The sequence below is a fragment of the Microbacterium sp. genome (assembly GCF_052099035.1).
Classification (GTDB): domain Bacteria; phylum Actinomycetota; class Actinomycetes; order Actinomycetales; family Microbacteriaceae; genus Microbacterium.
Window position 1 is genome coordinate 57,300 of the sequence record NZ_JBQDSX010000001.1, and the last position, 188,322, is coordinate 245,621.

A 188,322-nucleotide genomic window follows, 5' to 3' on the forward strand; every position below is an offset into this window, starting at 1 on the left:
CAGCCGAATTCGGTTGGAACGTCGATCTTGAGACGAGCCATGCGATCCTCGATCGCTACGTCGAGTTCGGTGGCAACGCGATTCACACGGCAGATGGGTTCTCCGGCGGTCGCAGCGAGTACATCATCGGCCAGTGGCTGCGCTCGCGAGGACAGCGCGACCGCACCCTGCTCAACGTGCGTGTCGGCTCGCACGCGGATAACCCCGGTCTTGATCCGGTGAACCTGGTCCGTGCGGTCGAAGGGTCGCTGACGCGCCTGGGCGTCGATCGCATCGACATCATGTACCTGGACGCGACGCTTGACCAGGTCACGAACCTCGAAGACACCCTTGCGACGGTCGAATGGCTGCGTGACTCCGGCAAAGTCGGCGTGGTCGGTGCGTTCCGTTTCACTCCCGAGCGTCTCGTGGAAGCACGCATTCTCGCTTCGGCCGGTTACCCGCGCCTCGAAGTTCTCGATGAGCCGTACAACCTCGTCCGCCGCGACGCGTTCGAGGGGGATCTGCGTCTGGTTGCCGGCGCGCAGAACCTCGCGGTCACCCCGTCGCACGCACTCGAGCACGGTTTCCTTTCCGGCCGTCATCGCAGCAAGGCCATGATGTCCCGGGGTGTGCGCGGAGAGCAGTTGCGCAGCCAGCTCAATCGCCGCGGCATCCGCATTCTGCGCGCGCTCGACCAAGTCGCCACAGAGCTGGATGCACCGGTTGCTGCGGTTTCGATCGCCTGGCTGCTCGCCCAGCGCACGATCGCGGCTCCCATCGTCAACAGCTTCGCCACCGAGCAGGTCGATGAGCTCATGCAGGGCGCCGGAATCTCGCTGTCGCGCACCCAGATCGCAGAGCTCACTCGCGCAGGAAACTGACTCGCTGGGCCGCGGCCCCTTCTGAGGCCGATAGGGTGGAATGGCCGCAGAGAAGGCTGGCAACGAAGCGAGCGGGTTGTGACGCACTACATTTATCTGGTCAGACATGGTGAACATCAGGATGCCGAGCACGGCGTCGACGACGGACCTCTTTCTCCTCGGGGGCAACGTCAAGCAGAACTGATCGCAGACCGCCTGTCCGGCCTTCCGCTCGACGGCGTCTGGCATTCGCCATTGCTGCGTGCCACAGAGACTGCGCGCGCTATTGCGGAGCGGCTTCCTGCGATCACCCCTCAGCAGTCGGCTCTGCTGTTCGACTGCGTGCCGACCGGCATGACCGAAGACACGCCAGCCGTGTACGAATCGTTCTTCGGCTCCGTGACGGATGCCGAGGTCGAAGCGGGCGGGGCGCAGATGGCTGATGCCGTGAACGAATTCCTCGTGCGCAAGCAGGGTGATGTGCACGACGTGCTGATCACGCACAACTTCGTCATCGCGTGGTTCGTGAGAGAAGTGCTCGGCGCACCCGATTGGCGATGGATGACGTTGAACCAGGCCCACTGCGGTCTGACGGTCATCGCTCAGAAGCAGGGCAGGCCGTGGACGCTGGTGAACCACAACGAACTGAGTCATCTACCGATGGAGCTGCGCACCGGCCTGCCGGACGTCCTACCTGTCTGAGCCCAAATAGACTGGTCGCATGACCAAGCAGGTGGCACTCGTCGGCGGTTCCGGCAAGCTCGGAACGATCATCAAGGCGGTGATCGACGACCTTGACGGATTCGAGGTCGTGCGGATGCTCACCTCATCCAGCGAGCTGGACGAGCTCGACGGAGCCGATCTTGTCGTCGACGCATCGACGCCCCAGGTCAGCGTCGACGTCGTGCGCGCGGCTGTCGAGCGCGGCATCAACGTGCTCGTCGGAACCTCTGGCTGGTCTGCTGAGCGCATCTCTCTGGTGCGCGCGCTGGTTGAGTCAGCGGGAACCGGGGCCGTCTTCGTCCCCAACTTCTCACTCGGCTCCGTGCTGGGGTCGGCACTTGCCGCGGCGGCTGCACCGTTCTTTCCCTCGATCGAGATCATCGAGGCCCATCGCGACACCAAGATCGACTCTCCCAGCGGCACCGCTGTGCGCACCGCTGAACTCATCGCCGCGGCGCGCACCGAGCAGGGGCCGGTGAGCGCCCCGCACGCGGACCAGCGTGCGCGGGGGCAGCAGGTGGCCAGCGTGCCGATCCACTCACTGCGCCGCCCGGGCGTCATCGCTCGCCAGGATGTGATCCTCTCCGGTCGCGGAGAGTCCCTCACTCTGACCCATGACACGGTGGATCCGGCGTCGGCGTATGCGCCCGGCATCCGTCTGTCCGTGCCGTTCGCTGCCGAGGCCCGCGGCATCGTCGTGGGCCTGGAGAGCATGATCGACATCGGAATCGGACACCGCTCGTGATGGCACGTGCCGGCGTCATCGTCGTCGCGCTCTGCTTGATTCTCTACTTCGTCCTCACAGGGCAGTGGGCGTTTCTATACCTCGTGAGCGGTGAGCCGGTCGGTATCGCAATGGGCGTTGCGCTCATCGTGCTTCCGCTGATCGGTGCATGGGCGCTCATCCGCGAGATCCAGTTCGGCATCCAGGCGGATCGCCTCGGAACGGAACTGGATGCCGAAGGCGGGATGCCGCCGGCCGAGACGGAACTGAGCGCGCGAGGGAAACTCGCAAAATCGGATGCCGACCCGCTCGTGCAGCGATACACCAGCGAGGCAGAAGCCGCCGCCGATGACTGGCGGGCGCGCTATCGCCTCGGGGTCGTGCAAGATGCTGCCGGACGTCGTAAAGACGCCCGAGCCAGCATCCGCGAGGCGATCCGCCTCGCCAAGGTCAGGCCAGCGTCGCCTCGAGCGTGATCTCGATTCCGGCCAGCGCCTGCGAAACGGGGCAACCGGTCTTCGCACCCTCGGCGATCTCCTGGAACTGCTCCTGGGTGAGTCCGGGAACCGAGGCATTGACGTTGAGGTGGCTGCCGGAGATCCCGACACCGGGCTTGAAGGTCACAGAAGCCGTCGTGTTGACGCGCTCGGGCGGGGTACCGTTCTCGGCGAGGGCGTTCGAGAGCGCCATGCTGAAGCACGAGGAGTGCGCGGCAGCGATCAGCTCCTCCGGGGTCGTGGTCGTGTCGGAGCCCTCGCTGCGCGCCTTCCAGTTGATGGGGAAGGTGCCGAGGTTCGATGAGGAGAATCGGACGGTGCCCGACCCTTCAGTGAGAGAACCGGTCCAGGTTGTCGCTGCTTCGCTGGTGACGGGCATGATTCCTCCAAGGGTCGTGGCTGGGTGTTCGGCCAGCCTATCGACCGCGAGGTCTGTGGGGAACCGCCCGATCAGGCAGCCGGAGCAGTGCGGCCGAGGATCCCCGCACGCTGCAGCAACAGATAGATCTGGCAACCGAGGCAGAAAGCGAACGCGGCGTTGAGGAAGGCCGCGATGAACGCCGCGGCGGCAGCGATCGGCAGAGCCCACGGCACACCGGCCAGATGCAGCACGAGGCCGATCGAGACGACGATGAGGCCGACGCCCTGCGCGAAGCGAGGGGGCCGCGGGTCTTCGAGCTCGGTCGGCGCCGCGAGTCGAGGTCGTATGAAGCGCCGGAAGATCGCGCCCCAGGGGGCGGTCCGCGGGGAGAGCACGCCCCAGAGGAAGAGCAGTGCGACGACAAGGAGTGCGAGGAATCCGGGGTCGAGCGCCCGTTGGACAAGCGATGCAGCGGGAAGCGTCAGCACAGCGCCAGGGACGAAAGTGGCGTCAGCGAGCGGCTGATAGGCGAACCAGCCGAACGAAGCTTGTGCCGTCGAGAGCCCGACCAGGCTCAGCAGGAGAGCGAGCAAGAGCTGGGCAGAGGTGATAGCGGCCGCGAAGCGCGGGCCACGGGGATCGATGCCCGCCGGTGTGGTCATGACTGCTCCTGTCGCGCTCTGGTTGGACTCGATGACACACCCAGTGCCTCGATCGCCTCGATGATCGAGGCGCGATCGGGGACGCCTCCCCAGCGCGCCGCGACCTCACCGGCCGCATCGATGAGGAACGTCGTTGGCGTCTGAAGCACGTGGTACTTCGTCGCCAGATCACTGCGCCGAGTCAGATCGATCTCGGCCTGTGCGATGCCCGTCTCACGTGAGACCTCACCGAGCATTCGACGCACCTGCGGGCAGCGCGCGCACAGCTCAGTGCTGAACTGCACGAGAGTGATCGATGTCGTAGTACCTCCGGGAAGGTCTGCCCAATCGACCAGCACCTTCCCGCCGGTACGCCTGCGCCCATCCTGCGCGCGGGCGAAGAAGCCTGCCGCGATGGCGAGCAGCACAACCGCGCCAGCGATGAGCAGGGCGATCGAGAGGGGCATTGCTCAAGAATACGGCGGCGGGTGGTGAGTGGCCCCGAGATGACGGCGAATGACGCCGCTGTCCTCGTCGAAGACGGGTATCGTGTGAGGCATGAGCGCCGACGTCCCTACGCCGTACGAAGATCTGCTCCGTGACGTCCTGGAAACGGGCACGCATAAGGATGATCGCACCGGCACCGGCACCACGAGCGTGTTCGGCCGGCAGATCCGCTTCGACCTGTCGCAGGGCTTCCCGCTGATCACCACGAAACGAGTGCACTTCAAGTCGATCGCGTACGAGCTGCTCTGGTTCCTGCGGGGCGATTCCAACGTCTCGTGGCTGCGTGAGAACGGCGTCACGATCTGGGACGAGTGGGCAGACGCCGACGGCGATCTGGGCCCGGTCTACGGCGTGCAGTGGAGGTCCTGGCCGACGCCGGACGGCGGTCACATCGATCAGCTCGCTCAGGTGATCGAGCAGATCAAGGCTGCTCCGGACTCACGTCGACTGATCGTCTCCGCGTGGAATCCGGCGGACATCCCTGATATGGCTCTCGCGCCGTGCCATGCGCTGTTCCAGTTCTACGTCGCCGATGGCAAGCTGTCCTGCCAGCTCTATCAGCGCAGCGCAGACATGTTCCTCGGCGTGCCGTTCAATATCGCCAGCTATGCACTGCTGACGATGATGATCGCGCAGCAGGTGGGCCTCGAACCCGGAGACTTCGTTTGGACCGGTGGCGACTGCCACGTCTACGACAACCACATCGAGCAGGTGCGTGAGCAGCTGAGCCGCGACCCCTACCCGTATCCCACGTTGCGCTTCGCGCGGAAGCCGGAGTCGATCCTCGACTACACATTCGAGGATTTCGTGATCGAGGACTACCAGCACCATCCGTCGATTCGCGCGGCGGTCGCGGTATGACGTGGGTGGGCCTGATCTGGGCCGAGGCCGCCGGCGGCGTCATCGGTGCCGAAGGCGGAATGCCGTGGCATGTGCCCGAGGATCTCGCCCACTTCAAAGAGGTCACTTTCGCATCTCCTGTCGTGATGGGACGCAAGACCTGGGACTCCCTGCCGGAGCGATTCCGCCCGCTGCCAGGACGCGAGAACATCGTGATCACGCGTCAGCAGGACTGGGAAGCCGAGGGCACTCGTCGCGCCGCTGACCTCGCCGCAGCCGTCCGCGGACTGGAACGCGTGTGGATCATCGGCGGTGCGGAGATCTTCGCCCAGGTGATCGGCGAGGCTGATCGGCTCGAAGTCACCGAGCTCGATCTCGATGTCGTCGGAGACTCGTATGCACCCTCCAAAGAGGGGTGGCGGCTCGTCGACGAGGGGGAGTGGCAGACCTCGCGCACCGGCACCCGCTATCGCTTCCTGAGTTACGAGCGCTGATGCCCACCGCTCTGATCACCGGTGCCAGTGCCGGACTCGGTGAAGAATTCGCGCGCCAGCTCGCAGACCGTGGTGCCGATCTCGTGCTCGTCGCACGGTCGGCAGACAGCCTGGAGACGCTCGCGCGCAGCCTGCGCGATGGGCACGGCATCTCGGTCGAGGTGCTTCCCGCGGATCTGGTCACCGAGGAGGGTATGAAGCTGGTCGTCGCGCGGATCTCTGAGGGAGAGCGTCCGATCGATCTGCTCGTCAACAACGCCGGCTTCGGGCTCCCTCTGCACTTCGCCGACAACGACATCGAGGACGAAGTGCGCCACCTGCGCATTCACGTCGAGGCGCCGATGCGCCTCATGCACGCGGCACTGGGCCGCATGCGCGGACGCGGTGGGCGGATCATCAACGTGGCGTCCGTTGCGGGTTTCATCTCCCGGTCGACGTACTCGGCATGCAAACAATGGCTGATCGGATTCAGCAGGTGGGCGAATGCCGAATACGCCCGTGACGGTGTCAGCGTCACCGCGGTCTGCCCGGGCTTCACGCATACGACGTTCCACGAGCGGATGGGGCTTGCTCCCGGACACGAGGGCATTCCCGCGATCGGCTGGTTGAACGCCCGCGATGTCGTGCGCGAAGGGCTTCGCGATGCCGCACAGGGCAAGGCCGTGTCGATTCCGTCGCTGCGCTACAAGACCGTCGTCGCGCTGACCAGGCTGCTGCCGTCTTCACTCACCGCTCGCGCGGCACGTCGCGGACGGGTCTGAACTCACTGAAAACGAGCGAGATGGATGCCGGCGTACGCGAGCGCTGCGACCGTCTCACCATCGCTGATGCGCCCCTGCGCGATCATCTGCAGCACCTCCGCGAACGGCACCCAGGACACCTCTTCGATGCCCTCGTCATCGTGGACCGCGTCCGTGGGGTCTGCGGCGCTCAGCTCGCGTGCGAGGAAGACGAACTCCGGGGCGACTGTGACGCCGTTCAGCGCGTTCATCCGACCGATCTGCGACCACTGCGCCGCCTGCATGCCGGTCTCTTCGAGCAGCTCGCGCTTCGCGGCGACCAGCGGATCCTCGCCGTCGCTGCCGCCGGCTGGCACTTCGATGGATCGGCCGACCGTGTACCTGTCGAGCGTGACAAGGCACACTCTGTCGTCGGCATCCATCGCTACGATGAACACGGCGGGGTTGCGCACCGTGACGACGCCGTAGATGCCGTTGCCGGCGGGGCCCGTCACAGCATCCTCCCGAACGGAGATCCAGGGATTCTCGTAGACGATGCGGGAATCATCGGTGCGCCAGGTCATGAGTGCGAGCCTATCCGGGGCATTCCGGATGGGCTGAAACCGATACGCTGGGAGGATGACGCACTCGGGCAATCCCTTCGGACAGGTTCTCGTCGCGCTCGTCACTCCGATGACGGCCGACGGTGAGGTCGATTGGGATGCCACCGAGAAGCACATCGACGACGTCATCACCGCTGGCGCCGATGGCATCGTCGTCACGGGCACGACGGGGGAGACCTCCACCCTCACCGACCCGGAGAAGCTCAAGCTCGTCGAGGTCGGCAAGTCGGTTTCGGCCGGTCGTGCGAAGATCATCACCGGAGGCGGGTCGAACGAGACCGCTCACGCGATCGAGCTGTACAAGGCCAGTGAGAAGGCCGGCGCCGACGGCATCATGATCGTCACGCCGTACTACAACAAGCCGACCCAGGCCGGCATCCTCACGCACTTCCGTCTGGTCGCCGACTCGACTGATCTCCCCGTCATCCTGTACGACATTCCGGGACGCACCGGGGTGCCGATCAAGTACGAGACCCTGCTTCGTCTGGCCAAGCATCCGAACATCCTCGCGGTGAAGGACGCCAAGGGCGACTTCAGCGAGGTCAGTCGTGTGCTGAACGAGACCGACCTGATGTACTTCTCCGGCGACGACACCAATGCGCTGCCGCATCTCTCGATCGGTGCCACCGGGCTCATCGGCGTCACCGGCAACATCACGGCGACGCCGTATCGAGCGATGGTGGATGCCGTGAACCGCGGCGATCTCGCCGCAGCGACCGCAGAGCACAAGCGGCTCGAACCGCTCGTGCGCGCGGTCATGACCCACGTTCCCGGCACGGTTTCGGTGAAGTACGTTCTGCACGGCCTCGGCCGCATCTCCAGCCCTCGCGTGCGCCTGCCGCTGGTGGGGCCGGAGGAGTGGGAAGCCGCCCGCATCGAAGACGAACTCGCTACGGTATCCGGCGTGCCCGGTGCCGATTTCTCGAACTTCCGCCCCGACCGCAACGCGGCCGCCGGCGGTGCGCTGCCGAAGGTACCCGGTACGACGCGCTGATACGACGGGCGCAGAGTGCGCCCACCATGCAATACGGGCACGGCGTGTGTCCGACTGAGGAGACATCAATGTCCATTCCCATCTCCGCACCAGAGCCGCTTGCTGAAGGAACTCTCCGGGTCATCCCGCTCGGCGGCCTCGGCGAGATCGGTCGCAATATGACGATCTTCGAGTACGACGGCAAGATCCTCATCGTCGACTGCGGCGTGCTGTTCCCCGAAGAGCACCAGCCTGGCGTCGACCTGATTCTTCCGGATTTCGAGCCCATCAAGGATCGGCTGGACGACATTGTCGGCGTCGTGCTCACCCACGGCCACGAAGACCACATCGGAGCAGTGCCCTATCTGCTGCGTCTGAAGAGCGATATCCCGCTCATCGGTTCCGGCCTCACCCTCGCCCTGATCGAAGCCAAGCTCAAGGAACACCGGATCAAGCCGTACACGCTCACGGTGAAGGAGGGGCAGGAGGAGCAGGTCGGACCTTTCGACCTCGAGTTCGTCGCCGTGAACCACTCCATCCCGGACGCACTCGCCGTCGCGATCCGCACGCCGGCCGGCATGGTGCTGGCAACAGGCGACTTCAAGATGGACCAGCTGCCGCTGGATGGCCGGATCACGGACCTCCGGGCCTTCTCTCGTCTCGGTGAAGAGGGCGTCGATCTGTTCCTCGTTGACTCCACCAACGCCGACGTACCCGGATTCACCCCGACGGAGCGCTCGATCGGCCCCGTGCTGGATCAGGTGATCGCGAAGGCGCCGCGCCGGGTGATCGTGGCCAGTTTCTCCAGTCATGTGCACCGCGTTCAGCAGGTTCTGGATGCCGCGCACGCGAACGGGCGACGCGTCGCACTGCTCGGGCGCAGCATGGTGCGCAACATGACGATCGCCGCCGACCTCGGCTACCTCAAGGTCCCCGAGAACGTGCTGATCGACTACAAGAAGGCGCGGGACCTGCCCGACGAGAAGATCGTCTACATGTCCACCGGATCGCAGGGCGAGCCGATGGCAGTGCTCAGCCGCATGGCCAACCTCGACCACGCGATCGAGGTGGGTGAGGGGGACACCGTGATCCTCGCATCCAGCCTGATCCCCGGAAACGAGAACGCGGTTTACCGTGTCATCGACGGTCTCACCAAGCTCGGCGCGAACGTCGTGCACAAGGCCAACGCCAAGGTGCACGTCTCCGGCCACGCGGCGGCGGGAGAGTTGCTGTACTGCTACAACATCCTCAAGCCCAAGAACGTGCTGCCTGTGCACGGCGAGTACCGTCACCTGATGGCGAACGCCAAACTCGCGCAGGAAACGGGTATCCCCGAGGAGAACACCATCCTCGCCTCCAACGGCACGATCATCGACCTCAAGGACGGCAAGACCCACATCGCCGGCCAGCTCGACATCGGCTTCGTCTACGTCGATGGTTCGACCGTGGGCGAGATCACCGATGCCGATCTCAAGGATCGTCGCATCCTCGGTGAAGAGGGCTTCGTCTCGATCATCATCGTGGTGGATGCTGCGACGGGCCGCATCATCACCGGCCCCGAGATCCACGCGCGCGGCATCGCAGAAGACGATTCCGTATTCGATGACGTCGTGCCGAAGATCGTTGCGGCGCTCAAGGAGGCGTCCGGAAACGGAGTCCGGGACACGCATGCGCTTTCGCAGGTGGTTCGTCGCACGATCGGTCGCTGGGTGAACCAGAAGCTTCGTCGTCGTCCGATGATCGTGCCGCTGGTCATCGAAGCCTGATCGCCCGGAAAGCCGCGTCATTACGCGGCGATGTCGGTGCCCGACCGTAGTCTGTGAGTATGGCCAGGAGCACTACGAAGACCGCGCGCGCGTCCGAGAAGACCCCTGCGCGCTCACGGGCCAAGACGGCGGCGGCACCGAAGAAGTACATCGATGACATCGACAAGCCGCCGGTGGCCGTGCGCGCATGGGGCGGGTTGGCGCACGGCGTCGGCGGACTGTTCCGCGCATTCGGCCCCGAATCTCTCGAGAAGGATCAGCGCCGCGACGGATTCCCGCTTCTGCTGGTGATCCTCGCCTGCCTGGGCGCGGTCGATGAGTGGTTCTTCATCGGCAATGAAGTCGCTCAGAACATCAGCGCCTATACGGTGGGCGGGCTTGTCGGCCGTACCGCGTTCCTGATGCCGGTGCTGCTCCTGATCCTCGCGGGCTGGCTCTTCCGGCATCCGTCGTCCGTGCATGACAACGGAAGAATCGGAATCGGCTTCGGCCTGTTCGTCCTCTCGATTGCGGGTATCTGCCATGTCGCCGGTGGCCAGCCGGAGCCGAAGCTGGGCATGCCCGCACTCAGTGCTGCTGGCGGTCTGTTCGGGTGGATGCTGGGTCAGCCGCTGACCTATTTGACCGACATCGTGGCGTACATCGTGCTGGTGCTGCTGGCAGTGCTCAGCATCCTCATCATCACCAAGACGCCGCCGAACAGAATCGGCTCGCGACTGGGCGACCTGTATGCGTGGATGTTCGATGCGGAGCGCGTGAGCCGGGACCCGCGGACCGAGCCCGCTGCCGACGACGCGGCCGATGACATCGCAGACGACTCGCTGCCCTGGTGGCGGCGGAACAAGACCGGACGCGAAGAGGATCCTGACGAGGGGATCGGTTCGCAAGACCTCACTGAGCTGCTCACGCCGAGCAATGATTCGCCTACGGACAACACGGCATACGACCAGGCGGTCATTCTTGCCGACCCCTCGGATGCTGCAACCGAGGTCCTCACCGATGTCGAGGGCGTCATGGCAGGTCTCGCCGGCAGTGGCGGCACGGCCCTCCTCGATGATTTCGGCGACACCGGTGAACAGCCTGAGCTGCCCGGACTCTCCGGGTTCGGCACCGAAGGTCCGGGGGAGCGCGGTCCGCAGGCGCCGAGCGCCCCGTATGTGCTGCCCTCCACGACCGTCCTCCGCGAAGGTCCACCACCCGTCGTCCGATCTGACGCCACGGATCGCGTGATCGAACAGATCACCGGAGTCTTCACGCAGTTCAAGGTCGACGCGAAGGTGACCGGCTTCTCGCGCGGTCCGACGGTGACCCAGTACGAGGTCGAGGTCGGCCACGGCGTCAAGGTCGAGAAGATCACGCAGCTGAGCAACAACATCTCCTACGCCGTTGCATCCAACGACGTGCGCATCCTCTCTCCCATCCCCGGCAAGAGCGCGATCGGTATCGAGATCCCCAACGCTGACAAAGAGATGGTCGCGCTGGGCGATGTGCTGCGTTCTCCCGTCGCTCAGAAGAGCACCCACCCGATGACGATCGGCGTCGGCAAAGACGTCGGCGGAAATATCGTGGTCGCGAACCTCGCCAAGATGCCGCACCTGCTCGTCGCGGGGTCGACGGGATCTGGTAAATCGAGCTTCGTGAACTCGATGATCACGAGTCTGCTGATGCGCGCGCGACCCACTGATGTGCGCATGGTGCTGATCGACCCCAAGCGCGTCGAGCTCACCAGCTACGCCGGGGTGCCGCACCTCATCACTCCCATCATCACCAACCCCAAGAAGGCTGCTGAGGCGCTGCAGTGGGTGGTGAAGGAGATGGACATGCGGTACGACGATCTTGCGTCGTTCGGCTTCCGTCACATCGATGACTTCAACAAGGCTGTTCGCGCCGGTGAGATCGACGTTCCCGTCGGCAGCGAGCGCGTGCTCAAGCCGTACCCGTATCTGCTCGTGGTGGTCGACGAGCTCGCCGACCTCATGATGGTCGCCCCACGCGATGTCGAGGATTCGATCGTCCGCATCACCCAGCTCGCCCGTGCGTCCGGCATCCATCTCGTCCTTGCCACACAGCGCCCGAGCGTGGATGTCGTCACCGGTCTGATCAAGGCGAACGTGCCCTCGCGTCTGGCCTTCGCGGTGACGAGCGTCACCGACAGCCGCGTCATCCTCGATGCGCCGGGTGCAGACAAGCTGATCGGTCAGGGTGACGCACTGTTCTCGCCGATGGGAACCTCCAAGCCGTTCCGTCTGCAGGGCGCGTGGGTCGAAGAGACCGAAATCGACGCCGTCGTCAAGCACGTCACGGCACAGGCGCGCCCTGAGTACCGAGCCGATGTGCAAGAGGCGATGGATCCGGCGAAGAAGAAGGAAGTCGACGAAGACATCGGCGATGATCTCGAAGTGCTGCTGGCTGCCGCCGAGCTGGTCGTGTCGTCGCAGTTCGGTTCGACGTCCATGCTGCAGCGCAAGCTCCGGGTCGGTTTCGCGAAGGCCGGACGACTGATGGACCTGCTCGAGTCGCGTGAGATCGTCGGTCCGTCCGAAGGGTCAAAGGCGCGTGATGTGCTGGTCACGGCCGAGCAGCTGCCTGCTGTGATCGCGAAGCTGCGCGGCGATGACAAGCCTGCTCCGGCTGCGCCACCTGCCGCGCCGACCGTCCCTGCAGCACCGGCATCGGTCGATTATGGCCGCGACCCGATCGAGGCGCAGTTCGACGGGCTCCCGGTTGTTGATGACGACGGCGATGGCGACGAAGACGCCTGGGGACTGACGGGGCGCGACTGATGGCAATTCCGCGGCAGCTGCCGAATGCGATCACGATCGCACGCATCCCGCTCGCAGTGGTGTTCTTCGTGCTGCTCCTGTTGGGCGGCACGTACGGGGACGATGACATGGTGGTCCGCTGGATCGCCGGCGCACTTTTCGTCGTCGCGATCTCGACGGACTGGGTCGATGGCTACCTCGCCCGCAAGTACGACATCGTGAGCGATTTCGGCAAGCTCTGGGATCCTCTGGCCGACAAACTTCTCACCGGGACTGGCTTCGTCGGACTGGCGATTCTGGCCGAATGGCCGTGGTGGGTGGTCATCGTGATCCTGATCCGCGAATGGGGGATCACTGTCCATCGCTTCATCGTGGCCAGCAACCACATCGTCGCCGCCGCATGGATGGGCAAGGTGAAGACCGCGGTGCAGGGTGTCGCGTTGAGCTGGTGGCTGCTTCCGCTGCACCAGGTCTTCGGCATGGACTGGTGGACCGGCATCGGCATCGTGCTGATGTACGCGACACTCGTGCTCACGGTCGCCAGTGGGATCGACTACGTGGTCTCGCAGGTGCGCGGCACGCGCGCTGGCCGGTCATGAGCGATGCCGCACGGCTCGTCACAGCGCTGAGCGAACGCGGCTGGACCCTCGGTATCGCGGAGTCGCTCACTGGCGGGGCCCTGGCAGCGGAGATCGTCTCGGTACCGGGAGCGTCCGCGACGCTGCTGGGCGCGGTGGTCGCATACGCGACACCGGTGAAGGCGACGCTGCTCGGAGTGGATGCCTCTCTGCTCGAGGAGCACGGCCCGGTGCACGCTGACGTCGCGGCGCAGATGGCAACCGGCGTACGCGCGGTGGTGCAGGTCGCGGGGCGTCCCGCCGACGTCGGGATCTCTACGACGGGGATCGCTGGGCCGGAATCGCCGGATGGGCAACCGGTCGGCACTGTGCACATCGGAATCTCGGGGCCCGAAGGAGTGCGAACCGAGGCATTTGTGTTCGCGGGAGATCGCGCTGCCGTACGGGCACAGACGGTGCAGACCGCGATCACGGCCGCGCTGAGAATGGTCGGGGAATAGCAGGCGGGCACGTGACGTTGTCACAGACGTGTTGCTTAAAGCGAAAGCACAGCGTAAAGCAGTAGCGTTTTCATCAGCGAGTCGGGTTAGACTGGCGATCCATTCGGGGGAGACTTCGATGACGGGAATGGAGAGGAGGTTCCGATGATTCTTGTACGACAGGAAATCGGCGACGTGCTGAGGGACTTCCGCCTGCAGAAGGGGCGTACGCTCCGGCAGGTCGCAAGCAAGGCATCAGTCGCGCTCGGATATCTCAGCGAAGTGGAACGCGGCCAGAAGGAAGCGTCCAGCGAGATCCTCGCCTCTGTTGCCGATGCCCTTGACGTGCCCATCTCGACCGTCATGCGCGAGGTCAGCGATCGCCTCTCTGTCCTCGAAGGCATGCAGGTGTTTCCCGACGTCGTTCCCGACGATCTGGTGGCGTCCGTCGAATCTGAGCTCTCGCTGCACTGACGCGACGATAGGTTCATAGAGCGGATGCGACGCAGTGAGTTTCTTCGCGCAGTCGAAGACGAGTTCGGGCGACGCTCCGGCACGTTGCTGAACGATCTCGTGCTCGGCGCGGTGGGAAGCCGCACGGCTGCCGAGGCACTCGAAGCCGGTGTGCCGCCCCGAGAGATCTGGCTCGCGCTGTGCGATGAGGCAGACGTTCCACAGGAGCGCCGCTACGGGGTGGGGCGGCTGGAGCCGCGCAAGCGCTGATCCTGTGTTCGGCGACCGGATGCTGATTCAGCGGCGTGTCGTCGAATATCTGTTCGATGTCCGCGTATTGTTCTGCACAAGTGGTTTCGAGGTGCGGTAATCCACGGTTCGTGGGGTTCCCGACCCAATGTCGGTGGTCCCTCGTACGGTGATTACAGGCCGAGAAGCCATACGCCTTGTCGGAGAGCTCACCCCAGCCGGGGTGGCCGCGACAGCCTACAGGCGGCACCACGCGACACGAGGAGCACACCATGCCATCACCCGCAGACCGCGAGAAGTCTCTGGAATCAGCACTCGCTCAGATCGACCGGCAGTTCGGAAAAGGCTCGGTCATGCGACTGGGCAGCGACGAGCGCGCACCGGTTGCCGTCATCCCTACCGGATCCATCGCCCTCGATGTCGCGCTCGGTGTTGGCGGACTGCCGCGTGGACGCATCGTCGAGATCTACGGACCGGAATCTTCCGGTAAGACCACGCTCACCCTCCACGCGATCGCCAATGCGCAGCGCGCCGGCGGCATCGCTGCCTTCATCGACGCGGAGCACGCACTCGATCCCGAATATGCCAAGAAGCTCGGTGTCGACATCGACGCGCTTCTGGTCTCGCAGCCCGACACGGGTGAGCAGGCTCTCGAGATCGCAGACATGCTCGTGCGCTCCGGTGCCATCGACCTGATCGTCATCGACTCGGTCGCGGCCCTGGTGCCCCGTGCAGAGATCGAGGGTGAGATGGGCGATTCCCACGTGGGTCTGCAGGCGCGACTCATGTCGCAGGCGCTTCGCAAGCTCACCGGTGGCCTGAACCAGACCAACACCACCATGATCTTCATCAACCAGCTGCGCGAGAAGATCGGTGTCTTCTTCGGATCTCCTGAGACGACAGCCGGTGGAAAGGCGCTGAAGTTCTATGCGTCGGTTCGTCTGGATATTCGTCGTATCGAGACCATGAAGGATGGCACCGAGGCAGTGGGAAACCGCACCCGTGTCAAGGTCGTGAAGAACAAGATGGCGCCCCCGTTCAAGCAGGCGGAGTTCGACATTCTCTACGGCACAGGAATTTCCCGCGAAGGCAGCCTCATCGATTTCGGTGTGGAGCACGGCCTCGTGAAGAAGTCGGGTTCCTGGTACACCTACGATGGCGACCAGCTGGGACAGGGTAAGGAGAACGCTCGCTCGTTCCTGATCAAGAACACCGATGTTGCGCTGGAAATCGAGACGAAGATCAAGCAGAAGCTCGGTATCGGCGGAGCCGTCGCCGAGGGTGAAGCCGTTGCTGGTGACGAGCTCGCGCAGCGTCGCCCGGCCTGATCATGACTCGGCGATGCTCAGCAGAAGCGGTGAGCAATGAGTGATGGGGGCGAGGACCGCCTCGCTCCTGTCATTCCGCTCTTCGGCGGACGGATGACTCGCGCATCCGAGCTGCGCCCTGATGCGGAAAAGCCCGCACCCAAGCGATCGGTGGGTGATCACGCGCATGCTTTGGGGCGGACCGTGGACCAGGCCGGGCGCCCGGCCGAACCCGCGGGCCAAACCGAACCTGCGGGCCAGGCCGAAGAGGCGCTCGTTCGTAAGCTGCGCGCACGATCGCTCTCGGTGTCCGAAGCCAGGCAGGTGCTCCGCGGTCACGATCTCGATGCCGCCGGTATCGACGATGTGATCGATAAGTTCTGCGAACGCGGGTATCTGGACGATGCTCTGCTCGCGGAGCACCTCGTGATCTCAGGTGTCGAGCGCAAAGGGCAGGGGCGAGTGGCTCTCTCTCGTGCGCTTGCCCAGCGGGGCATCCCGCGCGATGTGATCGACACCGCGCTGGGCGACCTGCCTGATGACGATGCGGAACGGGCGCTGGAGTTCGCGCGAACGAAGGCCCGTTCGATGGCGCGTCTCGATGCCGACACGGCGTTGAGACGACTTCTGGGGCAGCTCGCTCGTCGTGGCTATGGCGGATCGGTTGCCACGTCCGCCGCTCGTGCTGCGTTGGCCGAGGCATCGCTGGGGGCGCCGACCACAGGGGTGAGGTTCGTCGAGTCGGACTGATGGTCAGAATCCGCTCGTAGAATGGGAGCACCATGACTATTCCGCGCAGCGAACCGACGACCATCACGGCCTCGCCGGCTGCCGTCGATGCCGACGGGCACCAGCGAACCTACGAAGTGCGCACCTTCGGGTGTCAGATGAACGTGCACGACTCCGAGCGTCTCTCCGGATCTCTGGAGAGCGCCGGGTATGCGCGTGCCGACGCAGGCTCCGAAGCCGATGTCGTCATCATCAACACCTGTGCTGTTCGCGACAACGCGGCCGGAAAGCTCTACGGCACACTTGGACACCTCGCCTCGGTCAAGCGTCGCAAAGACGGCATGCAGATCGCCGTCGGCGGATGTCTCGCCCAGATGGACAAAGAAGCCGTGCTCGACAAGGCTCCGTGGGTCGACGTCGTCTTCGGCACGCACAATATGGGCTCGCTTCCGGGCCTTCTCGAGCGCGCGAAGCACAACGGCGATGCCGAGCTCGAGATCCTCGAGTCTCTCGAGGTGTTCCCCTCGACTCTGCCGACCAAGCGCGACTCTGCCCACAGCGGTTGGGTATCGATCTCCGTCGGCTGCAACAACACCTGCACCTTCTGCATCGTCCCGAGCCTGCGCGGTAAAGAGAAGGATCGTCGTCCCGGCGACATTCTGAACGAGATCCGTCTGCTCGTCGAAGACGGTGCGATCGAAGTCACCCTTCTGGGGCAGAACGTGAACTCCTACGGCGTCGAGTTCGGGGATCGCCAGGCTTTCAGCAAGCTGCTGCGCGCCGCCGGTGAGATCGAGGGGCTCGAGCGCATCCGCTTCACGAGCCCGCACCCCGCAGCCTTCACCGACGACGTGATCGACGCCATGGCGGAGACCACCTCGGTCATGCCGCAGCTGCACATGCCGCTGCAATCCGGCAGCGACCGTATCCTCAAGGCGATGCGTCGCTCGTACCGCAGCTCGAAGTTCCTCGGAATCCTCGACCGCGTTCGTGAGCGCATGCCGAATGCGGCGATCTCCACCGACATCATCGTCGGCTTCCCCGGAGAGACCGAGGAGGACTTCGAAGACACGATGCGTGTTGTCGAGCAGGCCCGCTTCGCGAACGCATTCACTTTCCAGTACTCGATCCGCGAAGGCACCCCGGCCGCCACGATGGAGGATCAGGTCCCGAAGGCTGTCGTTCAGGAGCGTTACAACCGGCTGCTCGCGCTGCAGGAGCGCATCTCCCTCGAAGAGAACGAGAAGCAGGTCGGCCGCGAAGTGGACGTCCTGGTCTCGGTCGGTGAGGGTAAGAAAGATGCCGCAACGCACCGGCTCACCGGCCGCGCAGAAGACAATCGCCTCGTTCACTTCGAGGTCACAGCAGGTTCAGAGCTGCCTCGTCCGGGCGATGTTGTGACCGTGAAGATCACGCACGGCGCGCCCTTCCATCTGCTTGCCGACGATCCCGCAGGTGCACCGTTGCGCATTCGCCGCACGCGTGGTGGAGACGCGTGGGACCGTTCGCAGACCGAGTCCTGCGGGGCCCCGTCCGCGACAGCGGAGCCCGGTGCTCCGCGCGCGGTGTCGCTGGGTCTTCCCACGCTCCGCGTCGGTGTCTGAATAACGTCAGTGTCTGAGCAAGCCCGCATCTGGGCGGTCGTCGGTGCCACAGGTACGGGCAAGAGCGACCTCGCCCTCGCCCTCGCCGAACAGCTCCGCGCCCAGGGCAACCCGGCTGAGATCATCAACGCCGATGCCATGCAGCTGTATCGCGGCATGGATATCGGCACGGCGAAGGTCCCGCTGGCTGAGCGACGCAGCATCCCGCATCACATGTTCGATGTTCGCGATGTGACCGAGGACGCGGCAGTGGCCTGGTACCAGCCGCTCGCGCGGGCCGCGATCGTGCGCGTCCACGAGCAGGGTGGCGATGCGATCCTGGTCGGAGGATCGGGGCTCTACGTGTCGAGCATCATCTTCGACTTCCAGTTCCCGCCGCGGGACCCGGCGGTGCGCGAGAGGTTGACGCGCGATCTGGAAGAGCAGGGCGCCGGAGCGCTTTTCGCCCGACTGCAGGAGGCCGATCCCGCAACCGCAGCACGTGTCGACCCGAAGAACGGTCGCCGTGTGATGCGCGCTCTCGAAGTGCTCGAGCAGGGAGCGCAGACGCACGGAGCAGCACTTCCGGATGCGCCGGAGCTCTGGCATCCGCGCACCCGCATTCTGGGATTGCACGTCGATCGTCCCGAGCTCGTCGAACGGCTCGATCGCCGCGTCGAGCGGATGTGGGAGCAGGGGCTGCTCGACGAGGTCGCCCAGCTGCGCGACGCGGGCCTGGAGCGGGGAACGACAGCGCCGCGTGCGATCGGCTACGCGCAGGCCCTCGCGCAATTGGCGGGAGCGAAGACCGAGGCCGAGGCGATTGCGGAGACCCAGGCGCTCACGCGTCGCTATGCGCGCCGGCAGGTGTCGTGGTTCAAGAGGTATCCCGGGATCGAGTGGGTCTCCCCGATGTCGGAGGCCCGTGACATCCTCGGCTCATGAGCACTCACTTCTACACGGCCTCCAGCCTCGACGGCTATATCGCTACTGAGGAGCACTCACTCGACTGGTTGCTCAAGCAGGACATCGACCTCGAGGGACCGATGGCGTATCCCTCCTTCATCGAACGCATGGGGGCGCTGGCGATGGGAGCATCCACCTTTGAGTGGATCCAACGCAGTGATGACGAGTGGGGCTACACGAAGCCCACGTGGGTCTTCACCCATCGTGATCTGCCGGTCCCCGAAGGCGCAGACGTCACGCTGACCAGCGAACCGATCACTGATGTGCACGTAGCGATGACCGCGGCCGCGGGAGACAAAGACATCTGGATCGTCGGCGGGGGAGACCTCGCCGGTCAGTTCGCGGATGCGGGCCTCCTCGACGAGGTATGGGTTCAGTACGCTCCGGTCACCCTGGGCGCGGGCGCGCCGGTGTTGCCGCGTGCCCTCGACCTCGAGCTGTTGGACGTCGCACGCAATCGCAACTTCATGTGCGGGCGCTACCGGGTCTTGCGTCGTACGCCGAAGACGAAGTAGACCGCAGGGCCGATCCAGTTCACGAGGATGACGGGGATCCACGCCGGCTTCGGCCCCCGCAACTCCGCCGTATCCCGGCGCGCGAGATCCCAGAACGCCATGGCTGCGATGGCAAGCTGAACGACTCCGAGCACTCCGAGCGTCGCCTTGCCAGCCGGGCTCACCTCGCTTATGTCCTTCTTCTGACGTCCCATGTCGACCTCCTCACCCCATCCTGGGGGTTCGGCGCCCCGCACGCCAGCCCAGCGTCCGGTAGTCGGTGCGGAGCCGGCAGAGCTGCGATCCTCTCTAGACTTGTCGCATGGTCGCATTCACCAAGGGACATGGCACGGGCAATGACTTCGTGATCATCGCCGACCCTGACGGCGAGCTCGAGCTGTCGTCGGATCAGGTCGCGGCGCTGTGCGATCGCCATTTCGGCATCGGCGCAGACGGCGTGCTGCGAGTGGTTCGATTATCGGCCTTCCCGGAGGCCGCTGCGGCTCTCGCGGAGGAGCCCGCCGCTGAATGGTTCATGGACTATCGAAACGCCGATGGTTCGGTGGCAGAGATGTGCGGCAACGGCATCCGCGTCTTCGCGCACTACCTGGTGCGTTCCGGGCTCGCCACGATCGACCCCGGCTCGACCCTCCCGATCGGCACCCGTGCTGGCGTGCGCGACGTGACCGTCAGCGCCGATGGATATCAGGTCGATCTCGGCCGCTGGAAGCTGTCCGGTGATGACCCGCTCGCCAAGGCGCGAGGTCTGGAGGTCGCCCGCCCCGGCCTCGGAATCGATGTCGGCAACCCCCATGTCGTGGTCGCTCTCGCGTCCGAGGAGGAACTCGCGAGCATCGAGCTCGAGTACATCCCCGAACTCGACCCGGCTCTGCCCGCTGGTGCGAACATCGAGTTCGTCGTACCGGGAGAACCACTCGTGCGCGACGGAATCGGCCACGTTTCGATGCGCGTGTTCGAGCGCGGTGTCGGCGAGACCCTGAGCTGCGGAACCGGCGTCGCGGCGACGGCGTTGGCCGTTCGTTACTGGGCGGGGGAGCGCGCACCCCACGACTGGCAGGTCAGTGTGCCCGGTGGGGTGCTCGGCGTTCGGATGTTCCCCACCGAGGACGGCGAGCACGTCGCGCTGTCAGGTCCCGCGCAGCTCACGTTCTCCGGCACGATCGACCTGATCTGAGTCCGAAAGCACGAGCGCCGAGGCTCCAGCTCAGTTAGACGACCTGGACCGGTTCGGTCGGAGGGTTGCCGTGCTTGCGCACCTTGAGCACGCGGTACCCCTTGCCCGTCGCGCTCCGGAAGACGCTGTACCCCGGGTGCAGCGTCGCACCGAGCCACCGCTGAAGAGAATCAGCGCCAAGGTTGCGCTGCACGACGAGCCAGGCATCGCTGTGCTCGTCGAGGCGGGGAATCCACCGCTCGAGCATGTCGTGGAGCACGTTCTTGCCGACCCGGATCGGCGGGTTCGAGCGGATCGTGCGGAACGCGACGTCATCGGGAACATCGTCGGGCAGGACGGCGTTGATATTGGTGAGTCCGAGCTGATCGGCATTGCGTCGGACGAGATCGAGCGCGCGCTCATTCACATCCACTGCCCACACGGTCGAATGCGGCGCAGCCTGAGCCATCGTGATGCTGATCGGTCCCCAGCCGCTGCCGAGGTCGAGGAAGTTCCCACTCGGCGGCAGCGGTGGCATATTGGCGAGGAGAACTGCTGTTCCGGCATCCAGACGGTCGGGACTGAAGACGCCACCAGCGGTGGTCACTTCGAGGTCGCGACCCGCGAGCGAGACACGAATCGTCCGCAGGTTCTGGGCACTTGCCGGGGTCGCAGAGAAGTAGTGATCAGACCCCATACGGTGAGCGTACCGGAGTAGCGGGTTAAGGTTAAGACGCCGAACACAGAAGGCAGAGGATGACGAAGACCACAGACGATTCCCACGACGACGAGACGCTCGATCGTGTGCTGGCCAGCGCCGAAAAGCGCACCGAGGCTCGCGTGTTCGGTGCGGCGCAGGCGCTGCAGAACACCTCGACCGCCGCGTACGGAGACCGAGACGGCGATCAATGGGATCTCGCGGACCGCCACGCGCTCCGCCGCGTCGGCGGGCTTTCCACCGAGCTCGAAGACGTCACCGAGGTCGAGTATCGCCAGCTGCGCCTCGAGAACGTCGTGCTCGTGGGCGTATACCCCCAGGGCGCGCAGGCGGATGCTGAGAACTCGCTGCGCGAGCTGGCAGCTCTCGCTGAGACGGCTGGCGCTGTCGTGCTGGACGGCGTGCTGCAGCGCCGTCCGCATCCGGACCCCGCCACGTATCTGGGACGCGGCAAAGCGCAGGAGCTCAAGGATCTCGTCGCCGCGACCGGTGCGGACACCGTGATCGCTGATACCGAGCTCGCCCCGAGCCAGCGCCGTGCGCTGGAAGACGTCGTCAAGGTGAAGGTCATCGACCGAACTACTGTCATCCTCGATATCTTCAGCCAGCATGCGAAGAGCCGTGAGGGCAAGGCGCAGGTCGAGCTCGCGCAGCTCGAATATCTGCTGCCGCGACTGCGCGGTTGGGGTGACTCGATGAGCCGTCAGGCCGGCGGTCAGGTCGGCGCCGGTGGCGCGGGCATGGGATCGCGTGGCCCCGGTGAGACGAAGATCGAGCTCGATCGGCGCCGCATCCGCACGCGCATGGCACTGTTGCGTCGTCAGATCCGCGACTTCGCACCGGCGCGCGATGCCAAGCGCGCCGAGCGCAAGCGCAACACGATTCCGTCGGTTGCGATTGCGGGATACACGAACGCCGGAAAGTCGAGCCTGCTCAACGCACTGACGAGCGCGGGGGTGCTGGTCGAGAACGCGCTGTTCGCGACCCTGGATGCCACCGTCCGGCGATCCGTGACCGATGACGGCCGCGTGTATACCTTCACCGACACCGTCGGATTCGTCCGGAACCTGCCGCACCAGCTGGTTGAAGCTTTCCGCTCAACCCTCGAGGAAGTCGCCGATGCGGACATCGTGCTGCACGTCGTCGATGGCGCTCACCCGGATCCTGCCGGACAGCTTCAGACGGTGCGTGACGTCATGGGAGATGTCGGCGCGCGGGACCTCCCCGAGATCGTGGTGTTCAACAAGGCCGATCTGATCACGGACGACGAGCGACTGGTGCTGCAGGGGCTCGAGCCCACGGCCCATTTCGTATCCTCCCGTTCCGGCGAGGGCATCGAAGAGTTGCGCGCTGCGATCGATGAGGCGTTGCCGATGCCGGCGGTCGAGGTTCGGGCGCTCGTGCCGTATGACCGGGGAGACCTGGTGGCCGCGGTGCATGAGACCGGCATTCTGCTCTCCACCGAGCACGGCGAGCACGGTACCGAGATCCACGCGCACGTGTCAGAGCGCCTCGCTGCGGATCTCGCGCGTTTCACCCACTGAGCCGACCTGTCGCGCTGCTGTTCTTCGCTCGCGCTGCAGAAGTATCCGCAGCGCGAGCGGCGATGAGCAGCGCGACGGTGTCAGGAGGCGGTGTCAGGAGGCGGTGAAGCGGGCTTCGACCGTCGCGGAGATGACGATGTCCTCGGGCTCGTACTCCATGACCGGTCCTGCGGAGTCTGCAGAGGCAGCGAATGCAGCACCGCGCGCCATCATCATCTGCGGCGAGGATGGTTGTCCCCGCGAGATGATCCCGGTGTCGGCGATCTCCACAGGTGTCACGGTTCCCAGTCCGAGGGCCGACGCGTACGCCTGTGCACGCTGCACCGCGACGCCGACGGCAGATGATGCGACTTCCCGTTCGATGTCGGCACGAGTCTGCGGCGTCAGGTGCCAGTTCACCCACCCGATCTCGATGCCGTCCCACGAGGAGACCTCCGTCGCCCAGATCGATAGTTCGGATGCTTCGGTGAAGGTCGCAGTGAAATCGATGCTCGCGTAGTACACCGGCGCGAGCTGTTTGCCCTCGTCATTCCACGGACGCTCTGCACGCACGGCGAGACGTTCGCTCGTCCATTCGGTGATGGCCCCGGCATCCGACTGCTCGGTCGCGCTCGTGCGCACTGGTTCTGCCAGGCGCATGGCGCGTTCGACGACATCAGAGCGTTCGTGGCCTTCGGCGCGCACGGTGATGTGAATGGTGGCGCGCTCCGGCGCGATGCGCGCCTCATTCTCGCCGCGGACGGTGATGGTCACATCGCTCATGGCAGCGACTCTACGCCAGGAATAGCGTGGGTCGGGGATCCGTTGTATTCTGTGATGCTCGGGTGCTCCGGCATCTGAGTTGGTAATTCAACAGTGTGACAGCGGTCATCTTCGCAAGAAGAACCACGGGGCTGATCGGTTTCGACAGTGCTTGTGAATTCACGTGAAGCGGGCCGAGGATGCAGGGTTATCTCGTGAACGCTCCCTGCAAAACCATAGTTGCCGAAACAAAGCGCAACGACTTCGCCCTCGCTGCATAAGCGAGCCCGATAGTCCGTCAGACCGTATGTGATTCCGATACGGACCCTGGCGTCATCTAGGAATCTTGCTGCGTGATGGCGTCTGGACGTCACGTGGGACTCTTCCCAGGCTGGGCTCGTCGACTTAGGTGTCTGTGACAAAGGTCGGAGCCGAGCAGAACGTCTGCACAGACTGCGCCCGGAGAAGCCGTGGATACTCAGCGTTGGACGGGGGTTCGATTCCCCCCAGCTCCACCACCCGCTGTCACTCGATTGAAGGCCCGTCCTCCTGCTCATGCAGGAGGACGGGCCTTCGTCGTGTCATGCGGCGTCGTGTTACGGGCGCTGAATCAGAATCAGACTCTGCTTCGTGTCGGCGAGGATGACCCAGCCGTCACCGAACTCGTAGGTCATGCCGAAACCTGTCTCATCGAGCGAGATCGAGTACTGCGGATCCTCGGTGATGTAGGTGTGGCCGTCTTCGTCGGCGCGCTTCCAGCCTTCGGCGAGCAGCTTCTGCTGCGCCGGGGTCGATTCGGCCGCTGCGAGCGGCGCCCAGCCGAATACCTGAACGTGGTCGGAGGCCACGGTGTAGTCGCCCCAGACGCACTGGATGCCGCCGTCGATGACATCTGCGCCGATCCGGAACTCGTTCTGCTTATAGGTCCAGCCGTGTCCGTCGAAGATCTCGATCGTGCTCGGCGCGATGAGTGTGTCGCACGTGGGTGCAGCTGCGGGCTCGTTCACCTTCTCCGTCTCGATGGGGGACGGAGACGGCGATGGCACCGCAGACGGCGTGGCGGTAGGCGAAGCTGTCGTCGGGGCCGGCTGGGGCTCGGGCGCGCACGCAGAGAGCGTCACGGCGAGTGCGAGCACGGCCAGAGCGGCGGGGAGGGTGCGATTCATCATGTCGATCAGTCCTTCGCGCCGATGAGATCGCGGAATGCGTCGTGCAGGATGCCGTTGGTTGCCAGCGACGAACGCTCCGAGATGCTGTCGGCGCCGTCGAAGGATGTGAAGGTTCCGCCGGCTTCGCGGACGATCGGGACGGCGGCTGCGATGTCGTACTCCTTGACGTCGAATTCGGCGACCATTTCGAGGCGGCCTTCAGCCAGGAGCATGTACGCGTACACGTCTCCGTATGCGCGGTCGCGCCACACACGGTCTGTGATCTTCAGCAGGGCAGGAAGGTGCCCGGCATCCGCCCACTGCGTGATGCTCTGGAAGCTGACTGCCGCATCATCGAGTGATGCGATCGATGACGCCTCGAGGCGTCGGGGGCCGCTGTGCGTCGCTGTCCAGGCTCCTGCGCCCGTCGAGCCCCACCAGCGCCGTCCGAGAGCGGGCATGCTGACCACGCCGACCTGGGGGACCCCGTCGACAGCCAGGGCGATCATGGTGCCCCACAACGGGATGCCGCGCATGAAATTCGCTGTGCCGTCGATCGGGTCGATGATCCACTGCCGCTTCGCATCGCCCTCGATGCCGAATTCCTCGCCGAAGATGCCGTCGGAGGGACGCTCATCGGCCAGTATCGCCCGCAGAGCGCGCTCTGCCGCGAGATCCGCGTCGGTCACATGGGACCTGTCCTCCTTCGTGGAGATCTTCAGATCGCTCGCATCGAAACGCGGCAGGGACTCGGAATCGGCGGCATCCGCCAACCGGAGCGCGAGCTCGAGGTCGACGGAGAAATCCGTGGCAGCAGAAGGTACAGTCACGTACTCAGGATAGTCGGCGGGATGCTGGATCGAACGCGGTCTCGATTTCGCATGCGGCTACGAAACTGGTAATGTAATTCCTCGGCCGGGGATGATCCCGGGCCATGCGCCTCTAGCTCAATGGCAGAGCAATTGACTCTTAATCAATGGGTTCCCGGTTCGAGCCCGGGGGGGCGCACGGATCAGCCTCAGAACACTCTCGCCAGTGTTCTGAGGCTTTTCTGCTTTTCAGAATGGTTCGTCAGATCACCGCGATGACCTCGCCGTTGGTCAGCGCCTGCAGCGTGTCGAACGTCAGGGGCATGACGGTGTGCGGGTGGCCGGCCGCAGCCCAGATGACGTCGAATTCGCGAAGTGCATCGTCGAGGTAGGTGCGCAGCGGTGCGGGGTGTCCGACCGGTGCCACACCACCGATTGCCTGCCCCGTCGCCTCGCGGACGACCGACGCCGGCGCCATCTCAACGCTCTCGGCGCCGATGCCTGCGGCGACAACAGTGAGGTTCGCGCGATGGCCACCGCTGGTCATCACGAGTACCGGTGCGCCGTCGGCGAGGAAGACGAGGCTGTTCGCGATCGCCGCGACCTCGCATCCGATCGCAGCGGCCGCCTCCACAGCGGTGCGCGCGGAGTCCGGCAGCACCCGGATCGCCGACTCGATTCCGGCGGCTTCCAGGTGGCCCCTGACGATGCGACTGCGTTCGGGGAGGGGCGGATAGTCACTCATGGCCCCACGGTATCGAATCAGGGCCGCGGGAAGTCAGGAATCAGGGCTGCGGGAAATCACGTCGCGTCGCCGACGGTGATGGCCTCGGCATCCTCCGTGGCGGCATCCGTCGGCTCGTCATCGATGTGCGCGAGGACCTTGCGTCCGAGGAACACGGTCAGAGTCGCGATGAGCACGGATGCCGCAGCGAAAAGATACGGCACCGTCGAGTTGAAGGCGTGCCACAGGAGCGCGGCGATCGGCGGAGCCATGGCGCCGCCGATGAAGCGCACGGCGGAGTACGACGATGACGCGACCGAACGCGGGAGGTCGGTGGCTTCCATGACAGCCTCCGTGAGAACCGTGTTCATGATGCCCAGCAGCAGACCGCCGATGACGATGCACGTCACCAACGCGGGAGCGGTTTCCGCGACGAGCCCCGCGGCAATGAGATCGACGGCGAGCAGCGGCAGGACTGTGAGGATCACGGCCGTGCGCGACATTCGCCGCATCATCCACGGTGCGACCCAGATGCTCGTGATCGCGAGCGCGACGCCCCAGCCGAAGAAGGTGAGTCCGATCCCCATCGCACCGAAGCCGAGAGGGAACGGTGAGAACGCGAGCAGCACGAAGAAGCCGATGTTGTAGAACAGCGCGGTGACAGCGAGGATCGCGAGTGCGGGCCGCCGCAGAGCTGTGAACGGAGCGGAGAATGGCACCGGGTCGCGTTTCTCGCCGGGGCCACGCAGCAGCGTGAGAACGGCGATGAAAGCGATCGCCATCAGAACGACGACGCCGAAGAACGGCCCGCGCCAGCTGACTTCGCCGAGCAGTCCGCCCAGGAGTGGTCCGATCGCGATACCGAGACCGAGGGCTGCTTCATAGAGGACGATCGCCGCACCGCTGCCGCCCGAGGCCGAGCCCACGATGGTCGCCAACGCCGTCGAGATGAACAGGGCATTGCCGAGGCCCCAACCGGCACGGAAGCCGATGATCGCGTCGACACTGCCGCTGAGCGCGGAGGCGAGCGAGAACAGAATGATCAGTGCGAGGCCGATCATCAGCGTCGCCTTGGCGCCGATGCGACTGGAGATCCAGCTGGTGACGAGCATCGCGAGGCCGGTCACCAGCAGGTAGCTCGTGAACAGCAACTCCGTTTCGGTGGGGCTCGCCTCGAGGGATTCTGCAATCGCAGGAAGGATCGGGTCGACGAGCCCGATTCCCATGAACGCCACGACACTCGCGAAGGCGACCGCCCACACTTGGGCGGGCTGCTTCCAGATCGATCCGGTGGCTGTCGTGCTGTTCACTCAGTGTCTCCTGTCATCGGAAAGTCATCGGCGCTGTGCGCTGCGAGGATCTTGGCCGCGCGGGTCAGAACGTGCCAGTCCGCGGTGTCGAGGTCGGCGAAGCGAGGTGCGAGAACGGTGCGGAACTCCGCTCGCCAGGCGGCGAAGGCGTCTCGGCCCGCCGCTGTGATGTCAACGACCGTCGCCCGAGAATCGGCCGGGTCAGGGGATCTGCTGATGAGGCCCGCTCGTTCCATCTCACCGAGCAGACGCGTCATTCCCGGTTGTGTCGTGCGGGCCGCACGAGCAAGAGATCCGACGCGTTGCCGGGGATTTCTCTCCAACAGGCTGAGCACGCGCCATTGAGCTGCCGGGGCCTCGTTGTGTGCAGCCTGTGCGGAGATCCTGGCGAGGGCGTGGGCGGAAATCACGATCGAGGGGATGATCTCATCACGATTCATACCGAAAAGTATATACCGCATGGTATCTATCGAAAGAACTTGACGAGGAACCGGTGACGTTCTACAGTTCAAGTAACCTGAATCAGCTTTCAGGTTAGGCATCAAGACCTTCCAAGGGCGAAAGGCATTCACATGCGAGTTTCAAAGAAGCTACTCCTGGGTTCCGTGGTCGCCACGGCTGCCCTTGTTCTGGCAGCATGCGCACCGCAGGCTGCGACAGGCGGCGGCGGTGATGGTGAGGCCGAAGGCCCCACCGAAGTCACAGTCGGCGTCATCACCAGCGAAACCGGACCCCTCGCCGGCTACGGCGAGCAGTACCTCGAAGCTTTCAAAGCCGGCCTCGACTACGCGACGGATGGTACGAACGAGGTCGACGGCACCAAGATCGTCGTCGAATACCGCGACGATGCCGGTGACCCCGACACCGCCGTGACCGCCGCGAAGGAACTCATCGGCGACGGCGTCAACATCCTCCTCGGCAGCGCTTCCTCCGGTGTTGCACTGGCGATGGCAGAGCAGGCCGAGCAGAACAAGGTGCTGTTCATCTCCGGTCCCGCCGCTGCTGACGGCATCACCGGGGTCAACGAGTACACGTTCCGATCCGGTCGCCAGTCTGCTCAGGACGTCGCGACCGCAGGTACGTTCCTTGACGACATCGATGGCAAGACGGTCGCTGTGTTCGCGCAGAACAACGCGTTCGGACAGGGCAACGTCGCCGCGGTCGAGGCGATCCTCGGCGAACAGGGCGCCACGGTCGCTCCGGTGCTCGTTGCTGAAGACGTGACCGAGTTCACGCCCTTCGCGCAGCAGGTTCTCAGCGCCGAGCCCGACCTGGTGTTCGTCGCCTGGGCCGGTGCGACATCCGGTGCGATGTGGCAGGCCATGAGCCAGCAGGGCGTCCTCGACAGCATCCCCGTGGTCACCGGTCTCGGCGACGCCGCGACGTTCGGCGCCTACGGAGAGGCCTCGGAGAAGATCAACTTCCTGAACCACTACTTCCCGGCCGCACCCGACAACGAGGTCAACACCGCGATGGTCGAGGCGATCGAGGCCGCTGGTGGCACGCCCGACCTGTTCAGCCCGGACGGATTCAACGCGGCCATCATGCTCGTGCAGGCGGTCAAGGAAGGCAAGGGCGATGTGGATGCCATGATCGCTGCTCTCGAAGGCTTTGAGTTCGAGGGTCCGAAGGGCACCAACACGGTGCGCGCCGAGGACCACGCTCTGCTGCAGGACATGTACCAGGCCAAGCTCGTCGCTGACGGCTCTGGCTTCGTGCCCGAGCTCGTCGCCACGGTCAACGCATCCGACGTCGCTCCGTAATCGGGCTGTCCCGAAACAGAAGGCGAAGCATTTTATGAACGACACCCCAGCCCTGCCAGACGGCAGGTCCGACGGCGCGGCACTCCGCGTCCAAGGCCTCGGTCTGCAGATCGGTGGAGCGACGATCCTCAAGGACGTCGACCTCGATATCGCACCCGGATCCCTCGTAGGAGTCATCGGGCCCAACGGCGCAGGAAAGACCACGCTGTTCAACGCGATCTCGGGCGTGATCCGGCCCACAGCCGGGCGGATCTTCCTCGATGGCGATGACATCACCGGCCTGTCCGTGCCGAAACGGGCACGGGCAGGGCTGGGGCGCACGTTCCAGACATCGAGTCTGTTCCCCAAACTCAGCATCCTCGAAAATGTGCGCGTCGCGGTGCAGGCCGCGCACGGCGGCAGCTACTCGCTGCTGAAATTCCCCGGCCGGCAGGATGCGGCCACGACGCAGGCGATCCAGGTTCTCGAGCAGGTTGGGCTCGCCCATCGGCTGGACACCCCGGCCGGCGACATCAGCCACGGCGACAAGCGCAAGCTCGAGATCGCGTCGCTGATGGCCACGGACTCGCGGCTCGTGCTGCTCGACGAGCCCATGGCCGGCGTCGCATCCGGCGACGTCGCAGGTCTCGTCGAGAACATCCGTGCGATGCAGCGGGCGAGCGGCTGCACTGTGCTCATGGTCGAACACCACATCGACGTGCTGATGGGTCTGGTCGACCTCGTCGCGGTCATGTACTTCGGCACGATCATCGCATTGGACACCCCCCAGAACATCATGGAGAACCCCACCGTGCAGAGTGCATATCTCGGAACGGGGACGGCCGCATGAGCGACCCCATCCTGCAGGTCCAGTCCCTGCGCGCCTCCATCGCCGGCCAGCAGGTCGTCGAAGACGTGACCTTCGAGGTCCCCGCCACCGGTATCACGGCGGTGCTCGGCCGCAACGGCGTCGGCAAGACCTCCACGCTCCGCGGCATCCTCGGCCTCATCACTCGCCGTGGCGAGGTGCGCCTCGAGGGCGAGCGGATCGACAACCTCCCCACGCACAAGATCGTCCAGCGCGGCGTCGGCTATGTCCCGGAGGACCGCGAAGTGTTCGCGAGCCTGACGGTCGCCGAGAACCTCGCTCTGGCGGAGCGGCAGAAGACGCCGCGCCACGACTTCGTGGCCGAGCTCTTCCCCGACCTCGTGCAGCGGCGGGATCAGCGCGCCGGCACACTCTCGGGTGGGCAGCAGCAGATGGTCTCCGTCGCGCGCGCCCTCCTCAACGACAACCGCATCATCCTGGTCGACGAGCCCACCAAGGGGCTCGCTCCCAAGATCGTGCAGGAAGTTTCTGCGGCTCTCGCCGAAGCTGCCAAGCTCGTTCCGATCCTGCTCGTCGAGCAGAACCTCGAGGTCGTCCGCCAGCTGGCGGACGGCGCCGTGGTGATCGCCGGTGGCCGTGTCGTGCACACCGGGAACGCTCGAGCGATCCTGGACGACCCCGACCTCACGAGGCGACTCCTCGGCGTCAGTGCGGAGGCCCACGCATGAGCGTCCTCATCCTGACACTCGTCATCGGCGTCGGCCTCGGCGCCCTCTACTTCCTCGTCGCCAGCGGGCTCAGCCTCATCTACGGGCTCATGCACGTGTTGAACTTCGCACACGGCGCATTCCTCACCCTCAGCGCATTCGTCGGGTGGGGTGTCGCGCAGGCGATCGGAGCCTCGACATGGCTGGGCTTTATCGTGTCGATCCTCGTCGGAGCCGTGGTCGGCGCCGTATTCGCGACGCTCACCGAGCTGGTGCTCATTCGCCCGCTCTATGAGCGGCACATCGAACAGGTGCTCGTCACCGTCGGTCTCTCGTTCGCCGCGATCGCGCTGTTCGAGGGAATCTGGGGAACGGATGCCATCAACGTCAGCGGCCCCTCCTGGCTCGGCCAGACGACCGACGTGCTCGGCGCCAGCATCCCGAACAAGTACTGGGTGCTGATCATCGCGGCTGCCCTCGTTCTCGCCGGCCTCGTGCTCTTCTTGAAGAACACCCGCTACGGCATGATCATCCGGGCCGGCGTTGAGAACCGTGCCATGGTCACGGCGCTCGGCATCGACGTGCGCCGCTCGTTCACCCTCGTCTTCGCGATCGGAGGAGCTGCGGCCGGTATCGGCGGTGTGCTCGCCATGCACGCGATGACATACGTCTCGGCGCACCTGGGAACGACTCTGCTGATCTTCGCATTCATCGTCACCGTGGTCGGTGGCCTCGGATCTCTCACGGGAGCTGCGATCGCATCGGTGCTGGTCGCTGTGCTGCAGCAAGTCGCGAACACCTATCTCGGCGGGACAGGAGACTTCATCGTGGTGATCCTGCTCGCGGTGGTCCTGCTCGTGCGACCTGCAGGACTCATGGGGAGGAAAGCATGATGGCCCTTCGACAGACTCAGGGGGCGAAGCGCTTCGCGCCCGCACTCCTCGGCGTCGTGCTCGTGATCGTCATGGCGATCCTTCCCCTGCTGAACCTCTCGCTGCCCGGCATCCTTCCCGGGCCGACGTACACGCCCGGATCGCTCGCGCTGCTGTCGCTGTGCATGGTGTTCGCAGCCCTCGCGCTGTCGTACAACCTGCTGCTCGGCTCAGCCGGGATGCTGTCCTTCGGGCATGCGCTCTACTTCGGCGCCGGCGCCTACGGCCTCGGCATCGTGCTCGACGCATTCGCCTTGCCGCTGTGGCAGGGTGTGTTCCTCGCACTCATCGGCGGATTGGTGATCGCGTTGGTCACGGGCGCCGTCGCGATGCGCGTCAACGGCATCCCGTTCGCCATGGTGACCCTCGCATTCGCTCAGGCGGGCTCCGTGCTCGTGCGGCGCAATCAGAAGATCACCGGCGGTGAGGAGGGCCTCGGCCTTCACACCGAGAGTGTGCCGGACTGGCTGGTCGGAGTGATCAACACCCGCAACCTCTACTGGCTCGCACTCATCGTTCTCGTCATCGTCTACCTGATCGTGCTCTGGGTGGACAAGTCGCGGTTGGGACATCTCGCTGCTGCCGCACGTGAGAACGAGCTGCGCGTGCAGGTGCTGGGACTTCGCCCCGCCCGGGCGAAGCTGATCGTCTTCGTGATCGCCGCCCTCTGCGCGAGTCTGGCCGGTATCGCCTACCTGCTGCTTCAGTCCGGCACCCAGCCGAGCGCGGTGGGTACAGACCTGACGATCACGGTGCTCGTGATGGTCGTGCTGGGAGGCGTCGGATTCCGCTGGGGCGCGATCGTCGGCGGAGTGCTCTACACGATCCTCGACCAGCGGCTGACGGTGCTGGCTCGGGCGGAGGGGATCCAGGCCCTGCCGGACTTCCTGCGCATCCCGCTCTCAGAGCCGCTGTTCCTCCTGGGCGTACTGTTCATTCTCGTGGTCATGTTCCTGCCCGGTGGTATCGCCGGCACCGTCGACAGTCTGCGTCGCCGTCGCCGAGGCAGCGCGCCTGCTGCAGGATCGCTCGTCGGCCTCGAGGACAGCGACGCGCTCAACACCGAGGTGAGCGTGCGATGAGCGCCCATGTCGACGGTCCGCACACGGTCGGGCGGTGGCTCCGCGACCGAGCTGCCGCCAGCCCGAACGCGATCGCGATCGATGATCGCGGTGTGGCCGTCGACTATGCCGTCCTTGCAGCGCGCGCTGAGAATCTTGCTGAGCGACTGAGCGCCGCCGGCTACGGTGCGGGCCACCGTGTCGCGACGGTCTCGGGCAACTCGACCGATCACGTCGTGGCGTTCTTCGCATGCGCGTTCCTGGGGATCGCATTCATCCCGCTGTCCTGGCGACTGACACCCACTGAGCTCGCGGAACTCATCCGTCGCAGCGCCCCCGAGCTGGTCCTCGTCGAGGACGAGTACGTCTCGCTCGCGGGCACCGCACTGCGGACGCTGGACGAAGACGCGCCTGCATACGTGTTTCTCGGCAGCGCCGGCGTAGAAACCGAGGTCCCGCGGTCGGCGCACCCCGCAGCATCCCGCGCGGTTCAGGACGACGACCCGCTTCTGGTGATCTTCACATCGGGCAGTGAGGCGGCGCCGAAAGGCGTGGTGCTGACGCACGCGAACTGCTTCTGGACGAACATGGCATTGAGCCAAGCGATGCCGATGACGGCCGCAGACGTGGTGCTCTCGATGCTCCCGCAGTACCACGTCGCCGCGTGGAACGTGCAGCCCCTGCTGGCGTGGTGGACGGGGGCGACAGTCGTCCTCGAGCGGTCATTCCAGCCTGGACGTGTGCTTCAGCTGATCTCCGACCGGCACGTCACGACGATGATGGGCGTGCCGACGCAGTACCGGATGCTGCAGGAGGCACGCGGCTGGGACGATGCCGACCTCACGTCGCTGCGACACGTGCTCGTCGGCGGGGCGACCATGCCGGTCGACCTCGCGAAGGCGTGGGCGCAGCGTGGCGTCGAGCTCACTCAGGGATACGGCCTCACGGAGGCGGGTCCCAATGTGCTCGCGCTCCCGGCATCCGAACTCGCGGCCCATCCCGGCACCGTCGGACGTCCGTACCCGTCAGTCGACGTGTGCCTCGTGGATGTCGCCACATCACTGCCCCTCGACGGCGCCGCGACCGGCGAGCTGTGGATACGGGGACCGAGCACCTTCGCCGAGTATCTCGACGATCCGGATGCCACCGCCAGAGCGCGCTCGAACGGTTGGCTGCGCTCCGGAGATCTCGCACAGCGGGACAGCACCGGCATCTACCGGATCGTCGATCGACTCAAGGAGATCTACGTCTCCGGTGGCGAGAACGTTGCACCGGCAGAGGTCGAGCGGGTGCTCGGTGAGCATCCTCTCGTGCGGGCGGTCGCCGTCGTCGGCGCTCCGGACCGTGTGTGGGGTGAGCGCGGCGTCGCATTCGTCGTGACGCATGATGCGCTGTCTGAGGACGAGCTGCTGGCCTTCGCGCGCGAGCGACTGGCCGCATTCAAACTTCCGGCACAGGTCGTCTTCTTGGACGAGCTTCCCCGGTCGACGATCGAGAAGGTCGCGCGGGTCCGCCTGCGTGCCCTCGCCACCGGGCTGATGGCCGCTCAGGAAGAGGACGCAGATGACCGAGTCCGTTGAGACCGCTGAAGTCGGCGCGTTCGTATCTCCGGCCACCGGCCGACCGCTGACCAAGCGCGGCGAGAACACCAGACGCAAACTGCTCGAGGCTGCAGAATCGGTGTTCGCCGAACTGGGCTACCACGAGGCATCCATCGTGAAGATCACCGAGGGCGCCGGTGTCGCACTCGGCACGTTCTACCTGTACTTCGACAGCAAGCAGACCATCTTCGAAGCACTCGTCATCGACCTGAACCGCAGAGTTCGTCACTCGATGTCCGAAGCCATGGCTGAGGCCAACGATCGCATCGAAGCCGAGCGTCTCGGATTCGAAGGCTTCTTCCGCTTCACGGCCGCGCACCCTGCGCTGTATCGCGTGGTGCGCGAGGCTGAATTCGTGTCACCCGAGACACTGAAGATCCACTACGAGCGGATCGTCGAGGGGTATCGTGCGGGTCTGCGCGCCGCGCAGCAAGACGGCGATGTCGATCCCACGCTCGACGCCGAGGTCGCCGCATGGGCACTGATGGGCGCCGGTGAACTGATCGGGATGCGCTATCTGCTTTGGGAACGCGATGCGCAGGGCAACCCGCCCACACAGATCGCCCCTGCAGTCCTCGACGGCATGACCAGATTCATCGGCAACGCGCTGCGGCCTCACGCCGCGACGAAGCCGGCACCGCGAGTGCCGGAGAAGGAGAACGAGAATGGCTGAGCAAGATCTGGCCGGACGCCGTGCCGTCATCACCGGCGGTGCAAGCGGAATCGGGCTCGCATGCGCACAGGAGTTCGCTTCCCGTGGTGCGCACGTCATCATCGCCGATCTCAACCGCGAGGCGGCAGAACAGCACGCTGCGGTGCTCGGGGGAGAGGCATGGGAAGTCGACTTGTCCGACACGACCGCGCTCGACGATCTCGCTCTTGACGCGGACATCCTCGTCAACAACGCGGGAATCCAGCGGGTCAGCCCGATCCAGGACTTTGAGCCGGACGCGTTCCGGACGATCCAGCGCATCATGCTCGAGGCGCCGTTCCTACTCATCCGGGCAATGCTGCCGGGCATGTACGAGCGCGGGTGGGGGCGGATCATCAACATCTCCAGCGTGCACGGACTGCGGGCCAGCGCCTTCAAGTCCGCCTATGTCGCCGCCAAGCACGGGCTGGAAGGCCTGTCGAAGGTGACCGCGCTCGAGGGCGGACCGCACGGTGTCACGAGCAACTGCATCAATCCTGGCTACGTCCGCACGCCCCTCGTCGAGAAGCAGATCGCCGACCAGGCGCAGGTGCACGGGATCCCCGAGAGCGAGGTCGTCGAGAAGGTCATGCTCACCGAGAGTGCCATCAAGCGACTTGTGGAACCTGCCGAAGTGGCATCCCTTGCCGGATGGCTGGCCTCGCCGCACGCCGCGATGGTCACTGGTGCCTCGTACACGATGGATGGCGGATGGACTTCTCGATGAGTGCGCACGTGTATCGCACCGTCGACGTACCCGTCAGTGGGGGAGACCTGCGCGTCGGCGTGTGGGATCCGGTAGACGCGGGTGCGGCCGACATGCCGGGTGACGTCCCGACGATCCTCGCGATTCATGGCGTCACCTCGTCGCATCTTGCCTGGCCGTTCCTCGCGCAGCAGCTGACTGGGGTGCGGGTGATCGCCCCGGATCTCCGTGGGCGCGGTGAGAGCCGTGACATCGTGGGGCCGGCCGGCATGGTCGCCCACTCGACCGACATGGTCGCGGTCCTCGACGCTTTCGCACTTGCCGCGGTGCCGGTCGTGGGCCACTCGATGGGCGGTTTCGTCGCAATGGTGCTCGCTCATCGGCATCCCGACCGTGTCCAGCAGTTGATCCTCATCGACGGCGGGCTGCCGCTCGATGTGCCGAGCGGCGTCGAGCCCGAGGACCTGGTCTCGCTCATCCTGGGACCCACGGCAGACCGTCTGGCGAAGCGATGGAATGACGTCGACGAGTACATCGAGGCGTTCTGGCGGCACCACCCGGCCTTCGAATCGGACTGGAGTGCCGCGCTGGAGCGCTATATCGCCTACGATCTGGTGCCCGATGGTGATCGGTTCCGGCCCGCGACGAGTGCTCAGACCACCGTAGAGGACACCATCGACCTGAACCTCGGATCCGCGCTTCCCGAGGCACTCGCGGCGTTGAGCCAGCCCACGCTGTTGATCACGGTTCCGCGCGGTTTGCAGAACGAGGAACCGGGGCTGTATCCGGTCGCGCACCGTGAGCGCCTGCTCGCCGCGCACCCCGAGATTGTGCACCGTCATATTGATGGCTTCAACCACTACACGATCGTCATGAGCGATCACGGTGCCCAGGCGCTCGCGCCGCTCGTGCAGTCGGCGATCGGATCGCCGAGACCGGCGGTTCGACAGAATCAGTGACCGGTGCGGGTGCTGATCCGTGAGGACAGCTGATGAGCGTGCGCCATGAGCGTGCGCCCCAGCTGAGCTCTTCGGTCCGGACCGAAGCGGAATTCGACTCCGGTCAGACTCAGCGCCCACTCGGGGCGTCCGTTGCGGTCGAACACGGCAGCTCCCATGCCCCAGCTGCCTTCCACGATGAGGCCGGGGTTCACGGCGTACCCGCGTTCCTTGGTCTCTGTCAGACGCCGGCGGAGCGGTGCGAGCCCGTGCGTGCGGCCCCAGCGCTCGCTGAGTTCTGGATGCCGTTCCAAATAGGCATCCACATCGTGGTCAGGCAGAAACGACAGGATGGCAAGTCCCGCGCTGGCGACGCCGAGGGGGAACCGCACGCCCTCGCTGAGTACGAACGACCGGATCGGAAAAGAGCCCTCTTCGCGCACCAGACAGACCGTCTCATCCGCACGCCTGACCGACAGGAACGCGCTCTCCTCCGTCTTCACCGCGAGCGAGCGGACGATGTCTCGTGCGAGGGCAGTGATGTCATATCGCGCCGCAGCCACTGCTCCCATGAGGAACAGTTCCGGTCCCGGCATCCACCTGGCGCTCTCTTCATCGCGATCGACCAACCCCTCGACGCGCAGAGCGCTGAGCAGCCGGTGCACTGTCGAACGCGAGAGGTCGGCGGAGCGCGCGAGGGATTGCACGGTAGCACCGTCCTCGCCACTGGCCGTGACCAGTCGCAGGAGGCGCGCAGCGCGGGCCACGGCCTGCGCGCCGGGGACTGAACGGCCTGATGTGTCCATAATGTGGACAGTACCGTTCGAATCGCCCATATCGCAAGACCGGATTTCGGTCAGACCGCACGGCGGGCGGATGCTGGAAGAAGACCTCACACGAAGGAGTGCTGCGTGATCGACAAGCAATGGGCGACGGCTACGGAAGCTGTTGCAGATATCCCGGACGGTGCGTCCCTGGCAGTCGGCGGATTCGGTCTCTCCGGAAACCCGATCGCGCTGATCGAAGCGCTGCTCGCGCAGGGAACGACGGATCTCAGCATCGTCAGCAATAACTGCGGCGTCGATGACTGGGGTCTGGGCGTGCTGCTGAACGCGCAGCGCATCCGCAAGATGACCTCGTCCTACGTGGGCGAGAACAAGGAGTTCGAACGCCAGTTCCTCTCCGGTGAGCTCGAACTCGAGCTCACCCCTCAAGGCACACTCGCGGAGAAGCTGCGCGCCGGCGGCTCCGGTATCGCGGCGTTCTACACGCAGACCGGTGTCGGAACCCAGGTCGCCGAAGGCGGGCTTCCCCGTCGTTACAATCCGGACGGCTCGATCGCAGTGGCGTCCCCCGTGAAGGATGTGCGCACCTTCGACGTCGACGGCACACCGAAAGAGTTCGTCCTCGAAGAAGCGATCACCACGGACTTCTCGATCGTGCACGCCATGGCGGGCGACCGGCACGGCAACCTGCTGTTCAACAAGGCGGCCCGCAACTTCAACCCGATCGCCGCCATGGCGGGCCGGGTCTGCATCGCACAGGTCGAGCAGCTCGTCGAGCCAGGCGAGATCGACCCGGACCGTGTGCATCTTCCCGGTGTCTTCGTGCATCGGATCGTCGAGGTCGGCACCGATATCGAGAAGCGCATCGAGCGTCGTACCGTCACCCAGAGCGAAGGAGCCTGATCATGGCACTCACCCGCGAGCAGATGGCAGAACGTGCGGCCGCAGAGCTCACCGACGGCTCATACGTCAACCTGGGTATCGGCCTGCCGACTCTGGTCCCGAACTACGTCTCTGACGATGTCACCGTGGTGCTGCAGTCGGAGAACGGCATTCTCGGCGTCGGACCGTATCCCACCGAGGATGCCGTGGATCCTGATCTCATCAACGCCGGCAAGGAGACCGTTACGACCCTGCCGGGCACGTCCTTCTTCGACTCGTCGATGAGCTTCGGCATGATCCGCGGCGGAAAGATCGACGCCGCGATCCTCGGCGCGATGCAGGTTTCGGCCACCGGAGACCTGGCGAACTGGATGATCCCGGGAAAGATGGTCAAGGGCCCCGGCGGTGCGATGGATCTCGTCCACGGCGCAGGACGCCTCATCATCCTCATGGAGCACGTCGCCAAGGACGGCTCCGCGAAGATCGTCAACGAATGCTCACTGCCCCTCACCGGCAGGGGAGTCGCGCACCGCATCATCACGGATCTCGCGGTGATCGATGTCACCGATAAGGGGCTGGTGCTCGTCGAGACCGCGCCGGTTGTGAGCGTGCAGGATGTCATCGACGCCACAGAGCCGCCCCTGATCGTCTCTGAAAACCTGAAGGAGCTGTCATGACCGATGTCGTCATCGTCGCCGCCGCACGCACCCCACAGGGACGCTTGAAGGGGCAGCTCGCTTCCTTCACCGCGCCGCAGCTCGGCTCGCTCGCGATCAAGGGCGCGCTGGCGCAGGGCTCGGTCGACCCATCGGCGATCGATGCCGTCATCGTCGGACAGGTGCTCGCCGCCGGTTCCGGTCAGAACGCCGCACGTCAGGCATCTATCGGAGCGGGGATCGGATGGGATGTTCCCGCGCACTCCGTCAACAAGGTGTGCCTGTCGGGGCTCACGGCGATCATCGATGCCGCCCGCATGATCCAGACCGGAGACGCCACCACCGTGGTGGCGGCCGGCATGGAGTCCATGACACGCGCACCGCACATGCTGATGGGCTCGCGCGACGGCTGGACCTACGGCAGCGTCGAGGTGCTCGACCACATGGCCTTCGACGGACTCACCGACGCCTATGACAAGGAGAGCATGGGCGCGTCGACCGAGCGTCACAACGAGCGATTCGAATTGACCCGAGAGGCGCAGGACGAGGTCGCAGCGCTTTCGCACCAGCGAGCAGCAGCTGGAGCAGAGGCGGGCGTTTTCGACGACGAGATCGTCACTGTCGAGGTGCCGCAGCGTCGTGGCGAGCCGATTCTCGCAACCCGCGACGAGGGCGTCCGCCCCGACACCACCGTTGAGACGCTCGGGAAGCTCCGTGCGGCATTCGCCGAGGGCGGATCGATCACTGCGGGCAACTCATCGCAGATCTCCGACGGGGCTTCTGCCGTCATCGTCACCACGCGTGAGAACGCCGAGGCCCAGGGATGGCCGGTGCTCGCGACGATCGGTGCGAGCGGAGAGACCGCCGGCCCCGACAACTCACTTCAGGCGCAGCCGGCCCAGGCGATCCAGCGCGCACTGGAGAAGCAGGGCATCACCGCAGCCGATCTCGATCTGGTCGAGATCAACGAAGCCTTCGGGGCCGTCGTCGCACGCTCCCAGGTCGAGCTCGGAGTATCGAGCGACATCGTGAACATTCACGGCGGTGGGATCGCGATCGGTCACCCGATCGGAGTGTCGGGAAACCGGCTCGTCGTGCACATGGCGCATGAGCTCGCCCGGCGTGGGAGCGGCACGGTGGCCGTCGGACTCTGCGGTGGTGGTGGCCAGGGCGAGGCCCTCATCCTCACTCGCTGACCCTTCGACAGGCTCAGTGGCGAAGGCCGCGTCAGCGCTTCTGCGCGGCCTTCAGCTGCTTCTCGGTGCGCTTGATCTCCTTCTTCGCACGCTTGGACTGCTTGGCAGCGAGCGGCGAATCGTCGGCAACCGGGACGCCGTGCGATTCACGCCGCATGTCGATGGCCGCACCGACGGCGAGAGCGAGAGTGATGCCCCAGCTCACCCACGCCAGAACAGCGCGCCAGGTGATGGGAGCCTCGCGCGTGCCGCGAAGCAACGACACACCGGCAGTGATCGCTCCGATGAGACCTGTGCTGAAGAGGTAGCGCATCCCTCCAACTTAGCCTGGCGTCATCGACCTCGGTAGAATGGCCGCGGCGCTTCGGCGCCTGAGCGGAGATTCATGACCCAGGCGCAGCCTCTCGCCCGATCGAGCATGTTCCGCGAAGCGGGCCTGCCGTATTTCCTCATCGCCTTCGTGGCGCGACTGCCCTTCGCGATGATGGTCGTCGGTGTCCTCACCGTCGTCGTCTCCGTACGAGGCTCGCTGTCGCTCGGCGGATTGACGTCGGCTGCTGTGGGGCTCGGAACCGCCTGCTTCGGGCCGCTCCTCGGAGCCGCCGCAGATCGTTTCGGGCAACGGCTCGTCCTCCTGGCTCTGGCGATCGCGAACAGTGCACTGCTCGTCGTCTTCACCGTGGTCGTGTACGGGTCGGCCTCCGATGCCTTCGTGCTGCTCGCAGCCATCGGCATCGGTGCGTCCGCGCCGCAGGTCGCGCCGATGTCGCGCTCCCGGCTGGTGACGATCATCAACGAGCGGATGCCGGAACGCCAGCGCCCTCGGACGCTCTCCGGAACGATGTCCTACGAGTCCGCCGCCGATGAGACGGTGTTCGTGTTCGGCCCGTTCATCGTGGGCCTCCTCGGCTCCGCAATCGCACCCTGGGCGCCATTGGTCGGTGCAGCCGCCCTCACGCTCGTCTTCGTTGGAGCGTTCGCGCTGCATCCGAGCGGCCGTCATGTCTCCGCAGATCGGGATGCTGACGGGCGCGCCCCATCCGCAGCATCCGAACTATTTTGCCCGAACCTGCTCGTCGTGGTGATGGGCATCCTCGGAGTCGGCCTGTTCTTCGGCACGATGCTCACCTCACTCACGGCGTTCATGGACGATCGTGGTGCGCCAGAGGAAGCGGGGCTGCTGTACGGCGTCATGGGGGTGGGATCGGCGATCCTCGCGCTCGGAGTCGCCTGGCTGCCCCCACGGTTCTCGATGCGCGCACGCTGGCTGGTCTTCGCCAGCATCCTGCTCGCGGCCTCCGTGATGCTGCCCTTTGCGGACTCGCCCGTCGCGATGATGTGGGTGCTGGCCATCCTGGGCATCGGGATCGGTCCGACACTCGTCACGCAGTACAGCTTCGGCGCGGCTCGCAGCCCGCTGGGCAGATCGGCAACGGTGATGACGATGCTCGGCTCCAGCGTGATCGTGGGTCAATCGCTCGGATCCGCGGTCACCGGTGAGATCGCGCAGAGCCTCGGCACACCGGCGGCGATGGTTCTGCCCATCGTCTCAGCAGCGATCGTGCTCGTTTCCGGCATCCTGAACTGGTTCGCGAGCCGCACGCGTCAGCGAACTCGCTAGCCTGGGGGAGTACATCACCGGCAGCGAGGAGATCCCGTGGACACCGCAGAATTCGTCGTCGTTGCGAACAGGCTTCCGGTGGACCGAGTGGTCGATGCACACGGCGAAGAGACCTGGCGCACTTCCCCCGGGGGACTTGTCGCGGCGCTTGAGCCGATGATGAAGTCCGTCGACGGAGCCTGGGTCGGGTGGGCAGGCCAGGCCGATGTCGAGCTCGAGCCCTTCGTCGCCAATGACATCCGACTCATTCCGATCACTCTGAGCGCGCAAGAGGTCGCCGAGTATTACGAGGGCTTCGCGAACGACACGATCTGGCCCCTGTACCACGACGTGATCGCGCCTCCCCAGTATCACCGCGAGTGGTGGGACGCCTATGTCACGGTGAACCGTCGGTTCGCCGAGGCTGCCGCTGAGGCTGTGGCGCAGCACGGCACGGTCTGGGTGCACGACTACCAGCTCCAACTGGTTCCGGAGATGGTGCGCGCCCTGCGCCCCGACGTCACCATCGGATACTTCCATCACATCCCGTTCCCCGCGCACGGCCTCTACGCTCAGCTTCCGTGGCGCGATCAGGTGCTGCGGGGTCTGCTCGGGGCTGATGTGATCGGCTTCCAGCGGGCACAGGATGCCGTCTACTTCCTGACTGCCGTCCGTCGACGACTTCAGTACGAGGTCAAGGGCTCGATGGTCCACGTGCCGGGCAAGGAGAAGACTCGACCGGTGCTGGCAAAGGCGTTCCCGATCTCGATCGACACCTCCCCGTACCTCGAACTCATCGCCAAACCCGAAGTACAGGCGCGTGCGGTCGAGATCCGCGAGAGCCTCGGAAACCCGAAGCGGATCCTGCTCGGTGTCGATCGCTTGGACTACACCAAGGGAATCCGGCACCGGATCAAGGCATATGGAGAACTTCTTTCGGAGGGGCGCCTCAAGGTCGAAGACGTCACGCTGATTCAGGTCGCAAGCCCCAGTCGTGAGCGTGTGGACGCCTATGTGCATCTCCGAGATGAGATCGAACAGGCCGTCGGACGGATCAACGGTGACACCGACACGATGGGGCACAGTGCGATCCGCTACCTGCATCAGGGTTTCCCGCGCGAGGAGATGGTCGCGCTCTATCTCGCTGCGGATGTGATGCTCGTCACCGCGCTGCGCGACGGTATGAACCTCGTCGCGAAGGAGTACATCGCCACGCGTGCCGACAATCGCGGGGTCCTCGTGCTCAGCGAGTTCACCGGTGCTGCCGATGAATTGCGCCGCGCGATCCGCGTGAACCCGCACGATATCGAGGGGCTGAAGGACGCCATCATGACAGCCGTCGAGATGGAGCCCACGGAGCAGGGGCGGCGGATGCGGTCGCTGCGCAAGCGCGTGCTCGAGCACGACGTGAATGCCTGGTCGTCGTCGTTCATCAACGCTCTCGCAGCCGTACACGCCCGTCACGCCTGAAAGGAATCACCCAGTGACACGCACCTGGACGCCCGGAACCACCGATGAAGCCCTGGCCGCCATCGCGACCACGCCGCGGCTGGTCATCGCTCTCGACTTCGACGGGACGGCATCCCCGCTCGTTCCCGACCCGATGTCCGCCCGTGCCCTGCCCGAAGTGAAAGCGCAGCTCGAGCGGCTGGCCGCGTTGCCGAACACTCACGTGGCCTATGTCTCGGGACGCAGCATGGACGACCTTCGCGTGATCGCGGAACACGACGACGACTCCGCGATCGCCCTCGCGGGATCCCATGGCGCGCAGTACTGGTTCCCCGGCAGCGGCGACGAAGACGCCCCGGGCGCGTCGCCCGACGACGGGGTGCGCGAGGAGCTGTGGGCCGCAGCGCAGCCGATCGTGGATCGTTACGAGGGCATCGGGCTCGAGCAGAAGACGTTCGGGATGGGCATTCATGCCCGCCGCGCGACCCCCGAGGCCGAAGCCGCAGCATTCGCGGAGGTCGATGCGCTGGTCGCGGCACGGTTCCCGCACTGGCGGCGTCGGCAGGGCCACCGGATACTCGAGTTCTCCTCACGCACCGAAGGGAAGGATGCTGCGATGCGCGTGCTGCGCGAGCACTTCGATGCGACCGGGATCCTGTTTGCCGGCGACGACGTCACGGATGAAGACGCGATCGCGGTGCTCGGAGCGGACGACCTCGGCGTGCGCGTCGGACCAGGGGAGTCGGCCGCCGCACTGCGTGTGGACACTCCACAAGACATGGCCGCTCTTCTAGAGGCCCTCGCGGCCGAACGCTCCTCCGGACGGGAATAGACTGCCGTCATGTCCCCGCACGATCCTTCTTCACCCGCGTCCATCGACATCAAGCCCCGCAGCCGCGTCGTCACCGACGGCATCGAGGCCACAACGTCCCGAGGCATGCTCCGTGCTGTCGGGATGGGAGACGAGGACTGGGACAAGCCGCAGATCGGCATCGCATCCAGCTGGAACGAGATCACCCCGTGCAACCTGAGTCTTGACCGGCTCGCTCAGGGCGCGAAAGAAGGGGTGCACTCCGGTGGGGGATACCCGCTGCAGTTCGGCACGATCTCGGTCTCCGACGGCATTTCGATGGGCCACGAGGGGATGCACTTCTCCCTCGTCTCACGCGAGGTGATCGCGGATTCGGTCGAGACGGTCATGATGGCAGAGCGCCTCGACGGCAGCGTGCTGCTGGCCGGCTGCGACAAGTCGATCCCCGGCATGCTCATGGCAAGCGCGCGCCTGGACCTCTCGAGTGTCTTCCTCTACGCCGGGTCCATCGCACCCGGCTGGGTGAAGCTCTCCGATGGCACCGAGAAGGACGTCACGATCATCGACTCGTTCGAGGCCGTGGGCGCATGTCGCGCCGGCCTCATGAGCGGCGAGGACCTCAAGCGCATCGAGTGCGCGATCGCACCCGGTGAGGGCGCCTGCGGTGGGATGTACACCGCCAACACGATGGCTTCCGTCGCCGAGGCGCTGGGGCTCAGCCTGCCCGGCTCCGCTGCGCCGCCGGCCGCCGATCGCCGCCGCGACTACTTCGCGCACCGCTCCGGCGAAGCCGTGATCAACCTGCTGCGCCAGGGCATCACGACACGCGACATCCTGACGAAGGAGGCGTTCGAGAACGCGATCGCCCTGGCGATGGCGCTCGGCGGTTCGACCAACGTCGTCCTCCACCTCCTGGCGATCGCCCGCGAGGCCGACGTCGACCTGACCCTGCACGACTTCAACCGCATCGGAGACAAGGTCCCGCACGTCGCCGACATGAAGCCGTTCGGCAACTACGTCATGAATGACGTCGACCGTCACGGCGGCATCCCGGTCATCATGAAGGCGATGCTCGATGAGGGACTGCTGCACGGCGACGCGCTCACCGTCACCGGCAAGACGCTCGCTGAGAACCTCGCCGAGCTCAACCCCGGCCCGATCGACGGCGAGGTCATTCATGCCTTCGACAACCCGATCCACGCCACCGGCGGTCTCACGATCCTGCACGGATCGCTTGCACCCGAGGGGGCTGTGGTCAAGTCGGCCGGATTCGACGCAGACGTCTTCGAGGGGCCGGCGCGCGTCTTCGAGCGCGAGCGCGCGGCGATGGATGCTGTCGCGAACGGCGAGATCAACGCGGGCGAAGTCATCGTCATCCGCTACGAAGGCCCGAAGGGTGGACCAGGGATGCGCGAGATGCTCGCGATCACCGCGGCCATCAAGGGCGCAGGTCTCGGAAAAGATGTACTACTGTTGACTGACGGACGATTCTCAGGCGGCACAACCGGCCTGTGCATCGGCCACATAGCACCCGAAGCGGTGGACGCAGGTCCCATCGCCTTCGTGCGCGATGGTGATCTGATACGGGTCGATATCGCAGCTCGCACTCTTGATCTACTCGTCGAAGAGGCAGAGCTCGCCTCCCGCCGTTCTGGCTGGGAGCCGCTTCCCCCGCGCTACACCCGTGGCGTTCTTGCCAAGTACTCGAAGCTCGTGCGCTCCGCCGCAGAGGGCGCGACGACCGGCTGACCTTCGACAGCCTCACCGACCGATCTTCGGTTCGAGTATTGACGACACTTCAGATCAACGAGGAAAGATATGACTGCTGATTCTGCTCCGGCCGTTCCACGGCCACCGTCCCAGAAGGCGTCCGCTCCCGAGCTCACCGGGGCAGAAGCTGTCGTCCGTTCGTTGGATCTCCTCGGAGTGACCGACGTATTCGGCATCCCGGGCGGGACGATCATGCCCGTCTACGACCCGCTCATGGACGATGATTCGGTCCGCCACATCCTCGTTCGGCATGAGCAGGGCGCGGGCCACGCCGCGGAGGGATACGCGTCGGCGAGCGGCCGGACCGGCGTCGCGATCGCGACCTCGGGCCCCGGGGCGACCAACCTCGTCACGGCGATCGCCGATGCATACATGGACTCGGTTCCGATCGTCGCGATCACGGGTCAGGTGTTCAGCCATCTGATGGGAACGGATGCGTTCCAGGAGGCTGACATCGTCGGCATCACGATGCCGATCACGAAGCACTCCTTCCTCGTGAAGACTCCCGAGGAGATTCCGGGCGCTCTTGCGGCGGCTTTCGAGATCGCCTCAACGGGACGCCCAGGCCCTGTGCTCGTGGACATCACGAAGGATGCGCAGCAGAAGTCCGCGCCGTTCATCTGGCCGCCCAAGGTCGACCTCCCCGGCTACCGGCCGGTGACGAAGGCTCATGGAAAGCAGATCCAGGCCGCTGCGACGCTGATCGCGGAGGCGAAGAAGCCGGTCCTCTATGTCGGCGGCGGAGTCGTTCGCGGTCGTGCTGCGGCAGAGCTGCGGGCACTCGCCGAGTCCACGAACGCGCCGGTGGTCACGACGCTGATGGCGCGCGGGGTCTTCCCCGACTCGCACCAGCAGCATCTCGGCATGCCGGGCATGCACGGCACTGTTCCTGCCGTCCTCGCGCTGCAGCAGTCCGACCTCATCGTGGCGCTCGGTGCGCGCTTCGATGACCGGGTCACGGGCAAAGCGGCTGATTTCGCACCCAACGCGAAGGTCGTGCACGTCGATATCGATCCCGCTGAGATCTCCAAGATCCGCAACGCGGACGTGCCGATCGTCGGCGATGTCCGCGATGTCCTGATCGACCTGGATGCGGCGTTCCGCGGAACGGTCGGCGACGCGCAGCCGGATATCTCGGACTGGTGGTCGTACCTCGACGGACTGCGCGAGGAGTTCCCCCTCGGCTTCTCTCCGACCGAGGACGGACTGCTCTCTCCTCAGCACGTGATCCAGCGGATCGGAGAGCTCACCGGCCCCGAAGGCATCTACGCCGCCGGCGTCGGACAGCATCAGATGTGGGCTGCTCAGTTCATCAAGTATGAGCGTCCCAACGCCTGGCTGAACTCCGGCGGTGCCGGAACGATGGGGTATTCCGTTCCCGCAGCAATGGGGGCGAAGGTCGCAGAACCCGACCGCGTCGTGTGGTCGATCGACGGCGACGGATGCTTCCAGATGACCAATCAGGAGCTCGCCACCTGCGCGATCAACAACATCCCGATCAAGGTCGCGATCATCAACAACTCATCCCTCGGGATGGTGCGTCAGTGGCAGACCCTGTTCTATGACGGACGGCACTCGAACACCGACCTGAACACCGGGCACGGCACAGTCCGCATTCCTGACTTCGTCAAGCTCGCCGACGCCTACGGATGCCTCGCCATCCGTGTCGAGAAGGAAGAAGAGGTCGACGCAGCCATCAAGCTCGCGCTGGAGACCAACGACCGGCCGGTCGTGATCGACTTCGTCGTGTCAGCGGATGCCATGGTCTGGCCGATGGTGCCGCAGGGCGTCAGTAACAGCTATGTCCAATATGCGCTGGATCATGCGCCCACATTCGATGAGGAGATCTGAGCGATGTCTACCCACGTGCTGAGTCTTCTCGTCGAGGACACACCCGGCCTCCTCACCCGTGTCGCCGGTCTCTTCGCCCGCCGCGGCTTCAACATCGAGTCCCTCGCCGTCGGCGTGACCGAGGTGCCGGGTATTTCGCGCATCACCGTCGTCGTGGACGTCGAAGAGCTGCCGCTTGAGCAGGTGACCAAGCAGCTGAACAAGCTCATCAATGTCATCAAGATCGTCGAACTCGACCCGGCGAGCTCGGTGCAGCGACAGCATGTCCTGGTGAAGGTGCGCACCGACAACGCGACGCGTTCGAACGTGATCGAGGTCGTGAACCTCTTCCGCGCCTCCGTCGTCGACTACGCCCCGGATGCACTGGTGATCGAAGTCACCGGCGATAAGGGCAAGGTCGAGGCGATTCTGCGAGCACTGGAGCCATTCGGCATCAAGGAGCTCGCACAGTCCGGCCTGCTCGCCATCGGTCGCGGTGGCAAGAGCATTACCGAACGCGTCCTGCGCGGCTGACACACCCATAAACCACTAGCAAGGAGAAAAACAACGTGAGTACTGAGATCTTCTACGACGACGACGCTGACCTGTCCCTGATCCAGGGCAAGAAGGTCGCAATCGTCGGCTACGGCTCGCAGGGCCATGCCCACGCCATGAACCTGCGTGATTCGGGCGTCGAAGTCACGATCGCACTGAAGGACGGCTCGAAGTCGATCGCCAAGGCGGAAGAGGCTGGCTTCCCCGTCAAGAACGTTGCGGATGCCACGGTTTGGGCCGACCTCATCATGATCCTGGCCCCCGACCAGCACCAGCGCACGATCTACTCCGAGTCGATCGCCCCGAACCTGACCGAGGGCAAGACCCTCGCGTTCGCGCACGGTTTCAACATCCGCTTCGGCTACATCGACGCACCCGAGGGCGTTGACGTCATCCTCATCGCTCCGAAGGCACCCGGCCACACCGTGCGCCGCGAGTTCGTTGCCGGCCGCGGCATCCCGGACATCATCGCTGTTGAGAAGGATGCCTCCGGCCAGGCCTGGGCGCTTGCGCTGTCCTACGCCAAGGCGATCGGCGGCACCCGTGCCGGCGTCATCAGGACCACCTTCACCGAGGAGACCGAGACCGACCTGTTCGGCGAGCAGGCTGTGCTCTGCGGTGGCATGAGCCACCTCGTTCAGGCCGGCTTCGAGACGCTCACCGAGGCGGGCTACCAGCCGCAGATCGCGTACTTCGAGGTGCTGCACGAGCTCAAGCTCATCGTTGACCTCATGTGGGAGGGCGGCATCGCCAAGCAGCGCTGGTCGATCTCGGACACCGCCGAGTACGGCGACTACGTCTCCGGCCCCCGTATCGTCGACTCGGCCGTCAAGGAGAGCATGAAGGGCGTGCTCGCCGACATTCAGTCGGGTGCCTTCGCGAAGCGCTTCATCGACGACCAGGACAACGGCGCCAAGGAGTTCCAGGAGCTGCGTGCCAAGGAGGAGCAGCACCCGATCGAGGTGACCGGCAAGGAGCTGCGTTCGCTCTTCGCCTGGAAGCAGCAGGACGAGGACTACGTCGACGGCTCAGCTGCGCGCTGACCCATCGCATCACAGAAAGGGCGCCCCTCGCGGGGCGCCCTTTCCGCGTTCAGGGGCGGGTGAGTTCCTCCAGCAGCTCGACGACATGGCGGTACGGCTTGCCGGTCGCACGAGTCATGCCGATCTCGCAGGTCCGGTTCGCCGAGACGAAGGCATCGAAGCCGTCGCGCTCCGCATCCGCCGCCGATACCTCGGCCGACTCCACCGCGGTGGCGCTGGCAGTGAGTTCGGGATGCAGCATCCCGCGGTCACCGGCGAAGGCGCAGCATCCCCAGCCGTCGGGAATGTAGACCTCATCGGCCACGGCCGATGCCAGCGCGGTCAGCGCCCCGGTTGCACCGAGAGCCGTCGTCGAGCATGTCGGATGGAGTGCGATCGAGTCGAGCTTGTTCGCAACGGTGAGGCGGGGGAGCACCTCGCGCGCAACGAAGGTCGTCGCGTCCTCTATGCGCAATCCGGAATATTCCGGATACTCCTCGAGCGATTTCGACAGCATGACGTGCAGACCCTCGGTGCACGATGCGGCATCGCACACCACCGGCAGCTCGCCGTGGCGGCTCGCCTCCCAGAGCGTCGACAGCACGCGCGCCGTCATCCGGTCGTAGCCGGCGAGCTGGCCCTTGGACTTCCACGGCGTCCCGCAGCACAGGCTCCCCGCATCCTCGGGGATCACGACCGGGATTCCCGCGCGATCAAGCAGTGCTCGCACCGCGTCGCGGGAGCCGATGCCGTCCCCCTCCGGGCCGAACATGGTTCCGATGCACGCACCGAAGAAGACCGCCTGGGCGTCTATCGGATTCGCGGGTGTCGGGGCCGCAGAGCCGCCGCGGGGGAGGCCGCCGTCGTAGAGCGGCATCGTGTCTGCGCCGACGACGGCGCGTCCGAGCCGAGTGACTCCGCGCACCAACGGCTCCGGCAGCGCGTCAGCGACCGTCAGCGCCATGCCGCCGATCCTCGTCACCGCACCCCAGCCGCGGGCCGCGACATCCCACAGCCCGTCCTCGACTTTCGAGGCCTCTTCGGCACGCAGCCGCCGCACGAGGTCGCCGGTGTTGATGTCGACGGGGCAGGCGACCCCGCACATGCCATCGACCGCGCACGTCTGCACGCCTTCGTAGTCGTAGTCCGCGCGCAGATCGCGCAGCAGCTCGACATCACCCTGTTCCTCAGCCCATGCCATATCGCGACGCAGCACGATCCTCTGACGCGGTGTGAGTGTGATGTCCTTGCTCGGACAGGTGGGCTCGCAGTAGCCGCACTCGACGCAGCGGTCGACTTCGCTCTCGACCGTGGGAACCCGCTTGAGGTCATGCAGGTAGGATTCGGCGTCCTCGGAGAGCACCACACCCGGGTTCAAGATGCCCGCCGGGTCGAACAGGTGTTTGATGTCCCACATCATGTCCGTGAGGACGTCGCCGTACTGCCGACGAACGAACGGAGCCATGATCCGTCCGGTTCCGTGTTCGGCCTTCAAAGAACCACCGTGACCGAGTACGAGCTCAACGAGATCGTCGGTGAATCGCCGGTAGCGGGCGAGGCTCTCCGCATCATCGAAGCGCTCCTTGAGCAGGAAGTGGACGTTGCCGTCCTTCGCGTGTCCGAAGATCACCGAGTCCTCGTACCCGTGTTCGTCGAAAAGCTCGATGAGTCGTTCGCAGGTCGCCAGGAGCCGGTCGACGGGAACGACGATGTCCTCCAGCAGTGCGGTCGTCCCGGACGGGCGCGCTCCGGCGACCGCCGTGTACAGCCCTTTGCGCACGCTCCACAGCGATGCGCGCTCAGCGGCATCGGTCGTCATCGCGGGCTCATCCGCCAGCGGCAGCGTTCGGAAGTGCGTAAGCGCGGCCTCCGTCGCGGTCTCGAGCGCGTCCACGCTCGAGGCATGAACTTCGACGAGAAGCGCCGCATGATCGGCCACCACGATGTCCGCGATGGACTCCGGAACATCGCTGAGGCCCTGCGCGACGCGGAGGGATGCGGCATCCATCAGCTCGATCGTCGCGAGCCCCTGTTCGGTCAGACCCGGCAGGGCCGACATTGCATCCGAGAGCGACGAGAAGACGAGGAGCCCCGTGGCGATCTGCGGTCGGATCTCAATCGTTCGGAAGCGTGCTTCGGCGACGAAGGCGAGGGTGCCCTCCGACCCGATCACGAGGTGCTCGAGGATCTTCACAGGATCGTCGAAGTCGAGCAGGGAGTTGAGTCCGTAGCCCATTGTGTTCTTCATCGCGAACTGCTGCCGGACGAATTGCGTCGACTCCGAATCGGCGAGCAGCCGTTCGCGCAGCGAAAGCAGACCCGCGACGAGTTCGGGCTCCGCGGAGGAGAGCTGTGCGAGGGCATCCGGTGCTCCCGTGTCGAGAACCAGGCCGCTGGGAAGCACCAGCAGGAGCGAGTCGACGGTGCGATAGGAATTCTCGGTGACGCCGCACGCCATTCCGCTGGAGTTGTTCGCAACGACGCCACCGATCGTGCAGGCGATCTCGCTGGCCGGGTCCGGGCCGAGCTTGCGACGGTGACGGGCGAGCCGGGTATTGACCTGCCGCACGGTCGCCCCCGGCTCCGCACGGACCAGTCGTCCTTCATCTTCGATGCGGATGCCGCGAAAACTGCTGCGGGTGTCGACCAGCACGTCGCCGGAGACGGCCTGGCCGGACAGGCTCGTGCCGCCGGAGCGGAACGTGAGCGTGCGCCCGGCTGCTCGCACGGCGTCGAATACTCGAGCGACGCCTGCTGCGTCAGTGGGAGTGAGCACGGCATCCGGAATCAGGAGGTAGTGCGAGGCATCGTGGGCGTGAGCGAAGCGATCGATCGAGCGCGACGAGATCGTGGTGCCAGCACCGAGCACTTCGACGTCGAGCGGATGTGCGAGAGCAGTGGCCACAATGGACTCCCCAGTATTGTCTGACAAGATTACCGGTGAGTCTAGTCTCGTCTAGGGTGGAACTGTGACCATCACGGAAGCTTCGCTCGGCGTCATCGGCATTGTCGACGCCGTCACTCGACGACTGCGCGAGCAGATCCTCGCCGGCGAATTCCCCGTCGGCACCGCAGTGACCGAGGCGAAGGTCTCGGCCGCCTTCGGCGTGGCACGCCCCAGCGCTAAAGCAGCCATCGAGCAGCTCGTCTCCTCAGGGCTGCTGGTGCGCACCGCGCACCGATCCGCGCGCGTGGTCGCGATCGACGCCGAAATGGTGCGTGACGTCTACCGCACCCGCAGTCGACTCGAAAGCGCCGCACTGCGCGAGCTCGCCGCAGGGCGGGCGGTGCTGCCCGATGCGGAGGCCGCGAACGCCGAGATCCTCGCCATGCCTCCGGGGCCGGATGCTGCGACCGTCGACCCTGATCTGAGATTCCACACGGCGCTGATCGACGGCATCGGCAGCGACCGAACCTCGCGGATGTATCGAACCGTTCTCGACGAGGTGCGCCTGTGCATGGCGCAGGTTCAGGGCCGCCAGCTCCTCGATGCACAGGTCATTTCCGCGCAGCATGCCGAGATCCTGGCAGCAGTGGGAGCAGGGGACGGTGAGCGCGCGGCCGACCTGCTCGCCGTTCATCTCGGATCAGCCGAGGAGCGTCTCGTCGACGCCCTCGAGCGATAGCGGCGGGTGAGGACTACTCGCTCGTCTCGGCCGGAGCGTCCTGAACCTCGATCGGAGCATCCGCGGGGTCTGCCCAGACCGGAGCGGGCAGCGGGGTGTTGACCTCGCCGGCCTGAATGGCGCGGAGCGCTTCGGTGATCTCGTCGGAGTTCTCCGGAACAGTGAGCCCGCACGCGCGCAGCTCCGATGCGAACTTCAGCGTCAGGCGGATCTTGCCGGCCTCGACAGCCTCGGCCGTCGTCCCGGTGCGCTTCTCGCTGCCGGTCTGGATGTCCGAGACCTCATCGCACACGTGATAGACCGAGCCGCCATCCACCCAGACGACCTCATCCTGCCCGAGCAGCTGGATCACCGTGGACTGGTCGGCGGTGTACTGCTCGACCGACGAGGGGTTGTAATCGATTCCGAGTGCGACGGCCGCTACGGCCAGGACGACGCCGATGATGCCGGCCGTCGTCTTCTGCCCCTTGTCCATGTCCTTGTTCAGGAAGATGAGGATGATCAGCGGGAGGAAAGCGACGATCGCGATGATCGCGCCGAGCTGGTTCTGCACGAAGAATCGGATTGTGTCGGACTTCTTCGCGGGGTCCAGCCTGTTCGCCTTCTTCCACAGGACTGAGCCGGTGATCGAGAGGGCTGCGATCAGGACGAGCATCACGATGAGTGTGATGAACGCCCACTGCGGGAACTGCGCGGTAGCGCCCTGCTCTTCGAGGAGTCCGGTGTCGGGGTTGCGCACGAGCACGCCGTCTTCACCGACGAAATCCCGTTGGCGCAGCAGCCAGAAGATCGCGACGGCCTCAGCCGCGATCGCGATGACCCACAGCACCACGGCGATCCACCGCAGCAGCGTCGACTTCTTCTTCGCCTCGGGCGTGGGCGTCCAGACCCGATCCTCGACTGTGCCGTCTGCCGATACCGGTGCGATGGTCTTCTTCTTGCGCTCAGCCACTGTGTGGGCCCCCTCGTGCTGCTGTGAACTTCCTGAGCATATCGGGGAGTGCTTCGCGATGGCTACGCTGAGGACATGACATCGGATGCCGACGACGCGCTCTCCTGGGACGGCGACGAGGACCAACCGCACCACAAGAGCGCGGACGGTCCCGCGAAGCCCGCACTCCCGGGTGGATGGACCGCCGTCGGCAAGGACAGCGAGTCCGTCGGCCGGATCGAGGCCGACGGCACGATCACCGCTGCGCAGGAACCTCGGTCGCTCAGCACTCCGATGCTCCTGCTGGTCGGGATCGTGGGCGGTGTCTATCTGCTCTACACGATCGGATGGATCATCGGCGGACTGAATCTGCAGGTGAGTGCGCTCTTCCTCGTCTCGAGCGTCATGTACCAGGTCGGCGTGTGGGCGGCTGTGCTGGCTCCGGCGCTGTGGTTCCTCGCCGTGTGGGTTCTCACGCGGCGTTCGGCGACATGGACGCGGGTCGTCGGCCTGTTGGCCGGCGTCGCACTCCTCGTGCCGTGGCCGTTCGTGATGACCGGGGCGGTGGGCGCGTGAACGAGCAGAGTGCACGCCTGCGCCCGGCGCTGGGCGCGGTCAAGACGATCATCATCGGGCTTGCGGGTCTCTTCTACGCCTATGCGATCTGGAACGCGATCGCCTATCTCGTCACGGTCGCGCAGTACGGACTGAATGCCTACGGCTGGTTCGTGCTGATCTTCTCGGTGCTGTTCCCTGTTCTCGTCTTCCTGGCCGCCTATGCTCTCGGCCGCCGCAGACCGGCACTCGAGCTCGCGGTTGCGATGCTCGCTGGCCTCGGCCTGGTTGCAGTGTTCTGGCTCAATGTCGTCGCGCTCAGCGCGGTGAACTTCTCATCGCTCACCGCGTGACCGTCGACGTCACACGTCACGAGGCACGGCTCACCCTCCGGTAGGGTGGACACGATCGCGCCCCGACGGTGTGCGGCGCATCGATCCCCATCCGCGCTGTGCCGCTAACTCGAAGGATCCGCCTGTGCCCAAGCCCGTCGTGCTCATCGCCGAAGTTCTCTCGCCCGCCACGATCGAGGCTCTCGGGCCCGACTTTGATATCCGTCAGGTCGATGGCACAGATCGAGAGGCGCTCTTCTCAGCGCTGAGCGATGCGGATGCGGTGCTGGTGCGATCGGCGACGAAGGTCGATGCCGAGGCGCTCAGCCACGCCCCGAAGCTCAAGGTCATCGCGCGCGCAGGTGTGGGACTCGACAACGTCGAGATCCCCGCCGCGACCAAGGCCGGTGTCATGGTCGTCAACGCGCCGACATCGAACATCATCTCCGCCGCCGAGCTCACCTGCGCGCACATCCTCAGCCTCGCCCGCCACGTCCCTGCCGCCAACGCCTCGCTGGCCGGCGGCGCATGGAAGCGCAGCTCGTACACCGGCACCGAGCTGTTCGAGAAGACCCTCGGCATCGTCGGGCTCGGACGCATCGGCGCCCTTGTCGCCGCACGCATGCAGGGCTTCGGGATGAAGATCGTCGCATACGACCCGTACGTCACCAGCGCTCGCGCGCAGCAGCTGGGTGTCGAGCTTCGCACTCTCGACGAGCTCGTCGCCGAGGTCGACTTCCTCACGATCCACATGCCCAAGACTCCCGAGACCACGGGGATGATCGGGGCCGAGCAGTTCGCCGCGATGAAGAAGTCGGCGTACGTCGTCAACGTCGCTCGCGGCGGTCTGATCGATGAGGTCGCACTGCGTGAAGCTCTCGTGAGCGGTGAGATCGCCGGCGCGGGTCTTGACGTCTTCACCTCCGAGCCACCCGCAGAGGGCGGCTCCGCCCGCGCGCTCCTCGAGCTGCCGAACGTCGTCGTGACACCGCACCTCGGTGCTTCCACCGACGAGGCGCAGGAGAAGGCCGGCGTATCGGTTGCTCGCTCGGTCAAGCTCGCTCTCGAAGGCGACCTCGTTCCAGACGCCGTGAACGTCGCCGGCGGCATCATCGACCCGTTTGTGCGCCCCGGTATCGCGCTGGTGGAGAAGCTCGGTCAGGTCTTCAGTGGCCTCGCAGGGTCCGCCGTCACCACCCTCGACATCGAGGTGCGCGGAGAGCTTGCCGACTACGACGTGAGCGTCTACAAGCTGGCGGCGCTCAAGGGCATCCTCTCGAACGTGGTCAGCGAGAACGTCTCGTACGTCAACGCACCGCTGTTCGCCGAGCAGCGTGGCATCGAGGCGCGCCTGATCGTCGACAAGGACAGCCCGGAGTACCGCAACCTCACAACTCTGCGCGGGGCGCTGGCCGATGGCACCGTGCTCACGGTCGCAGGCACCCTGGCCGGAACCCGCATGGTGCAGAAAATCGTCGGGATCAACGGCCATGACATCGAGGTTCCGATCGACACGAACCACATCGTCATGCAGTACATCGACCGCCCGGGCATCGTCGCGGTCTACGGGCAGAAGTTCGGCGACGCCGGGATCAACATCGCAGGCATGCAGGTCGCTCGCCGTGCGGCCGGCGGCGAGGCGCTCACCGTCCTCACCGTCGACTCCCGCGTTCCGGAGTCGCTGCTGGACGAGGTGGGCGAAGCCATCGAGGCCAGCGTCATGAAGCAGATCGAGATCGCCGAGGCCTGATCGGGGGCGCTACGCCGTAGCGCGCTTCACGAGCTCGATCAAGGCAGTCAGCTCGTCGCCGATGGGGACGGGACCGGTGAGGCCGCTGCTCTCGGTCTCTGATGCGTCCAGTGCGTTGTTGTAATAGAGCCCGTCGCTGAGCAGCATCACGAGATCAAGTGCCGTGTCGTCGCGCACGTGCGGCCTGAGCGCCTCGGCCCAGGATTCGCGGATGCGGCGCAGGGTTTCGGATGCCGCGACGAACCCGCCCTGGGCGATGCGGGATGTCGCGACGAGCGCGCGGTCGAGCGCGGCATCCTCCATCACGGAGGTACGCAGAAAATAGGCGACCGGGCCCTCCGGCGCGGTGGCCATGCGGTCGAGGTCTTCGTCGGCGAGTGCTTCGGCGCGCTCGAGGATTCCGGCGATCAGATCGTCCTTGGTGCTGAAGTGGTAGAGGAGGCCGCCCTTGGAGACGCCCGCAGTCTTTGCCGTGGCATCCAGCGTCGCGGTCCGCTCGCCATCCTCGATGAGGATCGACTCGAAGGCGTCGAGGACGCGTTCGCGTGCGAGAGGAGGGCGGGCCACACCTGTTACTATACCAGCCGGACGGTTCAGTATTGGAGTCGTCATCTCTGATGAGGAAATCATGACGAACGCCCCGTCGACAGACACTGCAGGCTTCAACGCACCCCGCGCCGGCGCGCGGGGCTGGTTCGCGCTGGTCGTGCTGATGCTGCCCGTGCTGCTGGTCTCCGTCGACAATACCGTCCTCAGCTTCGCGCTGCCGGAGATCGCTATCGCCCTGGCCCCGTCGGGGGCCGAGCAGCTGTGGATCATCGACGCCTATCCGCTTGTGCTGGCCGGGCTCCTCGTCACCATGGGAACGCTCGGCGATCGATTCGGGCGGCGACGGATGCTGCTGATCGGAGCGACCGGCTTCGCCGCAGTCTCTGCTCTTGCGGCGTCCGCACCGACGGCAGGGCTGCTGATCGCGGCGCGTGTGATGCTCGGATTCTTCGGTGCCATGCTCATGCCCTCGACGTTGTCGCTGCTGCGGTCGATCTTCCAGAACCTCGATCAGCGTCGAATGGCGATCGCCGTGTGGGCATCCGCTTTCTCCGCGGGCTCCGCACTCGGCCCGATCGTCGGGGGCTTCCTGCTCGAGCACTTCGCGTGGGGGTCCGTGTTCCTCATCGCCGTTCCCGTGCTCATCCCGCTGCTGATCGCGGCTCCACTGCTGGTTCCCGAAAGCCGTGACCCCGCCCCGGGACGGATCGATCCGATCAGTATCCTGCTCTCGATGGCGGCGATGATCCCGGTCGTCTACGCGATCAAGTCCTTCGCCGTGGATGGACCGACCCTGGCAGGAGCCGCATGGGCGCTGGGCGGCATCATCATGGGCGTGCTGTTCGTCCGCCGCCAGCTGCGGGCACCGATCCCGATGCTCGATATGGCGCTGTTCCGCCGAGGAACATTCTCGGGAGCGATCCTCGTCAACCTGCTGAGTGTGGTCGCGCTGGTCGGATTCCTCTATTTCGTGCCGCAACATCTGCAACTGGTGCTCGGAATGTCGCCGATGATGGCGGGACTGGCGCTGGTGCCGGGCATGCTCGCGGTGATCGTGGCAGGCCTCACGGTCGTTCCCATCTCACGCCGGGTGCCACCGCACGTTGTTGTGCCCGTCGCGCTCGTGTTCTCCGTGATCGGGTACATCCTGGTCGCGTTCACGACCGAGGGGCATGGCGTTCTGCCTCTGGTGGTGGCATTCGTCGTGCTGGGCATCGGAATCGGCGCGGCAGAGACGATCTCGAACGAGCTGATCCTCTCCAGCGCACCTGCCTCGAAAGCAGGAGCCGCGAGTGCTGTTTCCGAAACGGCGTACGAACTCGGCGCGGTGCTGGGCACAGCGGTGCTCGGCGGGATCATCACGGCCTTCTATCGGGGCGCGCTCGTGATCCCGGAGGGTATTCCCACCGCAGCTGCCTCAGCTGCGCGCGAGACCCTGGCCGGTGCCTACACTTCCGCGCATCAGCTCAGTGAGCCGCTGAGAAGCGCGCTGTGGGATGCCGCCGCATCCGCCTTCGAATCGGGGGTCACTGTCACCGCACTGATCGGCGCGGCGCTGGTGGTGACCGCGGGCGTGATCGCGGCGGTCACACTGCGCGCTCCCCGTTTGCGCTGACAGTACGCTGGGGGTACCCGCACCGCAGGCGTGCCGCGGGCATCCCGAGGCAAGGAGTACGAATGTCGCGTGTCGTGAAGCTGGCTGTCATCCCCGGTGACGGAATCGGTCCTGAGGTCGTCGCCGAGGCGGAGAAGGTTCTCGACGCCGTCACCGCAAGCAGCGACGTGACATTCGAGAAGACGCGCTTCTCGCTCGGAGCCGCCCGATATCTCGAGACCGGCGACACGCTCACGGACGAGGACCTGGCGGCCATCACGGCACAGGATGCCATCATCCTCGGCGCGGTCGGCGGGACCCCGGGCGATCCGCGTCTGAAGGATGGGAACATCGAGCGCGGTCTGCTCCTGAAGCTCCGTTTCACCCTCGATCACTACGTGAATCTGCGTCCGTCGCGGCTGTACGCGGGCGCGCCCGGTCCTCTCTCGGCACCGGGCGAGGTCGATTTCGTCGTCGTCCGAGAAGGTACCGAGGGCCCGTACGTCGGCAACGGTGGCGCGATTCGCGTCGGAACCCCGCATGAGGTCGCCAATGAGACCAGCGTGAACACCGCCTACGGTGTCGAGCGCGTCGTTCGCTTTGCGTTCGAGCTCGCCGAGCGTCGTCGGCAGAAGCTCACTCTCGTGCACAAGACGAACGTGCTCGTACACTCCGGTGGCATGTGGCAGCGCATCGTGAACGAGGTGGCGGCGGAGCATCCGGATGTGGCCGTAGACTATCTCCACATCGACGCGGCGACGATCTTCATGGTCACGAACCCGTCCCGCTTCGACGTGGTCGTCACCGACAACCTCTTCGGCGACATTCTCACAGATCTGGCAGGCGCCGTCACCGGCGGCATCGGCCTCGCCGCATCGGGAAACATCAACCCCGCAGGCGAATTCCCCTCGATGTTCGAGCCCGTTCACGGTTCGGCGCCCGACATCGCAGGCCAGCAGAAAGCCGACCCCACGGCGGCGATCCTGTCCATCGCACTCCTGCTCGATCACCTCGGGCTTCGGGAGGAAGCATCCCGCGTCACGACCGCGGTCGAGGCGGACGTCGCCGAACGGGGCGGATCCCGAACCACCAGTCAAGTGGGCGACGCCATCATCACCCGCCTCCAGGCGTAACCTGGAGCACGTGAGCGCCACCCGCACCGAACGCAGGATGTGACAATGACAACGACTGAAGCCGAACTCGCCCCGCTCGAGTTCGCCGTGACCAAGAACCTTGCAGCGAAGTCTCCCGCCCAGCGCGCAGAGATCCTCGAGAACCCGGGCTTCGGTTCGGCATTCACCGACCACATGGTCGACATCTGCTGGTCGGTTCGCGGCGGGTGGCACCGTCCGCGAGTGCAGCCCTACGGTCCGATCTCGCTCGACCCCGCAGCGGCCGTGCTGCACTACGGGCAGGAGATCTTCGAGGGCATCAAGGCCTACCGCCACCCCGACGGATCGATCCACACGTTCCGCCCCCGTGCGAACGCGGAGCGGATGCAGCGCAGCGCGCGGCGCATGGCGCTGCCCGAGCTGCCGACCGAGTACTTCCTGCAGTCGTTGCGCGAGCTCATCGCCGTTGATGGAGAGTGGACGCCCTCGGGGGCGGACCAGAGCCTGTATCTGCGTCCCTTCATGTTCGCCAAGGAGGCATTCCTCGGAGTCCGTCCTGCCGAGAAGGTCGCCTACTACCTGATCGCGAGCCCCGCCGGTTCGTACTTCAAGGGCGGCGTCACTCCGGTGCGCATCTGGCTGTCCGAGACATATGCCCGCGCGGGCAGGGGCGGCACGGGAGCGGCGAAGACGGGCGGCAACTACGCCTCGAGCCTGCTGCCGCAGGCCGAAGCGTACGAGAAGGGCTGCGACCAGGTCGTGTTCCTCGACCAGGACGGCAATGTGGAGGAGCTCGGCGGCATGAACGTCGTGTTCGTCTACAAGGACGGCCGCATCGTGACACCGCAGTCCGACAGCATCCTCGAAGGCATCACGCGCGACTCGCTGCTGCAGTTGGCCGAAGACCGCGGCCATACGGTCGAGCGTCGTCCGGTATCGCTGCAGGAGTGGCGTGACGGCGTCGCATCGGGCGACATCATCGAGGTGTTCGCGTGCGGGACAGCCGCAGTCGTCACCCCGATCGGCGCGCTCGTCACCGCGGACTTCGAAGAGGCCCAGCCGACGGGGGAGCTCGCGCTGTCGCTGCGTGAGGAACTCACAGACATCCAGTACGGTCGCGCGACCGACAAGCACGGGTGGCTGCACCAGCTCGATGCCTGACGCTTGAGTCGTGTCACACAAGTGGCGGGTTCCCCGTAGGGGACTCCACCACTTCTGTGACATGGCAGGTGCCGGATAGGCTGGGCAGGTGAAGATTGCTCGGTTCAGCCACAATGACGCCATCCAGTACGGCATCCTCGACGAGGATGAGCACGAACTGGTCGTTCTCGCCGGAGATCCTATGTTCGCCGGATTCGACACGACGGGGGAGCGCGTCGCGCTGAACGATATCGCGTTGCTCGCTCCGGTGATCCCGCGCTCGAAGGTCGTCTGCGTCGGCAAGAACTATCACGATCACGCCGCGGAGATGGGCGACGTGGCTCCGGAGGAACCGCTGCTGTTCCTCAAGCCCAATACGTCCGTGATCGGCCCCGGAGACACGATCGTGCGTCCGACGCTGTCCGAATGCACCGAGCACGAGGGAGAGCTCGCGGTCGTGATCGGTCGGATCGCGAAGAACGTGAAAGCCGAGAACGCCCTCGACTACGTCTTCGGCTACACCGTCGCCAACGATGTCACCGCGCGCGACCTGCAGAAGAAGGACGGCCAGTGGACCCGCGGCAAGGGCTTCGACACCTTCTGCCCGCTGGGTCCGGTCATCGAGACGGAATTCGATTCTTCGGATGCCACCATCGAGACCCGGGTGAACGGGGAAGTGCGCCAGCACGCACCTCTGAGCGACATGATCCACTCCGTCGAAGACATCATCGAATACGCGTCCGCAGTTTTCACGCTTCTGCCCGGTGACGTCATCCTCACCGGCACTCCCGCGGGCGTGGGGCCCTTTGGCGCCGGTGACACCGTCGAGGTCGAGGTCTCCGGCATCGGCATCCTGCGAAACTCCGTGCGGGACGCGCTCCCGGTCGCATGACTCTGCCCACCGTCGCGGAGCAGCAGGCGGTTCAGCGCCGCACGGTGATCGTGCTGTCCGCCGGGCAAGTGCTCGGCGGCATCGCCTTTGGTGCGACGGTCTCGCTCGGTGCCCTGCTGGCCGCGGATATTTCCGGTGATGATGCGCTCTCCGGCCTAGCGACGGCGGCGGTGACGCTGGGGGCTGCCCTGTGCGCGATCCCCCTCGCGCGCCTCGCGATGAAGCTCGGCCGCCGTCGGGCGCTGACGCTGGGAAACCTCTTCGCCCTCATCGGCATCGGAATCGTCATCCTTGCGGCCGCGCTGCGCGTGTTTCCGCTGCTGCTCGTCGGCATCGTGCTGATCGGTGCGGGCAACGCCGGCAATCTGCAGTCGCGCTTCGCGGCCACCGATCTGGCCCGTTCCGAGCATCGTGGACGAGACCTCTCGATCGTTGTATGGGCGACGACCGTCGGGGGAGTGGCGGGTCCGTTGTTGCTCGGTCCCGGCGAGATCGTCGGCCAGTCGATCGGGATGCCGCCGCAGACCGGCTCCTATCTGTTCTCACTCCTTGCCCAGGCGGCCGTATTCGTGCTGTACATCGTCGCTCTGCGCCCCGATCCACTGCTGCTCTCGCAACGGCTGCTCGCGTCCGAGACCGCACGAACGCCCACAGATGAGCGACGCGATCATCCGGCCGTCGCACGCTACGCGATGTTCGCCGTCGCCGGCGCCCACATCGTGATGGTCTCTGTGATGGCCATGACACCGATCCATCTCTCGCACATGGCGCAGGCAGCCCACAGCGGTCACGCGTCATCGACCGACATCACCACTCTTGTCGGCGTGACGATCGCCGCGCACGTCGCCGGGATGTATGCGCTGTCTCCGGTGTTCGGCATCCTGGCGGACCGCTGGGGACGATTGAAGGTCGTGCTGCTGGGCCAGGCGATGCTCGCCGCAGCACTCGCATTCGCCTACTTCGCGAACGACCAGCCCGGCGGCGTGATGGTGGCGCTGATCCTGCTCGGCCTGGGATGGAGCGCCTCGACGGTCTCGGGTGCAGCCCTGCTGACGGAGGCGACCACACCGACCCTGCGCACTCGGCGCCAGGGGCGTAGCGACTCGCTCATGAGCTTCTGCGGTGCAGGCGGTGCCGTCCTCGCCGGAGTGATCATGTCGAACTTCCAGTACTCCGGGCTCGCGGCCGTCGCCGCTGTCGTGGTGATCGTGATCACCGTCACCTCACCGCTTGGCCGGATGCGGGCCGCGTGAGCGAATGGCAGGGCGTGGGTGCGGCCTACGCAGCGTCCTATGCTGCACTGTGCGCGGGTACTGCGGATGCCGTCTCGACCGCCCTCGAGCCTGGCCGGTCGCGTTCGCTTCTCGATGTGGGTTCGGGGACCGGAGCGCTGGCGGCCATGCAGGCAGATCGCGGATGGGATGTCACGGCGTGTGAACCCGAGGCGACGATGCGCGAGATCGCTCGTACACAGCATCCAGCACTCCGCGTCATCGACGGCGGCCTCCCCAAGCTGCCCTTCGCTGACTCCGTCTTCGACGCCGTCACGGCCAACTTCGTGCTCAACCACGTGCCCGACCCGCGCGCGGCTGCGGCGGAGATGGCGCGGGTGAGCGCACCGAACGGAGTCCTCGTCGCGACGATCTGGACCGTGTCGCCGTCGTGGTTCTGGGTGACCGTCTGCGAACGAGCAGGACTCGTGCCGGCCGCCGGAGGGCGGCTTCCGGCGGACAAGGACTTCGAGCGCACGGCATCCGGCTTCGCGCGGATGCTGCGCGACGGCAGGTGGCGCGCTCCTGAGGTCAAGGAGCTGACGTGGACATGGCACGCGCCGCGGGAAGCGCTGTGGACGTCCGCCTCGGGTGGCGTCGCAACGGCAGGAGCGTTCTACCTCTCCCTCGACGAGCGCAGTCGGGACCGGTTCCGCCGAGCGTTTGACGACCTCTGCGATGAGCAGGCGGTCGATGGCGCGATACCGCTGGAGCACGTTGCGGCGGTGGCGGTCAGCATGGCCGGGTGAGCCGCCGCAGCACGCGTAGAATCGAGGGGATATGGCTACTCCTCATCCCCTCACCACCACCGCGACTGGCTCCGATGTGCGCGTGCGCTTCTGCCCGTCGCCGACCGGTCTTCCGCACGTCGGACTCGTCCGCACAGCGCTGTTCAACTGGGCGTACGCGCGCCACAACGGCGGCAAGCTCGTGTTCCGCATCGAGGACACCGACGCGGCACGCGACAGCGAGGAGAGCTACCAGCAGCTGCTCGATGCGCTGCGCTGGATGCGGATCGACTGGGATGAGGGCGTCGAGGTCGGAGGTCCCCACGGTCCGTACCGCCAGTCCGAGCGGCACGACATCTATCGCGGCGTCATCGACAAGCTGCTCGCCTCCGGGGCGATCTACGAGAGCTTCTCGAACGCGGAAGAGATCGACGCTCGAAACGAAGCGAACGGGCGCGCCAAGCAGCTCGGCTATGACAACTACGATCGCGATCTGACGGATGAGCAGAAAGCCGCGTTGCGTGCGGAGGGCCGCCAGCCCGCGCTGCGGTTGCGCGTGCCGGACGAGGATCTCACCTACGTCGATCTGATCCGCGGCGAGGTCACGTTCCCCGCCGGATCTTTCCCGGACTTCGTGGTTGTCCGGCCCAACGGCATCCCGCTCTACACCTTCGTCAACCCGGTCGATGACGCTCTGATGGGTGTCACGCACGTGCTGCGCGGCGAGGACCTCATGCCATCGACTGCCCGTCAGCTCGCGCTGTACGCGGCGCTCATCGACGCGGGCGTGACCACATTCGTCCCGCGCTTCGCGCATATGCCGCTGGTGCTGGGGGAGACGGGGAACAAGAAGCTCTCCAAGCGCGACCCGCAGGCCGATCTGTTCCTGCACCGGGATCGCGGTTTCATCCACGAAGGCCTGCTGAACTACCTCGCCCTCCTCGGCTGGTCGATCGGCCCCGACCGCGACGTCTTCTCGCTCGACGAGTTCATCGCGGCGTTCGATATCGAGAACGTCAACCCGAACCCCGCTCGCTTCGACCAGAAGAAGGCCGAGTCGATCAACGGCGACCACATTCGGATGCTGGGCGAGAAGGACTTCGCCGAGCGCACGGTTCCGTACCTTGCCGCCGCGGGCCTGTTCGATGAGCCCACCCACGAGCAGCTCGTGCTCGCCTTCCGTGTCGCACCTCTCGTGCAGGAGCGTGTGCAGCTGCTCGGCGATGTGCCCGGAATGGTCGGGTTCCTCTTCACCGAGAACCTCTCCTACGATGCGGATGCGCTCAAGGGCCTGCCCGCGAATGCGGCCGATGTTCTGGATGCCTGCGTGGCGGCTCTCCAGCCGGTCGAGGAGTTCGTCCCGGAGAAGATCCAGGACGCTCTTTCGGCCGCGCTGGTCGAGAAGCTCGAGCTCAAGCCGCGTGTCGCCTACGGCCCGCCGCGCGTCGCGATCACCGGTAGGCGCGTGTCGCCGCCGCTGTTCGAATCGATGGAGCTGCTCGGCAAAGAGGAGTCACTTGCCCGGCTGAATGCGCTCGCTGCGCACCTGCGCGGCTGACTCCTCGCGAAACGCCCGAGCGGGTGGGCGCGTTTTGGCGGCATCGTCGAATTCCGGTAGAGTAGTACCTCGGTGCGAGGCTCCGGTTTCGCCCTTGGGGTATGGTGTAATTGGCAACACAGCGGTTTCTGGTACCGCCATTCTTGGTTCGAGTCCAGGTACCCCAGCAATGAAAAGCCCCCGCTTCGGCGGGGGTTTTTGCTTTCGCTTCCGTATCACCCGTTGTACACCCGCGGGTGATGTCCCGGGTGAATATGCGGCGGCACTCCTGAGCCCGTCAGCACACCACTCTAGCCTGAGGGCAGGCGCCGATTTCGTGGCTCCGACGATCGACCGAAGGAGTGGTTTTGCGTTACACAAGCGGGAACTATGAGGCATTCGCTCGTCCGAGGAAGCCCGATGGGGTTGATTCGAAGCGGGCCTGGTTCGTCGGCTCCGGGCTCTCAGCCCTCGCCGGTGCGGCTTTCCTGATCCGAGACGGACAGATGGATGGCTCGAAGATCACGATCTTCGAGCAGCAAGATCTTCCCGGTGGCGCCCTGGACGGTCTCGACGTTCCGGACAAGGGGTTCGTCATTCGCGGTGGCCGCGAGATGGAGAGCAACTTCGAGTGCCTGTGGGACCTGTTCCGCTCCATCCCGTCGCTCGAAGAGGAGAACGCGAGCGTCCTCGACGAGTTCTTCTGGCTGAACCGCGACGACCCCAACTTCACGCTGCGCCGCACGACCAAGAACCAGGGCGAAGACGGCGGGACTGACTTCAAGTTCGACCTGAGCGCGAAAGCGCAGCAGGAGATCTCCAACATCTTCACGGCGCTGCCGGAGGAGATGGAGGACAAGCGCATCGATGAGGTGTTCACGAGCGCGTTCCTCGACAGCAACTTCTGGCTGTACTGGCGCACGATGTTCGCCTTCGAGGAGTGGCACTCCGCCCTCGAGATGAAGTTGTATCTGCACCGCTTCATCCACCAGATCCAGGGGCTTCCCGACTTCTCCACCCTCAAGTTCACGCGTTTCAACCAGTTCGAGTCTTTGGTGATGCCGCTGGTCAAGTGGCTGACCGAGCACGGAGTCAAGTTCCAGTACGGCACGGTCATCACCGATGTCGACTTCGCGATCGAGAAGGACGAGAACCGCAAGCAGGCCAGCCGTATCCACCTCATCGAGCGCGGTGAGAAGAAGCAGCTCGACCTCACCGATGACGACTTGCTGTTCATCACGATCGGCTCGCTGACCGAGAACTCGAATGACGGCGATCACAAGACGCCGGCGAAGCTGAAGACCGGTCCCGCACCGGCGTGGGACCTGTGGCGTCGCATTGCCGCGCAGGATGAGTCGTTCGGCAATCCGGATGTTTTCGGTTCTCACATTCCGAAGACCAAGTGGGAGTCGGCGACGGTCACGACGCTGGACGAGCGGATCCCGGAGTACATCCAGAAGATCTCCAAGCGCGATCCGTTCAGCGGCAAGGTCGTCACCGGCGGCATCGTGACGGTGATGGACTCGAACTGGCTGATGTCGTGGACCGTGAACCGTCAGCCGCACTTCAAGAAGCAGCCGAAGGACCAGATCGTCGTCTGGGTGTACGGCCTGTTCCCCGAGGCGGAGGGCGACTTCGTCAAGAAGCCGATGCAGGACTGCACGGGCGAGGAGATCACCCAGGAGTGGCTGTACCACCTCGGCGTTCCCGAAGACCAGATCGTCGAGCTTGCGGCGACCGGTGCCAAGACGGTCCCCGTGATGATGCCGTACATCACGGCGTTCTTCATGCCGCGCAAGCACAGCGATCGTCCGGCTGTCGTCCCCGAGGGCGCGACGAACTTCGCATTCATCGGTCAGTTCGCGCAGTCGCAGGAGCGCGACTGCATCTTCACGACCGAGTACTCCGTGCGAACCCCGATGGAAGCGGTGTACACGCTGCTGGACATCGAGCGCGGCGTACCTGAGGTGTTCAACTCCACCTACGACGTGCGGGCGCTGTTCCATGCGGTCAATCGCATGCGCGATGGCGAGACGTACAAGATTCCCGGTGGCCCGCTGGCGCGGAAGTTCGCGCATCACCACATCGAGAACAACGTCGTCGGTCAGCTCCTCGAACACTACGGACTCGTTGACAAGTAGTCCCTCTGCGTCAACGATAAAGGCACCCAGGCGCAATGCCTGGGTGCCTTTGTCGTTCGCTGTGTGAATCGATCAGTTCAGATGCTCCTGCATCCATGGCATCGGATCGATGGCGGCGTTGTTGATGTGCACTTCGAAGTGCAGGCAGGAGCCGAAGACGTAGCCGGTCGAACCGACGTCCCCAAGGTACTGGCCAGCCTCGACGCAATCGCCGACGTCGACAGCACGCGTGCCGTAGTTCATGTGGGAGTACACGGTGCTCACGGATTCGCCGTCGACGATGCTCTCGATCTGGATCGTGACGCCGTAGCCCTGATAGCTCTCGCTCGAGCGGGAGACGCAACCCTTCATCGCTGCGTTGATCGGCGCGCCGACGGGAGCGGCGAAGTCCTGTCCCAGGTGCGACCGCCCTGGACGGGATGCGCCGAAGCCATCGGTGAATGAGTAGCTTCCCTCGGCCATCGGCATCACGACGTGATCGGCGATGGGGATGTCTACGGCGCTTGCGAGCGGCATACCGGCTGACACCGCTGCCGAGATGGCCTGCGAGCGCGTCGCCTGGATCTCTTCGGGTGTTGTCGCCGAGAAGTTGCCGCGAGGCGCGATCTCTGCGCGGATCTCGTCTGTCGAGCTGTATGTCTGTGTGGGGTCATCGGCGGAGCCGGATGCCACGGTGAGCGCAGCGACCGGGCTCGAATCCGGGTTCAGGGCCGGGAGTGCTGCGCCAGCGATCATGCCGCCGACAGCAAGGGTGGCTCCGATGGCCTTCGTCTTCGCCCAGCGCCGACGACGAACGTTTCTCGGGGGGCGGTGGCTCGTGGCCGCGGGGACTGCCGCTTCGGTGCGGGGGACCGTGGGGAGGTCCCGGCGTGGAGTGGCAGGAATCTCTTCGCGCGGCGCCATCGGGATGGCGGGCTGCTCGGTTGCGGCCGCGGCAAGAGCCGCCTGTGCTGCGAGCCGTCGGTCGCGGCGCAGCTGCGGCCTGGGGGCAATCGAGCTGTCTTCGGGAGCGGGCGCGGCGGATTCGGGCGCGCGCTCGGGAGGCAGGGAGTTCGTGACGGGGTCCTTCCGGTGGAGCAGTTCTGCTCGACGACGATCCCTTCGGGTAGGACCGTTACCGTTCTGTAATTTACGTGGCGGGAGGCGTCACGTCAAGTCGCGAACCTGTGAATATGAGGCCGGACAGATGAAAGGCCCGACTCCGCGTGGCGGAATCGGGCCTTTCGAAGCTCAGATCAGAGCGGACGAATGTTCGTCGCCTGGGGGCCCTTGGGTCCCTGCTCCGTGTCGAACTCGACCTTCTGTGCTTCCTCGAGGTTGCGGTAACCGCTCGACTGGATCGCGCTGAAGTGCGCGAAGACGTCTGCGGATCCGTCATCGGGAGCAATGAAGCCGAAGCCCTTGTCGGAGTTGAACCATTTGACAGTGCCAGTGGCCATGCTGTGTTTCCTTTGGTGTTCGTGGGTCGATCATCGACCCGTCTTGCCGTGACCATGAATCGGTACGGCAGTTCTGAGGCTATCCGGGGAGCGGCGAAGAAGCGGCGTGACGTGCCCGGAGAGAGTGAGATTGGTGAGGGCGGAAGAACAAGTGGCCACCATGCCGTGTAAGCAATCGGACCGATGAACAGGCGGAGATACCATCCGTCATCGCGAATACAAACTCATTCTAGCCGATCCGACACCAAAAACCACACCAGATGGCGAACAGAGGCATGAAACGATGGTTCCATGAGCTCTGCGAACCTGACCAGGAATGAGACGGCCGTGCGATACGCGGCCATCACCGTCCACGACATCCGCGTCGAATTGGATCTGCGGGAGGCGCGAGACCCGGGGCAGTCCACCTTCGGGACCACGACGACGCTGCGCTTCGATGCCACCTCATCGGAGACGTGGATCGACTTCATCGGTGAAGCCGTGACCGCGGTGACAGTGAACGGTGAATCGCGTCGCGTCGAGTACGACGGCGCGCGCATCGTGCTCTCCGGGCTCGCAGCATCCAACACGGTCGTGATCGACGCGCACGGCGTCTACAGCCGTTCAGGTGAGGGTCTTCACCGGTTCGTCGACCCTGTCGATGGCGAGACATATCTCTACACCCAGTACGAGCCGGCGGATTCGCGTCGGGTCATGGCCTGCTTCGAACAGCCGGACATGAAGGCGTCCTATACCTTCGTCGTCCACGCGCCGACCGGCTGGCACGTGCTGTCGAACCAGAGTGCCGTGGGCGTCACGGCGGATGCTGGCGCGCAGACCGTCGAATTCGCGCCTACGCTGCCGCTGTCGAGTTACATCACCTCGATCGCCGCGGGCCCCTACCACCGCGTGGAGGCGCAGTGGACTCGCGGCGATCAGACGGTTGCGCTCGGAGTCCTGTGCCGCCCATCGCTCGCTCAGTTCCTCGAGGCAGACGAGATCATCGAGGTCACCCGGCAGGGGCTCGACTTCTTCACCGATGCTTTCGCCTACCCGTATCCGTGGGGCAAGTACGACCAGATCTTCGTTCCCGAGTACAACCTCGGGGCGATGGAGAACCCTGGTCTGGTCACCTTCACAGAGTCATATCTCTCGCGCGGTGCGGCGACGGAGGCGCAGCGTGGGGGACGCGCGAATACGATCCTGCACGAGATGGCACACATGTGGTTCGGCGACCTCGTCACCATGCGCTGGTGGGATGACCTGTGGCTGAAGGAATCCTTTGCCGACTACATGGGCGCGCACGCCTCGGCCGCTGCGACTCGCTATACCGACGCGTGGGTACGATTCGCCGCGAATCGCAAGGCATGGGCCTACCTACAGGATCAGCTTCCCACGACGCATCCGATCGTCGCCGACATCACCGACCTCGAAGCCGCCAAGCTCAACTTCGACGGCATCACCTATGCGAAGGGCGCCGCCGTGCTCAAGCAGCTGGTTGCGTTCGTCGGCGAGGACCACTTCTTCGAGGGGGCACGCCGATACTTCGCCGCTCACGCCTACGGCAATACGACAGTGGAGGATCTGCTCGTTCAGCTGGAAGACGTCTCCGGCCGCGATGTGCGGGCTTGGTCGCGCGCATGGCTCGAAACGAGCGGGATGTCGACGCTTGCTCTGGAGACGGACGAGGACGGTCAGCGGATGCTGGTGCAGACGGACCCGCGACCGCACCGTCTACGTGTCGGACTGTACGACCTCCGTGACGGACGTCTCGTGCTCAGCGAGAAGGTCGAGCTCGATATCGTCGACGAGCGGACACTGGTTCGAATCGGCGACGCCGACCTCGTGATCATCAACGACGACGACCTCACCTACGCCAAGGCGCGTCTCGATGCGCGATCGCTGGATGCCGTGGAGCAGGCACTATCATCGCTCGAGCCGCTTCCCCGTGCGCTGGTGTGGTCGTCGCTGTGGAACGACACACGAGACGGCGTGCTCTCGGCGGCCCGGTATCTGAAGATCGTCGCGGCCCATGCTCCGACCGAGGACAACATCGGACTGCTCAGCGGAGTGCTGGCGAACGCGGCCCACGCGATCGGTCACTTCCTTCCGGATGCTGCGCGCTCGGCGCAGCGCGCCACGTGGCTGCAGGCGACGTGGTCGGCGCTCGAAGCCGCAGAAGCCGGCAGCGATGCGCAGCTGTCCTGGGCGCGCGCGTTCGCGGCGGCATCCGCCTACGACGATGCCCGCGCCGCGCAGGTGCGAGCGATTCTTGACGGAAATGGACCCGAAGGGCTGCGTGTGGATCCCGATCTGCGTTGGGCACTGCTCACGTCACTGGCAACGGTCGGGCAGGCGACCGGCCCCGACATCGAGGCGGAACTCGAGCGCGATGGAACAGCATCTGGCCGGACCGCAGCCATCCGGGCCCTCGCGGCACGACCGGTGCAGGAGGTGCGTCTTGTCGCTTGGCATCGAGCGTGGGAAGACGAGTCGCTCAGCAACGATCACCTCAGCGCCACCGTGGACGGTGTGCGTGCTGGCGGGCGTCGTGACCTCATCAGCATGCTCGATGCGGGATACTTCGAGCGGATCACCGGCGCATGGCGTGATCGCAGCATCGAACTGGCTCGGCGACTGGTGGTCGGGCTGTTCCCGGCATCCGAGAGTCTGGAGCTCGTCGACGGCTGGCTCGCGCAGAACGAGTCGGCTCCGGCGGCACTGCGACGACTGGTGATCGAGCAGCGCGACCATCTCGCCCGAGACCTGCGCGTGCGCGCCCTCCAGGATCAGCTGGAGAGCTGACCGTCGGCACCGACCGTCATGCCCATGACCGTGCGTACGATCCAGGGGTGCGCATGGTCATCGGCGATGTGCGTCATCCCGAGATGCTCCGCGACACGACGGGAAGCGGTGTTCTCCGGATGGATGATCGCTGTGAGCGCCGTCGGGGCAAACTCCCGACGGATGAGCTCGACACAAGCCTGCGCCGCCTCAGTGGCGAAGCCGCGGCCCTGCTGCGCGGTCACTACGTGATAGCCGACTTCGCGTACAGGCGTGTCGTTGTAGGACTGCCAAGTGATGCCGCAGTCGCCGATGAATTCTCCTGAGTGCGTCTCGAGGATCCACAGTCCGTGACCATCGTGCGCGTACCGCTCCTGGTTGCGCTCGATCCACGCGACGCTCTCTGGGCGTGTTTTCGGAGCGGCATAGAACGCCATGATGTCCGCATCACCGAGGAGCGCAGCCATGTTATCGAGGTCGCGGATTGTCATCTCTCGGAAACGCAAGCGCGAAGTGGGGGACGGCAGCAGTCGTTTCACAGGTCGAGCGTGTCGCCGGGATCGAGTTCGAAGAACTCCCCACCGTTCTGCTCGGTCGCCCACTGGAGGCGTTGCCGGTGCATATTGCGGCCGATCACCGAAAGGGTCATGTCGTGTACGCCGAATGCACGGCGCGGCTTGACGGCCAGCACGAAGTCCATCGCGTCGCCGACCTTCAGCCAGGGGGCGCCGAGGGGCGCCGCGAGAGCATCGACCTCCACGCCCTCCGGGACGGCGTAGGAATCGCCCGGGTAGTAGAGCGTGTCGTTGACGAGGACTCCGACGTTCTGCACGAGGGGGAGCGATGCGTGGATGACCGCATGGTCGCCACCGAAGAAACGCAGGGTGAACCTGCCGGCGGTGACGGTATCGCCGGGGGAGACCACCGTGATCTCGTAGTCGGATGCCGCTGCCGCGACACCGGCTGGAGCGAAGATCGGCGTGCCGGGGACCGCGCGGAGAATGCGGTCAAGATGCTCGGGAGTCCAGTGATCGGGATGCTCGTGGGTGAGCACCACACCGACCACGCCCGAGAGATCGTCGAGCGGCGTGGTGAACGAGCCGGGATCGATCAGGAGCGTATCGCCACTCTCGTCGAGTCGAAGCGTGGCATGTTCGTGCTTGGTTACGCGCATACCGAGAGTCAACTCCTTTCGACAGCTCGCCGCAAAATCGAGAACTCACGCGGTGACGCGCCCGGGATCCGGGTTCGCCCCGGCCGGATTTTGCGGAGTCGAAATCCTCATGGCATACTTGAACGGTTGTCGCGGGGCAGAAATGCTCCGCAAGGCATGGCCCCATCGTATAGCGGCCTAGTACGCCGCCCTCTCACGGCGGTAACGCGGGTTCGAATCCCGCTGGGGTCACCAACAAGAAAACCCCCGCTCAGGCGGGGGTTTTCGCATATCCGACGATAGCCGCTGAAACGGGGCTAAGCGGCTTTTGGCAACAGATTGGCAACATCCGATTTCATCGCTGCCCGGTCGAGCGCAGTGGCAACGCCGTCGAGGTCGTCATCGAACAGGTCGGCGTACACGTCGAGGGTGACTGCGGCCGAGGCGTGTCCGAGCATCCGCTGCACGGCCTTGACGTTCGCTCCAGCGCTGACCGCGAGTGATGCGGCGGTGTGCCGTAGTTCGTGGGGCGTGAGTCCTTTGAGGCCGATTACGGTTGCGGCGGTGTCGAACCAGCCGACGCGGTAGACGTGGTTGCGGAGCCAGGTGCCGGTGCGGATGCCGTAGAACACGGGAGCGTCGGCGTCGCGTCCGGTGATCTGCGCGCGGAGCAGGCGGACGAGGAACGCAGGGATCGGGATGCTCCGGTGCTCGTAGTCCTTCGTTGGCTCGATGCGCTGGTACCCCTTGTCGGCGACGACGGTCTGCTCGACGGTCAGGCGAGGATGTTTCGCGTCGAGGTCGAGGTCACAGATTCGCAGCCCGGATAGTTCGCCCCAGCGCAGGCCGCAGTATGCGAGAGTGAGCACGACGAGGCCATAGCCATAGTCTCGACCGTCTTTCATCTCGTCAATGGCCTGGGCGAGCGCCGCGACCTGATCGTGCGAGAGATACCGCTTGCGCGTCTTTGTCGGCTTGGGGAGTTTGAGCCTGGCGGCGGGGTTCGACGGCAGGCGCTCGTCCTCGACCGCGAACCGTAGTGCTCCCGAGAGCACGTTGACGATCTTCCGCACTGTCGCGGGTGCGCCTGGTAGTGCGGATGCCCATTCCTGTACTCGGAGCCGGGTGAGGTTGCCGATCGGGATGCTGCCGAGCTCGGGCGTGATGTGCTTATCGATGATGTTCTCGACACGGCTGCGCGTGGTTGCTCGCAGGTCGCCTCGCGCGGCGAGCCAAGTTTGGAGCCAGTCGGCGACGCTCACCTTCGCGAGCGAGGGATCGAGGTAGCGGCCTTGGGCGATGTTGACCTCGGTCGTCGCCAGGAAAAGCTCAGCGGCCTTCTTTGTCGTGAAGCCGCGCTTCTGGGTCTGCTTCTTGTCGGGTCGGCGATAGAGGGCACGGTAACGACGGCCTTTCGCCGTCTCGTACGCCTCAATGCTTCCCATGACTCTGTCGCCTACTTCTCCAGCCCGGCGAGGCGCTGCACGTCGATGCGACGGTAGACGCGCTTGTGTCGGGTGAGTCGTACCGGCTCCACCGGAGCCTCGCCTGCGAGGGCAAGAGTTCGAAGCGTCGTGCGGTGGATGCCGAGCAGTGCGGCGGTTTCTTCCTCGGAGTAGAAGAGCGGGGGATGCGGGTGCTCGTCTGTGGGTGCGGCATTCTGACCCATCGTGTCCTCCGATCTAACTCATATCATAGCTGCGATAGCAGCGAGTATCTTAGATTAGATCACAACACGCCGATAACAGCAAGTGTTTTAGTTGCTCGTGTTGCTCGCTAGAATCGGAACATGCCCACACCCTCCGGTCATCGCCCCGGCGACCAGTCCTATGACGGACTGCTCGTACAGGACGACCTGCCTGACGGGTGGCACCTGCCTGACCGCTTTCCGGGGGAGCGGGCCGAGGACGCGAGTGCGTTCCTGGATGAAGCGCTCGGCTATAACGACCAGGCCGTGACTGCGGAGGATCGGCAGGCGCAGCTCGACTCGGAGCAGAACGAGACGATCGACGGCCGTTGGCGTTACATCGAGCACGCGGCGACCGCGACTCGCGTGTTCATTCGGCTCCAGCGTCAGCAGTTCGCCGTGCCGGAGGAAGTGAAGATCACCGGCGTCGTGTACCTTCCGTGGCGACCGGGCGACCCCATCTCCAGCCAAGACCTTCGTACCCTGCCGACCGCTCGGATTGAGGCTGCGATCAACGAGCGGCTGTTCGCAATGAAGCGGACGGTCACGATCACAGGCGGAAAGATCGTGCTGCCGTCTGGTCGGAAGATCAGCGAGCGCGATCTACTCAAGCCGCTCGGGAACCCGAAGCAGACGCCGGACTTCTACGAACTCGTCGCGCTCCAGTACGGCAAGCTCGCGTCACAGGGTGATGAGGCCCCGGCGGTCACTATGGGGAAGATCAACGGCGTCGCTCACGCCACCGCGCAGGGCTGGCTCGTCCGCACCCGCGCGCGCGGACTTCTGCCTCCCGGTCGCCGGGGATAGCTCGCTACGCTGCCCGCTTAGAGGTCTTTGAGTCGTTTCCGCCAGTATCCGGGGCGGCGTCTCTCGTGCGCGTACGCGACAACGATGACCTCGTCGTCTCGAACGAAGTAGATGATGCCGTAGGGGAACACGTCAGTGCCCTTGCGTCGAAGACGAGGGATGCGCTGGCGGCCACGATAGAGCGGCGCGGAATCCGGCCACTCCCTGATGAAGTCCACGCCGTTGTCGAGGTCATCACCCAGTCGGTCGCCCAGCCCGGCTTCCTGATCGTCATACCAGGCGAGGGCGTCGAGATACTCCTCGCGAGCGGCCGGATGCTCGCGCCAGGATAGCGCGCTCACTTGCGGCGAGCCGCCAACATTGCTCGGGCCAAGCGTCGGGTCTCGTCGCCGTCAACAAGTTCGACCTTGCCGGTCAGAATCTCGTCCACCCGAAGGTCGATCTCTTCATCCCATGCGGCATCGACTTCTGCCTGCTCGGTGTCGCTGATCTGCTGGAGCGCGAGCGCAGCAATCTCGCGCTCATCGGCGGAGAGGGTGCGTCCCTCTGCGATGTAGTCTGCGAGCTTCGGCGTCATGCTCCAAGTCTACCGCTGAGGCCTGACGTTCGGGGGAAAGCTCGCTACAGCCTCGACACGTCGTTGTGTGGGCCGGTGCGACGACGGCTCTCGCTGAGCAGATCATGGGACGCGTGGAGCTTGCGCGCGCGGGACTCTCGGGCGAGCCGTGCCCGTTCTGCGGCCTCGCGCTGGGCCGTGATCCGAGCAGCGGCGTCCTGCACAGACAAGGATCGCAAGGTGGTTGCCTCTTGTCGTGCGATCGCGGCGGCGCGGCCCGCGTTGGCGGCTTCTCGGTCGGAGCGGGTGAACTCGTAGCGCAGTGGATCGCGCCGTACCTGTTCGGCTCCGAAGATGTCGGCATGGAGCGCGCGGCGTTCGCTGCGGTGTCGCTTGTCCATCTCCTCCCCGGCAGTACGGGCGGCTTCGGCGTGCTGCTCGGCTTCGATCACGCGAGGGTCGCGGGCGGCGAGCCGTTCAGCTGCGCGCGAGGCCCAGCCGGTGAGGGTGTCGGCGTCGCGGGGCGTGGTGCCCCAACGGTCTGCAACACGGGCACCGCTCTTTCCCGCTCGTGTGGTCGCGGCCTGGTGGTCTTTGCGTGCGGCGCGTCTCCCGAACCTCCCTGCTGTGTTGAACTTTGTCTGTGCGGCTGCCTCATGATCAAGCGCGGCCAGGTGCTCGCGGCCTTCCTGCATTGCGACCACCGTGAGCGGTTCCCGCACCTCGGCGCGCACACGTGTTGCCGCCTCAGTCTCGGCCTGGATCACGGCGGTTTGCTCGTCCATCTCTGCCTGCTGGTGCTCGTGCTGCTGGTCGAGGCGCGCGCCGACGCGCTCCCACCACGCGGCGCGTCGCTCGGCCTTCTCCGCATCCTGGATGAGCTGCGCGACGCGCGTGTTCACGAGCTTCACCGTGCCCTCGTCAACGAGACCTCGCACGGCCTCCGCCGCGCGCTCTGTCGCGTCGGCGAGGCCGCGGTCGGCGTTATCGCGTTCCATCGCGTCGATGAACTGCGCCCGCGCCTCGGCACGGCTCTCCGCGATGACGTGCAGGGCGTTCTCGCCCCTGCCTCTCGTCATGCCGACATACACCGCCGCGCCATTGATGCCGTCGCTGAGGATCGTGTGCGAGGCCAGGGCGGTCACCCCTTGCACGCCGTAGGCGGTCGCTGCATAGACCAGGTGCGCGTGCTCGCGGATGTATTCCGCGGGGAGGTGCCGTGTGTGTTCCCGCTTGCGGTCGTCGTGTGCGTCGCGCACCCAGACCGATCCGTCCGCTTCGACGTGCTGCACCATCCACTGCTGCCGGTTAGCCACCCCCAGCGCAGTGTCGTTACTGCGAGTCTGGATCAGATCACCCGCACCGATACTCAGCCCATCCCTGCCCATCGTCGTGGCGGCGTCATCGACCAGGCCGCGAGCGATCCGCTCTTCCCGGATGCGCTCATTCAACCGCGTAGCGTCCTCGTTTCCCGCGACGGTGATTGTCTCTCCGTCGCGGGCATTCTGCGCGATGTGCTCTTGTAGCTCGTCGCCGTCTGCGTGTAGGCGGATAAGGCCGAGCCGGTCGAGTTGGTCGAACACATCGCCGGGGTTGTAGCGGTCGCGCATACGGACGGTGAGGTCGGCGTAGTCGGGGTCGATGAAGCGGTGTACCTCGGCCATGTCGAAGATGCGACCGCGAATCAGTGCGGCCATGTCGAGCACACCGCCGCGCCCGACAGCTGCGAGTTGCGCACGGTCGCCCACAAGCGCGACCGTTGCACCCACTTCCGCTGCAACCGTGAACAGCGCGAGAGCTGCATCTTGGTCAAGCATCCCGGCCTCATCGACAACGATCCGATCCCCGCGCCGCAACACAGTACCGGGCGGCGGGCCCGTGAACTCTGCGCCTGTGGCCGGATCAGTCGCGCCCGGCGTGAGTCGCATCCATACGCCGTCCTCATTCCACCGGTAGCCATGCGCGTGCACGAGAGCGGCAACTGATGTTGCGGGCACGCCGAGCTCCTGGTGTGCAACCTCGGCGGCGCGCTTGGTCGGCGCGACGACTCGCACGCGTCGGCCGTGATCGTTCGCGGCGGCTATTGCCGTGGCGAGCATCGTGGTCTTCCCCGCCCCGGCTGCGCCTTCCACGATCACGAGTGGATCGGTGGATGCGACTGCTGCGGCCGCGTCGAGTTGGCCTGCGTCGAGCTGCTGCCCGAGACGCTCTGCAACCTGCGACACGTCACGATGGCGCTGCTTCTTCTCCGGCGTGTGGGCGGTGAGCAGGTCGCGCAGTTCGGTTTCGACCTGCACCACGCGCAAGGTCGTGAGATGCGCCACATGCTCCGGTGCGGGTGCACCAGTCGGGAGGATCGAAAAGCAATCCTCGAGCGCGAGCGCCGTTGAGAGTGCGACCAGCTCACGCAACTCCTCGTGGGTAGCACGCACTCCGTATTCGTTGATGATGCGGGTGACGTGCTCCTGCACGTCGTGACGCGTCCACGCCGAGCACGCGGCGGCGCAGCGATCCAGCGCGCGCGACGTAATCTCCTGCACCGACAGTTCGTCTGATTGCGCCGGCGCGCTGACGAGTTTGCGGGTGAGGGTTTCCGGGTCGTAGCCGGCCTCTCGTAGCTCGGTCAACCATTCAGCCTCTTCCCGCGTCGTGGCGGGCTTCTTCGCGGGCCGCTCGAACGCCCACGCCTTCGCCGTCAACCGCGACGACACCACCGGCCCCATTGTCTCGCCCGGATGCGCCGCTTCCCACTCGGCTTCGAGCCGTTCCAGGTTCTTCCGTACCTGTGCGCCGCGCTTGCTCATCAGCGCGTTGAACGGCTCCAACTCCGTTACCTCTCCCGTCACCGGGTCAAGGGTGAGGCCATGCTTGTCGAGCACCGCCGCAAGCTCAGGGCTGGCAGCGATCACGGCGGCCCCGAGCGCACGGATCGCGCCCTGCTGTTTGAACATCGCCGCCGTATCCAACGCCCGCCATTTGCCTGCCGCCCAGACCCTGGTGCCGACCTGCATATGGATGTGGCGGTGCGGGTCACCCGCACGAGAAGTGCGATGCGTGATCCCGACGACCTGCATGTGCTCGATCGGTACAACCTCCTGCTTCCCGCGCGGACCGACACGCGTCACTGAGTGCTGAGCGAGCCACCGCTGAATCTCCGATAGCGCGTCCTGCTGCGCAGCATCCAAGGCTTCGGATACTTCGGAGTGGAGAGCGGCGGCGATGGACAGAGATTTCGGAGTGTTGATGACCATCTCTGCGAACCGAGGTGAGCCTTGACGATCCGACCCCGCGAGCCGTGGCCTGCCCATTCGTTCGCCGGTGTCGGGGTTGATCCAGTCCACCCAGCCCGCATAGTCATCAGAGCTGAGCGATCGGCTATTCGCCTCGCCGGATGCGTCGACGACGGCGTAAGAGATGCCGGTGGCATCGCCAAGGTAATAGTCATCTGCTCGCGAGCGGTCGGCCTCGACATAACGCATGGCATCGGCTCCGGTGCCCCGGAACAGAACCACACCGCCATGCATCTCGACTCCTAACTAAGATGACTGCTGTCGTCGTAGTATACGTTCATTCTTATTATGAATGCTTTGTATGAAGTGAGGTCTGACCGGGCTTGGCTGAACGAGGGCATGCGGTGCGGCCGTTTGGCAACGCGTGGGTGCTATTTAGTCCGCAGGTGTAGGGCGCATCCGACCGTAAGAAGGGCTATGGCTGCGACCCAGTTCGCCGGGTGGCTGGTGTCGGTGAGGACGAAGCCCCAGGTCTCGCTGAACGGATACTGACCGGGGTTGACGACGACCGGGAGCAGGATGAGGGTCGCTGGTGCGACGGCGGCGATGCGTCGGTCGAGGAAGCGGGCGGCGATCAGGCCCGCACCGAGGAGACCGAGCATGTTGCGTAACGGGGCGAGTGTTCCGGTCGTGCCGATCACGGCCTCATCAGCCGCGAGGCCGAGCAAATGCGAGAGAAGTAGCGCGGTGCCGGTGCATACCGTCAGGACGATGCCGTGCAGGAGCAGACGTTGCGGCCACAGCGGCCGAGACGCGAGGCGTTCGGCATCGCGGGTATGTGAGCCGTAGACGATCAGTGCGGCAGCGACTGGGATGAACTGGCCGAGCGCGGTGAGGGAGGTCGCCGCAAGGAAGTCCGGCCGGGAGAAAACGAGCGCTCGCGCGCCAACGAGCGCGAGCGCGGTCTGGAGGGCGAGCACCGACAGAATGACTGGGAGCAGGTGCCGGGCGTGCAGGAAGCGGAGTGTCATCCGATGATGTCCTCAGGGCGCAGCGAGCAATCGAGGTACGCGGCAGAATGCTCGGCGAACCAGGTTTGCGCCTCGGGGAGTGTCTTCGAGCGAAGCGCGTCGACCAGTCGATTCAGCTCGGCGGCATCGACCGCGAACAGGGCGGCGTCGGGATCATCGGCGAGGAACACATTCACGGCCCCGAGGGCGGGCCAGGCGCCGCCGGCCTCGTCGGTCCCACAGCGCTGCCCGACCAGCGAGAACAGCGCGGCATGCACGCTGTCTGTGACGGGGTCGGCGCTGGCCGGGTTCAGTGCGAACGTCTTGAATCGGTCGCTGCCACCGTCAGGCACAGTCCCGTCGCCTTGTGAGAGGGTGTCGAAGGCAAGTTCGCTCGATGCGACGAGGGAGGCGATGCGTCCCCAACGAGTTAGTAGATCCTCCCGCAGAGGCGCGTATTGCGGCAGAACATGCAGGGTCAGCGCGGGATCCTCTGAGGTGAGTGTCGTGAAGGATAGCTCGGACGGCGAGACAGAGACGGTGATGCGTTCGGCGGCGGGGGCGAGCGCAGCTGCGACGGGCACGCCCGCCGCGATCAGGGCGGCCCCTGCCACGGTCGAGACGAGCCGTCGCGGGCCGCGGAGTACAGCGATGATTGCGATGAGTGCAGTGATGACAAGGAGGACGAGCGCGTAGCGCAGCAACACCCAGTCGGAGTCGACGTGGGTGAAGGCGTCTTGTGCGGTGTCGATGCGGCGCAGCGGGTTTGCGAACTGGAGCCAGGGCGCCCCGAGGTCGAGGAACTGCGCCAGGTAGAGCATGGTCGGCGCGATGATCGCAACTGGCAGTGCAGCCCAACCGGGGAGTGCGGCAGCGGTCGTGGCGCCGATGGTCACGCTCACGAGCACCACCAGCAGTCCGTGCAGCAGTGCGATCGTCGGTGCTCCGGTGATCCCTACGATGACCGCGCGGACGACAAGTCCGGCAAGGACGATGAGCCAGAGGGCAGCTCCCCACAGCCAGGCGGCGATCGTCTGACGGAGGATCGCGGCCGCGAGCGACCGCGGGGCGGTGCGCAGAATCGGGCCGCCGCCGCTGCGGACCTCACGGGTTGCGTCCCACGCGGTCGCGGCGGCGAGGATCGGAGCCAGGAGCGTGGCGCCGGCGCTGAGGGCAGAAGCAATGTTCGCCCAGCTCGCCACGACGGGGTGCGTTGAAGTGGAGGCGGTAATTGCGTAAGCGGCGAGGATGATCGGGCCGGCCGGCAGCAGCAGGATCGACCGCCGCAATCCGATCGACAGTGGCCCGCGGTTCACGTCAGTGCCGCCGTTTCAGCGAGTAAGGCGGCATAGCCGCGCTCGAGTGGACTGTCGCCTGGAGAGTCCGGTCGGCCCTGAGCCTCCAGCTCCGGGACGGTCCCGACGAAGACGACCCGGCCGCGATCCAGGACCACGACGGTATCCGCGGTGGCGCGCACGTCCTCGATGAGGTGGGTGCTGGTGAGCACGGCGGTCTGTCGGCCAAGGTCGCGGATCAGTTCACGGAACGCGACGCGCTGCGCCGGGTCAAGTCCGACTGTCGGCTCGTCCAACAGCAGCAGCGCGGGTCGATTCACAATCGCCTGCGCGATACCGGCGCGGCGGAGCATTCCACCCGACAGCGACTTCAGCGGCGACGCCGACCGCTCCGTAAGGCCGACCGCCTCTATCGCCTGGATCGCCGCGTCGGACCTGCGTGGAGCGGGTATCTCCTTGAGCCATGCAACGTACTCGACTAGTTCCCGGACCTGGAACGAGGGCGTGAAGCGGAAGTCTTGGGGCAGGTAACCCAGGGATGCGCGCGCGAGCCGCCGCCCCACGCGATTTCCCAGATCATGGCCGCTGACAGTGACGATTCCCCGGTATCGCATGTCCAGCGTGGCGAGCGCGCGAATCAAGGTCGACTTCCCGGCGCCGTTCGGACCTACCAGTGCAGTGACGCCGGTGTCGACGGTGAGGCTGACCTCGTGCAGCGCATCCACGCGCATGCGCCGGTGCCGGATGGTCAGTGCCTCCACCCGTGTGGTCGGTTCAGTCATCGGATGAGTCCTTTGTCGAGGGCGAAGGCGATGAGCTGGAGGCGCGAGCGCATCCCGAGCTTGGTGAGGATATGGGAGACATGCGATTTCACGGTCGTCTCGCTGATAAACGCGATGGTGGCGATCTGTGCGTTGGACAGGCCGCGCGCCGCATACAGGAACACCTGGCGTTCCCTCGGGGTGAGTGGGTCGAGCGCGTCGACCACTGGAGTCCGCGTGACCGTGCGCGACTCGCGCAGCACTTCGGTGGACGACCGGCATGCGAACACGCTCTGCCCGGCATGGACGGTCCGCACCGCGTCGAGCAATGTCTCGGCCGTGGTGTCCTTCAGGAGGAAGCCCGCCGCCCCGGCGCGCGTCGCGGCGGCCACAGCCTCGTCGCTGCGGATCGTCGTGAGCACCAGCACCGCCGGGGCATCCGCACCAGCGACATCGAGGATGCGCGCGGTGGCGGCGATCCCGTTCAGCGCGGGCATGCGCACGTCCATCAGCACCACATCCGGTCGCTCGCGCTGCACCAGTGCGATAGCCGCTTCTCCGTCGTGGGCGGCGCCGGTGAATCGCATGTCGGGCTGGGACTCAACCATCATCCGCACTCCGTCGCAGAACAGCCGCTCGTCATCGACGACAGCGACGCGAATCTCACTCATCCTCGCCGCCTCTCGTCCGCGCTGGCAGGTAGGCGGTGACGATCCAGGAGTTCTCCTGCTCGTCGCGCGCCGCAGAGAGCCAGCCACCGGCCAGACGCGCGCGTTCCTGCATTCCAGTGACGCCTCGCCCACTTCCCGCGACCGGTGCTTCACCAGTGGCGCGAGAGACCACGGTGACCGCGAGGCCGGCGTCCTGCCAATCCAACGACACGTCCGCACCTCGTTCCACGGCCCCGTGGACGAGAGCGTTCGTCAGCGCCTCTTGAACAATCCGATGAGCTGACAATTCACTTACTGGCGACAGCGCACCAGGAGAACCGAGCTGCTGCACCCGCACCGGCAGCCCCGCCTGTTGCATCCGCTCGAACAGAGCGTCCAGGTCGGCAACGCCCGGGGCCGGGGCGTCATCGCCAGGCGCACCCAGAGCATCGATCAGCCAGCGGACATCTCCGAGAGTCTGCCTTGCCGTATCCGCGATCGTTCGCAACGGGACGCTGGCTTGCTCGGTCTTGGCGGCGACGCGGGCGCCCTCGGCCTGCGCGACGATGACGGCCAGCGAGTGTGCGAGCACGTCATGCACCTCCTGAGCGATCCGATCGCGTTCCCCGGCCAGCAGGAGCTCACCCTCTGCTGCCGACAGCGCCGACAGCGCCGACTCGCGGGCAGCCCGCTGCGCGTCCAAGGCCGCAAGGCTGCGCCGGTAGGCGAACGCGATCGCCCATACTCCGATGAACACGAGGAGACTCCCGAGAGCCCAGCTCGCGATCTGCCCGGCAAGGTCCGGGGAGTCCCAACTGTAGGTCACCGTGGTCGATCCGCCCAGTGGTGGTGAATTCAGTGCCGCCACACACAGCGCCGCAATCACGGCGAATCCGAAAGCGCACCGGACTCGGCTATGGGGCAGCGTCACGGTCGTCACCGCGATCACGACCAGCAGCGCACCGTACAACCACACTTGCCACGGCCCGAGGAACGCCCCGAACCGCAGCGCCGGGAGAGCGAGCTGGGCGATGAGGAGCACGAGCCCCAGCGCCAAGCTCGTCATCGGCAGTCGTCGCGCCAGGCACAGCGACGTCGCGAGCAACGCGAGACCGATGGGCGCGACCGGTGACGCGATAAAGAAAGACGGCAGGCCGGCCCCGATCAACAGCACAACGCCGGCCAGCGGCAACGCTGCCTCGCTGGACCACCGCTGCAATCGAATCATGCCATCGACTCTATGAGCTGACCTTTCCGTTCTACTGGACTTCGTTCGCAATCTCATCCAATAGGTGGAGAAGCAGACGGACGACAGTCGTACGAAGCTCCATTGCCTGCCGGTGGTGCGGTGCAGGGCCTCCGGCGCTATCTCTACATCGGTGCTGAGGAATTTGGGATTGGTCGCCGCTACAGGGCGGCAACGTGGCAACATCCTGGCAACCAACGCTGGTGACGAGAACTTTCGCGTCGCACTCGACACACGCAGGACCCCAGTAAACACAGGGCAGAACGGAGTCGGGTACGCAGTTCCGGGGGGAGCCGATTCCCCTCTCACGGCGGTAACGCGGGTTCGAATCCCGCTGGGGTCACAACACATCGAAAACCCTCGGCTTGCGCCGAGGGTTTTCGTGTATCCGCCGACTGTGGGCAAACCCGTGGCTCAGCGCCGTGTGAACCGGCGGATCACCTGCACCATCATCGCGACGAAGACGATGGTCCACGCGGCCAGCGAAACCCAGAACCAGGCATGGCCGACTGCCTCGACCAGGGGGAGCGAGTCTGCACGGCCGAGCGAGATGCTTGCGACCCCGTACATCCCGACGGGGAAGACCATGCTCCACAGGCCAGGCTCATAGCGCAGCGGCACACGGTGATACCAGTGCCGCCAGATTCCGGCCGCGATAAGTATCGGGATGAGCCAGGTCGCAAAGGACCAGAAGAACACGGAAAGTCCGGCGATCAGCGACTTTGTGACGACGATCATCGGCGCATCGTGCATCTCGATGATGCGGGATCCTGCGACGACGGTTATAGCGAGCGCGCCCATCATCACCCAGTACGAGGGCGTCAGATCGATCGGCTTCACACCGTAGAGCATCACGCGCAGCGTCACGAAGATCGCGCAGGCGACGTAGAGAGCGATGCCGACACCCCACGCCATGACGGAGATGATCGCCAGGGCATCCTGGAAATCGGGCTCGGCGGACCCCAGCCCAGAGGCGACCACCGCGATCGACTGACTGGCGACGACCCAGATGAACCACGTTCCGTTGGCATCTTGAAGCGTGGCATGACGACCGCCGCCGAGCATGGCGAACCACGGGATGATGTAGCCGAGCACCAACCAGGCCACGATCGAGACTCCCAGCAGCACGACGGCAACGGTGTCGAAATGGGTGTTGAGCAGCGTGGTCGAAATCACGCACGTCGCGGCGATGAACGTGAAGTAGCCGAAGCCGCGATCCGATGCATGCAGGTCCGCAAGCACCTCCGTGCGGTGCGCGATGATCCGCCAGACGTTGAGGACGAGCAGGATCACGTAGAAGATCAGCGCAATCCACAGCAGAACGAGCGAGAGCATCTCGAATCCGAGAAACCACGCACCGATCGACACGATGCCGGTGCCCATTACCCCGGCGAAGTACCCGGGAGTCAACGTCGCCGGGCTCCAGACATGGGTGTCGCTTCTGGTCGTCGCTGTCACGGTCTTCACCATATCTGTCATCCGGCGCGCGACCGAGGAGTCGTAGCGGTTCGATGTTGATCAGGAATCGAGAAGTGCTCGGCGTGCAGAGGTCGTAGCGTGGGCACCGGCGGCGCAGTCGCGTCGCCCCGATGATCAAGGAGCAAGAGATGGCTGAGAAGACCGCAGGCCTGTCCAAAGACGAGCGCGATGCTGTGAAGCAGCGCGCCGCGGAGGTGCGCGCGCAGGAGAAGGCGGGCAAGTCTCGCGCAGCCGGGGAGAAGGCCGTGCGCGAGGCGATCGCGGCGATGCCGGACGAGGACCGCATCCTCGCCGAGGGCATCGATCGGATCGTCTCCGAAGTAGCACCGCAGCTCGTCCCCAAGACCTGGTACGGCTTCCCGTCGTACGCGGACACCGACGGCAAGGTCGTGGTGTTCTTCAAGGCGGCCTCGAAGTTCACCACCCGGTACGCGACGCTCGGGTTCGAAGAGGCCGCGCAGCTCGACGATGGAGACCTGTGGGTCACGTCGTTCGCTCTCGTCGCGCTCACTCCGGAGACCGAGAAGACGATCGCTGCGCACATTCGCAAGGCGGCTGGTTAAGCCGGATCTCGCAGGGAGAGCGCACGAAAAGCAGGATTGGCCAGCGGGACGATCATCATGCCCATCAGTGCCGCTCCGAATCCGACGAACGCGATCCAGATCGTGGTCGCTGCAGCGAGCGCCCCGAACGCGGCCATCGCGAGCGGCATCAGCACGTCGTCGCCGAGACGTGTCATCGCGCTCATGCGGCCGAGATACGCGGTGTCGATCGTGGCAGCGAACGTCGCGCTCAGCAGCACGGAAGCGAACCCAGCGGTCAGGCCGATGATCGTGCATCCGATGCCGGTCAGCCAAGCGGGGCCTACGCCGATGAGAATGATCCCCGCGCCCTGCACGACGAGTGCCCAGAATCCGCCGAGCGCCCCGCGCCGCGGTCGCCACTTCGCGACGGCGATCGCGCCGAGCGCGGCACCCAGGCCGATGAGCGCCTCGAAGATGCCGACGGCCTGTGCGCCCCACCCCTCATCATGTGCGCGGAGCGCGATTCCGATTCCCGTGGCGGGGCCCACGGCGAGGTTGAGGCCCGACAGGGCGATGACCAATGTGCGGGTCGTCGGCGCATCCTTCAGATGGACGAATCCGCGCAGGATGCCGCGGAGCGCGGATTCGCGTGATGCGCGGGCGAGTGCGAATCGCGGTCGCAACCAGATCGCGATGAACGCGATGACCAGCGTGAAGGTGAGCGCGTTGATCGACGCGCTGCCGGCGAGCCCGGCGTATGCGACGAGGAATCCGCCGAGCGCAGCCCCGCCCATTGTTCCGAGCCTCGTCGCCGTCTGCATGACCGCGCTGTACGACGGCAGATCATCCACGCGCACCAGCTGTCGGCCGATCGTTGCCGCCGATGGCTCGTAGAACGCGTCGCATGCGCCGAAAGCGATCGCTGCCAGCGTCAAGATGAGGACGGTCGGCGGATAGGCGAGTACCCACACCGCGACTCCGATCAGCACTCCGACCCGGAGAATATTGAAGACGATCATGACGTGCCGCGCGTTCGCACGATCGGCGAGCACGCCGCCGAAAAGCAGGATGAGCGCGCGGGGGAGGGTGCCCGCTGCCACGATGAGTCCGGCGATCGCCGGACTTGTTATCTGCACGGCAGTCCAGGCGAGGGCAATGCTCCAGATCGCATCGCCGGCATCGGAGAGAGCCTTGACACCGATCCAGGCATGCACGGCATGGTCGCGCGAGAACTGCGGTGGTTCGCGAAGCAGAGTGGGTTCTTCTGTTGTCATGGCGAGGTGGGGAAGCCGTGTGCGAAGACGAAGACGGGGCGGCGCTCAATGCCGTCGTCGGTGTCGATCGAGCGACGCCAGGTATCGATCGTCTCGGCCAGCGCCCGCGACAGCATCGCCAATTCTTCGGCGGACGCCCATGCGAGCGAATCCGTACTGAAGGCCGCTCGGCTCCATGCGGCGTCGTTGTTGCCGCTGCGGTGCCAGGCCGACAGTCGAGCAATCTGGGTGTTGATGTTCGCGCGCTCAGCGCTGCGGGCCAGCATGGTGTCGGCGGGGGAATCGGCGAAATCGTCGACGGACCAGGTGAAGCGCCGACGTGTTGGACGCCACCAGCTGGTGCGCTTGTCGCCGGTCGGATCATCGGCACGCTCGACGATTCCCGCACGTTCCAGCATCCGCAGGTGATGGCTGATGCTGCCGACCTGCTGTTCGAGAGCGCGGGCCAGCCCGGTCACCTGACTCGTGCCGTACAGCCCGAGGTAGTCGACGATGCGGCGACGCATCGGGTGGTGGACGGCGGTGATCGCCTGGATCTCTTCCATGCGATCCACGCTAAGCGGATGCGATGGTTCTCACAAGATTTCTTGTATACCCCGGAAAATCAGGGAATATCGGATGCTGCTGTACGACGGCGGCGCCCTCGGATCAGCCAGATCACGAGGACGATGACGCCCGCGACAGCCAACCAGGGCAGCAGGAACCCGACGGCGATCACCAGGGCGTTCAGCGAGACGATGAGGCCGTTCCACCCCGCGGCCAGCCCGTCGATGAAGCCGTCCGGCTCTGCCGCAGCCTGTACGCGCGTGGTCAGCTGCACCTGTAGCGACGACATCGCGACCTGGTCCTCGAGCGCCGCGAGTTGCTGCGTGTACGACTCGAGCTGGGCCTGGCGGTCGGTGAGAGCGATCTCGGCATCGATGAGCTCGGACACGCTGCCGGACTGTGCCATCAGCTCGGTCAGTCGCTCCACCGAGGCCGCGGTCGCATCCACTCGCGCCCGCAGATCGATCGCCGCCGAGGTGACATCCTGTTTCGACATGGATGACGAGATCACGGTGCCGGTATCGCCGAGCTCGTCGATCACACCGGTCAGATCCTCGGAGGGGACACGGATGCTGATCGAACCGTATGCACTCTGGGAGTCCGAAGTTCTCATCTCGGTCGCCGGCACAGCCGAGATGTCGGTGCTCTCGACGTAGCCGCCGTGGGCATCGGCGAGGGCTGTGACAGCATCCACTGCGCCGGCGATGTCATCGACACGGACGGTCGCCTGTGCGCTCGCGATGATCTCGCGCCCTGCGATCTCTGCCGCCGCGCTCTCCGCGGTATCCAGCTGCACGCCTTCCGGCGCGGCCATGTCGGCGTCTCCTCCCGAGCTGTCGGACACGAAGGAAGTCATGTCGCTCGAGCTGACCGACGTCGTCGATGTCACATTGAGCAGTGGAGGTGCAATCAATACGCCGGCGACGAAGGCCGCCGCGATGCCGATCCCGGTGAGCCAGCCGCGACGCCGTCTGCGCGTTTTCGTCGAGGCGGCTGCGGCCGGTGCGTTCGCGCGGTCTGACGCGATCTCAGCGAACACGGCATCCTCGATGCGGTCGATGCTCGCCTGCGACAGCTCCGGTAGGCCTGCCGCAGCATCCGTGGTGTTCTGATCGTTCATGCGTCTCTCGATTCCTGGACTGTGCTGCGCAACTGGGTGCGCACTCGTGAGAGACGGTTTCTCACCGCGGCGGAGGTGACGCCGAGCTCATCCGCTGCCTCCTGGTACGCGTAGCCCTCGGCAGCGCACAGCCGGAAGATCTCGCGGTCGAGTTCGCCGAGCGTGCCGATCTCATCGGCGATCCGCGCAGCCAGCTCGGTCGTGATGACCTGCTCCTCGACGTTCACGGTGCCTGGCAGGCTCTCCGAGGCGGCATCCGTGGTGTGCGCGAGATCACGGCGCCGCTGGCGCAGCCGGTTGGCCGACTGGAACCGGCAGATCGTCGCCAGCCAGGGCAGCAGCGACTCGCCCTTCAGCTGGAGGCCCGGGAGCTTCCGCCACGCTGTGACGAAAGTCTCCTGGGTCACGTCTTCCGCATCAGCGGGGGAGCGCAGGATGCCGTGGGCGATCCAGTAGACCGGACGCACATGCGCGCGGTAGAGCGTGCGGAAGGCACCCTGGTCGCCTGCGGCGGCGCGGGCCGCAAGATCCTGGTCCTCTGACTGCTCCGACATCCGGTTCCTTTCGGTGTCTCTCACTGGAGAGTGTCGTGAGGTGCTCCATCGTCTCAGAATCGTCCGGTAACATCGATGGAGCGAGAGGGAGTATCCCGTTTCTCCGCGTTCGTCATCACGAGCAACAACTATGTTGCTCCGGACGCGGGCCGCGTATCGTGCGGGGGAGAGACTTTCGGCCTCTGACCGACCCCCTCGAAAGGTGCTGGGCACCCTGTGAACATTCCTGCGTGGTTCGAGATCACGTCCCTCGTGGTCCTGACCGTCATTCTCATCGCCGACCTGCTCCTCATCCTGAAGCGTCCGCACATTCCTTCCACGAAGGAGTCCAGCCTCTGGGTGGCCTTCTACGTGACCCTCGCGCTGATCTTCGCCGCGGTGCTGTTCTTCGTCGGCGATGCCAAGACGTCGCTGGACTTCCTCACCGGCTGGTCGATGGAGTACAGCCTCTCCATCGACAACCTGTTCGTGTTCGTGCTGATCATGAGGCAGTTCTCGGTGCCCCGCCGCTACCAGCAGGAAGCGCTGATGGTCGGCATCATCATCGCGCTGATACTGCGCGCCATTTTCATCATCATCGTGGGCGCGGCAGTGCAGCACCTCAGCCCGATCTTCTACATCTTCGGTGCGTTCCTCGTCTACACCGCCATCCGTCAGGCGATGCCCGAGAAGCACGAAGACGATCAGCAGACCGAGAACTTCATCATCCGAACCCTGCGGCGCGGGATCGACATCAGCGATCATTACGACGGTCCGAAGATCCGCACGGTGGTGGACGGCAAGAAGATGTGGACGCCGATGCTCATCGTCTTCGTCTCGCTCGGCGTCACCGACCTCATGTTCGCCGTCGACTCGATCCCGGCGATCTTCGGTGTCACGCAGGACACCTTCATCGTGTTCACGGCGAACCTGTTCGCGCTGATGGGGTTGCGCCAGCTGTACTTCCTGCTCGGCGGTCTGCTGGAGAAGCTGAAGTACCTGCACTACGGCGTCGCCTTCATCCTGGGTTTCATCGGAGTGAAGCTCGTGCTGCACGCGATGCATGAGAACGAGCTCCCCTTCATCAACGGCGGCCAGCCGATCGAATGGGCGCCGGATATCAACAACTGGGTCTCGCTCGGAGTGATCTTCGCATCGATGGCCGTCGCGACCATCGCGAGCCTGATCGCGTCTTCGCGGGAGAAGCGGGCTTCGCTGCGCAGCTGACGGGTGGCCTCTGGCCCTGTAGCGCCGTGTAAACTGACCCCCATGCGGCGTGTGGATCTCCTCCTTAGCGGCCGCGACGAGACCTCGATCTAGGCCTTCCTCGTCGCGGCGTCCAGCGTGGCCGAACCGCCGAATACTGGAGATATCGACATGACCTCAGCTGATTCCATCGCTTCCTCGAGCCGTCCGCGCACCCTCGCCGAGAAGGTGTGGGACGACCACCTCGTCGTCAAGGGCGAGAACGGCGAACCCGACCTCATCTACATCGACCTGCACCTGGTGCATGAGGTGACGAGCCCGCAGGCGTTCGACGGACTGCGCGCTGAAGGGCGACCGCTGCGACGACTCGATCTGACGATCGCCACAGAAGACCACAACACGCCCACCCTCGAGATCGACAAGCCGATCGCCGATCTCACCAGCCGCACGCAGATCGAGACGCTGCGTCGCAACGCTGCCGAGTTCGGCGTGCGTCTGCACTCGCTCGGCGACGCTGAGCAGGGCATCGTGCACGTCGTCGGCCCGCAGCTGGGGCTCACGATGCCGGGAGTCACTGTGGTCTGCGGCGATTCCCACACCTCGACCCACGGCGCCTTCGGAGCAATGGCCTTCGGCATCGGCACCAGCGAGGTCGAGCACGTCATGGCCACGCAGACGCTGCCGTTGAAGCCGTTCAAGACGATGGCGATCACCGTCGACGGTGAACTCAAGCCCGGCGTGACCGCGAAGGACATCATCCTCGCCGTGATCGCGAAGATCGGCACCGGCGGAGGGCAGGGATACGTTCTCGAGTTCCGCGGCAGTGCGATCCGTGCCCTCTCGATGGAGGGGCGCATGACGATCTGCAACATGTCGATCGAAGCCGGCGCCCGTGCCGGAATGGTCGCACCGGATGAGACCACGTTCGCCTATGTGAAGGACAAGCCCCACGCCCCGCAAGGGCAGGACTGGGACGATGCGGTCGCGTATTGGCGCACGCTCCCCACAGACGAGGGCGCGACGTTCGACGCGGAGGTATTCGTCGACGCGAACGAGCTCGAACCCTTCGTGACGTGGGGGACGAACCCCGGCCAGGGAAGTTCGCTGTCCTCGTCCGTGCCGAACCCGGCAGAGATCGCCGATCCGAATGCACGCGCCGCCGCCGAGCGCGCGCTCGAATACATGGATCTTGCCCCCGGCACGCCTCTGAAAGAGGTGCCGGTGGATGCCGTCTTCATGGGCTCATGCACGAACAGCCGCATCGAGGACCTCAGAGCGTTCGCGTCGATCATCCAGGGCCGCACGAAGGCGGAAGGCGTGCGTGTCATGGTCGTGCCCGGCTCTGCGCGAGTACGGCTGGAGGCCGAGGCCGAGGGCATCGACCAGATCGTCAAGGACTTCGGCGCCGAATGGCGCTTCGCGGGATGCTCGATGTGCCTGGGCATGAACCCCGACCAGCTCGCCCCGGGGGAGCGCTGCGCATCGACCTCGAACCGCAACTTCGAAGGACGCCAGGGCAAGGGCGGACGCACACATCTCGTCTCGCCACTGGTCGCTGCAGCCACCGCGGTCCGCGGCACGCTGTCGAGCCCGAGCGATCTGTCCGTGGCAGAAGAGTTGGTAGGAGCCTGATCATGGAGAAGTTCACCACGCACACAGGCATCGCCGCTCCGCTGAAGCGGTCCAACGTCGACACCGACCAGATCATCCCCGCGGTGTTCCTCAAGCGCGTCACCAAGACCGGATTCGAAGACGCACTGTTCCATGCGTGGCGACAGGACCCCGACTTCGTCCTGAACCAGAGCGCGTTCCAGGGAGCATCCGTCCTCGTCGCCGGATCCGACTTCGGCACCGGATCCAGCCGTGAGCACGCCGTGTGGGCACTGCGTGATTTCGGCTTCGCCGTTGTTCTCAGCCCGCGTTTCGCTGACATCTTCCGCGGGAACGCCGGCAAGCAGGGACTACTTGCGGCAACCATCTCCGAAGACGATCTGGCGCGGATCTGGGCCGAGATCGACGCGAATCCCGGAGCATCGATCACGGTCGACCTCGAGGCGCGCACGGCGACGATCGCCGAATTCCAGGCCCCTATCGATGTCGACGATTACACTAGATGGCGGCTCCTCGAAGGGCTCGATGACATCGGGCTCACACTGCGCAACGAAGACAAGATCGCGCAGTTCGAGGCCCGTCGCGAGTCGTGGCGGCCACGTACGCTCCCTGTCCGCTGATACCGTCCGCAGACATCGAGCGCCGTGGGCCTGGGGCTCTCGCCCTGGCGGCTGGTGCCGCGATCCGTGAACATGAAGTGAGGCTCATCGAATGACGAGAACTGTGCGTGCTGAACTTCAGGATGGAGTACCTGCCTTGAGCGGAGATGTTCTGGCGATCCGAGGCGGTCGCGCGCTGCGCGGCCGTGTGGATGTCAAGGGTGCCAAGAACCTCGCCACCAAGGCGATGGTCGCGGCCCTCCTCGGCGAGGACGCGAGCATCCTGCGCGACGTTCCCAATCTCAGCGATGTCGCCGTCGTGCGTTCGTTGCTGATGGTCCACGGTGTGCAGGTCACCGAAGGTGACGAGCCCGGCTCGCTTCGGCTCGACCCCAGCGATGTCGAATCCGCCCACATGGAAGAGATCGATGCGCACGCTGGTGCGTCCCGCATCCCGATCCTGTTCTGCGGACCGCTGCTGCACCGGCTCGGCCAGGCATTCATCCCGGATCTCGGCGGCTGCCGAATCGGTGACCGCCCGATCGATTTCCACCTGGACGCACTGCGCAAGTTCGGGGCCACCGTGGAGAAGCTTCCCAGCGGCATCCGCCTGTCCACGCCCAACGGGCGTCTGCACGGTGCGAACATCCACCTTCCGTATCCGAGCGTCGGTGCGACCGAGCAGGTGCTGCTCACCGCCGTGCGCGCTGAGGGCACCACAGAGCTGCGCAACGCGGCCATCGAGCCGGAGATCATGGATCTGATCGCCGTGCTGCAGAAGATGGGTGCGATCATCTCGTACGAGCCCAACCGGGTGATCCTCATCGAGGGTGTCGAGACGCTGCGCGGCTATGACCACCGGTCGATTTTCGATCGCAACGAGGCCGCGTCCTGGGCCTCGGCGGCTCTCGCGACCGACGGCGAGATCTTCGTCGGCGGTGCGAAGCAGCAGGAGATGCTGACGTTCCTGAACGTCTTCCGCAAGGCTGGCGGCTGGTTCGACATCCAGGAGGACGGCGTTCTCTTCCGCCGCGACGGAGAAGTAAAGCCCGTCGTCGTCGAGACCGACGTGCACCCCGGTTTCATGACCGACTGGCAGCAGCCTCTCGTCGTCGCACTCACGCAGGCCAAGGGTCGCTCGGTCGTCCACGAGACCGTGTACGAGAACCGCATGGGGTTCACGGACGCTCTGGTGAAGATGGGCGCGGACATCGTCGTGCACCCGCACGGACTGCAGGACGGACCTCGACGGGTGCCGCGCCGCGAGCTCGAGCAGGCCGCCGTCATCACTGGCCCGACGCCGCTGCACGGCGCGGAGATCGTCGTTCCCGACCTGCGCGGCGGCTACAGCCACATCATCGCGGCGCTCACCGCGACCGGCGAGTCGAAGGTGTCGGGTGTCGACATCCTGAGCCGTGGCTACGAGAACTTCCTGATCAAGCTCGAAGCGCTCGGCGCCGACTTCGACGTCATCGGCTGACGCGCATGGCTTCCGGATCCTCGGAGAAATCCCGGCCCAGCATGTTCTGGCCGCTGGCAGCCGTCGCGGTGCCGCTGATCTCGCTGCTGGCCAAGCTGCACGTGATCCACCCCGAGAAGCTGCCCGTTCGCGGGCCGTTCGTACTGGCACCCAACCACTATTCGGAGTTCGATCCGCTCGTGGTCGCACTCGCGGTGTGGAAGCTGGGTCGCCTGCCGCGATTCATGGCCAAAGAGAGCCTGTTCAAAGTCCCCGTTCTTGGGTGGGTGCTGCATAAGACGGGCATGGTGCCTGTCGCGCGCTCGTCGTCGCGAACGGCCGCTGCGGATACGATCAAGCAGTCGCGCGCGCTCGTCGCAGCCGGTCGAGGTGTGATCGTCTATCCGGAAGGATCACTGACGCGCGATCCCGAGCTGTGGCCGATGCGCGGAAAATCTGGCGCGGTTCGCCTGGCAATGGCCGGGGACATCCCGCTGATCCCGATGGCGCAGTGGGGCACGCAGGAGATCATGGGCCGCTATGAGAAGGGGCTGAGCCTGTGGCCGCTGCGCAAGCCCGTCACGCTGATCATCGGAGATCCGGTCGACATCAGCGACCTCGTGGGTAAAGAGCACGATCAGGCGGCGGTGACGATAGCCACAGAGCGTCTGATGACTGCGATCACGGAACTGCTCGAGCAGCTGCGCTCGGAGAAAGCACCCGCGACGCGGTGGAATCCGCACGATCACGGGCAGAGGGAGACCGGGCGCCTTGACTCCTAAGCATCAACGCGACATGAACCCTCGTGCGACGATCATCGGCGCAGGCAGCTGGGGAACGACGTTCGGCAAGATCCTCGCCGACGGTGGCGCGCAGGTCACGATGTGGGCGCGTCGACCCGAGCAGGCACTCGAAATCGCCGAAGCCAAGCGCAACTCGAAGTACCTCCCCGGCATCAATCTGCCCAGGAGCATCACGGCGACCCATGAGCTGGCCACGGCCCTCGACGGTGCTGATCAGGTGTACCTCTCGGTGCCGAGTCAGTCGCTGCGCGAGAATCTCAAGGCGCTGCGTCCGCTCCTCGGGCACACCGACATTCCGATCGTCAGCCTGATGAAGGGCGTCGAGCGCACGAGCGGTCTGCGCATGAGTCAGGTCATCGAGCAGGAGCTCTCCTGCGACCCGGCGCGCATCGCCGTGGCATCCGGTCCGAACCTCGCGCTCGAGATCGCCAGAGAGCAGCCGACGGCCGCTGTGATCGCCTCGCTCAGCCAGGAGACGGCCGATACGATCGCCCGTGCCGCCCGCAACTCGTATTTCCGCACGTTCGTGAACACCGACGTGATCGGCACGGAATTCGGCGGAGTTCTCAAGAACCTCATCGCCGTCGCCATCGGCATCGTCGACGGCGTCGGCTACGGCGAGAACACCAAGGCGTCGATCATCACTCGCGGCCTGGTGGAGATGACGGATTTCGCGGTTGCGAACGGCGCGCAGTCCGAGACTCTGCAGGGGCTTGCCGGGCTGGGTGACCTCATCGCGACGTGCCAGTCGCCATTGAGTCGCAACAACACTGCCGGCAGGCTGCTGGGCCAGGGCTACGGGTTCCAGGATGTTGTGAAGCAGATGAATCAGACTGCCGAGGGACTGGCATCTGTCGCCCCGATCCTCAAACTCGCTCACGAATCCGACGTCCACATGCCCATCGTCGAGCAGGTGAAGATGGTGCTCGACGGCAAGATGAACCCGCGCGATATCGCCCCTCACCTGACGACGGACGACGATACTCCCCAGGAGGAGAGAACAAATCATGGACAAGCAGACGGTGGTGGTGCTCTTCGGCGGGCGTTCCAGCGAGCATTCCATCAGTTCCGCAACAGCGGGCGGGGTGCTTCAAGCGATTGATCGCGGTCGTTACGACGTGATTCCCGTCGGCATCACCCGCGAGGGAGCATTCGTCCTCGAGGATGACGATGCGGTGAAGTTCGCGCTGGATGCCGAGCAGCTTCCGGAGGTCGTGGACAACGGCACGCGCATCCGCTGGCCTGAGCCCGGTGGCGATCGGATGCTGCGCGTCGTCCAGACCGATGGCACCGTGACCGACCACGGCGAGATCGATGTGGTGCTGCCGATCCTGCACGGCACGCACGGCGAGGACGGCACCATCCAGGGGTACTTCGACACGCTCGAGGTGCCATACGCCGGTGGTGGTGTGCTGGATTCAGCGCTGTGCATGGACAAGCACTTCATGAAGGTCGTGCTGCAGTCCGTCGGTATCGCCGTTGCCCCGTGGGTGACCGTCCGCCGTGCGGACTGGGTTCGGGATGCCGCCCCGGTGCGTGCGGAGATCGACAAGCTCGGTCTTCCTCTGTTCGTGAAGCCGGCCCGCGCCGGGTCGAGCGTCGGTGTCTCGAAGGTCACTGAGCTCTCCGAGCTGGATGCCGCGCTCGAAGTGGCATTCGCCGAGGACGAGAAGGTGCTCGTGGAGGTCGGAGTCACCGGCCGCGAGATCGAGGTCGCCATCCTGGAGACGCGTGACGGCGTTCGTGCGTCACTGCCCGGTGAGATCGTGCTCACCTCGCGCGGCTTCTACGACTTCGAAGGGAAATACCTCGGAGGCGACGGTGTGGACGTCATCTGCCCGGCCGACGTTGCTGACTCCGAGCTCGCCGCGATCCAGGATGTCGGAGTGCGCGCTTTTCGTGCTGTGGACGGGCGGGGGCTCGCACGCGTCGACATGTTCCTCGCAGCGGACGGACAGCTCATCGTGAATGAGCTGAACACCATGCCCGGGTTCACGCCGATCTCGATGTTCCCCAAGTGCTGGGTGGCGTCGGGCCTGAGTTACGGCGATCTCATCAGCGAACTGATCGAGGCGGGGCTCCGACGCTGAGACGTCTTCGCTAGCTCGAGGGTGTGCCGTCGAGCTGATCCTGAATGTCATCGTCGAGCTCATCCGGTGTCGTGCACTTGTGCTCGGCCGTGATCGTCGTGATCGCCCCGACCAGTACCCGGCTGCTGATGACATCGTTCGAGCTGACCACTCCCGTATCGATGTACAGCTGGATGGCCGGGTCGCGTCCGTATGTGGTCAGGCGCATATACGGTGTCTCCGAATCATCGACGAGCCAGTCGACTCCTTCGAGCGTCGCGCACTGCAGCTCGGCAGTGGGACCGGGGACCGTGACCCCGCAGCGCAGGAAGATCGCCGAGTCGCCGCCGGGAGCACCCCACGCGGCCGTGGCCTGCGCATCCGTCCATCGACGGTCGAGGTCGGCGATGCTGTTCGCGTCCTTGAGGCCCACCATGACGTCGGCGCACAGGGGATTGTTCGCATCATCCGCAGGCTCGAGGTGCACCGTGGCCGAGCAGCCACCCAGCAACGCCGTTCCGAGCAGCAGAAGGGCGGCGGTGGCAAGGCGACGGGACATGATTCCAGGCTACCTTTGAGAACATGCCCTCCCGTTCAGTCGATGACGATCCTCGCCTGGGCGATGTCTCGGAGGGCACCGTGCTGCGTGCCATCCTTGCTCGCACCATCCCCGCCGCGCACACCATCCTGGGGCCGGGAGACGATGCCGCGGTTCTCGCGACGCCGTCCGGTTCGGTAGTGGCCACCACGGACACCCTCGTCCATGGTCCCGACTTCCGTCTCGCCTGGTCGAGCGGATACGACCTGGGATGGAAGTCGGCCGCGGTGAACCTCGCAGACATCGCGGCGATGGGTGCTCGGCCGACCGGGCTGCTCGTTGCCCTGGCCGTGCCACGTGATCTGCGGCTCTCCTTCGTGGAGCAGCTCGCTGACGGGTTCCGTGCCGCGTGCGAAGCTCTTGCACCGGGGTGCTCGGTGATCGGCGGAGACCTCACGGTCTCGGCCGTCCTGACGATCGCTGTGACCGCCCTGGGCGACCTCGAGGGGCGCGCAGCGGTGACGCGCTCGGGAGCCCTCCCCGGTGACGTCGTCGCGATTGCGGGAGAACTCGGGCTTGCCGCACACGGTCTCGCCGTGCTCTTCGGCAGATTCCGGGACGGTGACGCGCCGGTGCCGGTGGATGCCGCGCAGCTCGCCTCCGGTGAACCCGCTGCGGTGGCGGCGCAGCTGCGCCCCGCACCACCGATCGGTCTCGGTCCCGTCGCAGCTGTGGCGGGCGCGACAGCGATGATGGATGTGTCCGACGGGCTGGCTCTTGACGCGGGACGGATGGCGACAGCATCCGATGTCACGCTCGATCTCTCGCGGGCAGCCCTCGGTGACGACCCGGACCGCGCCCTCGCCGGAGGCGAGGACCACGCGCTCCTGGCGACTTTTCCGCAGGGAGTGCTGCCGCCCGGATTCCGCATCATCGGCACTGTCGTGGAGCGCGGGACGGACGGCGTGCTGTGCGACGGGCAGCCCGTGGATGCCGGCGGCTGGGATCCCTACCGCGATTGGGATGCTGCGGCCGGCTGAGCCCACCACACGGCAGTGTCGCCGTACGTCTTCTCGCGGAACACCTCGAGTCCCGCTGCGGCGACATCGGGCGGTGTGGAGCGGCGGGCGCGCTCGATGACGACGACGGCATCCTCGGACAGAAGCGGCGCGAGCGCCGTGAGGTCGGAGGTCATCGCGTCATCGGTGAGATCGTAGGGCGGATCGGTGAAGACGAGATCCCACGGACCCGCGCCGCGATGGAGGAATGTCAGGACGGCGGTTTCGTGCACGCGGACAGAATTGTCCGCGAGCGCTTTGGTGACGGTTGCGGCGTTTCGGCGCACGACAGCCGCGGCTGGGCGAGATCGTTCGACCAGGTCGACAGCGGACGCGCCGCGACTGAGAGCCTCGAGGCCAAGGGCTCCGGAGCCGGCATAGAGGTCGAGCACACGGGCATCGGCGATCGCGTCGGCGGACTCCAAGGCCCCGAACAGCGACTCCCGTACGCGGTCGCTGGTCGGACGCGTGCCGCTGCCCGGCACATCCAGTCGCAGTCCGCGCGCCCTACCCGCGATGATCCTCGTCACCCCCTCAGCCTAGGACTGTCGTCGGTGTTATCTAGACTTCAGACATGACCTTCACGCTCGACACGCGCCTGTCGGATGCCGTCGGCGCCCCGGCGGCGAAGAAGCTCGATCGCGCGTTCGGCATGCAGACCGTCGGCGAGATGCTGACGCACTATCCCCGTCGCTACGCCGATCCCGCTGAGCTCACACCGATCAGAGACCTCCCGATCGGTGAGACGGTCACGATCGTGGCCGAGGTACTCTCCTCGTCGGCCCGCGGAATGCGCAACCGTCCGGGTGCGATGACCGACGTGATCATCGGCGATGAGCATGGCAGAGTGTCGCTGACCTTCTTCGCGAAGAACCTCGATCAGGCACGGTGGCGCGCAGGGCAGCTGTACCCGGGGCGACGTGGCATGTTCTCCGGCAAGGTCGGGGTCTACCAGGACGTCACCCAGTTCGCGCACCCGCAGTACGAGTTGTTCGACGATGAGGAGAGCGCGAAGGCCAAGGCCGAGGATCAGGCGAGTCGTCCGATCCCGATCTACCCCGCGACGTCCGCTGTTTCGAGCGGCCAGTTTCGTGAGCTGGTCGAAGCGGTGCTGCCGCAGATCGGCGAGGTGCCCGACCCGCTGCCGGAGCCGGTTCGCACCGCCGAGGGGCTGCTCGATGCCCGGACTGCGCTGATCCAGGTGCATCGCCCGCAGACGAAGAACGAGGTCGACCCCGCGGTTCGGACGCTGCGGATGCACGAGGCCCTCGTGCTGCAGACCGCGCTGTTGCAGCAGCGCGCAGCAGTACGCGCACTGACGGCAACGCCGCGACCGGCTTCGCCCTCGGGACTGCTCGAGCGGTTCGACGCGACACTCCCGTACACGCTCACCCCCGACCAGCAGACGGTCGGATCGCAGGTCGCCGTGGACCTGACCGGCCAATGGCCGATGAACCGGCTCGTGCAGGGAGAAGTGGGCTCGGGCAAGACCCTGGTGGCACTGCGTGCGATGCTGCAGGTCGCCGAGACGGGTGGCCAGTCCGCGCTGATCGCTCCCACCGAGGTCCTCGCCGGTCAGCACCTGCGCTCGATCACGAAGATGCTGGGACCGCAGCTCGCTCCCGAACTCATGCCGACTCTTCTCACCGGGCAGATGTCGGCTCCGCAGCGTCGCAAGGCCGCGCTGCAGGTCGCTGCCGGTCAAGCACTCATCGTCGTGGGCACCCACGCGCTGCTGGGGGAGAAGACGACATTCGCCGAACTCGGACTCGTCGTGGTCGACGAGCAGCACCGGTTCGGTGTGGAACAGCGCGAGGCGCTGCGGGCCAAGGGTTCTAGCCCGCACGCTCTCGTGCTGACGGCGACGCCGATCCCGCGCACGGTCGCGATGACCGTCTTCGGCGATCTCGACACGTCGGTGATCCGGACGATGCCGGCGGGCCGCGCCGGTATCGAATCCTTCGTGGCGCCGCTTGCGGAGCACCCCGGCTGGTTCCAGCGGGTATGGGAGCGTGCCGCCGAGGAGGTTGCTCACGGTCGCCAGGTCTTCGCCGTGTGCGCGGCCATCGATACGACGAAGAAGAGCGGTGCGGTCGAGGAAGACGATGCGGCACTCGTTCCCGCCGAAGAAGGCGCAACGGGACCCCGATGGGGCGTCGTGCAGCTGGATGAGGCCCTCGCCACGCATCCGACCGTCGGGAAGCTGCGCCGTGCAGTTCTGCACGGCAAGATGGCGTCGGACGAGAAGGATGCCGTGATGCAGGCGTTCGCTCGCGGTGAGATCGACGTGCTGATTGCGACGACGGTGATTGAGGTGGGCGTCGACGTGCCGAATGCTTCGACCATGATCGTGCTGGACGCTGACCGTTTCGGCGTCTCGCAGCTGCACCAGCTGCGCGGACGCGTGGGGCGCGGTTCGGTGCCAGGGCTCTGCCTGCTCGTAACTGAAGCAGAGGAAGGCACGCTCGCCCGCGAACGGGTCGAAGCTGTGGCCGCAACCCTGGACGGGTTCGCTCTCGCCGAGGTCGACCTGGAGCTGCGCGGTGAAGGCGATGTCCTCGGTTCGACGCAGTCCGGCGTGCGTTCCTCCCTGCGACTGCTCCGCGTCGTGAAGGACTCGAAGCTCATCGCCCGGGCGCGCGAGCTCGCCGAGCAGATCCTCGACGCGGATCCCGATCTCATCGAACACGTCGGGCTTCGTGAGGTCATCGCCCGCCGGGTTACCGAAGAGGACCGTGCGGCTCTCGCAAAGAATTAGCCGGATCCGGTGCAATAGGGTGAAAGCATGAGCAACCGGATCGCCGTCGTCCCTGGTTCCTTCGACCCGCCCACACTCGGCCACCTCGATGTGATTCGACGCGCGGCGAAGCTGTACGACGAACTTCATGTGCTGATCGTGCACAACCCCGGCAAAGAGGCGATGCTGCCGATAGTCCAGCGCCTCTCGCTGCTGGAACAGTCGATCGCCGAGGACGGCATGGGCGGAAACATCATCATCGGCTCGTGGAGCATGGGCCTCCTGGTCGACTACGCGCGTGACGTGAACGCGGGAGTGCTCGTGAAGGGCATCCGCTCGCAGATCGACGTCGCCTACGAGTCGCCGATGGCGATCGTCAACCGGCACCTCGCCGACATCGAGACGGTCTTCCTGCTGCCCGATCCGTCGCACGCGATGGTCTCCAGCTCACTGGTCCGACAGGTCGCCGGTCTCGGTGGAGACGTCGCACCGTTCGTTCCCCGCGCGGTCGCCTCATTCCTTGACACCGGTGCGCGCGGCATCTGACTCCGTCACCAGCGGTTGCTGAGCTTGTCGAAGCATCCGCCGGTACCATTGAACTGTGAAGACTCGACTCAACGGTCCATTCGTGGTGCCCGCCCGCGACATCGTTCGACGACCCGGCGAGATGCGTGAGCACCAGTTCTCCGTCACCCTCAAAGAGCAGTGGGGGGAGGGGATCGTCTCCTTCGAAGCGGGCAGCGATATCGATCTCGATGTGCGCCTGGAATCGGTCCACGAGGGCGTTCTCGTCTCTGGAACAGCGGAGGCGGAGTACGTCGGCGTCTGCGGAAGATGCCTGAAAGACATCGCCGAGCCTGTCGAAGTCGAGTTCCAGGAGCTTTTCGCGTATCCTGGTGAGGAAGAAACTGACTTCGAGGTTCAAGACGACCACGTGGATCTTGAAACTCTGGTCAGGGAAGCGGCAGTTTTGTCGCTTCCATTTCAGCCGGTGTGTCAGCCGGAGTGCCCCGGGCTCGACCCGGACACGGGTGAGCGGCTGACCGGAAGCACCAGGGTAGAGGAAGACGCGCCCATCGATCCTCGGTGGGGTGCGCTCCGACAAATCGCAGACCAGGGGAGTGCGGCACAGAGCCGCGATCCCGAGAATACAGAAGAGAGTTAGCCATGGCAGGTAACCCCCCGAAGCGCAAGGTTTCCCGTTCCAACACCCGCTCGCGTCGCGCGCAGTGGAAGGCAGCGCCCATCGCGCTCGTCAAGACCGAAGAGAACGGCAAGACCGTTTACAGCCGCCCGCACCAGGCGAAGGTCGTCACGGACTCGCAGGGCACCGAGCTGTTCCTCGAGTACAAGGGCCGCAAGGTCGCAGACGTCTGAGCCACGGTCTCACGATCGTGACTGAGGTCCCGGCAGGGACGAAGAGTCTCGCAGCGAAGCTCAGGGTCGATATCGACCCTGAGCTGCTTGCGTTGGCGCTGACTCATCGCTCCTACGCATACGAGCACGGCGGCATCCCGCACAACGAGCGACTCGAATTTCTCGGGGACTCGGTGCTCGGGCAGGCCGTCACCGTGATGCTGTTCACCTCGCATCCCGATATCGACGAGGGCCAGCTCGCCAAGCGGCGTGCGAGTGTCGTCTCGACCGTGGCCCTGGCAGAGGTGGCGCGCGGCATCGGACTAGGCGAGCACCTTCTTCTCGGCCGCGGCGAAGAGCGCACGGGCGGCCGCGACAAGGACTCGATCCTCGCGGACACCATGGAAGCGGTGTTCGGTGCCACCTACCTGTCGGCGGGACCAGAGGCCGCGACTGAGCTGGTCTTGAGGCTGACGGAGCCGTTGCTCGACGATCCTGAGCGCTACGGGGCTGCGATGGACCCGAAGACCAGCCTGCAGGAACTCGCGGCTCGTCTCGGGTTCGCTCCGCCGACGTACGAAGTCACGGCCACGGGCCCCGATCACATCCGTCGGTTCACGGCGGCCGTGACGGTCGGTGATGTGAGCATGACAGGCGAAGGCACCAGCAAGAAGACCGCGGAGATGGCCGGCGCCCTCAACGTCTGGCGCACTCTCAGCGAGCGTGCCTGAACTTCCTGAGGTCGAGGTCGTCCGTAGCGGTCTCGCCCCTGCCGTCATCGGTTCCACCATCGTGAACATCTCCGTGCTCGATGATCGCGCGCTGACGCGGCATCCGGCTGGCGCCGCAGACTTCGCTGGCAGGTTGGAGGGTGCGTCGGTGACCGCGACATCCCGTCGTGGCAAGTTCCTGTGGCTCCCGCTGGGTGGTGGCACGAGCGCGTTGACAGCCCACCTCGGCATGAGCGGGCAGATGCTGCTGCGCGCCAACGATGCACCGACCGAACGTCATGAGCGCATTCGCATCGGTGTGCGGCATCCGCAGCACGGCGATCTTGCCGTGGTGTTTGCAGACCAGCGCACGTTCGGTTCACTCGCGGTCGACGCGCTCGTCACCGATGGCGACGACCTCGTTCCGACACAGGTGCGTCACATCGCGCGCGACCCGCTGGATCCTGCATTCGACGATGCCGCATTCATCGCCTCCGTGCGCCGGCGTGCCAGCGCGATCAAGCGCATTCTCCTCGACCAGACCGCAGTGAGCGGCGTCGGCAACATCTATGCCGACGAGTCGCTGTGGGCGGCGCGCATCCACCCCGAGACCCAGGGAAAAGCGCTGTCCGCGCAGGCGGTGCGCAGGCTGCTCGGCGAGGTGCGGCTCGTGCTGGAGAAGGCTCTGGCCGAGGGCGGCACGAGCTTCGACGCCCAGTACGTGAACGTGAACGGCGAGGCCGGCTACTTCGCGCACAGTTTGAACGCCTACGGACGCGGGGGCCAGCCGTGCCCACGCTGCGCGACGTTCATCGTGCGCGACGCGTTCATGAACCGCTCATCGCACTACTGCCCGCGCTGCCAGCGGCAGCGCGGATAGCAGCGCCCGGCGAATCAAGCGGGCTGGAACGCGCGATCGAGCATCGGGCGCGTGACACGCGTTCCGAGCCACACGATTCCGATCCCCGCGGCCAGGACAGCGACGATCGTCATGATCGACAGCGGCTGCACGATCAGCGCGATCCCGATCAGTGGTAGCACGAGGACGACGGCGCACAGCGCCGATCCGACTGCCGTGAGCAGCAGCGGCGCCATCACCGCACGGGTGCGGGCACCGTCCACAGTCCCCATGGGAACGCCGAGGAAGTGCAGACTCCGGTGCAGCTCCCGCTGATCGAGAATGCCGGATGCCTGGTTCACACCGACCGATACGGCGACCATCAGGAACGAAGCGACCAGAGTGATGATCAGGCCGGTGCGGATATCCGCTCCCAGATAGGCCTCCGGTCCCGTGCCCGGCGCACTCATTCCGTCGATCATAGCGACGCCGGTCCCTGCAAACACGGCCATGAAACTCGCCATCGCGACACCGCTCACCTGTCGCCACGCGTTCTTCGGAGCATCGAGCACGAATCGAGCCGCAAGCAACTTGCGCGGCTGCTCGGCCCGTCGAAGCGAGCGTGTCGCATGCACTTTGAGAGCCCACGGACCGATGAGATTCAGCACCGCCAAGGTCGCGGCGAACATGCCCGCGATGACGACGATCGTCACCACGAGGCCAGCGGTCCCGGGGAACAGCTGCATCGTCGCGAAGGCGAGAACGACCACGGCGACGGCGGCGATGGCACCAATCGCGCCGACACGGGGGACTGCGGCGCGAGTGCGGACTCCGAGGGGAGAGATCACGACGAGACGCAGACCGATGGTCGCGCTGACAGCCGCCAGGAGGATGACTCCTGCGACGATTCCGGCGATCGTTGCCGGCGTCAGCAGCACGGCATCCACCCCCAATGAGTGTCCGCGGAACGGGATCAAGCCGACGAGCGGAGTCGCTGCGAGGTAGACACCCACGCCGATCAGCGCCCCGGCGGCTGCGACCAATGTCGATTCCAGCACGGTCGTGCCGATGACACCGGCCGGGGACACCCCCAGGAGTCGCAGCGTTGAGAGGCGCTCATCGCGCCGTCGGGCCGAGAGGCGAGCCGCAGCCCCGCCGAGACTCGCCAGCGGCACGACCATGAGCACGAGTGCGATCGCGGCGAGAGCCTGGTAGAGCCCGGCGTCCGGATCGGTCCAGGTCCAGAACGCCTGTGCTCCGCCGACCACGACCAGCACCAGGGACGTCACGAGTGCAAAGGCGACCATGGGCAGCACCACGACACCGCTTTGGCCTGGTCCCGGGCGCAGAAGCAGAGCGAGAACACGCGCGTTCATGCCTGCACCTCGGTCGCCTCTGCGGCTGCGACCTCGGTCGCGGCGATGTGTCCATCCCGCATGTGAACCGTGCGCGAGCAGCGTGAAGCGACATCTGCGTCATGCGTCACGACGATCAGGCTGCGTCCCTGACCTGTTGTCGACCAGAGCAGCGCGTTCATCACGTCCGCCGAGGTCTGACTGTCGAGGGCGCCGGTCGGCTCGTCCGCGAAGACGAGTTCGGCGCCGGTGACCTGCGACCGTGCGATCGCGACGCGCTGCGCCTGGCCACCCGACAGCTCGCCGATCCGTCGCTCTTCGAACCCGGCGAGCCCAAGAGATGCCATCCAACCGGCAGCATGTTCGAGCGCTGGGCGACGCGCCGAACCGTTGATCATCATCGCGAGAGCTATGTTCTCGATTGCCGTGAGCTCCGGGATGAGCAGCCCTTGCTGGAACACGAACCCGAATGACTGTCTGCGCAGACGCGAACGATCGCGCTCGTTCATCGCCGTCACGTCGACCACCTGGCCGGTGGAGGGGGCGAACTCCACACGCCCGGAATCCGGAGCGGTGATGCCGGCCAGCACGTGCAGCAGCGTCGTCTTACCGGATCCGGAGGCGCCCATGATCGCAACGGAATCGCCTCGCTGCACGGCGAGATCCACTCCGGCCAGCGCCGTTGTCGCGCCGAACGCCTTGGTCAGGGACTGAGCTTCGATGACGGAAGAATTCATGCTTCCAGCCTCGTCGCCGCGATCGGATGCGTCGTCAGCCTCGAGTCGCCGGGGGATACATCGCGAGGATGATCATCAGACGAGCTTCTTCTGCCATCCGCCCGCATAGGACGCCGGAACGAACCCGATTGCCTCGTTGATGTCGAGCATCGGGCGATTCTCCTCGGCATTGAAGGTGGAGACCTTGGGCGAGTCCGGGGCGATCTCGCGCCAGCGAATCAGGTTCGCGCACTTCACGATGGTGCCCAGGCGCCGGCCGCGGTGCTCTTTGACCACCAGAGTTCCCCACTGATGGGTGACTCCGGTGGGATCCGAGCCGATCACCAGTTCATTGAAGGCCACCATCTCGCCAGCGGGTTCATGTATCACCGCGGCGACCGACATCCTCTGACCACCGGCAAGGAATTGCGCATCGCGACGGACGACACGGGCATCGTCCCAGACTTCCGCCTCGACCTCGAGATCGCCGCTGGGCACATCCGTGGACATCCGCGCGATCATGCGGGCATATCCGTCGCGAAGCGCCGGCGGCGCCGGCAGACTCCACGTCACGACGCGGTAGTCGTCACCCGCGAACGCCATCGCTTCAGCGAGACGCTGCGTCGCGAGACCAAGCGGTCGCCCCAGCGAGAGGACGCTGTTGCGCTCGATCTGCTCGAGGACGTATCCGCTCTCCTGCAGGAGATCGCTCAGCGGTGTAGCGGCTGCCGTGCCCCATCCGGTCAGCGGTACCAGCATCCGCTCGCCCGGTGCCGCCGGATGCAGCGTCCAGCACTGCAGCACGCTGCGCCCGACTTCGCGCGCCTCCTGCTCAAGCCGACCGAGAAGATGCCGACCTGCGCCGGAGGCCATGTGCGGTGGGATGACCATGAGTTCGAGTTCCGCGGAGGTCGTCCCTTCTGCCACTGCTGTGGTGAGGGACGCAGCCCCGAGGATCTCGCTGTCGCTTCGCGCGATGAAGCCGCGTCGAAGCCGGTCGGTCTGATCGAGCCAGGACGGCAGCAACTGCTCGGCTGTGTCGTCGAGATCATCGATGCCGCCGTCGCTCCGCGCCATGCGGTTCCCGATATCCACCATCGCGCGGAACTCGGTCGCGTCCCCAGCATCCACGCTGGTGGGAATCACCATCGGGGTGATCACGATATCTGTCATGTCAGATTCTTCTTCCCGGCGCCCTCATACGAGATCGGTGTGAATCCGATCGCCTCGTTGATGTCGAGCATCGGCCGGTTCTCCTCCGCGTTATAGGTGATCACGCGCGGTGATTCCGGAAACTTCTCGTGCCAGCCGATGAGTCCCGCTGCCTTGACGAGCATCCCGAGCCGATGCCCGCGGTGCCCCGCGAGTACGAGCGTGTCGTATTGGTGGCTGGTGCTGCCGGTGTCGGACTGCCGGATCGCGAGCTCGTTGAATGCGCAGAGTTCCCCGGTTGCGATGTGCTGGGCCGCTGTGACCTGAATCACGAAGCCTTTCGCAGCCTGCCGCTGTTCGAGTTCGCCGACGCGCGCGGCATCCCAGATCTCTTCCGGAGAGTTGAGTTCGGCATCCGGGGCATCGGTCGACATGCGCGATTTCATCCAGGCGTATCCGTCGATGAATTCGGCCGGCGTCGGCAGGAGCCACTGGACGACGCGGTAGTCGCTCGCGTGCTCCTGCGCGGAAGCGAGAGATGCCAGGAGTCGAGGCAGGGTGTCTTCGGCCCACACGAATTCGCTGGCGCGCTCGACCTGAACCAGCGTGAAACCGCGTCGATCGAGGAATTCGGCGGTGTGGTCGCGCGGGATCGCCCCGAACCCCGTTGGAGCTTGCAGATATTCCGTTCCATCGTCCTGATGCTGAACCCAGCACAGAACAGTGCGCATTCCTGCCGCGCGAAGTTCGGTTTCGAGCGCGGCCAATGCCGCGGTACCGATTCCTTTGCCCCAGTAAGAGCGCAAGAGGGCGACGGTTGCGATCGAGGTATCCGCATCGGCGTCCTGCAGCATGTCCACTGCTACGCATCCGATCATCTCCCCGGCCTCGGTGACGTACCACTGCCGCTTCTGGGATGCGCGAGAGCTGTACAGCACAGGCAAGAGCTCATCGGCGGACAGGAAGTCGTCCTCGCGGCCGGTCGTCTCGAGGATCGAGCGGTTGCGCACATCTGCGTACGTGCGGATTTCGTTGGTGGGCGCGGCATCCGCCCGTGCCGGGAGCACGAGCGGATGCAGCGTCGCTGTTGCGGTGAGATGAATGCTCATCAGAGGACCTCCAGGTCAGAGCAGCTGGCGCTGCAGGTCGTAGGTGAGCATGACCATGGCCTCGCGCTCGGTGATCCGGCGCGTCTCGAGGAGGCGCATGGCCTCTTCGCGACTCATGGCCGGTTTTCCACGGGGTGAGCGCTGTGCGCGCTCAGCGCGCAGCAGGAGCCAGAGTCCGATGCGCAGCGACAGTCGGTCGGTGAACGCAAGCGCGGCCCGGTCGGCGGGGACGGTGATCTCGAGGGTCTCCTCCTCGATACATGGCGGATGGACGGTTTTGCGAAGCAGTACTTCGGTGTTCACGAGGGTGCTCGTTTCTGATCGAACGTGAGGGGGATACTGGTGCGCGGAGTCCGGGGGATGACCGGAGCGCGGACGAGAGGTCTCAGGAACGGGAGACATCGCCCAGGATGCAGAGGGTCGAAGACATCGACCGATGCGGAAGCGGCGGGAACCAGCGAAGATCAGCCTCATGTGGAGGAGATCTCAGGCTGCGGTTCTACGAGAGCGCGCTGCGTCGGATGCCGAAAGCAGAGGACAGTCCATACGCAGAGCGCGTCGCATCGAAGCCAGTGGCTGACGCAGTGACGGTTGCAATAATCATGGGGTGTCCTCCTTTCGAGTGATCCGGGTTGCAAACGTAGTGCGTATTCACGGGCGACGTCAAGGATTCATTGTTCTACCGGCGTGTCGCAACGAGGCGCATATCGGTCGCTGTGCCGCGCGGGATGCCGAGATCACGGCGTGATTCCGGTAGCGTGGCGGCGTGATTCTCCCTGGACGCCCCGGACGAACGGTGCGCGCATGCATCTGAAGAGCCTGACGCTCAAGGGCTTCAAATCTTTCGCCCAGCCGACCTCCTTCGTGTTCGAACCGGGGGTGACCTGCATCGTCGGACCCAACGGATCCGGCAAGTCGAACGTCGTCGACGCACTCGCGTGGGTGATGGGCGAGCAGGGAGTGAAGAATCTCCGCGGCGGCAAGATGGAAGACGTCATCTTCGCGGGCACGTCGACGCGCGGTCCGCTGGGACGTGCGGAGGTGCAGCTCACGATCGACAACAGCGACGGCGCCCTGCCGATCGAGTTCGCTGAGGTGACGATCAGCCGGACACTGTTCCGCAATGGATCCAGCGAGTACGCGATCAACGGATCGAGCTGCCGCCTGCTCGATGTGCAGGAGCTGCTGAGCGATTCCGGCCTCGGCCGGGAGATGCACGTTATCGTCGGCCAGGGTCGCTTGGACACCGTGCTGCAGGCATCGCCGGAGGATCGCCGCGGGTTCATCGAGGAGGCCGCTGGAATTCTCAAGCATCGCCGGCGCAAGGAGAAGACTCTCCGAAAGCTTGATGCGATGGAGGCCAACCTCACGCGCCTGAGCGATCTCGCCGGTGAGATCCGACGACAGCTGAAGCCGCTCGGGCGTCAGGCCGAGATCGCCAGGGAGGCCCAGACCATCGCGGCAGTCGTACGCGATGCGAAGGCGCGCATCTTCGCCGACGACGTCGTGGCACTGCGCACCTCTCTCGCCGACCATGCACGCACCGAGCAGGAGCGGCATACCGAACGTCTTGTGCTCACCGAGCAGTCCGATGGTGTGCGCGCAGGAATCGCCAAGCTCGAAGCAGACCAGAACTCCGTCGCGGTCGATGAGGCCAGACGCATCGCGTTCGGCCTCGAGCAGGCGCAGGAACGGATGCGGTCGCTCTACACCCTGGCCAATCAGAGACTCGCCCTGCTCGGATCCGAGGAGGACGACGCGGCTGTGGCGTCGATCACCGTCACGCAGGCGACCATCGATGAGGCCAAGGAACAGATCACCGAGATCTCGGCGGGGCTCGGTGATGCTCAGGATGCCGCCTCTGCGGCCAGCCGCGAGGTCATCAACGCACGGGCCGAGCTCGACACCCTGGATGTCGACATCGCCGAGCAGAGTGCTCTCGTCTCCGAGCACGACATGCGCATCAGTGCGCTGCGGGGCACGGCCGAAGCCGCAGCATCCGCCCTCGCCGCCGTGCGCACAGCGGTGCAGCGGCAGGAGGTCGCGCTCGAAGCGGCCAACGAGCGGCGCCGTGAGGCGGGCGAGGCACTCGAGCAGATCGATGAGGCCGAAGCACCCGAGGGCAGCGCGGCCGAGCACGCAGCGGCATACGAGAATGCCCAGCGCGAAGCGACAGCGGCGGAGACCGACCTGGAGGACGTGCGTGAGCGCCTGCACTCCGCCGAGCGTGAGGCGGAGTCGTTGACGGCGAAGGCTGCCGCTCTCAGCAGCGCACTCTCGCTCTCGGGCGGCGCGGCCGAGATCGTGAAGGCCGGTGGGTCCGGCGTCCGGGGCCTCGTCGGTGACGCCGTGCAGGTGACAGCGGGTTACGAGGCCGCGATCGCAGCCGTACTCGGTCCGCTAGCGGAGGGCGTGCTGGTCGACGATGCGGATGCGGCGTTCGCGCTTGCCCGCTCGTCAGCCGATGCGGCGTACGGCGTCGTGGACTTCGTGATCGCCGACGCCGTCAGCGACTCTCACCCCGTGCCGGACGTGCCAGGCGTGACGGCCGCGACATCCGTGGTGACCGCTCCGGACGGCGTGCTCGGGGTGCTCAGTCACGTGCTCGTCGCCGACGACATGGATGCGGCTCGGCGCGCACGCGCTGCTCTGGACGCGCTGGGCGACAGCGCCGTCACGATCGTCACCACCGCCGGCGACGTGATCACCGCACAGACCTTGCGCACGGGAGCGGGCGGAGGGCGCTCGCGTCTGGAGCTCGCCGCGGAGCGGGATGGTGCCCAGGACCGCCTGAACGAAGTGCGAGTCATCGTCGACTCGCTGCGCGCGGCGCGAGTCGATGGGGCCGAGCTCGTTGAGACGAACCGCCGGTTGGCGAAGGAGGCGCTTCGCACTCTTCGGGAGCACGATGCCGCTCTCGCCGCGCACACCGAGCAGCTGAACCGCGTGACGGTGCGGCACGAATCAGCCGTCGCCGAGTGCGAGCGATTGGAAACCGGCCTCGCCCAGGCGCAGACTGCGGTGGCGGATGCCGAGCGCGCAGCTGTTGCGGCGACGTCGGAGCTGGAACAGGCCGAAGCGAAGCCGCGTCCCGTGCTCGATGCGTCTGCCCGTGACGGACTGCTGGAAGCACTCGAGAGCGCACGCGAGGGAGAAGTTCGCGCGCGCCTCGAGATCGAAACGTTGCGGGAGCGCGTCCGCGCGGCGCAGACGCGTGTCGCGAGCCTGGAGCGTCAGCGAGAACAGGAACGCGATGCTGCGGCGGAGACGGCGCGGCGTGCAGTCATCCGGCGCGCACAGCGGGAAGCAGCATCCGGCGTGGCAGCCGAGCTGCCGCGGATTCTGGATTCTCTGGATCGTTCGGTCACGGAAGCACGCGTGGCACTGAGTGAAGCGGAGAGCGCGCGCTCGGCGCAGAACGAGGAACTCACAGCACTTCGTGCGCAGGAGAGTTCATTGCGCGAGCGCCTCAGCGGCCTCACGGAGAGCGTGCACGGACTCGAACTGCAGATTCACGAGAAGAAGCTCCACCTCACCAGCCTGCTGGAGCGCGTAGCATCCGAACTCGCGCTGGACGAAGATATTCTCATAGCGGAATATGGTCCGGATCAGCCTGTTCCCCGCGACCCCCTCGTCGAGACGGACTCTGATGCAGTCGACGGCATCGATTCATCGGCGATCCCGTACGACCGGCGTGTGCAGGAGCGGCGACTCGCCGAAGCCTCGCGAAAGCTCGGTCAACTCGGGCGGGTGAACCCGCTGGCTCTGGAGGAATTCGCCGCTCTCGAGCAGCGCCATGCGTTCCTCACCGAGCAGCTCGCTGACCTCACTCAGACCCGGCAGGACCTGCTGACGATCATCGCTGACCTCGATGAGCGCATGCAGACGATCTTCGCAAGCGCGTTCGAAGACACCAGAGTGGCGTTCGCTGAAGTCTTCCCGCTGCTGTTCCCCGGCGGTTCCGGGAGCATCTCGCTGACCGACCCGGAGAACATGCTCACGACCGGCATCGAAGTCTCCGTGCGACCGGTCGGCAAGAAGATCGAACGACTGTCACTTCTTTCCGGTGGTGAGCGTTCGCTCGCGGCTGTCGCTCTGCTCGTGGCGATCTTCAAGGCTCGTCCGAGTCCGTTCTACATACTCGACGAGGTCGAAGCCGCCCTCGACGACGCGAACCTCGGGCGCCTGCTCACGGTCTTCGAGCAGTTGCGGGAGAGCTCGCAGCTGCTTGTGATCACGCACCAGAAACGCACGATGGAGATCGCTGATGCGCTTTACGGCGTATCGATGCGCCAAGATGGCGTTTCCGCAGTCGTCGGCCAACGCGTCGGGGACCGCGCGGCGAGCTGACAGTCGGGTCCTCCGGGTCCTCCAGGTTCCTCGGCGGAGATCGCTGTCCCTCTAAGCTGATGGCCATGACGGTCGAGACGGAATCACCGAACGAGTCCCCAGTGGTGCAGGGGCGCTTGCGCAGGGCGCTGGCCTTTGTCCGGCGCATGCCGTTCATGATCGCGTTCACCATCGTGTTCTTCGTGATCGGGATCGTCACCACGACCCTGTGGTCTCCTGCGCGGGAGATGCCCTGGTTCGGTCAGGTGGCGACCGGGCTGCCGTCGTTCGCCGAGAACCGCTGGTGGACCGTGTTCACGTCGCCGTTCTTCGCGGACCCGTCATTCGCATATCTGACGCTGCTGCCGCTGATCGTCGGGGGCATCGGCTGGGCGGAGTGGCGCTTCGGCACGCTGAGAACGATCGGACTGGTCCTCGCGGGACACATCGTCGGTGTTCTCGGGGCGGCGGGGCTTCTTGCTCTGCTGACTCCGGTGGATTGGGCATGGTCTGACCGGCTGGCTCAGACGCTCGATGTGGGGCCGTCCTGCGGTGCTCTGACCGCTCTGGTGTTCGCGATCGCCACGCTGCCCTCGCCGTGGCGGCTGCGCGCTCGAATCGCAGTGGGGCTGTGGGCAGCGATCTCTGTGCTGTATCTCGGGCAGCTGTATGACCTGGAACATGCGATCGCCATCGCTGCGGCACTCATCGTCAGCGGGCTGCTTCCTGCGTTCCGGCATCCGGAAGGGCGCCCGAGCGAGCGCGAATGGAGACTGATCGCTTTCTCCGGACTGATCGCTATCGGCGCGATCCAGATCATCGACCTCGTCATCCCGTACAGCGGTCCGCTGGGCGATAACGAACCCGTGTTCTCCCTGCTCGATGTCGCCATCGACGTCGTGGTGATTCTGCTCATTGCCAACGGTGTGCGACTCGGACACCGAGTCGCGTGGTTCTTCACCGTCATCCTCGGTTTGTTCAACGTCGTCCTCACTGTGCTCACGAGCGCCCTGATGCCGGTGCTGCTGAGCGTGGATCAGATCTCCTCGCCCTGGCAGGTCCTGGGGCTCCAGCTCGCGCCGACGATCCTGTGGATTGCCATGCTGGTGGTGATGTTCGTCGCACGGGGTGCGTTCCGGGTGCACATCCGGCCCTCGCGGCGGCATCTGTCATCGACCCCGGTCAGCGTCGACGAGGTGCGAGACACACTTCATCGCACCGGGGGCGGGACGCTGTCGTGGATGGCGACCTGGAGTGCGAACAGCCACATCAAGGCATCCGGTGGTGTGATTGCGTATCAGGCGCATTCCGGTGTGGCGATTCTGCTGGGAGACCCGATCGTGCCCGCGGGCGCTGAGCGACAGGCTCTGGGAGAATACGCGACGGCCGCGCAACGCGCCGGGTACATCCCGTGTGCATTCTCCTCGAGTGAGGCCGTGCGCAAGGCGATGCCGGATGGCTGGCGTTCGATCGTCGTCGCAGAGGATACGCTCGTCGACCTCCCGGGACTGGAGTTCAAGGGCAAAGCGTGGGGAGCGGTTCGCACCGCCATCAACCGCGCCGCCCGCGAGGGCGTCGAGTTCCGTATGGTGCGCTTGGCGGACGAGCCCTGGAGTGTGCGAGCCCAGGTACGGGCTATCTCGGAACAGTGGACCGGTGACAAGGGACTGCCCGAAATGCGATTCACGCTCGGCACCGTCGATGACGCCATGGACCCGGAAGTCGCGGTCGGGATCGCCGTGGATGCCGACGGGAGTCTGCACGGGGTCACGTCCTGGCTTCCCGTCTACGGTCCCGACGGTGTCGTCGAAGGATGGACACTGGATCTCATGCGTCGCCGAGACGGCGGGTTCGGTCCGGTCATGGAGTTCCTCATCGGAGCCTCTGCGCAGCACTTCTCCGAAGCCGGGCACGCATATATCTCACTCTCCGGCGCGCCGCTGGTGCGGACCGACGACACCGAGGCGAACGCGATCTACTCCGTGCTCGATCGGATCGCCGAGCTCATCGAGCCGCTCTACGGCTTCCGTTCGCTGCACAAGTTCAAGCAGAAGTTCAACCCGCGCGCGGAGCCGATGCACCTGCTCTACCGCGACGAGGGAGATCTGCCGCGCATCGGCATCGCGCTGACGCGTGCGTACCTGCCGGATGCTTCGCTGCACGACCTCGTCGTGTCGGCAGCACCCGCGCTGCGACGCTGAGTTCAGCGATCCACGTCCGTCGGAAAACGGAGACCGACGGGCGTGTCGACGGCGCGGCAGAGTGCGACACGCCGCGCGTGCTGTGTGTCGTCTGGGTTTTCCGCGCGGCCGTGGTCTCCGCCGCACCGTAGGCTGGAGATATGGTGGAGAAGTCCTGGTCCCTCGGTCGCGCGCTACGCGGCATGTTCGTCAAGCCCACGATCGATGAGACGACGTGGGAAGACCTCGAGACTGCACTGATCACGGCGGACTTCGGCCCCGATATCTCCGAGCGCATCGTCGAGGAGCTGCGTGAGAAAGTCGATCGCTTCCGCACGACGGATCCCCAGGATCTGCAGCGGATGCTGCGGGAAACGCTCGAGGAGCACTTCGCGAAGTTCGACACCACGCTGAAGCTCACCGAGCGTCCCGCCGTCGTGCTCGTAGTCGGGGTCAACGGCGTCGGCAAGACCACGACGATCGGTAAATTCACGAAATTCCTGCGCGGATACCAGCGCAGTGTCGTCGTCGGTGCGGCGGATACCTTCCGTGCCGCTGCGGTCGACCAGCTCGCGACCTGGGCACAGCGTGGGGGTGCGGCGATCGTCCGTCCTCAGCAGGAAGGCCAGGACCCGGCATCCGTCGCGTATCAGACCATCGAATACGCGCAGCGCGAGGGCGTCGAGATCGCGATCATCGACACCGCGGGCCGCCTGCACACCAAGGGCGGTCTCATGGACGAGCTGGGCAAGATCCGGCGCGTCATCGAGAAGCAGGCGCCGATCAGCGAGGTGCTTCTCGTGCTGGATGCCACCACCGGGCAGAACGGTGTCATGCAGGCGGAGGCATTCCTCCAGCACGCCGGTGTCACCGGTCTCGTACTCACGAAGCTCGATGGCTCAGCCAAGGGTGGTTTCGTTCTCGCAGTGCAGGAGCGCACCGGCATCCCGGTCAAGCTCCTCGGCCAGGGTGAGGGAATCGACGACCTCACCGGCTTCACGCCGCACGTCTTCGTGGCATCCCTTGTCGGGCAGTGACAGGACTGGTTTCATAGCGTTATGGCGATCGAACACGACTACTTCGGACTCCTCTCGTCGGGACCGGACGGATCGATCTTCTGGTCCGAGACGGTAGACCTCGGCGACCAGTCGGTGACGGTCGACCTCACGGCGCCGGATCAGGATGACATCTCGCCCGATGCGCTGGATATCGCCGCCGGTCTCATCTCGGGACTCGAAGATGTCGATGACACGGCCCGCCGCGGGATGCTCGCAGAAGTGGATGACCGCACCAGCGAGGTCACCGAGTACATCCTGCAGCAGCAGGAGGCCTACGGCGAAGAGCTGGCGGAGATGCTCGTGGATGTCAGCGGCGACGACTCCGTCGACATCATCCGGTCGCTGAGACTGATGAGCATGACGATCCTCGCCGACGAGCATGGCGGCAGCGAACCCTTTGCTGTGCTCGAGTACGCTTTCGATGCCGATGACACCGACGAGGTCCTGCTGGTGAATCTCGCCTCCGACGGCACCGTGCAGTCGGTGATGAGCGCCGACTGACGCTCAGACGGCCTGAGCGAACCCGAGTTCGGCGCTGGCGGCGATGTGCGCCAAGTGGGGCGGGATCTCCAGGCCCTTCGAGATCATCGACTGAGCCCACAGCCGGCCCGCACGATACGACGAGCGCACGAGAGGACCGGCAAGCACGCCGAGGAAGCCGATGCGCTCTGCCTCCTCCTTGAACTCGACGAACTCGGCCGGCTTCACCCAGCGGGCGACGGGCAGATGACGCGGCGTCGGACGCAGGTACTGCGTGATCGTGATGATGTCGCATCCGGCGTCGCGCAGGTCCTGCAGCGCCTCGACGACCTCTTCGGGTGACTCGCCCATACCGAGGATGAGGTTCGACTTCGTGATGAGGCCGGCATCATGCCCCTGCGTGATCACATCGAGTGATCGCTCGTACGTGAACGCCGGGCGGATGCGCCGGAAGATCCGCGGCACGGTTTCGACGTTGTGCGCGAACACCTCGGGTCGTGCATCGAAGATCTGGCCCAGGTAGTCGGGGTTGCCGCTGTGGTCGTTGGCGAGCAGCTCGACGCCCGTGTTCGGGTTCTGGTCGTGGATCTGCCGCACGGTCTCGGCGTTCAGCCACGCTCCGGTGTCGGGCAGGTCGTCGCGTGCGACGCTGGTGACCGTCGCGTAGCGCAGGCCCATGCGCGTCACGCTCTCGGCGACGCGCCGCGGTTCGTCGGTGTCATAGTCTGCGGGCTTGCCGGTGTCGATCTGGCAGAAGTCGCAGCGGCGGGTGCACTGCGACCCTCCGATGAGGAAGGTCGCCTCGCGGTCCTCCCAGCACTCGAAGATGTTCGGGCAGCCGGCCTCCTGGCAGACGGTGTGCAGCCCCTCATCCTTCACGAGGGCGTGCAGCGCCTGGTACTCCGGACCCATCTTCGCCTTGGTCTTGATCCACTCCGGCTTGCGTTCGATCGGGGTCTCGGCATTTCGGACTTCGAGACGCAGCAGCTTGCGTCCTTCGGGAACAGCGGCACTCACGCGGGAACTCCTTCGTACTCGGCATCCGAATAGTCATCGGCGAAAGCATCCGCCACTGCGGTGACGATATCGGCGGGGGAGATGTCGCGCCCTGCGACCTCGCTGACGGTTGTGACCCCGGCATCGGCGATGCCGCACGGGATGATCCCGCCGAAGCCGGACAGCGAGTTGTCGCAGTTGATCGCGAAGCCGTGCATGGTCACGCCGTTCTGCACACGTACGCCGATCGCGGCGACCTTGTCCTCGCTGAGGGGGCGGTGCACCCACACGCCGCTGCGACCCTCGACCTGATATCCGTCGACGCCGAACGGGCGGAGGATGTCGATCAGCAGGCGCTCCAGGCGCCGGACGTGCGCGACGACGTCCATCGGCTCAGGCAGGCGAACGATCGGGTAGCCGACGAGCTGCCCTGGACCGTGCCAGGTGATCTTGCCGCCGCGGTCGACGTCGATGACCGGCGTGCCGTCCTGCGGCCGCTCGTGCTGCTCGGTGCGCTTGCCTGCGGTGTAGACCGCCTCGTGCTCGAGCAGGATCAGCGTGTCGGGGCGTGTTCCCTCGACCACGTCGTGATGGACCTGTCGCTGCAGCTCCCACCCGTCGAGGTAGGGGACGAACTGCGGTGCGAGACCGGCAGGGAGAATGTCGAGCATGATCGCCTTCCGAATTGTTGGATGCCGTCTAACAATACATCTTCGAGAATGCTGGGATGCTCGCGATACGGTGAGTCCGTGAGAAACGAGCCGCGCCCAGGACGTCCCCGCGCTTCGTCGCGCGAGACGCTCGCCGAGGCGGCCTGTGAACTCTTCCTCGAGCAGGGGTACGAAGCGACTTCCGTCGCCGACATCACCCAGCGCGCCGGTGTGAGTCGCTCGAGCTTCTTCAACTACTTCTCATCGAAGAGTGACGTGCTGTGGTCGGGGCTCGACGCGCGGATTCACCACGCTCTCGAGGCGCTCACCCAGTTGGGGCCGGATGCTGATGCCGCTGCCGTACGCGGCATCCTGCAGAACGTGGTGCATGACTTCGCGCCCGACCCCCTCGCCCTCGCGCTTCGCAACGCGCGAGCGATGGGTCTGGAACAAGAGCTGGTGCGCGACACCGGGCTGCGCACAGCTCGCCTGGCCGACGGGATCTCGCAGGCCGCGCGCCGCAGCGGAATCGCACCGATTCCTGCGGACATTCTGGGCGCTGCGCACGCAACTGCCGTGTTGTCGGCGCTGCGCGTCTGGGCCGAGCGCGGTGCAGGGCACGATGCCCCTGAGTCGCTGGTGAACGAGGCTCTGGGCAGCATCCACGATCTTCCCTGGCGCGGCTGACGCCCGAGGTCGGGTCCGCGGCGTCGCTCGCGTAGAATCGAGAGCACCATGGCTACCTTTGGCACGCTCTCCGATCGGCTGACCGAAACCTTCCGCAACCTTCGCACGAAGGGAAAGCTCACCGCGGCCGACGTCGACGGCACCGTGCGCGAGATCCGTCGCGCACTGCTCGACGCTGACGTCGCACTCGTGGTCGTGAAGGAGTTCACCGCGAAGGTGCGCGAGCGCGCACTCGGCGACGAGGTCAACAAGGCGTTGAACCCGGCCCAGCAGGTCGTGCAGATCGTCAACGAGGAGCTCGTGGCGATTCTCGGCGGCGAGCAGCGCCGACTGGCGTTCGCGAAGACACCGCCGACGGTCATCATGCTCGCGGGTCTTCAGGGTTCGGGTAAGACGACCTTCGCCGGAAAGCTCGCCAAGCAGCTCGAGAAGGACGGTCACACTCCGCTCCTCGTGGCCGCCGACCTCCAGCGCCCCAACGCCGTGAATCAGCTTCAGGTCGTCGCCGAGCAGGCCGGGGCGACCATCTACGCACCTGAGCCCGGCAACGGAGTCGGCGACCCCGTCAAGGTCTCACGCAACGGCGTCGAGCACGCACGCCGTCAGCAGCACGACGTCGTCATCATCGACACCGCCGGTCGCCTCGGCGTCGACGCCGAGCTCATGAAGCAGGCATCCGACATCCGCAAGGCCGTGGACCCGGACGAGGTCCTGTTCGTCATCGACGCGATGATCGGTCAGGATGCCGTGAACACGGCGAAGGCTTTCCAGGAGGGCGTCGACTTCACCGGGGTCGTCCTCTCCAAGCTCGACGGCGATGCCCGCGGTGGCGCCGCGCTCTCCGTGGCCTCTGTCACGGGCCGTCCGATCATCTTCGCGTCAACGGGTGAGGGGCTCGACGACCTCGAGGCGTTCCACCCCGACCGCATGGCGAGCCGCATCCTCGACCTCGGCGACATCCTCACCCTCATCGAGCAGGCACAGCAGGCATTCGACGAGGACGAGGCCCAGAAGGTCGCCGAGAAGCTCGCGAACGAGGCCTTCACCCTGGAAGACTTCCTCGACCAGCTTCAGCAGATGAAGAAAATGGGCTCGATGAAGAAGATGCTGGGGATGCTCCCCGGCATGGGCCAGATGAAGCAGCAGCTCGAGGACTTCGATGAGAAGGAGATCGACCGCACCGAGGCGATCATCCGATCGATGACCCCCGGTGAGCGTCACAATCCGAAGGTGCTCAACGGCTCCCGTCGCCTGCGCATCGCCAAGGGGTCCGGAATGACCGTGACCGACGTCAACCAGCTCGTGCAGCGCTTCGAGCAGGCCGCGAAGATGATGAAGACCGTCGCACGCGGCGGAACCCCCAACATCCCCGGCATGGGAGCGATGCCCGGCATGACCGGCCGCCCTGGTGCGTCATCGAAGCGCGGCAAGAAGGGCAAGTCCAAGAGCGTTTCGCGTTCAGGGAACCCGGCCAAGCGCGCTGCCGAGAATGCCGGACTCCCGACCGGTCCCTCGACGGGATCAGGCTTCGGTCTGGGCGGTCAGAAGGCGCCGAGCGAAGCCGACCTCGCCGAGATCCAGAAGCTGTTCGGCAAGGGCTGAGAACTGGTTGTAGCTTCGACTCGCTGGCGCTCGCTCAGCCCGTTTCGTCTCGCTCCGCTCGCTCAACGACCCGCGTAGGCAACCGGGTGTGTCTGCGTTTCGTCTCGCTCCGCTCGCTCAACGACCCGCGTAGACGTCCACGCCGTGGGCCTCGCTCAACGGCCCGCGTAGGCCGCCGGGTGTGTCTGCGGGTCGTTGAGCGAGGGAGCGCAGCGACCGAGACGAAACGCGTTGAGCGACGAGCGCAGCGAGGAGTCGAAACGGGGGATCAGCCCGCGACCACTTCCACCGCATCGACGTCCACGCCGTGTGCCTCACGCAGCTGAGTGAGGGTGTCCTCGATCTCGGCATCCACTCGTGCGGCATCCCAGTCCATCAGGGGAGCGAGTGCCTCGGCGATCGCGCGCACATTCGTGGCATCCGCGTCGCCCGTGAACGCGAGGCTCGTGCGACGGAAGACGATGTCGGCGACGTGGCGCACCTTCTCCTGCTCGACCATCCAGACGAGTTCCCGGCTCGACAGTGCCGTGCCGACGACCGGTGAGTCATCGTCCTCGTCGATGAAGGCTGCGACATCGGCGGCACGCGTGCCGTAGCGGACGAACAGCACGCGTCCGCGCTCGTCATCGCCGACGTTCGCACTGAGCCATTCGAGCTTCCGCCGCGGCGTCTTCGGATACCCGTTGCCACCACCGATGCGCACACCGGCGGTGCCGACGACACGCTGGCGCCCGAGTTCGCCGAGCACGTGGTTTGCGAGATTTTCACCGAGCGAGCGGAACGTCGTCCATTTTCCGCCGACGAGACTGAAAACGGCGGGCCGGTCGGTCTCCTTGCGGCGTTCGATTCGATAGTCCCGCGAGACGAATCCGGGAGCGGTGTCGTCGTGGTGGGGCAGCGGGCGGATGCCGGAGTATCGGTACACGATCTGCGAACGGTCAACCGAAATCGTCGGGAAGACGTGCCCGATCAGGTCGAAGAAGTACTGCACCTCTTCCTCGGTGCAGCGGGCAGGCTCGCGAGGATCGGCCTCGATGTCGGTCGTTCCCACGAGGACACGCCCCTTGAGCGGGTAGATGAGCACGATGCGCCCATCCGAGTGTTCGAAGAAGATCTCGCGTCCGCCGGTGGCTTCGAGGAGCTCGGGGTGATCGAGGACGATGTGCGAGCCCTTTGTGCCGCCCATGAAAGCGGTGTCGGTGCCGAGTGCCTCATTGGTGAGGTCGGTCCAGGGGCCTGCGGCGTTGACGATGACGTCGGCCTGCACGGAGAATTCTTCACCGGTCTCCCGGTCGCGCAGCCGCACACCGGCGTCGTCCAGACCGATCGCCTCGACGTAGTTCAGGGCACGGGCGCCTGCGTGCGCATCTTCCCCATCGCGGAGCACGTCCAGCGCGAGGCGCTCAGGGTCATGGACGGAGGCGTCGTAGTACGTCGCGGTGTACTTGATGTTGTCATCCAGGTGGGGGAGCTGCTCGAGCGACTTCTTGCGCCCGTGGAAACGGTGACGGGGAACGCTGCCGCCATCACGGGAGAACGTGTCGTAGAGGGTGAGTCCGATCTTGATCAGGAACGCTCCGCGCTCCTGCGGCTTGCCCTGCTTGTGCGTCAGGAACCGCAGGGGAGCGGCGAAGATGCCCGAGAACGTGGAGTAGATCGGGATCGTGGTCTGCAGGGGCTTGACGTAATGCGGAGCGGTCTTCAGCAGGCCATTGCGCTCCTGCACGGATTCCCTGACGAGACGGAACTCGCCGTTCTCGAGGTAGCGGATGCCGCCGTGGATCATGTGACTGGATGCCGCCGTCGCGCCGGACGCGAAATCATCGCGCTCGACGATCAGCACATCGACACCCTGCATCGCAAGATCACGGAACGTAGAGATCCCGTTGATGCCTGCGCCGATGACGATCACGCTCGTGCGCCCGCTCTCGCGGACTGCGCGGACGCTCCCTCGCTCGGTCGGATTGATGGCAGCGCTCATAGTGTGTCTCCTCAATGGCTTCACCGTATATTCTGATCCGATCAGCACACCCGCGCAAGCAGGCTGCACGAATGTGCAAGGAGGCACGATGTCGAGCAAAACGCCGGACGATCCGAAGGCGGCTCCTGCGCTGCGCGCAGCGCAGCTCTATTACCTGCAGGACATGACGATGGATGCCATCGCACGAGATCTCGGAACCTCCCGGTCGTCGGTATCCCGGCTGCTCAGTCACGCGCGCGACACGGGCCTCGTCGAGGTGCGCATCCACCCGCCGCAGGAGCAGGAGCTGCGTCTGGAGGAGGCGATCCGCGCCCGCTTCGGTATCGCAGCTCACGTCGTGCCCACGCCGCGGAGCCTGTCGGATGTCGAGCGCTTCGAGCGTGTGGCCATGAGCGCCGCACGGCAGCTGCCCCTCTACTTCGACTCCAACATGACCCTCGGGATCGCATGGGGATCGACGCTGGACGCTATCAGCAGGCATCTGCCGAAGAAGGAGACGCACAACTCGACGGTCGTGCAGCTCAACGGCGCCGGAAACACCTTCACCAGCGGTGTCGACTACGCCAGCGAGATTCTGCACCGATTCGGCCAGGCATTCGGGGCTGCCGTGCAGCAGTTCCCGGTGCCCGCCTTCTTCGACGAGCCGCTGACGAAGGAGGCGATGTGGCGAGAGCGCAGCACCCGGCGCGTTCTGGATCTGCAGGCGCGTGCGGACATCGTGCTGTTCGGGCTCGGATCGCCCTTCGCCGAGGTACCCAGCCGTGTGTACATCGGCGGGTATCTCGACCGCTCCGATTACCGGAGCCTGCGCGAGGAGAAAGTGATCGGCGACGTGGCAACCGTGTTCTTCCGTCAGGACGGGAGTTGGAAGGACATCGAGCTGAACAAGCGCGCGACAGGGCCCACGTTCTCCGTCCTCTCGCGCGTATCGCGGCGGATCTGCGTCGTGTCCGGTGTCCAGAAACTGCCGAGCCTGCGCGGTGCGATCGCCGCAAGACTCATCACAGATCTCGTGCTGGACGAGCACCTGGCAGAGCAACTCGTCGACGAGTGATTCCCGTGCACGTTCGTGCACGGTGGCCGGGCGGAGCAGCCTGCTTCTCCTAGGCTGGACATCACGCAGACAGCGCCGTCACCAGCTGGAGAGAACACCTATGCACATCGTCGCCATCGACCAGGGAACCACCAGCACCCGTGCCATCGTCTTTGATGATTCCGGGTCGATCGTCGCCAGTGGTCAGAGCGAGCACGAGCAGATCTTTCCGCGCGCGGGGTGGGTGGAGCACGATCCCGCAGAGATCTGGGACAACACGACTGCCGTCTTGGGCGAAGCGCTGGAGGCCGCACGCATCACCGCCGCAGATGTCGCCGCGATCGGAATCACCAACCAGCGCGAGACGACGATGGTCTGGGATCGCAAGACCGGACAACCTGTGTGCAACGCGATCGTCTGGCAGGACACCCGCACGCAGCCGCTCATCGACGAACTCTCCGCTGACGGTGGGATCCGCCGATTCGCGGACGTGGCAGGTCTGCCGCTGGCAACGTATTTCTCAGCATCCAAGATCGCCTGGATCCTCGACAATGTCGACGGCGCCCGGGAGCGCGCGGACACCGGCGATCTGCTCTTCGGCACCACCGATACCTGGGTGCTGTGGAACCTGACCGGAGGTCCGGATGGCGGGATCCACGCCACCGATGTGACCAACGCCAGCCGCACGCTGCTGATGGACCTGCGCACACTGGACTGGGATGACACCCTCCTCGAAGCGTTCGGTGTTCCGCGCACGATGCTCCCCAGCATCCGCTCCTCCTCCGAGGTCTACGGCGAGGTCAAGGGAACGGCACTGGACGGCATCCCGATCGCTGCGATCCTCGGCGATCAGCAGGCCGCGACGTTCGGCCAGGTCGCTTTCGACCGCGGCGAATCGAAGAACACCTACGGCACCGGAAACTTTCTCATCGTCAACACCGGTGAGGAGATCGTCGAGAGCGAGAACGGCCTGATCACGACGGTCGCATACCGACTGGGCGAGGACGCGCCACGATATGCGCTGGAAGGCTCGATCGCGGTCACGGGATCACTCGTGCAGTGGCTGCGAGACAACCTCGGCCTGTTCGAGGAGGCCGCCGATGTCGAGGAACTCGCCCTCGGCGTCGAGGACAACGGCGGCGTGTACATCGTGCCGGCATTCTCCGGCCTCTTCGCCCCGTACTGGCGTCCGGATGCGCGTGGCGCGATCCTGGGCCTGACCCGCTTCGCCCACAAGGGCCACATCGCTCGTGCGGCGCTCGAAGCCGTGGCGTTCCAGACCAGAGAAGTGCTGGATGCTGTCGCTGCAGATACCGGCGTGACGCTGGACGAGCTGCGGGTCGATGGGGGAATGGTCGCCAACGACACCCTGATGCAGATCCAAGCCGATATCCTCGGCGTTCCGGTCGTACGACCTGCTGTGAGCGAGACGACGGCGCTGGGAGCGGCGTACGCGGCTGGTCTCGCGGTCGGCGTCTGGTCGGACCTCGACGCACTGCGCGATATGTGGCGCGAAGACGCCCGGTGGGAACCCTCCATCGACGAGGAGGATCGCGAACGCCGCCTCGCCCGTTGGCGCAAGGCCGTCACCCGCACCTTCGACTGGGTCGACGAAGACTGATCTCAGATCACGGGTGCCCCGGGGCCGGACCGGAATTCCCGGATCAGATGCTGCACGACTTCGCGGAGGTCCCCGTCGGCTGCCTCCGCGACCCGGAGCTGTCGCTGATAGCTCGCACCCGAGTCGAGGATCGTCCTGGCCGCTGCGAACTCGGTGGCGCAGCCGAGGTCAGAAGCTGTGGGCGCCAGCTCGTCGAGCATCTCCGCGACGTGCTCGTGGACCAGCTGCTGGGTGCCCGCAGCATCGACGATCAACCGAGCATCCATGCCATAGCGTGCAGCACGCCACTTGTTCTCGCGGTGGTACCAAGGCGGCAGGGTCGGCAGGGTCTCCCCGGCATCGAGCAGGCGGGAGAAGTGCTCCACGAGCACCTGCGTGATCGCCGCGATTGACGAGAGCTCGGTGAGGGTGGAGAGCCCATCGCAGGCACGCACCTCGATCGTTCCCCAGCGCGGGGCCGGCCGGATATCCCAGCGCACCTCGGTGGCATCTGCCATGACGCCCGTGCGGACCATGTCGTCCAGATACCGTTCGTAGTCACCCCACGAATCCAGAGCCCAGGGGAGGCCTGCGGTGGGGAGCTGCTGGAAGACCAGTGCGCGGTTCGAGGCGTAGCCGGTGCGCTCTCCCGCCCAGTACGGGCTCGATGATGCGAGTGCCTGGAGGTGGGGGAGGAATGCGGTCAGTGCGCCGATGATCGGCATGACCTTGTCACGACTCTCGACGCCGATATGGACGTGGATGCCCCAGATCATCATGTTGCGTCCCCACCACTGGGTCCGCTCGATGAGCTGGTGGTAGCGGCTCTTGTCCGTGACCTGCTGGTCGAACCACTGGGCGAATGGATGACTGCCGGCCGAGAGCAGCTCGATTCCGGCCGGATCCGTGGTCGCGCGAACTGCGGCAATCGCAGCGGCGATATCACCGATCGCATGCTCGACGGAGTCCCCGACCCCGCTGGTGACCTCGATCGTGTTCGTGAGCAGCTCACCGGTGACCGTATGGCGTTCCGGGGCGCTCTCCTCTTCGAGTGCCTCGAGCAGCTCGGGGGCACGACCCACGAGATCACCGGAGTCCGGATCGGCCAGCATGATCTCCCACTCGAGACCGACGCTCGAGCGCGGGGAATCTGCGAATTCCTGCTTCACGAGCACAGTCTGACACGCAACGCCCGTCACATCCGACATGCCTGTGACGTCGTTTCGCGCGTCGCGCCAGAATCTGGCAGAATAGAGGGTCGGACGACGTTCTCGACCCTCTATCCAGATCGCGTCCACTCATTTTGAGCTTCCGCCGGGTGTGCACCCCACTCTCCAGGCGATCAGTTCGTTCATTCCACACCATTCAGGAGAATCGTGGCTGTAAAGATTCGTCTCAAGCGCTTCGGCAAGATCCGCGCGCCCTACTACCGCATCGTCGTCGCCGACTCGAAGACCAAGCGCGACGGTCGCGTGATCGAGGAGATCGGCAAGTACCACCCGACCGAGCAGCCCTCGTTCATCGAGGTCGACTCAGAGCGCGCGCAGTACTGGCTCTCCGTCGGCGCGCAGCCGACCGAGCAGGTCGCCGCCATCCTCAAGCTCACGGGCGACTGGGGCAAGTTCAAGGGCGACAAGGACGCGAAGTCCACCGTCCAGGTCAAGGAGCCCAAGGCTCCCTTCGAGATCGACGCATCGAAGAAGTCGGTCGTCAAGCCCAAGGCCGAGAAGAAGGCCGAGCCGGTTGCTGAGCCTGTCGAAGCACCCGCCGCTGACGCGGAGGCCGCTGAGGCTCCCGCCGTCGACGCAGAGTAATCGCCGTGCTCGCCGCCGCGCTCGAACACATCGTCAAGGGGATCGTCGATCACCCGGAGGATGTCCGCATCAACGCTTCCACCTCGCCGCGAGGCGATCTGCTCGAGGTGCGCGTGCACCCCGACGACCGTGGACGCGTGATCGGGCGCGGCGGCCGCACCGCAAAGGCATTGCGCACGCTCATCTCCGCACTCGCGGATGGGCAGCGCGTCCGTGTTGACGTCGCGGACGACTGACGTGGTCGTGAGCGACCGCAATCAGGGCAAGAACCAGCTGCGCGTAGGGCGCCTCGTCAAGGCCCATGGCCTCAAGGGCGCGCTCAAGCTGGAGCTGTACACCGACAACCCCGATCGTCGATTCGTTCCGGGTGCTGAATTCACGTTGCAGGTGCCTGAGGCATCTCCGTGGCACGGCAAGTCCATCACCGTACGCGAGTACCGGGTGATGAACGGCAACTCCGTCGTCTTCTTCGAAGGCGTCGATGATCGGGAAGCGGCCGAGGGACTGGCTCGCGCCATCCTGTGGATCGATCAGGATGCTGACGAGCCGGAGGACAACGCCTGGTACGACCACCAACTCGTTGGACTCGATGTCGTCCGTGACGGACAGGTCATCGGCACACTCGTCCGAGTCGAGCACCTTCCCGCCCAGGATCTGCTGATCGTGAAGGCCGCCAGCACGGGCGACGAAGTCATGGTTCCATTCGTCGAGGCATTCGTCCCCGCCGTCGAGCCCGCGGCAGGTCGCGTGATCGTCACGCCTCCCGCCGGACTCTTCGAAGAGGTTGCGCAGCCCGAGGCGGATGCTTCCGGCGACACCGCTGAGTGATCGATCACTACGATCAGCATATGAAGATAGACGTCGTCTCGATCTTCCCGTCGTATTTCGACGGACTCTCCCTGTCTCTGCTGGGCAAGGCGCGTGCGACAGGCATCGTCGACCTGCGCATCCATGACCTGCGCGACTGGACCGGAGATCGTCACCGCACTGTGGATGACACGCCGTACGGCGGGGGTGCAGGCATGGTCATGAAGCCCGAGCCCTGGGGGCTCGCGCTCGATGAGCTCGCGTCCTCGTCGCCCTCCGAGGCGGCTGGAGCGCCGACCATCATCTTCCCCTCGCCTGCCGGCGAGGTCTTCCGGCAGAGCACGGCGCGCGAATTCGCACAGCGTGAGCACCTCATCATCGGCTGCGGCCGGTACGAAGGCATCGACGAGCGCGTGTTCGAGTACGCCGCGACACTCGGCGAGGTACGCCTGGTGAGCCTGGGCGACTATGTTCTCAACGGCGGTGAGGTCGCGGCGATGGCGATGATCGAAGCGGTCGGACGTCTGATCCCCGGAGTCGTGGGAAATCCTGCGAGCCTCGTCGAAGAATCGCATGAAGACGGGCTGCTCGAGTACGGCTCCTACACCAAGCCATCGGTCTGGCGTGACCGCGCAGTGCCCGATGTCCTGCTCAGCGGCAACCACGGCGCGATCGCGACGTGGCGCCGCGAACAGCAGATCGAGCGCACCAGGGCACGTCGCCCCGACCTGCTCTCAGACTGATCAGACGGAGACGTTCGCGTCGTCCAGCAGCTCGTCCTCCGCGTCGGCATCCCGGTCGCGTCGGCGCCCCTTCTTCTCCGGGGCCGGTCGTCCCTCGAGCTCCTCGCGGCGCTTCTGGATCTCGGTGCGGATCATGTAGAAGATGAAGATGAAGCCCATCACGCCGAACAGAATCCACTGAATCGCGTATGAGAGATGCGGCCCGGGGTCTTCTGTCGGGCTCTCGAACGCGCCGAGCGCAGTCTCCGGCGCCGGTGATTCCTCGACCAGCTGCCCGTAGGCGCTCACGATGACATCGTCACCGATCGATGAAGCAATCGTCGGCAGGTGGATCGTGGGCACCTGCCCCTCGGGCGCGCTGCGCCCGGAGGAAGGCAGCTGCTCTCCCGGCCGCAATCGAACGACCACAGTGACTTCGCCGGCGGGTGGGGCTGCGACAGCATCCGGCAGGGCCCCTTCGCCGGGCGCCACCCAGCCACGATCGACGATGAAGATGCGTCCATCCGCATCGCGGAACGGGACGAGCACCTCGAAAGCACTCGTGCCGCCATGCGGCCGGTTGCGCACGAGCACCTGCTCATCGCTGAGGTACTCGCCGGTCAGAATCACGGGATGCCAGGTGTCACCAGCATCCAATGCGCCATCGGAGGCGATCAGGTCGCCGAGCGGGACAGGGGCTGCGTCATAGTTCTGCTCGACCAGAGCGATATCAGCAGCACGCGTTTCGTTGCGATCGAACTGCCAGTTCGAGAGGAACACGCACGCGATCGCGAACGCGATCGCGATCAAGACGTAGACGCCCCACCGGACGAATCTGTTGTTCATTCCGGCAGCCCCTCACGCACGCTGACCGGAAAATCCCGCGCGGCCAGATAATCATGCAGAAACGCGACGTGCTCATCGCACGCCAGCCAGATCTTCTCGCGGTCAGCGGCGTGGATGCGCGGGTTGCGCCAGACAACCTGCCGCGTCGCCGCGTTCCGGCAGCCGGCCCGGGAGCACTCGTGCATCACTTGTCGTCGTCCTCGGAACGTTGGGGATCAGCGGCAGGCGGGACAACGGTCGGATGCTCCGGCAGGGACGCACGCTCGTTGACGGTGAACACGCCGGACGTCGCTGGCGGGGCATCATCGCGGTGCGGAGCGGCGGTGAGCTCCTCCACGGGTGATTCTGCGGGCTGCGTGCGAGTCGGGCTGACGGCATTCGCGAAGACGACGGCGATATAAGGCAGCACCGCTGCGGAGAACGCGAACACCCACGTGTACCAGCCGTACGGGGTCACGAGCACTGTCAGGGCGAAGCAGGCCATGCGAATGCCCATCGTGATCCAGTACCGGCGCACACGAGTGTTCGCCTCATCCTGCGGGGATTGCGGGAGGGACGTCACAGGGGCGGCGGATGACTGCTTCACGATCATCCCAGCCTACGCCGCGCTGCTGGACCCGGATGCTCGATCGTCACAGCTCCCACGCCCCGCCGCGTGAGTACCCGCCCCGATAGGATGGCTCCCGGCCGCTCCGTCGGTCCGGAACGATCAGCCCCGTGGGAGAGAAAATCATGAGTTCAGAACGCGTCGTCCTCGTCACCGGTGGCAATCGCGGCATCGGCCGAGCGATCGCGGAGCGTTTCGTGCGCGACGGATACCGCGTCGCCGTCACCGCCCGCAGCGGTGAGGGGCCCGAAGGAACGCTCACCGTGCGTGCAGATGTGACGGATGCTGCGTCCATCGACGCGGCCTTCACCGAGGTCGAATCCACTCTCGGGCCCATCGAGGTGGTCGTGGCGAACGCCGGGATCACCAAGGACACGCTTCTCATGCGCATGAGCGAAGACGACTTTGACAGCGTCGTCGCAACGAACCTCGGTGGTGCTTTCCGCGTCGTGAAGCGCGCATCGAAGGCGATGCTGCGTGCACGATTCGGTCGCATCATCCTCATCTCCAGTGTCGTGGGGCTGTACGGCTCGGCCGGTCAGGTCAACTACTCCGCATCCAAGAGCGCATTGGTGGGCTTTGCCCGTTCGCTCACGCGTGAACTGGGAGCGCGGGGGATCACGTCGAATGTCGTCGCACCGGGCTTCATCGAGACAGACATGACCGCGGAGCTCCCCGAAGAGACCCAGAAGCAGTACAAGGCGAGCATTCCCGCCGCACGTTTCGCCACACCGGATGAGGTTGCGGGTGTCGTCACCTGGCTCGCCAGCGATGACGCCGCGTACATCTCCGGCGCCGTCATCCCCGTCGATGGCGGTTTGGGCATGGGCCACTGAGGCAGCGGCTCAGGAAATCGCGGCCCAGGAAATCGCGGCCCAGGAACTCGCGACCTAGGGTCTCGCGACCCGGGGCTCGACCGCGGCGAGGATCAGCTCGGCCAGCCGATCCGGCACGCTGAACTGCGGCCAGTGTCCCGAGCCGATACGAACGACCTCCGCGTCGGCGATGGCACGATACTCGTCGCCGTACGCACCCCAGCTGTCGATACCGGATTCGAACTGGACCTGATCAATCGATCCCATCAGCAGCGTGACCGGTACGCGGTGACGCTCGCCATCGAGGATGATCGGATCGGTCGGCACCTTCGCGGGGACACTCCGAGTGAGCGGCTCGGTGCGCGCCCGTGTGGGCCCATCCAGGTCCGAAACGTCTTCGGCGGGGAAGAACTCCCACCCGGGGAACGGGATCACTCCATCGACGATCGGGAACTCCGAGATACCCCGGCCAGGAGCCGGAGGGATCGTGTCGACGAAAACCACTCGTGCGACCTGACTTGCACGTGCATCCGCCGCGCCCCACACGACGTTCCCGCCACCGCTGTGGCCTACGAGCACCACGGGACCGCTGATCCCGTCGATCCGCTCGATGACTGCTTCAACCCAGTCCGCGATGCCGATGTCGGCCGACAACGACGCTGGCTCGTCGGTTCCGGGCATCGTCAGGGCGTGCACACGGTGCCCTGCTGCGCGAAGATCGGCGGCGATCGGATCCCATGAGGATGAATCGAGCCAGAGACCTGGTACGAGAACGATGTCCATGCCCCGACGCTACGCCGGGGGCCGACATAGCACTAGGGCAGCAGCGGGATGATCTCGCTCAGATCCTGAGGTCCGATGACAAGGCTTGCGGCCGCACGCACTGCCGGCTTGGCGTTGAAGGCGAGCCCGAGGCCGGCGACAGCCATCATCTCGAGGTCGTTCGCTCCGTCGCCGATGGCGATCGTGGCGTGCTGCGGGATGGCGAGCTCGCGGGCCCACACCTGAAGCGAAGCAGCCTTGGCCGCAGCATCCACGATCTCGCCGTCGACGGTACCGGCGAGTGTCTCGTGCTGGACTGCGAGCCGATTCGCACGCCACCGGTCGACGCCGAGAGCGGGAGCGATGTGATCGAGGATTTCGTGAAAACCACCGGAGACGACACCGACGATTCCGCCGCGCTCGTGAACGGCAGCCGTGAGCTCACGGACACCGGGCGTCGGCTCGACGCGCGCAAGGACACGTGCGAACGCGGTCGTCGATATGCCTTCGAGTGCCTTCACCCGTGAGCGAAGACTCGTTGCGAAGTCGACCTCTCCGCGCATGGCTGCTTCTGTTGCGGCCTGAACCTCTGCGCCGCGGCCTGCCTCGTCGGCGAGGAGTTCGATCACCTCGTTGCGGATCAGTGTGGAATCGGCATCGAGAACAACGAGGAAGCGCGCAGAGGTCACGCGATCGAGCGTAGCGCCTGCACGCGTGTCGGGCAGATCACGGCTCTATGAGCTCACCCTTGCCGACGACGGTGATGCCGGACTCCGTAACCGTGTACCCGCGGTCCAGATCCTGCTGACGGTCGACGCCGACCGTGGCGCCATCGAGCATCACCACGTTCTTATCGAGTACCGCGCGGTGCACGCGCGCACCCTGACCGACCACGACCCCGTCGAACAGGACCGAATCCGTGATCGTCGAACCGCCGGCGGCGAGAGTTCCCGGTCCGATCACGCTGCGCTCCAGGTGCGTGCCCGAAAGCACAGACCCGGGCGAGACGATCGAGTCGATTGCATTGCCGATGCGGCCGACGGCGTCGCGGACGAACTTGGCGGGCGGAGCATTCACGCTCTGCGTGCGGATCGGCCACAGCGTGTTGTACAGATTGAACACCGGCAGCGTGGCGATGAGATCCATATTCGCATCGAAGAACGAGTCGATCGTGCCGACGTCCCGCCAATACGCGCGGTCGCGTGGCGATGATCCCGGCACGTCATTGTTCTTCATGTCGTAGTACCCGGCTTCGCCGCGGTCCACGAAATACGGGATGATGTCGCCACCCATGTCGTGGCTGGAGGATGCGATCTCGCCATCTGCTTCGACGGCTGCGATGAGCGCATCCGTGTTGAAGATGTAGTTGCCCATGGAGGCGAGAACCTCGTGCGGCGAGTCGGCCAGCCCCTCGGCATCCGTCGGCTTCTCGAGGAACGCGCGGATCCGCCCCGATCCGTCCGGATCCGCGTCGATCACGCCGAACTGATTCGCGAGTGCGAGCGGCTGGCGGATGCCGGCGACGGTCGCCGCGGCACCCGACTCGATGTGCGCATCCAGCATCTGCTGGAAATCCATGCGATAGACGTGATCGGCGCCGATCACGATCACGATGTCCGGCTTCTCGTCGTTGATGAGATTGAGGCTCTGCAGGATGGCGTCGGCGGAACCGGAGAACCAACGCTTGCCGAGCCGCTGCTGGGCGGGCACCGAAGTGATGTAGGAGTCGAGTAACGAGGACATCCGCCAGGTCTGCGTGATGTGCCGATCAAGGCTGTGCGACTTGTACTGCGTGAGCACGACGATCTGCCGGAGTCCGGAGTTGATCAGATTCGAGACGGCGAAATCGATCAATCGATATTGTCCACCGAAAGGCACAGCGGGCTTTGCCCGGTCTGCTGTGAGGGGCATGAGGCGCTTGCCTTCGCCGCCGGCGAGGATGATGCCGAAAACCTTCTTGGGGGCTGCCATGGCTCCACAATAGAACCCGAACGTGTCGCTGTACTAGCGTTCAAGCATGCGCGTCGACATGATCAGCAAAGAGTATCCGCCGGAGATCTACGGTGGTGCGGGCGTGCACGTCGATGAACTGGTCGCGGCGCTGCGAAAATCGATCGACGTGCAGGTGCGTGCCTTCGGTGCGCAGCGCGCGGAGGCGGGCACGAGCTCCTACCTCCCGCCGGCCGAATTGAGTGGTGCGAACGCCGTTCTCCAGGCCCTGGGCACCGACCTCGTCATGGTCGACGACATCGCCGGTGCCGACCTCGTGCACAGCCATACCTGGTACGCGAACTTCGCCGGCCACATCGCCTCGCAGCTGCACGGCATCCCTCATGTGCTCACCGCGCACAGCCTCGAACCGCTGCGCCCGTGGAAGGCCGAGCAGCTCGGTGGCGGATACGCCGTCTCGGGGGGCATCGAGAAGCTCGCTTACGAGAACGCCGCCGCGATCATTGCGGTTTCGGCGGGCATGCGCGCCGACATCCTGCGCAGCTATCCGCAGGTTGATCCCGATCGGGTTCGTGTCATCCACAACGGCATCGATGTGCAGCGCTGGCATCCGGTGACGAACGAGGAATTCCTTGCCGAGATCGGCATGGACCGGACGCGACCGTCGGTCGTGTTCGTCGGGCGGATCACTCGCCAGAAAGGGCTGCCCTATCTGTTGCGTGCGGCGGAGCTGCTGCCCGCGGACGTTCAGCTCGTCCTCTGCGCGGGCGCTCCCGACACGCCCGAGATCATGGCAGAGGTTCAGGAAGGCGTCCGCCACCTGCAGCAGGTGCGTGACGGCGTCATCTGGATCGAGCGGATGCTGCCGCGCGACCAGCTCAGCGCAATCCTCACCGCAGCCACCGCGTTCGTATGTCCCTCCGTGTACGAGCCGCTCGGAATCGTGAACCTCGAGGCGATGGCATGCGGTGCAGCCGTTGTCGGTACGGCCACGGGCGGTATTCCGGAAGTGGTGGCGGATGGGACCACCGGACGACTCGTGCCGATCGAACAAGTGCAGGACGGCACCGGAACCCCGATCGACCCGGATCGTTTCGCCGCGGACCTCGCCCGAGTCCTCACCGAGGTCGTGTCCGACCGTGAGCTCGCCGCGCGCTACGGCGAGGCCGGGCGAGAACGCGCGACCCGAGAATTCAGCTGGGCGGCGATTGCCGACACCACGCGCGCGCTCTACGCGGAGCTCATGAACTGAGCCGATAGGCTGGAAGTATGCCGAGCGCTCTTGATTTCACCGATGTCGTCGTGCGCCGTGACGGGCGCAACATCGTCGATCATGTGACCTGGCAGGTCGCAGATGATCAGCGATGGGTGGTGCTCGGGCCCAACGGCGCGGGCAAGACCACCCTGCTCCAGCTGGCCGACACGCTCATGCACCCCACTTCGGGGACGGTCACCGTCCTGGGCGAGACCCTCGGCCGAACGGATGTTTTCGAGATCCGACCGCGGATCGGCTTCTCGTCATCGGCCATGGCCAAGCGGATCCCGCGCGAGGAAACCGTCCTGAACGTCGTGCTCACCGCCGCGTACTCGGTCACCGGCCGTTGGAACGAGCAGTACGAGAACATCGACGAGCGACGAGCGCTGCGTGTGCTGGGGGAGTGGAAGCTCGATCACCTCGCCGACCGCACGTTCGGCACCCTCAGCGACGGTGAGCAGAAGCGAGTCCAGATCGCCCGCGCGGTGATGACCGACCCCGAACTGCTGCTGCTCGATGAGCCCACCGCATCACTCGATCTGGGATCGCGTGAGGAACTGCTGAGCCTGCTCAGCGGCTACGCCTCATCACCGACCACACCCGCGATGGTGGTGGTCACCCATCACGTCGAGGAGATCCCCGTCGGCTTCACCCACGTGCTGCTGCTGCGCGAGGGGGGCATCGTCGCGGCGGGGCCGATCAGCGAGACACTGACGGCGGATGCTCTCACCGAGGCCTTCGGCATGCCCATCGTGGTCTCATCCGAGGACGGTCGATACTCGGCGCGCGCCGCGTCGTGACCGCAGGATCTGCTAATATTGATCCTTGGTGCTCCTGCACCCTTTGACTTTCATTCTGTACGCACCCCGCAATCCAAGGATTCCGCATGAAGACTGACATTCACCCCACCTACAAGAACATCGTGTTCCGCGACCTCGGTTCGGGCGAGACCTTCCTGACCCGCTCCACGGTCACCAGCGACAAGACGATTGAGCTTGATGGTGTGGAGTACCCGGTCATCGACGTCGAGATCTCGTCGGCTTCGCACCCGTTCTACACGGGCAAGCAGCGCATCATGGACTCGGCCGGCCGCGTCGAGAAGTTCAACCAGCGCTTCAAGGGCTTCGGCAGCAGCAAGTAAGCTCTGCGCCACGAAAGAAGGCTCCGCTTCGGCGGAGCCTTCTTTCGTGGGTATGAGCGTCTCGTGCGCGTTAGACGCTCGCGCGCATCAGTTCGCAGTCGCTGCGGCGTCACGCACCGGCCACGTCCCATCGAGAGCATCCTCCGGCTCGATGCGTCCGATGCGGATGAAGTATTCGGTCAAGCTCTCAGCCTGCGTGCGTGCCCAGCCGATCTGCTGCGTGTGCAGCTCATGAGCGGACCCCGCAAGCGGGAAGCTGCGCGCGATGGCCTGTGCCACGCGCCCGGCGGCGATCGCATCCGCCGAGGCCTCGTGGGCGCCATCGAGAGACACTCCGTAGTGCTGCGCGACGACCTCGAGAGTGCGTTTGCCCTTTCGGTACCGATCCATCGCCTTGTCGATCACGAGCGGGTCGATAACCGGTCCTGGTGCGTGCAGCGGCGGGATGCCGTGTCGTAGGCACTCGTGGGTGAGCAGGGAGAAGTCGTAGGACGCGTTGTACGCGACGACCGGGAGCCCCTGGGTGAACAGCGCCCGCAGGGAATCGGTGATCTCGGCGACGACCTCGCGCGCCCCTCGACCATCGCGACGTGCCTGCTCGGTCGTGATGCCGTGCACTGCGGCGGCTCCATCGGGAATGGGGATCCCAGGGTCGGCGATCCACGAGCGTGCGGACACCTCGCGACCCTGTGCATCGAGCACACCGACGTATGCGGTGACGATGCGGTCGGTGGTGACGTCGACGCCGGTCGTTTCGAGGTCGAAGACGCCGATGCGACCGAGCCAGGTCGGAAGTTCCAGATCGAGTGCCATGACCCCACGGTAGGGATGGCCTCGGACATCGCAGTGCAGGCTCGCCCGTAGACTGATTCCATGCCCGTGCCTTCGCCCTATGCCGACCGGCTCAGCCGCGTCCCCGCCGAACGCCATGAGGTCGAAGTCCGCGGTGGGAACACGGCTTACTGGGTGTACGGACAAGCAGCAGGAACGGATGATGTCGAGGCATCCGACCCGGTCACCGTGATCGCGGTGCACGGCTTCCGCGGTGAGCATCATGGCTTGGAACCGGTGTTCGCCTACCTTCCCGAACTCCGGATCATCGCCCCCGATCTTCCCGGGTTCGGCGAGACGGCGCCGCTGCCGAATCGTGCGCATGACCTCGAAGAGTACGCGCAGTGGCTGCGCGACTTCGCGGCCGCGGTCGCACCGGGCGCTGTCATCCTCGGTCATTCCTTCGGGTCGATCGTGGCCTCGGCGGCCGTAGCCGGGGGCCTCGACACACCACGCCTCATCCTCATCAACCCGATCGGAGCACCGGCGCTCGAAGGGCCGAAGGGCATTCTCACGAAGCTCGCCGTCCTCTACTACGCCCTCGGTGCGAAGCTGCCGGCTGGCATCGGCACCGAGTTGCTGCGCAACCGCCTCATCGTGCGGGGCATGAGCATCACGATGGCGAAGACGGGGGACCCCGAGCTTCGCCGATTCATCCACGACCAGCACGACACGTACTTCTCAGACTTCGCGGACCGGGATGTACTGCGCGATGCGTTCATCGCCAGCGTCTCCAACGATGTGCGTGCTTTCGCCCCGGACATCGGGGTGCCGACGTTGCTGATCGCCGCCCAGCAGGATGACATCACACCGATCGAGGCCGAACGCCACCTCGCCACGCTCTTCCCTGATGCGGATCTTTTCGAGATCGCCGATGTCGGCCACCTCATCCACTACGAGACGCCCGCAGAAGCAGCTGGCGCTATTCGCCGATTCCTCAGGGTTCCCGTCGCGCGAGACCGATGAGACCCGCCACGCGATAGGGAATGACCTCGCCCATCGCGAGTGACGTCTCGGTGCGCTCCACACCCTCGATGGAGAGGATCCTGGCATCCGTGTCGAACAGGTGCCGCGCATCGCGGCAGGCGACACGGGCCAGCAGATCGATCGATCCGCTCAGTCCGTGCACCTGAAGAACCTCTGGAATACGGGCGAGCTCGGCGGTGATCCGAGGGAGCTCTGTCTGGCGCAGACCGACATTGATGAACGCCTGCAGCGGAAAACCCAGCACCTCGGCGGAGAACGAGCGCTCGTACGAGAGGAACACGCCCGTCTGCTCCAATCTCGCCATCCGCGCCTGGATCGTATTGCGGGAGAGCCCGAGACGCTCGGCGAGGGCGACCACGGTCATGCGCGGGTCCTCGGAGAGAGCGGTGAGCAGTTCGAGATCTACTCGATCAAGTGCTGACATAGTGCCAAACCCTAGCAGGTGAGCAGAGGTCATATTGGGCAACATGCTCAAGGCTAGTAGAGATGCTTGAGCGTGCTGATCAGTAGACGTACGCTCAGAGTGACCGATGATGTCGTCGGTGGAACACGTGCAGGTCCTCACGAGGGACACACACGACAGGAGGACGAAGATGTCACCGCAATCTAGCCCGATCACGGACACGCCCCAGGATCTCGAACTCGTCGAGCGACTTCTCGCTCCGGACGGGACTCGCCTGAGCAACCCGGAACTCGATGCCTTCGTCGCTGACGTCGATGCCGCGCAACTGCGCGCTCTGCATCGTGACATGGTCATCCTCCGTCGGATCGACTCCGAGGGCATCGCGCTGCAGCGCCAGGGCCAGCTGGGCCTGTGGGCTCCGTGCAACGGCCAGGAGGCCGCGCAGATCGGCACCGCGCGTGCGATCGACCCGATCGATTTCATCTTCCCCAGCTACCGCGAGACCGGTGTCATCTACTCCCGCAGCGCCAAGCCGGGCGACTTCGTTCGCGTCTGGCGGGGAGAAGAAGGAGCGCCCTTCGATCCCATGCAGATGCGCGTCGCTCCACTGCAGATCATCATCGGCGCGCAGACGCTGCACGCCGTCGGCTATGCGATGGGCATCAAGCACGAGAAGGCCCCCGAAGTCGCCGTCACGTATTTCGGCGACGGCGCCACCAGCCAGGGCGATGTCAATGAGGCGATGGTTTTCGCAGCCTCCTACCAGGCGCCGGTCGTGTTCGTATGCCAGAACAACCACTGGGCGATTTCCGAGCCCGTCGCGCTGCAGTCGCAGTATCCGATCGCCGGCCGCGCCCCCGGATTCGGCATCCCGAGCATGCGTGTGGACGGCAACGATGTCCTCGCCTGCATGGCGGCGATGCGCTGGGCGCTGGCGCACGCCAGAGCCGGCAAGGGGCCGGCCTTCATCGAGGCGGTCACCTACCGCATGGGCCCGCACACGACCTCGGACGATCCGACCCGCTATCGTGACCCCGCGGAGCTCGAGTCATGGAAGCGTCGTGACCCGATCGACCGCATCGAGGCGTACCTGCGCGGCCTCGGCGAGATCGATGACGAGCAGATCGCCGCAGTGCACGCCGACGCGGACAAGATGGCGCGTGAGATGCGCGCCGAATGCCTCGGTATGGTCACGCGCGAGCCGCTGGCCGTGTTCGACGGCGTCTACGCCGAGCCGCACTCCGGCATCGCCCGTCAGCGCGATGAGTACGCCGCGTACCTCTCGACGTTCGAGGAGGCCTGAGATGACGCAGCTCACCCTGGGCAAGGCGCTCAACGCCGGCCTGCACAAAGCAATGCAGGATGACGACAAGGTCATCATCATGGGCGAGGACATCGGCAAGCTCGGCGGGGTCTTCCGTATCACCGATGGTCTGCTCGACGAATTCGGCGCAGCGCGCGTCACCGATACGCCACTGGCAGAGTCCGGCATCGTCGGCACCGCCGTGGGGCTCGCCTATCGCGGGTACCGCCCTGTGGTCGAGATCCAGTTCGACGGCTTCGTATACCCGGCCTTCGACCAGATCGTCGCGCAGGTCGCGAAGCTGCACTATCGCACGCAGGGCCGCGTGAAGATGCCGATCACGATCCGTATTCCGTGGGCCGGCGGGATCGGTGCAGCCGAGCACCATTCCGAATCTCCCGAGGCGTACTTCGTGCACACCGCGGGTCTTCGCGTGATCGCCGTATCCAACCCGCAGGACGCGTACCGCTGTCTGCAGCAGGCGATCGCTTCGGACGATCCGGTCATCTTCTTCGAGCCGAAGCGGCTGTATCACCACAAGGGCGAGGTCGACCTCGACGCCTCGCTGGCGGATGCTCCACCGATGGGACTCGCGCACGTCGTGCGCGAAGGATCCGACGCCACGATCATCACCTACGGAGCGATGGTCTCGACGGCGCTGGACGCCGCAGCGGCCGCAGAAGACGATGGACTGTCGCTGGAAGTCATCGACCTCCGCTCGCTCTCACCGGTCGACTACGACTCCGTCGCGGCATCCGTACGCCGCACCGGGCGCGTCGTCGTCGCCCACGAGGCATCTCGTGAGGCTGGCGTCGCCGCCGAGGTCATCGCCAGCATCACGGAGATGTGCTTCGAGTATCTGGAGGCTCCGCCGCTGCGGGTGACCGGCCACGACCTGCCCTATCCGCCCGCGAAGCTCGAGAAATTCCACCTGCCGGATCTCGACCGGATCCTCGATGCCGTCGACCGTGTACTCGACCGGCCGAACAGCCTGACGGGAGCCGAGTCATGATCGAGGAATTCCATCTCCCCGACCTCGGCGAAGGACTCGCCGATGCCGAGATCGTCCAGTGGCTCGTTGCTCCCGGAGACACGGTCACACTCAACCAGACGCTTGCGGAGGTCGAGACCGCCAAGGCGGTGGTCGAACTGCCGTCGCCATACGACGGCACCGTGAAGACGCTGCACGCCGAGGCGGGCGACACCGTCGACGTCGGCGCGCCGCTGATCGCCTTCGACGTGGCTGGCGGTGAGTCGGATGCTGCCGCGAAGGCGCCGGACGCCACATCTACGGCGGCGGCCGCGGACTCCGAAGAGAAGACCCCGCCGAACCTCGTCGGCTATGGGGCGGCTCCCTCGAGCAAGTCCCGTCCGATGCGCCGCGCGCGGCGTGCTGCCCGCGGACCCGCGGTTGCGGATACAGCGGTTCTGGAGGCAGCCCCGCATGACGTGCTGCCCGAGACCCCGACATCCGTTCGAGTCGGTGAGCGTCCCCGTTCCACGCCTCCCGTGCGCGCCTACGCGAAGCGGCTGGGCGTCGATCTCGTCCTGGTTGCCGCAGAGGTGGGCGATCGCGTCGTCACCCGTGAGGACATCGATGCCTATGCGGAGCGTGTAGGCGTGAGCGCGGAGGCTCCTGCCGTCTCGACGCCGCAGTCGTCCGTATTCGGTGAATCCGCCGAGCGCGAGACGCGGATTCCGATCCGAGGTGTGCGCAAGCACACGGCTGCGGCCATGGTGCACAGTGCTTTCACCGCACCGCATGTGACGACCTTCCACACCGTCGATGTGACGGCCACGATGGATCTCATTGCGAACCTGCGCGCCGACAAGTCGCTCGCCGAGCACAGAATCGGGCCCCTCGTCATCGTTGCGAAAGCCGTGTGCCTGGCTCTCAGCCGGACTCCCGGGTTGAACTCCCGATGGGATGAAGAGGCCGGGGAGATCGTCCAGCCGCACTACGTCGATCTAGGCATCGCGGCGGCGACCGAGCGCGGTCTGATCGTGCCGAACATCCGTGGTGCAGACCGGATGACGGTACCGCAGCTGGCGGATGCTCTCGGTGCACTGACGGCAACCGCACGTTCGGGTAAGACATCGGCGGCGGATCTTGCTGGAGGCACGTTCTCGATCACGAACATCGGCGTGTTCGGTATCGATGCAGGGACGCCGATCCTACCGCCCGGGCAGTCGGGCATTCTCGCGGTGGGCGCCGTGCGCCGGATGCCGTGGGAATACCGCGGGGAGATCGCACTGCGCCAGGTGATGACGTTGAGCCTGTCGTTCGACCACCGCATCGTGGACGGCGCCGAGGGGGCACGCTTCGTCAAGGACGTCGCAGACATCCTCAACGAGCCCGGCCGAGCCATGCTGCTCGGCTGAGTCGGCTGAGCGATCCTCAGGCGGTGAGCGCTGCGTGCGCCATCGCGCTGAGGATCGCTTTGGTGGACGTGGTCGAGCGAGCCGCGCTGCGCGTGCTGTGGGGCGTCGAGTTGATGAGACCGAAGCAGGCCTGCACGCGCAGTCGAAGCTCATCGGCAGTCGCATCGTGCAAGGGTGCCAACGCCGAGATCCACAGATCGATGTACTCGCGCTGAAGACGGCGCACTGTTGCACGATCGGTGTCGGAGAGGTGGGCGAGGTTTCGGTCCTGGACGCGGATGACGTCGGGGGCTCCGAGCGCGAAGTCGACGTGGAACCCGATGAGCGCCCGAATTCTGATTTCACCCGGCTCGGTGTCCTCCGCGACTGCTGTTCCGCCGCTGACGAGATTCTCGCTGACCTCGATCAGCACCGCGCCCAACAGCGCCTGCTTGCCGCTGAAGTGACGGTACACAGCCGGGCCGGAGACGCCGACCGCAGTGCCGATGTCCTCGAGGCTCACGCCGGAGTAGCCGCGCTCTGCGAACAGTCGAGCAGCTTCGTGCAGCAGTGCGTCGGAGCGTTCTGCTTTGGCGCGGTCGCGCGCGGTGAGAGGGCTTGTCATTTCAGTTAACGCTCGCTAACCTAAATTGTCGGGTTAGTGAACAGTAACCGAAAATCCATGATGGATGCCACTGTGGACGAATCATCCAGTGAGTCGAGGAGGACATCACGATGCCAGTGACACAGGAGTCGCTCGTAGCCGAGCTGCGCGAGCGGCTGGCCACCGCGGCCGCCGGGGGACCGGAAGCCTCTCGCCAGCGTCACGTTGCGCGCGGCAAGCTCCTGCCGCGTGATCGCATCCGGCGACTGCTCGATGAGGGGAGCCCGTTCCTCGAGGTGGCACCGCTCGCGGCGGATGGCCTCTACGGGGGAGAAGTCCCCGGAGCCGGCGTCATCGCCGGCATCGGGCTCGTGCACGGGCGGCAGGTGATGGTGCTGTGCAACGACGCCACGGTGAAGGGCGGCAGCTATTTGCCGATGACGGTCAAGAAGCATCTGCGTGCGCAGGAGATCGCCCTGGAGAACCGCCTCCCGTGCCTGTACCTCGTCGACTCGGGCGGAGCGTTCCTCCCGAAGCAGGACGAGGTGTTCCCCGACCGCGACCACTTCGGACGCATCTTCTTCAACCAGGCGCGGATGAGTGCCGAGCGCATTCCGCAGCTCGCCGCCGTCCTCGGTTCGTGCACCGCCGGCGGAGCATATGTGCCGGCCATGAGCGATGAGACGGTCATCGTGCGAGGCCAGGGCACGATCTTCCTGGGCGGACCGCCGCTGGTCAAAGCCGCAATCGGCGAGATCGTCACGGCGGAAGAACTCGGCGGCGGTGAGCTCCACGCGCGGCGCTCGGGAGTCGTCGATCACGTCGCCGAGGACGACGAGCACGCGCTGGAGATTCTGCGCGACATCGTGGAGACTCTGCCCGCCCCAGCCGAGCCGGCGTGGGAGATCAGCGCATCCCGTGCTCCGGAGGAGGAATCCAGCCTCTACGACGTCGTGCCCGTCGACGTGAATGCGGCCTATGACGTGCACGAGGTCATCGCGAGGCTCGTCGACGGCGACTCGTTCCGCGAGTTCAAGACCGAGTACGGCACGACGCTGGTCACGGGGTTCGCTCGCCTTCACGGGCACCCGATCGGAATCGTCGCCAACAACGGTGTGCTGTTCAGCGAGTCGGCGCTCAAGGGGGCGCACTTCATCGAGCTGTGCGACCAGCGCGGCATCCCGTTGCTGTTCTTGCAGAACATCACCGGGTTCATGGTCGGTTCCGACGCTGAGGCGGGTGGTATCGCAAAGGACGGGGCGAAGATGGTCACGGCAGTCGCGACCACGCGCGTCCCCAAGCTCACCGTCATCATCGGCGGTTCGTTCGGCGCCGGGAACTACTCGATGTGCGGTCGCGCCTACTCACCACGTTTCCTGTGGACGTGGCCGGCAAGCCGCATCTCAGTGATGGGTGGCAACCAGGCGGCATCCGTGCTGGCGACTGTCAAAGATGATCAGCTCACCGCCCGGGGCGAGTCGTGGACCTCAAAGGAGCGTGCCGCCTTCGAAGAGCCGATCAAGTCCCAGTACGAGACCCAGGGCGAGCCGTATTACGCGACCGCGCGGCTCTGGGATGACGGAATCATCGACCCCGACGAGACGCGGGACCGCCTCGGTCTCGCGCTCGACGTCATAGCCCGCAGCCCGCTGCCCGAACCGCGCTTCGGCGTCTTCAGGATGTGACCATGACTTTCCAGACAGTGCTCGTCGCCAACCGCGGTGAGATCGCGCGCCGCATCATCCGGACGCTGCGTGCGCAGAATCTGCGCAGCGTCGCCGTGTACAGTGACGCGGACGCCGATGCTCCACACGTTCGCGAAGCGGATATCGCGGTACGGATCGGCCCATCGCCGGCATCCGAGTCGTACCTCGATGTGGATGCTGTCATGCAGGCGGCGCACGAGAGCGGAGCCCAGGCAATTCATCCCGGATACGGGTTCCTCTCCGAGAGCGTCGCGCTGGCTGAGGCCTGTGCGAGCGCTGGCGTCGTGTTCATCGGTCCGTCGATCGAGGCGCTGAAGATCATGGGCGACAAGTCCGCCGCCCGCGAGCAGGTCGCGGCACGCGGCGTGCCCGTCGTCCCCGGTTTCGATGCCACCGGACTCTCCGACGACCAGATATCCGTGCGTGCCGCTCAGGTCGGCTATCCGCTGCTCGTCAAGCCCAGCGCCGGCGGTGGCGGAAAGGGCATGGAGGTGGTCTCGGATGAGACACACCTGGATGCGGCGCTCTCCTCGGCCCGACGGATCGCGAAGGCAGCCTTCTCCGACGACTCGCTGCTGCTCGAACGGCTGATCGCCCGCCCGCGCCACATCGAGGTGCAGGTCTTCGGCGACGCATCCGGCACCATTATCGCCCTCGGCGAGCGCGAGTGCACTCTGCAGCGCAGGCACCAGAAGGTGATCGAAGAAGCACCGTCCGCCGGGCTTCCCGATGGTGTGCGCGAGCGGTTGTTCGACGCGGCGGTGCGTGCCGCCGAGAGCGTGTCTTACGTCGGCGCGGGTACGGTCGAGTTCCTCGTCGATGCGGACGCGCCGGAAGACTTCTTCTTCATCGAGATGAACACGCGGCTGCAGGTCGAGCATCCCGTTACGGAGGCGGTCACCGGTCTCGATCTCGTCGCGCTGCAGCTCTCGGTCGCCGCGGGGGAGGCGCTTCCTGCCGCACCTCCCGTCACCGGCCACGCGGTCGAGGCGCGGATCTACGCGGAGTCGCCCGAGCGCGGCTTCCTGCCGTCGACGGGAACCGTGCTCCGCTTCGACGCCCCCGCTGGCGTGCGCGTGGATGCCGCGATCGAGGCGGGGAGCGAGGTGACCGGGTTCTACGACCCGATGATTGCCAAGGTCGTCGCGCACGGGCCGGATCGGAAGGCGGCGCTCGCGCAGCTCGACGCGGCACTCGCGCAGACCGTCATCCTCGGCGTGGACACGAACATCGCGTTCCTGCGCACGCTGGTGACGAATGAGCGCGTGGTCGCCGGCGACCTGGACACCGCCCTGATCGAAACGCTGTTGCCCGTAGCGCCCGCCGCGGTGTCGCCGCGCATGGTCGCCGCCGCGAGACATCACCTTCTGCGCGAGACACCATCGCAGGCGTGGGGTCTCGCGCCGGAAGTGGTGTCTCGTCGGGCGGGCGGCGTGTGGACCGCGCTGACGGATGCCGCGGCGCGAGAAGCCGCGTTCCTGACGGATGACGACGTGCTTGTGGATGCCGTAGGCGAGGCGGATGCCGCAGCAACCCTTCCTGCGGCAGAAGATGCGGACGGGGCGGTGTGGATCAGCGAGGGCGGGTCCTCCGTGCGGCTGCGTCCACTGGATCGTCGTGCCCGAATGAAGCACCGCCTCGCCGCGCAGCGGCCGGCCGCGGCAGAGACCAGCCCAGAAGCGCGCGCACCCATGCCGGGCAACATCGTCGCCGTGCACGTCGCAGATGGTGCGACGGTTGCCGCGGGTGACCCGCTCGTCTCGATCGAGGCGATGAAGATGGAGCATCCGGTACTCGCACCGCACGACGGCACCGTGCACCTGATGGTCGCCGTCGGCGATCAGACCCGACGCGGCCAGACCGTAGCCACGGTGACTGCGACGACAGTGACCGAAACCACAGAAGGAGCATCATGACCATCGACCTCACCGATGAGGAACTCGAACTCAGCGCGATGGTGCGGGACTTCGCCGACACCGTCGTCGCCCCGCAGGCGTACGAGGCCGACCGGACGAAGACGCTGTCGATGGACGTCGTCGCTCAGATGGGCGAACTAGGACTGTTCGGTCTGCCGTTCCCCGAGCAGTACGGCGGTCAAGGCGGCGACTACATGGCGCTCGGACTTGCGATCGAAGCGCTCGGCCGCGTCGACCAGTCGATCGCCATCACGCTCGAAGCCGGGGTGAGCCTGGGCGCCATGCCGATCTTCCGGTTCGGCAACGACGGACAGCGGGAAGAGCTGCTTCCCGATCTGCTCGCCGGCCGTGCACTGGCCGGGTTCGGCCTCACCGAGCCAGAGGCAGGAAGCGACGCGGGTGCCACGCGGACGACCGCACGTCTGGACGGCGACGAGTGGGTGATCGACGGATCGAAGCAGTTCATCACGAACTCCGGCACTCCGATCACGCGCTTCGTCACCGTCACCGCTGTCACCGGTATGAACGAGGGACGCAAGGAGATCTCGACGATCATCGTTCCGAACGGAACTGCGGGGTTCACGGTCGAGGCACCGTACGACAAGGTCGGCTGGCACGCCTCCGACACCCACCCGCTGACCTTCGACGGCGCACGGGTGCCGGCGAGCAACCTGGTCGGTGAGCGCGGCACGGGATTCAAGAACTTCCTCAGCATCCTCGACGAGGGGCGGATCGCGATCGCAGCCCTGGCAACGGGTGCGGCGGAAGGCTGCCTGGAAGCATCAATCGAGTACGCCAAGAGCCGCACCGTTTTCGGTGCAGCTCTCAGCACACGGCAGAACGCCCAGTTCACCATGGCGCGCATGCGCGCCCGCGTGCACTCGGCACGACTCGCCTGGCACCATGCGGCGCGCCTGCGTGATGCCGGCAAGCCTTTCGCCGAGGCGGCCGCCATTGCCAAGCTCATCGCGGGAGACGCCGCCATGGACAACGCGCGCGACGCCACTCAGATCTTCGGCGGCAACGGCTTCATGAACGAGTTCGCCGTGGGGCGGCACTATCGTGACTCGAAGATCCTCGAGATCGGTGAGGGCACGACCGAGGTGCAGCTGCTGGTGATCGCCCGAGGATTGGGGCTGGTATGACAGACATCGTGCAACGGGGACTCTACTTCGAGGAGTTCGAGGTCGGCGCGCGTTACCTGCACCGTCCGGGGCGCACGGCCACAGAGGCCGACAACGTGCTGTTCACCACCCTCACCATGAACACGCAGGCGTTGCACCTGGATGCGGCATTCGCCGGGTCGCAGGAATTCGGACAGCGGCTGATGAACTCGATGTGGACTCTGTCGACGATGGTGGGTGCATCTGTCGCACAGCTCACCCAGGGCACGCTCGTCGCTCAGCTGGGGCTCGGTGACATCACCTTCCCGCACCCGCTTTTCGCTGGCGACACGCTCTACACCGAGAGCACCGTCACCGAGAAGCGCCTGTCGAAGTCCCGCCCGGGACAGGGGATCTGCACGATCGCGCACATCGGGCGCAACCAGGACGGCGTCGTCGTCGCGACCGCAACGCGCACGGCGCTCATGCACTGCGCACCCCAGGAGGACTGATGGAGTTCGCACTCGGACCGGCATTGCTGTTCTGCCCCGCTGACCGTCCGGAGCGATTCGTGAAGGCCGCGGAGCGGGCGGATGCCGTCATCCTCGACCTTGAGGATGCTGTTGCTCCTGCCGCCAAGTCCGCCGCTCGGGCGAACGTCGCGGCATCCGATCTCGACCCAGCACGCGTGATCGTCCGTGTGAATGCTCCCGGCACGGCCGACTTCGCGCCCGACCTCGCCATGCTCGAGGCATCGCCGTTCCGCACGGTGATGGTCGCGAAGGCCGAGGATCCAGCCGTGCTCGACGAGTTCGACGCGTCGTTCTCCGTGATCGCACTGTGCGAGACGGCACGTGGAGTGAGCGCAGCTGCGAGAATCGCGGCCCATGACCGTGTCACCGCGCTGATGTGGGGTGCAGAGGATCTCATCGCCTCCCTCGGCGGCACATCCAGCCGGCACAGCGATGGCCGATACCGGGACGCGGCGCGCTACGCGCGCTCCCGCGTGCTTCTGGAAGCGGGCGCGCACGCAAAAGCTGCCATCGATGCCGTGCATATCGACATCGACGACGTGCAGGGGCTCGCGACGGAGGCGGAGGACGCTGCGGCATCCGGTTTCCGCGCGACGGCGTGCATCCACCCCCGGCAGGTGGCGACGATTCGTGCGGCCTACGCTCCGGATGCCGAGACCATTGCCTGGGCACGTGATGTGCTCGTTGCCGCGGAGGGGGAGCGGGGCGTATTCCGATTCCGTGGGCGCATGATCGATGAGCCGCTGCTTCGTCACGCCCGAGCAGTGACGGCGCGGAGCTAGCTCGAAATCGGCTCGAGCAAGCGCAGCAGCCCCGGCGCTGCCTCGAACCGGTACGCCGAGCCGTTGCGCAGCATCTCACCCTCGCGGGGCAGAGTGCCGCCGGTGGCGTGATTCAACAGTGATCGGATCACGCCACCGTGGGTCACCACGATGACCGATTCGGCGACGGGTGCGGAGCGGCGCCGTGAGTCGCGGGCGATGACATCCAGAGCGGCGAGCGCACGGTCGCGGACGGTTTCCAGCGACTCGGCGCCGGACGGTGCGCCGTGCCAGTTCGTGAAGCGCTCGAGGTACTCCTCGACGAGCAGCCCCTCACCCTCGCCGAACTCGCGCTCGCGCAGGTCATGCGCCGTCTCCGGGGCGGCGAGGTCGAGGCGGGAGGCAATGATGCGTGCGGTCTCGTGTGCACGCACCAGGGGACTGGCGTAGATCACGTGATGGGTGCTGTCGCTGAGCAGCTCGGCTGCAGCGAGAGCATCCGAACGTCCGGTGTCGTTCAGCGGGATGTCGGTGGATCCCTGGATGCGTCGGGCGACGTTCCAGTCGGTCTGGCCGTGGCGGACGAGAGTGATGAGGGTCACTGCAGGAGCTCCTTGAGCGTCGGAAGAACGTCGCCGGTGCCGCCGGCGAGCACAGCGTGCGCCCACGGGTCGGCGCGGGTGGGTTCGCGATTGACGATGACGAGAGGGATGCCGCGGCGACGGGCGCGCTCGACGAGCCGCACACCGGAGTTCACGACAAGCGAGGAGCCTGCCACGATCAAGGCGTCACTGCTGCGCAGCAGCGACTCGGCGGCACGGAACCGATCGACCGGAACGAATTCGCCGAAGAACACGACATCGGGTTTCAGCATCCCTCCGCACACCGTGCAGGAAGGAATCACGAAGTTCTCGGTGGTTTCCGGGGCGACGTCGCCGTCGGGGTTGAGCGCGATGTTCTCGGGGATGGCAATCCAGGGGTTTTGCTCTTCGATCTGGACCGCGATGTCCCGTCTGTCGAAGACCTGACCGCAGTGCAGACACAGGACGCGCCGCATCGTTCCGTGCACTTCGACGACGCGCGAGCTGCCGGCGCGCAGGTGCAGCCCATCGACGTTCTGGGTCACCACACCACTGGCTATCCCGGCGCGTTCCATCTCGGCGAGCGCGATGTGTCCGCTGTTCGGCTGCGCTGATGCGAATGCGCGCCACCCGAGATGCCCACCGACCCAGTACCGGCGGCGTGCCGCTTCGTCGGCCAGGTAACGCTGCCCGGTCATCGGATCGGCACGCGTGCGCGAGCCCTCGCCACGGTAGGCGGGAATGCCGGAGTCTGTGGAGATGCCGGCACCGGTGAGAAACGCGATTCGGCGTCCGCGGAGGAGGTCAGCCGCCTCGGCGATGCCGGCAGCGAGCTCGGCAGTGATCGTCGCAGTCACGAAACCTCCTCGACGAGTCTACGGGCAGTGCTGTACGGGTGAGCGGCGATGGCAGAGTTGTCTGCATGCACATCGAGCACGTCGCCGACGCATCCGACCCGCGGCTCGCCGACTACCGGAACCTCACCGATACGGCGCTGCGTCGTGTGCACGAACCCGAGCAGGGGCTCTACATCGCCGAGTCGGTGACGGTGATCGAGCGCGCAGTCGGCAGCGGCCATGCGCCACGATCTGTGCTGGTGCAGGAGCGTCGGCTCGCCCGAATCAGTGAGATTCTGGGGGACCAGGATGTGCCGGTGTACGTCGCACCGGATGCCGTCATCGAGCAGGTCACCGGGTTCGCCGTGCATCGCGGCGCGCTCGCATCGATGCGGCGGCCGGAACTGCCCGGCATCGAAGCACTTTTGCGCGATGTGCGGGCGGCGGGTGCGCACTCGGCGGGTGTGCGGAGCCGCATCGCGATCTTCGAGGACGTGTTCGACCATGCCAACATCGGGGCCGGATTCCGATCTGCCGCGGCCTTCGGCGTCGACGCCGTACTCGTCACGCCGAACTGCGCCGACCCGCTCTATCGCCGCGCGATCCGCGTCTCGATGGGGACCGTGTTCCAGGTGCCGTGGACGCGTGCTTCGTCCTGGCCAGACGCGATCGGCACGCTGCGGGACGCCGGCTACGTCGTGGCGGGTCTGACGCTCGGTGCGGATGCCATCACCTTGGACGACCTCGTCGCCGAAGACCACGAGCGGCTCGCACTCGTATTCGGCAACGAGGGGCACGGCCTGTTGCCTGCGACGGATACCGCCGTCGACCGCCGCGTCACGATCCCGATGATGGGCGGGGTGGACTCGCTGAACGTCGCGGCATCCTCTGCCGTTGCCTTTCACGCGACGAAGTAGGCCGGGCCCGCGGCCTACTGCTCGTCGGAGACGACGATCACCGGGGAAGCCTCGGGGCGCTTGGCGCTCACGAGATCGCCGGAGGACTGATGCCGCAGGCGGCGCAGCACCCACGGCATGAGGTGCTCACGGGCCCAGCCCAGGTCCTCGGCACGTGCTTCGCGCCAGGTGCGCGCCGGCAGCGGGTCGGGCTGCATCGACTGCAGATCGTTCGGCACGTTCAGAGCGCGCAACACCATGCGTGCGACTTCGTGATGGCCCAGCGCATTGAAATGCAGCCGATCGTCAGCGAAGAAGCGGAGATCCTGCACCGTCTTCAGCGCCCACTGGTCGGCGACGATGCAGTCGTGCCGTTCCGCGATCGCACGGATATTCTCGTTGTAGATCGCGATCTTGCCCCGGAACGTGCGGAAAACCGGCGTGAATGCGGTGTCGATCCCCGTGAACAGGACGATCGCTGCGCCGGTGGAAGCGAGGCGGGAGACCGCATCATCGAGCTGTTCGGCGATGTGGTCGGGATCGGTTCCCGGCCGGATCACGTCGTTGCCGCCGGCGCAGAGTGTGACGAGGTCGGGATGCAGCGCTACCGCGGGCTCGATCTGATCAGCCACAATCTGGGCGATGAGCTTGCCGCGCACGGCGAGGTTCGCATAGGCGAAGTCATCGACCTGCGCGGTGAGGACCTCGGCGACGCGATCCGCCCAGCCGCGATTGCCGCCGGGGGCATTCGCGTCAGGATCTCCGATGCCCTCGGTGAACGAATCGCCGATCGCCACGAACCGGTGCCACGGGTGCGGACCGTCGTTTTCGACGTGGGGGGTTCGGGAGGATTCCTGACTGCTCATCATGCTCTCCTTCGACTCGCGCGGGATCGGCCGTGCCGCTCGCGCAGTGACCGAGCCTACCGGCGTGCGGCGCTTTCGGACAACGGGCGAGCGACGTCGGTGGCAAGGATTACCCTTGATCTGATGCTCTCTCCGTCCTATCCCCAGCGCGCCCCTTGGGGGACGGCTGACAAGCTCCGTGCTTGGCAGCGAGAGGCACTCGACCTTTACTTCACGCGCGACCAGAGAGACTTCCTCGTCGCGGCAACCCCCGGCGCCGGTAAGACGACTTTCGCACTCACCCTCGCTGTCGAACTGCTGCGGATGGGCGAGGTGAACCGCATCATCGTCGTCGCGCCGACCGAGCATCTGAAGACGCAGTGGGCCGATGCTGCGGCTCGCGTGCACATCCGCCTCGACCCGCGCTTCCGAAACAGCCACTGGGCACCGTCGCGTCAGTACCACGGCGTTGTGGTCACGTATGCGCAGGTCGCGGCGAAGTCATCGGTTCATCGCCATCTGACCGAAGATGCCAACACGCTGGTGATCCTCGACGAGGTGCATCACGGTGGCGACGCGCTGAGCTGGGGAGACGCGATCCGCGATGCGTACGCGCCGGCGAAGCGACGCCTGTCGCTATCGGGCACACCGTTTCGCAGCGACACCGCGCCCATCCCGTTCGTGACGTATGCGCCCGACGAGTCGGGCGCCCGCATCTCGACCACCGACTACGGGTACGGATACGGCCGAGCCCTCGCCGATGGCGTCGTGCGCCCTGTGCTGTTCCACATGTATTCCGGCAAGATGCGCTGGCGCACCAGCGCTGGCGATGAGCTCGAGGCCCACCTCGGCCAGGACAACACCAAAGACGTCACGTCGCAGGCATGGCGCACGGCTCTCGACCCCGAAGGGGAGTGGATGCCGGCTGTGCTCTCCGCCGCCGACCGTCGGCTCACCGAGATCCGCCATCATGTTCCGGATGCCGGGGGACTGGTGCTCGCGACCGATCAGACCGTCGCCCGTGCGTACGCGAAGATTCTGCACAGCATCACCGGACAGCGTCCCACGGTCGTGCTCTCGGACGACGCGACATCCTCGGAGCGGATCGAGCGGTTCAGCGAAGACGGCAGCCGGTGGATGGTCGCTGTGCGCATGGTCTCCGAGGGCGTGGATGTTCCGCGTCTCGCCGTTGGCGTCTATGCGACGTCATCCTCGACGCCGCTGTTCTTCGCGCAGGCGATTGGGCGCTTCGTGCGGGCGCGGCGCCGTGGCGAGGCAGCGAGCGTTTTCCTGCCGAACGTGCCCGTCCTCATGGGCCTCGCGAACGAGCTCGAGAAGCAGCGCGATCATGCCCTGGACAGGCAGACCCAGGACGACGACGGACTCGACGACTCGCTGCTGGAGAGCGCGAACCGCGAGGAAGAGGCTTCGGATGCTCTGACGCAGGAGTTCAGCTATCAGGCGATCTCTTCCCTCGCACACTTCGATCGCGTGGTCTTCGAGGGTCGGGAGTTCGGTGAACTAGCCGAACCGGGAACACCCGAGGAGGAGGAGTTCATCGGAATTCCCGGTCTCCTCGAGCCCGAGCACGTGCATGAACTGCTGATGCAGCGCCAGTCGCGGCAGTCCCGACTTCGTGAAGCGCGTGAAGCCCAGGCGGGTCCCGACACGGTCACGACTCTGCCGCAGCCGCTGCACCGCACCCTGCGTGAACAGCGACAGCTGCTGAACAGCCTGGTCGGTCTCTACGCACGTCAAGCGGGCGAGCCGCACGGCGCCGTCCACGCCGAGCTGCGCCGGATCTGCGGCGGACCGGCAGTCGCTCAGGCGACCGTGACTCAGCTCCAGTCCCGCATCGACGTCCTCCGCAAGCGCGTCCGCTCCTGATCCCGGTCCCTGAGCCTGTCGAAGGGTCCTTGAGCCGCGCCCGGTCCCTGAGCCCGTCGAAGGGGCCGGCGCCTTAGGACCCCCGAAATACTGGCAATCCGCGCTTTTCGGACGTTGCGAGTGATCTCCGCCGATACCGTTGAAGACGCCCGAACACATCCGATCCGGAGGAAACATGAGCGTGCCGGCCACAGCAGAGCCGACCGAAGCAGATCGACGTCGTTGGGCGCGCTACCTCGTGGAGGAGCGTGCGGAGGGCCTTGTCTACCAGAAGCTCGCCTCTCGAAAGTCCGGCGAGGAACAGCAGATCCTGCAGAGCCTTGCCGACGCCGAGCGGCGCCACGAGCAGCACTGGCTCGATCTGCTCGGTGGCGAACCGGCCCGCCTCCCGCGTGCCGGCCTGCACTCGCGGATGCTCGGCTGGATGGCTGGTCGATTCGGATCGATCTTCGTGCTCGTGCTCGCGCAGAGCGCGGAGGCCCGCTCACCCTACGAGACCGAGAAGTACGCGACTCCCGCAATGCGTGCGGATGAGAAGATCCACTACGAGGTCGTACGCGGCCTCGCCGCACGCGGCCGCCGTCGACTCTCGGGATCTTTCCGGGCCGCGGTGTTCGGCGCGAATGATGGACTCGTCAGCAACCTCGCCCTCGTGCTGGGGATCGGGGCGACCGGTGTCGCGTCGAGCTTCGTGTTGTTCAGCGGCATCGCAGGACTTCTCGCAGGCGCGCTGTCGATGGGGGCGGGGGAGTTCGTCTCGGTTCGCTCGCAGCGCGAGTTGCTGGCATCGACCGAGGCGAACGAAGACGCGGCGCTGTCGGCGGGCGACCTCGACATCGACGAGAACGAGCTGGCGCTCGTCTATCGCGCACGCGGCATAGACCAGTCCGAGGCACTCGCACGTTCTCGGCGCATCATCGCTGCTGCGCAGGAGGGCGTGCGACGGACAGCGACCGGGCCGATCCGCGCCCACGCAGGGTCGAACGATAACGACATCATCGGGAGCGACTGGGCGGCCGCGATCTCGAGCTTCCTGCTGTTCTCATCAGGTGCGATCATCCCTGTCCTGCCCTGGATCTTCGGCCTGTCCGGCCTCACGGCGATCCTCGTCGCGCTCCTGCTGGTCGGCATCGCTCTGCTCGCCACCGGGGCGACCGTCGGTGTCCTCTCGGGCGGCCCGCCGCTGCGGCGTGCCCTGCGCCAGCTGGCGATCGGATTCGGTGCCGCAGCCATCACCTATGCGCTGGGGCTCGTTTTCGGCGTCGGCGCGGTCTGAGCGTGGGCGAGATCTTCCGGTGGGGCACCGGGATCCTGACACTCTTCGGCTTCGGCCTTGCGATGGGCCTCAACCCCACGTTGTACGCCGCAACAGCCGACATGCTGGCGCGAAACGTAAAGGTGTCACAACGGCTGGCCTGGATGCTGATCGGGCTCGCCGCGGGAGCGACGGTGCTCCTGTTCATCTTCCACAGCTTCGATCCGACGAACATCGTGGCGGCATTTCGTGGTCGCGTCGATGCGGCACTGGTCAATCGTACGGTTGACGTGGTGGTCGCTGCCGCCTTCATCATCTCGGCGGTCCTGGTGATCGTCTGGAAGATCCGCGCTCCCGCCCTTCGAGCTAAGACCTCCAAGACCTCCAAGACCTCCAAGACCTCCAAGACCCCCAAGACATCGAAGCCGCGCTCTTCCGCGTACGGCTACTTCTTTCTCGGAATCAGTGCCTGCATCGGATTCACCACGCTGCCGATCATGTATCTGACGGCACGCCTGATCACCACTCTCACCACAGACGTCGTCCTGCGTCCTGTCGCCTACGGCATCCTCCTCATCGGTCTCGCCGCTCCGTTCGTGGCGCTCGTGTGGGTCTGGTCCAGGATGCCGACGCTCACAGAGCGGGTGACCGGTTTCTATGCCAAAGCGATGGCATGGGACTATCGCGGGGCACTCATGGTGCTTCTCCTGCTCGCCGCGGTCCTCTTCCTGGGCCTCGCCGTGTTCGGCTACCGGGGGCTGTGAGGAAACGAAGAAGGCTCCTGTTTCCAGGAGCCTTCTTCATACTGTGCGCGGAGGGGGACTTGAACTGACCAGTTCCCCCTCGCGTGCAGGATCGTGGATCGGCGTTCTGCCGCATGATTCCGCGGTTGTAGCGAGACCCACCTGTGGATAACTCCACCGCGATACGCATGCCTACGCGGTCGGTAGCACATGAGTTAGCACATGGCAGAGGTCAATGCTGCCCAGCTACTGCGACCTTCAGTTCCTCTATCGGAGTGATCATGCGACGCGAACTCGCCCTTTCGAAATCCATCAGACCGGGGCATGATGAGAGCGAGAATCATTCTCATTACATCGATCGGAGGAAGAACAGTGAAGACGACAACCGGAGGCAGAAGAAAGGTCACGGTAGCGGCGGCGACGCTCGCCGCCGTGCTGGCGGCCGTCATGGTTCCCGCAGGTGCGCATGCCGAGGAAGGAGAGCCTGATCCGCTACAGGCGTTGGAGACGGTTACGGTTCAAGATCACGCTCAGATAGGAGAAGCGTCGGACGTTCTGGAAAACGTCAGTTCGGCGACGCGTCTGACCAGCGATGGCGCTGTCCAGGCCACGGAAGGCGATGTTCAGGTAACCGTTCCCGCCGAGTCGGGGACGCCGCTGCAGATCGGTGGCGCAGACGTGCTGTTGCCCTTCTCTGATGTCAAAGCAAAGGCAGAAGTGCTTGAGCCTGGGGTTGTGGCGTTTAACAATGGCAACGGCACGACCACAGTGCCGGTCGTCAAGAACGATGGCAGCGTGCAGGTGACCACCATCATCGCGTCGGCGGCTGCGCCGCAAGAGTTCTCTTACGGCCTGAGTCTCCCGGACGACGCTGCGATCTCAATCGATGACTCGGGGGTAGTTCTCGTGACCAGCGGAGAGACGCTGGTTCTGGGTGTTGCGCCGCCGTGGGCCGTTGACGCGACGGGCGCTCAGGTTCCGACACACTATGACTTGCGAGGGAACACTTTGGTGCAAGTCGTCGACCACACGTCGGCGAGCTTTGAGTATCCAGTCGTTGCGGACCCCTGGCTTGGCGCCGCGTTGTTCGGTCCGGTTTATCAGAACAGCAGCACGCAGAAGATCACAGGAACCCCGACCGCATGGGGAACGGCCGTTCAGTCCGGTGTTGCGGTTGGTGGTTGGGCGATCGGCCAGACCATCATGAAGACAGCCGGGTGGGACGAATGGGCGAACAAGGCTCCGCTCTCTCGAACAAAAGCCACGTATCACCAGCAGTTCGAATGCCACGTTGTCGGCGCCTACACGCCTGTGACCGGCGGACCAACCTGGGATCTCGAAGGTACGCGAGCCAACCGCCCGAACTGGCTTGTAGATGGCGGGGCTTACCCCTACAAGTGCAACTGGCCGTAAAGTGCAGGAGGTGAGTGCAGCTAAGCGATCCAGACGTCTAGGATGGGTGATCGCAGCCTCGCTCGCGGGCGTTGCGTTGCTGATCTTCATAGTCGTCGCCGTCGTCACGCTGGTGTCACGAGATACCCGTCAGGACATCAATCTGGCCGATCTCACACACAGTGGGACGGAGATAGTGGCGCTTGAGGGTATGCGCGAGGACACGACTCGACTGTGCGCAGACAAGTCTGGCTGCGTTCAGGCCTACAGTGCCGATCACGCCGAGATCCTCAAGTTCTCGACACGCGCGGATGCCCATGGCTTTGCCGAAAGTGCACCTGACGCATACCAGTCGAATTGGATCGTGGTTAGCTTCACTGACGACTCCCTGACCAGCAGTGAACGACGAGAGGTGCAAAACTACCTCGACTCACTCGCGACGTCGCATTGAAATCAGCGGTGTGAGGGGCGCCCTATCAACGGGTGACCCTCACACCGCTTCTTCTTGCACTTCCACCTGAACCCACATATGCACCCCGTGGACCGGGGTTTACACCCGCTATCCGAGCATGTGACGACGCTCAACCCTACGAGCGTTGCTGCGGCTGGTCTCAGCCGCCCGTCGAAGCCGCGGTTCTGTGCCCGCTATATGAGGTAATACCGATACCACCGGATGCCGCTCACGACGCCTCGTCATAGTCTCCAGGCCGTTCCTTGACGGCTGACTCATCGACGCGTTCGTCATCCTTCGACAGCCACAGCACTCATCCGCAACCACACCGTGACCAGAGCCAACAACCACGATCCCCATTGGCCCTCGCGTCGTTCCACGTCAGCCTTCGACTGTTCTAAAGAATGGACGTATGCTACCGTGATAGGTAGCTCGTGTTTCGATTGTAGGAACAGTTGGTGGTGAGTCTCATGCATGGCGGTGTGATCTTGTTCCGAGGAGCCGGGGCCGATGCGCGCCGTTATGTCGAGGCCGACCGCTCTCGCGCGGATGACTACTACCTCGGCGCTGACACGTCCGTGGCGCAGTTCACCGCGCTTGACGGTGATGGGAACGTGACCGCCGCGCTGGGGCTCGACCCGGAGGCGTACGCGGGCTGGGTGGACTGGATCAATCCGCTCACGGGTGAGTCGATGGGCAGGCCGCGCCTGCCGGGCGAGGGGAGGCAGGGGTCGCCGAGGTTCGCGGAGATGGTCGTGAACGCCCCGAAGTCGTTGTCGATCGCCGCCGCGCTCCACCCCGAAGTCTCGGATGCTCTCGACCGGGCGCAGCAGGACGCAGTGAGTGAGATTCAACGTTGGCTCGCTCAGCACTCCGTGACCCGTGTGGGGCCGCGTGGGAAGCAGGAGGTGGTGCCCGTCTCGCAGTTGCAGACGGTCGCGGTGCCGCATCGCACCAGCCGCGCGGGTGATCCACATCGGCATATCCACTTCCAGATCGGCACCCGCGTATGGGCGGCCGGGAAGTGGCGGGCGCTGGACACCGCGGCGCTGTTCAAGCAGCAGGGCGCGATCCGCGCCCTCGGTACGGCTGTGATCGCCGCGCACCCGGAGCTTGCGGAGGTGCTGGATCGGCACGGCCTGACTCTCGATCCGGTATCGGGCGAGGTGGTCGAGCTTGAGCGGTTCAACGGCGTGATGAGCAAGCGTGGCGAGCAAGTACGCCGACACCTCGAACGGCTCGAAGCGGAATGGGAGGCGGCGCATCCGGGCGAGACTGTGGGGCCGGTCGTCTCCGCGCGTCTCGCGGCGAAAGCGTGGGCGCATGAGCGGCTCGCGAAGAAGCCCACCACGCTCAATGAAGAACAGGCCTGGGTGACCGAGTTGCGCGACGCCGGCTACGACCCGGCCACGTTGCGCCGGCCCGCGCACCGTGCGCCGGCGTCGCTGGATGACCTCTCCGTGCAGACTGTTGCGAACCGGGCGCTGGATCGGTGCGCTGCTGGTGGTTCGGCGTGGACGCGGCACACGGTGCAGGAGCACGTCACCCGGATTATGACCGAGTACGGCGTGCAAGCCGTATCGGCCGAGATACGCGAATTCGTGAACATCGCCACCGCGTTGGCGATGGAGGATTGCTTCTCGATTCTCCCGCACGGCGCGGCCGCCCCGGAGCATGTCGCGCATCTCACGTCGCTCAGGGTGGTGCAGGCGGAGACGGAGCTGCGCGACCTCATCGCCGCGCGCATCCCGCAGCAAGACCCTGGGCACCCGGACGTGCGCCGGGCGGCGCGCAGGCTCGGCCTGGATGCTGGGCAGGAGCGCGCCGCGGCCGCGGTCGCATCGACCGACTCGCTCGTGGTTGTAGAAGGTGCAGCAGGGAGCGGAAAGACGACGATGCTCGCCGTTGCAATCGAAGTCGCTGCACGACACGGGCGGGCGTCGCGGGTGGTTGCGCCGACGTTGCGCGCGGCGCAGGTCGCACACGGTGAACTCGGCGTGCCCGCAACGAGTGTTGCGGCGCTCATGCACGCGCATGGGTGGCGATGGAATAGCGACGGCGTATGGACGCGCCTCGCACCCGGCGACATCGACCCCGGGACCGGGCGCAGCTATCGCGGTCCGGCAGAGGGCGCACGGCTGGCGCGGGGTGAGCGGGTGATCGTGGACGAGGCCGGGATGCTCGACCAAGACACCGCAATCGCCCTCCTGACCGTCACCGCCGAGGCGGGCGCGACGGTCGCGCTCGTCGGGGATCGGGCGCAGCTCGCGGCTGTTGGTCGCGGCGGTGTGCTCGATACGGCCGCGCAGCTCCGGGGGCGCACGTTCGACATGGCCGAGGTGCATCGCTTCACCGACGCCGCCTACGCCGAGGTCACGGTGCGGATGCGCGACGGCGACAAGCCTGGCGCGGTGTTCGACCGGCTTACCGCGCTCGGACTCATCCGCCTGCACGCCAGCGACGAGGACGTGCGCGAGCACATTGCCGGTCAGCGCCGGGAGGGAGAAGCTGTCACGGTTACGTCCAACGACGAGGCCCGGACTGTGAACGCGCGTATCCGTGAGGAACGAGTGTCGCGCGGCGAGGTCGACGACCACCGCACCGCAACCGGAAGCGACGGCCTCCCCATTGGTGCCGGGGACGTGATCCAGACACGCAAGAACAACACCAGCATTGGTGTCGCGAACCGGCAGAACTGGATCGTGCAACGCGTCGAGCAGGACGGCACGCTCAGAGTGCGCGAGGCGGGGAGCGGGCGGAAGCGGCAGCGCACCATGCGCCTGCCCGCCGAGTATGTGGCCGAGCACGCGCACCTGTCGTATGCAGCGACCGCCTACGGAGTCCAGGGCGCGACCGTGGCGGGATCGCACACGATCCTCACCGATGCCACCAGCGCCGCGAGCGTGTATGTCGGCATGACTCGCGGCCGGGAACAGAACCTGTTGCACGTCGTCGCCGAAAGCCAAGAACAGGCCAAGGAACAGTTCATCGCTGCGATGGAACGCGACCGCGCCGACCACGGCCTCGCCGACGCCACCGAACGCGCGGCAGAGGCCGTGCGCGGGCTCGTGGAGGACGGGCCGGTGCGTCTCGTGCAGACCGAGCGTGCACGCCTCACCCAGGTCATCGAACGCGCAGAGCAGCACGCGGCCCTGTTCGAGGAAGCCGCCGCCCGATTCGCCGCACAGAAGCAGGCGCATCAGGTCGAAGCCGAGAAGCACGCCGAGCGTGTGACCCACGCGAAGGAGCTTGCGGAACGCACTCGTCAGACGGTCACCACGGGAGTGGAGACTCGGGCGCGGGCGGACGGGCAAGAACTCGTGCACGCTCGCGCGCATCTCCATGCCGCCCGAGCGGAGGCGAGGGCGGTGAGGTTCGGGCGCAAGCGCGCCGCCGCCCGGAACATCGACACCGCGGCGGAATCAGTCGAGAAGATCGAGCAGCGTGTCACTCAGACCTGGGGCACCGCACCGTCTCTCTTGCGACCCTTCACCGAGTGGGCGCAGACGATCGCCGTAGGACAGGCCGACGCTCACTACGAGGTCCGGGCGGTTGAACAGGCCCTCAGCGAAGCGGAAACCGCAAAGCAACAGACGGCCCAGCGGCAGGCCGTCGAGCGGGATCGCCTCACCGTCGACGTGTACGGCGCGGAACAGGCACGACTGATGCGGGGCACATTCCGCATCCCCAACCCCAGAACCGACGCCGAACACGCCAGGAAGCAGGTAGCCGAAGCAAGGGACATCATTGCGGAGCTGGACGCCCGCCCTGTCGCGGAGGCCGCCAAATGGCTCACCCAGCGACGCGAGCAGCAACGAGCCGAGCGCGAAGCTCTGCAAGCCCGTCAGGAAGCCCTCACGCGCCGCAACGTCGGACCGACGAGGACCGGCCCGGATCAGCAGCGAGAAGGGCCGGAGCGCAGCCTGTGACTAGCATGACTCGGACTCCCAGGTCCGCGATCTCGGATCGAAACTCAGTGCCCCCTCGACGTTCAGCGCGAATCCCGAAGCTGATAGTCGGTGCTGAGACCAAACTGGCAGGATGAAGACGATGAGCAGCCAACGCGTGGGCATGTCACGGCGGAGAACGCGGCGACAGGTGGTCTTCTGGACATCTGTCGCGGCGGTGATCTCGGTCTGCGCCGCAGTGCTGCCCTATCTTGAGATCCGCGGTGTTGCCGCGATTCCCGTGGCTCAAGCGCTCGTGCCCCTCGGATCCCTCATCCTCCTCCTGCTCGCGATCGCCTCGTTGATCTTTCGGGTGTGGGCCGCAGCGTTGGTGTTGATCATCGGCGCCGTGATCAGCGGGGTCCCGGCCCTCACCCCGGTTCACGTTGGAGAGACCTGTGAGAGCGACGCACGAGTGACGGTGCTGTCGTTCAACGCCAAGCTTGCCGGTGCTGACCCTGTTGCTCTAGCGGCACTCATCCGCACGACTGAGCCCGATGCCGTCATGTTGCTCGAGGCGGACGAGACACTCATCGACGCCGTGCTCACCGAAGAAGAACTCGCCGACGTCCTGCCCTACCGCACTCGCGAGGTCACCCCCGGACCGGCTAATGGAAGCGTGATCCTTTCCGCATACCCCCTGTCGATGGAAGAGAATATCCCCGGGAGCGAGTTCGACCAGGTCAGCGCCGTTGCCACCCTGCCAGGGGCAGGCGCTGTCCGGCTCGCCGCCGTCCACCCGCCCCCGCCAGTGTGGCAACCCAACGGCTGGCGTTCCGGTATCGACGACATCGCCACGTGGGTACAGCAGACCCGGGACGACCGCCTCATCATCGCGGGCGACTTCAACGCCTCGTTCGCGCACCCTGTGCTTCGACGGTTGGCGTCAGATTTGCGCAGCGCTGCCGAAGCGGCAGGTCCCATCCCTTGGCCCACCTGGCCCGAAGAAAAGCCCATCCCAGCTTTCACCGCGATCGATCACATCTTCGCGAGAGGCGCCACCCCGACCCACTGGGAAAGCTTCCACGTCACTGGCAGCGATCACCGTGCCGTCATCGCCACATGGAATCTCTGCGCCACGGCTAAGCCTGTGACGTGACCTGGTTGAATTACAGAGACCGTCCGGCGTGGGGCGCTAGCGGTTCCGGGCGGCGCGTCCCCGTTCCGAACGGCCGCGGCGCCAGGTGAGAACGGCGGCGGCGGGCCGCGTCGAGTTCGCGATCCAGCACGTCCGGCGTCCGCGAGACACCCCTCGCTTGAAAGCTGCGCACCTGCTCCACCGTTAGTGCCTCCCCAGGTCGCGCACCTGCGTCGAGCTGGTGGAGGTTCGGCCGTATCAGCGCCTCGACGCCTGTGTGGTCTTCCACGATGGCGAGGGTGCGGGCGTGGGCGAACACGTCGCCGGGAATCTGCGACCAGTCGATGACCCATCCGGCGTCGCGGGCAAGCTGATTGAACAGAATGTGCTGGCTGCGCGTGTTCACGTCGCGGAACGGATGGATCGCCGTCGTCTCACCCCACACCCATGCGAGACCGTCAGAGAACGCATCCGCGTCCAGGCCGCGGAAGTGGTCGCGGGCGGCGAGTTCACCGAAGACGCGCTCGGCCTCGGGCACGATGAACGGCGGGCGGCAATGCGCAATGCCCGTGCCGCCAGGGTGCGTGTCGGTGTCGCGGATGTCGCCGCCCCAGACATACAGGTCGTGCGTCAGATGCCGGTGGATAGCCTGCAAGTGTGGGAGGTCGTATCGGCCGGGGATCGGGTGCTCGGTGAGTTCGACCATGCGCTGATGGATCGCGGCCGTCTCGACGGCTTTCCAGCGGTCGTAGTCGGTGATGCCGAGCCTGTTGATCAGAACGAGGCTGTTCGGGTAGCTGTAGCGGTCGGGCACTGGTGCTCCTGCCCGGACGGGTTACTTCGCGGGGAAGCGGTCAAGCGCCGCAGCGATCGCCTCGCGCACCGCTTCATCCGCGGACAGCTCACCGCGCACCTGACGGCGGGCGATCTCCCGATCTGCGTCAGTGACGACCGCACCGGCCGTGACCTGCCCGGCCTCGACCTCCGCGAGCACGCGCCGGACATGGGCCTCGGATACCGGAGTCTTGAGAGCCATGCGGATGCCTCCTCGTGGTTGGCGTTCTCAGGTCAGTTTACGTCGCACCGCCGACATCTACCGGAAACCGGGGCGCTGGGGTGCCGATTCGGCGCCCAGCGGAATCAGTACGAGCCGCTGCCCTCGGAGGCGGTGTCTGCGAAGAGGTGCAGGAACTTCTCGCGCGGGATGACCACCCGCCGCCCGAGCCTAACGGACGGGATAGTGCCATTGTCGATGCTCGCGGTGATCGTGCGCGGATCGACGCCGAGCGCGGCGGCGGCCTCGGTGCGCGTGATGACGGCGTTGCGGGAATTGCGGAGGTCATCGAGTGTGACAGTCACGGCGCGCATCGCCAGCCTCCTGTTTCCAAAACGGTGTGAACAGTTCCTAAAGATACATGACGGGGCTTGACGTGTCAATAGTGGGCTTGTATGTTCCTACTATGGAAACAGAACGGGTGCGGGGTAATCCCGCTGGCGTCACACATGAACACGTCGCCGCGAATCTGCGGGCTGCGCGGCAGGCGATCGGGATGGACGTGCGTACCGCCGCGCGCCTTATGACCGACGCGGGCCGGAAGCTCTCGGCGTCGGGGATCAGCAAGATCGAGAACGGGGATCGCCGCGTAGACGTGGACGACCTCACCGCCCTCGCCTACGTCTTCCGCACGACCCCGGCAGCGATCCTCACCCCGCCTGCTGACGCGGTGACCCTGACGGGGGTGCCGGAGTCGTATCTGCCAGAGGAGGTGCAGGCGTGGATCGCGGGGACGGTGAAGCTGACCACGGAAGACCTCGTGCGGTATTGGCGGGAGCAGCGGTTGCATGCGATCAACGCGAAGCGCTGGGCCGAGGAAATGATGGGCAGCTACGACCGAGGCCAGGTCGGGGTCACCCCGCGCGAGGTCTACCAGGAACGCTACGACGACCAGGCTGCGCGCGAAGCCCACACGACCGGGCGACTCCTGCAACTGGACCCCAAGGCCTCCCTTTTTACCGAATAGGGCAGCACGACAGTGAGAGAAAGGAAGACAGCATGACCGAGCACGACACCCCGCCCAGCGGGGCGGCAGGCGCACCAGAGGGGGTGAAGAAGCAGCGACGCTCCCGATCCCGTCACCAAGGCTCCCTGGGCAACTACATGACGCGGAAGGGGAAGCGGTGGAAGTTCCAGATCTACGTCCTCAAAGACCCCGAGAAGCCCGAACTCGGCGAAACACGGGTCACGCGGGGAGGGTTCACCGACCTGGAAGAAGCCCAAGCCGCCCTCACCGAGGCGCTGCAGAAAAAGGCACGGAACGAGAAGTTCCAGGGCAAGACGCCCACCGTGGGCGTGTATGCGGAGCACTGGGTGTCGTCGCTGCGGCTGGCGGCATCGACGATCAAGGGGTATCGGAAGATCATCCGTAACCACATCACCCCCGACCTGGGGAAGATCAGGATCGACAAGCTCACCGCCACCCGCATCGGCTCCCATTACCGCGAACTCGAAAAGAGCGGCCGGAAAGACACCTACGGGAAAGGACAGCCGCTGTCCGCGAACAGCATCCACAAGGTGCACGTCGTCCTCGGCGCACTCCTCGACGCAGCCATCGATGACGGGCTGATCGCGGTCAACCCGTCGAAGAAGAAGCGCACGGTCAACGCCCCGAAATCAGCGCAGGTCCGGGCGCAGAAACCCGAGATCGTCACCTGGACGGGAGAACAACTCGCCACGTTCCTCACCTGGGACCACGACGAACGCGGCGACGAACTCTTCCCCCTGTGGCGACTCATCGCCTACACCGGCATGCGCCGAAGCGAAGCCCTCGCCCTGAAATGGTCCGACATCAACACGACCGGGGAACGCATCAGCATCCGCCGCGCCGTGGACACCGACGACTGGACGAAGACGAAGACCCCGAAGACCGGCAACGCCCGCGTCATCGACGTTGACCCCGACACCCTCGCCGTCCTGAAAACCCACAAGGCGGCACGGGCCACGGTCACGTTCGAGTTCGGGAAAGCCAACGCCTACGTCTTTGGCGACGACGAGGGCAAGCTACGCTCACCCGACGCCATGACAAGCCGCTGGGATCGACGCCTGAACTGGCTCGCCCAGAAGCACCCGAGCCTGCCACGAGTCACGATCAAAGGCCTCCGGCACACGCACGCCACACTCCTACTGGAAATGGGCGTGCACCCCAAAGTGGTTCAGGAGCGCCTGGGGCACTCCACCATCACCACCACGATGAACATCTACAGCCACGTCACCCCGACGATGCAGAAAGCCGCAGTCAGCCTCTTCGCGGCCCATCTCGGTGGCGCTTAGCACATATCTCAGCACATGAAACGAAAATGACCCCCAACCCGGAGAACCAAACCCCAGGCCAGGAGCCATTTTCATACTGTGCGCGAGGGGGGACTTGAACCCCCACGCCCATAAGGGCACTACGACCTCAACGTAGCGCGTCTACCATTCCGCCACCCGCGCAGGTGGTGAAAGCCGTTGCCGACCGAAGAAAAACATTACCAGGTTCTGCGAGTGTCGACGAACCGAGGTGCGGCTCGGGCGCGCCGCCGCTGCTTCGGTAGCCTGGAGCCATGTCCGAGCCTCAGCATCCCGAAGTCGTGCGCGTCGCGCAGGACCTCATCCGCATCGATACCTCCAACTTCGGCGGCGGGAATGCGAAGGGTGAGCGCGAAGCGGCGCAGTACGTCGGTGCGTACCTGGAGGGCCTCGGACTGTCGACGCAGTACTTCGAGCCGATCCCGCGGCGCACGAACGTGATGGCGCGCGTGCCGGGTCGAGATTCGCGCAAGCCCGCCCTGGTCGTGCATGGACACCTGGATGTCGTCCCGGCGATGGCAGAGGACTGGACGGTCGATCCGTTCGCCGGTGAGGTGCGCGACGGGATGCTGTGGGGCCGCGGTGCCGTCGACATGAAGAACATGGATGCCATGATCCTGACTTCGGTTGCCGACATCCTGCGGTCGGGGGAGCAGCCGGAGCGCGATCTGATCCTCACCTTCTTCGCCGACGAGGAGAACGGCGGCGTCGAAGGGTCCGCCCTGGTCGTCAAGGAGCGCCCGGAATGGTTCACCGGAGCCACGGAAGCGATCAGCGAAGTGGGCGGGTACTCGATCACCGTCGATGATCGCCGCGCCTATCTGCTGCAGGTGGGCGAGAAGGCACTGATCTGGATCCGCCTGGTCGCGAAGGGCCGTGCAGGCCACGGCAGCCGCCTCCACGAAGACAACGCCGTCGTGAAGCTCGCCGAAGCCGTCGCAGCGATCGGGCGTACTCGTTGGCCCATCCGGCTCACGCCGACGACGACCGCCTTGCTCCAGGGGCTGAGCGACCTCACCGGGCGCTCCGTGGATGATCCCGATGCTCTGGCTGCGGCATCCGGTCCGGCCGAGGCATTTCTGCGCTCGACGTTCCGTACGACAGCGAATCCGACGGCGCTGACTGCCGGCTACAAGCACAACGTCATTCCTGAGCGTGCCGAGGCGCTGATCGATGTGCGAGTGATCCCCGGCACCGAGGACGACGTGCTTGCCGAACTTCAGCAGATCGTCGGTGACGACATCGTCATCGAGACGGTCGTACGCGACATCGGGATGGAGACGCCGTTCTCCGGCGATCTCGTCGACGCCATGGTCGCCTCGCTCGGGCGCCACGACCCGGGAGTTCCGGTGATCCCGTACCTGCTCGGCGCGGGCACCGACAACAAGGCGCTCTCGCAGATCGGGATCACCGGCTACGGGTTCGCCCCGTTGCGACTCCCAGCCGATCTCGACTTCACAGGGATGTTCCACGGTGTGGACGAGCGCGTGCCCGTAGAATCGCTTGTCTTCGGTCAACAGGTTCTGACCGATCTGCTGCGCTCCTACTGACGCATCCTCCCGCACTACCTGAAGGCACCACTATGCATCTGCTCGAAGCGCTGTTCCTCGGCATCATCCAGGGACTGACCGAGTTCCTCCCGATCTCATCCAGCGCGCACTTGCGCATCGTCGGGACGTTCACGGGTTCGGGCGAAGACCCGGGCGCTGCGTTCACCGCCATCACACAGATCGGTACGGAGGCCGCCGTCGTGGTGTTCTTCTGGAAAGACATCACGCGCATCATCGGACACTGGTTCCGTTCTTTGTTCGGAAAGCTGCCGCGCAACGATCCCGATGCTCGGATGGGCTGGATGATCATCATCGGCAGCATCCCGATCGTCGTACTCGGTCTGATCTTCCAAGATCAGATCGAGACGGTGCTGCGCTCGATGTGGATCGTCGCCATCATGCTCATCCTGTTCGGCATCCTGCTCGGCGTCGCAGACTACGTCGGCGCGAAGCGGCGCACGCTCGACCAGCTCACCTATCCGCACGGCATCCTGTACGGTCTCGCGCAGGCACTGGCGCTGATTCCGGGCGTCTCGCGCTCGGGCGGCACGATCACGATGGGGTTGTTTCTGGGGTACGAACGCGCCGCCGCCGCGCGCTATGCATTCCTGCTCGCCATTCCGGCGGTGTTCGGCAGCGGTTTCTACCAGGTCTTCAAGAGCTGGGACGCGCCGAACCAGTACTTCTCGATGGGGGAGACGGTGGCTGCGACCGGCATCGCTTTCGTCGTTGCCCTCGGCGTCATCGCATTCTTCATGAGCTGGATCTCCAAGCGCAGCTTCCTGCCGTTCGTGATCTACCGCATCCTGCTCGGCGGCACGCTGCTGGTTCTGCTCGCCACAGGGACGATCGCGGCGTAGCGTTCGCCGCGCTAGCGCTTGAGGTCTCAGCGCTTGTGGTCGCCGGGGCTATCGCCGCGGCGACGCAGGTAGCGTTCGAACGCCTGCGCAATCGCGTCCCCGGAGGCCTCGGGAGAGTCCCAGGTGTCGCGGGTCTGCTCGAGCTGGTGGATGTACTCGGTCATCTCCTCGTCATCCGCGGCGGCAGCGTCGATGGATGCTTCCCAGGTCGCAGCATCCGTCCGCAGACGTTCACGCGGCATATCGATCCCCGTGAGCTCTTCGAGGCGATCGAGGAGGGCGAGCGTCGCCTTCGGCGACGGCGCTGCGGATGCCACATAGTGCGGCACACTTGCCCAGAGCGTCGCGGTGGGGATGCCAGCGGTCTCGGCGAAGTGCTCGATCACGCTGAGGATGCCGACGGGACCCTCGTACAGCGAGCGCTCGAGGCCCAGCACTTCACGCACCTGCTCGTTGGAGCTTGCGGCGAAGATCGAGATGGGCCTGGTGTGCGGCACATCGGCGAGCATCGCCCCGAGCAGGATCACTCCCGTCACGTCATCGCGCAGCGCCACATCGATGAACTCGTTCGCGAAGGCCTGCCAGGTGCGTGCCGGCTCGACACCGGTCAGCAGCCAGAACTCGGGTGCCCCCTCCTGCGGGGTGGACCTCGGACGCCACAGCGAGGCCTCGGGCCAGCGCAGCTCACGACGTCCGGTCGCATCCATCTTCGACGAAGGGCGCGTGTACTGGTAGTCGAAGTAGAGCTCGGGATCCACCGAGTGCACGAGCTCGTAGTCGCCTTCTTCGCGCAGCATCTCGATCACACCGCTCGCTGCTTCACCGGCATCGTTCCACCCGTCGAAGGCGACGACGACGATGCGGTCTCCGAGTGCATCCATCCAGATCTCCCTTCGATGACGGAACGCGGTCAGGTTCCAGGCTAGTCTCGCACCGGGCTGTCGTGGCGCAACGCCCGGATAGCATGGACGGGTGAGTCAAAAGCCGCGCGCGGTCCTCTGGGACATGGATGGAACACTCGTCGATACCGAGCCGTACTGGATGGCGGCCGAGACGGCTCTGGTGGAGTCTTTCGGCGGTACGTGGTCGCATGAGCAGGCGATGCAGCTGGTGGGAAACGCCCTCTCGGAGAGTGCGCTCGTCCTGCGCGCTGCCGGAGTCGATATGGAACCGGATGCCATCATCGACCGCCTCACCGACGACGTGCGTGGTGCGCTCGCAATCCAGGGAGTCCCGTTCCGTCCCGGCGCTCGTGAGCTGCTGCGCGACCTTCAAGCCGCCGGCATCCGTACGGCATTGGTGACGATGTCGCTGCGGCGGATGGCGCTGAGCATCGTCGACCTGATCGACTTCGACGCCTTCGAGCATGTTGTTGCCGGTGACGATGTCGAGCATCCGAAGCCGCATCCAGCACCCTATCTGCAGGGAGCAGAGCTGCTGGGAATCGACATCGCCGACACGCTCGTCATCGAGGATTCCGGCACCGGGCTGCGGTCTGGCCTGGCCTCTGGAGCGGTCACGGTCGGCGTCCCGCACATGATTTCGCTCGACGGCTTCGGCGCGCATGAGCTGTGGCCGACGCTGGAGGGCCGAACGGCCGAGGACGTCATCGCGACGTTCCAGTCGGTGCGTGCACGGGAGAACGAAGGAGCGCGCGATGATTGATTCCTCCACGCGCCCCAGTGGCCCTTTTCGCGAGGGAGACCGTGTTCAGCTGACGGGGCCGAAGAACAAGCTGCATACGATCACGCTTGCCGAAGGCGGTGAGATGCACACCCATCATGGTGTGCTTTTCCATCGCGATTTGATCGGCCTCCCCGACGGATCTGTGGTCGCGAACAGCTCGGGCCACGAGTACCTTGCCATGCGACCTCTGCTGCGCGATTTTGCGATGTCCATGCCGCGCGGAGCTGCGATCGTCTATCCCAAGGACGCCGCACAGATCGTGATGCAGGCCGACATCTTCCCCGGCGCGACAGTGGTGGAGGCCGGGGTCGGCTCGGGAGCGCTGTCGCTCTCGTTGCTGCGCGCCGTCGGTCCGGCAGGGCGACTGGTGTCGTTCGAGCGCCGTGAAGACTTCGCCGACGTGGCCAGGGCGAATGTGGAGACATTCTTCGCCGGAGCCCCCGACACATGGGAGGTCGTCGTCGGCGACCTGGTGGATGCTCTGCCCGAGACGCTTGCGGCAGGCAGCGTCGATCGCGTTGTGCTCGACATGCTCGCTCCGTGGGAGGTCATGGATGCCGTCGCCGAAGCGCTGACGCCCGGGGGAGTGGTGCTCTGCTACGTCGCCACAGCTACCCAGTTGTCGCGGGTGGCGGAGTACATCCGCAGCACGGGATGCTTCACCGATCCTGATGCGTCGGAGACGATGGTGCGGGGCTGGCATGTCGAAGGCCTCTCCGTCCGGCCGGACCACCGCATGGTTGCTCACACCGGCTTCCTGCTCACCGCCCGTCGGCTCGCTCCCGGAACGATCGCGCCGGAGGTCAAGCGCCGGGCGTCGAAGTCGAGCTACGGCGACGAGGACGTCGAGCTGTGGACGCCCGGCGCGATCGGGGAGCGTGAGATCACGGACAAGAACCTGCGCAAGCGCGTTCGAGAGGCCACCAAAGCAGCCGAGGGGGCACGCCAGGCCGCCGCGGCGCGCGACGCGGACGGGTCAGCGCAATAGACTGGAGCGCGTGCGTAAAACCTCAGCCGCTCTGGCCACACTCGCTCTTGCCGCCGTCGCTCTGACCGGATGCTCCGCGGCGCCCGCATTCGATGGTGCGAGCTGCGACCGTGCCGCGTCGACGAGCGGCATCGAGGACCTCGCTCATATCTCCGGAGAGGTCGGCACCAAGCCCGAAGTCGAGCTGTTCACACCGGTCGGTGCGCAAGAGAGTGCCTTCGGCGACGTGACTGTCGGAACCGGCCATGCGTTGACCGACCCCACTCAGAGCGCCGTCTTCGAGTTCTCCCTGTTCTCTGGCGCGACCGGCGAACCGATTGCCGGCACCGCATACGACGAAGCGCAGGCGCAGCTCCAGAGCGTCGGATACTGGTCGCAGATCGTGCCCGCGTTCGGCACGGCGCTCGAGTGCGCAACCGAGGGATCACGCGTACTCGCGGTCGTCTCGCCCGAAGACTTCGGCGCCCAGAACCTCAGTGGCTTCGGCCTGGCAGCGGACGAACCGGTTGTCGCCGTGTTCGACGTCGTGAAGGTGTTCCCGAGCCGGGCGGAAGGATCACCGCAGTACAACGACGCGGCAGGAATGCCGACCGTTGTTCGCGCTCCCGACGGTCGCCCCGGCATCATCGTCCCGGACAGCGCCGCCCCGACGGACCTGAAGGTGCAGACCCTCATCAAGGGCGATGGCGACACGGTCGCAGCCGACGACACGGTCCTCGTCAACTACACCGGAGTCCTGTGGGACGAGCACACGGTCTTTGACTCGTCATGGGGCAAGGGTGCGGCGACGTTCGACATGGCCGGGGTGATTCCTGGATTCACACAGGGGCTGACCGGGCAGACCGTCGGCTCCCAGGTACTCATCGTCGCCCCGCCGGAGTTCGCATACGGTGACCAGGCAAGCGGTGCCGTGCCGGCGAACTCCACGCTGGTGTTCGTGGTGGACATCCTGGCCATCGACCCGCCCGTCACACCGCAGCAGTGATGGCCGCCCGCATCCCACCGGAGGAACGCCAGACGAATCTCGTCGTGGCGCTGATGGCCACGGAGATCGGGCTCACCAAACAACAGATCCTCGACAACGTCTCGGGTTACCGACAGCGTGCTGAAACCGGTGCCCGCGTCGATGCACTCGAGAAGATGTTCGAGCGCGACAAGGACGAGTTGCGAGCGCTGGGTGTCCCCATCGAGACGATCGGCGACTCCAGTGACGCCAACGATCTCCGCGAAGCCAGGTATCGGATTCCGAAAGCAGAATACGATCTGCCCGCCGATATCTCCTTCAGCCCGGCCGAACTCGCCGTGCTCCAGCTGGCCGGAAGCGTGTGGGGCGCTGAATCCGCATCGGCCGATGCGCAGGCGGGCGTTCGCAAGATCCGCGCTCTGGGCATCGACGGCGACGAGCCCATCATCGGCTTCGCGCCACGGATCACGACACGCGAGATCAGCTTCGCCCCGTTGCAGACGGCGATCGAAGAGTGCCGCGTGGTGAGTTTCGACTATCTGAAGCCCGGCGAGCAGTCGCCGAGACGGCGCACCATGGAGCCTCTCGCGCTGCTGGACTTCGAGGCCCGCTGGCATGTTTACGGCATCGACCTCGATGCTGACGATGAGCGCACCTTCCTGCTCAGTCGCATCGTCGGCGACGTGCTCGTGACCAGGAAGAGCTTCGCCCCGGAGCTGCGTGACGGTGCCGGAGACCGGGCGCTGGCAGGTCTCGCCGAGGTAGCCGAGCGCAATACCGCCCTGTTGGAGATCACCCCCGGAACAGAGGCCGCGCTCAGGCTGGGACGCCGCGCGACGCCGGAGGTGCAGGGGTTCAGCGTGTCGTACGTGGACGTGCACATCTTCGCTGATGAGCTCGCCTCGTACGGACCCGAGGTTCGCGTCGTGGAACCTATCGGTCTGCGTGACGCAGTGATCGAGCGCCTGGGTGCGATCGTCGCCGCGCACTCTCCCGAGGAAGGGCGTGCATGATGGCGGACAAACCGAAGCCGCTGCTGGCAACAGACCGTGTGCGCGCATACCTCACACTCGTGCCTTATCTGCTCGAGCGCGGACAGGTATCGCTCGATGAGGCCGCGCAGGAGTTCGATGTCTCGGCCGCCGAGATGCGTGCGATGGTCGAGAAGCTGACGGTCATCGGCCTGCCGGGCGACAGCGGGTACTGGCAGCAACCGCATGAGCTGTTCGATATCAACTGGGATCTGCTCGATCAGGAAGACGTCATCGAGATCACCAACGACGTCGGCCTTCGCCGGGTTCCGCGGTTCACCGCGCGCGAAGCGGCCGCGCTCCTGGCAGGGCTCCAGATCGTAGCGGCGGTACCCGCGGTTTCCGATTCGGGTCTGGTCGCGGGTCTTCTCGCGAAACTCTCCCGTGCGGCCGCAGAAGTCCCCGCCGACGTCGTGATCGCACCGACAGCTGTGGATGAAGTGCGCGACGCTGTTTCCGCCGCGCTGCGTCAGGGCGTCGCCGTGTCCTTCCAATATCAAGCTCCGGATGCCCAGCCGACGACGCGCACGGTCGACCCCGTGCAGGTGCTGATCACGAGCGGGCAGTGGTATCTGCAGGGCTGGTGCCACCTGCGCCAAGCGATGCGCACCTTCCATCTCGATCGGGTCAGCGGGGCGGAGCTGACCGACATTCCCATCACTCATGCCGACACACCCGTACCGGAGGGCTTCGGCGCCGCCGACGGTGACACCGAAGTCTCGGTATCGCTGCCTGTGCGATTGGTGCCCCTGCTGGGCGATTTCGCACGGTCGGACAATGCTGTGAGCCACGGCGATGACACGACGCTTCGTATCCGCCTCTCCGACCCGCGCGGCATCAAGCGGGTCGCCGGACGATTCGGCGGGCAGCTCGAGGTGACGGAACCGCGTGCGGCGCGCACGGCGACTCGTGAGTGGGCTGCTGAGGGACTCGCGCTTTATCGTCAGCCGCTGGAACGCTCGGACAGGTAGACTGCACGGAGACTTCAACCCCTGGAGGGAACCATGGCTGGATTGACCGGTTGGCACCTGCTCGTACTCGTTCTCGTCATTCTCCTGCTCTTCGGTGCGGCAAAGCTGCCGGCACTCGCGAAGAGCATGGGTCAGTCCGCTCGCGTTTTCAAGGGCGAGATGAAGGCGATGAAAGAGGACGACGGCGCTGTCGCCCAGACCACCGCTGACACGACCGGCACCCCCGCTCCCGACAACGGAGCAAAGCCCGTAGTCGACAGTGGCAGCACCAACAGCAACACCACCAATCCCTGACGACGGTGACCGCGATCGACAAGGAGTCGGCCGCGGGTGACACACCACGCAATGAACGCCGGATGTCTCTCGGCGCGCACCTCGTGGAGTTGCGCCGGCGGCTGATGATTTCCGCGGCGGCACTCGTCGTCGCCATGGCACTGGGGTTCTGGCTCTCAGACCCCGTGATTGAATTCATCAGTGAACCCGTTCGACGGATCGCCGAGCAGCGCGGTGATGACCTGGTCGGACTGACTTTCTCCTCGGTGACGTCCCCGTTCGACCTGCGCATGCGCATTGCGTTCTCACTCGGCATCTTCATCGCGGCTCCCATCTGGCTGTGGCAGATCTGGGCGTTCATCATGCCCGGACTCACGCGCAAGGAGATCAAGTACACGATCGGTTTCGTCGCGGCCGCGGTTCCGCTCTTCTTCGGAGGATGCTACGTCGGGGCGCTGGTCGTGCCGCACGTCATCGAGCTCATGGCGACGTTCACGCCCGAGGGAGCGAACAACCTCTTCGAGGCGAAGCAGTTCTACGACTTCAGCCTGAAACTGATGCTCGTCGTCGGGGTGTCCTTCGTGCTACCCGTCTTTCTCGTCGCGCTCAATCTCGCTGGCATCATGTCGGGGCGCGCGATTCTCAAGGGATGGCGAGTCGCGATCCTCATCGCCACCGTGTTCGCAGCTCTTGCGACGCCGGCCGCGGATGTCGTCAGCATGCTGCTTCTTGCCGGCATCCTCGTCGTGCTGTTCTTCGCGGCAGCGGGCCTGTCGATGCTGTTCGATCGCCGTAAGAACAAGCGGCTGAAGGCCGAGGGGCTGCTCCCGGACGCCGACGTATGACCTCGCCCGCCGAACGATACGCCGCCGCACGTGAGTCGGCCGCGCATCCGGCGACGGCGAAGTTTGCCACGAAGCAGGCGTTCGATCTGGATCCCTTCCAAGTAGAGGGATGCCACGCTCTCGAACGCGGACACAGCGTCCTGGTGGCCGCTCCGACCGGCGCGGGGAAGACGATCGTCGGCGAGTTCGCGATTCACCTTGCGATGCAGACGCCGGCAGACAAGGCGTTCTACACGACGCCGATGAAGGCGCTGTCGAATCAGAAGTTCCGCGAGCTCGTCGAGGTGTACGGCGCGGAGAACGTCGGTCTGCTCACGGGGGACACGAACATCAACGGCAATGCCCGGATCGTCGTCATGACGACCGAGGTGCTGCGCAACATGATCTATGCGGATTCGGCGGCTCTCACCGACCTCCGATATGTCGTGATGGACGAGGTGCACTACCTCGCGGATCGGTTCCGCGGTGCGGTGTGGGAAGAAGTGATCATCCACCTGCCGCAGACCGTGCGGCTCGTCGCTCTGAGCGCAACCGTGTCGAACGCCGAGGAGTTCGGCGACTGGCTCGACACCGTGCGCGGCGATACCGAGGTGATCGTCTCCGAGATCCGCCCCGTCCCGCTCGAACAGCACGTGCTCGTACGCGATGACCTCCTGCCGCTCTTCGACGATCGTGCGGGCGTGGCCACCGCGGCGGTGAATCAGGAGCTGATGCGCATCCGCTCCTTCACCGGGTCCCGACACGACAGCAACAGGCGTGCCCAGCAGTACAACAGTGGGCGCCACGCCGGTCGGCAGAGCCCCCGCCCGCCGCGTGGCGGAAAGCGCCCCGTACGGGCATCGAACGCGCAGCGCATCGAGCGCATGGACCGCCCCGATGTCATTCAGCTGCTCGAGCGCACCAATCTGCTCCCGGCGATCTTCTTCATATTCAGCCGCGTCGGATGCGATGCCGCGGTCCAGCAGGTGCGCCGTTCCGGCATCCGTCTGACCAGCGCAGAAGAGCGTCGCGAGATCCGGGAGTACGTCGAGGCGAGCACCCGCACCCTGCAGGACGAAGATCTCGGCGTTCTCGGATACTTCGAGTGGCTCGACAACCTCGAGCGCGGGGTCGCATCGCACCATGCCGGGCTCCTGCCCGCGTTCAAAGAGGTCGTCGAGGAGCTGTATCGGCGCAAACTCGTCAAGGTCGTCTTCGCCACAGAGACCCTTGCGCTCGGCATCAACATGCCCGCCCGCACCGTCGTGCTGGAGAAGATGGAGAAGTTCAACGGCGAAGCGCGTGTCGCGATCACCTCGGGGGAGTACACCCAGCTCACCGGACGCGCTGGCCGCCGCGGCATCGACGTCGAAGGTCACGCGGTTGTGCAGTGGACCGAGGGCATGGACCCTCAGGCTGTTGCGGCGCTGGCCTCGCGGCGCACATACCCGCTGAATTCCAGTTTCCGGCCCACGTACAACATGGCTGTGAACCTCATCGACATGTTCGGCCGCCCGCGCGCACGCCAGATCCTGGAGTCGTCGTTCGCGCAGTTCCAGGCCGACCGTGCGGTGGTCGGGCTCGCGCGCCAGGTTCGTGAGGCCGAGGAATCGCTCGACGGCTACGTCAAGGCCATGACCTGCGAGCACGGCGACTTCTTCGAGTACGCCGGCATCCGGCGTGAGCTCAGCGATCTCGAGAAGAAGAACCGGCAGGATTCTCATGCGCCCCGCGCTGCGCGCGACAAGCGGATGAAGAAGATCCAGTCTCTCCGCACCCGCATGCAGCGTCATGGATGCCACGGCTGCCCCGATCGCGAAGCGCATGCGCGCTGGGCGGAGCGCTACTGGAAGCTCAAGCGGCACACCGACCGCACCCGCAAGCAGATCGAGAATCGCACGGGAACCGTCGCGCGCGCCTTCGATCGCGTAGTCGAGGTTCTCGCCGCGCTGGACTACGTCACGGGTACGGGGGATGACACGGCGCTCACCGAGGCCGGACGCACCATGCGGCGCATCTACGGCGAACGTGACCTGCTGGTCGCCGAGGCGCTGCGCCAGGGCCTGTGGAAGGGCCTCGATGCGCCCTCCCTCGCAGCCATGGCGTGCTGCCTCGTGTATGAGCCGCGCCGCGATGAGGCGAACTCAGGGGAGCGCGGCCTGCCGCGCGGTGCTTTCCGCGCAGCCTACGAGAAGACCACCACGCTCTGGGCCGAGCTCGACGACCTCGAGCAGGATCATCATCTGCCGGGTTCGGAACCGCTCGCGGCGGGACTGGCGGGCGCAATGCACGCCTGGGCACGCGGCGGGATGCTGGATCGCGTTCTCGTCGACGCGGACATGGCAGCCGGGGACTTCGTGCGCTGGGCGAAGCAGACGATCGATCTCCTCGACCAGCTGTCGATCGTCGCTGAGGACCTGTCGATCGCGCGCACGGCACGGCAGGCGCTCGACGGCGTCCGACGTGGCATCGTCGCCTACTCGACGATGTGAGAATGAAACGGATGCCTTCATCCTCTTCCGCGCCACAGGCACGGTCCCGTCCCCTCCTGCCATTGTGGCTGGCCATGCCTGTCGCCGCGCTGGCGGGATGCCTGATGGATCTTGCCTATCCGTCCGTATCCGCATGGATTCTCGCGTTCCCTGCCGTCGCACTGCTTCTGCTCACGTTGATCGGTCGGCGAATCGGAGGCGCGCTGCTGGTGGGCTTCATCTACGGCGCGGTGTTCTTCTTCCTCCTCGTGTCCTGGACATCGCGATATCTCGGAATCATTCCGTGGGCAGCTCTTGCGCTGCTGGAAGCTGCGCTGACGGCCGTCGCCGTGATTCTGATCACGCTGGCATACCGGTGGCTCCCGCGTGCATTCCCGGGAGTCACAGGACGCCTTGTGACGCTCCCCGCGGTCGTCGCGGCCCTGTGGGTCGTCCGGGAGCTGTTCCTCGGCTCCTGGCCGTATACGGGCTTTCCCTGGGCTCGTCTGGGGATGACGCAGTCGGAGAGCCCGCTCGCGATGCTCTCATCCTGGGTCGGGGTGAGCGGACTGAGCTTCTTGATGGTGTTCGTCGTGGCGATGCTGGTCGAAAGCGTCCGCCTTCGGCTCTGGCATCGTCCGGTGCGGCTTGTCGTTCCCGCAGCTCTCGTCATCGTCCTGCTCGTGACACCCGCGTTCCCGACGACGGATGCCGGCACGATGCGCATCGGCGCCGTACAGGGAAACGGCCCCACCGGCTACTTCGACGAACGCGAGCCGTATTCGGTGATCCAGGCTCAGACCGATGCCACCGAGCCGCTGCTCGGAGCGGACATGGACCTGCTCGTGTGGCCGGAGGGTGGGGTCGACGGTGATCCGTTCGCCAACGAGTCGCTCGCGCGCCGTATGACGCGTGTCGCGAGCCGAGCCGATGCGCCGCTGCTGGCGAATGCCGCTACAGCGCGCGGTGATGAGTACTTCAACACGTCGATGCTCTGGACTCAGGATGGCACTGCGGAACAATCCCATGACAAACGCTTCCCCGTGCCATTCGGCGAGTACGTTCCCGATCGTGACTTCTACTACGCGATCGTTCCCGAACTGATCGGACTCATCGGACGCGAGTACTCCCACGGCACGAATGCCCCCCTGATCGATGTCGATGGGGTGAAGGTGGGGTTGGCCATCTGCTTCGACGTGATCTACGACGAGGTGATAAACGAAGGCATCCTCGGTGGCGCACAGGTGCTCGTCTTCCAGACGAACAACGCTGACTTCCGGGGCACGGGGGAGAACGTGCAGCAGCTCGCTTTCGCACGCATGCGTGCGATCGAGACCGGACGGAGTGTCGTGAACATTTCGACGGTCGGCGCGAGCCAGATGATCGGCCCGGAAGGGCAGACGATCGCAGCTCTTAACGCAGATGAGGCCGGGGCGATGCTCGAGAGTGTCGAGCTGCGCTCCGGCCTCACGGCTGGTGTTGTGCTGGGCCCCTGGCTGCAGCTGGTGATGCTGTGGGGCGGGTTGGGCGCGCTCCTGTTCGGGTGGTGGCGCGCCCGGCGCAGGCGCTAAGCGCCGATCTTCGCCTGGTTCGGGTCCTGTGCGGCTCCACGGCGTTCGCGGATGAATGCGAGACGGTCCTCGAGGAGCTCTTCGAGCTCCGCACGGGTCCGTCGCTCCAGCAGCATGTCCCAGTGGGTGCGGGCGACCTTTTCGTCGGTCGGATCCGGAGTGATCGTTTCACCGTCCACGCGCAACACAGCTTCTGCGCCGCAGGTGCGGCACTCCCACTTCTGCGGCGGCTCGGCGTCAGCGGCGAACATCAACGATGTGACATTCCCACATGTTTCACACTTGTAGGTGGTCTCGCGGCGTTCCATGAAAACGACGCCCTCTTCGCTCTGTAGGCTCTGGGCGCCGAGTCGGATGCCGCGCAAGCTGCGATCTGCCATTTTGTGGTCCTCTCGTCGACCTCAGGTATATCGCTTGCGCCTGTGCGCAGGCTCAATGCGGGCGCGATCGCAGGGGGATTCACAGTCGAATCCCAGCCCTGCCCGATTTCGGCTCAGCCGAGGGTCTTCAGCGCGAGATCGGCGTGGTCGGTGATGATGCCGTCCACCCCGAGCTGGACGAGCCGGTGCATATCGGCCGGATCATTCACCGTCCACACATGGACCTCGACATCATGCCGATGTGCGGCACGCAGGAGCGAAGGTGTGAGTACGCGTACAGCACCGAAATGCTCGGGGATCTGGAGTGCATCCACGTCGCGCAGGACGCGTGCCGGCGAGAGCCGCAGCGCGCTGAGCATCCGCACCTGGATCATGCTCGACTGTCCGGCGGACGCGGCAGGGCGGACCTTCGCTCCTGCATCGAGAACATGCCCGATTGCACGGCGCCGCCGGGCATCCGAGAAGCTCGTCAGCAGCACCCGGTGCGCATGCGGGGCGATGATCGGGCCCAGGGGAGCGGTCGCGGCATCCGCTTTGACATCGATGTTGAAGCGGGTCTCCGGAAACATCTCGAGCATCTCGGTGACGGTGAGGAGCCCGCCGTGCGGGGCGAGGAGCTCGATGAGCTCCGCTGTGCGTGTTTCATCGACGCGGCGATCGTCGTTCAGCAGCCGGCTGAGCGTCGGGTCGTGGAACAGCACCACATCGCCATCTGCGGTGACGTGGCAATCGGTTTCGACATAGTCGGCTCCGGCTGCGTGTGCGGCGGCGAAAGCGGCGGCGGTGTTCTCCCACACGAGCGAATCCTCGCCCGGCGCGGTCGGAAGACCACGATGGGCGAGGACCCGGGGACGCCGTGCCTTCGCGAAATACGGATGCGTCACGCGCGGGGAGCACCCGTCGGAGGCTGACCGTCAGAGCCCTGGCGCGGCGTGAAGGCAGTGCCGATGCCCTTCAGCGCTTCGGTGAGCTCGCTCGGGATGATCCAGAGCTTGCTGGACTCGCTGTCGGCGATCTTCGGGAGCATCTGCAGGTACTGATAGGCGAGGAGCTTGTCGTCCGGGGCTCCCTGGTGGATCGACGCGAACACGTTCTGGATCGCCTCGGCCTCACCCTGTGCGCGCAGGACCGCGGCCTGCTTGTCGCCCTCGGCGCGGAGGATCTCGGCTTGGCGGGCTCCTTCGGCCTCAAGGATCGCGGACTGCTTCGTGCCCTCGGCGGTCAGAATTGCAGCTCGACGGTCGCGTTCCGCGCGCATCTGCTTCTCCATCGAGTCCTGGATGGAAAGGGGCGGATCGATGGCCTTCAGCTCGACGCGTCCGACGCGGATGCCCCACTTACCGGTGGCCTCATCGAGGACCACGCGCAGCTGCCCGTTGATGTTGTCGCGGCTGGTGAGCGCCTCCTCGAGGTTCAGCCCGCCGACGACGTTGCGGAGCGTGGTGGTCGTGAGCTGCTCGACCGCGCCGAGGTAGTTTGCGATCTCATATGTGGCGGCGCGGGCATCGGTCACCTGGAAGTAGACGACGGTATCGATCGAGACGACGAGGTTGTCTTCGGTGATCACCGGCTGCGGCGGAAAGGAGACCACCTGCTCGCGCATATCGATGAGCGGGCGCAACCGGTCGATGAACGGCACCAGGATGTTCAGGCCGGGGGTGAGCGTCTTGTGGTATCTGCCGAGCCGCTCCACCACGCCGGCTGTGGCCTGCGGGATGATGCGGACCGCTCGGGCCAAAGTGACCACTACGAAGATGATGACGGCGATCGCGAGGATCCAGCCGATCGCAGTGGGAATGAACGAGGAGTCGTTCACAATTTCTCCTAGTCGTCGTAAATGAGGTCGTCGAGAACGGGTGGGGTGCGCAGCGGGCTAATCGTCCGAAAGACGAACGATGGCTGTCGCGCCGTCGATGGATGCGATGACGACAGGGGCACCCTGAGGGATCATCATCGTCTCGGTGCGAGCGGTCCAGGTGTCGCCGTTGCTGACCTTGACCTGTCCGGACACCCGGGTGATATCGGCCAGTGCGGTGCCACGCAGTCCGATGAGCGCGTCGACGTTGGATTTCGTCGGATCCTCGCCGCGGTGTAGACGCCGCAGCAGAGGTGGCCGGATGACGAGGATGAACAGCGCGGCGGCGACGGCTGCGATGATCAGCTGCGCCCACAGCGGCACTCCGATCAGGCCAACGATCAGTCCAACGGCACTGCCCAGAGCCAGCATCAAGAAAGTGAAATCGAGCGTCAGCATCTCGATGACGAGGAACACGGCGATGAGAACGAGCCAGCCGATCCACGCCCATTCGGTGACCAGTTCGATGAAGACGGATGCGTCGTTCATGGGCCTCCTTCGTCGTCAACCTATCACGCGTGCTTCGCGCATCGGAGGTGGCCTGGGCGCATTGGTAAAGTGATCACGCCCGCGTGTTCCGCGGCGCTTCCCGCACGACAAGGAGTCACCGTGACCGACGTTCTGCCCGCAGGTTCCCTCGCTGGAAAGGTGGCGCTGGTCACCGGATCGTCGCGTGGCGTCGGCGCCGATACCGTTCGCTACCTCGCTGAGGCGGGCGCGGATGTCGTCATCAACTTCCGGAACAAGGCACCGCGTGCCGAAAAGCTCGCCGCACAGCTGCGCGAGCTCGGGGTGCGTGCGCTCGTCGTCGGCGCTGACCTCACCGATCCGGGGTCAGTGGCTGACATGTTCGAACAGGTGCGTGCCGAGTTCGGCCATCTCGACATCCTCGTCCTCAACGCCTCCGGCGGCATGGAGTCCGGCATGGCCGAGGACTACGCATTGACGCTGAACAGAGATGCGCAGCTGAGCGTTCTGAATACAGCCCGCCCGTTGCTCGGCGACGGCTCTCGCGTGGTCTTCGTGACGAGTCACCAGGCGCACTTCATCCGCACCACGCCCACCATGCCCGAGTACGAGCCGGTCGCCCGTTCGAAGCGCGCCGGAGAAGACGCGCTGCGCGAGCTGATTCCGTCGCTGCAGGAGAAGGGCATCGGTTTCACGGTCGTCTCCGGCGACATGATCGAGGGCACGATCACTGCCACTCTTCTGGAGCGCGCGAACCCGGGCGCGATCGCAGGCAGGCGCGAGTCGGCGGGCAAGCTCTACAACGTCGCTGAGTTCGCGGCCGAGGTGGCACACGCAGCGGTCGACCCGGTTCCCGCCGACAACACCCGACTGGTGGGGGACACCAGCGACTTCGTCGCTGAGTGACGACCGGGGCGATCAGACCGCTGGGGTGGTCCCAGCATCCGAGTACGGGTTGACGGGCTCCGCAGCACCGACGGACTCCGAAGCACCGCGGCCGAGCGTGATCGCGCGGACGATCTGGATGATTCCCAGAACAACCAGAGCGATTCCCAGAACCCACCAGAGCGCGACAGCCGCGAGCAGCGGCGAGAACAGCACGATGATGCCCGCGGCGATGCTGATGATCGCGTAGATGATCGTCCACGCCTTCGACCCGTCCTTGTTGAGCAGCGTCAGCGAAACGATCCCGTCAACGATCCAACTGATCCCCAGGAAGATCGCCGTGATGACGGCGAGAGTGAGGGTCGCTGCCGCGAGGTTGAGGAACGCTATGACACCGGCAACGATGTAGAGGAGGCCGAGCACGATGTGACCGACGCGTGCCCATCCTCCCTTTTTCCCGGAAAAGATTCCGAGGCCCACGTAGACGAGCCCGGCGATGATCAGGTACGCGGCGATGATGCCGGTGACGATCACAGCGGTCTTGAGCGGCCAGACCAGCAGAACGATGCCGGCGATCAGCGCGATGGCGCCGGAGATGGCGAGGGAGACGCGGATGGACGTGAACAGCGACTTCGCCTCGGTGAGCGACTCAGACATGTGCATGCCTCTCTGTGAAGGTCCTGTGAAAGGACGTGCTCAGCGTAGCGCGTGACGGCTACCCGATGTCGCAGGTGCGTGGCAGGATCGAAATGTGCAGACACCGACCGTCGACCATGATCACCTGCGCGAACTCGTGATCATGCGGCACGTCCGCGATCGGATCGATCGCGAGTATGCGCAGCCTCTCGACGTTGAAGCACTCGCGCGGGGGGTGTACCTGTCTGCCGGTCACCTGAGCAGGCAATTCAGGGCGGCATATGGTGAGTCGCCGTATTCGTACCTCATGACGCGACGAGTAGAGCGCGCGATGGCCCTTCTTCGCCGAGGCGACCTCTCGGTGACGGACGTCTGCTTCGCGGTGGGTTCCTCGTCTCTCGGCACATTCAGCACGCGTTTCACCGAGCTCGTCGGCGTTCCCCCGAGCGTCTACCGCGAACGAGCAGCCGATGTATCCGGCATCCCGAACTTCCAGATCAAGCACGTGACGAGACCGATCAGGAATCAAGAAGCACCGCGCACCGATGCGAATCTAACCTGGGCATCATGAACATCACCATTCACTACGCGTTCCTTCCGCACACCGATGCGGAGGCGGCGCTCGGGTTCTACCGGGACATCCTCGGTTTCGAGCTGCGCAAAGACGTCGGCTACGACGGCATGCGCTGGTTGACCGTCGGCCCGGTCGGTCAGCCGCAGACATCGATCGTTCTTCATCCGCCGGCAACTGACCCTGGCCTCAATGACGATGAACGACGTACGATTCTCGAACTCATTGCGAAGGGCAGTTACGGCGCGGTGACTCTCGCCAGCGATGATCTCGACGGATTGTTCGACCAGCTCGTCGCCGGTGGTGCAGACATCGTTCAGGAGCCGATGGATCAGCCGTACGGCGAACGGGACTGTGCCGTGCGCGACCCGGCCGGCAACCTCCTTCGTATCAATCAAGCAGCCTGACAGCGCTCCCTCCTCGCATCCCGTAGAAAGAAGACGATGGCCGCCGCTTCGCACACCGCCGATACCCACGATCTGATCCGTGTAGAAGGGGCTCGGGAGAACAACCTGAAGGACGTCAGCGTCGAGATCCCGAAGAGACGCCTCACGGTGTTCACAGGAGTCTCCGGATCGGGCAAGAGTTCGCTGGTGTTCGACACCATCGCCGCTGAGTCCCGGCGCATGATCGATGAGACATACAGCGCGTTCGTGCAGGGCTTCATGCCTTCGGTTCCGCGACCGGATGTCGATGTGCTCGAAGGGCTGACGACCTCGATCATCGTCGATCAGGAACGGCTCGGCGCGAATCCTCGGTCAACCGTCGGCACAGTCACGGACGCGAATGCGATGCTGCGTATTCTGTTCAGCAAGCTGGGCCAGCCGTACATCGGTGGACCGACAGCGTTCTCCTTCAACATCCCCACCCAGAAGGCCAGCGGCGTGATGACCGGGCCCAGTGGTGAGAAGAAGATTGTGAAGGATGCGATCTATCTTGGCGGCATGTGCCCGCGGTGCGAGGGCAGGGGAGCAGTCTCCGACCTCGACCTCGCTCAGATCGTCGACGAAACGAAGTCGCTGGATCAGGGTGCGATCATGGTGCCGGGCTACACCGCTGACGGCTGGATGGTGAAGGGGTTCTCGCAGTCCGGGTTCTATCCGGCAGACAAACCGATCGCAGAGTTCTCTGAGAAGCAGCGACACCTTTTTCTCTACGGCGAGGTGACGAAGGTCAAGATCTCCGGCATCAATATGACCTACGAGGGGCTCATTCCGAAGATCACGAAATCGATGCTCTCGAAAGACCTCGACGCGCTGCAGCCGCACATCCGGGCGTTCGTCGAGCGGGTGGCGACATTCGCGACGTGTCCGGAGTGCGACGGGACGCGACTCACCGAGGGCGCAAGGTCTTCGAAGATCGATGGTGTGAGCATCGCGGATGCATGCCGTATGCAGGTCACCGATCTTGCCGCGTGGGTCGGCGGACTCGATCTTCCCGAGGCTGGTCCGCTGCTGACGGCACTCAGCGCGAATCTGGAGGCATTCGTCACGCTGGGGCTCGGATACCTGAGTCTTGATCGACCATCGGGCACACTGTCCGGGGGAGAGGCGCAACGGATCAAGATGCTGCGTCACCTCGGTTCGTCGCTGACAGATGTAACCTATGTGTTCGACGAGCCCACGATCGGATTGCACCCGCACGACATCCAGCGCATGAACGCGCTGCTGCTGAAGTTGCGCGATAAGGGAAACACTGTGCTTGTTGTGGAGCACAAGCCGGAGACGATCATGATCGGTGATCACGTGGTCGATCTCGGTCCTGCCGCGGGAAGCGGGGGAGGGGAGGTCTGCTTCGAGGGGACGGTCGACGATCTTCGCTCGAGCGACACGATCACGGGTCGTCATCTGGATGATCGCGCCACACTGAAATCCGAGGTTCGTGAGGCGAGCGGTGCCATCGAGGTGCGAGGCGCTGACACGAACAACCTGCAGAATGTCGATGTCGATATCCCCATGGGCGTGCTGACCGTCGTCACGGGCGTCGCCGGGTCGGGGAAGAGCTCCCTCATCCATGGTTCGGTCTCGAAGCGCGATGGTGTGGTCGCGATCGATCAGAGCGCCATCAAGGGTTCGCGACGCAGCAATCCCGCGACCTACACCGGGATGCTGGAACCGATCCGCAAGGCGTTCGCCAAGGCGAACGGCGTGAAGCCCGCGCTGTTCAGCGCGAACTCCGAGGGTGCTTGCCCTTCGTGCAAGGGGTCGGGGGTGATCATCACTGAGCTCGGCTTCATGGACACGATCGAGACACCATGCGACGACTGCGGTGGCAAGCGATTCCAGGCAGCCGTGTTGCAGTACACGCTCGGTGGGAAGGACATCACTCAGGTCCTCGACTTGCCCGTCGCGGAGGCGCGCGAGTTCTTCTCCCAACCGGACTCGAAGATTCCCGCTGCGGTGAAGATCCTGGAACGCCTCGACGATGTCGGCCTCGGGTACCTGTCGCTGGGCCAACCGCTCTCAACGCTGTCCGGCGGTGAACGCCAGCGCGTCAAGTTGGCGATTCAGATGGGTGATGACGGCGACATCTATGTCCTCGATGAGCCGACGTCGGGGCTGCATCTGGCGGATGTCGACAAGATCCTCGGTCTGCTCGACAAGCTGGTGGATGCCGGGAAGACGGTCATCGTGATCGAACACCACCAAGCAGTGATGGCGCACGGCGACTGGATCATCGACGTCGGTCCTGGCGCCGGGCACGACGGAGGTCGGGTGGTGTTCGAAGGCACACCAGCGGAGCTCGTCGCGGCGAAGTCGACGTTGACGGGGGAGTACCTCGCCGAGTACGTCGGCGCGTGAACTCGAAAGTGACAGAGCGGACGAAATGACGGATCAGCACGAGCTCGACGCACGAATCCAGTCGTACTACAGCGGCACCTTCGACGAAGGTGCCCGACTGGCAACGCGTTCGGCACAGGGACCGCTGGAGCACCAGCGTGTGCAAGCGCTCATCCGGGAGAGAGTTCCCGCAGGCAGCAGCATCCTCGACGACGGCGGAGGCACCGGCGCCCACGGTGTCGCGCTTCAGGAGCATGGCTATGACGTCACGCTGATCGACCCGGTGGCCCAACACGTGGCCACGGCTGAAGCATCCGGTGTCTCTGCGCAGATCGGCGACGCCAGAAACCTCCCATTCGCGGATGGCAGCTTCGGCGCGACACTGATGCTGGGGCCGCTTTACCACCTGAGTGCAGAGGCCGACCGACGCCGCGCAATAACAGAAGCGATCCGTGTGACGTCCTCAGGAGGGTGGATCTTCGCCGGAGCGATCTCTCGTTATGTCGCCCTCGGGCAGATCTTTCTCACCCGAGACCCCGCGAACGGCGACGTCGATGAGTGGGTCGAGCTGTTGCGCGATGGCACGCCGTCGTCACGATTGCGATTTCCCGCCGGGCACTTTCACACCGCTGAGTCGCTCGAGCGTGAGCTTTTGGATGCCGGGGCTGTCGATGTGCACGTCCACGGAGTCGAGGGCCCGGCTGGTGTCTTCTTGGAGCAGCTGCCCGTTGATGTCGATCCAGCCGTAGCGGATGCTGCCCGCCGGCTGGCAGACGAAGCATCCGATACTGCCGGTGTTCGCGACATGAGTGCGCACCTATTGGCTATCGGACGGATTCCCTAGTGGCTCGGTGCAATTGTGGCTACAATAAAGGAAAGAAGACGCCACAAAGGGGGGAGTGACCGATGAACGTGGGTGTCAGGCAACTGCGTGACGGCCTCAGCCGCTATCTTGCAAGCGTCAGCGACGGCGAGGAGATCACCGTCACGGATCATGGCAAGCCGGTCGCGAAGATCGTTCCGATCAATCAGGCGAGTCCGTTGGAGAGGCTGATCGCTGAGGGCATTGTGACGCCCGCGGCAAACCGAGGCTCTGCCGTCCCGCTGGCGGCGCCGATCAAGGCTCGGTCCGGCGCCATTGTGAGTGATCTGGTCAGCGAGCAGCGTCGGTGATCTTGTATGCGGATACGTCCGCAATCATTCCGCTTGTGATCGATGAGCCCACAAGTGCACGGTGTCAGCGACTGTGGGCTAGCGCTAGCGCGCATGTGTCGGCTCGGACGACCTACGTCGAAGCCGCTGCGGCGATCGCGTCGGCGGTGCGTGGTGCGAAAATTCACGAGGATGAGGCTCAGCACGCCCTGAGACAGTTGGACACACTCTGGGAAAGCGTCGACATCATCGAAATCGACGAGGTGGCTATGCGGACGGCCGCAGCGTGCGCGCAAGAGTTTCGATTGCGTGGCTACGACGCCATTCAGTGCGCCAGCGCCCTTCGGGTCGCTGGTGCTGACACGCTCGCGGCGAGTGGCGATCGGGCGCTCCTCAGAGCTTGGCAAGAAGCTGGGCTCGCTGTCGCCGACATTGCATCCTGAACAACGACGATAAAGCCGATAATGCACATTATGTCAGGTGCGGTAAGGCTTCTCCTGATGATTCGATGAGGCCCTGCCCGCTGCCACTAGACATG

Annotated in this window: 190 protein-coding genes, 4 tRNA genes and 1 other RNA gene (1 of these 195 cut by a window edge); 126 read left to right on the forward strand and 69 right to left on the reverse strand. The window is 65.5% G+C overall.

Translation table 11 applies throughout. The annotated features are described in order from the left end of the window. The 4 genes from ACTIAO_RS00265 to ACTIAO_RS00280 all read left to right on the forward strand — a co-directional run. Positions 1–863 carry the 3' portion of an aldo/keto reductase gene (locus ACTIAO_RS00265; RefSeq protein ID WP_441904512.1) on the forward strand. Its footprint begins 163 nt before the window's first position, so the window shows 863 of its 1,026 coding nt (coding positions 164–1,026); the start codon falls outside the window, past its left edge; the stop codon is at positions 861–863. Between the two features lie 78 nt (positions 864–941). Then, entirely contained in the window at positions 942–1,544 is a 603-nt protein-coding gene (locus ACTIAO_RS00270) for a histidine phosphatase family protein (protein ID WP_441904344.1), read from the forward strand. Positions 1,545–1,563: 19 nt separating this feature from the next. Beyond that, positions 1,564–2,310 (forward strand): 4-hydroxy-tetrahydrodipicolinate reductase, encoded by a 747-nt coding sequence (gene dapB, locus ACTIAO_RS00275; protein WP_441904345.1) that lies wholly within the window; start codon positions 1,564–1,566, stop codon positions 2,308–2,310. Further along, on the forward strand, positions 2,310–2,765 hold the full coding sequence (locus ACTIAO_RS00280; protein ID WP_441904346.1) for a hypothetical protein: 456 nt from the start codon (positions 2,310–2,312) through the stop codon (positions 2,763–2,765). Before dapB ends, ACTIAO_RS00280 begins: the two co-directional genes overlap by 1 nt. Here ACTIAO_RS00280 and ACTIAO_RS00285 read toward each other — a convergent pair. From ACTIAO_RS00285 to ACTIAO_RS00295, 3 genes are all read right to left on the reverse strand, one after another. Continuing rightward, positions 2,740–3,165 carry an OsmC family peroxiredoxin gene (locus ACTIAO_RS00285; RefSeq protein WP_441904347.1) on the reverse strand — a complete coding sequence of 142 codons (426 nt, stop codon included), beginning with the start codon at positions 3,163–3,165 and terminating at the stop codon, positions 2,740–2,742. The genes ACTIAO_RS00280 and ACTIAO_RS00285 overlap by 26 nt on opposite strands. Before the next feature lie 71 nt (positions 3,166–3,236). Continuing rightward, positions 3,237–3,809 (reverse strand): DUF4395 domain-containing protein, encoded by a 573-nt coding sequence (locus ACTIAO_RS00290; protein ID WP_441904348.1) that lies wholly within the window; start codon positions 3,807–3,809, stop codon positions 3,237–3,239. Next, positions 3,806–4,255, reverse strand: a complete 450-nt coding sequence (locus tag ACTIAO_RS00295) for a TlpA family protein disulfide reductase (protein WP_441904349.1) — start codon at positions 4,253–4,255, stop codon at positions 3,806–3,808. The genes ACTIAO_RS00290 and ACTIAO_RS00295 overlap by 4 nt, the downstream gene beginning before the upstream one ends. Before the next feature lie 91 nt (positions 4,256–4,346). Between ACTIAO_RS00295 and ACTIAO_RS00300 the strand changes: the two genes are divergently transcribed. Genes ACTIAO_RS00300 through ACTIAO_RS00310 form a run of 3 tightly spaced genes read left to right on the forward strand, consistent with a single transcriptional unit; the run spans position 4,347 to position 6,390 of the window. Continuing rightward, positions 4,347–5,156: a thymidylate synthase gene (locus ACTIAO_RS00300; RefSeq protein WP_441904350.1), complete on the forward strand. Its 810-nt coding sequence runs from the start codon at positions 4,347–4,349 to the stop codon at positions 5,154–5,156. Beyond that, positions 5,153–5,629: a dihydrofolate reductase gene (locus ACTIAO_RS00305; protein ID WP_441904351.1), complete on the forward strand. Its 477-nt coding sequence runs from the start codon at positions 5,153–5,155 to the stop codon at positions 5,627–5,629. The genes ACTIAO_RS00300 and ACTIAO_RS00305 overlap by 4 nt, the downstream gene beginning before the upstream one ends. Continuing rightward, positions 5,629–6,390 carry an SDR family NAD(P)-dependent oxidoreductase gene (locus tag ACTIAO_RS00310; RefSeq protein ID WP_441904352.1) on the forward strand — a complete coding sequence of 254 codons (762 nt, stop codon included), beginning with the start codon at positions 5,629–5,631 and terminating at the stop codon, positions 6,388–6,390. Before ACTIAO_RS00305 ends, ACTIAO_RS00310 begins: the two co-directional genes overlap by 1 nt. 2 nt (positions 6,391–6,392) lie before the next feature. On the opposite strand, the gene ACTIAO_RS00315 is transcribed toward ACTIAO_RS00310, so the two are convergent. Beyond that, positions 6,393–6,932: an NUDIX domain-containing protein gene (locus ACTIAO_RS00315; protein WP_441904353.1), complete on the reverse strand. Its 540-nt coding sequence runs from the start codon at positions 6,930–6,932 to the stop codon at positions 6,393–6,395. Between the two features lie 55 nt (positions 6,933–6,987). Here ACTIAO_RS00315 and dapA point away from each other — a divergent pair, with 55 nt between their 5' ends. The 12 genes from dapA (at position 6,988) to ACTIAO_RS00375 (ending at position 19,331) form a co-directional block, all read left to right on the forward strand. After that, entirely contained in the window at positions 6,988–7,965 is a 978-nt protein-coding gene (gene dapA, locus ACTIAO_RS00320; RefSeq protein WP_441904354.1) for a 4-hydroxy-tetrahydrodipicolinate synthase, read from the forward strand. A 68-nt stretch (positions 7,966–8,033) separates the two neighbouring features. Beyond that, positions 8,034–9,710, forward strand: a complete 1,677-nt coding sequence (locus ACTIAO_RS00325) for a ribonuclease J (protein ID WP_441904355.1) — start codon at positions 8,034–8,036, stop codon at positions 9,708–9,710. Positions 9,711–9,769: 59 nt separating this feature from the next. Next, on the forward strand, positions 9,770–12,493 hold the full coding sequence (locus ACTIAO_RS00330; RefSeq protein WP_441904356.1) for a DNA translocase FtsK: 2,724 nt from the start codon (positions 9,770–9,772) through the stop codon (positions 12,491–12,493). After that, entirely contained in the window at positions 12,493–13,071 is a 579-nt protein-coding gene (gene pgsA / locus ACTIAO_RS00335) for a CDP-diacylglycerol--glycerol-3-phosphate 3-phosphatidyltransferase (RefSeq protein ID WP_441904357.1), read from the forward strand. Before ACTIAO_RS00330 ends, pgsA begins: the two co-directional genes overlap by 1 nt. Further along, entirely contained in the window at positions 13,068–13,550 is a 483-nt protein-coding gene (locus ACTIAO_RS00340; protein WP_441904358.1) for a CinA family protein, read from the forward strand. The genes pgsA and ACTIAO_RS00340 overlap by 4 nt, the downstream gene beginning before the upstream one ends. Positions 13,551–13,694: 144 nt before the next feature. Next, positions 13,695–14,003: a helix-turn-helix domain-containing protein gene (locus ACTIAO_RS00345; protein ID WP_441904359.1), complete on the forward strand. Its 309-nt coding sequence runs from the start codon at positions 13,695–13,697 to the stop codon at positions 14,001–14,003. Positions 14,004–14,027: 24 nt separating this feature from the next. Then, entirely contained in the window at positions 14,028–14,252 is a 225-nt protein-coding gene (locus ACTIAO_RS00350; RefSeq protein WP_441904360.1) for a DUF3046 domain-containing protein, read from the forward strand. Between the two features lie 251 nt (positions 14,253–14,503). Beyond that, positions 14,504–15,559 (forward strand): recombinase RecA, encoded by a 1,056-nt coding sequence (gene recA, locus ACTIAO_RS00355; RefSeq protein WP_441904361.1) that lies wholly within the window; start codon positions 14,504–14,506, stop codon positions 15,557–15,559. 36 nt (positions 15,560–15,595) lie between these two features. Continuing rightward, positions 15,596–16,288, forward strand: a complete 693-nt coding sequence (locus tag ACTIAO_RS00360; RefSeq protein WP_441904362.1) for a regulatory protein RecX — start codon at positions 15,596–15,598, stop codon at positions 16,286–16,288. A 32-nt stretch (positions 16,289–16,320) separates the two neighbouring features. Next, entirely contained in the window at positions 16,321–17,871 is a 1,551-nt protein-coding gene (gene miaB / locus ACTIAO_RS00365; protein WP_441904363.1) for a tRNA (N6-isopentenyl adenosine(37)-C2)-methylthiotransferase MiaB, read from the forward strand. Then, a complete protein-coding gene (gene miaA / locus ACTIAO_RS00370; protein WP_441904513.1) occupies positions 17,872–18,795 on the forward strand; it encodes a tRNA (adenosine(37)-N6)-dimethylallyltransferase MiaA in 924 nt (307 codons plus the stop codon). It abuts the gene before it with no gap. After that, positions 18,792–19,331 (forward strand): dihydrofolate reductase family protein, encoded by a 540-nt coding sequence (locus ACTIAO_RS00375; RefSeq protein WP_441904364.1) that lies wholly within the window; start codon positions 18,792–18,794, stop codon positions 19,329–19,331. Before miaA ends, ACTIAO_RS00375 begins: the two co-directional genes overlap by 4 nt. Here ACTIAO_RS00375 and ACTIAO_RS00380 read toward each other — a convergent pair. Further along, positions 19,295–19,525, reverse strand: a complete 231-nt coding sequence (locus tag ACTIAO_RS00380; RefSeq protein WP_441904365.1) for a PLD nuclease N-terminal domain-containing protein — start codon at positions 19,523–19,525, stop codon at positions 19,295–19,297. The genes ACTIAO_RS00375 and ACTIAO_RS00380 overlap by 37 nt on opposite strands. 107 nt (positions 19,526–19,632) lie before the next feature. On the opposite strand from ACTIAO_RS00380, the gene dapF reads away from it, so the two are divergent. Continuing rightward, positions 19,633–20,505, forward strand: a complete 873-nt coding sequence (dapF, locus tag ACTIAO_RS00385) for a diaminopimelate epimerase (protein WP_441904366.1) — start codon at positions 19,633–19,635, stop codon at positions 20,503–20,505. 34 nt (positions 20,506–20,539) lie between these two features. Here dapF and ACTIAO_RS00390 read toward each other — a convergent pair whose 3' ends face one another. Beyond that, positions 20,540–21,181, reverse strand: a complete 642-nt coding sequence (locus ACTIAO_RS00390) for a class I SAM-dependent methyltransferase (protein ID WP_441904367.1) — start codon at positions 21,179–21,181, stop codon at positions 20,540–20,542. Positions 21,182–21,240: 59 nt separating this feature from the next. On the opposite strand from ACTIAO_RS00390, the gene hflX reads away from it, so the two are divergent. Further along, positions 21,241–22,746 carry a GTPase HflX gene (gene hflX / locus ACTIAO_RS00395; RefSeq protein ID WP_441904368.1) on the forward strand — a complete coding sequence of 502 codons (1,506 nt, stop codon included), beginning with the start codon at positions 21,241–21,243 and terminating at the stop codon, positions 22,744–22,746. 93 nt (positions 22,747–22,839) lie between these two features. Here hflX and ACTIAO_RS00400 read toward each other — a convergent pair whose 3' ends face one another. After that, positions 22,840–23,508 carry an SIMPL domain-containing protein gene (locus ACTIAO_RS00400; protein WP_441904369.1) on the reverse strand — a complete coding sequence of 223 codons (669 nt, stop codon included), beginning with the start codon at positions 23,506–23,508 and terminating at the stop codon, positions 22,840–22,842. Between the two features lie 127 nt (positions 23,509–23,635). Between ACTIAO_RS00400 and ssrA the strand changes: the two genes are divergently transcribed. Continuing rightward, positions 23,636–24,005, forward strand: a transfer-messenger RNA (tmRNA) gene (gene ssrA / locus ACTIAO_RS00405). Positions 24,006–24,083: 78 nt separating this feature from the next. Here ssrA and ACTIAO_RS00410 read toward each other — a convergent pair. Continuing rightward, positions 24,084–24,656, reverse strand: coding sequence for a hypothetical protein (locus tag ACTIAO_RS00410; protein WP_441904370.1), 573 nt, complete (start codon positions 24,654–24,656; stop codon positions 24,084–24,086). Positions 24,657–24,661: 5 nt separating this feature from the next. Then, positions 24,662–25,465 (reverse strand): inositol monophosphatase family protein, encoded by an 804-nt coding sequence (locus ACTIAO_RS00415; protein ID WP_441904371.1) that lies wholly within the window; start codon positions 25,463–25,465, stop codon positions 24,662–24,664. A gap of 106 nt (positions 25,466–25,571) precedes the next feature. Here ACTIAO_RS00415 and ACTIAO_RS00420 point away from each other — a divergent pair. Further along, a tRNA-Lys gene (locus tag ACTIAO_RS00420) sits at positions 25,572–25,643 on the forward strand. Positions 25,644–25,706: 63 nt separating this feature from the next. Here ACTIAO_RS00420 and ACTIAO_RS00425 read toward each other — a convergent pair. From ACTIAO_RS00425 to ACTIAO_RS00435, 3 genes are read right to left on the reverse strand one after another with little or no spacing between them, the layout of a single operon-like run. Then, the gene (locus ACTIAO_RS00425; RefSeq protein WP_441904372.1) at positions 25,707–26,189 is read right to left on the reverse strand and encodes a YbaK/EbsC family protein; all 483 of its coding nucleotides are present in this window, start codon (positions 26,187–26,189) and stop codon (positions 25,707–25,709) included. Positions 26,190–26,245: 56 nt separating this feature from the next. Beyond that, positions 26,246–27,478 carry an MFS transporter gene (locus ACTIAO_RS00430; protein ID WP_441904373.1) on the reverse strand — a complete coding sequence of 411 codons (1,233 nt, stop codon included), beginning with the start codon at positions 27,476–27,478 and terminating at the stop codon, positions 26,246–26,248. Then, a complete protein-coding gene (locus tag ACTIAO_RS00435) occupies positions 27,475–27,918 on the reverse strand; it encodes a MarR family winged helix-turn-helix transcriptional regulator (RefSeq protein WP_441904374.1) in 444 nt (147 codons plus the stop codon). Before ACTIAO_RS00435 ends, ACTIAO_RS00430 begins: the two co-directional genes overlap by 4 nt. 132 nt (positions 27,919–28,050) lie before the next feature. On the opposite strand from ACTIAO_RS00435, the gene ACTIAO_RS00440 reads away from it, so the two are divergent. From ACTIAO_RS00440 to ACTIAO_RS00480, 9 genes are read left to right on the forward strand one after another with little or no spacing between them, the layout of a single operon-like run. Beyond that, complete coding sequence (locus ACTIAO_RS00440; RefSeq protein ID WP_441904375.1) at positions 28,051–29,241, forward strand: substrate-binding domain-containing protein; 1,191 nt, start codon at positions 28,051–28,053, stop codon at positions 29,239–29,241. A gap of 34 nt (positions 29,242–29,275) precedes the next feature. Continuing rightward, entirely contained in the window at positions 29,276–30,070 is a 795-nt protein-coding gene (locus ACTIAO_RS00445) for an ABC transporter ATP-binding protein (RefSeq protein WP_441904376.1), read from the forward strand. Next, a complete protein-coding gene (locus ACTIAO_RS00450; RefSeq protein WP_441904377.1) occupies positions 30,067–30,777 on the forward strand; it encodes an ABC transporter ATP-binding protein in 711 nt (236 codons plus the stop codon). Before ACTIAO_RS00445 ends, ACTIAO_RS00450 begins: the two co-directional genes overlap by 4 nt. Further along, entirely contained in the window at positions 30,774–31,649 is an 876-nt protein-coding gene (locus ACTIAO_RS00455) for a branched-chain amino acid ABC transporter permease (protein WP_441904378.1), read from the forward strand. Before ACTIAO_RS00450 ends, ACTIAO_RS00455 begins: the two co-directional genes overlap by 4 nt. Beyond that, a complete protein-coding gene (locus ACTIAO_RS00460) occupies positions 31,649–32,770 on the forward strand; it encodes a branched-chain amino acid ABC transporter permease (RefSeq protein ID WP_441904379.1) in 1,122 nt (373 codons plus the stop codon). The genes ACTIAO_RS00455 and ACTIAO_RS00460 overlap by 1 nt, the downstream gene beginning before the upstream one ends. Continuing rightward, positions 32,767–34,329 (forward strand): class I adenylate-forming enzyme family protein, encoded by a 1,563-nt coding sequence (locus ACTIAO_RS00465; RefSeq protein ID WP_441904380.1) that lies wholly within the window; start codon positions 32,767–32,769, stop codon positions 34,327–34,329. Before ACTIAO_RS00460 ends, ACTIAO_RS00465 begins: the two co-directional genes overlap by 4 nt. Next, positions 34,313–35,023: a TetR/AcrR family transcriptional regulator gene (locus tag ACTIAO_RS00470; protein WP_441904381.1), complete on the forward strand. Its 711-nt coding sequence runs from the start codon at positions 34,313–34,315 to the stop codon at positions 35,021–35,023. Before ACTIAO_RS00465 ends, ACTIAO_RS00470 begins: the two co-directional genes overlap by 17 nt. After that, entirely contained in the window at positions 35,016–35,768 is a 753-nt protein-coding gene (locus tag ACTIAO_RS00475) for a 3-hydroxybutyrate dehydrogenase (protein WP_441904382.1), read from the forward strand. Before ACTIAO_RS00470 ends, ACTIAO_RS00475 begins: the two co-directional genes overlap by 8 nt. After that, positions 35,753–36,706: an alpha/beta fold hydrolase gene (locus ACTIAO_RS00480; protein WP_441904383.1), complete on the forward strand. Its 954-nt coding sequence runs from the start codon at positions 35,753–35,755 to the stop codon at positions 36,704–36,706. The genes ACTIAO_RS00475 and ACTIAO_RS00480 overlap by 16 nt, the downstream gene beginning before the upstream one ends. On the opposite strand, the gene ACTIAO_RS00485 is transcribed toward ACTIAO_RS00480, so the two are convergent. Next, a complete protein-coding gene (locus ACTIAO_RS00485) occupies positions 36,700–37,491 on the reverse strand; it encodes an IclR family transcriptional regulator (protein ID WP_441904384.1) in 792 nt (263 codons plus the stop codon). The two genes, ACTIAO_RS00480 and ACTIAO_RS00485, sit on opposite strands and share 7 nt — an antisense overlap. Before the next feature lie 105 nt (positions 37,492–37,596). Between ACTIAO_RS00485 and ACTIAO_RS00490 the strand changes: the two genes are divergently transcribed. Genes ACTIAO_RS00490 through ACTIAO_RS00500 form a run of 3 tightly spaced genes read left to right on the forward strand, consistent with a single transcriptional unit; the run spans position 37,597 to position 40,204 of the window. Further along, a complete protein-coding gene (locus tag ACTIAO_RS00490; protein ID WP_441904385.1) occupies positions 37,597–38,373 on the forward strand; it encodes a CoA transferase subunit A in 777 nt (258 codons plus the stop codon). A 2-nt stretch (positions 38,374–38,375) separates the two neighbouring features. Then, the gene (locus ACTIAO_RS00495) at positions 38,376–39,029 is read left to right on the forward strand and encodes a 3-oxoacid CoA-transferase subunit B (protein WP_441904386.1); all 654 of its coding nucleotides are present in this window, start codon (positions 38,376–38,378) and stop codon (positions 39,027–39,029) included. Then, complete coding sequence (locus ACTIAO_RS00500; protein WP_441904387.1) at positions 39,026–40,204, forward strand: acetyl-CoA C-acetyltransferase; 1,179 nt, start codon at positions 39,026–39,028, stop codon at positions 40,202–40,204. The genes ACTIAO_RS00495 and ACTIAO_RS00500 overlap by 4 nt, the downstream gene beginning before the upstream one ends. A 31-nt stretch (positions 40,205–40,235) precedes the next feature. Here the strand turns inward: ACTIAO_RS00500 and ACTIAO_RS00505 are convergent, their stop codons facing one another. After that, the gene (locus ACTIAO_RS00505) at positions 40,236–40,517 is read right to left on the reverse strand and encodes a hypothetical protein (RefSeq protein ID WP_441904388.1); all 282 of its coding nucleotides are present in this window, start codon (positions 40,515–40,517) and stop codon (positions 40,236–40,238) included. A 72-nt stretch (positions 40,518–40,589) separates the two neighbouring features. Between ACTIAO_RS00505 and ACTIAO_RS00510 the strand changes: the two genes are divergently transcribed. The 7 genes from ACTIAO_RS00510 (at position 40,590) to ilvC (ending at position 49,262) form a co-directional block, all read left to right on the forward strand. Continuing rightward, a complete protein-coding gene (locus tag ACTIAO_RS00510; protein WP_441904389.1) occupies positions 40,590–41,825 on the forward strand; it encodes an MFS transporter in 1,236 nt (411 codons plus the stop codon). A 36-nt stretch (positions 41,826–41,861) separates the two neighbouring features. Further along, positions 41,862–43,274, forward strand: coding sequence for an alpha,alpha-trehalose-phosphate synthase (UDP-forming) (locus tag ACTIAO_RS00515; RefSeq protein ID WP_441904390.1), 1,413 nt, complete (start codon positions 41,862–41,864; stop codon positions 43,272–43,274). A 13-nt stretch (positions 43,275–43,287) separates the two neighbouring features. Further along, entirely contained in the window at positions 43,288–44,085 is a 798-nt protein-coding gene (gene otsB / locus ACTIAO_RS00520; RefSeq protein WP_441904391.1) for a trehalose-phosphatase, read from the forward strand. A gap of 9 nt (positions 44,086–44,094) precedes the next feature. Then, a complete protein-coding gene (gene ilvD / locus ACTIAO_RS00525; protein WP_441904392.1) occupies positions 44,095–45,813 on the forward strand; it encodes a dihydroxy-acid dehydratase in 1,719 nt (572 codons plus the stop codon). A 69-nt stretch (positions 45,814–45,882) separates the two neighbouring features. Continuing rightward, positions 45,883–47,685 (forward strand): acetolactate synthase large subunit, encoded by a 1,803-nt coding sequence (locus tag ACTIAO_RS00530; protein WP_441904393.1) that lies wholly within the window; start codon positions 45,883–45,885, stop codon positions 47,683–47,685. A gap of 3 nt (positions 47,686–47,688) precedes the next feature. Beyond that, a complete protein-coding gene (gene ilvN / locus ACTIAO_RS00535; RefSeq protein WP_441904394.1) occupies positions 47,689–48,198 on the forward strand; it encodes an acetolactate synthase small subunit in 510 nt (169 codons plus the stop codon). A gap of 35 nt (positions 48,199–48,233) precedes the next feature. Then, complete coding sequence (ilvC, locus tag ACTIAO_RS00540; RefSeq protein ID WP_441904395.1) at positions 48,234–49,262, forward strand: ketol-acid reductoisomerase; 1,029 nt, start codon at positions 48,234–48,236, stop codon at positions 49,260–49,262. A gap of 49 nt (positions 49,263–49,311) precedes the next feature. Here ilvC and ACTIAO_RS00545 read toward each other — a convergent pair whose 3' ends face one another. Further along, the gene (locus tag ACTIAO_RS00545) at positions 49,312–52,146 is read right to left on the reverse strand and encodes an FAD-binding and (Fe-S)-binding domain-containing protein (RefSeq protein ID WP_441904396.1); all 2,835 of its coding nucleotides are present in this window, start codon (positions 52,144–52,146) and stop codon (positions 49,312–49,314) included. A gap of 64 nt (positions 52,147–52,210) precedes the next feature. Between ACTIAO_RS00545 and ACTIAO_RS00550 the strand changes: the two genes are divergently transcribed. Next, a complete protein-coding gene (locus ACTIAO_RS00550; protein ID WP_441904397.1) occupies positions 52,211–52,867 on the forward strand; it encodes a GntR family transcriptional regulator in 657 nt (218 codons plus the stop codon). A 13-nt stretch (positions 52,868–52,880) separates the two neighbouring features. On the opposite strand, the gene ACTIAO_RS00555 is transcribed toward ACTIAO_RS00550, so the two are convergent. Further along, the gene (locus ACTIAO_RS00555) at positions 52,881–53,819 is read right to left on the reverse strand and encodes a hypothetical protein (protein ID WP_441904398.1); all 939 of its coding nucleotides are present in this window, start codon (positions 53,817–53,819) and stop codon (positions 52,881–52,883) included. A gap of 75 nt (positions 53,820–53,894) precedes the next feature. Between ACTIAO_RS00555 and ACTIAO_RS00560 the strand changes: the two genes are divergently transcribed. The 3 genes from ACTIAO_RS00560 (at position 53,895) to serA (ending at position 56,435) form a co-directional block, all read left to right on the forward strand. Beyond that, positions 53,895–54,374, forward strand: a complete 480-nt coding sequence (locus tag ACTIAO_RS00560) for a hypothetical protein (RefSeq protein ID WP_441904399.1) — start codon at positions 53,895–53,897, stop codon at positions 54,372–54,374. Then, positions 54,371–54,706 (forward strand): hypothetical protein, encoded by a 336-nt coding sequence (locus ACTIAO_RS00565; RefSeq protein ID WP_441904400.1) that lies wholly within the window; start codon positions 54,371–54,373, stop codon positions 54,704–54,706. Before ACTIAO_RS00560 ends, ACTIAO_RS00565 begins: the two co-directional genes overlap by 4 nt. A gap of 124 nt (positions 54,707–54,830) precedes the next feature. Next, the gene (serA, locus tag ACTIAO_RS00570; RefSeq protein WP_441904401.1) at positions 54,831–56,435 is read left to right on the forward strand and encodes a phosphoglycerate dehydrogenase; all 1,605 of its coding nucleotides are present in this window, start codon (positions 54,831–54,833) and stop codon (positions 56,433–56,435) included. Positions 56,436–56,444: 9 nt separating this feature from the next. Here serA and ACTIAO_RS00575 read toward each other — a convergent pair whose 3' ends face one another. Further along, entirely contained in the window at positions 56,445–57,002 is a 558-nt protein-coding gene (locus ACTIAO_RS00575) for a TetR/AcrR family transcriptional regulator (protein ID WP_441904402.1), read from the reverse strand. Positions 57,003–57,063: 61 nt separating this feature from the next. Between ACTIAO_RS00575 and ACTIAO_RS00580 the strand changes: the two genes are divergently transcribed. The 9 genes from ACTIAO_RS00580 (at position 57,064) to ACTIAO_RS00620 (ending at position 67,399) form a co-directional block, all read left to right on the forward strand. Beyond that, entirely contained in the window at positions 57,064–58,599 is a 1,536-nt protein-coding gene (locus tag ACTIAO_RS00580; RefSeq protein ID WP_441904403.1) for an MFS transporter, read from the forward strand. 62 nt (positions 58,600–58,661) lie between these two features. Then, positions 58,662–59,711, forward strand: coding sequence for a 3-isopropylmalate dehydrogenase (locus ACTIAO_RS00585; protein WP_441904404.1), 1,050 nt, complete (start codon positions 58,662–58,664; stop codon positions 59,709–59,711). Between the two features lie 45 nt (positions 59,712–59,756). Beyond that, positions 59,757–60,851 carry a branched-chain amino acid aminotransferase gene (locus ACTIAO_RS00590; RefSeq protein ID WP_441904405.1) on the forward strand — a complete coding sequence of 365 codons (1,095 nt, stop codon included), beginning with the start codon at positions 59,757–59,759 and terminating at the stop codon, positions 60,849–60,851. 88 nt (positions 60,852–60,939) lie between these two features. Further along, positions 60,940–61,722 (forward strand): fumarylacetoacetate hydrolase family protein, encoded by a 783-nt coding sequence (locus ACTIAO_RS00595; RefSeq protein WP_441904406.1) that lies wholly within the window; start codon positions 60,940–60,942, stop codon positions 61,720–61,722. After that, entirely contained in the window at positions 61,719–62,975 is a 1,257-nt protein-coding gene (locus ACTIAO_RS00600) for an MFS transporter (protein ID WP_441904407.1), read from the forward strand. Before ACTIAO_RS00595 ends, ACTIAO_RS00600 begins: the two co-directional genes overlap by 4 nt. Beyond that, complete coding sequence (locus ACTIAO_RS00605) at positions 62,972–63,742, forward strand: class I SAM-dependent methyltransferase (protein WP_441904408.1); 771 nt, start codon at positions 62,972–62,974, stop codon at positions 63,740–63,742. The genes ACTIAO_RS00600 and ACTIAO_RS00605 overlap by 4 nt, the downstream gene beginning before the upstream one ends. Positions 63,743–63,773: 31 nt before the next feature. Then, on the forward strand, positions 63,774–65,279 hold the full coding sequence (gltX, locus tag ACTIAO_RS00610; protein ID WP_441904409.1) for a glutamate--tRNA ligase: 1,506 nt from the start codon (positions 63,774–63,776) through the stop codon (positions 65,277–65,279). A gap of 95 nt (positions 65,280–65,374) precedes the next feature. Further along, a tRNA-Gln gene (locus ACTIAO_RS00615) sits at positions 65,375–65,446 on the forward strand. A gap of 180 nt (positions 65,447–65,626) precedes the next feature. Further along, positions 65,627–67,399 carry an oleate hydratase gene (locus ACTIAO_RS00620; RefSeq protein ID WP_441904410.1) on the forward strand — a complete coding sequence of 591 codons (1,773 nt, stop codon included), beginning with the start codon at positions 65,627–65,629 and terminating at the stop codon, positions 67,397–67,399. Between the two features lie 72 nt (positions 67,400–67,471). Here the strand turns inward: ACTIAO_RS00620 and ACTIAO_RS00625 are convergent, their stop codons facing one another. Both ACTIAO_RS00625 and ACTIAO_RS00630 read right to left on the reverse strand, forming a co-directional pair. Next, positions 67,472–68,302, reverse strand: coding sequence for a M23 family metallopeptidase (locus tag ACTIAO_RS00625; RefSeq protein ID WP_441904411.1), 831 nt, complete (start codon positions 68,300–68,302; stop codon positions 67,472–67,474). 332 nt (positions 68,303–68,634) lie between these two features. Further along, complete coding sequence (locus ACTIAO_RS00630; protein ID WP_147037883.1) at positions 68,635–68,838, reverse strand: cold-shock protein; 204 nt, start codon at positions 68,836–68,838, stop codon at positions 68,635–68,637. A 291-nt stretch (positions 68,839–69,129) separates the two neighbouring features. On the opposite strand from ACTIAO_RS00630, the gene pepN reads away from it, so the two are divergent. Beyond that, positions 69,130–71,622: an aminopeptidase N gene (pepN, locus tag ACTIAO_RS00635; RefSeq protein ID WP_441904412.1), complete on the forward strand. Its 2,493-nt coding sequence runs from the start codon at positions 69,130–69,132 to the stop codon at positions 71,620–71,622. On the opposite strand, the gene ACTIAO_RS00640 is transcribed toward pepN, so the two are convergent. Then, positions 71,607–72,140 carry a GNAT family N-acetyltransferase gene (locus ACTIAO_RS00640; RefSeq protein ID WP_441904413.1) on the reverse strand — a complete coding sequence of 178 codons (534 nt, stop codon included), beginning with the start codon at positions 72,138–72,140 and terminating at the stop codon, positions 71,607–71,609. The genes pepN and ACTIAO_RS00640 overlap by 16 nt on opposite strands. Beyond that, entirely contained in the window at positions 72,137–72,775 is a 639-nt protein-coding gene (locus ACTIAO_RS00645; protein ID WP_441904414.1) for an MBL fold metallo-hydrolase, read from the reverse strand. The genes ACTIAO_RS00640 and ACTIAO_RS00645 overlap by 4 nt, the downstream gene beginning before the upstream one ends. A gap of 158 nt (positions 72,776–72,933) precedes the next feature. Between ACTIAO_RS00645 and ACTIAO_RS00650 the strand changes: the two genes are divergently transcribed. Next, a tRNA-Glu gene (locus tag ACTIAO_RS00650) sits at positions 72,934–73,009 on the forward strand. A 62-nt stretch (positions 73,010–73,071) separates the two neighbouring features. Here ACTIAO_RS00650 and ACTIAO_RS00655 read toward each other — a convergent pair. After that, positions 73,072–74,199 carry a tyrosine-type recombinase/integrase gene (locus ACTIAO_RS00655; RefSeq protein WP_441904415.1) on the reverse strand — a complete coding sequence of 376 codons (1,128 nt, stop codon included), beginning with the start codon at positions 74,197–74,199 and terminating at the stop codon, positions 73,072–73,074. An 11-nt stretch (positions 74,200–74,210) separates the two neighbouring features. Continuing rightward, the gene (locus tag ACTIAO_RS00660) at positions 74,211–74,423 is read right to left on the reverse strand and encodes a helix-turn-helix transcriptional regulator (protein ID WP_087016189.1); all 213 of its coding nucleotides are present in this window, start codon (positions 74,421–74,423) and stop codon (positions 74,211–74,213) included. A 120-nt stretch (positions 74,424–74,543) separates the two neighbouring features. On the opposite strand from ACTIAO_RS00660, the gene ACTIAO_RS00665 reads away from it, so the two are divergent. Beyond that, complete coding sequence (locus ACTIAO_RS00665; protein WP_087016187.1) at positions 74,544–75,248, forward strand: hypothetical protein; 705 nt, start codon at positions 74,544–74,546, stop codon at positions 75,246–75,248. A gap of 17 nt (positions 75,249–75,265) precedes the next feature. Here the strand turns inward: ACTIAO_RS00665 and ACTIAO_RS00670 are convergent, their stop codons facing one another. From ACTIAO_RS00670 to ACTIAO_RS00710, 9 genes are all read right to left on the reverse strand, one after another. After that, on the reverse strand, positions 75,266–75,589 hold the full coding sequence (locus ACTIAO_RS00670; RefSeq protein ID WP_087016185.1) for a type II toxin-antitoxin system RelE/ParE family toxin: 324 nt from the start codon (positions 75,587–75,589) through the stop codon (positions 75,266–75,268). Then, the gene (locus ACTIAO_RS00675; RefSeq protein WP_087016183.1) at positions 75,586–75,825 is read right to left on the reverse strand and encodes an addiction module protein; all 240 of its coding nucleotides are present in this window, start codon (positions 75,823–75,825) and stop codon (positions 75,586–75,588) included. The genes ACTIAO_RS00670 and ACTIAO_RS00675 overlap by 4 nt, the downstream gene beginning before the upstream one ends. A 44-nt stretch (positions 75,826–75,869) precedes the next feature. Beyond that, the gene (gene mobF, locus ACTIAO_RS00680) at positions 75,870–79,328 is read right to left on the reverse strand and encodes a MobF family relaxase (RefSeq protein ID WP_087016181.1); all 3,459 of its coding nucleotides are present in this window, start codon (positions 79,326–79,328) and stop codon (positions 75,870–75,872) included. A gap of 137 nt (positions 79,329–79,465) precedes the next feature. Continuing rightward, positions 79,466–80,065 (reverse strand): hypothetical protein, encoded by a 600-nt coding sequence (locus ACTIAO_RS00685; RefSeq protein ID WP_087016179.1) that lies wholly within the window; start codon positions 80,063–80,065, stop codon positions 79,466–79,468. Beyond that, positions 80,062–81,360 carry a hypothetical protein gene (locus ACTIAO_RS00690; RefSeq protein WP_441904416.1) on the reverse strand — a complete coding sequence of 433 codons (1,299 nt, stop codon included), beginning with the start codon at positions 81,358–81,360 and terminating at the stop codon, positions 80,062–80,064. The genes ACTIAO_RS00685 and ACTIAO_RS00690 overlap by 4 nt, the downstream gene beginning before the upstream one ends. After that, positions 81,357–82,121: an ATP-binding cassette domain-containing protein gene (locus ACTIAO_RS00695; RefSeq protein WP_087016175.1), complete on the reverse strand. Its 765-nt coding sequence runs from the start codon at positions 82,119–82,121 to the stop codon at positions 81,357–81,359. Before ACTIAO_RS00695 ends, ACTIAO_RS00690 begins: the two co-directional genes overlap by 4 nt. Further along, positions 82,118–82,771: a response regulator transcription factor gene (locus ACTIAO_RS00700; protein WP_087016173.1), complete on the reverse strand. Its 654-nt coding sequence runs from the start codon at positions 82,769–82,771 to the stop codon at positions 82,118–82,120. The genes ACTIAO_RS00695 and ACTIAO_RS00700 overlap by 4 nt, the downstream gene beginning before the upstream one ends. Further along, positions 82,764–83,978 (reverse strand): sensor histidine kinase, encoded by a 1,215-nt coding sequence (locus ACTIAO_RS00705; RefSeq protein ID WP_176387288.1) that lies wholly within the window; start codon positions 83,976–83,978, stop codon positions 82,764–82,766. The genes ACTIAO_RS00700 and ACTIAO_RS00705 overlap by 8 nt, the downstream gene beginning before the upstream one ends. Before the next feature lie 432 nt (positions 83,979–84,410). Next, positions 84,411–85,454, reverse strand: a complete 1,044-nt coding sequence (locus ACTIAO_RS00710) for a tellurite resistance/C4-dicarboxylate transporter family protein (RefSeq protein ID WP_441904417.1) — start codon at positions 85,452–85,454, stop codon at positions 84,411–84,413. Positions 85,455–85,603: 149 nt separating this feature from the next. Here ACTIAO_RS00710 and ACTIAO_RS00715 point away from each other — a divergent pair, with 149 nt between their 5' ends. Then, positions 85,604–86,038 carry a hypothetical protein gene (locus tag ACTIAO_RS00715; protein ID WP_441904418.1) on the forward strand — a complete coding sequence of 145 codons (435 nt, stop codon included), beginning with the start codon at positions 85,604–85,606 and terminating at the stop codon, positions 86,036–86,038. On the opposite strand, the gene ACTIAO_RS00720 is transcribed toward ACTIAO_RS00715, so the two are convergent. The 4 genes from ACTIAO_RS00720 to ACTIAO_RS00735 are packed head-to-tail and all read right to left on the reverse strand — an operon-like array spanning position 86,035 to position 89,493. Continuing rightward, the gene (locus ACTIAO_RS00720; protein ID WP_441904419.1) at positions 86,035–87,273 is read right to left on the reverse strand and encodes an MFS transporter; all 1,239 of its coding nucleotides are present in this window, start codon (positions 87,271–87,273) and stop codon (positions 86,035–86,037) included. The two genes, ACTIAO_RS00715 and ACTIAO_RS00720, sit on opposite strands and share 4 nt — an antisense overlap. Further along, positions 87,270–87,818: an ArsR/SmtB family transcription factor gene (locus ACTIAO_RS00725; RefSeq protein WP_441904420.1), complete on the reverse strand. Its 549-nt coding sequence runs from the start codon at positions 87,816–87,818 to the stop codon at positions 87,270–87,272. The genes ACTIAO_RS00720 and ACTIAO_RS00725 overlap by 4 nt, the downstream gene beginning before the upstream one ends. Before the next feature lie 59 nt (positions 87,819–87,877). Further along, a complete protein-coding gene (locus ACTIAO_RS00730) occupies positions 87,878–88,939 on the reverse strand; it encodes a DUF4349 domain-containing protein (protein ID WP_441904421.1) in 1,062 nt (353 codons plus the stop codon). After that, positions 88,936–89,493 (reverse strand): RNA polymerase sigma factor, encoded by a 558-nt coding sequence (locus ACTIAO_RS00735; RefSeq protein WP_441904422.1) that lies wholly within the window; start codon positions 89,491–89,493, stop codon positions 88,936–88,938. The genes ACTIAO_RS00730 and ACTIAO_RS00735 overlap by 4 nt, the downstream gene beginning before the upstream one ends. Positions 89,494–89,709: 216 nt before the next feature. Between ACTIAO_RS00735 and ACTIAO_RS00740 the strand changes: the two genes are divergently transcribed. The 7 genes from ACTIAO_RS00740 (at position 89,710) to ACTIAO_RS00770 (ending at position 97,240) form a co-directional block, all read left to right on the forward strand. Continuing rightward, entirely contained in the window at positions 89,710–90,699 is a 990-nt protein-coding gene (locus ACTIAO_RS00740) for a TerC/Alx family metal homeostasis membrane protein (protein ID WP_441904423.1), read from the forward strand. A 150-nt stretch (positions 90,700–90,849) separates the two neighbouring features. Continuing rightward, positions 90,850–92,310 carry a 3-isopropylmalate dehydratase large subunit gene (gene leuC / locus ACTIAO_RS00745; protein ID WP_441904424.1) on the forward strand — a complete coding sequence of 487 codons (1,461 nt, stop codon included), beginning with the start codon at positions 90,850–90,852 and terminating at the stop codon, positions 92,308–92,310. A gap of 2 nt (positions 92,311–92,312) precedes the next feature. Further along, positions 92,313–92,909, forward strand: coding sequence for a 3-isopropylmalate dehydratase small subunit (leuD, locus tag ACTIAO_RS00750; RefSeq protein ID WP_441904425.1), 597 nt, complete (start codon positions 92,313–92,315; stop codon positions 92,907–92,909). A 91-nt stretch (positions 92,910–93,000) separates the two neighbouring features. Beyond that, complete coding sequence (gene murA, locus ACTIAO_RS00755) at positions 93,001–94,368, forward strand: UDP-N-acetylglucosamine 1-carboxyvinyltransferase (RefSeq protein WP_441904426.1); 1,368 nt, start codon at positions 93,001–93,003, stop codon at positions 94,366–94,368. Positions 94,369–94,373: 5 nt separating this feature from the next. Further along, positions 94,374–95,129, forward strand: a complete 756-nt coding sequence (locus ACTIAO_RS00760; protein WP_441904427.1) for a lysophospholipid acyltransferase family protein — start codon at positions 94,374–94,376, stop codon at positions 95,127–95,129. Between the two features lie 13 nt (positions 95,130–95,142). Further along, entirely contained in the window at positions 95,143–96,252 is a 1,110-nt protein-coding gene (locus ACTIAO_RS00765) for an NAD(P)H-dependent glycerol-3-phosphate dehydrogenase (RefSeq protein ID WP_441904428.1), read from the forward strand. Then, positions 96,158–97,240, forward strand: coding sequence for a D-alanine--D-alanine ligase family protein (locus tag ACTIAO_RS00770; RefSeq protein ID WP_441904429.1), 1,083 nt, complete (start codon positions 96,158–96,160; stop codon positions 97,238–97,240). The genes ACTIAO_RS00765 and ACTIAO_RS00770 overlap by 95 nt, the downstream gene beginning before the upstream one ends. 10 nt (positions 97,241–97,250) lie before the next feature. Here ACTIAO_RS00770 and ACTIAO_RS00775 read toward each other — a convergent pair whose 3' ends face one another. Then, complete coding sequence (locus ACTIAO_RS00775) at positions 97,251–97,778, reverse strand: DUF3515 family protein (protein WP_441904430.1); 528 nt, start codon at positions 97,776–97,778, stop codon at positions 97,251–97,253. Between the two features lie 23 nt (positions 97,779–97,801). On the opposite strand from ACTIAO_RS00775, the gene thiL reads away from it, so the two are divergent. Further along, positions 97,802–98,797, forward strand: coding sequence for a thiamine-phosphate kinase (gene thiL, locus ACTIAO_RS00780; protein ID WP_441904431.1), 996 nt, complete (start codon positions 97,802–97,804; stop codon positions 98,795–98,797). Here thiL and rsmD read toward each other — a convergent pair. Continuing rightward, positions 98,767–99,345, reverse strand: coding sequence for a 16S rRNA (guanine(966)-N(2))-methyltransferase RsmD (gene rsmD, locus ACTIAO_RS00785; protein ID WP_441904432.1), 579 nt, complete (start codon positions 99,343–99,345; stop codon positions 98,767–98,769). The two genes, thiL and rsmD, sit on opposite strands and share 31 nt — an antisense overlap. A gap of 44 nt (positions 99,346–99,389) precedes the next feature. Between rsmD and ACTIAO_RS00790 the strand changes: the two genes are divergently transcribed. From ACTIAO_RS00790 to mutM, 6 genes are all read left to right on the forward strand, one after another. After that, a complete protein-coding gene (locus ACTIAO_RS00790) occupies positions 99,390–101,573 on the forward strand; it encodes an ATP-dependent DNA helicase RecG (protein WP_441904433.1) in 2,184 nt (727 codons plus the stop codon). Between the two features lie 27 nt (positions 101,574–101,600). Next, positions 101,601–102,098, forward strand: a complete 498-nt coding sequence (gene coaD, locus ACTIAO_RS00795) for a pantetheine-phosphate adenylyltransferase (protein WP_441904434.1) — start codon at positions 101,601–101,603, stop codon at positions 102,096–102,098. 121 nt (positions 102,099–102,219) lie between these two features. Further along, entirely contained in the window at positions 102,220–102,717 is a 498-nt protein-coding gene (locus ACTIAO_RS00800; RefSeq protein ID WP_441904514.1) for a YceD family protein, read from the forward strand. Between the two features lie 2 nt (positions 102,718–102,719). Further along, positions 102,720–102,929, forward strand: a complete 210-nt coding sequence (rpmF, locus tag ACTIAO_RS00805) for a 50S ribosomal protein L32 (RefSeq protein WP_441904435.1) — start codon at positions 102,720–102,722, stop codon at positions 102,927–102,929. 17 nt (positions 102,930–102,946) lie between these two features. Then, positions 102,947–103,639: a ribonuclease III gene (gene rnc / locus ACTIAO_RS00810; RefSeq protein WP_441904436.1), complete on the forward strand. Its 693-nt coding sequence runs from the start codon at positions 102,947–102,949 to the stop codon at positions 103,637–103,639. Continuing rightward, positions 103,632–104,498, forward strand: coding sequence for a bifunctional DNA-formamidopyrimidine glycosylase/DNA-(apurinic or apyrimidinic site) lyase (mutM, locus tag ACTIAO_RS00815; RefSeq protein ID WP_441904437.1), 867 nt, complete (start codon positions 103,632–103,634; stop codon positions 104,496–104,498). Before rnc ends, mutM begins: the two co-directional genes overlap by 8 nt. A gap of 14 nt (positions 104,499–104,512) precedes the next feature. Here mutM and ACTIAO_RS00820 read toward each other — a convergent pair whose 3' ends face one another. The 5 genes from ACTIAO_RS00820 to ACTIAO_RS00840 all read right to left on the reverse strand — a co-directional run bounded on the left by ACTIAO_RS00820 (position 104,513) and on the right by ACTIAO_RS00840 (position 109,091). Then, the gene (locus ACTIAO_RS00820) at positions 104,513–105,832 is read right to left on the reverse strand and encodes an FtsX-like permease family protein (protein WP_441904438.1); all 1,320 of its coding nucleotides are present in this window, start codon (positions 105,830–105,832) and stop codon (positions 104,513–104,515) included. Further along, positions 105,829–106,548, reverse strand: a complete 720-nt coding sequence (locus tag ACTIAO_RS00825) for an ABC transporter ATP-binding protein (protein ID WP_441904439.1) — start codon at positions 106,546–106,548, stop codon at positions 105,829–105,831. The genes ACTIAO_RS00820 and ACTIAO_RS00825 overlap by 4 nt, the downstream gene beginning before the upstream one ends. A gap of 75 nt (positions 106,549–106,623) precedes the next feature. Continuing rightward, the gene (locus ACTIAO_RS00830) at positions 106,624–107,700 is read right to left on the reverse strand and encodes a GNAT family N-acetyltransferase (RefSeq protein WP_441904440.1); all 1,077 of its coding nucleotides are present in this window, start codon (positions 107,698–107,700) and stop codon (positions 106,624–106,626) included. Then, positions 107,697–108,788, reverse strand: coding sequence for a GNAT family N-acetyltransferase (locus ACTIAO_RS00835; RefSeq protein WP_441904441.1), 1,092 nt, complete (start codon positions 108,786–108,788; stop codon positions 107,697–107,699). Before ACTIAO_RS00835 ends, ACTIAO_RS00830 begins: the two co-directional genes overlap by 4 nt. Before the next feature lie 15 nt (positions 108,789–108,803). Continuing rightward, on the reverse strand, positions 108,804–109,091 hold the full coding sequence (locus ACTIAO_RS00840) for a hypothetical protein (RefSeq protein ID WP_441904442.1): 288 nt from the start codon (positions 109,089–109,091) through the stop codon (positions 108,804–108,806). A gap of 501 nt (positions 109,092–109,592) precedes the next feature. On the opposite strand from ACTIAO_RS00840, the gene smc reads away from it, so the two are divergent. The 4 genes from smc to ACTIAO_RS00860 all read left to right on the forward strand — a co-directional run bounded on the left by smc (position 109,593) and on the right by ACTIAO_RS00860 (position 116,856). Further along, positions 109,593–113,138 carry a chromosome segregation protein SMC gene (smc, locus tag ACTIAO_RS00845; RefSeq protein ID WP_441904443.1) on the forward strand — a complete coding sequence of 1,182 codons (3,546 nt, stop codon included), beginning with the start codon at positions 109,593–109,595 and terminating at the stop codon, positions 113,136–113,138. A 65-nt stretch (positions 113,139–113,203) separates the two neighbouring features. Continuing rightward, positions 113,204–115,318 (forward strand): bifunctional lysylphosphatidylglycerol flippase/synthetase MprF, encoded by a 2,115-nt coding sequence (locus tag ACTIAO_RS00850; RefSeq protein WP_441904444.1) that lies wholly within the window; start codon positions 113,204–113,206, stop codon positions 115,316–115,318. Between the two features lie 140 nt (positions 115,319–115,458). Beyond that, the gene (gene ftsY, locus ACTIAO_RS00855; RefSeq protein ID WP_441904445.1) at positions 115,459–116,334 is read left to right on the forward strand and encodes a signal recognition particle-docking protein FtsY; all 876 of its coding nucleotides are present in this window, start codon (positions 115,459–115,461) and stop codon (positions 116,332–116,334) included. 21 nt (positions 116,335–116,355) lie between these two features. Beyond that, positions 116,356–116,856 (forward strand): DUF2004 domain-containing protein, encoded by a 501-nt coding sequence (locus tag ACTIAO_RS00860; protein ID WP_441904446.1) that lies wholly within the window; start codon positions 116,356–116,358, stop codon positions 116,854–116,856. A gap of 3 nt (positions 116,857–116,859) precedes the next feature. Here the strand turns inward: ACTIAO_RS00860 and lipA are convergent, their stop codons facing one another. Together lipA and lipB are read right to left on the reverse strand one after the other, a co-directional pair. Further along, entirely contained in the window at positions 116,860–117,852 is a 993-nt protein-coding gene (gene lipA / locus ACTIAO_RS00865; RefSeq protein ID WP_441904447.1) for a lipoyl synthase, read from the reverse strand. Beyond that, positions 117,849–118,502 carry a lipoyl(octanoyl) transferase LipB gene (gene lipB, locus ACTIAO_RS00870; RefSeq protein ID WP_441904448.1) on the reverse strand — a complete coding sequence of 218 codons (654 nt, stop codon included), beginning with the start codon at positions 118,500–118,502 and terminating at the stop codon, positions 117,849–117,851. Before lipB ends, lipA begins: the two co-directional genes overlap by 4 nt. Positions 118,503–118,580: 78 nt before the next feature. Between lipB and ACTIAO_RS00875 the strand changes: the two genes are divergently transcribed. Further along, positions 118,581–119,168: a TetR/AcrR family transcriptional regulator gene (locus ACTIAO_RS00875; protein WP_441904449.1), complete on the forward strand. Its 588-nt coding sequence runs from the start codon at positions 118,581–118,583 to the stop codon at positions 119,166–119,168. 48 nt (positions 119,169–119,216) lie between these two features. Next, a complete protein-coding gene (gene ffh / locus ACTIAO_RS00880; protein ID WP_441904450.1) occupies positions 119,217–120,770 on the forward strand; it encodes a signal recognition particle protein in 1,554 nt (517 codons plus the stop codon). 268 nt (positions 120,771–121,038) lie between these two features. Here ffh and ACTIAO_RS00885 read toward each other — a convergent pair whose 3' ends face one another. Further along, positions 121,039–122,751, reverse strand: a complete 1,713-nt coding sequence (locus ACTIAO_RS00885) for an FAD-dependent oxidoreductase (RefSeq protein ID WP_441904451.1) — start codon at positions 122,749–122,751, stop codon at positions 121,039–121,041. Positions 122,752–122,839: 88 nt separating this feature from the next. On the opposite strand from ACTIAO_RS00885, the gene ACTIAO_RS00890 reads away from it, so the two are divergent. Both ACTIAO_RS00890 and glpK read left to right on the forward strand, forming a co-directional pair. Beyond that, positions 122,840–123,805, forward strand: coding sequence for a sugar-binding transcriptional regulator (locus ACTIAO_RS00890; protein WP_441904452.1), 966 nt, complete (start codon positions 122,840–122,842; stop codon positions 123,803–123,805). Positions 123,806–123,905: 100 nt separating this feature from the next. Further along, complete coding sequence (gene glpK / locus ACTIAO_RS00895; RefSeq protein ID WP_441904453.1) at positions 123,906–125,405, forward strand: glycerol kinase GlpK; 1,500 nt, start codon at positions 123,906–123,908, stop codon at positions 125,403–125,405. Between the two features lie 2 nt (positions 125,406–125,407). Here glpK and ACTIAO_RS00900 read toward each other — a convergent pair whose 3' ends face one another. Continuing rightward, positions 125,408–126,553: a glutamate--cysteine ligase gene (locus ACTIAO_RS00900; protein WP_441904454.1), complete on the reverse strand. Its 1,146-nt coding sequence runs from the start codon at positions 126,551–126,553 to the stop codon at positions 125,408–125,410. Positions 126,554–126,760: 207 nt separating this feature from the next. On the opposite strand from ACTIAO_RS00900, the gene rpsP reads away from it, so the two are divergent. Genes rpsP through trmD form a run of 4 tightly spaced genes read left to right on the forward strand, consistent with a single transcriptional unit; the run spans position 126,761 to position 128,748 of the window. After that, positions 126,761–127,198, forward strand: a complete 438-nt coding sequence (gene rpsP, locus ACTIAO_RS00905; RefSeq protein ID WP_441904455.1) for a 30S ribosomal protein S16 — start codon at positions 126,761–126,763, stop codon at positions 127,196–127,198. Positions 127,199–127,203: 5 nt separating this feature from the next. After that, a complete protein-coding gene (locus ACTIAO_RS00910; RefSeq protein ID WP_441904456.1) occupies positions 127,204–127,434 on the forward strand; it encodes an RNA-binding protein in 231 nt (76 codons plus the stop codon). 1 nt (position 127,435) lies between these two features. Then, the gene (rimM, locus tag ACTIAO_RS00915; protein ID WP_441904457.1) at positions 127,436–128,026 is read left to right on the forward strand and encodes a ribosome maturation factor RimM; all 591 of its coding nucleotides are present in this window, start codon (positions 127,436–127,438) and stop codon (positions 128,024–128,026) included. Between the two features lie 20 nt (positions 128,027–128,046). Beyond that, positions 128,047–128,748 carry a tRNA (guanosine(37)-N1)-methyltransferase TrmD gene (gene trmD / locus ACTIAO_RS00920; RefSeq protein ID WP_441904458.1) on the forward strand — a complete coding sequence of 234 codons (702 nt, stop codon included), beginning with the start codon at positions 128,047–128,049 and terminating at the stop codon, positions 128,746–128,748. On the opposite strand, the gene ACTIAO_RS00925 is transcribed toward trmD, so the two are convergent. The 3 genes from ACTIAO_RS00925 to ACTIAO_RS00935 are packed head-to-tail and all read right to left on the reverse strand — an operon-like array spanning position 128,749 to position 130,159. After that, a complete protein-coding gene (locus ACTIAO_RS00925) occupies positions 128,749–129,573 on the reverse strand; it encodes an SURF1 family cytochrome oxidase biogenesis protein (RefSeq protein ID WP_441904459.1) in 825 nt (274 codons plus the stop codon). After that, positions 129,570–129,758, reverse strand: coding sequence for a hypothetical protein (locus ACTIAO_RS00930; protein ID WP_441904460.1), 189 nt, complete (start codon positions 129,756–129,758; stop codon positions 129,570–129,572). The genes ACTIAO_RS00925 and ACTIAO_RS00930 overlap by 4 nt, the downstream gene beginning before the upstream one ends. After that, complete coding sequence (locus ACTIAO_RS00935) at positions 129,758–130,159, reverse strand: DUF3099 domain-containing protein (RefSeq protein ID WP_441904461.1); 402 nt, start codon at positions 130,157–130,159, stop codon at positions 129,758–129,760. The genes ACTIAO_RS00930 and ACTIAO_RS00935 overlap by 1 nt, the downstream gene beginning before the upstream one ends. Before the next feature lie 146 nt (positions 130,160–130,305). On the opposite strand from ACTIAO_RS00935, the gene ACTIAO_RS00940 reads away from it, so the two are divergent. After that, complete coding sequence (locus ACTIAO_RS00940) at positions 130,306–131,016, forward strand: beta-ketoacyl-ACP reductase (RefSeq protein WP_441904462.1); 711 nt, start codon at positions 130,306–130,308, stop codon at positions 131,014–131,016. 54 nt (positions 131,017–131,070) lie between these two features. Here ACTIAO_RS00940 and ACTIAO_RS00945 read toward each other — a convergent pair whose 3' ends face one another. Genes ACTIAO_RS00945 through ACTIAO_RS00955 form a run of 3 tightly spaced genes read right to left on the reverse strand, consistent with a single transcriptional unit; the run spans position 131,071 to position 133,728 of the window. Further along, positions 131,071–131,778: an alpha/beta fold hydrolase gene (locus ACTIAO_RS00945; protein WP_441904463.1), complete on the reverse strand. Its 708-nt coding sequence runs from the start codon at positions 131,776–131,778 to the stop codon at positions 131,071–131,073. A gap of 32 nt (positions 131,779–131,810) precedes the next feature. Then, complete coding sequence (gene serB / locus ACTIAO_RS00950; protein ID WP_441904464.1) at positions 131,811–132,446, reverse strand: phosphoserine phosphatase SerB; 636 nt, start codon at positions 132,444–132,446, stop codon at positions 131,811–131,813. Positions 132,447–132,483: 37 nt separating this feature from the next. Beyond that, complete coding sequence (locus tag ACTIAO_RS00955) at positions 132,484–133,728, reverse strand: glucose-1-phosphate adenylyltransferase (protein WP_441904465.1); 1,245 nt, start codon at positions 133,726–133,728, stop codon at positions 132,484–132,486. A 46-nt stretch (positions 133,729–133,774) separates the two neighbouring features. Here ACTIAO_RS00955 and glgA point away from each other — a divergent pair, with 46 nt between their 5' ends. From glgA to ACTIAO_RS00970, 3 genes are all read left to right on the forward strand, one after another. Continuing rightward, positions 133,775–134,959, forward strand: coding sequence for a glycogen synthase (glgA, locus tag ACTIAO_RS00960; protein ID WP_441904466.1), 1,185 nt, complete (start codon positions 133,775–133,777; stop codon positions 134,957–134,959). Between the two features lie 17 nt (positions 134,960–134,976). Beyond that, positions 134,977–135,762, forward strand: a complete 786-nt coding sequence (locus ACTIAO_RS00965; protein ID WP_441904467.1) for an ABC transporter ATP-binding protein — start codon at positions 134,977–134,979, stop codon at positions 135,760–135,762. Positions 135,763–135,848: 86 nt separating this feature from the next. Then, positions 135,849–136,103: a type B 50S ribosomal protein L31 gene (locus ACTIAO_RS00970; protein WP_441904468.1), complete on the forward strand. Its 255-nt coding sequence runs from the start codon at positions 135,849–135,851 to the stop codon at positions 136,101–136,103. Between the two features lie 87 nt (positions 136,104–136,190). Here ACTIAO_RS00970 and ACTIAO_RS00975 read toward each other — a convergent pair whose 3' ends face one another. Continuing rightward, positions 136,191–136,916 (reverse strand): 3'-5' exonuclease, encoded by a 726-nt coding sequence (locus ACTIAO_RS00975; protein ID WP_441904469.1) that lies wholly within the window; start codon positions 136,914–136,916, stop codon positions 136,191–136,193. 60 nt (positions 136,917–136,976) lie between these two features. Between ACTIAO_RS00975 and ACTIAO_RS00980 the strand changes: the two genes are divergently transcribed. Beyond that, complete coding sequence (locus tag ACTIAO_RS00980) at positions 136,977–137,900, forward strand: alpha/beta fold hydrolase (RefSeq protein WP_441904470.1); 924 nt, start codon at positions 136,977–136,979, stop codon at positions 137,898–137,900. Here the strand turns inward: ACTIAO_RS00980 and ACTIAO_RS00985 are convergent. Then, complete coding sequence (locus ACTIAO_RS00985; protein ID WP_441904471.1) at positions 137,872–138,345, reverse strand: Lrp/AsnC family transcriptional regulator; 474 nt, start codon at positions 138,343–138,345, stop codon at positions 137,872–137,874. The two genes, ACTIAO_RS00980 and ACTIAO_RS00985, sit on opposite strands and share 29 nt — an antisense overlap. A gap of 169 nt (positions 138,346–138,514) precedes the next feature. Here ACTIAO_RS00985 and pdhA point away from each other — a divergent pair, with 169 nt between their 5' ends. Genes pdhA through ACTIAO_RS01000 form a run of 3 tightly spaced genes read left to right on the forward strand, consistent with a single transcriptional unit; the run spans position 138,515 to position 142,009 of the window. Continuing rightward, positions 138,515–139,627, forward strand: coding sequence for a pyruvate dehydrogenase (acetyl-transferring) E1 component subunit alpha (gene pdhA / locus ACTIAO_RS00990; RefSeq protein WP_441904472.1), 1,113 nt, complete (start codon positions 138,515–138,517; stop codon positions 139,625–139,627). A 1-nt stretch (position 139,628) separates the two neighbouring features. Next, a complete protein-coding gene (locus ACTIAO_RS00995; RefSeq protein WP_441904473.1) occupies positions 139,629–140,639 on the forward strand; it encodes an alpha-ketoacid dehydrogenase subunit beta in 1,011 nt (336 codons plus the stop codon). Continuing rightward, positions 140,636–142,009, forward strand: a complete 1,374-nt coding sequence (locus tag ACTIAO_RS01000; RefSeq protein ID WP_441904474.1) for a dihydrolipoamide acetyltransferase family protein — start codon at positions 140,636–140,638, stop codon at positions 142,007–142,009. Before ACTIAO_RS00995 ends, ACTIAO_RS01000 begins: the two co-directional genes overlap by 4 nt. Positions 142,010–142,025: 16 nt before the next feature. On the opposite strand, the gene ACTIAO_RS01005 is transcribed toward ACTIAO_RS01000, so the two are convergent. Further along, the gene (locus ACTIAO_RS01005; RefSeq protein WP_441904475.1) at positions 142,026–142,613 is read right to left on the reverse strand and encodes a TetR/AcrR family transcriptional regulator; all 588 of its coding nucleotides are present in this window, start codon (positions 142,611–142,613) and stop codon (positions 142,026–142,028) included. A 110-nt stretch (positions 142,614–142,723) separates the two neighbouring features. Here ACTIAO_RS01005 and ACTIAO_RS01010 point away from each other — a divergent pair, with 110 nt between their 5' ends. From ACTIAO_RS01010 to ACTIAO_RS01030, 5 genes are read left to right on the forward strand one after another with little or no spacing between them, the layout of a single operon-like run. Beyond that, positions 142,724–144,277, forward strand: coding sequence for a carboxyl transferase domain-containing protein (locus ACTIAO_RS01010; RefSeq protein WP_441904476.1), 1,554 nt, complete (start codon positions 142,724–142,726; stop codon positions 144,275–144,277). 2 nt (positions 144,278–144,279) lie between these two features. Further along, positions 144,280–146,214, forward strand: a complete 1,935-nt coding sequence (locus ACTIAO_RS01015; protein ID WP_441904477.1) for an acetyl/propionyl/methylcrotonyl-CoA carboxylase subunit alpha — start codon at positions 144,280–144,282, stop codon at positions 146,212–146,214. After that, complete coding sequence (locus ACTIAO_RS01020; protein WP_441904478.1) at positions 146,211–147,359, forward strand: acyl-CoA dehydrogenase family protein; 1,149 nt, start codon at positions 146,211–146,213, stop codon at positions 147,357–147,359. The genes ACTIAO_RS01015 and ACTIAO_RS01020 overlap by 4 nt, the downstream gene beginning before the upstream one ends. Beyond that, positions 147,356–147,829, forward strand: a complete 474-nt coding sequence (locus ACTIAO_RS01025; protein ID WP_441904479.1) for a MaoC family dehydratase — start codon at positions 147,356–147,358, stop codon at positions 147,827–147,829. Before ACTIAO_RS01020 ends, ACTIAO_RS01025 begins: the two co-directional genes overlap by 4 nt. After that, the gene (locus ACTIAO_RS01030; protein WP_441904480.1) at positions 147,829–148,632 is read left to right on the forward strand and encodes an HpcH/HpaI aldolase/citrate lyase family protein; all 804 of its coding nucleotides are present in this window, start codon (positions 147,829–147,831) and stop codon (positions 148,630–148,632) included. Before ACTIAO_RS01025 ends, ACTIAO_RS01030 begins: the two co-directional genes overlap by 1 nt. Here the strand turns inward: ACTIAO_RS01030 and ACTIAO_RS01035 are convergent. Both ACTIAO_RS01035 and ACTIAO_RS01040 read right to left on the reverse strand, forming a co-directional pair. Continuing rightward, positions 148,629–149,213, reverse strand: a complete 585-nt coding sequence (locus ACTIAO_RS01035) for a histidine phosphatase family protein (RefSeq protein WP_441904481.1) — start codon at positions 149,211–149,213, stop codon at positions 148,629–148,631. The genes ACTIAO_RS01030 and ACTIAO_RS01035 overlap by 4 nt on opposite strands. Then, positions 149,210–150,049, reverse strand: a complete 840-nt coding sequence (locus tag ACTIAO_RS01040; RefSeq protein WP_441904482.1) for a Sir2 family NAD-dependent protein deacetylase — start codon at positions 150,047–150,049, stop codon at positions 149,210–149,212. The genes ACTIAO_RS01035 and ACTIAO_RS01040 overlap by 4 nt, the downstream gene beginning before the upstream one ends. 65 nt (positions 150,050–150,114) lie before the next feature. On the opposite strand from ACTIAO_RS01040, the gene ACTIAO_RS01045 reads away from it, so the two are divergent. Then, complete coding sequence (locus ACTIAO_RS01045; RefSeq protein WP_441904483.1) at positions 150,115–150,945, forward strand: TrmH family RNA methyltransferase; 831 nt, start codon at positions 150,115–150,117, stop codon at positions 150,943–150,945. A 14-nt stretch (positions 150,946–150,959) separates the two neighbouring features. Here ACTIAO_RS01045 and ACTIAO_RS01050 read toward each other — a convergent pair whose 3' ends face one another. Then, complete coding sequence (locus ACTIAO_RS01050) at positions 150,960–151,790, reverse strand: SGNH/GDSL hydrolase family protein (RefSeq protein WP_441904484.1); 831 nt, start codon at positions 151,788–151,790, stop codon at positions 150,960–150,962. 123 nt (positions 151,791–151,913) lie between these two features. Between ACTIAO_RS01050 and ACTIAO_RS01055 the strand changes: the two genes are divergently transcribed. The 7 genes from ACTIAO_RS01055 to ACTIAO_RS01085 all read left to right on the forward strand — a co-directional run bounded on the left by ACTIAO_RS01055 (position 151,914) and on the right by ACTIAO_RS01085 (position 162,543). After that, positions 151,914–153,656 (forward strand): DEAD/DEAH box helicase, encoded by a 1,743-nt coding sequence (locus tag ACTIAO_RS01055; protein WP_441904485.1) that lies wholly within the window; start codon positions 151,914–151,916, stop codon positions 153,654–153,656. Positions 153,657–153,831: 175 nt separating this feature from the next. Beyond that, entirely contained in the window at positions 153,832–154,932 is a 1,101-nt protein-coding gene (locus tag ACTIAO_RS01060) for a VIT1/CCC1 transporter family protein (RefSeq protein ID WP_441904486.1), read from the forward strand. 2 nt (positions 154,933–154,934) lie between these two features. Further along, a complete protein-coding gene (locus ACTIAO_RS01065; RefSeq protein ID WP_441904487.1) occupies positions 154,935–155,675 on the forward strand; it encodes a hypothetical protein in 741 nt (246 codons plus the stop codon). A 351-nt stretch (positions 155,676–156,026) separates the two neighbouring features. Beyond that, a complete protein-coding gene (locus ACTIAO_RS01070) occupies positions 156,027–157,067 on the forward strand; it encodes a hypothetical protein (protein ID WP_441881803.1) in 1,041 nt (346 codons plus the stop codon). 46 nt (positions 157,068–157,113) lie between these two features. Further along, positions 157,114–157,497 (forward strand): hypothetical protein, encoded by a 384-nt coding sequence (locus ACTIAO_RS01075; protein ID WP_441881800.1) that lies wholly within the window; start codon positions 157,114–157,116, stop codon positions 157,495–157,497. Between the two features lie 470 nt (positions 157,498–157,967). Further along, the gene (mobF, locus tag ACTIAO_RS01080) at positions 157,968–161,426 is read left to right on the forward strand and encodes a MobF family relaxase (protein ID WP_441881937.1); all 3,459 of its coding nucleotides are present in this window, start codon (positions 157,968–157,970) and stop codon (positions 161,424–161,426) included. A 121-nt stretch (positions 161,427–161,547) separates the two neighbouring features. Continuing rightward, the gene (locus ACTIAO_RS01085; protein ID WP_441881797.1) at positions 161,548–162,543 is read left to right on the forward strand and encodes an endonuclease/exonuclease/phosphatase family protein; all 996 of its coding nucleotides are present in this window, start codon (positions 161,548–161,550) and stop codon (positions 162,541–162,543) included. Between the two features lie 10 nt (positions 162,544–162,553). On the opposite strand, the gene ACTIAO_RS01090 is transcribed toward ACTIAO_RS01085, so the two are convergent. From ACTIAO_RS01090 to ACTIAO_RS01100, 3 genes are all read right to left on the reverse strand, one after another. Then, a complete protein-coding gene (locus ACTIAO_RS01090) occupies positions 162,554–163,336 on the reverse strand; it encodes a Fic/DOC family protein (protein WP_441904488.1) in 783 nt (260 codons plus the stop codon). A 21-nt stretch (positions 163,337–163,357) separates the two neighbouring features. Further along, on the reverse strand, positions 163,358–163,558 hold the full coding sequence (locus ACTIAO_RS01095; RefSeq protein WP_441904489.1) for a hypothetical protein: 201 nt from the start codon (positions 163,556–163,558) through the stop codon (positions 163,358–163,360). Positions 163,559–163,662: 104 nt separating this feature from the next. Then, the gene (locus tag ACTIAO_RS01100) at positions 163,663–163,890 is read right to left on the reverse strand and encodes a helix-turn-helix domain-containing protein (RefSeq protein WP_441881791.1); all 228 of its coding nucleotides are present in this window, start codon (positions 163,888–163,890) and stop codon (positions 163,663–163,665) included. A 92-nt stretch (positions 163,891–163,982) separates the two neighbouring features. Here ACTIAO_RS01100 and ACTIAO_RS01105 point away from each other — a divergent pair, with 92 nt between their 5' ends. Together ACTIAO_RS01105 and ACTIAO_RS01110 are read left to right on the forward strand one after the other, a co-directional pair. Next, positions 163,983–164,543 (forward strand): helix-turn-helix domain-containing protein, encoded by a 561-nt coding sequence (locus ACTIAO_RS01105; RefSeq protein ID WP_441881789.1) that lies wholly within the window; start codon positions 163,983–163,985, stop codon positions 164,541–164,543. A 32-nt stretch (positions 164,544–164,575) separates the two neighbouring features. Beyond that, the gene (locus ACTIAO_RS01110; protein ID WP_441890920.1) at positions 164,576–165,850 is read left to right on the forward strand and encodes a tyrosine-type recombinase/integrase; all 1,275 of its coding nucleotides are present in this window, start codon (positions 164,576–164,578) and stop codon (positions 165,848–165,850) included. Between the two features lie 79 nt (positions 165,851–165,929). Here ACTIAO_RS01110 and ACTIAO_RS01115 read toward each other — a convergent pair. After that, a tRNA-Leu gene (locus ACTIAO_RS01115) sits at positions 165,930–166,012 on the reverse strand. A gap of 110 nt (positions 166,013–166,122) precedes the next feature. Here ACTIAO_RS01115 and ACTIAO_RS01120 point away from each other — a divergent pair. Together ACTIAO_RS01120 and ACTIAO_RS01125 are read left to right on the forward strand one after the other, a co-directional pair. After that, the gene (locus ACTIAO_RS01120; protein ID WP_441904490.1) at positions 166,123–167,418 is read left to right on the forward strand and encodes a M20/M25/M40 family metallo-hydrolase; all 1,296 of its coding nucleotides are present in this window, start codon (positions 166,123–166,125) and stop codon (positions 167,416–167,418) included. A 32-nt stretch (positions 167,419–167,450) separates the two neighbouring features. Beyond that, positions 167,451–168,278: an undecaprenyl-diphosphate phosphatase gene (locus ACTIAO_RS01125; protein ID WP_441904491.1), complete on the forward strand. Its 828-nt coding sequence runs from the start codon at positions 167,451–167,453 to the stop codon at positions 168,276–168,278. Between the two features lie 26 nt (positions 168,279–168,304). Here ACTIAO_RS01125 and ACTIAO_RS01130 read toward each other — a convergent pair whose 3' ends face one another. Continuing rightward, complete coding sequence (locus ACTIAO_RS01130) at positions 168,305–169,159, reverse strand: PAC2 family protein (protein ID WP_441904492.1); 855 nt, start codon at positions 169,157–169,159, stop codon at positions 168,305–168,307. A 91-nt stretch (positions 169,160–169,250) separates the two neighbouring features. On the opposite strand from ACTIAO_RS01130, the gene ACTIAO_RS01135 reads away from it, so the two are divergent. The 9 genes from ACTIAO_RS01135 (at position 169,251) to lnt (ending at position 179,057) form a co-directional block, all read left to right on the forward strand. Beyond that, positions 169,251–169,943 (forward strand): HAD family hydrolase, encoded by a 693-nt coding sequence (locus tag ACTIAO_RS01135; protein WP_441904493.1) that lies wholly within the window; start codon positions 169,251–169,253, stop codon positions 169,941–169,943. Beyond that, positions 169,936–170,952 carry a tRNA (adenine-N1)-methyltransferase gene (locus tag ACTIAO_RS01140; RefSeq protein ID WP_441904494.1) on the forward strand — a complete coding sequence of 339 codons (1,017 nt, stop codon included), beginning with the start codon at positions 169,936–169,938 and terminating at the stop codon, positions 170,950–170,952. The genes ACTIAO_RS01135 and ACTIAO_RS01140 overlap by 8 nt, the downstream gene beginning before the upstream one ends. Before the next feature lie 10 nt (positions 170,953–170,962). Further along, the gene (locus ACTIAO_RS01145) at positions 170,963–171,937 is read left to right on the forward strand and encodes an FKBP-type peptidyl-prolyl cis-trans isomerase (protein ID WP_441904495.1); all 975 of its coding nucleotides are present in this window, start codon (positions 170,963–170,965) and stop codon (positions 171,935–171,937) included. Further along, positions 171,937–172,929 (forward strand): helix-turn-helix transcriptional regulator, encoded by a 993-nt coding sequence (locus tag ACTIAO_RS01150; RefSeq protein ID WP_441904496.1) that lies wholly within the window; start codon positions 171,937–171,939, stop codon positions 172,927–172,929. Before ACTIAO_RS01145 ends, ACTIAO_RS01150 begins: the two co-directional genes overlap by 1 nt. Continuing rightward, the gene (locus ACTIAO_RS01155; RefSeq protein WP_441904497.1) at positions 172,926–173,918 is read left to right on the forward strand and encodes a helix-turn-helix transcriptional regulator; all 993 of its coding nucleotides are present in this window, start codon (positions 172,926–172,928) and stop codon (positions 173,916–173,918) included. Before ACTIAO_RS01150 ends, ACTIAO_RS01155 begins: the two co-directional genes overlap by 4 nt. A 33-nt stretch (positions 173,919–173,951) precedes the next feature. Then, positions 173,952–174,212, forward strand: coding sequence for a Sec-independent protein translocase subunit TatA (tatA, locus tag ACTIAO_RS01160; RefSeq protein ID WP_441904498.1), 261 nt, complete (start codon positions 173,952–173,954; stop codon positions 174,210–174,212). 62 nt (positions 174,213–174,274) lie between these two features. Further along, positions 174,275–175,036, forward strand: a complete 762-nt coding sequence (gene tatC, locus ACTIAO_RS01165; RefSeq protein ID WP_441904515.1) for a twin-arginine translocase subunit TatC — start codon at positions 174,275–174,277, stop codon at positions 175,034–175,036. Continuing rightward, positions 175,033–177,507 (forward strand): DEAD/DEAH box helicase, encoded by a 2,475-nt coding sequence (locus ACTIAO_RS01170; RefSeq protein ID WP_441904499.1) that lies wholly within the window; start codon positions 175,033–175,035, stop codon positions 177,505–177,507. The genes tatC and ACTIAO_RS01170 overlap by 4 nt, the downstream gene beginning before the upstream one ends. 11 nt (positions 177,508–177,518) lie before the next feature. Beyond that, positions 177,519–179,057, forward strand: a complete 1,539-nt coding sequence (gene lnt / locus ACTIAO_RS01175) for an apolipoprotein N-acyltransferase (protein ID WP_441904500.1) — start codon at positions 177,519–177,521, stop codon at positions 179,055–179,057. On the opposite strand, the gene ACTIAO_RS01180 is transcribed toward lnt, so the two are convergent. The 4 genes from ACTIAO_RS01180 to ACTIAO_RS01195 all read right to left on the reverse strand — a co-directional run bounded on the left by ACTIAO_RS01180 (position 179,054) and on the right by ACTIAO_RS01195 (position 181,781). After that, on the reverse strand, positions 179,054–179,437 hold the full coding sequence (locus ACTIAO_RS01180; RefSeq protein WP_441904501.1) for an RNA polymerase-binding protein RbpA: 384 nt from the start codon (positions 179,435–179,437) through the stop codon (positions 179,054–179,056). The genes lnt and ACTIAO_RS01180 overlap by 4 nt on opposite strands. A 113-nt stretch (positions 179,438–179,550) precedes the next feature. Continuing rightward, positions 179,551–180,321 (reverse strand): glycerophosphodiester phosphodiesterase family protein, encoded by a 771-nt coding sequence (locus tag ACTIAO_RS01185; RefSeq protein WP_441904502.1) that lies wholly within the window; start codon positions 180,319–180,321, stop codon positions 179,551–179,553. Next, positions 180,318–181,253 carry an SPFH domain-containing protein gene (locus ACTIAO_RS01190; RefSeq protein WP_441904503.1) on the reverse strand — a complete coding sequence of 312 codons (936 nt, stop codon included), beginning with the start codon at positions 181,251–181,253 and terminating at the stop codon, positions 180,318–180,320. The genes ACTIAO_RS01185 and ACTIAO_RS01190 overlap by 4 nt, the downstream gene beginning before the upstream one ends. A gap of 57 nt (positions 181,254–181,310) precedes the next feature. Beyond that, positions 181,311–181,781 carry an NfeD family protein gene (locus tag ACTIAO_RS01195; protein WP_441904504.1) on the reverse strand — a complete coding sequence of 157 codons (471 nt, stop codon included), beginning with the start codon at positions 181,779–181,781 and terminating at the stop codon, positions 181,311–181,313. 120 nt (positions 181,782–181,901) lie between these two features. Between ACTIAO_RS01195 and ACTIAO_RS01200 the strand changes: the two genes are divergently transcribed. Beyond that, positions 181,902–182,666, forward strand: a complete 765-nt coding sequence (locus ACTIAO_RS01200; protein WP_441904505.1) for an SDR family oxidoreductase — start codon at positions 181,902–181,904, stop codon at positions 182,664–182,666. 12 nt (positions 182,667–182,678) lie between these two features. Here the strand turns inward: ACTIAO_RS01200 and ACTIAO_RS01205 are convergent, their stop codons facing one another. Then, positions 182,679–183,302: an HdeD family acid-resistance protein gene (locus ACTIAO_RS01205; protein ID WP_441904506.1), complete on the reverse strand. Its 624-nt coding sequence runs from the start codon at positions 183,300–183,302 to the stop codon at positions 182,679–182,681. A 142-nt stretch (positions 183,303–183,444) separates the two neighbouring features. On the opposite strand from ACTIAO_RS01205, the gene ACTIAO_RS01210 reads away from it, so the two are divergent. The 6 genes from ACTIAO_RS01210 to ACTIAO_RS01235 all read left to right on the forward strand — a co-directional run bounded on the left by ACTIAO_RS01210 (position 183,445) and on the right by ACTIAO_RS01235 (position 188,227). Then, positions 183,445–183,852, forward strand: coding sequence for a helix-turn-helix transcriptional regulator (locus ACTIAO_RS01210; protein WP_441904516.1), 408 nt, complete (start codon positions 183,445–183,447; stop codon positions 183,850–183,852). After that, on the forward strand, positions 183,849–184,259 hold the full coding sequence (locus tag ACTIAO_RS01215) for a VOC family protein (RefSeq protein WP_441904507.1): 411 nt from the start codon (positions 183,849–183,851) through the stop codon (positions 184,257–184,259). The genes ACTIAO_RS01210 and ACTIAO_RS01215 overlap by 4 nt, the downstream gene beginning before the upstream one ends. Before the next feature lie 36 nt (positions 184,260–184,295). Then, entirely contained in the window at positions 184,296–186,653 is a 2,358-nt protein-coding gene (locus tag ACTIAO_RS01220; RefSeq protein ID WP_441904508.1) for an ATP-binding cassette domain-containing protein, read from the forward strand. Positions 186,654–186,678: 25 nt separating this feature from the next. Continuing rightward, a complete protein-coding gene (locus ACTIAO_RS01225; RefSeq protein ID WP_441904509.1) occupies positions 186,679–187,476 on the forward strand; it encodes a class I SAM-dependent methyltransferase in 798 nt (265 codons plus the stop codon). A 62-nt stretch (positions 187,477–187,538) separates the two neighbouring features. Continuing rightward, positions 187,539–187,805, forward strand: coding sequence for a type II toxin-antitoxin system Phd/YefM family antitoxin (locus ACTIAO_RS01230; RefSeq protein WP_441904510.1), 267 nt, complete (start codon positions 187,539–187,541; stop codon positions 187,803–187,805). Further along, the gene (locus tag ACTIAO_RS01235) at positions 187,802–188,227 is read left to right on the forward strand and encodes a type II toxin-antitoxin system VapC family toxin (RefSeq protein ID WP_441904511.1); all 426 of its coding nucleotides are present in this window, start codon (positions 187,802–187,804) and stop codon (positions 188,225–188,227) included. Before ACTIAO_RS01230 ends, ACTIAO_RS01235 begins: the two co-directional genes overlap by 4 nt. Positions 188,228–188,322: the final 95 nt, after the last annotated feature.

Bases quoted from the DNA above. Each gene is read 5' to 3' on its own strand.
- dapB (WP_441904345.1), top strand. From the start codon at position 1,564: ATGACCAAGCAGGTGGCACTCGTCGGCGGTTCCGGCAAGCTCGGAACG.
- ACTIAO_RS00280 (WP_441904346.1), top strand. From the start codon at position 2,310: ATGGCACGTGCCGGCGTCATCGTCGTCGCGCTCTGCTTGATTCTCTAC.
- ACTIAO_RS00285 (WP_441904347.1), bottom strand. From the start codon at position 3,165: ATGCCCGTCACCAGCGAAGCAGCGACAACCTGGACCGGTTCTCTCACT.
- ACTIAO_RS00290 (WP_441904348.1), bottom strand. From the start codon at position 3,809: ATGACCACACCGGCGGGCATCGATCCCCGTGGCCCGCGCTTCGCGGCC.
- ACTIAO_RS00295 (WP_441904349.1), bottom strand. From the start codon at position 4,255: ATGCCCCTCTCGATCGCCCTGCTCATCGCTGGCGCGGTTGTGCTGCTC.
- ACTIAO_RS00300 (WP_441904350.1), top strand. From the start codon at position 4,347: ATGAGCGCCGACGTCCCTACGCCGTACGAAGATCTGCTCCGTGACGTC.
- ACTIAO_RS00305 (WP_441904351.1), top strand. From the start codon at position 5,153: ATGACGTGGGTGGGCCTGATCTGGGCCGAGGCCGCCGGCGGCGTCATC.
- ACTIAO_RS00310 (WP_441904352.1), top strand. From the start codon at position 5,629: ATGCCCACCGCTCTGATCACCGGTGCCAGTGCCGGACTCGGTGAAGAA.
- ACTIAO_RS00315 (WP_441904353.1), bottom strand. From the start codon at position 6,932: ATGACCTGGCGCACCGATGATTCCCGCATCGTCTACGAGAATCCCTGG.
- dapA (WP_441904354.1), top strand. From the start codon at position 6,988: ATGACGCACTCGGGCAATCCCTTCGGACAGGTTCTCGTCGCGCTCGTC.
- ACTIAO_RS00325 (WP_441904355.1), top strand. From the start codon at position 8,034: ATGTCCATTCCCATCTCCGCACCAGAGCCGCTTGCTGAAGGAACTCTC.
- ACTIAO_RS00330 (WP_441904356.1), top strand. From the start codon at position 9,770: ATGGCCAGGAGCACTACGAAGACCGCGCGCGCGTCCGAGAAGACCCCT.
- pgsA (WP_441904357.1), top strand. From the start codon at position 12,493: ATGGCAATTCCGCGGCAGCTGCCGAATGCGATCACGATCGCACGCATC.
- ACTIAO_RS00340 (WP_441904358.1), top strand. From the start codon at position 13,068: ATGAGCGATGCCGCACGGCTCGTCACAGCGCTGAGCGAACGCGGCTGG.
- ACTIAO_RS00345 (WP_441904359.1), top strand. From the start codon at position 13,695: ATGATTCTTGTACGACAGGAAATCGGCGACGTGCTGAGGGACTTCCGC.
- ACTIAO_RS00350 (WP_441904360.1), top strand. From the start codon at position 14,028: ATGCGACGCAGTGAGTTTCTTCGCGCAGTCGAAGACGAGTTCGGGCGA.
- recA (WP_441904361.1), top strand. From the start codon at position 14,504: ATGCCATCACCCGCAGACCGCGAGAAGTCTCTGGAATCAGCACTCGCT.
- ACTIAO_RS00360 (WP_441904362.1), top strand. From the start codon at position 15,596: ATGAGTGATGGGGGCGAGGACCGCCTCGCTCCTGTCATTCCGCTCTTC.
- miaB (WP_441904363.1), top strand. From the start codon at position 16,321: ATGACTATTCCGCGCAGCGAACCGACGACCATCACGGCCTCGCCGGCT.
- ACTIAO_RS00375 (WP_441904364.1), top strand. From the start codon at position 18,792: ATGAGCACTCACTTCTACACGGCCTCCAGCCTCGACGGCTATATCGCT.
- ACTIAO_RS00380 (WP_441904365.1), bottom strand. From the start codon at position 19,525: ATGGGACGTCAGAAGAAGGACATAAGCGAGGTGAGCCCGGCTGGCAAG.
- dapF (WP_441904366.1), top strand. From the start codon at position 19,633: ATGGTCGCATTCACCAAGGGACATGGCACGGGCAATGACTTCGTGATC.
- ACTIAO_RS00390 (WP_441904367.1), bottom strand. From the start codon at position 21,181: ATGGGGTCTGATCACTACTTCTCTGCGACCCCGGCAAGTGCCCAGAAC.
- hflX (WP_441904368.1), top strand. From the start codon at position 21,241: ATGACGAAGACCACAGACGATTCCCACGACGACGAGACGCTCGATCGT.
- ACTIAO_RS00400 (WP_441904369.1), bottom strand. From the start codon at position 23,508: ATGAGCGATGTGACCATCACCGTCCGCGGCGAGAATGAGGCGCGCATC.
- ACTIAO_RS00410 (WP_441904370.1), bottom strand. From the start codon at position 24,656: ATGATGAATCGCACCCTCCCCGCCGCTCTGGCCGTGCTCGCACTCGCC.
- ACTIAO_RS00425 (WP_441904372.1), bottom strand. From the start codon at position 26,189: ATGAGTGACTATCCGCCCCTCCCCGAACGCAGTCGCATCGTCAGGGGC.
- ACTIAO_RS00435 (WP_441904374.1), bottom strand. From the start codon at position 27,918: ATGAATCGTGATGAGATCATCCCCTCGATCGTGATTTCCGCCCACGCC.
- ACTIAO_RS00440 (WP_441904375.1), top strand. From the start codon at position 28,051: ATGCGAGTTTCAAAGAAGCTACTCCTGGGTTCCGTGGTCGCCACGGCT.
- ACTIAO_RS00445 (WP_441904376.1), top strand. From the start codon at position 29,276: ATGAACGACACCCCAGCCCTGCCAGACGGCAGGTCCGACGGCGCGGCA.
- ACTIAO_RS00450 (WP_441904377.1), top strand. From the start codon at position 30,067: ATGAGCGACCCCATCCTGCAGGTCCAGTCCCTGCGCGCCTCCATCGCC.
- ACTIAO_RS00455 (WP_441904378.1), top strand. From the start codon at position 30,774: ATGAGCGTCCTCATCCTGACACTCGTCATCGGCGTCGGCCTCGGCGCC.
- ACTIAO_RS00460 (WP_441904379.1), top strand. From the start codon at position 31,649: ATGGCCCTTCGACAGACTCAGGGGGCGAAGCGCTTCGCGCCCGCACTC.
- ACTIAO_RS00465 (WP_441904380.1), top strand. From the start codon at position 32,767: ATGAGCGCCCATGTCGACGGTCCGCACACGGTCGGGCGGTGGCTCCGC.
- ACTIAO_RS00470 (WP_441904381.1), top strand. From the start codon at position 34,313: ATGACCGAGTCCGTTGAGACCGCTGAAGTCGGCGCGTTCGTATCTCCG.
- ACTIAO_RS00475 (WP_441904382.1), top strand. From the start codon at position 35,016: ATGGCTGAGCAAGATCTGGCCGGACGCCGTGCCGTCATCACCGGCGGT.
- ACTIAO_RS00480 (WP_441904383.1), top strand. From the start codon at position 35,753: ATGGACTTCTCGATGAGTGCGCACGTGTATCGCACCGTCGACGTACCC.
- ACTIAO_RS00485 (WP_441904384.1), bottom strand. From the start codon at position 37,491: ATGGACACATCAGGCCGTTCAGTCCCCGGCGCGCAGGCCGTGGCCCGC.
- ACTIAO_RS00495 (WP_441904386.1), top strand. From the start codon at position 38,376: ATGGCACTCACCCGCGAGCAGATGGCAGAACGTGCGGCCGCAGAGCTC.
- ACTIAO_RS00500 (WP_441904387.1), top strand. From the start codon at position 39,026: ATGACCGATGTCGTCATCGTCGCCGCCGCACGCACCCCACAGGGACGC.
- ACTIAO_RS00505 (WP_441904388.1), bottom strand. From the start codon at position 40,517: ATGCGCTACCTCTTCAGCACAGGTCTCATCGGAGCGATCACTGCCGGT.
- ACTIAO_RS00510 (WP_441904389.1), top strand. From the start codon at position 40,590: ATGACCCAGGCGCAGCCTCTCGCCCGATCGAGCATGTTCCGCGAAGCG.
- ilvD (WP_441904392.1), top strand. From the start codon at position 44,095: ATGTCCCCGCACGATCCTTCTTCACCCGCGTCCATCGACATCAAGCCC.
- ACTIAO_RS00530 (WP_441904393.1), top strand. From the start codon at position 45,883: ATGACTGCTGATTCTGCTCCGGCCGTTCCACGGCCACCGTCCCAGAAG.
- ilvN (WP_441904394.1), top strand. From the start codon at position 47,689: ATGTCTACCCACGTGCTGAGTCTTCTCGTCGAGGACACACCCGGCCTC.
- ACTIAO_RS00560 (WP_441904399.1), top strand. From the start codon at position 53,895: ATGACATCGGATGCCGACGACGCGCTCTCCTGGGACGGCGACGAGGAC.
- ACTIAO_RS00580 (WP_441904403.1), top strand. From the start codon at position 57,064: ATGACGAACGCCCCGTCGACAGACACTGCAGGCTTCAACGCACCCCGC.
- ACTIAO_RS00585 (WP_441904404.1), top strand. From the start codon at position 58,662: ATGTCGCGTGTCGTGAAGCTGGCTGTCATCCCCGGTGACGGAATCGGT.
- ACTIAO_RS00590 (WP_441904405.1), top strand. From the start codon at position 59,757: ATGACAACGACTGAAGCCGAACTCGCCCCGCTCGAGTTCGCCGTGACC.
- ACTIAO_RS00600 (WP_441904407.1), top strand. From the start codon at position 61,719: ATGACTCTGCCCACCGTCGCGGAGCAGCAGGCGGTTCAGCGCCGCACG.
- gltX (WP_441904409.1), top strand. From the start codon at position 63,774: ATGGCTACTCCTCATCCCCTCACCACCACCGCGACTGGCTCCGATGTG.
- ACTIAO_RS00625 (WP_441904411.1), bottom strand. From the start codon at position 68,302: ATGGCGCCGCGCGAAGAGATTCCTGCCACTCCACGCCGGGACCTCCCC.
- ACTIAO_RS00630 (WP_147037883.1), bottom strand. From the start codon at position 68,838: ATGGCCACTGGCACTGTCAAATGGTTCAACTCCGACAAGGGCTTCGGC.
- pepN (WP_441904412.1), top strand. From the start codon at position 69,130: ATGAGCTCTGCGAACCTGACCAGGAATGAGACGGCCGTGCGATACGCG.
- ACTIAO_RS00645 (WP_441904414.1), bottom strand. From the start codon at position 72,775: ATGCGCGTAACCAAGCACGAACATGCCACGCTTCGACTCGACGAGAGT.
- ACTIAO_RS00655 (WP_441904415.1), bottom strand. From the start codon at position 74,199: ATGGGAAGCATTGAGGCGTACGAGACGGCGAAAGGCCGTCGTTACCGT.
- ACTIAO_RS00660 (WP_087016189.1), bottom strand. From the start codon at position 74,423: ATGGGTCAGAATGCCGCACCCACAGACGAGCACCCGCATCCCCCGCTC.
- ACTIAO_RS00665 (WP_087016187.1), top strand. From the start codon at position 74,544: ATGCCCACACCCTCCGGTCATCGCCCCGGCGACCAGTCCTATGACGGA.
- ACTIAO_RS00675 (WP_087016183.1), bottom strand. From the start codon at position 75,825: ATGACGCCGAAGCTCGCAGACTACATCGCAGAGGGACGCACCCTCTCC.
- mobF (WP_087016181.1), bottom strand. From the start codon at position 79,328: ATGCATGGCGGTGTGGTTCTGTTCCGGGGCACCGGAGCCGATGCCATG.
- ACTIAO_RS00685 (WP_087016179.1), bottom strand. From the start codon at position 80,065: ATGACACTCCGCTTCCTGCACGCCCGGCACCTGCTCCCAGTCATTCTG.
- ACTIAO_RS00695 (WP_087016175.1), bottom strand. From the start codon at position 82,121: ATGACTGAACCGACCACACGGGTGGAGGCACTGACCATCCGGCACCGG.
- ACTIAO_RS00700 (WP_087016173.1), bottom strand. From the start codon at position 82,771: ATGAGTGAGATTCGCGTCGCTGTCGTCGATGACGAGCGGCTGTTCTGC.
- ACTIAO_RS00705 (WP_176387288.1), bottom strand. From the start codon at position 83,978: ATGATTCGATTGCAGCGGTGGTCCAGCGAGGCAGCGTTGCCGCTGGCC.
- ACTIAO_RS00715 (WP_441904418.1), top strand. From the start codon at position 85,604: ATGGCTGAGAAGACCGCAGGCCTGTCCAAAGACGAGCGCGATGCTGTG.
- ACTIAO_RS00720 (WP_441904419.1), bottom strand. From the start codon at position 87,273: ATGACAACAGAAGAACCCACTCTGCTTCGCGAACCACCGCAGTTCTCG.
- ACTIAO_RS00725 (WP_441904420.1), bottom strand. From the start codon at position 87,818: ATGGAAGAGATCCAGGCGATCACCGCCGTCCACCACCCGATGCGTCGC.
- ACTIAO_RS00730 (WP_441904421.1), bottom strand. From the start codon at position 88,939: ATGAACGATCAGAACACCACGGATGCTGCGGCAGGCCTACCGGAGCTG.
- ACTIAO_RS00735 (WP_441904422.1), bottom strand. From the start codon at position 89,493: ATGTCGGAGCAGTCAGAGGACCAGGATCTTGCGGCCCGCGCCGCCGCA.
- leuC (WP_441904424.1), top strand. From the start codon at position 90,850: ATGACCTCAGCTGATTCCATCGCTTCCTCGAGCCGTCCGCGCACCCTC.
- leuD (WP_441904425.1), top strand. From the start codon at position 92,313: ATGGAGAAGTTCACCACGCACACAGGCATCGCCGCTCCGCTGAAGCGG.
- murA (WP_441904426.1), top strand. From the start codon at position 93,001: ATGACGAGAACTGTGCGTGCTGAACTTCAGGATGGAGTACCTGCCTTG.
- ACTIAO_RS00760 (WP_441904427.1), top strand. From the start codon at position 94,374: ATGGCTTCCGGATCCTCGGAGAAATCCCGGCCCAGCATGTTCTGGCCG.
- ACTIAO_RS00765 (WP_441904428.1), top strand. From the start codon at position 95,143: ATGAACCCTCGTGCGACGATCATCGGCGCAGGCAGCTGGGGAACGACG.
- ACTIAO_RS00770 (WP_441904429.1), top strand. From the start codon at position 96,158: ATGGACAAGCAGACGGTGGTGGTGCTCTTCGGCGGGCGTTCCAGCGAG.
- ACTIAO_RS00775 (WP_441904430.1), bottom strand. From the start codon at position 97,778: ATGTCCCGTCGCCTTGCCACCGCCGCCCTTCTGCTGCTCGGAACGGCG.
- thiL (WP_441904431.1), top strand. From the start codon at position 97,802: ATGCCCTCCCGTTCAGTCGATGACGATCCTCGCCTGGGCGATGTCTCG.
- ACTIAO_RS00790 (WP_441904433.1), top strand. From the start codon at position 99,390: ATGACCTTCACGCTCGACACGCGCCTGTCGGATGCCGTCGGCGCCCCG.
- coaD (WP_441904434.1), top strand. From the start codon at position 101,601: ATGAGCAACCGGATCGCCGTCGTCCCTGGTTCCTTCGACCCGCCCACA.
- ACTIAO_RS00800 (WP_441904514.1), top strand. From the start codon at position 102,220: ATGCGTGAGCACCAGTTCTCCGTCACCCTCAAAGAGCAGTGGGGGGAG.
- rpmF (WP_441904435.1), top strand. From the start codon at position 102,720: ATGGCAGGTAACCCCCCGAAGCGCAAGGTTTCCCGTTCCAACACCCGC.
- ACTIAO_RS00820 (WP_441904438.1), bottom strand. From the start codon at position 105,832: ATGAACGCGCGTGTTCTCGCTCTGCTTCTGCGCCCGGGACCAGGCCAA.
- ACTIAO_RS00825 (WP_441904439.1), bottom strand. From the start codon at position 106,548: ATGAATTCTTCCGTCATCGAAGCTCAGTCCCTGACCAAGGCGTTCGGC.
- ACTIAO_RS00830 (WP_441904440.1), bottom strand. From the start codon at position 107,700: ATGACAGATATCGTGATCACCCCGATGGTGATTCCCACCAGCGTGGAT.
- ACTIAO_RS00835 (WP_441904441.1), bottom strand. From the start codon at position 108,788: ATGAGCATTCATCTCACCGCAACAGCGACGCTGCATCCGCTCGTGCTC.
- smc (WP_441904443.1), top strand. From the start codon at position 109,593: ATGCATCTGAAGAGCCTGACGCTCAAGGGCTTCAAATCTTTCGCCCAG.
- ACTIAO_RS00850 (WP_441904444.1), top strand. From the start codon at position 113,204: ATGACGGTCGAGACGGAATCACCGAACGAGTCCCCAGTGGTGCAGGGG.
- ftsY (WP_441904445.1), top strand. From the start codon at position 115,459: ATGGTGGAGAAGTCCTGGTCCCTCGGTCGCGCGCTACGCGGCATGTTC.
- ACTIAO_RS00860 (WP_441904446.1), top strand. From the start codon at position 116,356: ATGGCGATCGAACACGACTACTTCGGACTCCTCTCGTCGGGACCGGAC.
- lipB (WP_441904448.1), bottom strand. From the start codon at position 118,502: ATGCTCGACATTCTCCCTGCCGGTCTCGCACCGCAGTTCGTCCCCTAC.
- ffh (WP_441904450.1), top strand. From the start codon at position 119,217: ATGGCTACCTTTGGCACGCTCTCCGATCGGCTGACCGAAACCTTCCGC.
- ACTIAO_RS00885 (WP_441904451.1), bottom strand. From the start codon at position 122,751: ATGAGCGCTGCCATCAATCCGACCGAGCGAGGGAGCGTCCGCGCAGTC.
- ACTIAO_RS00890 (WP_441904452.1), top strand. From the start codon at position 122,840: ATGTCGAGCAAAACGCCGGACGATCCGAAGGCGGCTCCTGCGCTGCGC.
- glpK (WP_441904453.1), top strand. From the start codon at position 123,906: ATGCACATCGTCGCCATCGACCAGGGAACCACCAGCACCCGTGCCATC.
- trmD (WP_441904458.1), top strand. From the start codon at position 128,047: ATGAAGATAGACGTCGTCTCGATCTTCCCGTCGTATTTCGACGGACTC.
- ACTIAO_RS00925 (WP_441904459.1), bottom strand. From the start codon at position 129,573: ATGAACAACAGATTCGTCCGGTGGGGCGTCTACGTCTTGATCGCGATC.
- ACTIAO_RS00930 (WP_441904460.1), bottom strand. From the start codon at position 129,758: ATGCACGAGTGCTCCCGGGCCGGCTGCCGGAACGCGGCGACGCGGCAG.
- ACTIAO_RS00940 (WP_441904462.1), top strand. From the start codon at position 130,306: ATGAGTTCAGAACGCGTCGTCCTCGTCACCGGTGGCAATCGCGGCATC.
- ACTIAO_RS00945 (WP_441904463.1), bottom strand. From the start codon at position 131,778: ATGGACATCGTTCTCGTACCAGGTCTCTGGCTCGATTCATCCTCATGG.
- ACTIAO_RS00955 (WP_441904465.1), bottom strand. From the start codon at position 133,728: ATGGCAGCCCCCAAGAAGGTTTTCGGCATCATCCTCGCCGGCGGCGAA.
- glgA (WP_441904466.1), top strand. From the start codon at position 133,775: ATGCGCGTCGACATGATCAGCAAAGAGTATCCGCCGGAGATCTACGGT.
- ACTIAO_RS00965 (WP_441904467.1), top strand. From the start codon at position 134,977: ATGCCGAGCGCTCTTGATTTCACCGATGTCGTCGTGCGCCGTGACGGG.
- ACTIAO_RS00970 (WP_441904468.1), top strand. From the start codon at position 135,849: ATGAAGACTGACATTCACCCCACCTACAAGAACATCGTGTTCCGCGAC.
- ACTIAO_RS00975 (WP_441904469.1), bottom strand. From the start codon at position 136,916: ATGGCACTCGATCTGGAACTTCCGACCTGGCTCGGTCGCATCGGCGTC.
- ACTIAO_RS00980 (WP_441904470.1), top strand. From the start codon at position 136,977: ATGCCCGTGCCTTCGCCCTATGCCGACCGGCTCAGCCGCGTCCCCGCC.
- ACTIAO_RS00985 (WP_441904471.1), bottom strand. From the start codon at position 138,345: ATGTCAGCACTTGATCGAGTAGATCTCGAACTGCTCACCGCTCTCTCC.
- pdhA (WP_441904472.1), top strand. From the start codon at position 138,515: ATGTCACCGCAATCTAGCCCGATCACGGACACGCCCCAGGATCTCGAA.
- ACTIAO_RS00995 (WP_441904473.1), top strand. From the start codon at position 139,629: ATGACGCAGCTCACCCTGGGCAAGGCGCTCAACGCCGGCCTGCACAAA.
- ACTIAO_RS01000 (WP_441904474.1), top strand. From the start codon at position 140,636: ATGATCGAGGAATTCCATCTCCCCGACCTCGGCGAAGGACTCGCCGAT.
- ACTIAO_RS01005 (WP_441904475.1), bottom strand. From the start codon at position 142,613: ATGACAAGCCCTCTCACCGCGCGCGACCGCGCCAAAGCAGAACGCTCC.
- ACTIAO_RS01010 (WP_441904476.1), top strand. From the start codon at position 142,724: ATGCCAGTGACACAGGAGTCGCTCGTAGCCGAGCTGCGCGAGCGGCTG.
- ACTIAO_RS01015 (WP_441904477.1), top strand. From the start codon at position 144,280: ATGACTTTCCAGACAGTGCTCGTCGCCAACCGCGGTGAGATCGCGCGC.
- ACTIAO_RS01020 (WP_441904478.1), top strand. From the start codon at position 146,211: ATGACCATCGACCTCACCGATGAGGAACTCGAACTCAGCGCGATGGTG.
- ACTIAO_RS01025 (WP_441904479.1), top strand. From the start codon at position 147,356: ATGACAGACATCGTGCAACGGGGACTCTACTTCGAGGAGTTCGAGGTC.
- ACTIAO_RS01030 (WP_441904480.1), top strand. From the start codon at position 147,829: ATGGAGTTCGCACTCGGACCGGCATTGCTGTTCTGCCCCGCTGACCGT.
- ACTIAO_RS01045 (WP_441904483.1), top strand. From the start codon at position 150,115: ATGCACATCGAGCACGTCGCCGACGCATCCGACCCGCGGCTCGCCGAC.
- ACTIAO_RS01050 (WP_441904484.1), bottom strand. From the start codon at position 151,790: ATGAGCAGTCAGGAATCCTCCCGAACCCCCCACGTCGAAAACGACGGT.
- ACTIAO_RS01055 (WP_441904485.1), top strand. From the start codon at position 151,914: ATGCTCTCTCCGTCCTATCCCCAGCGCGCCCCTTGGGGGACGGCTGAC.
- ACTIAO_RS01060 (WP_441904486.1), top strand. From the start codon at position 153,832: ATGAGCGTGCCGGCCACAGCAGAGCCGACCGAAGCAGATCGACGTCGT.
- mobF (WP_441881937.1), top strand. From the start codon at position 157,968: ATGCATGGCGGTGTGATCTTGTTCCGAGGAGCCGGGGCCGATGCGCGC.
- ACTIAO_RS01085 (WP_441881797.1), top strand. From the start codon at position 161,548: ATGAGCAGCCAACGCGTGGGCATGTCACGGCGGAGAACGCGGCGACAG.
- ACTIAO_RS01095 (WP_441904489.1), bottom strand. From the start codon at position 163,558: ATGGCTCTCAAGACTCCGGTATCCGAGGCCCATGTCCGGCGCGTGCTC.
- ACTIAO_RS01100 (WP_441881791.1), bottom strand. From the start codon at position 163,890: ATGCGCGCCGTGACTGTCACACTCGATGACCTCCGCAATTCCCGCAAC.
- ACTIAO_RS01105 (WP_441881789.1), top strand. From the start codon at position 163,983: ATGGAAACAGAACGGGTGCGGGGTAATCCCGCTGGCGTCACACATGAA.
- ACTIAO_RS01110 (WP_441890920.1), top strand. From the start codon at position 164,576: ATGACCGAGCACGACACCCCGCCCAGCGGGGCGGCAGGCGCACCAGAG.
- ACTIAO_RS01120 (WP_441904490.1), top strand. From the start codon at position 166,123: ATGTCCGAGCCTCAGCATCCCGAAGTCGTGCGCGTCGCGCAGGACCTC.
- ACTIAO_RS01125 (WP_441904491.1), top strand. From the start codon at position 167,451: ATGCATCTGCTCGAAGCGCTGTTCCTCGGCATCATCCAGGGACTGACC.
- ACTIAO_RS01130 (WP_441904492.1), bottom strand. From the start codon at position 169,159: ATGGATGCACTCGGAGACCGCATCGTCGTCGTCGCCTTCGACGGGTGG.
- ACTIAO_RS01140 (WP_441904494.1), top strand. From the start codon at position 169,936: ATGATTGATTCCTCCACGCGCCCCAGTGGCCCTTTTCGCGAGGGAGAC.
- ACTIAO_RS01150 (WP_441904496.1), top strand. From the start codon at position 171,937: ATGGCCGCCCGCATCCCACCGGAGGAACGCCAGACGAATCTCGTCGTG.
- ACTIAO_RS01155 (WP_441904497.1), top strand. From the start codon at position 172,926: ATGATGGCGGACAAACCGAAGCCGCTGCTGGCAACAGACCGTGTGCGC.
- tatA (WP_441904498.1), top strand. From the start codon at position 173,952: ATGGCTGGATTGACCGGTTGGCACCTGCTCGTACTCGTTCTCGTCATT.
- tatC (WP_441904515.1), top strand. From the start codon at position 174,275: ATGTCTCTCGGCGCGCACCTCGTGGAGTTGCGCCGGCGGCTGATGATT.
- ACTIAO_RS01170 (WP_441904499.1), top strand. From the start codon at position 175,033: ATGACCTCGCCCGCCGAACGATACGCCGCCGCACGTGAGTCGGCCGCG.
- lnt (WP_441904500.1), top strand. From the start codon at position 177,519: ATGCCTTCATCCTCTTCCGCGCCACAGGCACGGTCCCGTCCCCTCCTG.
- ACTIAO_RS01180 (WP_441904501.1), bottom strand. From the start codon at position 179,437: ATGGCAGATCGCAGCTTGCGCGGCATCCGACTCGGCGCCCAGAGCCTA.
- ACTIAO_RS01195 (WP_441904504.1), bottom strand. From the start codon at position 181,781: ATGAACGACGCATCCGTCTTCATCGAACTGGTCACCGAATGGGCGTGG.
- ACTIAO_RS01205 (WP_441904506.1), bottom strand. From the start codon at position 183,302: ATGTCTGAGTCGCTCACCGAGGCGAAGTCGCTGTTCACGTCCATCCGC.
- ACTIAO_RS01210 (WP_441904516.1), top strand. From the start codon at position 183,445: ATGCGGCACGTCCGCGATCGGATCGATCGCGAGTATGCGCAGCCTCTC.
- ACTIAO_RS01215 (WP_441904507.1), top strand. From the start codon at position 183,849: ATGAACATCACCATTCACTACGCGTTCCTTCCGCACACCGATGCGGAG.
- ACTIAO_RS01220 (WP_441904508.1), top strand. From the start codon at position 184,296: ATGGCCGCCGCTTCGCACACCGCCGATACCCACGATCTGATCCGTGTA.
- ACTIAO_RS01225 (WP_441904509.1), top strand. From the start codon at position 186,679: ATGACGGATCAGCACGAGCTCGACGCACGAATCCAGTCGTACTACAGC.
- ACTIAO_RS01230 (WP_441904510.1), top strand. From the start codon at position 187,539: ATGAACGTGGGTGTCAGGCAACTGCGTGACGGCCTCAGCCGCTATCTT.